This window comes from Eremococcus coleocola ACS-139-V-Col8 (assembly GCF_000183205.1).
Taxonomy (GTDB): domain Bacteria; phylum Bacillota; class Bacilli; order Lactobacillales; family Aerococcaceae; genus Eremococcus; species Eremococcus coleocola.
The window spans coordinates 173,014-403,699 of sequence record NZ_AENN01000015.1; the positions used below are offsets into that span (position 1 = coordinate 173,014).

223 protein-coding genes, 1 tRNA gene, 3 pseudogenes, 1 riboswitch and 1 other annotated feature (2 of these 229 running past the window's edge) are annotated in these 230,686 nt (G+C 38.3%); of the genes and pseudogenes, 43 read left to right on the forward strand and 184 right to left on the reverse strand.

Features of this window, described 5'->3' with window-relative positions:
• Both HMPREF9257_RS04505 and HMPREF9257_RS04510 read right to left on the reverse strand, forming a co-directional pair.
• Nucleotides 1-377 carry the start of an LCP family glycopolymer transferase gene (locus HMPREF9257_RS04505; protein ID WP_006418405.1) on the reverse strand. It extends 562 nt beyond the left edge of the window, so only the first 377 of its 939 coding nucleotides appear in the window; it begins with the start codon at nucleotides 375-377; the stop codon falls past the left edge of the window.
• 15 nt (nucleotides 378-392) lie between these two features.
• Nucleotides 393-1,775, reverse strand: a complete 1,383-nt coding sequence (locus HMPREF9257_RS04510; RefSeq protein WP_006418215.1) for an MATE family efflux transporter — start codon at nucleotides 1,773-1,775, stop codon at nucleotides 393-395.
• Between the two features lie 256 nt (nucleotides 1,776-2,031).
• On the opposite strand from HMPREF9257_RS04510, the gene HMPREF9257_RS04515 reads away from it, so the two are divergent.
• Both HMPREF9257_RS04515 and HMPREF9257_RS04520 read left to right on the forward strand, forming a co-directional pair.
• Nucleotides 2,032-2,211 (forward strand): PspC domain-containing protein, encoded by a 180-nt coding sequence (locus HMPREF9257_RS04515; protein WP_006418140.1) that lies wholly within the window; start codon nucleotides 2,032-2,034, stop codon nucleotides 2,209-2,211.
• An 11-nt stretch (nucleotides 2,212-2,222) separates the two neighbouring features.
• Complete coding sequence (locus HMPREF9257_RS04520) at nucleotides 2,223-2,399, forward strand: PspC domain-containing protein (protein ID WP_006418280.1); 177 nt, start codon at nucleotides 2,223-2,225, stop codon at nucleotides 2,397-2,399.
• 123 nt (nucleotides 2,400-2,522) lie between these two features.
• Here HMPREF9257_RS04520 and rpmA read toward each other — a convergent pair whose 3' ends face one another.
• The 20 genes from rpmA to HMPREF9257_RS04620 all read right to left on the reverse strand — a co-directional run bounded on the left by rpmA (nucleotide 2,523) and on the right by HMPREF9257_RS04620 (nucleotide 20,540).
• Complete coding sequence (rpmA, locus tag HMPREF9257_RS04525) at nucleotides 2,523-2,813, reverse strand: 50S ribosomal protein L27 (RefSeq protein ID WP_006418182.1); 291 nt, start codon at nucleotides 2,811-2,813, stop codon at nucleotides 2,523-2,525.
• Between the two features lie 18 nt (nucleotides 2,814-2,831).
• Nucleotides 2,832-3,173 carry a ribosomal-processing cysteine protease Prp gene (locus HMPREF9257_RS04530; protein WP_006418565.1) on the reverse strand — a complete coding sequence of 114 codons (342 nt, stop codon included), beginning with the start codon at nucleotides 3,171-3,173 and terminating at the stop codon, nucleotides 2,832-2,834.
• Entirely contained in the window at nucleotides 3,173-3,481 is a 309-nt protein-coding gene (rplU, locus tag HMPREF9257_RS04535; RefSeq protein WP_006418178.1) for a 50S ribosomal protein L21, read from the reverse strand. Before rplU ends, HMPREF9257_RS04530 begins: the two co-directional genes overlap by 1 nt.
• 37 nt (nucleotides 3,482-3,518) lie before the next feature.
• Nucleotides 3,519-3,591: a sequence feature (ribosomal protein L21 leader region), on the reverse strand.
• A gap of 97 nt (nucleotides 3,592-3,688) precedes the next feature.
• On the reverse strand, nucleotides 3,689-4,237 hold the full coding sequence (gene mreD, locus HMPREF9257_RS04540) for a rod shape-determining protein MreD (RefSeq protein ID WP_245526825.1): 549 nt from the start codon (nucleotides 4,235-4,237) through the stop codon (nucleotides 3,689-3,691).
• Nucleotides 4,234-5,211: a rod shape-determining protein MreC gene (gene mreC, locus HMPREF9257_RS04545; RefSeq protein WP_006418360.1), complete on the reverse strand. Its 978-nt coding sequence runs from the start codon at nucleotides 5,209-5,211 to the stop codon at nucleotides 4,234-4,236. The genes mreD and mreC overlap by 4 nt, the downstream gene beginning before the upstream one ends.
• Before the next feature lie 17 nt (nucleotides 5,212-5,228).
• Nucleotides 5,229-6,251: a rod shape-determining protein gene (locus HMPREF9257_RS04550; protein WP_006418483.1), complete on the reverse strand. Its 1,023-nt coding sequence runs from the start codon at nucleotides 6,249-6,251 to the stop codon at nucleotides 5,229-5,231.
• 349 nt (nucleotides 6,252-6,600) lie between these two features.
• A complete protein-coding gene (locus HMPREF9257_RS04555) occupies nucleotides 6,601-6,801 on the reverse strand; it encodes a cold-shock protein (protein WP_006418141.1) in 201 nt (66 codons plus the stop codon).
• A gap of 201 nt (nucleotides 6,802-7,002) precedes the next feature.
• A complete protein-coding gene (gene radC / locus HMPREF9257_RS04560; protein WP_006418258.1) occupies nucleotides 7,003-7,692 on the reverse strand; it encodes a RadC family protein in 690 nt (229 codons plus the stop codon).
• Nucleotides 7,693-7,749: 57 nt separating this feature from the next.
• Nucleotides 7,750-8,016, reverse strand: coding sequence for a beta/alpha barrel domain-containing protein (locus tag HMPREF9257_RS08975; RefSeq protein ID WP_081453731.1), 267 nt, complete (start codon nucleotides 8,014-8,016; stop codon nucleotides 7,750-7,752).
• A 277-nt stretch (nucleotides 8,017-8,293) separates the two neighbouring features.
• Nucleotides 8,294-10,927 carry a valine--tRNA ligase gene (locus HMPREF9257_RS04570; RefSeq protein ID WP_006418437.1) on the reverse strand — a complete coding sequence of 878 codons (2,634 nt, stop codon included), beginning with the start codon at nucleotides 10,925-10,927 and terminating at the stop codon, nucleotides 8,294-8,296.
• Between the two features lie 322 nt (nucleotides 10,928-11,249).
• Complete coding sequence (locus tag HMPREF9257_RS04575; protein WP_006418454.1) at nucleotides 11,250-11,978, reverse strand: NAD-dependent protein deacylase; 729 nt, start codon at nucleotides 11,976-11,978, stop codon at nucleotides 11,250-11,252.
• 192 nt (nucleotides 11,979-12,170) lie between these two features.
• The gene (locus tag HMPREF9257_RS04580) at nucleotides 12,171-12,674 is read right to left on the reverse strand and encodes a thiol peroxidase (RefSeq protein WP_006418438.1); all 504 of its coding nucleotides are present in this window, start codon (nucleotides 12,672-12,674) and stop codon (nucleotides 12,171-12,173) included.
• A gap of 67 nt (nucleotides 12,675-12,741) precedes the next feature.
• Complete coding sequence (gene thiI / locus HMPREF9257_RS04585) at nucleotides 12,742-13,959, reverse strand: tRNA uracil 4-sulfurtransferase ThiI (RefSeq protein WP_006418492.1); 1,218 nt, start codon at nucleotides 13,957-13,959, stop codon at nucleotides 12,742-12,744.
• 23 nt (nucleotides 13,960-13,982) lie between these two features.
• Nucleotides 13,983-15,128, reverse strand: coding sequence for a cysteine desulfurase family protein (locus HMPREF9257_RS04590; protein ID WP_006418540.1), 1,146 nt, complete (start codon nucleotides 15,126-15,128; stop codon nucleotides 13,983-13,985).
• A 92-nt stretch (nucleotides 15,129-15,220) separates the two neighbouring features.
• Nucleotides 15,221-16,939 carry a septation ring formation regulator EzrA gene (locus HMPREF9257_RS04595; protein ID WP_006418135.1) on the reverse strand — a complete coding sequence of 573 codons (1,719 nt, stop codon included), beginning with the start codon at nucleotides 16,937-16,939 and terminating at the stop codon, nucleotides 15,221-15,223.
• Between the two features lie 150 nt (nucleotides 16,940-17,089).
• Nucleotides 17,090-17,944, reverse strand: a complete 855-nt coding sequence (locus tag HMPREF9257_RS04600; protein WP_006418304.1) for a VOC family protein — start codon at nucleotides 17,942-17,944, stop codon at nucleotides 17,090-17,092.
• 196 nt (nucleotides 17,945-18,140) lie between these two features.
• Nucleotides 18,141-18,746 (reverse strand): 30S ribosomal protein S4, encoded by a 606-nt coding sequence (gene rpsD, locus HMPREF9257_RS04605; RefSeq protein WP_006418413.1) that lies wholly within the window; start codon nucleotides 18,744-18,746, stop codon nucleotides 18,141-18,143.
• A gap of 234 nt (nucleotides 18,747-18,980) precedes the next feature.
• Complete coding sequence (locus HMPREF9257_RS04610; RefSeq protein ID WP_006418534.1) at nucleotides 18,981-19,670, reverse strand: 5'-methylthioadenosine/adenosylhomocysteine nucleosidase; 690 nt, start codon at nucleotides 19,668-19,670, stop codon at nucleotides 18,981-18,983.
• A 10-nt stretch (nucleotides 19,671-19,680) separates the two neighbouring features.
• On the reverse strand, nucleotides 19,681-19,941 hold the full coding sequence (locus tag HMPREF9257_RS04615) for a hypothetical protein (protein WP_006418328.1): 261 nt from the start codon (nucleotides 19,939-19,941) through the stop codon (nucleotides 19,681-19,683).
• Nucleotides 19,942-19,958: 17 nt separating this feature from the next.
• Entirely contained in the window at nucleotides 19,959-20,540 is a 582-nt protein-coding gene (locus tag HMPREF9257_RS04620) for an NUDIX hydrolase (protein WP_006418292.1), read from the reverse strand.
• A 158-nt stretch (nucleotides 20,541-20,698) separates the two neighbouring features.
• On the opposite strand from HMPREF9257_RS04620, the gene HMPREF9257_RS04625 reads away from it, so the two are divergent.
• Nucleotides 20,699-21,826, forward strand: coding sequence for a 5-bromo-4-chloroindolyl phosphate hydrolysis family protein (locus tag HMPREF9257_RS04625; RefSeq protein ID WP_006418187.1), 1,128 nt, complete (start codon nucleotides 20,699-20,701; stop codon nucleotides 21,824-21,826).
• 1 nt (nucleotide 21,827) lies between these two features.
• Nucleotides 21,828-23,129, forward strand: a complete 1,302-nt coding sequence (locus HMPREF9257_RS04630; RefSeq protein WP_006418416.1) for a toxic anion resistance protein — start codon at nucleotides 21,828-21,830, stop codon at nucleotides 23,127-23,129.
• Between the two features lie 77 nt (nucleotides 23,130-23,206).
• Here HMPREF9257_RS04630 and ileS read toward each other — a convergent pair whose 3' ends face one another.
• The 28 genes from ileS to HMPREF9257_RS04770 all read right to left on the reverse strand — a co-directional run bounded on the left by ileS (nucleotide 23,207) and on the right by HMPREF9257_RS04770 (nucleotide 52,938).
• Nucleotides 23,207-25,996, reverse strand: a complete 2,790-nt coding sequence (gene ileS / locus HMPREF9257_RS04635; protein ID WP_006418571.1) for an isoleucine--tRNA ligase — start codon at nucleotides 25,994-25,996, stop codon at nucleotides 23,207-23,209.
• A 259-nt stretch (nucleotides 25,997-26,255) separates the two neighbouring features.
• On the reverse strand, nucleotides 26,256-27,014 hold the full coding sequence (locus HMPREF9257_RS04640) for a DivIVA domain-containing protein (RefSeq protein WP_050782813.1): 759 nt from the start codon (nucleotides 27,012-27,014) through the stop codon (nucleotides 26,256-26,258).
• Between the two features lie 22 nt (nucleotides 27,015-27,036).
• Nucleotides 27,037-27,825 (reverse strand): YlmH family RNA-binding protein, encoded by a 789-nt coding sequence (locus HMPREF9257_RS04645; protein WP_006418151.1) that lies wholly within the window; start codon nucleotides 27,823-27,825, stop codon nucleotides 27,037-27,039.
• A 9-nt stretch (nucleotides 27,826-27,834) separates the two neighbouring features.
• Complete coding sequence (locus tag HMPREF9257_RS04650; protein WP_006418538.1) at nucleotides 27,835-28,101, reverse strand: YggT family protein; 267 nt, start codon at nucleotides 28,099-28,101, stop codon at nucleotides 27,835-27,837.
• A 178-nt stretch (nucleotides 28,102-28,279) separates the two neighbouring features.
• Complete coding sequence (ftsZ, locus tag HMPREF9257_RS04655; RefSeq protein WP_006418402.1) at nucleotides 28,280-29,572, reverse strand: cell division protein FtsZ; 1,293 nt, start codon at nucleotides 29,570-29,572, stop codon at nucleotides 28,280-28,282.
• A 29-nt stretch (nucleotides 29,573-29,601) separates the two neighbouring features.
• Nucleotides 29,602-31,074 (reverse strand): cell division protein FtsA, encoded by a 1,473-nt coding sequence (gene ftsA, locus HMPREF9257_RS04660; RefSeq protein ID WP_006418259.1) that lies wholly within the window; start codon nucleotides 31,072-31,074, stop codon nucleotides 29,602-29,604.
• 136 nt (nucleotides 31,075-31,210) lie between these two features.
• On the reverse strand, nucleotides 31,211-32,443 hold the full coding sequence (locus tag HMPREF9257_RS04665; protein WP_006418204.1) for a cell division protein FtsQ/DivIB: 1,233 nt from the start codon (nucleotides 32,441-32,443) through the stop codon (nucleotides 31,211-31,213).
• A gap of 36 nt (nucleotides 32,444-32,479) precedes the next feature.
• Nucleotides 32,480-33,601: an undecaprenyldiphospho-muramoylpentapeptide beta-N-acetylglucosaminyltransferase gene (murG, locus tag HMPREF9257_RS04670; RefSeq protein WP_006418327.1), complete on the reverse strand. Its 1,122-nt coding sequence runs from the start codon at nucleotides 33,599-33,601 to the stop codon at nucleotides 32,480-32,482.
• Between the two features lie 16 nt (nucleotides 33,602-33,617).
• Entirely contained in the window at nucleotides 33,618-34,991 is a 1,374-nt protein-coding gene (gene murD, locus HMPREF9257_RS04675; protein ID WP_006418440.1) for a UDP-N-acetylmuramoyl-L-alanine--D-glutamate ligase, read from the reverse strand.
• 15 nt (nucleotides 34,992-35,006) lie between these two features.
• Entirely contained in the window at nucleotides 35,007-35,966 is a 960-nt protein-coding gene (gene mraY, locus HMPREF9257_RS04680) for a phospho-N-acetylmuramoyl-pentapeptide-transferase (RefSeq protein ID WP_006418180.1), read from the reverse strand.
• A 14-nt stretch (nucleotides 35,967-35,980) separates the two neighbouring features.
• Complete coding sequence (locus tag HMPREF9257_RS04685) at nucleotides 35,981-37,468, reverse strand: UDP-N-acetylmuramoyl-L-alanyl-D-glutamate--2,6-diaminopimelate ligase (protein ID WP_034907575.1); 1,488 nt, start codon at nucleotides 37,466-37,468, stop codon at nucleotides 35,981-35,983.
• Nucleotides 37,469-37,488: 20 nt separating this feature from the next.
• A complete protein-coding gene (locus HMPREF9257_RS04690; RefSeq protein WP_006418457.1) occupies nucleotides 37,489-39,138 on the reverse strand; it encodes a peptidoglycan D,D-transpeptidase FtsI family protein in 1,650 nt (549 codons plus the stop codon).
• Nucleotides 39,135-39,572 carry a hypothetical protein gene (locus tag HMPREF9257_RS04695; RefSeq protein ID WP_006418550.1) on the reverse strand — a complete coding sequence of 146 codons (438 nt, stop codon included), beginning with the start codon at nucleotides 39,570-39,572 and terminating at the stop codon, nucleotides 39,135-39,137. The genes HMPREF9257_RS04690 and HMPREF9257_RS04695 overlap by 4 nt, the downstream gene beginning before the upstream one ends.
• An 18-nt stretch (nucleotides 39,573-39,590) precedes the next feature.
• The gene (gene rsmH, locus HMPREF9257_RS04700) at nucleotides 39,591-40,547 is read right to left on the reverse strand and encodes a 16S rRNA (cytosine(1402)-N(4))-methyltransferase RsmH (protein ID WP_006418290.1); all 957 of its coding nucleotides are present in this window, start codon (nucleotides 40,545-40,547) and stop codon (nucleotides 39,591-39,593) included.
• An 11-nt stretch (nucleotides 40,548-40,558) separates the two neighbouring features.
• Nucleotides 40,559-40,990 carry a division/cell wall cluster transcriptional repressor MraZ gene (mraZ, locus tag HMPREF9257_RS04705; protein ID WP_006418400.1) on the reverse strand — a complete coding sequence of 144 codons (432 nt, stop codon included), beginning with the start codon at nucleotides 40,988-40,990 and terminating at the stop codon, nucleotides 40,559-40,561.
• A 174-nt stretch (nucleotides 40,991-41,164) separates the two neighbouring features.
• Nucleotides 41,165-41,542 carry a hypothetical protein gene (locus tag HMPREF9257_RS04710; RefSeq protein WP_006418551.1) on the reverse strand — a complete coding sequence of 126 codons (378 nt, stop codon included), beginning with the start codon at nucleotides 41,540-41,542 and terminating at the stop codon, nucleotides 41,165-41,167.
• Nucleotides 41,543-41,724: 182 nt separating this feature from the next.
• Nucleotides 41,725-41,928 carry a DNA-directed RNA polymerase subunit beta gene (locus tag HMPREF9257_RS04715; protein WP_006418175.1) on the reverse strand — a complete coding sequence of 68 codons (204 nt, stop codon included), beginning with the start codon at nucleotides 41,926-41,928 and terminating at the stop codon, nucleotides 41,725-41,727.
• 12 nt (nucleotides 41,929-41,940) lie between these two features.
• Complete coding sequence (mreB, locus tag HMPREF9257_RS04720) at nucleotides 41,941-43,005, reverse strand: rod shape-determining protein (protein WP_006418275.1); 1,065 nt, start codon at nucleotides 43,003-43,005, stop codon at nucleotides 41,941-41,943.
• Nucleotides 43,006-43,034: 29 nt separating this feature from the next.
• A complete protein-coding gene (murA, locus tag HMPREF9257_RS04725) occupies nucleotides 43,035-44,342 on the reverse strand; it encodes a UDP-N-acetylglucosamine 1-carboxyvinyltransferase (RefSeq protein ID WP_006418577.1) in 1,308 nt (435 codons plus the stop codon).
• 63 nt (nucleotides 44,343-44,405) lie between these two features.
• Nucleotides 44,406-44,639: a DUF1146 family protein gene (locus tag HMPREF9257_RS04730; protein WP_040466688.1), complete on the reverse strand. Its 234-nt coding sequence runs from the start codon at nucleotides 44,637-44,639 to the stop codon at nucleotides 44,406-44,408.
• A gap of 415 nt (nucleotides 44,640-45,054) precedes the next feature.
• Nucleotides 45,055-46,230, reverse strand: coding sequence for a hydroxymethylglutaryl-CoA synthase (locus HMPREF9257_RS04735; protein WP_006418562.1), 1,176 nt, complete (start codon nucleotides 46,228-46,230; stop codon nucleotides 45,055-45,057).
• A 17-nt stretch (nucleotides 46,231-46,247) separates the two neighbouring features.
• Nucleotides 46,248-47,501, reverse strand: coding sequence for a hydroxymethylglutaryl-CoA reductase, degradative (locus HMPREF9257_RS04740; protein ID WP_006418518.1), 1,254 nt, complete (start codon nucleotides 47,499-47,501; stop codon nucleotides 46,248-46,250).
• An 8-nt stretch (nucleotides 47,502-47,509) separates the two neighbouring features.
• Nucleotides 47,510-48,148, reverse strand: coding sequence for a uracil phosphoribosyltransferase (gene upp, locus HMPREF9257_RS04745; RefSeq protein ID WP_006418229.1), 639 nt, complete (start codon nucleotides 48,146-48,148; stop codon nucleotides 47,510-47,512).
• 55 nt (nucleotides 48,149-48,203) lie between these two features.
• Entirely contained in the window at nucleotides 48,204-49,244 is a 1,041-nt protein-coding gene (locus HMPREF9257_RS04750) for an L-threonylcarbamoyladenylate synthase (protein ID WP_006418266.1), read from the reverse strand.
• 12 nt (nucleotides 49,245-49,256) lie between these two features.
• Nucleotides 49,257-50,108 (reverse strand): peptide chain release factor N(5)-glutamine methyltransferase, encoded by an 852-nt coding sequence (prmC, locus tag HMPREF9257_RS04755; RefSeq protein WP_006418443.1) that lies wholly within the window; start codon nucleotides 50,106-50,108, stop codon nucleotides 49,257-49,259.
• On the reverse strand, nucleotides 50,092-51,171 hold the full coding sequence (gene prfA, locus HMPREF9257_RS04760) for a peptide chain release factor 1 (RefSeq protein ID WP_006418488.1): 1,080 nt from the start codon (nucleotides 51,169-51,171) through the stop codon (nucleotides 50,092-50,094). Before prfA ends, prmC begins: the two co-directional genes overlap by 17 nt.
• Before the next feature lie 26 nt (nucleotides 51,172-51,197).
• Entirely contained in the window at nucleotides 51,198-51,779 is a 582-nt protein-coding gene (locus HMPREF9257_RS04765; protein ID WP_006418482.1) for a thymidine kinase, read from the reverse strand.
• A gap of 178 nt (nucleotides 51,780-51,957) precedes the next feature.
• Nucleotides 51,958-52,938, reverse strand: a complete 981-nt coding sequence (locus HMPREF9257_RS04770; RefSeq protein ID WP_006418553.1) for an MBL fold metallo-hydrolase — start codon at nucleotides 52,936-52,938, stop codon at nucleotides 51,958-51,960.
• A 173-nt stretch (nucleotides 52,939-53,111) separates the two neighbouring features.
• On the opposite strand from HMPREF9257_RS04770, the gene HMPREF9257_RS04775 reads away from it, so the two are divergent.
• A complete protein-coding gene (locus tag HMPREF9257_RS04775) occupies nucleotides 53,112-54,452 on the forward strand; it encodes a Mur ligase family protein (RefSeq protein WP_006418489.1) in 1,341 nt (446 codons plus the stop codon).
• Between the two features lie 10 nt (nucleotides 54,453-54,462).
• Nucleotides 54,463-55,110, forward strand: coding sequence for a type 1 glutamine amidotransferase (locus HMPREF9257_RS04780; protein ID WP_006418423.1), 648 nt, complete (start codon nucleotides 54,463-54,465; stop codon nucleotides 55,108-55,110).
• 256 nt (nucleotides 55,111-55,366) lie between these two features.
• On the opposite strand, the gene HMPREF9257_RS04785 is transcribed toward HMPREF9257_RS04780, so the two are convergent.
• Genes HMPREF9257_RS04785 through HMPREF9257_RS04800 form a run of 4 tightly spaced genes read right to left on the reverse strand, consistent with a single transcriptional unit; the run spans nucleotide 55,367 to nucleotide 59,572 of the window.
• Nucleotides 55,367-56,134 (reverse strand): M15 family metallopeptidase, encoded by a 768-nt coding sequence (locus HMPREF9257_RS04785; RefSeq protein WP_006418326.1) that lies wholly within the window; start codon nucleotides 56,132-56,134, stop codon nucleotides 55,367-55,369.
• 8 nt (nucleotides 56,135-56,142) lie between these two features.
• On the reverse strand, nucleotides 56,143-56,820 hold the full coding sequence (locus tag HMPREF9257_RS04790) for a DUF554 domain-containing protein (RefSeq protein WP_006418153.1): 678 nt from the start codon (nucleotides 56,818-56,820) through the stop codon (nucleotides 56,143-56,145).
• A gap of 24 nt (nucleotides 56,821-56,844) precedes the next feature.
• A complete protein-coding gene (locus tag HMPREF9257_RS04795) occupies nucleotides 56,845-58,329 on the reverse strand; it encodes a hypothetical protein (protein WP_006418605.1) in 1,485 nt (494 codons plus the stop codon).
• Nucleotides 58,307-59,572: an AI-2E family transporter gene (locus tag HMPREF9257_RS04800; RefSeq protein ID WP_006418479.1), complete on the reverse strand. Its 1,266-nt coding sequence runs from the start codon at nucleotides 59,570-59,572 to the stop codon at nucleotides 58,307-58,309. The genes HMPREF9257_RS04795 and HMPREF9257_RS04800 overlap by 23 nt, the downstream gene beginning before the upstream one ends.
• A gap of 177 nt (nucleotides 59,573-59,749) precedes the next feature.
• Here HMPREF9257_RS04800 and HMPREF9257_RS04805 point away from each other — a divergent pair, with 177 nt between their 5' ends.
• The 5 genes from HMPREF9257_RS04805 to HMPREF9257_RS04820 all read left to right on the forward strand — a co-directional run bounded on the left by HMPREF9257_RS04805 (nucleotide 59,750) and on the right by HMPREF9257_RS04820 (nucleotide 62,779).
• Nucleotides 59,750-60,589: an undecaprenyl-diphosphate phosphatase gene (locus tag HMPREF9257_RS04805; RefSeq protein ID WP_006418163.1), complete on the forward strand. Its 840-nt coding sequence runs from the start codon at nucleotides 59,750-59,752 to the stop codon at nucleotides 60,587-60,589.
• A 152-nt stretch (nucleotides 60,590-60,741) separates the two neighbouring features.
• On the forward strand, nucleotides 60,742-60,852 hold the full coding sequence (locus HMPREF9257_RS09235; RefSeq protein ID WP_100069379.1) for a putative metal homeostasis protein: 111 nt from the start codon (nucleotides 60,742-60,744) through the stop codon (nucleotides 60,850-60,852).
• 165 nt (nucleotides 60,853-61,017) lie between these two features.
• Nucleotides 61,018-61,488 carry an S-ribosylhomocysteine lyase gene (locus tag HMPREF9257_RS04810; protein WP_006418583.1) on the forward strand — a complete coding sequence of 157 codons (471 nt, stop codon included), beginning with the start codon at nucleotides 61,018-61,020 and terminating at the stop codon, nucleotides 61,486-61,488.
• A 56-nt stretch (nucleotides 61,489-61,544) separates the two neighbouring features.
• A complete protein-coding gene (locus HMPREF9257_RS04815) occupies nucleotides 61,545-61,976 on the forward strand; it encodes a pyridoxamine 5'-phosphate oxidase family protein (protein WP_006418345.1) in 432 nt (143 codons plus the stop codon).
• 227 nt (nucleotides 61,977-62,203) lie between these two features.
• A complete protein-coding gene (locus HMPREF9257_RS04820; protein WP_006418521.1) occupies nucleotides 62,204-62,779 on the forward strand; it encodes a hypothetical protein in 576 nt (191 codons plus the stop codon).
• Nucleotides 62,780-62,871: 92 nt separating this feature from the next.
• On the opposite strand, the gene HMPREF9257_RS04825 is transcribed toward HMPREF9257_RS04820, so the two are convergent.
• From HMPREF9257_RS04825 to HMPREF9257_RS04965, 31 genes are all read right to left on the reverse strand, one after another.
• Entirely contained in the window at nucleotides 62,872-63,402 is a 531-nt protein-coding gene (locus HMPREF9257_RS04825; protein ID WP_006418567.1) for a GNAT family N-acetyltransferase, read from the reverse strand.
• A 15-nt stretch (nucleotides 63,403-63,417) separates the two neighbouring features.
• Entirely contained in the window at nucleotides 63,418-63,723 is a 306-nt protein-coding gene (locus tag HMPREF9257_RS04830) for a hypothetical protein (protein WP_006418392.1), read from the reverse strand.
• Between the two features lie 85 nt (nucleotides 63,724-63,808).
• Nucleotides 63,809-64,480 (reverse strand): B3/B4 domain-containing protein, encoded by a 672-nt coding sequence (locus HMPREF9257_RS04835; RefSeq protein ID WP_006418522.1) that lies wholly within the window; start codon nucleotides 64,478-64,480, stop codon nucleotides 63,809-63,811.
• 332 nt (nucleotides 64,481-64,812) lie between these two features.
• Nucleotides 64,813-65,037: a hypothetical protein gene (locus HMPREF9257_RS04840; protein WP_006418158.1), complete on the reverse strand. Its 225-nt coding sequence runs from the start codon at nucleotides 65,035-65,037 to the stop codon at nucleotides 64,813-64,815.
• Nucleotides 65,034-65,165, reverse strand: a complete 132-nt coding sequence (locus tag HMPREF9257_RS09510; RefSeq protein ID WP_006418179.1) for a hypothetical protein — start codon at nucleotides 65,163-65,165, stop codon at nucleotides 65,034-65,036. Before HMPREF9257_RS09510 ends, HMPREF9257_RS04840 begins: the two co-directional genes overlap by 4 nt.
• A 24-nt stretch (nucleotides 65,166-65,189) precedes the next feature.
• Nucleotides 65,190-65,324, reverse strand: coding sequence for an NUDIX hydrolase (locus tag HMPREF9257_RS09515; protein ID WP_006418455.1), 135 nt, complete (start codon nucleotides 65,322-65,324; stop codon nucleotides 65,190-65,192).
• 196 nt (nucleotides 65,325-65,520) lie between these two features.
• On the reverse strand, nucleotides 65,521-66,150 hold the full coding sequence (locus tag HMPREF9257_RS04845) for a hypothetical protein (RefSeq protein WP_006418420.1): 630 nt from the start codon (nucleotides 66,148-66,150) through the stop codon (nucleotides 65,521-65,523).
• Nucleotides 66,110-67,270 (reverse strand): ABC transporter permease, encoded by a 1,161-nt coding sequence (locus HMPREF9257_RS04850; RefSeq protein ID WP_006418193.1) that lies wholly within the window; start codon nucleotides 67,268-67,270, stop codon nucleotides 66,110-66,112. Before HMPREF9257_RS04850 ends, HMPREF9257_RS04845 begins: the two co-directional genes overlap by 41 nt.
• A gap of 2 nt (nucleotides 67,271-67,272) precedes the next feature.
• A complete protein-coding gene (locus HMPREF9257_RS04855) occupies nucleotides 67,273-68,136 on the reverse strand; it encodes an ABC transporter ATP-binding protein (protein WP_006418205.1) in 864 nt (287 codons plus the stop codon).
• A gap of 61 nt (nucleotides 68,137-68,197) precedes the next feature.
• Nucleotides 68,198-69,268 (reverse strand): sensor histidine kinase, encoded by a 1,071-nt coding sequence (locus HMPREF9257_RS04860; protein ID WP_006418563.1) that lies wholly within the window; start codon nucleotides 69,266-69,268, stop codon nucleotides 68,198-68,200.
• On the reverse strand, nucleotides 69,256-69,918 hold the full coding sequence (locus tag HMPREF9257_RS04865) for a response regulator transcription factor (protein WP_006418475.1): 663 nt from the start codon (nucleotides 69,916-69,918) through the stop codon (nucleotides 69,256-69,258). Before HMPREF9257_RS04865 ends, HMPREF9257_RS04860 begins: the two co-directional genes overlap by 13 nt.
• 234 nt (nucleotides 69,919-70,152) lie before the next feature.
• Entirely contained in the window at nucleotides 70,153-71,454 is a 1,302-nt protein-coding gene (gene eno, locus HMPREF9257_RS04870) for a phosphopyruvate hydratase (RefSeq protein ID WP_006418322.1), read from the reverse strand.
• A gap of 73 nt (nucleotides 71,455-71,527) precedes the next feature.
• Nucleotides 71,528-73,057 (reverse strand): 2,3-bisphosphoglycerate-independent phosphoglycerate mutase, encoded by a 1,530-nt coding sequence (gene gpmI, locus HMPREF9257_RS04875; protein WP_006418421.1) that lies wholly within the window; start codon nucleotides 73,055-73,057, stop codon nucleotides 71,528-71,530.
• A complete protein-coding gene (gene tpiA / locus HMPREF9257_RS04880) occupies nucleotides 73,057-73,815 on the reverse strand; it encodes a triose-phosphate isomerase (protein WP_006418508.1) in 759 nt (252 codons plus the stop codon). Before tpiA ends, gpmI begins: the two co-directional genes overlap by 1 nt.
• Before the next feature lie 32 nt (nucleotides 73,816-73,847).
• Nucleotides 73,848-75,038 carry a phosphoglycerate kinase gene (locus HMPREF9257_RS04885; protein WP_006418351.1) on the reverse strand — a complete coding sequence of 397 codons (1,191 nt, stop codon included), beginning with the start codon at nucleotides 75,036-75,038 and terminating at the stop codon, nucleotides 73,848-73,850.
• Between the two features lie 87 nt (nucleotides 75,039-75,125).
• Nucleotides 75,126-76,127, reverse strand: coding sequence for a type I glyceraldehyde-3-phosphate dehydrogenase (gene gap / locus HMPREF9257_RS04890; protein ID WP_006418493.1), 1,002 nt, complete (start codon nucleotides 76,125-76,127; stop codon nucleotides 75,126-75,128).
• Between the two features lie 38 nt (nucleotides 76,128-76,165).
• Nucleotides 76,166-77,200: a sugar-binding transcriptional regulator gene (locus HMPREF9257_RS04895; protein WP_040466689.1), complete on the reverse strand. Its 1,035-nt coding sequence runs from the start codon at nucleotides 77,198-77,200 to the stop codon at nucleotides 76,166-76,168.
• Nucleotides 77,201-77,554: 354 nt separating this feature from the next.
• A complete protein-coding gene (clpP, locus tag HMPREF9257_RS04900) occupies nucleotides 77,555-78,157 on the reverse strand; it encodes an ATP-dependent Clp endopeptidase proteolytic subunit ClpP (RefSeq protein ID WP_006418291.1) in 603 nt (200 codons plus the stop codon).
• Nucleotides 78,158-78,367: 210 nt separating this feature from the next.
• Nucleotides 78,368-78,538, reverse strand: a complete 171-nt coding sequence (gene rpmF, locus HMPREF9257_RS04905) for a 50S ribosomal protein L32 (protein WP_006418395.1) — start codon at nucleotides 78,536-78,538, stop codon at nucleotides 78,368-78,370.
• 25 nt (nucleotides 78,539-78,563) lie between these two features.
• Nucleotides 78,564-79,109 carry a YceD family protein gene (locus HMPREF9257_RS04910; RefSeq protein WP_006418264.1) on the reverse strand — a complete coding sequence of 182 codons (546 nt, stop codon included), beginning with the start codon at nucleotides 79,107-79,109 and terminating at the stop codon, nucleotides 78,564-78,566.
• 131 nt (nucleotides 79,110-79,240) lie between these two features.
• Nucleotides 79,241-80,401, reverse strand: a complete 1,161-nt coding sequence (locus HMPREF9257_RS04915) for a nucleotidyltransferase family protein (protein ID WP_006418239.1) — start codon at nucleotides 80,399-80,401, stop codon at nucleotides 79,241-79,243.
• A 9-nt stretch (nucleotides 80,402-80,410) separates the two neighbouring features.
• On the reverse strand, nucleotides 80,411-81,148 hold the full coding sequence (locus tag HMPREF9257_RS04920) for a class I SAM-dependent methyltransferase (RefSeq protein WP_006418406.1): 738 nt from the start codon (nucleotides 81,146-81,148) through the stop codon (nucleotides 80,411-80,413).
• A 2-nt stretch (nucleotides 81,149-81,150) separates the two neighbouring features.
• Entirely contained in the window at nucleotides 81,151-81,507 is a 357-nt protein-coding gene (gene rsfS / locus HMPREF9257_RS04925; protein ID WP_006418251.1) for a ribosome silencing factor, read from the reverse strand.
• 8 nt (nucleotides 81,508-81,515) lie between these two features.
• Nucleotides 81,516-82,118, reverse strand: coding sequence for a bis(5'-nucleosyl)-tetraphosphatase (symmetrical) YqeK (yqeK, locus tag HMPREF9257_RS04930; RefSeq protein WP_006418594.1), 603 nt, complete (start codon nucleotides 82,116-82,118; stop codon nucleotides 81,516-81,518).
• A gap of 9 nt (nucleotides 82,119-82,127) precedes the next feature.
• Nucleotides 82,128-82,739, reverse strand: a complete 612-nt coding sequence (locus HMPREF9257_RS04935; protein ID WP_040466725.1) for a nicotinate-nucleotide adenylyltransferase — start codon at nucleotides 82,737-82,739, stop codon at nucleotides 82,128-82,130.
• 86 nt (nucleotides 82,740-82,825) lie between these two features.
• Entirely contained in the window at nucleotides 82,826-83,137 is a 312-nt protein-coding gene (locus HMPREF9257_RS04940) for a YhbY family RNA-binding protein (protein WP_006418325.1), read from the reverse strand.
• Nucleotides 83,138-83,150: 13 nt separating this feature from the next.
• On the reverse strand, nucleotides 83,151-84,278 hold the full coding sequence (yqeH, locus tag HMPREF9257_RS04945; RefSeq protein WP_006418220.1) for a ribosome biogenesis GTPase YqeH: 1,128 nt from the start codon (nucleotides 84,276-84,278) through the stop codon (nucleotides 83,151-83,153).
• Nucleotides 84,271-84,795 carry a YqeG family HAD IIIA-type phosphatase gene (locus tag HMPREF9257_RS04950; protein ID WP_006418186.1) on the reverse strand — a complete coding sequence of 175 codons (525 nt, stop codon included), beginning with the start codon at nucleotides 84,793-84,795 and terminating at the stop codon, nucleotides 84,271-84,273. Before HMPREF9257_RS04950 ends, yqeH begins: the two co-directional genes overlap by 8 nt.
• A 263-nt stretch (nucleotides 84,796-85,058) precedes the next feature.
• The gene (locus tag HMPREF9257_RS04955; RefSeq protein WP_006418599.1) at nucleotides 85,059-85,283 is read right to left on the reverse strand and encodes a DUF1797 family protein; all 225 of its coding nucleotides are present in this window, start codon (nucleotides 85,281-85,283) and stop codon (nucleotides 85,059-85,061) included.
• Nucleotides 85,284-85,305: 22 nt separating this feature from the next.
• On the reverse strand, nucleotides 85,306-86,166 hold the full coding sequence (locus HMPREF9257_RS04960; RefSeq protein ID WP_006418145.1) for an NAD(P)-dependent oxidoreductase: 861 nt from the start codon (nucleotides 86,164-86,166) through the stop codon (nucleotides 85,306-85,308).
• Entirely contained in the window at nucleotides 86,159-87,400 is a 1,242-nt protein-coding gene (locus HMPREF9257_RS04965; RefSeq protein WP_006418279.1) for a glycosyltransferase family 4 protein, read from the reverse strand. The genes HMPREF9257_RS04960 and HMPREF9257_RS04965 overlap by 8 nt, the downstream gene beginning before the upstream one ends.
• Nucleotides 87,401-87,566: 166 nt before the next feature.
• A riboswitch (THF riboswitch) is annotated at nucleotides 87,567-87,659 on the forward strand.
• A 49-nt stretch (nucleotides 87,660-87,708) separates the two neighbouring features.
• Between HMPREF9257_RS04965 and HMPREF9257_RS04970 the strand changes: the two genes are divergently transcribed.
• The gene (locus HMPREF9257_RS04970) at nucleotides 87,709-88,248 is read left to right on the forward strand and encodes a folate family ECF transporter S component (RefSeq protein ID WP_006418352.1); all 540 of its coding nucleotides are present in this window, start codon (nucleotides 87,709-87,711) and stop codon (nucleotides 88,246-88,248) included.
• Nucleotides 88,249-88,414: 166 nt separating this feature from the next.
• On the opposite strand, the gene HMPREF9257_RS04975 is transcribed toward HMPREF9257_RS04970, so the two are convergent.
• The 12 genes from HMPREF9257_RS04975 to HMPREF9257_RS05030 form a co-directional block, all read right to left on the reverse strand.
• Nucleotides 88,415-89,650 carry an ABC transporter permease gene (locus tag HMPREF9257_RS04975; protein WP_006418469.1) on the reverse strand — a complete coding sequence of 412 codons (1,236 nt, stop codon included), beginning with the start codon at nucleotides 89,648-89,650 and terminating at the stop codon, nucleotides 88,415-88,417.
• Nucleotides 89,637-90,407 carry an ABC transporter ATP-binding protein gene (locus HMPREF9257_RS04980; RefSeq protein ID WP_006418575.1) on the reverse strand — a complete coding sequence of 257 codons (771 nt, stop codon included), beginning with the start codon at nucleotides 90,405-90,407 and terminating at the stop codon, nucleotides 89,637-89,639. Before HMPREF9257_RS04980 ends, HMPREF9257_RS04975 begins: the two co-directional genes overlap by 14 nt.
• Nucleotides 90,408-90,421: 14 nt before the next feature.
• Nucleotides 90,422-91,714: an efflux RND transporter periplasmic adaptor subunit gene (locus HMPREF9257_RS04985; protein WP_006418584.1), complete on the reverse strand. Its 1,293-nt coding sequence runs from the start codon at nucleotides 91,712-91,714 to the stop codon at nucleotides 90,422-90,424.
• Between the two features lie 257 nt (nucleotides 91,715-91,971).
• Nucleotides 91,972-92,220, reverse strand: coding sequence for an MFS transporter (locus HMPREF9257_RS04990; protein WP_006418209.1), 249 nt, complete (start codon nucleotides 92,218-92,220; stop codon nucleotides 91,972-91,974).
• Nucleotides 92,221-92,555: 335 nt separating this feature from the next.
• Nucleotides 92,556-94,283, reverse strand: coding sequence for a phosphoenolpyruvate--protein phosphotransferase (gene ptsP / locus HMPREF9257_RS04995; RefSeq protein ID WP_006418341.1), 1,728 nt, complete (start codon nucleotides 94,281-94,283; stop codon nucleotides 92,556-92,558).
• Nucleotides 94,283-94,549 carry a phosphocarrier protein HPr gene (locus HMPREF9257_RS05000; RefSeq protein ID WP_006418248.1) on the reverse strand — a complete coding sequence of 89 codons (267 nt, stop codon included), beginning with the start codon at nucleotides 94,547-94,549 and terminating at the stop codon, nucleotides 94,283-94,285. The genes ptsP and HMPREF9257_RS05000 overlap by 1 nt, the downstream gene beginning before the upstream one ends.
• A gap of 119 nt (nucleotides 94,550-94,668) precedes the next feature.
• Nucleotides 94,669-96,246 carry a peptide chain release factor 3 gene (locus HMPREF9257_RS05005; protein ID WP_006418465.1) on the reverse strand — a complete coding sequence of 526 codons (1,578 nt, stop codon included), beginning with the start codon at nucleotides 96,244-96,246 and terminating at the stop codon, nucleotides 94,669-94,671.
• A gap of 165 nt (nucleotides 96,247-96,411) precedes the next feature.
• Nucleotides 96,412-97,071 carry a hypothetical protein gene (locus HMPREF9257_RS05010; RefSeq protein WP_006418271.1) on the reverse strand — a complete coding sequence of 220 codons (660 nt, stop codon included), beginning with the start codon at nucleotides 97,069-97,071 and terminating at the stop codon, nucleotides 96,412-96,414.
• A gap of 75 nt (nucleotides 97,072-97,146) precedes the next feature.
• Nucleotides 97,147-98,511 carry a magnesium transporter gene (gene mgtE, locus HMPREF9257_RS05015; protein ID WP_006418223.1) on the reverse strand — a complete coding sequence of 455 codons (1,365 nt, stop codon included), beginning with the start codon at nucleotides 98,509-98,511 and terminating at the stop codon, nucleotides 97,147-97,149.
• Between the two features lie 30 nt (nucleotides 98,512-98,541).
• Complete coding sequence (locus HMPREF9257_RS05020; protein ID WP_006418365.1) at nucleotides 98,542-99,432, reverse strand: RluA family pseudouridine synthase; 891 nt, start codon at nucleotides 99,430-99,432, stop codon at nucleotides 98,542-98,544.
• A gap of 27 nt (nucleotides 99,433-99,459) precedes the next feature.
• Entirely contained in the window at nucleotides 99,460-100,272 is an 813-nt protein-coding gene (locus tag HMPREF9257_RS05025; protein WP_006418461.1) for an NAD kinase, read from the reverse strand.
• A gap of 2 nt (nucleotides 100,273-100,274) precedes the next feature.
• Nucleotides 100,275-100,934: a GTP pyrophosphokinase gene (locus tag HMPREF9257_RS05030; protein ID WP_006418569.1), complete on the reverse strand. Its 660-nt coding sequence runs from the start codon at nucleotides 100,932-100,934 to the stop codon at nucleotides 100,275-100,277.
• Between the two features lie 180 nt (nucleotides 100,935-101,114).
• Between HMPREF9257_RS05030 and HMPREF9257_RS05035 the strand changes: the two genes are divergently transcribed.
• Entirely contained in the window at nucleotides 101,115-101,810 is a 696-nt protein-coding gene (locus tag HMPREF9257_RS05035) for a DsbA family protein (RefSeq protein WP_006418428.1), read from the forward strand.
• 115 nt (nucleotides 101,811-101,925) lie between these two features.
• On the opposite strand, the gene HMPREF9257_RS05040 is transcribed toward HMPREF9257_RS05035, so the two are convergent.
• From HMPREF9257_RS05040 to HMPREF9257_RS05065, 6 genes are all read right to left on the reverse strand, one after another.
• The gene (locus tag HMPREF9257_RS05040) at nucleotides 101,926-103,692 is read right to left on the reverse strand and encodes an ABC transporter ATP-binding protein (RefSeq protein ID WP_006418484.1); all 1,767 of its coding nucleotides are present in this window, start codon (nucleotides 103,690-103,692) and stop codon (nucleotides 101,926-101,928) included.
• Entirely contained in the window at nucleotides 103,685-105,439 is a 1,755-nt protein-coding gene (locus HMPREF9257_RS05045) for an ABC transporter ATP-binding protein (RefSeq protein ID WP_006418600.1), read from the reverse strand. Before HMPREF9257_RS05045 ends, HMPREF9257_RS05040 begins: the two co-directional genes overlap by 8 nt.
• 153 nt (nucleotides 105,440-105,592) lie before the next feature.
• Nucleotides 105,593-105,949, reverse strand: a complete 357-nt coding sequence (rplT, locus tag HMPREF9257_RS05050) for a 50S ribosomal protein L20 (RefSeq protein ID WP_006418269.1) — start codon at nucleotides 105,947-105,949, stop codon at nucleotides 105,593-105,595.
• Nucleotides 105,950-105,970: 21 nt separating this feature from the next.
• Nucleotides 105,971-106,168, reverse strand: coding sequence for a 50S ribosomal protein L35 (gene rpmI / locus HMPREF9257_RS05055; RefSeq protein ID WP_006418487.1), 198 nt, complete (start codon nucleotides 106,166-106,168; stop codon nucleotides 105,971-105,973).
• A 23-nt stretch (nucleotides 106,169-106,191) separates the two neighbouring features.
• Nucleotides 106,192-106,719 (reverse strand): translation initiation factor IF-3, encoded by a 528-nt coding sequence (gene infC / locus HMPREF9257_RS05060; protein ID WP_006418226.1) that lies wholly within the window; start codon nucleotides 106,717-106,719, stop codon nucleotides 106,192-106,194.
• A 184-nt stretch (nucleotides 106,720-106,903) separates the two neighbouring features.
• A complete protein-coding gene (locus HMPREF9257_RS05065; RefSeq protein WP_006418318.1) occupies nucleotides 106,904-108,079 on the reverse strand; it encodes an O-antigen ligase family protein in 1,176 nt (391 codons plus the stop codon).
• A 188-nt stretch (nucleotides 108,080-108,267) separates the two neighbouring features.
• Between HMPREF9257_RS05065 and HMPREF9257_RS05070 the strand changes: the two genes are divergently transcribed.
• On the forward strand, nucleotides 108,268-109,458 hold the full coding sequence (locus HMPREF9257_RS05070; protein WP_040466693.1) for a serine hydrolase: 1,191 nt from the start codon (nucleotides 108,268-108,270) through the stop codon (nucleotides 109,456-109,458).
• A 252-nt stretch (nucleotides 109,459-109,710) separates the two neighbouring features.
• Here the strand turns inward: HMPREF9257_RS05070 and HMPREF9257_RS05075 are convergent, their stop codons facing one another.
• From HMPREF9257_RS05075 to recX, 7 genes are all read right to left on the reverse strand, one after another.
• Nucleotides 109,711-111,030: a nucleotide sugar dehydrogenase gene (locus HMPREF9257_RS05075; RefSeq protein ID WP_006418177.1), complete on the reverse strand. Its 1,320-nt coding sequence runs from the start codon at nucleotides 111,028-111,030 to the stop codon at nucleotides 109,711-109,713.
• Between the two features lie 99 nt (nucleotides 111,031-111,129).
• Nucleotides 111,130-111,684, reverse strand: coding sequence for a DUF402 domain-containing protein (locus HMPREF9257_RS05080; protein WP_006418294.1), 555 nt, complete (start codon nucleotides 111,682-111,684; stop codon nucleotides 111,130-111,132).
• Between the two features lie 91 nt (nucleotides 111,685-111,775).
• Entirely contained in the window at nucleotides 111,776-113,548 is a 1,773-nt protein-coding gene (locus HMPREF9257_RS05085) for an ABC transporter ATP-binding protein (RefSeq protein ID WP_006418343.1), read from the reverse strand.
• Nucleotides 113,538-114,479, reverse strand: coding sequence for an ABC transporter ATP-binding protein (locus HMPREF9257_RS08760; protein WP_006418389.1), 942 nt, complete (start codon nucleotides 114,477-114,479; stop codon nucleotides 113,538-113,540). The genes HMPREF9257_RS05085 and HMPREF9257_RS08760 overlap by 11 nt, the downstream gene beginning before the upstream one ends.
• Nucleotides 114,448-115,275, reverse strand: a complete 828-nt coding sequence (locus tag HMPREF9257_RS08765) for an ABC transporter permease (protein WP_006418603.1) — start codon at nucleotides 115,273-115,275, stop codon at nucleotides 114,448-114,450. The genes HMPREF9257_RS08760 and HMPREF9257_RS08765 overlap by 32 nt, the downstream gene beginning before the upstream one ends.
• 3 nt (nucleotides 115,276-115,278) lie before the next feature.
• Entirely contained in the window at nucleotides 115,279-116,418 is a 1,140-nt protein-coding gene (gene mutY, locus HMPREF9257_RS05095; protein WP_006418250.1) for an A/G-specific adenine glycosylase, read from the reverse strand.
• Nucleotides 116,419-116,441: 23 nt separating this feature from the next.
• The gene (gene recX, locus HMPREF9257_RS05100) at nucleotides 116,442-117,260 is read right to left on the reverse strand and encodes a recombination regulator RecX (RefSeq protein WP_006418591.1); all 819 of its coding nucleotides are present in this window, start codon (nucleotides 117,258-117,260) and stop codon (nucleotides 116,442-116,444) included.
• Nucleotides 117,261-117,356: 96 nt separating this feature from the next.
• Between recX and HMPREF9257_RS05105 the strand changes: the two genes are divergently transcribed.
• The 4 genes from HMPREF9257_RS05105 to HMPREF9257_RS05120 are packed head-to-tail and all read left to right on the forward strand — an operon-like array spanning nucleotide 117,357 to nucleotide 120,205.
• Nucleotides 117,357-118,139, forward strand: a complete 783-nt coding sequence (locus HMPREF9257_RS05105) for a threonine/serine exporter family protein (protein ID WP_006418445.1) — start codon at nucleotides 117,357-117,359, stop codon at nucleotides 118,137-118,139.
• The gene (locus HMPREF9257_RS05110; RefSeq protein WP_006418150.1) at nucleotides 118,127-118,588 is read left to right on the forward strand and encodes a threonine/serine exporter family protein; all 462 of its coding nucleotides are present in this window, start codon (nucleotides 118,127-118,129) and stop codon (nucleotides 118,586-118,588) included. Before HMPREF9257_RS05105 ends, HMPREF9257_RS05110 begins: the two co-directional genes overlap by 13 nt.
• Nucleotides 118,585-118,818, forward strand: coding sequence for a DUF1858 domain-containing protein (locus HMPREF9257_RS05115; RefSeq protein ID WP_006418172.1), 234 nt, complete (start codon nucleotides 118,585-118,587; stop codon nucleotides 118,816-118,818). The genes HMPREF9257_RS05110 and HMPREF9257_RS05115 overlap by 4 nt, the downstream gene beginning before the upstream one ends.
• Nucleotides 118,811-120,205, forward strand: coding sequence for a DUF438 domain-containing protein (locus HMPREF9257_RS05120; RefSeq protein ID WP_006418431.1), 1,395 nt, complete (start codon nucleotides 118,811-118,813; stop codon nucleotides 120,203-120,205). Before HMPREF9257_RS05115 ends, HMPREF9257_RS05120 begins: the two co-directional genes overlap by 8 nt.
• 63 nt (nucleotides 120,206-120,268) lie before the next feature.
• On the opposite strand, the gene HMPREF9257_RS05125 is transcribed toward HMPREF9257_RS05120, so the two are convergent.
• The 5 genes from HMPREF9257_RS05125 to galE all read right to left on the reverse strand — a co-directional run bounded on the left by HMPREF9257_RS05125 (nucleotide 120,269) and on the right by galE (nucleotide 126,310).
• Entirely contained in the window at nucleotides 120,269-121,690 is a 1,422-nt protein-coding gene (locus HMPREF9257_RS05125; RefSeq protein ID WP_006418557.1) for a lipopolysaccharide biosynthesis protein, read from the reverse strand.
• 11 nt (nucleotides 121,691-121,701) lie between these two features.
• A complete protein-coding gene (locus HMPREF9257_RS05130; protein WP_006418240.1) occupies nucleotides 121,702-122,874 on the reverse strand; it encodes a glycosyltransferase in 1,173 nt (390 codons plus the stop codon).
• Between the two features lie 126 nt (nucleotides 122,875-123,000).
• A complete protein-coding gene (locus HMPREF9257_RS08770; RefSeq protein WP_006418427.1) occupies nucleotides 123,001-124,368 on the reverse strand; it encodes an LCP family glycopolymer transferase in 1,368 nt (455 codons plus the stop codon).
• Nucleotides 124,369-124,397: 29 nt separating this feature from the next.
• Nucleotides 124,398-125,291 carry a hypothetical protein gene (locus HMPREF9257_RS05140; RefSeq protein ID WP_006418273.1) on the reverse strand — a complete coding sequence of 298 codons (894 nt, stop codon included), beginning with the start codon at nucleotides 125,289-125,291 and terminating at the stop codon, nucleotides 124,398-124,400.
• Nucleotides 125,292-125,293: 2 nt separating this feature from the next.
• On the reverse strand, nucleotides 125,294-126,310 hold the full coding sequence (galE, locus tag HMPREF9257_RS05145) for a UDP-glucose 4-epimerase GalE (protein WP_006418148.1): 1,017 nt from the start codon (nucleotides 126,308-126,310) through the stop codon (nucleotides 125,294-125,296).
• A 211-nt stretch (nucleotides 126,311-126,521) separates the two neighbouring features.
• Between galE and HMPREF9257_RS05150 the strand changes: the two genes are divergently transcribed.
• Genes HMPREF9257_RS05150 through HMPREF9257_RS05165 form a run of 4 tightly spaced genes read left to right on the forward strand, consistent with a single transcriptional unit; the run spans nucleotide 126,522 to nucleotide 129,677 of the window.
• Nucleotides 126,522-126,971, forward strand: a complete 450-nt coding sequence (locus HMPREF9257_RS05150; RefSeq protein ID WP_006418481.1) for a flavodoxin — start codon at nucleotides 126,522-126,524, stop codon at nucleotides 126,969-126,971.
• A gap of 14 nt (nucleotides 126,972-126,985) precedes the next feature.
• Nucleotides 126,986-128,224 (forward strand): aminopeptidase, encoded by a 1,239-nt coding sequence (locus HMPREF9257_RS05155; RefSeq protein WP_006418316.1) that lies wholly within the window; start codon nucleotides 126,986-126,988, stop codon nucleotides 128,222-128,224.
• Between the two features lie 23 nt (nucleotides 128,225-128,247).
• Nucleotides 128,248-128,550: a hypothetical protein gene (locus HMPREF9257_RS05160; protein WP_006418164.1), complete on the forward strand. Its 303-nt coding sequence runs from the start codon at nucleotides 128,248-128,250 to the stop codon at nucleotides 128,548-128,550.
• Between the two features lie 5 nt (nucleotides 128,551-128,555).
• The gene (locus HMPREF9257_RS05165) at nucleotides 128,556-129,677 is read left to right on the forward strand and encodes a glycosyltransferase family 4 protein (RefSeq protein ID WP_006418154.1); all 1,122 of its coding nucleotides are present in this window, start codon (nucleotides 128,556-128,558) and stop codon (nucleotides 129,675-129,677) included.
• A gap of 73 nt (nucleotides 129,678-129,750) precedes the next feature.
• Here the strand turns inward: HMPREF9257_RS05165 and map are convergent, their stop codons facing one another.
• From map to HMPREF9257_RS05190, 5 genes are all read right to left on the reverse strand, one after another.
• Nucleotides 129,751-130,521 (reverse strand): type I methionyl aminopeptidase, encoded by a 771-nt coding sequence (gene map / locus HMPREF9257_RS05170; protein ID WP_006418536.1) that lies wholly within the window; start codon nucleotides 130,519-130,521, stop codon nucleotides 129,751-129,753.
• Between the two features lie 16 nt (nucleotides 130,522-130,537).
• Complete coding sequence (locus HMPREF9257_RS05175) at nucleotides 130,538-131,305, reverse strand: acyl-ACP thioesterase domain-containing protein (protein ID WP_006418464.1); 768 nt, start codon at nucleotides 131,303-131,305, stop codon at nucleotides 130,538-130,540.
• Nucleotides 131,306-131,506: 201 nt separating this feature from the next.
• The gene (locus tag HMPREF9257_RS05180) at nucleotides 131,507-131,752 is read right to left on the reverse strand and encodes a GlsB/YeaQ/YmgE family stress response membrane protein (RefSeq protein WP_006418383.1); all 246 of its coding nucleotides are present in this window, start codon (nucleotides 131,750-131,752) and stop codon (nucleotides 131,507-131,509) included.
• Between the two features lie 117 nt (nucleotides 131,753-131,869).
• The gene (gorA, locus tag HMPREF9257_RS05185) at nucleotides 131,870-133,219 is read right to left on the reverse strand and encodes a glutathione-disulfide reductase (RefSeq protein ID WP_006418436.1); all 1,350 of its coding nucleotides are present in this window, start codon (nucleotides 133,217-133,219) and stop codon (nucleotides 131,870-131,872) included.
• Nucleotides 133,220-133,406: 187 nt separating this feature from the next.
• The gene (locus tag HMPREF9257_RS05190) at nucleotides 133,407-135,083 is read right to left on the reverse strand and encodes a formate--tetrahydrofolate ligase (RefSeq protein ID WP_006418181.1); all 1,677 of its coding nucleotides are present in this window, start codon (nucleotides 135,081-135,083) and stop codon (nucleotides 133,407-133,409) included.
• Between the two features lie 319 nt (nucleotides 135,084-135,402).
• Here HMPREF9257_RS05190 and HMPREF9257_RS05195 point away from each other — a divergent pair, with 319 nt between their 5' ends.
• Nucleotides 135,403-136,083, forward strand: a complete 681-nt coding sequence (locus tag HMPREF9257_RS05195; RefSeq protein WP_006418234.1) for a hypothetical protein — start codon at nucleotides 135,403-135,405, stop codon at nucleotides 136,081-136,083.
• Between the two features lie 84 nt (nucleotides 136,084-136,167).
• Here HMPREF9257_RS05195 and HMPREF9257_RS05200 read toward each other — a convergent pair whose 3' ends face one another.
• From HMPREF9257_RS05200 to HMPREF9257_RS05225, 7 genes are all read right to left on the reverse strand, one after another.
• Nucleotides 136,168-137,064 (reverse strand): YitT family protein, encoded by an 897-nt coding sequence (locus HMPREF9257_RS05200; RefSeq protein WP_006418270.1) that lies wholly within the window; start codon nucleotides 137,062-137,064, stop codon nucleotides 136,168-136,170.
• Between the two features lie 96 nt (nucleotides 137,065-137,160).
• Nucleotides 137,161-137,382: an EamA family transporter gene (locus HMPREF9257_RS09640; RefSeq protein WP_081453735.1), complete on the reverse strand. Its 222-nt coding sequence runs from the start codon at nucleotides 137,380-137,382 to the stop codon at nucleotides 137,161-137,163.
• Nucleotides 137,333-137,548, reverse strand: coding sequence for a hypothetical protein (locus tag HMPREF9257_RS05205; RefSeq protein ID WP_006418588.1), 216 nt, complete (start codon nucleotides 137,546-137,548; stop codon nucleotides 137,333-137,335). Before HMPREF9257_RS05205 ends, HMPREF9257_RS09640 begins: the two co-directional genes overlap by 50 nt.
• 161 nt (nucleotides 137,549-137,709) lie before the next feature.
• The gene (locus HMPREF9257_RS05210) at nucleotides 137,710-139,029 is read right to left on the reverse strand and encodes a M18 family aminopeptidase (protein WP_006418170.1); all 1,320 of its coding nucleotides are present in this window, start codon (nucleotides 139,027-139,029) and stop codon (nucleotides 137,710-137,712) included.
• Nucleotides 139,030-139,041: 12 nt separating this feature from the next.
• Complete coding sequence (locus HMPREF9257_RS05215) at nucleotides 139,042-139,752, reverse strand: YjjG family noncanonical pyrimidine nucleotidase (protein ID WP_040466695.1); 711 nt, start codon at nucleotides 139,750-139,752, stop codon at nucleotides 139,042-139,044.
• A 93-nt stretch (nucleotides 139,753-139,845) separates the two neighbouring features.
• Nucleotides 139,846-140,169 (reverse strand): ArsR/SmtB family transcription factor, encoded by a 324-nt coding sequence (locus HMPREF9257_RS05220; protein WP_050782814.1) that lies wholly within the window; start codon nucleotides 140,167-140,169, stop codon nucleotides 139,846-139,848.
• 885 nt (nucleotides 140,170-141,054) lie between these two features.
• Nucleotides 141,055-141,636 carry a sugar O-acetyltransferase gene (locus tag HMPREF9257_RS05225; protein WP_006418355.1) on the reverse strand — a complete coding sequence of 194 codons (582 nt, stop codon included), beginning with the start codon at nucleotides 141,634-141,636 and terminating at the stop codon, nucleotides 141,055-141,057.
• A gap of 80 nt (nucleotides 141,637-141,716) precedes the next feature.
• Between HMPREF9257_RS05225 and HMPREF9257_RS09645 the strand changes: the two genes are divergently transcribed.
• Nucleotides 141,717-142,028, forward strand: coding sequence for a LysR substrate-binding domain-containing protein (locus HMPREF9257_RS09645; RefSeq protein ID WP_425358105.1), 312 nt, complete (start codon nucleotides 141,717-141,719; stop codon nucleotides 142,026-142,028).
• Nucleotides 142,010-142,213 (forward strand): LysR substrate-binding domain-containing protein, encoded by a 204-nt coding sequence (locus HMPREF9257_RS09650; protein WP_081453738.1) that lies wholly within the window; start codon nucleotides 142,010-142,012, stop codon nucleotides 142,211-142,213. The genes HMPREF9257_RS09645 and HMPREF9257_RS09650 overlap by 19 nt, the downstream gene beginning before the upstream one ends.
• A 111-nt stretch (nucleotides 142,214-142,324) precedes the next feature.
• Here HMPREF9257_RS09650 and HMPREF9257_RS05235 read toward each other — a convergent pair whose 3' ends face one another.
• From HMPREF9257_RS05235 to ytpR, 13 genes are all read right to left on the reverse strand, one after another.
• Nucleotides 142,325-144,091, reverse strand: coding sequence for a DUF1002 domain-containing protein (locus tag HMPREF9257_RS05235; protein WP_006418498.1), 1,767 nt, complete (start codon nucleotides 144,089-144,091; stop codon nucleotides 142,325-142,327).
• Between the two features lie 22 nt (nucleotides 144,092-144,113).
• Nucleotides 144,114-145,055 (reverse strand): DUF1002 domain-containing protein, encoded by a 942-nt coding sequence (locus HMPREF9257_RS05240; RefSeq protein WP_006418386.1) that lies wholly within the window; start codon nucleotides 145,053-145,055, stop codon nucleotides 144,114-144,116.
• Between the two features lie 195 nt (nucleotides 145,056-145,250).
• The gene (gene thrS, locus HMPREF9257_RS05245) at nucleotides 145,251-147,206 is read right to left on the reverse strand and encodes a threonine--tRNA ligase (RefSeq protein ID WP_006418344.1); all 1,956 of its coding nucleotides are present in this window, start codon (nucleotides 147,204-147,206) and stop codon (nucleotides 145,251-145,253) included.
• A gap of 712 nt (nucleotides 147,207-147,918) precedes the next feature.
• Nucleotides 147,919-148,848 carry a primosomal protein DnaI gene (dnaI, locus tag HMPREF9257_RS05250; protein WP_006418146.1) on the reverse strand — a complete coding sequence of 310 codons (930 nt, stop codon included), beginning with the start codon at nucleotides 148,846-148,848 and terminating at the stop codon, nucleotides 147,919-147,921.
• A complete protein-coding gene (locus HMPREF9257_RS05255) occupies nucleotides 148,845-150,251 on the reverse strand; it encodes a DnaD domain protein (RefSeq protein ID WP_006418190.1) in 1,407 nt (468 codons plus the stop codon). The genes dnaI and HMPREF9257_RS05255 overlap by 4 nt, the downstream gene beginning before the upstream one ends.
• On the reverse strand, nucleotides 150,248-150,760 hold the full coding sequence (gene nrdR, locus HMPREF9257_RS05260; protein WP_006418169.1) for a transcriptional regulator NrdR: 513 nt from the start codon (nucleotides 150,758-150,760) through the stop codon (nucleotides 150,248-150,250). The genes HMPREF9257_RS05255 and nrdR overlap by 4 nt, the downstream gene beginning before the upstream one ends.
• A 35-nt stretch (nucleotides 150,761-150,795) precedes the next feature.
• A complete protein-coding gene (gene coaE, locus HMPREF9257_RS05265; RefSeq protein WP_006418368.1) occupies nucleotides 150,796-151,398 on the reverse strand; it encodes a dephospho-CoA kinase in 603 nt (200 codons plus the stop codon).
• 1 nt (nucleotide 151,399) lies between these two features.
• Nucleotides 151,400-152,248 (reverse strand): DNA-formamidopyrimidine glycosylase, encoded by an 849-nt coding sequence (mutM, locus tag HMPREF9257_RS05270; protein WP_006418256.1) that lies wholly within the window; start codon nucleotides 152,246-152,248, stop codon nucleotides 151,400-151,402.
• 92 nt (nucleotides 152,249-152,340) lie between these two features.
• Nucleotides 152,341-152,604 carry a helix-turn-helix domain-containing protein gene (locus HMPREF9257_RS05275; protein ID WP_050782820.1) on the reverse strand — a complete coding sequence of 88 codons (264 nt, stop codon included), beginning with the start codon at nucleotides 152,602-152,604 and terminating at the stop codon, nucleotides 152,341-152,343.
• A gap of 639 nt (nucleotides 152,605-153,243) precedes the next feature.
• Nucleotides 153,244-155,907, reverse strand: a complete 2,664-nt coding sequence (gene polA, locus HMPREF9257_RS05280; RefSeq protein WP_006418471.1) for a DNA polymerase I — start codon at nucleotides 155,905-155,907, stop codon at nucleotides 153,244-153,246.
• 454 nt (nucleotides 155,908-156,361) lie between these two features.
• On the reverse strand, nucleotides 156,362-157,702 hold the full coding sequence (murC, locus tag HMPREF9257_RS05285) for a UDP-N-acetylmuramate--L-alanine ligase (protein WP_040466734.1): 1,341 nt from the start codon (nucleotides 157,700-157,702) through the stop codon (nucleotides 156,362-156,364).
• 9 nt (nucleotides 157,703-157,711) lie between these two features.
• On the reverse strand, nucleotides 157,712-158,257 hold the full coding sequence (locus HMPREF9257_RS05290) for a hypothetical protein (protein WP_006418558.1): 546 nt from the start codon (nucleotides 158,255-158,257) through the stop codon (nucleotides 157,712-157,714).
• 34 nt (nucleotides 158,258-158,291) lie between these two features.
• A complete protein-coding gene (gene ytpR, locus HMPREF9257_RS05295) occupies nucleotides 158,292-158,921 on the reverse strand; it encodes a YtpR family tRNA-binding protein (protein WP_006418339.1) in 630 nt (209 codons plus the stop codon).
• A gap of 241 nt (nucleotides 158,922-159,162) precedes the next feature.
• Between ytpR and HMPREF9257_RS05300 the strand changes: the two genes are divergently transcribed.
• The 3 genes from HMPREF9257_RS05300 (at nucleotide 159,163) to trmB (ending at nucleotide 161,141) form a co-directional block, all read left to right on the forward strand.
• Nucleotides 159,163-159,525, forward strand: a complete 363-nt coding sequence (locus tag HMPREF9257_RS05300; RefSeq protein WP_006418321.1) for a hypothetical protein — start codon at nucleotides 159,163-159,165, stop codon at nucleotides 159,523-159,525.
• A gap of 52 nt (nucleotides 159,526-159,577) precedes the next feature.
• Nucleotides 159,578-160,369, forward strand: a complete 792-nt coding sequence (locus tag HMPREF9257_RS05305; protein WP_006418245.1) for a phosphotransferase family protein — start codon at nucleotides 159,578-159,580, stop codon at nucleotides 160,367-160,369.
• Nucleotides 160,370-160,493: 124 nt separating this feature from the next.
• The gene (trmB, locus tag HMPREF9257_RS05310) at nucleotides 160,494-161,141 is read left to right on the forward strand and encodes a tRNA (guanosine(46)-N7)-methyltransferase TrmB (protein WP_006418403.1); all 648 of its coding nucleotides are present in this window, start codon (nucleotides 160,494-160,496) and stop codon (nucleotides 161,139-161,141) included.
• 633 nt (nucleotides 161,142-161,774) lie between these two features.
• Here the strand turns inward: trmB and HMPREF9257_RS05320 are convergent.
• The 4 genes from HMPREF9257_RS05320 to HMPREF9257_RS05330 form a co-directional block, all read right to left on the reverse strand.
• Nucleotides 161,775-162,500 carry a nuclease-related domain-containing protein gene (locus HMPREF9257_RS05320; RefSeq protein WP_176686275.1) on the reverse strand — a complete coding sequence of 242 codons (726 nt, stop codon included), beginning with the start codon at nucleotides 162,498-162,500 and terminating at the stop codon, nucleotides 161,775-161,777.
• Nucleotides 162,501-162,507: 7 nt separating this feature from the next.
• The gene (locus HMPREF9257_RS09520) at nucleotides 162,508-162,633 is read right to left on the reverse strand and encodes a hypothetical protein (protein WP_006418149.1); all 126 of its coding nucleotides are present in this window, start codon (nucleotides 162,631-162,633) and stop codon (nucleotides 162,508-162,510) included.
• A 449-nt stretch (nucleotides 162,634-163,082) separates the two neighbouring features.
• Complete coding sequence (pepF, locus tag HMPREF9257_RS05325) at nucleotides 163,083-164,897, reverse strand: oligoendopeptidase F (RefSeq protein ID WP_006418277.1); 1,815 nt, start codon at nucleotides 164,895-164,897, stop codon at nucleotides 163,083-163,085.
• 59 nt (nucleotides 164,898-164,956) lie between these two features.
• Nucleotides 164,957-165,988: a competence protein CoiA family protein gene (locus HMPREF9257_RS05330; RefSeq protein WP_006418361.1), complete on the reverse strand. Its 1,032-nt coding sequence runs from the start codon at nucleotides 165,986-165,988 to the stop codon at nucleotides 164,957-164,959.
• A gap of 351 nt (nucleotides 165,989-166,339) precedes the next feature.
• Between HMPREF9257_RS05330 and HMPREF9257_RS09145 the strand changes: the two genes are divergently transcribed.
• The gene (locus tag HMPREF9257_RS09145; RefSeq protein WP_006418468.1) at nucleotides 166,340-166,489 is read left to right on the forward strand and encodes a hypothetical protein; all 150 of its coding nucleotides are present in this window, start codon (nucleotides 166,340-166,342) and stop codon (nucleotides 166,487-166,489) included.
• Between the two features lie 26 nt (nucleotides 166,490-166,515).
• On the opposite strand, the gene HMPREF9257_RS09655 is transcribed toward HMPREF9257_RS09145, so the two are convergent.
• The 3 genes from HMPREF9257_RS09655 to spxA all read right to left on the reverse strand — a co-directional run bounded on the left by HMPREF9257_RS09655 (nucleotide 166,516) and on the right by spxA (nucleotide 168,239).
• Nucleotides 166,516-166,692, reverse strand: coding sequence for a helix-turn-helix domain-containing protein (locus HMPREF9257_RS09655; RefSeq protein WP_142977863.1), 177 nt, complete (start codon nucleotides 166,690-166,692; stop codon nucleotides 166,516-166,518).
• Nucleotides 166,693-166,895: 203 nt separating this feature from the next.
• On the reverse strand, nucleotides 166,896-167,639 hold the full coding sequence (locus HMPREF9257_RS05345) for an adaptor protein MecA (RefSeq protein ID WP_006418207.1): 744 nt from the start codon (nucleotides 167,637-167,639) through the stop codon (nucleotides 166,896-166,898).
• Between the two features lie 201 nt (nucleotides 167,640-167,840).
• Nucleotides 167,841-168,239 carry a transcriptional regulator SpxA gene (gene spxA / locus HMPREF9257_RS05350; RefSeq protein WP_006418159.1) on the reverse strand — a complete coding sequence of 133 codons (399 nt, stop codon included), beginning with the start codon at nucleotides 168,237-168,239 and terminating at the stop codon, nucleotides 167,841-167,843.
• 411 nt (nucleotides 168,240-168,650) lie between these two features.
• Between spxA and trpS the strand changes: the two genes are divergently transcribed.
• Nucleotides 168,651-169,634 carry a tryptophan--tRNA ligase gene (gene trpS / locus HMPREF9257_RS05355; protein WP_006418283.1) on the forward strand — a complete coding sequence of 328 codons (984 nt, stop codon included), beginning with the start codon at nucleotides 168,651-168,653 and terminating at the stop codon, nucleotides 169,632-169,634.
• Nucleotides 169,635-169,742: 108 nt separating this feature from the next.
• Here the strand turns inward: trpS and HMPREF9257_RS05360 are convergent, their stop codons facing one another.
• The 8 genes and pseudogenes from HMPREF9257_RS05360 to HMPREF9257_RS09010 form a co-directional block, all read right to left on the reverse strand.
• Nucleotides 169,743-170,138, reverse strand: a complete 396-nt coding sequence (locus HMPREF9257_RS05360; RefSeq protein ID WP_040466698.1) for a hypothetical protein — start codon at nucleotides 170,136-170,138, stop codon at nucleotides 169,743-169,745.
• Nucleotides 170,139-170,413: 275 nt separating this feature from the next.
• The gene (locus HMPREF9257_RS05365; RefSeq protein ID WP_006418224.1) at nucleotides 170,414-172,738 is read right to left on the reverse strand and encodes an AAA family ATPase; all 2,325 of its coding nucleotides are present in this window, start codon (nucleotides 172,736-172,738) and stop codon (nucleotides 170,414-170,416) included.
• 25 nt (nucleotides 172,739-172,763) lie between these two features.
• Nucleotides 172,764-174,746: an AlwI family type II restriction endonuclease gene (locus HMPREF9257_RS05370; RefSeq protein WP_006418429.1), complete on the reverse strand. Its 1,983-nt coding sequence runs from the start codon at nucleotides 174,744-174,746 to the stop codon at nucleotides 172,764-172,766.
• Complete coding sequence (locus HMPREF9257_RS05375) at nucleotides 174,747-176,915, reverse strand: Dam family site-specific DNA-(adenine-N6)-methyltransferase (protein ID WP_006418606.1); 2,169 nt, start codon at nucleotides 176,913-176,915, stop codon at nucleotides 174,747-174,749.
• Nucleotides 176,916-177,061: 146 nt separating this feature from the next.
• Complete coding sequence (locus tag HMPREF9257_RS05380) at nucleotides 177,062-178,459, reverse strand: relaxase/mobilization nuclease domain-containing protein (protein WP_218015546.1); 1,398 nt, start codon at nucleotides 178,457-178,459, stop codon at nucleotides 177,062-177,064.
• A 141-nt stretch (nucleotides 178,460-178,600) separates the two neighbouring features.
• A pseudogene (locus HMPREF9257_RS05385) lies at nucleotides 178,601-178,948 on the reverse strand (GMP synthase (glutamine-hydrolyzing)); the annotation flags it as partial.
• A 778-nt stretch (nucleotides 178,949-179,726) separates the two neighbouring features.
• Nucleotides 179,727-180,384 (reverse strand): annotated as a pseudogene (locus HMPREF9257_RS09565) (DNA-binding protein).
• 43 nt (nucleotides 180,385-180,427) lie between these two features.
• Nucleotides 180,428-180,916, reverse strand: a pseudogene (locus tag HMPREF9257_RS09010) (helicase); the annotation flags it as partial.
• A gap of 824 nt (nucleotides 180,917-181,740) precedes the next feature.
• Here HMPREF9257_RS09010 and HMPREF9257_RS05395 point away from each other — a divergent pair.
• Nucleotides 181,741-182,037 carry a hypothetical protein gene (locus HMPREF9257_RS05395; RefSeq protein ID WP_006418418.1) on the forward strand — a complete coding sequence of 99 codons (297 nt, stop codon included), beginning with the start codon at nucleotides 181,741-181,743 and terminating at the stop codon, nucleotides 182,035-182,037.
• Between the two features lie 396 nt (nucleotides 182,038-182,433).
• Here the strand turns inward: HMPREF9257_RS05395 and HMPREF9257_RS05400 are convergent, their stop codons facing one another.
• From HMPREF9257_RS05400 to HMPREF9257_RS05425, 6 genes are all read right to left on the reverse strand, one after another.
• Nucleotides 182,434-182,904, reverse strand: a complete 471-nt coding sequence (locus HMPREF9257_RS05400; RefSeq protein ID WP_006418285.1) for a Fur family transcriptional regulator — start codon at nucleotides 182,902-182,904, stop codon at nucleotides 182,434-182,436.
• 167 nt (nucleotides 182,905-183,071) lie between these two features.
• On the reverse strand, nucleotides 183,072-183,992 hold the full coding sequence (locus tag HMPREF9257_RS05405; protein WP_006418302.1) for an ABC transporter ATP-binding protein: 921 nt from the start codon (nucleotides 183,990-183,992) through the stop codon (nucleotides 183,072-183,074).
• Nucleotides 183,982-185,055, reverse strand: a complete 1,074-nt coding sequence (locus tag HMPREF9257_RS05410; protein ID WP_006418136.1) for an ABC transporter ATP-binding protein — start codon at nucleotides 185,053-185,055, stop codon at nucleotides 183,982-183,984. The genes HMPREF9257_RS05405 and HMPREF9257_RS05410 overlap by 11 nt, the downstream gene beginning before the upstream one ends.
• A gap of 6 nt (nucleotides 185,056-185,061) precedes the next feature.
• A complete protein-coding gene (locus tag HMPREF9257_RS05415; RefSeq protein ID WP_006418524.1) occupies nucleotides 185,062-185,982 on the reverse strand; it encodes an ABC transporter permease in 921 nt (306 codons plus the stop codon).
• Nucleotide 185,983: 1 nt separating this feature from the next.
• Complete coding sequence (locus HMPREF9257_RS05420) at nucleotides 185,984-186,913, reverse strand: ABC transporter permease (RefSeq protein ID WP_006418419.1); 930 nt, start codon at nucleotides 186,911-186,913, stop codon at nucleotides 185,984-185,986.
• Nucleotides 186,914-187,305: 392 nt separating this feature from the next.
• Nucleotides 187,306-188,922, reverse strand: coding sequence for a peptide ABC transporter substrate-binding protein (locus HMPREF9257_RS05425; RefSeq protein WP_006418195.1), 1,617 nt, complete (start codon nucleotides 188,920-188,922; stop codon nucleotides 187,306-187,308).
• Nucleotides 188,923-189,115: 193 nt separating this feature from the next.
• On the opposite strand from HMPREF9257_RS05425, the gene HMPREF9257_RS05430 reads away from it, so the two are divergent.
• Complete coding sequence (locus HMPREF9257_RS05430; protein ID WP_006418332.1) at nucleotides 189,116-190,219, forward strand: FUSC family protein; 1,104 nt, start codon at nucleotides 189,116-189,118, stop codon at nucleotides 190,217-190,219.
• Nucleotides 190,220-190,292: 73 nt separating this feature from the next.
• Here the strand turns inward: HMPREF9257_RS05430 and HMPREF9257_RS05435 are convergent, their stop codons facing one another.
• A complete protein-coding gene (locus HMPREF9257_RS05435; protein ID WP_006418447.1) occupies nucleotides 190,293-191,708 on the reverse strand; it encodes a L,D-transpeptidase family protein in 1,416 nt (471 codons plus the stop codon).
• Between the two features lie 147 nt (nucleotides 191,709-191,855).
• Here HMPREF9257_RS05435 and HMPREF9257_RS05440 point away from each other — a divergent pair, with 147 nt between their 5' ends.
• Together HMPREF9257_RS05440 and HMPREF9257_RS05445 are read left to right on the forward strand one after the other, a co-directional pair.
• A complete protein-coding gene (locus tag HMPREF9257_RS05440; RefSeq protein WP_006418166.1) occupies nucleotides 191,856-192,695 on the forward strand; it encodes a bifunctional hydroxymethylpyrimidine kinase/phosphomethylpyrimidine kinase in 840 nt (279 codons plus the stop codon).
• Complete coding sequence (locus HMPREF9257_RS05445; protein ID WP_006418236.1) at nucleotides 192,685-193,296, forward strand: endonuclease III domain-containing protein; 612 nt, start codon at nucleotides 192,685-192,687, stop codon at nucleotides 193,294-193,296. Before HMPREF9257_RS05440 ends, HMPREF9257_RS05445 begins: the two co-directional genes overlap by 11 nt.
• 379 nt (nucleotides 193,297-193,675) lie before the next feature.
• On the opposite strand, the gene HMPREF9257_RS05450 is transcribed toward HMPREF9257_RS05445, so the two are convergent.
• Complete coding sequence (locus HMPREF9257_RS05450; RefSeq protein WP_006418453.1) at nucleotides 193,676-194,701, reverse strand: Gfo/Idh/MocA family protein; 1,026 nt, start codon at nucleotides 194,699-194,701, stop codon at nucleotides 193,676-193,678.
• A gap of 150 nt (nucleotides 194,702-194,851) precedes the next feature.
• Here HMPREF9257_RS05450 and HMPREF9257_RS05455 point away from each other — a divergent pair, with 150 nt between their 5' ends.
• Nucleotides 194,852-195,223, forward strand: a complete 372-nt coding sequence (locus HMPREF9257_RS05455) for a hypothetical protein (protein WP_006418299.1) — start codon at nucleotides 194,852-194,854, stop codon at nucleotides 195,221-195,223.
• On the forward strand, nucleotides 195,177-197,009 hold the full coding sequence (gene uvrC / locus HMPREF9257_RS05460) for an excinuclease ABC subunit UvrC (protein ID WP_006418156.1): 1,833 nt from the start codon (nucleotides 195,177-195,179) through the stop codon (nucleotides 197,007-197,009). Before HMPREF9257_RS05455 ends, uvrC begins: the two co-directional genes overlap by 47 nt.
• 67 nt (nucleotides 197,010-197,076) lie before the next feature.
• Here the strand turns inward: uvrC and HMPREF9257_RS05465 are convergent, their stop codons facing one another.
• From HMPREF9257_RS05465 to HMPREF9257_RS05540, 16 genes are all read right to left on the reverse strand, one after another.
• On the reverse strand, nucleotides 197,077-198,456 hold the full coding sequence (locus tag HMPREF9257_RS05465; RefSeq protein ID WP_006418503.1) for a L,D-transpeptidase family protein: 1,380 nt from the start codon (nucleotides 198,454-198,456) through the stop codon (nucleotides 197,077-197,079).
• A 173-nt stretch (nucleotides 198,457-198,629) separates the two neighbouring features.
• Nucleotides 198,630-200,060 (reverse strand): Asp-tRNA(Asn)/Glu-tRNA(Gln) amidotransferase subunit GatB, encoded by a 1,431-nt coding sequence (gene gatB / locus HMPREF9257_RS05470; RefSeq protein ID WP_006418596.1) that lies wholly within the window; start codon nucleotides 200,058-200,060, stop codon nucleotides 198,630-198,632.
• Nucleotides 200,060-201,535 (reverse strand): Asp-tRNA(Asn)/Glu-tRNA(Gln) amidotransferase subunit GatA, encoded by a 1,476-nt coding sequence (gene gatA / locus HMPREF9257_RS05475; protein WP_006418519.1) that lies wholly within the window; start codon nucleotides 201,533-201,535, stop codon nucleotides 200,060-200,062. Before gatA ends, gatB begins: the two co-directional genes overlap by 1 nt.
• Before the next feature lies 1 nt (nucleotide 201,536).
• Nucleotides 201,537-201,833 carry an Asp-tRNA(Asn)/Glu-tRNA(Gln) amidotransferase subunit GatC gene (gene gatC, locus HMPREF9257_RS05480; protein ID WP_006418434.1) on the reverse strand — a complete coding sequence of 99 codons (297 nt, stop codon included), beginning with the start codon at nucleotides 201,831-201,833 and terminating at the stop codon, nucleotides 201,537-201,539.
• Nucleotides 201,834-201,851: 18 nt separating this feature from the next.
• Nucleotides 201,852-203,087 carry a CamS family sex pheromone protein gene (locus HMPREF9257_RS05485; protein WP_006418340.1) on the reverse strand — a complete coding sequence of 412 codons (1,236 nt, stop codon included), beginning with the start codon at nucleotides 203,085-203,087 and terminating at the stop codon, nucleotides 201,852-201,854.
• Nucleotides 203,088-203,091: 4 nt separating this feature from the next.
• Nucleotides 203,092-205,113 carry an NAD-dependent DNA ligase LigA gene (ligA, locus tag HMPREF9257_RS05490; protein WP_006418197.1) on the reverse strand — a complete coding sequence of 674 codons (2,022 nt, stop codon included), beginning with the start codon at nucleotides 205,111-205,113 and terminating at the stop codon, nucleotides 203,092-203,094.
• A 63-nt stretch (nucleotides 205,114-205,176) separates the two neighbouring features.
• Nucleotides 205,177-207,540 (reverse strand): DNA helicase PcrA, encoded by a 2,364-nt coding sequence (pcrA, locus tag HMPREF9257_RS05495; RefSeq protein WP_006418254.1) that lies wholly within the window; start codon nucleotides 207,538-207,540, stop codon nucleotides 205,177-205,179.
• 447 nt (nucleotides 207,541-207,987) lie between these two features.
• Nucleotides 207,988-209,118 (reverse strand): ATP-grasp domain-containing protein, encoded by a 1,131-nt coding sequence (locus HMPREF9257_RS05500; protein ID WP_006418314.1) that lies wholly within the window; start codon nucleotides 209,116-209,118, stop codon nucleotides 207,988-207,990.
• 90 nt (nucleotides 209,119-209,208) lie between these two features.
• Nucleotides 209,209-209,898 carry a glycoside hydrolase family 73 protein gene (locus tag HMPREF9257_RS05505; RefSeq protein ID WP_006418444.1) on the reverse strand — a complete coding sequence of 230 codons (690 nt, stop codon included), beginning with the start codon at nucleotides 209,896-209,898 and terminating at the stop codon, nucleotides 209,209-209,211.
• A gap of 14 nt (nucleotides 209,899-209,912) precedes the next feature.
• Nucleotides 209,913-210,446, reverse strand: a complete 534-nt coding sequence (locus tag HMPREF9257_RS05510) for a hypothetical protein (protein ID WP_006418549.1) — start codon at nucleotides 210,444-210,446, stop codon at nucleotides 209,913-209,915.
• Between the two features lie 212 nt (nucleotides 210,447-210,658).
• The gene (locus HMPREF9257_RS05515; RefSeq protein ID WP_006418137.1) at nucleotides 210,659-212,785 is read right to left on the reverse strand and encodes a serine hydrolase; all 2,127 of its coding nucleotides are present in this window, start codon (nucleotides 212,783-212,785) and stop codon (nucleotides 210,659-210,661) included.
• 104 nt (nucleotides 212,786-212,889) lie between these two features.
• Nucleotides 212,890-213,105 carry a hypothetical protein gene (locus tag HMPREF9257_RS05520; protein WP_006418476.1) on the reverse strand — a complete coding sequence of 72 codons (216 nt, stop codon included), beginning with the start codon at nucleotides 213,103-213,105 and terminating at the stop codon, nucleotides 212,890-212,892.
• A 209-nt stretch (nucleotides 213,106-213,314) separates the two neighbouring features.
• Entirely contained in the window at nucleotides 213,315-213,836 is a 522-nt protein-coding gene (locus tag HMPREF9257_RS05525) for a Gfo/Idh/MocA family protein (RefSeq protein WP_006418235.1), read from the reverse strand.
• Nucleotides 213,837-213,857: 21 nt separating this feature from the next.
• Nucleotides 213,858-215,036 carry a class I SAM-dependent rRNA methyltransferase gene (locus HMPREF9257_RS05530; RefSeq protein ID WP_006418139.1) on the reverse strand — a complete coding sequence of 393 codons (1,179 nt, stop codon included), beginning with the start codon at nucleotides 215,034-215,036 and terminating at the stop codon, nucleotides 213,858-213,860.
• Between the two features lie 3 nt (nucleotides 215,037-215,039).
• Nucleotides 215,040-216,278, reverse strand: a complete 1,239-nt coding sequence (locus HMPREF9257_RS05535; protein ID WP_006418307.1) for a hypothetical protein — start codon at nucleotides 216,276-216,278, stop codon at nucleotides 215,040-215,042.
• On the reverse strand, nucleotides 216,262-217,329 hold the full coding sequence (locus HMPREF9257_RS05540; protein WP_050782822.1) for a M42 family metallopeptidase: 1,068 nt from the start codon (nucleotides 217,327-217,329) through the stop codon (nucleotides 216,262-216,264). The genes HMPREF9257_RS05535 and HMPREF9257_RS05540 overlap by 17 nt, the downstream gene beginning before the upstream one ends.
• Before the next feature lie 182 nt (nucleotides 217,330-217,511).
• Between HMPREF9257_RS05540 and HMPREF9257_RS05545 the strand changes: the two genes are divergently transcribed.
• The 4 genes from HMPREF9257_RS05545 (at nucleotide 217,512) to HMPREF9257_RS05560 (ending at nucleotide 222,583) form a co-directional block, all read left to right on the forward strand.
• On the forward strand, nucleotides 217,512-218,495 hold the full coding sequence (locus HMPREF9257_RS05545; RefSeq protein ID WP_006418387.1) for a YhdH/YhfP family quinone oxidoreductase: 984 nt from the start codon (nucleotides 217,512-217,514) through the stop codon (nucleotides 218,493-218,495).
• A gap of 365 nt (nucleotides 218,496-218,860) precedes the next feature.
• Complete coding sequence (locus HMPREF9257_RS05550) at nucleotides 218,861-220,621, forward strand: ABC transporter ATP-binding protein (RefSeq protein WP_006418268.1); 1,761 nt, start codon at nucleotides 218,861-218,863, stop codon at nucleotides 220,619-220,621.
• Nucleotides 220,614-222,401, forward strand: coding sequence for an ABC transporter ATP-binding protein (locus tag HMPREF9257_RS05555; RefSeq protein ID WP_006418160.1), 1,788 nt, complete (start codon nucleotides 220,614-220,616; stop codon nucleotides 222,399-222,401). The genes HMPREF9257_RS05550 and HMPREF9257_RS05555 overlap by 8 nt, the downstream gene beginning before the upstream one ends.
• Before the next feature lie 99 nt (nucleotides 222,402-222,500).
• Nucleotides 222,501-222,583 (forward strand) — tRNA-Leu (locus tag HMPREF9257_RS05560).
• 218 nt (nucleotides 222,584-222,801) lie between these two features.
• On the opposite strand, the gene HMPREF9257_RS09155 is transcribed toward HMPREF9257_RS05560, so the two are convergent.
• The 4 genes from HMPREF9257_RS09155 to HMPREF9257_RS08775 all read right to left on the reverse strand — a co-directional run bounded on the left by HMPREF9257_RS09155 (nucleotide 222,802) and on the right by HMPREF9257_RS08775 (nucleotide 225,959).
• Nucleotides 222,802-222,969 (reverse strand): hypothetical protein, encoded by a 168-nt coding sequence (locus tag HMPREF9257_RS09155; protein WP_006418510.1) that lies wholly within the window; start codon nucleotides 222,967-222,969, stop codon nucleotides 222,802-222,804.
• 347 nt (nucleotides 222,970-223,316) lie between these two features.
• A complete protein-coding gene (locus HMPREF9257_RS05565; RefSeq protein WP_006418452.1) occupies nucleotides 223,317-223,592 on the reverse strand; it encodes a hypothetical protein in 276 nt (91 codons plus the stop codon).
• 250 nt (nucleotides 223,593-223,842) lie between these two features.
• Nucleotides 223,843-225,225: a DUF4352 domain-containing protein gene (locus HMPREF9257_RS05570; RefSeq protein WP_006418333.1), complete on the reverse strand. Its 1,383-nt coding sequence runs from the start codon at nucleotides 225,223-225,225 to the stop codon at nucleotides 223,843-223,845.
• 191 nt (nucleotides 225,226-225,416) lie between these two features.
• On the reverse strand, nucleotides 225,417-225,959 hold the full coding sequence (locus tag HMPREF9257_RS08775) for a hypothetical protein (RefSeq protein WP_006418586.1): 543 nt from the start codon (nucleotides 225,957-225,959) through the stop codon (nucleotides 225,417-225,419).
• 140 nt (nucleotides 225,960-226,099) lie between these two features.
• Here HMPREF9257_RS08775 and HMPREF9257_RS05580 point away from each other — a divergent pair, with 140 nt between their 5' ends.
• Genes HMPREF9257_RS05580 through pcp form a run of 3 tightly spaced genes read left to right on the forward strand, consistent with a single transcriptional unit; the run spans nucleotide 226,100 to nucleotide 228,507 of the window.
• A complete protein-coding gene (locus HMPREF9257_RS05580; RefSeq protein ID WP_006418288.1) occupies nucleotides 226,100-226,828 on the forward strand; it encodes a DUF969 domain-containing protein in 729 nt (242 codons plus the stop codon).
• Entirely contained in the window at nucleotides 226,828-227,799 is a 972-nt protein-coding gene (locus HMPREF9257_RS05585; RefSeq protein ID WP_006418147.1) for a DUF979 domain-containing protein, read from the forward strand. The genes HMPREF9257_RS05580 and HMPREF9257_RS05585 overlap by 1 nt, the downstream gene beginning before the upstream one ends.
• Before the next feature lie 60 nt (nucleotides 227,800-227,859).
• Nucleotides 227,860-228,507, forward strand: a complete 648-nt coding sequence (gene pcp, locus HMPREF9257_RS05590; RefSeq protein ID WP_006418282.1) for a pyroglutamyl-peptidase I — start codon at nucleotides 227,860-227,862, stop codon at nucleotides 228,505-228,507.
• A 371-nt stretch (nucleotides 228,508-228,878) separates the two neighbouring features.
• On the opposite strand, the gene HMPREF9257_RS05595 is transcribed toward pcp, so the two are convergent.
• Nucleotides 228,879-230,686, reverse strand: the 3' portion of a protein-coding gene (locus tag HMPREF9257_RS05595; RefSeq protein WP_006418253.1) for a Tex family protein. 370 nt of this gene lie beyond the right edge of the window; only the last 1,808 of its 2,178 coding nucleotides appear in the window; the start codon falls outside the window, past its right edge — the gene reads right to left on this strand; its stop codon occupies nucleotides 228,879-228,881.

Below are 230,686 nucleotides of genomic sequence, written 5' to 3' on the forward strand. Positions count from 1 at the left end.
AGCTTGTCCATCCCCTCTTGTCCTGGAATTTGCACATAGGTATCTCTAGGAAGAGATGTCAGATTTGTTATTTTTGTCTCTGGATTAATGGTTGCTAAAAGCATGGTATCAGAGCGTCCCTGCTCGGTACGACCTAGATCTCCTGTATCTACTCCTAAAAGCAGGATAGAAAAAGGTACTAAGCCTTTATCCTTATCAGATAGCGTAACTCTTGGCGGTTCGTTTTTGACTGCCGCCATAGTCTGAGTTGGAACTGGATTTGCTAATAATTGACTATTTACTAAACTATATACACCTAGTACAGCGATTAGAATTAAGAATGCAATCGTCCATGGCCATTTATGACGTTTATGATGTCGTTCACTTCTAGATTTCATAATATTCCTCCAATTTTAAACTGTCGTTTGTGTCCAATCACGGGTCTTATAAATATAATAACCAAAAAGACAAACACCTGCATTTGATACGAGCATGGCGATCCAAATCCCTGTAGACCCCAAACTAGTCATTTCACCCAATACCCAAATAACGGGTAGGCGTAATAACCAAAGCCGACCAATTTCCATGAACATACCGTATTTGGTTTTACCACATCCTTGGAAATAACCATTAAAAATCGAGAATAAACCCATAAAGAAAATAATAAAGGCTGTATAAGCTAAGTATTCTTTAGCCTGCATCCAAAGCTCAACCGATGCATCTTGTTTGATAAATATACTCAGGAGGGGTTCTTGGAATAATAGAACTAAAAGCGATGCAACAAAAGAAATTGATAAAACTATAGCAACAGCCCGTTTAAAGAAAGCTCTAACCCGATCGTAAGCTTGGGCCCCCATATTTTGACCAATAATTGAGGTTAAAGCCCCTCCAATTCCCATTTGAGGTTGAGTAATAATGTCAGTTATCCGGTTAACCATAGAATAAGCCGCTAAAGTATCTGTCCCGTAACCTGCTATCAAGCCATTTAAGACAGTAAAACCAAGGGCTGATCCACCATAGCCGACTGCAGTTGGCGTTGCTACTTTGGTAATATGCTGGACAACCTGCAAATCAAACCGATTTTGTCGCATGGATACAGGAAATTCTGATTCTTTCTGACTAATCCTAAAGGCTAGGACGTATAATAAAAATTTCGAAATAACGGTCGCCCATGCCGCCCCTTGGATTCCCATGTTTAAACCTGGAAGTCCCAAAAGAGGGAGTCTCTCAAAGATAAAGAAAGGATCTAAAAGTACATTGGTTAAAGAAGATATAAAGGAGATAGTTGTTATTGTTTTGGTTTTGCCTTGAGCATTTAAAATAGCTTGATAGCCAAAGTATAAAAAGTCAAAAAAGAGTCCGATATAATTAATTCTTAGATAGGCTAAAGACTTATCAAATAAAGTGCCCGTGGCTTGCATCCAACGTAACATAGTGGGAGCCGAGATAATCCCAATTAAACAGGCGGCCAAACCTACTAGAAAAGTTAACACTAAGGTATTATTCGCATAATGTTGGGCATAATTTTTTCGTTTGGCGCCTAAAAACTGAGCAATAATTGCGGTTGCTCCAACCCCAATCCCCATTCCAATTGCGATAAAGAGAAAGTTGAGGGGCCAGACGAAGGCCGTTGCCGCAAAATCTTCAGCGGAAATTTGAGCCACGAAGAGACCATCTGTCAGATTATAAAGTGTTCGCACCAAATTATTAATCATTAATGGAACCGAAATGGTCATAATGATTTGGTTAATTGGACCGATTGTTATATAAGATTGTTTATTATTAGTTAATTCCATTTAATCACCTTTTACCATTATATGGCTTTATTTTCTAAAAGGCGATTAAAAAGCTAAAATGTTACTGATTTTCATGGTTATATTTTTATCTCATCGGCTATATAGACATTTATACCAAATTATATTGATTATTTCTTGATAAAAATACAACTTTATTTTAAATACAGAAAAGGTTTACTTAAATCTAATTTTCACAATCTATTTTAACTAGAATGTGATAAAATATTTATAAAGAAAAATGAAAGAAGGATTTCTCATGACCCCTAAAAAATTATTTCGGTCCAAAACAAATCGTATATTATTTGGTGTCTGTGGTGGTCTAGCAGAATATTTTGATATTGATCCAACCATAATTCGTGTAATTTGTGTGCTCTTTATTCCGGATTTAGTGATCTATTTCTTGTTAGCATTGATTATTCCTGAAGACCCACGATAAGGAGGTAAACCATGAAAAGACCTAATCTCTACCGGTCACGCAATGACCGCATGCTCCTAGGCGTTTGTGGTGGCCTAGCCGAATACTTAAATATGGATTCTACCTTAATCCGTGTTTTATGTGTTCTCTTCATTCCAAATCTCGCTCTATATTTTATAGCAGCTTTATTTATACCTAATCAAAAATAATTCATTCATCAAATTACACTTCAAGTCAAAGACGGGATTAGGCAAAAAGCCTCGTCCCGTCTTTAAATGCACAAAAAAATAACCGACTCAAGATTAATCTCGGGTCGGTTATAATGAAATTTATTATGCTTCTTGAGCGACTGGATAAACGCTCACTTGTTTTTTGTCGCGGCCTTTACGTTCGAACTTAACCACACCATCGATGGTTGCGAATAAAGTATCATCGCCACCACGTCCTACGTTAGTACCTGGATGGATTTTAGTACCGCGTTGACGGTAAATAATTGAACCACCAGAGATAAATTGACCGTCGCCTACTTTAGCGCCTAGACGTTTGGATTCTGAATCACGACCGTTGGCTGTAGATCCGCCACCTTTTTTGTGAGCAAATAATTGTAAGTTTAATTTCAACATATTCTTGCACCTCCTGTGTTATTTCTGGAATTGTTTAATTTTTATATATTCGGGGTAATTTTCTGCTAGCACATCCAATGCAAAAACTAAGTGTCGTAAAAGCAGCTGACCATCCTGGTCACGTCTTTTCTCACCTGTCTCAGCGATGTCTAACTTCAAATAGCCACCCTCTATTTCATCAACTTGACTTGTAACCGGAATTTCTAACAAGGCTTGTAGGGAATTCTCGATTGAAATCAACTGACTCGAAACCGCAGCACACACAATATCTTCTCCTGCCTCAGCAAAACCAGCATGTCCGCTAACTTCTAAAGACTGGATTTGACCCTTGTGGTTACTGGCAATTTGAATATTAATCATTAGGCATTAATCGCGTTAATGGTTAACTTAGTATATGGTTGACGATGACCTTGTTTAGAATGAGAATCTTTACGACGTCTGTATTTAAAGATAGTAATCTTTTTACCGCGACCTTGTTTTTCAACAGTCGCTTCAACAGTTGCGCCTTCAACTAAAGGTGTACCTACCTTAGTATCTTCGCCACCTACAAGAACAACTTGATCAAAAGTCACTTTGTCTCCTGCTTTAGCTTCTAATTTTTCAACAAAAATTGTTTGGCCAACTTCAACTTTAACTTGTTTTCCGCCTGTTTTGATAATTGCGTACATTCAAGCACCTCCTATTATTTTTTTACAGAATTTACATTCTGACACCGAGACTCGCCATTAAAAGTGGTTTAGAACTCTTAGAAACTTTCTCTGAGCGGTTGCAGATGGGTGCACAAATACAACATTAGAATTATAACAAATGCACCTTTAGCCGTCAAGCCAAAGATGCATTTGTTTTGAATATTCTGAATTATTATATAAATTTTATTAAAATACAATGTACTCTTCGTAACCCAACCAGCGTAAGATCCCTTTAATTGGGAAAAATAATAGAATCATAACTACAAGGTTAAAGACTAAAGTCGGGGCGAGCCGCATAATAATAAAATCAATAATACTATGACTCGTAATGCCTAATTCTAAATAGAAAAGATATACCAGAAAATCTTGTAGGGTTAGAAAGACAATGAATAACATGGCGTGAATTAGACCATTTTTAGGAAGGTAACGTTTTACCTTGATAATAATATAAGCAATGACCAAATATAAAGTCGCGTTGAGACCCAGTAAATTGGTATTGTAAGAGTCATAAAATAAACCAAAGACGAATGCATATGGTAAAATATATGAGTCTCTAAAATAAAAGGCAAATAAAATAATAAAATAAAGCGTTAAATGCGAAATTATAATTTGATTAGGTGTAATAAAAGCAGTCGGAAAAATAGCTGGCAAGGCATTATCAATGAGACTCGTTATAATTAAAATGATCGGAATCATCCAATTTAACCGCCGCCACCGATTTACTGTCATCTTCATTCCTGACCACTCTGCCCTTCGTCGGTCGATTCGGAATCTTCCACTAAACTAGCTTCAGATTCATCTCCATCCGTTTGAGATTCACTCTCAGCCTCACTCGAAGATGCCGATTCTGTTTCAGGTAATTTCATACCTTCGGTGCCTGTTTGCTGTTTGATTACTGTGACAAAACGAATATCTGTCATTTCACCCGCTGGTTCTACGGTTACTTCTTGGAATAAACCATAAGCGTCCATTTGAGCTTCTACCACTTTACCAATCAGTAAAGTCGACGGGATAACCCCACCCAAACCAGATGTGATCACCATATCCCCAGCTGCAATTTTGGCATTCGGATTAATTTGAGTCATATGGTAATAACCGGTTTTAGCATCATAAGATGAGATAATACCATTTGCAGAAGAAGACTCATCTTTGGTCTGGATTCGAGCTGCCACCATACCATCATTATTCTGTTGAGATGTTAGTAATAAGACCTTCGATGAATTTGGATTAACTTCGAGGATGCGACCGATTAATCCATTCCCTGCCATAACCGCCATATCTTTCTCGACTCCATCACGAGACCCTACATTAATCATCATTGTTTCAACCCATTGATCCGGATTACGTGAAATAACGGTCGCATTAATCACTTCATAATTGGATAAGACTTCTTTTAAATCTAATTCTTGTCGCATTTTTTCATTTTCAGTTTCTAAGTCTGCCACACGGACTTGAAGTTCATTAATTTGATCGATATTCTCTTTTAAAGCTTGGTTTTCATCAAAAGTATTAATTAAATTATCCAATGAATCTGCGAATTGCACTACCATATTGACTGGCTCAGAAAAAAGCCGACCAATCCAGGCACCCGTGTCATTCACAGCAGTTGAAACAAGATTGTGACTTCCCTTTGAAATGGAATAAGCGATTAATGAGATGATTGCTAAAGCAGACAAAAGTAAAGCAATCAATTTTTTTTTATCAAACATATCTATCCTCTTTCTGATTAACGATGGCTAACTTCTGCAGCCTTCGATTCTTTATCCATGCTCCTTAATAGCTTTCCTGTTCCTAGAATCACTGCATCGACGGGATTGGGGGCTAAATTTGTAGGAATTGCTAGAGCTTGGAATAACCTCTCTGGTAATCGTTTCAACTGGGCACCTCCACCGGTTAAGACAATTCCCGTTTGTAAAATATCCCCAGCTAATTCAGGAGGTGCAAACCGTAAGACATTTCGAATACTTAAGACTAACTGTTCAACCCATTGATCTACACATTTTGCAACCAATTCAATACTAATCTTCAGCTCTGTCGGCAAACCAGTACTGAGCTCATTACCAGAAACAAGTAGATTGACTTCTTTATCTGAATCAGTCAGGGCCGCATTACCTAAGTCATGTTTTAGTTTTTCAGCTGTGTCTTGTGAAATTAATAAATGGTGTTCATCCCTAACACGACTCACAATTAATTCATTTAAAGCTTGGCTACCGAAATTGGAATTATAAGAAGCGATGATTTCACCATATGAAATTAAAGCCACATCGATCAGACCAGCACCTATATCCACAAGGAGAAATCCTTTAGGATCATAAACAGGTAAATTTGCACCTAAAGCCGCAGCAAAAGGGGCATCAATAATCATTGCTCGACTAATACCAATATCTCTTAAAAGATTTTCATAGGCTTTCTGATCAACCTGCGATAGGCTACTAGGCAAGGCAATCGCAACTTCAGGCCGAGAGCCAATTTGTCTAATAGCCGCCTTTATGAAGTAGGCTACCATTTGCTTAGCATAATTATAATTATGAATACGTCCTTGAATAATAGGTTGAACAAGCTTATATTCTAAAGACGTTTTGCCTTGTAATTCAAATGCTTTTGTTCCAAAGACAAGGTCATTTGGCTTATTTTGATTCACTGCAAGAAGTGAAAGTTCTTTTAAAGCAATACCTTTACGATTAATATAGACGATTGTTTTACTAGAGCCAAGATCTAAGGCGATTTTATTTTTACCAAAGAATCCCATATGATTTCCTCCCCTTTACAGTACTCGATAAATTATACCCAAAATTACATAACTTAACAAGGCTTTACATATCAACATTTACGATAACGTAACCATACATAACATTACTGATTTTTGAAAATTTTTGCCCCTTTTTGCCCCTTTTTGCCCCTTTTTTGCCCCATAAAAAAATAGCCTACCCCATATAAGGATAGGCTATTTTCTTTTATTTTTTCTACTTGATAAATTATAACAAAAAATTATCTAAAAAAACTACTCACCCTCACATAAAGAAGTAAAATTATCCGCAATCATTTGGAAATAAAAAAAGCCAGGGATTTACCCTGACTTTCTTTAAGCTGTATAAAAATTAGATTTTTTCTACGTTTGCAGCTTGAGGTCCACGTGCGCCATCTTCGATATCGAAAGATACAGCTTGACCTTCTTCTAAAGTTTTGAAACCTTCTGATTGGATTGCTGAGAAATGTACGAATACATCATCTTCGCCATCGCGTTCGATGAATCCAAAACCTTTGTCTGCGTTAAACCATTTTACTTTTCCTTCTGCCATTATAATATCCTCCTCGCGCCTAACATTTATTGCTATCGCTAAATTATTTTTATATTCTTGCTTAGGTACGAAAAAGATGTATTACTTTTAAAAAAATTTCAAACATAATATCTTACCACTTACAAAAACATGAATTTATTATAGCATAGTTGCAAAAAATTTGAAAGTAACTTTTTTAAAATACTCTTAACTATCTATATCTTAATCAAAAATATCGGTACTTTCATGCAAACTTAAATAGTTCTCATGTCCAATAATTAGGTGATCTAAAATCTCGATTCCCATCAATTGGCCACACTCAATCATCCGCTTGGTAAACTGAATATCAGCCGTTGATGGGGCTACATCGCCAGAAGGATGATTATGGCCTAATATGATACGTGCCGTTGGGTACTTAACCGCTTCTTTAAAAATTTCGCGTGGGTGGGCTACTGAAGAATTCACTGTCCCAATAAAAATAGTTTTTTTCTTTATAATTTCATTTTTGGTATTGAGAAATAAGGCCATTAAGTACTCTTGTTGGAGGTCTGCCATTTCTATCATTAACCATTGTCCAGCTGACCGGGTAGAGGTTATTTGACCATATTTAGGTAATTGACTACTAGCACAGCGACGCCCTAATTCCAAAGCTGCTATTATTTCAATGGCTTTGACCGGACCTATACCTGGTGTTTGGGTTAACTCTTCGATACTTGCCTGACCTAACTCATGAAGTGACTCAAACCGTTTCAATAAATGCCCAGCTAAAACAATGACATTATCTTTGCGCCAACCAGTTCTTAATAAGATTGCCATGAGCTCTTGGTTTGAAAGAGCTTTAACACCAAAAGATAACAAACGTTCTCGGGGTAAAGAATCGACAGGAACTTCTTGAATAAGGGGTGATTTCATTTTGCTAGCCTCCTTAGCTTACTAGTAATAAATACCCCATCAAGCTAGAATTCCTTTTTATAAATGGCGTAATTGCCCCTTAAACTCTTCAATCGTTTGGTATCTCTTTAACTTCATAATTTCAGACAATTCTTGATTTAACTTAGTAAAAATACCAGAACCTTTCGCAGCCAAAGCAGAAGCCACTTGAACCATCGAAGCGCCGCAAAGAACCATTTCAAACACATCACGTCCATTAGAATCACCTCCTGTGCCAATAATCGTAATCTCAGGGCGAAGTCTTTGATATAAGGCATGTACATTGCCTAAAGCAATGGCCTTAATCGCTGCGGTCCCCCTAGCCCTCCAAAACCACCTTTTGCTTTGAACAAACTTGTTTCATCATTGATCCAAAGTCCATGTTATGCTCCTTTATAGGTTAAGATAAAAGATAAAAAGCCCAGCTCTCACGAGTTGGGCTTTAGGTAACCTGATTTATTCATTACTCACTTATCTTACCAGGGTTGTTTATCTGTCTCTCGGACAGCATTAAAATTTACCTATGATTTGGCTCCAATTATAAAGTGAGCAAAATCAATAGTTAGTCCTGAATCCAATAAAGTTAGATTAATTTTTTCAATTGTTCGATTCTAGCATTTACTTCCTTCAATTGATTTTGATAATTTTCTCCTTTTTGTCGTTCTTCTTCTACTACTTTGGCAGGAGCTTTAGCGACAAAACCTTGATTAGCCAATTTCTTTTCGACCCGTGCTACTTCTTTACTTAATTTTGTCACTTCATTATTTAAACGTTCAATTTCATCTTCAATTTTAATTAACCCTTGTAAAGGCATGATGACTTGAGCAAAGGCTAAAGTTTGGGTCATAACTTCTTGCGGGGTTTCTAGATTTATTTCAATTTCAAGCTTATCTGGATTACAGAAACGTTCAATATATGATTTATTTTCCTCTAACAGATTTTTAGCCGCTTGGTCTCCTACTTTGATATAAATATCTACCGGTTTAGATAAAGGTGAGTTGACTTCATTACGAATCGTACGGACAGCCCGAATAATTTCAATCAATTGATTCATAGCTTCTTCAGCCTCTGGCTTCCGATATGGTTCAACTACAGTTGGATAAGCTGCAACCACAATTGATTCATCTTCTGGATTAAATTGTTGCCAAATTTCTTCCGTAACGAAAGGCATAATTGGATGAAGTAACCGTAAGAATTTGTCTAAAACATAAATTAGGATTGATTTAGTGGTTTTATTATCTTGGTCGTTTTGTAAACTTTCCTTGGTCATCTCAATATACCAATCACAATAATCATCCCAGATAAAGTGGTAAAGGGCTCGTCCGGCTTCACCAAATTCAAACTTATCAAAGAGACGGGTTACCGTTTCAATTGTTTCTTGGAGACGTGATAGAATCCATTGGTCAGCTAAAGAGGTATCGCTGCCAATTTCTACATCAGCTAGGGTCATATCACCCACCTTCATAAGAACATAACGAGAAGCGTTCCAAATTTTATTAATAAAATTCCAAGCAGCCGCTAATTTTTCAGGTGAGTAACGGACATCTTGACCTGGAGCAGACCCATTGGCTAAGAACCAGCGCAAGGCATCCACACCATATTCTTCAATCACATCCATTGGATCAATCCCATTACCCAAGGATTTAGACATTTTCCGGCCTTCTTCATCTCGAATTAAGCCATGTAAAAGTACATTCTTGAAAGGTCTTTGACCAGTAAATTCTAAGGATTGGAAAATCATCCGACTAACCCAGAAGAAAATAATATCATAACCCGTTACTAAAGTTGATGTTGGGAAGTAACGTTGGTAATCATTTTGACTTTTATCGGGCCAGCCCATGGTAGAAAATGGCCATAAGGCTGATGAGAACCAGGTATCTAGGACATCACTATCGCGATCCCAGTTTTCTTCATCCGCTGGGGCCTCTTCCCCAACATAAACTTCCCCAGTTTCCTTATGATACCAAGCAGGGATTTGGTGTCCCCACCATAATTGCCGTGAAATGACCCAATCATGGACATTTTCCATCCAGGAGATAAAGGTATCATTGAAACGATCTGGGAAGAAATCAACCCTACGGTCGCTTGCTTGGTTATTAATGGCTGCTTGCGCCAGGGGCTGCATTTTTACAAACCATTGCGTAGATAGATAAGGTTCAACAACCGCACCTGACCGTTCAGAATGACCTACGGAATGAACATGGTCAACAATCTTAACTAAAAGTCCCAAATTTTTTAGATCGGCGACAATGGCCTTGCGCGCCTCAAACCGGTCCATACCTTCATATTTACCAGCTTTTTCATTCATTGATCCATCTTGGTTCATAACCTTGACCCGTGGTAGATCATGGCGGTTTCCGACTTCAAAGTCATTGGGATCATGAGCTGGGGTGATTTTAACCACACCCGTTCCAAATTCCATATCAACATATTCATCAGCGACAACTGGTATTTCCCGGTTCACTAAAGGCAAGAGCACTTTCTTACCAAGAAGATGAGCATACCGCTCATCGGCCGGATTGACCGCGATAGCTGTATCACCTAATAGGGTTTCTGGCCGGGTTGTGGCAATTTCAACCAATTCATCACTACCCACCACCGGATAATTAATATGGTAGAAGGCGCCTTTAACGTCTTTATGGATGACTTCGATATCAGATAAGGCAGTCTGAGCAGCAGGATCCCAGTTAATAATATATTCACCGCGATAAATTAGGCCCTTATTATATAAGTCTACAAAAACTTTGTTAACTGACTTGTTCAAGCCTTCATCTAGAGTAAAACGTTCGCGATTATAATCAACCGATACCCCCATCTTAGCCCATTGTTGGCGGATTGTTTGGGCGTATTCTTCTTTCCATTCCCAGGTTTTTTCTAAGAATTTTTCCCGGCCAAGGTCATAACGGGATAAACCCTCTTCTTTTAACTTCGCTTCCACCTTAGCTTGGGTAGCAATCCCAGCATGGTCCATTCCTGGTAACCATAAAGTATCAAAGCCTAACATCCGTTTTTGTCGGATTAACATATCCTGTAAGGTCACATCCCAGGCATGACCCAAGTGTAATTTACCCGTTACATTAGGTGGCGGAATCACAATTGAATACGGCTCTGCCTCTGTGTCTTCTGAAGGTGCAAAAACACCTTTGTCTAACCATTCTTCATACCGACCCGCTTCCACTTCTTGAGGATTATATTTGGGTGATAGTTCTTTTTTCATCCATGACTTCCTTTCTTCTCTCCTAAAATGACAATTTAATCAAAATCAAAAATAAAAGCGTCCTATGCTGACACATAGGACGCTGCGGCGTGGTACCACCTAATTTTAGATTTCTCTCTTATTCTGATTGTTAACGAAGCTACACTCCGTAGGAAACTACTAGTCCAAAAACGTTGGCATCCCAGACTCCAAGCTACTTTCGTCAATTGGAAACTTTCAGCATTTGTTTCCTCTCTTTAGGTATCGACTACTTACTCTCTTCATTGTCATTCTATCGTATTATGGTCTAAATTATATCATAGCTCAGATAAAAGTAAACTAACTAGTGTAATTGTTGAAAGATATCTTTCATATCTCCCATATAATCTAGGACTTTTTCGGTTCTAATCTTGAGTGGCGTTTTATTAATCACTGCCAAATCCTGACCCTGAAAATACTGGATAAAAGCAGCAGCAGGATAAACAACCAAGGAGGTTCCTGCTACAATCATCATATCTGCTTGACTTATAGCTTGCATAGCCGCTAACATAGCAGTTTGATCTAATTGTTCTTGATAAAGAACCACATCAGGCCGAACTAAGCCACCATCAAAGGGACAGCGAGGGATACCCTCTTGGTCTAAAACTAAATTCTCATAATTATATGTTCGACCACACGCCAAACAATAGTTCCGATGGACACTTCCATGCAATTCAACGACCTTTTGGCTACCAGCTGCTTGATGTAATCCATCAATATTTTGTGTAACAATCGTCAAGTCCTTTCCTCTTGCTTCCAGTTGAGCCAGATATTTGTGAACAACATTCGGCTTGGCTTCGGGATAAACTAAATGTTTAAAATAAAAATCATAAAACTCTGCTGGATATTGCTTAAAGAAATCATGGGAGATTATTTCTTCAGGGCTCATATGATTACCAGTTGCTTGACTATACACGCCATTGGCCGAACGAAAATCTGGTATTCCCGAAGCAGTTGAAACCCCTGCTCCCCCGAAAAAGACTAGATTCTGACTGCGGTCAATCGCCGTTTGTAGTGCTTCAATAGTAGCCATGGTGATCCTCCTTGGTAAAGATATTCCTATTTACAAGCCAAAATTACCTTAATTAAATTATACACCAAAAAGAACCGGATAGGGCTATCTTAACAAAAATCTCAGATTTTCTCCTTTTACAAGAAAAAATAGCGTAAAAAAGCAGAGACCCTCTAGGGTCTCTGCCTTTTTTAACTTTACTTTTAGTTTAGATTATAAAGCGTCAGCAGCGGCTAAAGCTGGCTCATAATCAGGTTCTTCTGAAACTTCAGGAACAATTTGGCTATACTTAATTTCACCATCTTTATCCACTACAAAAACAGAACGAGCTAATAAAGGTGCATCCATTAAATCAATATCTAAGCCGTAAGCTTTACCGAATTCTTTATCCAAATCGGAATAAGTATTCACATCGAGTTCATTTTCTTCATTCCATTGGTTAAATTCATCGACAGAATTACGCGAAACAGTGATGTATTGATACCCTTTGTCTTTTGTTTTATCGGCAAATTGTTTAGTTTGTAATTCACAAGTCCGAGTTAAGACATTTGGAATCACTGAAATAATTGTCACTTTGTCTTTAAGGACATCGCTTAATTGAACTTTTTCACCTTTAGAATTAGTTAACTTGGCATCAGGAGCAGCTTGCCCTACTTGGGGTTGGTCTCCCTTAACTTCGATTGGTTCACCTTTAAACTTAACTTCTTGCACTGACATAAACAACACCCTTTCTACTTGATAAGTGTAGTATAACAAGGATTGTTTTAAGATAACAAATATATGCTTAGAGTAATGTTTGAAACTCAGCAGCTTGCGCTTGTATATAATCTTCGTCAATGACAAATGTTTCGACTTGTGCCAGTGCTTCTGAAACTAAGCTATCAATATCTAAGCGGTCTTCTAGTTCTTCAATGGTTGCTTCTTTGGGTTTAGTATGAGGGGAGCTTGGTGCAAAGACAGTACAACAATCTTCATAGGGTTCATTAGAAATAGTATAGGTATCTATTGTTTGAGCCAAATTAATTATGTCATTCTTATCTGTAGCAATTAATGGTCGCAAGATAGGACTATTGGTTACTGCATTAATCACCCTCATACTATCAATTGTTTGCGAAGCCACCTGCCCAAGTGACTCACCATTCACAATGGCATTTGCTTTTTGTCGAATTAATAACTGGTCCATAATTCTTAGCATAATTCGCCGCATAACCGTCATTGATTCATTATCGTGAATATGTTCTTTGATTGCTTCTTGGGTCTTGGTAAAAGGAACCACATGCAATTTTAAAGGCAAACCATAATGGGCTAATTTAGCGGTCAGTTTCTTGGCTTTTTCTAAGGCCTGAGGACTGGTGTAAGGCGGACTGGCGAAATGAACCGCTTCAAGTTCCATCCCCCGTTTCATCATCAAATAGCCTGCAATAGGTGAGTCAAAGCCACCTGAAAGCATTAATAAGCCTTTGCCGGAAGACCCATAAGGCATGCCCTGTAGCCCTTGATATGATTGTAGACTGAGAAAAGCTTGGTCTTTAACTCCAATTTGAACGGTTAAAGTATAATCGGGATGTTTTAAATTTACATTCATTACCGGAAAGGCTTGACCAACGACTGCTCCAACTTGCCTTTGAATATCATAAGTTTTCAATGGAAAACTTTTATCTTGGCGCTTAGCAACGATTCTAAAAGATTCGCCGTCTTTAGGTCCTATTTCTTCAAAAAGTCTAAGGGCCTCTGCTTCAATTTCCCCCATCTCCTTAGACACTTCGTAAACTGGTTCAAAACGAGAAATTCCAGGAATATCCTTTAAAATGGCAACCATATCCTCATAAGTCATCAATTGCCACTTAACATACATAAAATCATGTTGCGGTACGACTTTTACTTTTTCAATTTTACTTGTTTTATGACGAATTTGGTCAGCTAGCCGGGTCTGAAACATTTTCCGGTTGCGTCCTTTAGTTGATAATTCACCATAATGAATGACTATTTGTTTTTCTTGCATAGATTTTCCTTTCTCACTTCAAATTATTTACCAATTTTTAAGTTTCGGCTGATTTTATGAATGGTTTCTAGGAGATAGTCCACTTCGGTTGCTTCAGTCTGACTAGACATAGAGATACGGATGGCAGACTCACTTTCTTGGTCTGCAAGGCCCATAGCTCTGAGGGTCGCATGGTCACTTCTAACGCGACTAGAACAGGCAGAGGTTGTAGAAATATATACTTCTTCAGCCTCAAAGGCATGTACCAAAACCTCACCCGGGATAGGGGCAAAACTAGCACAAATAATATGACTGCTCGCACCTGATTCTGGGCTATGAACCTGCCAACCATTTTCTTTTAAAGTCTGACGAATCCTGTGATTAAATTGACCTAATTTTTGTTTAATTTGACCTTGTTGCTCAGACATCTTTCTTAGAGCTTGAGCTGTTGCCACAATTGCTGCCAGATTCTCAGTTGAAGACCTTTGCCCCATTTCCTGCCCACCGCCATAGATGAAGGGTTGATTCTCTATCCGACTGCGCTTGGCCAAAATTCCTACCCCACGCGGCGCATGAAATTTATGGCTTGATAAACTTAAGAGATCAATTCGTTCATGGCGACATTCATCTAGACACGTGGTGACTGCTTGAACAGCATCCACATGCCAAATTACTTGAGGAAATTGCTTTAATAAGGCGGTCAATCGATCTAAATCTTGAATCATTCCCACTTCATTATTGACTAACATAGTAGAAACTAATAAGACTTGGTTATCTAGGTGGCTATGTAACCATTCATAATTCAAAAATCCCTGACTATCTACTGGAATGAGCTCTACTTGATAGCCCCGCTCTTTTAATAAATCAAATTGCTTGGTCATAGAAGCGTGCTCAATACTTGAAATCAATAGTTTAGATTTATTCGGATGCAAATCATGATAATGGTCTACTATTGCTTGAAGCGCCCAGTTATTAGATTCTGTTCCACTAGAAGTGAAATATATTTCATTGCTTGCAAAACCTAGAATCTCGCTCACTTGTTTTCGGGCTGCATCTAAGAGTTGATGGGACCTAACTCCAAGTTTATGAACACTGGAAGGATTAGCAAAGTAGTCTTGACTAACTTTTAAATAGGTCTCCATTACTTGTGAGTCAGGTTGGGTTGTGGCAGAATTGTCAAAATAATACATAGATTCCTCCTTAGCTATTGCAAAGAAAAAACAGACTGGGTTCCAGTAACAAGAACTTGTTAACAAGAAAGTAGTCTGTTTTATGTAATTAATTAATAAATACGATTTTGTTTTTCATGATGATACATCCGGCGAACTTGGGTCGGCCCTTCTTGGTCTACCCGATAGAGAGCTTTTTCAATCACTGATAAAGCATCGCGATACCGATATTGATCATAAAAAAGATATTCAGTTTCACGAATTGCTTGATCCATTTCAGGATAATCATAACGGAAACGGTTAGAGTGTTGAATCATATACTCTGTTAAAGTTGCGTTGTCTAGAATTTCTTCGGTTAGTTCATCTAATTTTGCTATTTGAGCCTCTAATTGATCTTCAAGTAAATCAATTTCATCCATGTCAATACGGACATGATTCAATTGTTTTGATAACATTTCTATTTGATCCGTTACCTTATAAAAAAGATCATAATAAGATTGGTCTAAGCCAGGTAAATGTTGTTTTTCCAATCGACGTTTCATGTTACGCATATCAAGTTCAAATAAATCTAAAGATGATTTAGCATTCTTCTCACGGACACTCAATTGAGTCAACTCTTTAACCAAATCTTTCTGGTTCTGATCAATTTCAGTCAAACGTTTAAGCATTTTATCCATTTTAGATTCAACTTGACTATAAACTAACTTGTCTTCTTCTAAGTCATGCTTAATTTGACTGAACTCTTCCTGGGCACTGGCAATTTGGTTAGCAAATTCACTCACACGTTCCAGTTCATTATCATGTAAAATATAAGATTGAGCAATGCGATCAACTTCAATACCAGCATACCGATTGTTTTCATGTACTTGTTCGAACAAGGCGTTTAACTGAGTAATTTGTTGCCCTACACTATGCTTCGCTTCTGCCTCTGCTTCCATATAATCATACATGGAGTCGATTTCACGGTCCGCCTTATCCATTAGGGTTTGTGCTTCTGCTAAATCAGCATTCTTAATTGAGGCTTTGGCTTCATTCAATTTTTCTTGAATTTGATTAATTTGATCAAGTATATCCTCTTGGTCAAACTTGAAATTTGCAGCGGTCATACGATCATAACCATCACGTAAATCTTCGATCATATCTTCGTATTCATTTTTGATTTTATCGTACATAGAAGGTAATTTCTTTAAAATATCTTCTAATGATTCTAAATCAGAAGAAAGGGTTTCTAACATAGACTCTGCTTCTAAATGATCGCCGTTATTCGTATATTCATTATAACGACTAAAGTTTAATTCTAAATATTGCAGATTTTTTTCAAGTGTTTCAATTGCAGGACCATAATCAAAACTATGATTCATGATGGCTTGACGGGCAGTATTATATCGTTCTAACAAAGCTTCCGACCGCTCATGATTTTGATTACTTACTTCCAACAAATCAGTTAAAGATTGGTTCAAATCAGCAACTTGGACTTCAGTCTCTTCAATAATTTCCCGGGCTTCTTCAATGGTTGCCTTAGATTTTACAATATTAATCTGTTCAGTATACTGCTCAGCCCCGACTAAGGCTGATTCAATTTCAGTAAATTTGAAATTGGTGATGGTTTGCCAATTAGCCACCAAGGTTTCATATTGTCTTTTAGTCTGACCGGAAAGTTCCATATTTTTTAAGGTATATAGTTGGTCCGCAATGGACACATTCATCATTTCATCTTTCCGTAATTCCAACTCAGCAATCTCTTTTTTGCGCTGTGTTTTTAAATAGTAAAAAATCCCTACTGCTACAATTATGATGATGACGATGATAAATAAGATATCTACAAAACTCATCTTTTCGCTCCTCTACTGCCCCGAGCCTATGGGGGCAAATTATCACACTAAATTATAGCATTAATAGACTATGATTCAAAGAAAAATATTTGAAGGAAGCACTTTCTTCACTTATAAATAATCAACCGAGTGATTTAGAATATAAAGGCATTATTTTATTTCCAGGCGAATTTTAATGCCAAAACCATCTACAAATTCATTTACTTGATCCTCTTGGGTCACAGACTTAAAGTCTGAAATTGCCGCAAACCGGTCTAAGGCAGCCTGGTACAAGGCATGGTCTTGATAGATGAAACTTATTGATTCCAAGCCTACTTGGCCTGGTTTTCGTTTTAACAAATGACTTCCTGACCAACGGTTAGCTGCCACATGATGATGATAAGAACCAGAAGCTAAGAAAGTGGCGGTAGGCATTGGGGTCTTATCTTTCATATTCAAGGCTTGACCATATATTTCTTGGGCCTTCTGAGTATCCGTCACTGACAAGTGAAAATGGCCCATGACAGAGTCTTTTTCTAATTTCAAAACTTGGTCTGGTTTATCGGCAGCAGCAAATACCCCATTAGCATCCATTTCAATAGTGATGGCTTTGATTGTTCCATCTTCATAAATAGTCCATTCGCTTTGATCTTTGTCACGATAGATTTCAATACCATTGCCTTCAGGATCTTCTAAATATAGTGCTTCACTGTAGCCATGGTCAGAAGCACCAATTAAAGGTGTTTGCATCCGGATAAAATGGCGCAAAACATTCCCTAAAGCAGCTCGACTCGGCAGCAAAATGGCAAAATGATAAATGCCATTGCTGGCTTGGGTTTCAACTTGATCTTCTGCTTGGTTTAAAATAACTAGCGGACGACCCGGAACACCTAAGGTTCGACTCTTTTCATCACTCGCTAATAAATCCATGCCCAAATGTTCTTGGTAAAAGCGACTCATCCGGTCTAGACCAGCCACATTTAAACGGACAGGACCTAATTCAAATTCTGATTGATAAGGATACATTATAAATTACCTTCTTTTCTATAAAATTTATTTCGAATTAGAAATAATATACCACACTTCATTCAAATGTCAATTAGAATTTAATATTGTTAGAAAATCTTTTATAAACAATTCAACATATACATGCCTTTTTTACAATAAAAAACCATAAATACTGATTTGTCAGTATTTATGGTTGGTAAGTTTAAAATAAAGATTAGCCTAATTTGTTGTAGTATTCAACGACTAGGGCTTCATCGATTTCAGCAGATAATTCACCACGTTCTGGTAAACGAGTCATTTTACCTTCTTTATTATTTTCGTCAAAAGAAACGAAGTCTAAACGTGAAACCACTGCTTCTAAGTTTTCTTTAATAATTGCTAAATCTTGTGAACGTTCACGAAGACCAATTACTTGCTCAGGTTTTACTAAGTATGATGGGATATCAACGCGTTGACCATCTACAGTAATATGACCATGGGCAACTAATTGACGGGCTTGGCGACGAGTTGACGCATAGCCTAAACGGTAAACTAAGTTATCCAAACGAGTCTCAAGGATAACCATGAAGTTTTCACCATGCTTACCTTCCATCTTAGCAGCTTTAGTAAATAAAGTTCTAAATTGACGTTCATTTAAACCATACATAAAGCGTAATTTTTGTTTTTCGTTTAATTGAGCACCGTATTCAGTTACTTTATGACGAGCATTCCCATGTTGACCTGGTGCGTAAGGACGACGTGATAATTCCTTACCTGTTTCTGTTAATGAAATGCCTAAGCGACGTGATTTTTTCCAAGCTGGTCCAGTATATCTAGCCATGTTAAATCTCCTCCATATAATTTAAATTTTTGGAGTAAAATATGACTTCTAAAAACCGAATGCGTGCATTTGCCCTACACTTTCGCCTTTTGCAGCCGCGGTTACTCATGGTCTCCTATTGGAGTGGGCAACTGTTGACGCGCTTTCTTTTTTAGATGCTGCTATATTTTACACAAAGAGTATTATAGCAAAACAATGTAGGACTATGCAAGCTTTAATTGGCTTTTTATAAATTTAATCGACGACTGCTAGTAGAGAGGCTACCATCTGAGCCGACTTTGCCCCGGCTTCAAGGACGAAATCATCAAAGGAAACCGAAGCATAATGATCGGCATTATCAGAAATCGCTCGAATAATAACAAAAGGCACCTCTAACACCTGGGCTACTTGCGCAATCGCTGTCGATTCCATCTCACAGGCTCGCGCACGCGGAAAACTCGCTCGAATCTCTTGCGTCTTTTCTATACTATTAATGAACTGATCTCCTGAGACAATTTGACCCACGATGGGTTCAATTCCCATGCCTCGGACAACCGCTTGACTTAAACGAATCAACTGACTATCTGGATAATATAAGCTCGGCATCCCTGCCATCTGCCCTCTTTCGTAACCAAAGCCCGTTACATCAACATCATGGTAGGTTAAGGAATGGGCAATCACTACGTCACCTAACTTAACAGCTGGATCCAAAGAACCAGCGGTCCCAGTATTTATTAAAAGATTAATCGGAAAATGATTCAATAGGAGGGTCGTCACTAAAGCTGCATTCACTTTACCAATCCCTGACTCAACTAAAACAATGGTTTTACCCGCTAGTTTGCCTTTATAAAACGTTTTATTTGCAAGCTCAATTATTTCAATCTCTGCCATTGCCTCCTTTAAGCGAATAATCTCCTCGGCCATGGCTCCAATAATTCCTATCATACATTCCCTCCTAAACTAAAAATGCAATTAAAAGTACGGCTAATAATAATACTCCAACAATGATAATCCCATTATTCAAAAAACGATCTAATGCAAGATTATACTTACTTCTCCTACGCTGAATAATTTCTTCTTCATAGTCTGCTTCAATATCCTTATCATAGTAGCCATCTTCAATTCCTGGTTCATCAAAATATAAATCATCTTTTTCTTCATCATAAGGAGTATCGTTTGGATAAGCTCCATCTTCTCGACGTATTTTATGGGTCATAATGGTCCTCCAGCTAGTTAATTTTCCTGTTTGTTAAGCCAATATTGTAGGCCAATAATGGTTTTGGCATCGATAATTTGCCCATCATCTAGAAGTGAAGCAATAGCTTCACGATCAAAGAAAGCTAATTCAATAAATTCATCTTCGTCTTTAGGTAAGGGATCTAAAACTTTGCGGACCCCTTGGGCTTCAAAAAGATAAATCATTTCATCTAAATAGCCTGGCGACACATAGAACGACATCACTTGTCTTAAGGATTCTGTGTGAAAGGCAGTCTCTTCTTCAAGTTCTCTTTTTGCCGCTGCATAAGGTGCTTCTAACTGCCCATCAACATAATCAATCACACCTGCTGGTAATTCAAAAAGATAGGCATCCACAGCCGCACGATATTGTTTGACTAGAATTACCTGATGGTCAGAATTCTCAGCTAAAATTGCCACTGCTGGTTGATGGTGGATAATATCCCGTTGCACCGTTTGATGGTGGTCCCAGGTCATTTGGGCTTGATGTACAGAGATAATTGCACCGTTATAAATCTCTTTACTTTCAATGAGTCGCTCACTATTTTTAAAGGGCATATCTTTAATATTATTTTCCACGAGGTCACCTCTTAAATTTTCTATTTCTTTTTCATTTTAAATTGTACCATAAAAATTAAGGGCTAAGATAAGTCTTAGGTACCATAGCCCCACTTTCTTTCTATGCTACACTAAGAATGTAGAAAAACAGACCTAGAAAATTAAATGGAGGTGTTCTTATGGTCGTAGTTATTCCTGTTGTCTTGGCTTTATACACAGGACTTACTGTATTAGATATTATCCGTCAAAATAATGGTCCTGCCCTTAGAAAAAAATTCTTTAAACAAGGCTTTGACCATTTTGTCTTATCCGCTTGTCTCGTCTTCGCTACTGTCTTTATTAGTGGCTTCCTAGCTGTAATGGATTTCTCACAAATTACCATGCTGCTTGTGGCTTTTATTACCAATCTAATCCTGCCCTACTTTTCTTTTGGGGCTCTAAGCCGTCACCTACCAAAACAACTCATCTTAATTATTTTTTATTTTAACCTTTTCTTTAATACCATTATCCTCGTACAACAAAATTATAATGGTTCCTTTGTTTTTGCTTATCAAGATTGGCTGGGAATAGCATTATTTATCTTTAGCCTCAATATTTTCTGTCATGGTTTAATCCATGGTTTAACCTATCTTTTCACAGGTATTGGCCACCGCACGAATCCTAGAACAACAAATTCCTTTACTCGAAAAAATAAAAAAGGTCCTGACATGACCCAATTTTATCTTGAACAAGGATTGAACGAGCAGGAAGTGGACCGGTTCCGCCAAGAAATGGGTCAAGCGAGAGACCATATCTTTAACCTAGAAAAAAATATCCAAGCAACCGTTAAATTAAGGGATATCGACAAACAAACAAAATTAATTGAACTAAGTCAAACCTACTTCAAAAATATTGTTCACCATCCACAATGGATTGTTAAAGCGGATTATTTCCTTTACAAATTACTCCCCGCCTTGGATGACTTAAGTGAAAAGTATAATGAAATTAATGGCCATCTTGCCAAGAATAAACAAACTTACATTATCTTAGAAAAAACCGCTGAAACCATTCAAAAACTAGCTCAAGAATTAGAGGAAGACTATATGGCCTTCCATAAAGAAACCTTTGATTCTTTAGAAGACGAGTTGAATTTCGCTGACCGAATTATTAATAAAGAAGAATCTTGGTCTAGTAATACTACAATGGAAGCAAACGATATAAGTGAAGAGGACGCAGCAGAGAGCCAAACTTATAAAAATCAAGATTCCATTGAGCAATTACTGGAAGAATTAGAAGCTGATCAAGAACATTCAAAGATGGAGGACTAAAATGACAGATTCAGATATGCAAAAAGATATGGATGAGAAATCCATGAATATTGAAGATTTTTTCGATCAAACTCATACTTATTCTCATGTAGATGACTTGCTCGCTGATCCTTTTGATGAAGCGAGTTCAAGTCCTACTAATCAATTTCAATCCGAACTAGAAGAAGCAGCCCTCAAAGCACAAAAGCAAGTCACCAATGAAAAGTTAATTGACCGGCTCCCCCAACACCGCCAAGGCCAAGCCCGAGACTTAGCCAAAAAGATCAACGAAAATGATATGGCTGCCATTCTGGTATACGGGGCTAATGCTCAAAAAAAATTAGGTGACTTCTCCCATCAGATTTTGCAACAAGTCCAAGTCAAAGATACTGGGGAAATTGGCGACTCCTTAGTCGAACTTATGCAATACTTGCAAGAATCTAATCCCAAAGATTTAAGTGCCCAGCCCAACATGTTTACTAAACTCTTTAAAAAAGTAAAAAATAGCCTCACTGATACTCAAATCCGCTACCAAAAAATTGGTTCGCAAATAGACCGAGTGGCTATTCGCCTTGAACGTGAACGTAATGAATTAATGAATGATAACCGCATTTTAGAACAATTCTACGAAAAAAATAAAGATTACTTTGAAGCCCTAAATATTTATATTGCTGCTGGAGAAGTAAAAATGGATCAATTACTTAATGAAACCATTCCAAGTGCGATTGAGCAAGCTAAAACCAGTCAAAGTCAGATGGATATCCAAAAAGTAAATGACCTCAGTCAATTTTTAGACCGCTTAGATAAGCGGACTCATGACCTACGCTTAACTCGGCAAATGACTTTGCAACAGGCACCTCAGATTCGTATGATTCAAAATACCAACCAAGCCTTGGCCGAAAAAATTCAAGTATCAATCCATACAGCCATTCCGCTTTGGGAAAATCAAATCACCATTGCGCTTGCCCTCTTAAGACAACAAGGGGCTGCAAATTCACAACGGATGGTTTCTGAAACCACTAATAATTTGCTCCTTAAAAATTCTGAAATGCTTCATCAAAGCTCAACCGACATCGCTCGTGAAGTCGAACGTGGGGTCATCGATTTAGAAACCTTACAAAAATCACAACAGAATTTGATCAAGACCATCGAAGACACGCTACAAATTCAACAAAGTGGTTTTGCCCAAAGACGGGCAGCTGAAGAAGAATTATCAGCTATGGAAGCTGAATTACGGAATAAATTATTAGATATCTCCCGTATTCAGACAAATCAAAAAAGCCAACAATTTTCTGAAAATAAAGCAGACCAATACGATTTTTAACCCATAATAAAGGCCTCCCCAAGCCCGAGTGATAAAACACTTGGTTGGGAGAGGCTCTTTTTATACCTATTCAGTTATTATTCTTTTTCACTAAAGTATTGTGGGAAATGTTCAGACACAATCGCATGACAACGATGACATAATTCAGGCGCGCCTTCAATCGTTCCTACTTCAGGACGAACCGCACGACACCGGTCACAAACATGGCCTTGGGCATGGTCAACCACAACCGCCATATCATCCATGTTTAAAGCTCCCTCAGGTGCTGATTCTATATCTGCTAAATCAAGATGAGATACAATCATTAATTGATCAAGGTGGTCAGATAGACCTTCAAGCTCTGCTTTTACTTGGGCTGGAAGGTATAAAGTAACCGCTGCTTCAAAAGATTTCTTAATTGGGTCTGCTTCGTTATTCTTAGCTTCTTCCAAGCCTTTTAGAACTAAATTTCTGACCTTGAAGAAAGATTGCCATTTTTCGATAATGGCTGTTTCTAAAGCTAAATCATAGGCTTGAGGTAAATCAGTCAATTGAACATAACCTGATTTACCTGGTAAAACGGTCCAAGCTTCTTCCATAGTGTGTACTAAGATTGGCGTTAAAAGTTGAATTAAACCATCAAGCACTTCGTAGATAACTGTCTGCATAGCCCGACGATTCAAATCATCCGCCGCTTCGATATATAGAACATCCTTAGCAAAGTCTAAATAAAAAGCAGATAAATCAACCGTCACAAAGTTGATCACATTTTTATAAATAGAAGAGAAATGATATCTTTCATAATCTTCTAAAATATCATTAACTAGCACACGGTATTTAGCTAATAAATATTGGTCTTCAGGACGTAGTTCTTGGTAGTCAACCTGATTCTTTTCAGGATCAAAATCATTGACATTGGATAACATAAAACGAATCGTATTCCGGATTTTACGGTAAGCTTCTGAAATTTGTTTTAGAATTTCCTTAGAAATACGGACATCTGATTCATAATCCACTGAAGCTACCCAGAGACGGATAATATCTGCACCCAATTCTTTGGTAATATCTGCAGGCAAGATAGTATTACCCAGAGATTTAGACATTTTCATTCCATTACCATCCATGACAAAGCCTTGGGAAAGGACGGCTTTATATGGCGGCTTATGGTTTACTGCAACAGAGGTGGTAAAACTTGAGTTAAACCAACCACGATATTGGTCAGACCCTTCTAGGTAAAGGTCTGCTGGGAAATCTAAATAGTCACGGGTTTGTAAGACACCTGCATAAGAGGTACCTGAATCGAACCAAACATCCATAATGTCATTTTCCTTAGTGAATTCTCCATTCGGTGAGCCTGGATGACTAAAACCTTCTGGCAACAATTCTTTAGCAGTTTTTTCAAACCAAATGTTTGAGCCATGTTTTTCAAACAATTGGGCCACATGTTCAATGGTTTCGGGCGTCATAATTGGTGTTTGGTCTTCCGCATAGAAGATTGGTAATGGAACACCCCAAACCCGTTGCCGCGAAATGACCCAGTCCCCCCGGTCTTTAATCATATTATAGATACGACGTTGGCCGGATGGATGATGCCAAGTGACATCCTGCTCAACTGAATCTAATAATTCTTGTCGGAATTTATCAATGGAAGCAAACCATTGTGGGGTTGCTCGGAAGATAATTGGCTTCTTAGTCCGCCAATCATGCGGATAAGAGTGGGTGATTTCAGTGACTTTTAATAGACGGTGAGCCTTTTCTAAGTCTTCTAAAATAACTTTGTTTCCTTTTAAATAAAACATGCCTTCATATCCAGGGGCTTCATCGGTGAAATGCCCCCGATTATCCACGGGTGAAAGAATATCTAAGCCATATTTTAGTCCCACTTGGTAGTCATCTTCCCCGTGACCAGGGGCAGTATGAACGAGACCCGTCCCAGAATCCAAAGTGACATGGTCACCTACAATTAATAGAGAAGACCGATCATACAAGGGATGTTTGGCGGTCATGCCTTCAAAGTCTTGGCCGAGATAGGTATCTAAAACTTGGTAGTCCGCCCATTCTAATTCTTCAGCAAGACTCTCTAATAAATCTTGTGCAACGATAAATTTACGGTCTGCTACTTGAACGAGGGCATAAGTAGCGTCAGCTTTTGCCGTAATAGCTAAATTGGCTGGAATAGTCCAAGGAGTTGTTGTCCAAATGACAAATTCAGCATCTTCTGGCACACGTCCTTTCCCATCTAAAACTTCAAAAGCCACGTACATGGATGGTGACGTCACATCATGGTATTCCACTTCTGCTTCAGCTAATGAGGTTTCAGAAGATGGTGACCAATAAACCGGCTTCATACCTTTATAGATATAACCAGCTGCAGCCATCTTACCAAAAATTCGAACTTGTTGGGCTTCATATTCTGGTTTAAGGGTTAGATATGGATTATCCCATTCTCCCGCAACACCTAACCGCATAAAGTCTTCTTTTTGCCCTTCAACTTGTTTTAGTGCATATTCTTCACACAACCGGCGGAAATCAGCCGTAGACATTTCTTTACGGTTAACTTTTTCAGATTTAATTAAAGCTGATTCAATTGGTAAACCATGGGTATCCCAACCTGGCACATAAGGTGAACGAAAACCAGACATAGACTTGTAACGGATAATAAAGTCTTTAGTAATTTTGTTTAAAGCATGACCCATATGGATCTGACCATTAGCGTATGGAGGGCCATCATGTAATATCCATGTTGGTTTGCCTTCGTTTTTTGCTTGAACCTGATTGTAAAGGTCCGCTTCTGCCCATTCTGCTTGGAGGCTAACTTCTTTTTTCGGTAAGTTAGCCCGCATGGCAAAGTCTGTCTTGCCAAGATTTAAGGTGTCTTTTAATTTCATCCAAATTCTCCTTTTTTTATTTTTCCCACTAGAAATAAATCCTACCTACAAAAAAACGTCCCTTCAAACTGAAGGGACGCAATTGCGTGGTACCACCCAAATTAATAATTAAATAATTATTCACTCTTACATGATAACGCTGTTTAAGCGGTATGGCTTATCCATACTTAGATAAAAAAGTGATATCTACTCAAGAAGGGATTATCAAGCTCTCACCATCCTTGATTCGCTGTATATATACTTAAGTAAATGTGTCTTTTTATTGTTTTGGTAATTCTATCCGTATCGTTTGACCGAGGACACTTTCTTTATCCTCTTTGCTTTCTTTAACCGCATCATAATAAGTTCGTTCATTAAAATCTTCCAAGTTTTCATCACTTGATGAACTTTCCTCTAGCGGTGTAAATGTCATTTCTTCAGACTCAACATAGTCATTCTTTAATTGGTGGGCTTGATCGAAAGATTGGCTATCTACTTCAGTTAATCGGTCCACACGTTCAGCCGTCTTATCTGAAATATTAACTGCCTTATATTCTTCAAATTGAGAGTTTACCTCGGTATCTAATAACTTCTTATATTCCGGGTTGGTCACTAATTCTAAATGATCACGAATCATACTTTCAAGTTGATTTCGGAAACCTTGACTATTGCGTCGGATAGCTTCTGTTTCAGTAATAATTGTTTGAGCAAAATCATTCGCCTCACGAACCCGATTATCTGCCTCAGATTCCGCTTCATAAATAATTAATTCAGCTTCCTTACGCGCATTTTGTTTCAAACGATCTGCCGCCTCCTGAGCAACAACAATTGAGGCATTCAAAGATTCTTGTAATTGAGCAAAATATTCATTTTTTTCTTTAGCAATATCTAATTCTGATTTTAGATTGCGATTAATTCCGATTAATTTTTCAAATTCAGCAACGATTACATCTAAGTAATCATTTACTTGATCAGAATCGTAACCACGGAATTTAGTATCAAATTCTTTATTCAGAATATCTTCTGGTGTTAGTGTCACAATTGCACATCCTCTCAGCTTCTTAATGCTCTAAGACATTTACTTGAAGTTTATAGTTATCTTTCTTAGTCATACCTTGGACTTGTTTAATCCAAAAGCGTCCATAATGGCGCAGAGAAACAATATCTTCTACCCCAATTACCACATCTGGACGGGTCATCTCAATAAAGTTCACTTTAACTTGACCGCCTGCGATGGCATCTTTAGCACGCTGTCTAGAAAAATTATAGACTTTGCTTAATAAAGTGTCAAGGCGGAGGGATGAAGCAACTAGGAAAACACTCTCCCAGCTTTCATCCGACTGAAGAATCTCATCGCTAGCAATTGGCTCGAGATGGACGCCAACATTGGCAATTTTTGTAATATTTGACATATAAAATTCGGTCATGGAAGCATCTACAATCACATGCCAGGAAGTCCCATCCGTAATAATATCACCGGTTCGATCACGGTCTACTCCAGTTGAAGTAAAGGTCCCTAGAATTCTCCCATGGGTTAGTTGACCAAACTTAAGAGGAAAATTGATATTAAAGGCTTGTATTTCAAAAGAGGCCTCGTTTACTTCATAGTACTGAGGATAAATAAGCGCCCGCTTCCGCTCTGCTCCTTCACAACCTCCCCAAAAAGCCACTTTAACATCTTCATTAGTTCCAACTAACTGAGAAACAATCATGGCTTGTCGTGGAGTTAAAAATGGACTTAAATAAGCTAAAAAACGATTTTCAACCCACTGCAACCAACCCAATACAGTATCAATAAACCCTTCTTCTTCAGGTCGATAATGTTGATAAATATCAATATAATTAGCCATCTTATGCTCCTATAAAAATACCACCAACAAGGAAAGAATTCCTCTTTGAGCAAACTGCAAAACAAACAATGCAATAATCACATTAAAAGAAATCCCGCCCAAGCTAGGGATAAACTGATCAAATACTGAAATATACGGTTCAGCTAAACGACGAATTAATTGGCCAAGTTTTGATGACCGTGCCTGTGGAAACCAAGACATTAAGGCGTATGCTATTAGGACAAAGCTATACAGGTTAAAAATTGTATCCACAAGTCGGAATAGAATAAGTCCCATTCACGTTTCACTCCTACTTATATAATTTATTCGATAATATTAATTACTCTCTATCATACCTTATTTTATAAATAATTTCCTCATATTTAGACAAAAATCCTGAGTAAGTCCCGCTTTACTTTCTGATAAAAGATGATGGGGACTTATCCAGGATTTCTATTATATGATCGATTTTAGATTAATTACGGTGACGTTTACGGAAGAAAGGCGGTGTATCCAACTCATCACTATCATTTTTTTCAACTTGACGAGCTAAATCAGCATTTTTTTCAAACACCCGCTTGGTATTTTCTTCATCCATTTCTACTTCACGCGTAGACTTTTCTCGGTTAATATCCCAATTAGAGAATAGATCTTTTTGTGGTCGTGCTGCTCGACTATTTGCTTCAGTCTTAGCTGCAAAATCAGCGGCACGTTCAGCATTGTTAGCTTGAACTTGAGCATTATTTTCACTATTTGCATTAAATTGACGCCGTGGTGTGTTCATCATAGGTTTAGGGCGGTCATTCTTATCTGATTGAATACCAGTGGCAATCACAGTAACTTTAACTTCATCGCCTAGACTTTCATCAATAGAAGTACCAAATAGAATATTTACATCGCCACTAGAAGCAGCTGCTACAATTTCAGACGCATCTTGAGCTTCATACAAGCTTAAGTCGGCTCCACCTGTAATATTTAAGAGGATTTGTTCAGCTCCATCAATTGATACTTCTAGAAGTGGAGAAGAAATTGCTTTCTTGGTCGCTTCAGCAGTCCGATTTTCACCAGAAGCAGTACCGATACCCATCAAAGCTGTCCCTTGATCTTTCATTACAGTACGAACATCTGCAAAGTCCAAGTTAACATAACCAGGAGCAGTAATTAAATCTGAAATACCTTGAACCCCTTGACGCAGCACATTATCAGCTTCAGAAAAAGCTTCTAACATTGGTGTCTTACGGTCAACGATTTCTAATAAACGATTGTTAGAAATGATTACCAAAGTATCTACATTTTCTTTTAAATTCTTTAAGCCTTCGGCCGCAGCCCGTCCACGTTTTGGTCCTTCAAAAGTAAATGGACGAGTCACAACACCGACAGTTAAGGCACCTAAGTCTTTAGCAATTTTGGCTACAATTGGTGCTGCACCAGTACCAGTACCGCCTCCCATACCTGCCGTTACAAAGACTAAATCAGCACCTTCTAAGACAGAGCGAATTTGCTCTTCACTTTCTTCAGCAGCCTTAACCCCAACTTCAGGTTGTGAACCGGCCCCTAGACCTTTAGTATATTTAGGTCCTAATTGAATCTTAGTTTCTGCTTTATTCCCTTGAAGTGCTTGGGTGTCTGTATTTGCAACAATAAATTCAACCCCAGATACTTGTTCTGTGATCATTCGATTAACAGCATTTCCGCCAGCACCGCCGACACCAATGACTTTAATCACAGCTCCGTTCATGTTTTGACTTGAATCAAATGATAATTCCATTATTTATCCCCCTAAAATCTTAATTGCGATTATTCATAAAATGAATTGAAGAAATTTCTAACTTTAGACATTAAGCCTGAACCCTCAGGTTCCTCATAAGGTGCATTTTCAGAAGCTTCATAATAACTGTCTGAATCGTCCTCAAAAGCACTATAATCATCAACATAGCTTTGACGTTTACGAACTACCTCTGGATAATCCTCTTGGAAATTACTTTTCGGACGGCTTGGCTTTTGACTAGCTAGCTTTGGCCGTTGCGGTGTATTCTCTTGCCCCCGATTAGGATTTACTTGACTTGGTCGTTCCGGCATAGTTTGGGACCGCACTGGTTCTTGGAAGGCTTCATAGAATGTTCCTTGAGCAATTTGATGAATTTCATCTAAACCGGCCACATAATCGACCATTCCTAAGGAAGTTGTATAAATCGGATTACGCATCCCCATTTCTTTAGGAATATAAGCCCGGACCCGGCCACCAAAATAACGTTTTGCTAGATCAATAACTCCTGGTAAGGAAACCGCTCCACCTGTTAGGACAAAACCACCTGGTAAATCTAAAGCATCTACTTGGCTCAAGTCATCATAAATTGTTTGGAAAATCTGGGCTAACCTAGCTTCGATAATTTCTGCTAAATAATGTTCATCCACTCGAACTGGCTCTTTTTTCCCTACAGTTTCAACTGGGAAAAATTCCTCTTCAGAAGTTTGACTAGCTATAGCAAAACCAAATTCACGTTTAATCCGTTCCGCTGAATCAAGTGAAGTATTTAAAATAATTGAAATATCTTTGGTAACAAAATCGCCACCTTCTTGATCAACAAAAGAATACTTTAATTGATTATCATAAATAATTGAAGCTGAGGTTTGACCACCGCCCATATCAATTAAGACCGTGCCAAATTCGCGTTCATCATGGTTTAAAGCGACTGCTGCAATAGCTTGTGGTTGAAGGACTAGTTCATTAATTCGTAAACCAGCTTTTTCAACACAACGTTTAATATTATGAACAATAGTCTTAGGTCCAGTCAGAATCCGTGCATATAATTCCAAACGAACACCAATCATCCCCCGTGGATCTCTTATCCCATTAAATCCATCTACAATAAATTCCTCAGGAATAATTGAGACAATCTCACGTTCTGGTGGCACAGATCTTACCTTGGCGGCAGAAATTACATTATCAACATCTCTCGCCGTAATTTCACGATTATCACTGGCAACAGCCACCATACCATGACATTCTTCAATGGCTAACTGATTGCTTGGGATACCAACAACAACTTCATTAATCCGAACACCCGACTTCCGTTCTGCTTGGTCAATGGCTTGTTGAATGGAATAAACGGTTTCATCAATATCAACAATAACACCACGGCTTAAACCACGTGATTTTTCATTACCCACACCGATAATATTTACCCGTCCATTAATGGCTTCAGCCACAACTACTTTAATCGAAGTGGTTCCAATGTCTAAACTTACAAATATTTCTTGATTTCTCATTCAAATATATCCCCCTTTACACTCAGTTTATCTACTTTTTAAGAGATTGAATGAGTTCTAATAATACACCTTTCATAATAGCATACCTTAAAATCTAATTGAAGAAAAAGATAAGTGCGCATTCGCTTCTTTAAAATTAATTGTCAATATTAGTATCTAATTTAACACTATTATCAGGGGAATCGTTTGGGGTAAAATATGCTCCTACTTCAAAGTTCACGATTCCCTTTTTATCACCAATTTTGTTCAAAATTTGAGGATAATATTGCATTTTTTGTGACACGTTATATATTAAGGCTTTTACAATATTTCCATCCACCATCTTAATTTCGATTGTATTTGGTTTAGCCGAATTGGTAGACAAATAAATCGCCTGCATTTGTCCTAAAAGGTCCTGGTCTATCTCTTTAAGCGCTTGGCCCACTTGTTTCAATTTATCCCGGTTATCAAAATCATATAATACAGGTAAATTGACTGCATTGCGTTCATCAGTCATAGGAATAATTACGACATCCCCATTACTTAGAACATAATTTTTTTGATTTTGCACTGTATCAGGCATTTCAGCGACAAATTCATTTGAAGTGACGGCTAACTCTATAAAGGACCAATGGTCGGTTTTTATCTGAACTTGGTCGACAATCGGATTTTCTTTTTTTATTTGCTCAATAATCTCATTCCGTTGTCTTAAAACTAACTTACGACTATCAAAGGGTTCTATCCGGGAAGAGGCTTTTACTTGTTGGGCAATTTCCTGACCTACGCCGCTTACCCGGACTTGATTTACTCTTTTAAAAGGTAATAATTGCAAGACACAAATAAACATAATCATAAGTAAAATAGAATAAACCGCAAAGAGTTTGGGTCGACCTTGTGGTAATTTTCCCCATTTAAAAGTAGGTCTAATTTTTCTCCGTCTATCACGCTGAAATTTTTTGGTAGTCACCATTTTATTCGATTCAGAGCGGTGGGTAGAATAGTTATGATTATTATAACCTTGGCTACTGACGCGATAGTTTCCTTGACTCCGACTTTTAATCACTCTGAGATTATCTTGGTAAACTTTTTGATTATATTTTTCCTTTACAGGCTGGGCTTTGAATAAATTATCTCTGTCAACCCGGTTTTTATTTTGATTTAGACTTGATCTAACAGAATAAAAATCGTCTCTAGAGTCCTCATGAATACGATAATTTCCTTGCCTTTTTGTATCTACCTGCTTGACTTCACCACTTTCAGCATGGATCCGGTAATTTCCTGATCGAGGTGGTTGGGAGTTTGGTTGCTCTAATTGCCAGCGCTCTAATTCAGGTTTCTTATTCAGCTTAGTCTTATTGCTTGTCTTGGCAAATGGGAACATTTTAGGCATACCCAACCCCCCCTTTCTATCTTAAGGATTATAAATTTAATCGGCGATAGCTTCTAGTTCTCTGACAATTCGGTCCGTTGCATCGATGATTCCTAATTCCTTAGCATGGTTAGACATTAAGGATAGGTTTTTCTTACCTTTCATTAATCCGTCAATATAAACTTTAAGCACATCTTTGTTCAAATTTTTTTCTAGAATCATTAAGGCTGCTTGCTTAGAAACTAAGGCCTTGGCATTCATTTCTTGATGATTATTTGTCACATAAGGACTAGGAATTAAGATGCTAGGTAATCCTAGCGCCATCAATTCCGTTAAAGTGGTAGCACCTGACCGGCAAACCACCAGATCAATTGCTTTAAAAACCTCAGGCATGTTTTCAATATAAGGAACCACCCGTACATTAGAAGGAGCCTCAATCATTTTATGATTAATCTCGGCCACCAACTGGTCGTAGTGTTCTGACCCAGTCGCAATAATTACTTGATAGTTTTCATGATTAAAAGCAGAAATTTCATTTATCGCAGCCTGGTTAATGGCTGGAGCGCCCCGACTCCCCCCAAATACTAAGACCGTCGGTAAATTATTGTCCAAATTAAATTGATTTTGTAAAATATTTGGCAGATTAGGAGTATTAACGACTTCTTGTCCCCGAGGGTTACCGGTTAGAACAATTTTATCTTCATAATTTTTAAAATCTGAGCGTACATCGTCAAAACAAATCCCAATTTTGGAAACAAAACGGGCTAATAATTTGTTGGTGATGCCTGCTACTGAATTTTGTTCATGAATCATTGTAGGATAGGATAGAAAGGCAGCGGCTAACAAGACCGGCGCACAAACATAACCTCCCGTACCTAAAACAACATCTGGTTTAAAAGCTTCAATCATTTTTTGGGCTCGGCGCATACTCATTAGCAGTTCATAGCCGGTTTTGACATTATCTAGCGATAAGGACCGCTTTAAGCCTTGAATTTTAATGGCTTTAAACTCGATGCCTTCCTTAGGAATAAGGGTTGCTTCTAAGCCTTTCTCCGTACCAATATAGAGAGCCTGTAAATCTGGATTTTCAGCTTTTAACCGTTTATAAACTGATAAAGCTGGGTAGATATGTCCACCAGTGCCGCCCCCGGAAAGTACAATTCGGTTAATTTTCCCCACAATAATCCTCTCTTTTCTATAAAATATAGGGTTCATCTTGGATATATTGAGCAATCAAGTCTTTAAATTGATCACCACGGATTTCAAACGATTTAAACTGATCCCAACTGGCACAAGCTGGTGAAAATAATAAGACTTGACCTGCTTGGGTGGCTTGATAAGCTAAGTGACTTGCTTCCCTTAAATTATCTGCTAGAACAAATGGAATATCTACTTTTTCGAAAGCTTTTGCCATTTTTTCTTTTGTTTCACCATAGAGGAAGGCTTGTTTAATATGACCCAAATGAGGAATTAAATCATCAAATTCATTTCCCCGGTCGAGGCCGCCTCCTATATAAATCAGATCTTGATTAAAGCTTGCTAACGCGGTAATAGTAGCGGTCATATTCGTTGCTTTGGAATCATTATAAAATTCGCGTCCTTTAAAAGAAGCCACATGTTCAATCCGATGAGGCATTCCTTTATATGCTTCAATAGTTGCTTTGACTTGTGGTAAATCAACTTTTTCAATCACAGCCACTGCTAGTGCAGCAAGAACATTTTCAATATTATGGTCACCTGGAATTTTGATCGAATCCAAGGATAAGATAGGTTGATTATGATAGATGACTTGGCCATCTTGGAGATAAAGCCCCTCGGCAACCAATTCTGGGGTTACCTGAGTTCGTGAAAAAGGAAGCTTAATTGCTTTAATTGATTTAGCAGCCTCTTGCAAAATTTCTTGGTCATAATTATATACAAGGAAATCTTGCTCGTCTAAATTCGCTGCTATCTTTAATTTAGCTGCAATATAGGCTTCCATTGAACCATGATAATCAAGATGGGTTGGATAAATATTAGTAATGACCCCAATTTTTGGTTTAAAGAAAGAGGTCCCTTGAAGTTGGAAGGAGGAAATTTCCATGACCAAACGTTTGTCAGCTTGTGTTTCACCCACAACCGATAAAATCGGGATGCCAATATTACCAGCTAAAATTGCTTTCTCACCCAATATTTCATTAATTAAAGCTGTTGTCGTGGTTTTTCCATTTGACCCAGTAATTGCAATCATCGGTGCTTGACTAAACCAAGAAGCAATTTCAATATCAGTATAAATAGGAATACTTTGTGCTTTTGCTGCTTGTAAAATTGGAATTGAATACGGGATACCTGGATTTTTGACAATAAAATCGAAACCAGCTTCAAGTAAGCTGACAGGTTGTTGACCATCAACCAGAACTAAGCCACGCTCCAATAAAGATTCTAAAGTTTGATCACGGTCTAAGACTTGATTATCTGACAAAGTTACTTGGGCACCTTTTGCTAAGAAAAAATTGGCTGCTGCCTGACCACTCTTAGCATAACCAAGAATTAATATGTTTTTATTTTCCAAATCAGTTTCTGGATTCATCTTAAGTCCTTTCAATCATAAATACAAGACAATTAAATATAGTAAACTTGCTAATAAGCCGCATAACCAAAAGACTAAGACAACCTTAGTTTCTGACCAACCACTCATTTCGAAATGATGATGGATGGGTGACATCTTAAAAACACGTTTTCCGCGAAGCTTGAAAGAAGCTACTTGAATAATGACAGAGGCAGTTTCAAGTACAAACACCAAGCCAATCAGCAAGAGTGAAAAAGGTCGATTAAGGGCCAAGGAAATCACAGCTAAACCTGCTCCCAAGGCTAAGGACCCCACATCTCCCATAAAAATCTTGGCTGGCTTATGATTAAAAATTAAAAAGGCAAGGAGTGCCCCCACTACTGTAAGACATACCAATAAAATGGTTTCATTCTTATCAGACCAAGCAATATAAGCATAGGTGCTATAAGCGATAATAGATAACCCTGTTGCTAAGCCATCCAAGCCATCCGTTAAATTAACTGCATTAGAAAAACCCGTTATCCAAAAGAAGGCAAATAAACTTAATAGAATCAAGACATTAATCTGCCAAGAAAATAAGGAGAAGCTTAAATTGGCACCCAAGTGTCGACCTACAAATACGACTAAAATTGAAAATAATATTTGAAGCAGAAATTTCTGTTTAGCTTTTAAACCTTCATTTTGATGTTTGAAAATTGAAATAAAATCATCAACGAAACCAATACCACCGAATAATAAAAAGGTCAAAAGTGTCATAAACAGGTAGCCATTACTATGCTGGCTGAATAAAGCTAAAGCTAACAGAGTAATGAGAATGGCAGCGACAAAAACCGTCCCGCCCATCGTAGGTGTCCCTGTTTTTACCTCATGCCATAGAGGACCTTCTTCCCGAGTTGTTTGTCCAATTTTTTTACGAATGAATACTCTAATAAAAAATGGCATGATAATGACCGTCAATGCAAACGCGATAATAAATGATAGGATATTTAAGTTCATTAATGTCTCCCCTATTAATTTTCTTGATAATATGCCATAATTTCTTCGGCATCATCGTAAGGAATCTTTTGGTCACCAATAATTTGGTAGCCTTCGCCCCCCTTACCCGCAAAAAGAAGCACATCCCCACTTTGAGCCATTTCTAGCATAGTAATGACGGCCGCTTTACGATCTTCGACAATAGTATATGGCTTCTCATCATGTTGCCCAATCATTTCATGGCAGATTTTGGTTACGTCTTCGAAACGAGGATTATCGGCTGTAAATACAATATAGTCTGCATAATTAAATAGTACATCACCAATGCCAGGTCTTGCACCTGAATCCCGATTGCCCCCAGAGTGGCCCATCAGTGCCAATAAACGTCCTTGTTTATGACTCACTAATTCTTGCATAACCCTTTCTAGGGCGTCAGAGGTGTGGGCAAAATCAACGACAACATCAAAGTCTTTATTCAAAGCTAAGACTTCCATGCGGCCAGAGACCCCTTTAAAATCTTTGGTTGCTCTTAGAATATTTGCGACATCAATCTCATAATAACAAGCTAAACAGAGGAAAGCAGCCAAATAATTAGAGACATTATAATGACCCCGCATTGGCAGTTCAAGCTCAAATACTTGATCATTAAAATGAAGCTTAAAGGCTAAGCCTGTCTCCTTATTTTGAATCTGCGAAGCATAGGCTGTCGCCTCTTCATCCACCAAACTATAGGTAACTAAATCAGCTGCTGTCGCTTGAGCCATCACTTCCCAATAAGGATCATCTTTATTAATGATGGCTAGCCGCGGCCGACCTTGATGGAAGGCTTGCCCTAATTGACTAAACAGTAAACTTTTAGCATAGGCATAATTATCCATTGTCTTATGAAAATCTAAATGTTCCCGCGTAAGATTCGTAAAAATAGCACAATCAACATCAGTATACCAAAGGCGGCCTAAGGAAAGGGCATGGGAAGAAGCCTCGATAACTGCATCCTGACATCCACGCTCAAGCATTTCAGCAAAGAGTGCTTGTAAATGTAAGGCATTGGGGGTGGTGTTGACTGCCGGATAATAAGTATCCGCGACCTTATAGTGCAAGGTGCCTATTTTTCCTGTCTTATGGTCCAAACTAGTCAGTAAGTCACTGATCATAGAAGAAGTGGTCGTTTTACCATTTGTGCCAGTAACTGCTACGACCTTAAGCTTACGACTCGGTTCTTGATAGAATTTATTGGCCAAAATGGCTTGGGCTCTAAAACTTGAATCAACTAAGACAAAGTTAGCTGGAATAGTTTGATAGTTAGCAGGCAACTGTTCTACGATTATTAATTTAGCTCCCTGAGCAACCACTTCTGCTATCGCTTGATGGCCGTCAAAGTTTTCACCTTTAATGGCAATAAAACATGCTCCAGCTTCAACTTGGCGACTATCATTCACTAATTTGGTCACTGTTTGGTCTAAATCAATTTGATCAAATAATTTTTTGTTATATAAGGCTTCAATTAATTCTTTTTGTTTCATTCTCATCACTTTCTATATCTTTAATAGACTAATATTGATTGCACAAAAGGCTTAAACAGTTCAGCTAATATTTGTGCTCCAGTCTTGCCATTTGGGTTTTGTGGTTGCTTCATATTCAGGTAAAGCATGTATTTTGGTTGGTCTGCTGGAAAAAAACTAATAACGGAAAAATAGTAGTCTGTTGGCCCGGTTAAATAACCGTTACCCTCAGGATTGGCTATCTGAGCTGTCCCCGTCTTAGCTGCGATTTTTAACCCATCAATTTTATAGGCCTGCGCAGTACCATAGTCTTTTTCAACCGTATCTACCATTAAGCTTAGCACTTTTTCGGCTGCTTTGCTGGTAAAAAGTTGACCTAAATCTTTTGCAGCAAATTGTGGCTGATAGTCACCCGAGCTATGATCTAAATATTGAATCTTAACTGCATGACCACCATTAGCAATTGCCGAATAGGCTTGCATTAATTGAATTGGACTGGTAAGAATCCCTTGACCAAAAGCAGACATCGTTTCAGATACAGGATTATCAAATTTTATTGAGCCTTCCGTTTCATTAGCCAGACCAAACTGAGTAGGACGACCAAAGCCAAAATCAGTTAAAGCTTTAGCCCAACGGTCTAATCCAATTCTTTGTACTAATTCTACCATACCTACATTGGAAGACCGTGCTAAACCTTCATCAAAAGTTATATCGCCCCAACCCACTACATTATAGTCATGTATTGTTACATCATAGACATCGATTGACCCCGATTTGTAAGTCTCTTGTGGTTGGTATACACCCAACTCATTTGCTAGGGCAGATACCAAAATTTTTATAGTTGAGCCTGGCTCGTAGGCATTTTCCACCATCAGATTACGCCACTCATTCTCAATTCCCTGACGATTATTCAAGTTAAAACTAGGTCGTTGACTGGCACTTAATAGTTTCCCACTAGGAATTTCAACTAAATAGGCTCCTAATTCTTTTGGCTCATACGTCTGATAAATTTGAGACATGAGTACTTCTAATTGGTTTTGTAGTCGGGAATCCAAGGTTAGATAAAGATCCTGAGCCTGTTTATCGTGTCCGCTTAGAACTTGATCCAAAGCAGCTTCTATACCTAATTTACCAACCATGGTCTGACCGTCATCACTTTTATCCGAAAAACCAATCAGATGAGAAGCAAACTCATCATTGGCATACTGACGATCGGCTTGAGCTTTGAAATATATCCCCTGTAACTTAGCCGCTTGCAAACTTTGAATTTTATTTTGATCTAAATTTCGACCTAGGGCCCCAAATTCTACTTGTTGGGGACCACTTTGTAAGAGCTGGGCCAATATTTTATCACGGTCACCGCCTAAGATTTCTGCTAATTTTTTAGCTGTATAATCGGGATCAGAAACAATTTCAGCTTGATCCCCTTTTATTTGAGCATAAATTGAATAAGAAGTAGTATCAATCGCAATGGGTTGACCGGACTGATCATAGATATTGCCCCGTCTCGCTTGCGTAATACTACTTCCATTATCGATGAGTGGACTCATTTGACTCAGGTCCACTGAATTTGAAGTTTTTAAAACCGTTAATTGAAAGGCTCTGCCAATAAAAATAAGTAGCACTAAAAAAATAAGTGCCAAAAAAACTAAAACGTTGTATGCGCGATGTTCTTTTAAACCTGATTTCATTTACTAACTTCCTCAACTCTTGCAGGATCCAAACTAAGTCCTGCTGCTTGAGCTTCTGCTTGGATCGTCTGATAATTATATTGGTCCATTAATTGATTGAGCAATTGATCTGAATCTTGCTTTAAGTCAGACATTGAATCTTGGTACTGATTAACCATCACTTGGGTCTTATTATTATTATACTGAATCATTAGCCCCATGCCTATACAAAATAGACAAATTGCTACAGAAAATATGATAATTATACTCTCAACCATACTTAAATTTAAGCTTTGTTTTTTGCTAACTTGCTTAGTGACAGTTTTTCTTTGCTCTCTAGTAAATTCGGGGATAAGCTGAGTTGAGTTAGCACCCATATTTGAATTGCTTACTTTTCTTACTTGGCGTTCTGCCCGCGAATAATGAAAATAACTTTGTTCTTCTGCTAAATTCAAACCAGTCTTCCCCTTTCTCTACTCAGTGATATGATTTCTTTGGATAACTCGTAATTTTGCTGACCGTGACCGATTATTTTCATCTAACTCTTCCTGACTTGCCAAAATTGGTTTGCGATTGACTAAAGCAAAATCTGCTTCTGTTCTTTCAGGTAAGATGGGTAAATTGGGTGGCAAATCCGGTCTACTAGATTTATCTCTAAATAATTGTTTTACAATCCGATCTTCTAATGAATGAAATGAAATAACTGAAATACGTCCCCCCACTTTTAATAAAGTAAAAGCCTGATTCAAAGAGGTCTCAATTACATTTAATTCATCATTAACAGCAATACGGATGGCTTGAAAGGTCCGCTTAGCAGGATGGCCACCACTGCGACGGGTAGCCGCTGGAATGGCCTCTTTCACTATTTCAGCTAATTCTAAAGTGGTTTCAATCGGCTTATTTTTACGAGCTTGCTCAATGGCTCGGGTAATCCGTTTGGCAAAACGTTCCTCACCATAATGATCAATGATTTTCACAATTTTTTCATAAGGCCATTCATTAACAATTTCATAGGCTGTCAATTTATCTTCTTGATTCATTCTCATATCGAGAGGAGCCTCTTTTTTATAAGAAAATCCTCTCTCCGCTTGGTCTAATTGAGGAGATGACACTCCCAAATCATAGTAAATTCCATCAACATAGGAAACGCCTCTCTCTGCTAATTGCTCCTTTAGTTGAGCAAAGTTTGCATGGATAAAGGTCACTTGGTCTTTTTCAATATAGTCATGCAAACGGTCTTGGGCATTTTTAATTGCATTCATATCCTGGTCAAAGGCATATAAATGCCCTTTGGGTGATAAGAGACTTAATAAATAAGCCGCATGACCAGCCCCACCTAGGGTACAATCAACATAGATTCCATTTGGATTTATATCTAATTGATCAATGGTTTCGTGTAATAAAACACTCGTATGTTTAAAATTTTCCATTCCTTACCCACCTATAAACCAAAATCAATCATATCTTCAGCAATCATTTCAAAATTTTCTTCAGCAATATTAGCAAACTCATCCCATTTTGCACTGCTCCAAATCTCAATACGGTTTGATACGCCGATCACGCGACATTCCTTTTCGATCTTTGCAAAAGTGATTAAGTTTTCTGGTAAATTAATGCGTCCTTGCTTATCCAATTCTACTTCAGTGGCAGCTGAATAAAAGAACCGGGTAAAAGCACGGGCGTCTTTTTTTGCAAGTGGTAATTGACTTAATTTGGCTTGTAAGTCTTCCCATTGTTTACTGGGAAAACCAAATAAACATCCATCTAATCCTCGAGTTACAATAAATCTTTCCCCTAAATCGGGACGAAACTTAGCCGGCATGATCAGACGCCCTTTATTGTCAATATTATGTTTATATTCACCAATTAGCATCTGTCACCCCTCCTATTCTAAGTTATTCTAATTCTACCACATCCCCCCACTCTTCTCCACTATTTACCCAAAAAAACAAAAAAAATAACACCCGAGGGGTGTTATTGGTTGTAAATATGATTATATCAAGCTTTACTCCGGATAAATATCTGACTAAAAAGTGGGGGCTTTTCCCTAAATAAAGTAAGTATAAATTCGTACTAGATAGAGTCCTAGTAAAAAACCACTTAAAGCTGTAAAGGCAACTTTTGAAGCTGCTAAATAATACGGTACTAATCTAAACTCAGCGAGACCCTGAATATACTTATATAAGTGAACCGCCAAGCAAAATACAGTTAAATAGATTGACACCGGCAAAAGTGAAAAAGAAAAGACCAATTTACTTAAGCTATCAATCAAGCCTAACCAAGCTGGTAATAAGACAATGGCAATGGTTAGCGGTAGACCCTTAAATCGTTTAAGAAAAAACTTGCCGTAGCGTAAGCCAAAATATATTAAGACAAAGGGTAAAATATATAATAGCAATTCTGTTATCAGAAATTTATTTGGCATACTTTACTCCTCCACTCCTGTTTGCCCCTCCAAATATAAAAGCCCATAAATCATTCTTACTTACAATGAGCTGATAGCTAAAACTATCACTCTCCTAATTGTTAAGTAAATACCTATTCTTAAGGATAAATGACTTATAGACTTTAATATTCACAGATAGATTTTGCTAAAAAGTACTTATCTTATTTAATAAAATTAAAAATATGGAACCAGGTATCTTGATTAAATACTTCCCAAATCGAACCGCCGCCAAGAAGAATATAACCCACAAAAATACCAATGATAAAAACTAGACAAACTAAAAGCAAAAAAATGAGTAACTTAAAAATTGTCTTTAAGGCTGGAAAAAGAATTGAATCGCGCAATGCTATCTTATCATTAGCCAAATCAAATTCCTCCTAACCAATTAAACGTCGCATAATTCGCTGGAATAATTGACGTAATCTTTGTTTTCTACTTACTTGAACAGTACTTAATTTGCCTGATTCAATTAAATCTAACATTAACCCTGTCCCAATGGCCACACAATTCATGGGTTGCTCAGCCTGAATAACTGACACATTCAGATAATTGGAAAGGAATGTATCTAGATTTGAAATCAGAGCCCCACCACCTGTTAGAATAATACCGCCCTCCATAATATCAGCCGCTATTTCTGGCGACTGATCCTCTAAAAGTCTTTGAGCACGTTGACCTAAAATTTCTAGATGGCTATGAAGTGCTTGATATAAATCATTCGAATCCGCATTCAAAGAGGTAGGTAAACCATTAAGCAAACTCCGTCCGCTTATCTCAAAGCTCTCAACAAGTTTATCCTCTACTTCAATGGCTGTGGCTAGATTAATTTTAACCATTTCAGCGGTTCTTGCACCGATTAAGACTTGGTAATGATCACTAAAGTAATTAATAATCGCTTGGTCAAAGAATTGACCTGCTTCCTCAAATGATTGGTTAACCAAGACATCTCTACCTGAGAGTACCGCCATATCGCTTGTACCCCCACCGATATCAATTACCATCGCGCCATGGCTTTGATTCATATCAAAACCAGCTCCGGTTGCAGCCATTAAGATTTGCTCTTCGATATAAATTTTACCACCGGTCACCTTTTGAACAACATCAATTAAAGATTGTTTTTGAAAATCTGAGACCTTAGATGGGGCAGAGATTAAAACCTTTGGTCTTGCTAACCAAGACCTACTAGGTAACTCTTTTAAAAGTAAAACCAAAAGTGCTTCGGCGAAATCATAGTCCGCAATGACTCCTCCCTGTAAAGGGTGGATAACTTGAATATGGTCAGATGTCCGCCCTTGCATTTCATAGGCTTTTCGTCCAGCCGCAATGACCTCACGACTTTGTCGATTAACAGCTATCACAGCAGGCTCATTCAAAACAATGCCCCTACCCTTTAGATGAATCAAAACATTGGCAGTACCTAAATCTATGCCTATTTCTCTGCTCATAGCTCAGTCCCCATTCATCCAATGATAAACTATTGTTTAATTAATACTTTATTGCTTGTTACTTCAGAAATAGGTGAAATATTTACACGTTCAATATCTGCACCTAATTGGCGTAATTTAAGATGGAATTGATAATAACCGCGATCTAAGTATTGAAGATTTGATACCCGAGTCAAGCCCTTAGCTTTTAGGCCTGCGATAATTAGGGCAGCTGCTGCTCTTAAGTCAGTTGCTTTCACATTTGCCCCAGTAAATTCAGTCGGTCCATACATAATTGCGGTTTGACGATCCGCTGTAAATTTAGCTGACATCCGCCGTAATTCTTCTAGATGCATAAAACGGTTTTCAAACACAGTCTCATTCATAACTGATGTTCCATCTGCAAGTAATTGAGCAATCGTCATTTGAGCTTGCATATCTGTTGGAAATCCAGGATAAGGTAAGGTTTTAACATCGGTTGCTTTTAATTTTGCTGGTCCTATGACCCGGATACCTTCATCGTGTTCCTCGAAAACAACCCCCATCTCAGTTAATTTAGAGATTAAAGGCCGGTTATGTTCACGCATAGCACCTTCGACAAAAACATCACCTTGAGTGACCGCGGCTGCTACCATAAACGTACCTGCTTCAATTCGATCTGGGATAACTGAATGCTCAGTACCATGAAGGGCTTTTACCCCACGGATACGAATCGTTTCGGTTCCTGCACCCACAATTTTAGCCCCCATGCGATTTAAGAAATTGGCTAAATCCACAATTTCTGGTTCACGGGCTACGTTTTCAAGAATAGTTTCGCCCTCAGCCAGAGTTGCCGCCATCATAATGTTTTCAGTCGCACCGACACTAGGAAAATCTAAATAAATCCGCGCACCTTTTAGTTGATCTGCTTGTGCTTCTACATATCCCGCTTGACTATTTATTTTGGCACCTAAAGCTTCAAACCCTTTTAAATGTAGGTCAATTGGACGCATACCAATAGCACACCCTCCCGGCATAGCAACTTTAGCGTGGCCAAAACGTGCTAAAAGCGGCCCCATTACAACAACGGAAGCACGCATTTTACTTACAAAATCATATTCAGCAACAGATTCAACATGGCCTGAAGCATCAAGAATCATTTGGTTATTTACTTCATCAAACTGATTTACCACACCAATTCGATTCAATAATTCGTTTAAAGTATGTACATCTGACAATACTGGTACATTGGATAAGTGAACTTGTCCCGTTTCTGCTAAAATTGCGCCTGCTAAGATTGGTAATACAGCATTTTTTGCGCCTTCAACTTTAACAGCTCCTTGCAAACGGTTGCCACCTTGCACAATGATTTCTTCCATGAAAAAATTCTCCTTTTGAAAGCTATCGTTTTGGAGCCAACGATAGAATTATGTTTATTTAATTTAGAGAAGTTGACTCATAATGATATTTTGAACAACTTCAATGATCTCGATAAAAAATGAACCAACTAGGTAGCCTAAGGCTATACTTAGCATGTACAACATAAACCGGGCATAATTAGCATCTTCTTTGACAAAAAAGAAAGACCAATTAAATCGGCTTAAGATAAGGTAACTAAGTATCACAAACATGAGCCTAATAATCAGCACTGCCATACCATTTAAAATTAGCATCATGTATCACCTACCAGTCCAATTTCAATCATAGCACAATTTATTCACTTTTGAAATAAAAGCAGTAAATTTTCAATGCCACTCCAAAAAATTAAAACGTAATCATAGTCTAACCTTTTATGGTTAACGTGGAGTATCACTATTTTTTCAAACAGGTTACAAAGCTTTAACAAGGGAGCAGGACTGAAGCATGAAAATCTCATGAAAATCTCTGCTTTTCGCTTTCTGGGGCACTTGGATGAAAACGACTTAGAACTACAACATACTACCGTAACTATATATAGATGGTCTAGAAAGATTCAAAAAAGTGGGACTGTTTGCCCCCCGTTTCTCTTCAAACAGTTCAAAATAAAAAGCCCCTAAGCTTGAAAATATTTTTCAAAGCTTAGAAAGGCTAATTAAACTATGAGATGATTTTTTATTGATAGCCATAAGTCCGTTGATGGTTATGGATATCCTTAATATAAAAACCATGGTAATTTGCTTCAGGTTTCCCTAAAAAGTCAGAACCATCTTGCGGTAGTCTAGTTTGATAAATTCTTTCATAGTCTGCAATTGATAAGGCTTTTCTATTTTCTAACATTTTGATAATTAAGTTAGAATCAACTTGCATATCAAAATTTGCTTGAATTTCAAGGATAAATAATTCTGCTACAGCCCCTGAACCATAAGAGAACATAGCAATCTTATCACCAGCATCTAACTTTTCATCATTGATTAAGAGCGAGAGTAAGCTCATATATAAGGATCCTGTATATATATTACCCACTTGCCGATTAATTAAGGTGGCAGTTTCAAGATGACTAGTCCACTCTTGGACTCGGTCTAGAGAAACCATACCTTGAGCTAGTTTTAAGGCCTTTTGGGCTATTTTTGTAAAAGGCATATGGAAAAGAAAGGCCTTACTTTGTTCAACAACACCAGGATAGCGCTGTTGAAATTCGGCTAAAAGGGCCTGATAAAACTCGAGGAAAATCCCAGTTGAATATTGACCTTTAACCAAGGCCTTATCCATATATATTGGCCGCCAAAAGTCATAATGACTCTTGGTCATTGCTAGATTTGTATCATCAATAGCTAAAATTGTCGGTTGGGCTTTTACTAAAAAAGCCAAGGCTCCTGCCCCTTGGGTCACTTCACCCGAACTATCAAGCCCGTACCTTGAGATATCACTTGAAATCACTAAGACTTTGGCTTCCGGATGCAATAAGACATAGTCTTTAGCCATTTGTAAGGCCGCTGTAGCTGAATAACAAGCTTGTTTCATTTCAAATGATCTGGCGAAAGGTTGAATCTCCAAAAGATCATGAATATACGAGGCGGCTGATTTAGATAAATCAAAAGATGACTCAGTTGCAAAGATAATTTGATCAATATCTTGTTTATCCTGGTCACTTAATATTTGCTCAGCTGCATTGGCTCCCATGGTTACAATATCTTCATAGATTTCAGGCACTGCCATTTTATCCTGTCCAATACCGACAGTAAATTTTTCTAAAGCAACATGACGAGCATCTGATAGGTCTTCCATTGCTAGATACTGTTGTGGCACATAGAAACCAATTTTGTCGATCCCAACTATAGTTTTTTTCACAGGTTTGAATCACTCCCTTATAGTTTACGAATCAGTTCTAATCCCTCGTGAGCCTTTTGCCGATTCATAAAGCTTTGTTTAATTAAATAATCTACTAATTCTGGCAATTCTTCTACGCTAGCTCCAACTTGTAGCGCTAATGACCGAGCTTGCATCCGCATATGCCCTTTTTGAATCCCCTCAGTTACAAGGGCCTTAAGAGCTGCTAAATTCTGGATTAATCCCACCGCTACCATTATTTCTGCTAATTGACTAGCCGATGGTTGGCCTAAAAGACTCAGTGCCCACTGAGCTTGTGGTTGAATCGATAAGGTCCCCCCTACCGTTGCTACAGGTAATGGTAAACTTAAGCGGCCTTTTAAATCACTTCCATCAAGCTGCCATTCAGACATGGCCCGATAGCTACCTTTACGGCTGGCATAAGCATGACTTGCTGCCTCAATGGCCCGCCAATCGTTCCCAGTTGCTAGGGCCAGACCGTCAATTCCATTCATGATGCCTTTATTATGGGTAGTGGCTCGATAGATATCTAAATTAGCATAGCTAGTTGCTACGACAATCTTTTCAGCCACTATCTGTCCCTTAAGAGAATCAGTCGCTAAACGTTCAACAGGAATGACGACTTCAGCGGTTGCTAAGGCTTGCTCAGAATAATTAGACAGAATTGACATTAAAGGGGCTTGTCCTAAAAGTTCTGTTAGTCTTGGCGCAAGATTCTCAAGCACCGTGTTAATTGCGTTTGCCCCCATGGCATCACAAGGATTGAAAGATAAATAGACCGTAAAGAAATTGTCACCCGCCTGATTAACTTGCTTGGACCAAATTTCAGTCGGTCCACCGCCGCGGCTTACCATCGATGGGCTCGCCTCTTTGGCTAAAGCTAACAATTCCTCCTGATGATCTTGAATGATTTTTCGGCCCTCCACTTGAATATCAAGATTAGCAAAAATTATTTGCCCCGTAATCAGTCTTTGGCCGTATGAAGTCGTAATTGAATCAACCAATTTTGCTGCATTGGATAAGGCTGCAATCACTGAGGGCTCCTCTATTGCTAAGGGAATCAAATAATCTTTATGATTAATGGTAAAGTTGGGGGCAATACCAAATGGCAATTCATAATTAAAAAGGTAATTTTCAATCATTTGATTACCGATACTCGCCTCCAGGTGATGAAGGGCATGTGCGTCTTGATTGGTTGTCTCTTTAAGCAAACGAAAACGGTCTGCTAAATCTAACCGATAAAAACCAGTATATAATGGGTTTTTAGCCATAAGTATGCTTATTTAGTCCCAAAGATACGGTCGCCAGCATCGCCTAAACCTGGCACAATGTAACCATGGTCATTCAAATGATCATCCAAAGCCGCAACATAAATATCTACATCTGGGAAGGCATCGCGCAAGGCGTTCACACCTTCTGGTGCAGCAACTAAGCCAACAAAAGTCATATTTTCTTGTTTTACATTGTATTTATTTTCTAACTGACTTAAGGCCGCAATCGCAGAAGCACCTGTAGCTAGCATTGGATCGACCACATAGACATGGCGTTCATCAATATCCACAGGAAATTTAGCAAAATATTCAACTGCTTCTAAAGTTTCCGGATCACGGTACATCCCAATGTGACCCACCCGGGCTGCGGGAATTAAAGACATGAAACCATCAACCATGCCCAAACCCGCTCTTAAAATTGGAACAATGGCTTGTTTTTTACCAGCAATCCGTTTTTGGACTGATTTAGTAATAGGGGTTTCAATTTCAACATCTTCTAAAGGTAAACTACGGGTTACTTCATAGGCTAATAATGTTGCGATTTCATTGAGCACTTCTTTAAACACTTTTGAAGAAGCATTTTTATCCCGAATAATTGTAAGTTTATGTTGAATTAAAGGATGATCGACTACTTGAAATTTTGCCATGGTATTTCCTCCTAAATTTATCTATAAAACCTGAGTAACATTAATTCCTGACTTATTATAACACATGTGTTGCGGCTTTCGATAATCGATTCATGTAGGCCTGATGGTCTGCTACTTTGGGATCTAAGCCCTGAACCATTAAAATTTTCGCTGAACTCTCTTCTAATGCCCTAAGTCCAGCAAATAAATGCCGGGTTGCTGACTCCCAGTCACCCTTTTTACCTAGACTGTAAGAAGCAACCACTTTCTGATGGTTTTGCAAGGAAGTGATATGGTCCTGGTAGGCCAAAATAGCAACTGCTTCTGGAAATTTATCAATTTCTTCTTGCCAATCTTCGAGAGTATGATCAAAAGCCATGAGATAAACTGGTTGTTTGGGTGAATAGTGTCGATACTTAACCCCCGGACTCATAATAGCCTGATTAGCCAACTGTTCTGCTGCTGTCCGTACATGGGCTGGAACACCAATTGCCTCTTCAATCATATCCACGGTGACATGACCAGGCCGTAAAATCTCGATATGGTCTGCTAGCGGAAGCACTACGGTTGACTCGACCCCAATTGCTGTTAGTTCAGCTTGATTAGCTACAACTCCTGCAATTTTCCCATTAAAATCATGGAGGACATGAGCTAAGCTAGTTGGCGATGGTTTTCCTGATAAATTTGCTGAAGGGCCAACAAGAGGAAAGCCAACCTTGTCAATTAAAGCCAAAGTTTGGTCTTGATCTGGCATCCGAAAGCCCGCAGTATTTTGTCCTGCAGTTGCTGCTGGGGCAAAGGTGCCTGTTTTAATTGGCAAGATGATAGTCAAAGGCCCTGGCCAGAATTTTTCCATCAAAGCTTGAGCAAGCGGCGAAACGCTTGCGGCGTAATGATGGACAGATTCAATTGAAGCTACATGGATAATTAAGGGATTATCATTGGGGCGTCCCTTGGTTTTAAAGACTGACTGAACGGCTGCTTCATTATTAGCAATTGCCCCTAGACCAAATACCGTTTCAGTGGGAAATGCTACAAGACCGCCTTCTTTTAAACATTGAGCCGCTTGATCAAGTTGATCAGGCATAAAAATGTGAGTTTTCATTTTATTTTCCAATTTATCACCTACTCATATCTTAATTTGTACAAAACGATCTTTATCATAGAAGTCTTTATGAATCGTAATCTCGGCCTGCGGAAAAGCTTCTTTGAAAATCGCAGCTACCTTCTGGCCTTGACGAAAACCGATTTCTAATAGAATAAGTCCTTGTTTATCAATAAAGGCAGGTAACTCTTGGGCCAGCTTTTGATAAATTGCTAGGCCCTCTTGGTCAGCAAATAAAGCCAAATGAGGTTCATAATTGATGACCGACGGATCCATTAAATCAAGCTCATCCAATGCAATATAAGGCGGATTGGATACAATTAATTGATATTTTTTCTTAGGTACCGTCTTACATACATCACTTAAGAAAAAGTCTACATGGATGGCCATTGTTTCTGCATTTACCCGCGCAATTTTTAAAGCTTCTTCAGAAATATCTGAAGCGACTACTTGAGCTTGAGGAAAAACTTTAGCTAATTCAATGGCTAAAATCCCGGTTCCAGTCCCGATATCTAGAATCTGTGTAGGGGCTGAATCTCCGAAGAATTTTATCGCTAAATCAATAAGCCCACCTGTTTCTTCCCGGGGTATCAGGGTCGCTAGACTCACTTGGTACCATGTTCCGCGAAAATTAGCCCGCCCCAGTAAATATTGAAGGGGCTGTCCTTGGCTTAACCCTTCCAAAACCCTACAAAAATCAGGCCAAGCAAAGGTCTGACAAGGCTCTTGTAAATGGTTGACTAAATCATTTAAAGTCCAATCTTTAAAATCTAACCAGGCACTTTGGACTAAGCCAGGATTTTGACCTTCTTGCTGCAAAAAAGCCGAAGCATTGGCTAAGGCTTCGGCTAAAGAGCCACTAAAGAGCGGGCCCATTTAATTCCTCCAACTTCTGACTTTGATCATAGAGCACTAAAGCATCAATGATTTCATCAAGGTTTCCTGATAAAACAGAATCTAATTGTTGTAGGGTTAAACCAATTCGATGGTCGGTCACCCGTGATTGTGGGAAATTATAGGTGCGAATCCGTTCAGACCGGTCTCCAGTCCCCACTTTTAATTTACGTTCAGAATCATATTCTGATTGAGCTTGGGAACGAACTTGGTCATAAACCCGGGCACGTAAAATCTTCATGGCTTTTTCCCGGTTCTTTATTTGAGACCGTTCATCTTGCATGGCTACCACCGTATTGGTTGGAATATGGGTTAAACGGACTGCAGAGGCAGTCTTATTAACGTGCTGTCCACCAGCACCGGAGGCATGATAAATATCTACCCGGATATCATTTTCATCTAATTCAAAGTCGATTTCTTCAGCTTCGGGCATAACTACTACGGTTGCAGTTGAGGTATGGACGCGCCCTTGTGATTCTGTTTGCGGAACCCGTTGGACCCGGTGGGCGCCATTTTCAAATTTTAATTTACTATATACTTTATTTCCTGTAATCATTAAGGTCACTTCTTTATATCCACCTATACCGGTTATATTAGCGTCTAAAACTTCCGTCTTCCAACCTTGCTTATCGGCATACTTGGTATACATATTTAATAAATCACCCGCGAATAATTGGGCTTCGTCGCCTCCAGCAGCACCACGAATTTCCATAATAATATTTTTGCCATCATTAGGATCTTCAGGCAACATCAATAATTTAATATCTTCTTGTAATTGTTCATTCTCAGCTTTGAGGCTGGCCAATTCTTCTTTAGCCATCGCTAAAATGTCGTCATCGGATTCTTCGGAAAGCATGGCTTCGGTATCTTCAATTTCAGCTTCAACTTCTTTATAACGTCGAATTTTTTCAACTTTCGGTCTCAAATCAGCTTCTTCAATCGTCAATTCTCTAAGTCGGTTACTATCGGCGATGACGATTGGGTCTGATAAGAGTTCATTCACTTCATCATACCGGATTAAGAGACTGTCTAACTGTTCGAACATTCATTCTCCTCCTATAAAATGGGGTCTCAATCTAAATTTTCTAATTGCGGATGGAAATAACATTTACGGCAAACTGGCAAATAGGATTCATTGCCTCCAATTTGAATTTGTTCACCAGCATAAACCGGCTTACCATTGGCGATTCTTAGATTCATTGAGGCTTTACGATGACAAAACCAGCAGATTGTTTTTAGTTCCTCAATTTTATCCGCGTAAAGGAGTAGATATTTAGAACCTTCGAAGAGTTCGTTGGTAAAATCATTTTTTAAGCCGAAGGCCATGACGGGAATATCTAATTCATCCACAATCCGCGCCAATTGTAAAATATGGGCCTTTTTTAGAAATTGTGCCTCATCCACAAGTATACAAAATAGCTTTTCAGGAGCAGCTTTAACAATCTCAAAAATATCAGTATCTTCAGAAATTGGACTTGCTTCCCGTTCAAATCCAGTACGACTGGCTACCAGACCGACACCAGAACGATTATCGAGAGCAGAGGTGAAAATTTTAACAGGTTTATGTTGTTCCTCGTAATTATGGGCCACCTTAATAATTTCGATTGACTTACCGGAATTCATTGCACCATATTTGAAGTATAGTTTCGCCATATCACCACTCCTTTTTGTCTACTTTCAACCATTAATAATAAGTTAATCCTTAGGTTTAGTCAAATGGAATAGTATTGGTGGTAATAATCTAATCAATCATTTTCCCCTGTCTTTTTACCCAATTACTTAGGGAACTTTTTTATTTTGTCTTAGTGAGAAAATGGCAAAACGCCCTTCTCTAGTTTATTTTTCTAAAATAAAAAACTTGTTGATTTTCTTTCATTTCTAGAATTGATAGACTTGCTAAATGTTCAAGATGGGCCATAGTTTCACCCGCTGCAAACCATTTTTGGGCAGGAGGAAATTCTTGCCAACCTTTGGCTTGTATCCGCCAAGAAATTTGAGTGGCCACATCTTTAACTGAGTAATCCCTACCGGGCTCCATAGCGGCTAGTACTTCATCTAAGCGTTCTTGGTGATGTAATTGTAATTGATCCAGTCTTTGCTTGGGCGCTTTAATGACTTGACGATGAGCCGCAAAAGCCAAGTCTAATTCAAGATCTTTTAACCTAGTTAGGGTATTAAGGTAAGAGCCCAAAATATCTGGGGTTTGGTCTGTCCAATAACATATATTGGGCGAAATAGGGTCAAGAATCGTATCCCCTGAAAAAATTAATTTCTTTTCTTTATCATAAAGCCCAATATGACCAAGGGTATGGCCAATCAAATCAATGACTTTAAAAGAAAAATCATCGACTTGATAAGTATCCCCGGGATTTAATGGGCGTAAGGGGAGCGCTTGTTTACAACGGTATAAAACATTAGGACTTTGGGCCCAGTCCATTTCATGTTCATCTAGTCCATAATGGCGACAGGTATCAATAAAATTCTGATAATCTGGTTCTAAGATATTTTTATTTATGATAATTCCATCAACATCACTTGCATAAATTGGACAGCCAAGGTTGGCAAAATAGTCAGCTAAACCAGTATGGTCAACATGAAGGTGGGTCAAAATGACCTCTAAATGGTTCATATCCACCTCAAGCTCATTTAATCCTGCTAACAATTGTTGCTGGCAGAGGTCATGGTGAAAAGCAGTATCAACTAGAACCGTCTTGTCATTCCCCTTAATCACATACGCATTAATCTGTTTTAAGGGACTTTCAGGTAAATCAACCGAAAATGTGTAAACTTTAGGATATACTTCTTTAATCATAGGATTCCTCCTTCAAAATTTGAAAACGCTTTATAATGCATATATTATATTATTTTTTCTTATGCTTCAATAAGTTTAACTAAAAGAGAATAATATTGATTTAATCCGAGAGGCTTTATTTTTTAGGAATAAATTGCTATGATATACATTGAATTTTAATAGGAGGAGAAGCTATGTCAATTAGAACAAGCATCGCTCAATCAGTTGGAAAATTTACTAAATGGGGCTTAACCACCTTCACTAATGGTGGGTCAAGTCTCCCGGGCAAACTAGCCCAAACCCTTGACCCCAATATTCTCAATCATTTAGCAGAAAATTATGATGTCGCTGTAATCACAGGTACCAATGGTAAAACCTTAACTACAGCTTTAACTGTTCAAGCGCTCGCTGAAAAGTATCCTAATATTTTAACCAACCCAACCGGTTCAAATATGCAACAAGGGATTATTTCAGCTTTCTTGGATGCTAAACCCTTGAAAAATGGGGAAAGAGGGATTGCTATCTTAGAAATAGATGAAGGCTCACTGAAACATGTGGTCAAGGCACTTCAGCCCAAAGTCTTCCTCCATACCAATGTTTTTCGCGATCAAATGGACCGATATGGCGAAATTTATACCATTTATAGCTTAATGACGGATGCAGCTAAAATGGTCCCGCAAGCCACTGTAATTGCTAACGGCGACTCACCTATTTTCAACTCTACTTCTTTAGAAAATCCACGTGAGTTCTACGGGTTTGATTATCAGGAAGACCATGAAGTCCAAGTTGCTCCAAATACCGATGCAATTCTTTGTCCTCATTGTGACCATGTGCTTCAGTATCATAGTCTTTCCTATGCCAATCTAGGAAAGTATTATTGCCCTAATTGTGATTTCAAGCGTCCCGCTTTAACCCACTCTGTTAATGCACTACATGAACTTACATTGAAGGACTCAAGTTTCCAAATCGATGGCCATGATTTTACAATTCCTGTGGCTGGTTTATATAATATTTATAATGCCCTATCTGCCTATTCTCTTGCTTCCTTCTTTGGCCTATCACCCGAACAAATTAAGGCAGGCTTTAGTAAGGCTAAACGAGTTTTTGGCCGCCAAGAAATTTTTGAAATCGAAGGTCACCAAATTCTCCTCAACTTAGTTAAAAATCCAGTCGGCTTAAACCAAGTTTTAGACTTAGTGAACCTTGATCAAAATCCTTATAGCTTGGTGGCAATTCTTAATAACGATTATGCGGATGGAACTGACGTATCTTGGATTTGGGATGGTCATTTTGAAAAACTACAAGATGCTCCGATTCAAGAAGTGATTACTTCAGGTATGAAAGCTAAAGAAATGACGCGACGCTTAGAAGTCGCCGGTCTTGATAAAAATGGCATCCAGGAAGTTTCAGATTACCAAGCTTTAGTCGAACAAATCAAACAATCACCCAGTAAAAATGTCCATATTCTCGCAACCTATACTGCAATACTCGGTTTACGAAAATATTTAATTGATCATCATTATCTCAAACAATAGGAGGAATGAAATGAAAGTTTTACGCATCTGCCACCTCTATGGCAATCTCATGAATACCTATGGAGATAATGGTAACTTATTAATGTTACAATATTACGGACAGCAAGCTGGCTTAACGGTTCAAACCACCCTAGTGAGTATTGGCGATGAATTCAATGCTGAGGATTTTGACCTAGTCTTTTTTGGCGGCGGTCAGGACTATGAACAAAAAATTGTCTCCCAAGACATCCAACGTTTACAGCCTGAAATTAAAAAATTTATTGAAAATGATGGCGTATTTCTCGCCATCTGCGGTGGTTTTCAACTACTCGGTCAGTACTATATTAATGCTGCTGGCGACCGACTTCAAGGTTTAGGCATCCTCCCCCACTACACCGAACGTCAAATTAATTCTCGCTTTATTGGGGATATCGAAATCTTTGATGAAGAAAACCAACAGACCTATCTTGGCTTTGAAAACCATAATGGGGTGACCTTCTTAGGTGATTGTCTTAAGCCTCTAGGAAAAGTCATTTCAGGCCACGGCAATAATAATCAAGATAAAACCGAAGGCGTCCACTATAAAAATACCTTTGGCTCTTATTTCCATGGTCCATTGCTTGTTCGGAATGAATGGTTGGCCCATCACTTAATTAGTCTTGCAACCCAACAAATATAATTTTATAGCTTGAAAAAAGGGTGTATCAAACGGAACTGTTTGATACACCCTCTTTTTATTATTTATATAAATTAGAACATTACTATTTAAGGGGAAGGTTTGATTAATAGTATCGCTCAAATTTTCTATTTCTTGCTCGCTAACATTTCAAGCTAAATTCATAGTTTTTTCTTTTTGAAAAGATAAGTACTAGTCATAGCGATCTATAGCCATCTCTAAAAAATAATCATCTTCTATTGTCAAAATTAACTCTTAACTAATCTTTATGCTTCAAAACAATTAAGGATAAATATTCCTCCAAGGTTAAGTTGTGCCGACTAATAAAAGAAGCATGTTTATTACCCACATAACGAAAATGCCATGGCTCATAGTTATAACCAGTAATTTCTTCTTTTCCCTCTGGATATCTTAAGATAAAGCCAAATTCAGGGGCGGTCTGAGCTAACCACTGCGCTGATGGCATTTGACCATAGGAAGCCATTAACTCACCGCCCTGACTTGTCCAATCAGATCCCAATAAATCAAGAGCTAAACCACTTAAATGCTCTGAAGCATCTGCTGGGGCATAAAACATATCTACATACATTTGTGCTGTATCAGGATCAAGACCTTCAGATAGATAAGAATGATATCTAGCTAAACGATTATTAGCCTGACTTTCCATCGAGCGATAAGCTGACACAATGGAAAAATAAAAACCATCATTAACCGCTGCCTGCATCCACTCGTTAAAGGATGGAGAAGCTAAGGCATTATACAACAAGCCTTGATCAGAATACACCCCTTCAAAATCAATTTCTGTGCTAACTGGATTTTCCTTATTAATTAAAATTAGTTCAGGTTCATCAAGATTAAGATCCTGAGGCAATAAATCTAATAACTTTGAGACTTCCTTTTTGCCTAAGCTATTCTCTAAGTCAAGCCTTGACATGAGCTGAAGGTCCGAATTTTGAGCCTCTACCCTTAAACTGATTGTCATTATAATAAATAAAAACAAAAAGATAGTAACTATAATTTTTTTCATTTATTCTCCTAGATAAAATGCATAATGATGATGGGAAGAATCATTGCCGGGGTAAAATTCATTATTTTTAAATCCGTCACTTCTAACATGTTTAAACCCAGACCAATCAAAAGCATCGATCCCACTGCTACAACCTCATTGATAACTAATGTGGGCAAGAAGGGCTCGAGAAAGGCTGCAAATAAAGTTATTCCGCCCTCCACTATTAAGACTGGAATACTTGCAAAAAGTACGCCAATGCCTAGAGATGAAGAGAGCAACAGCGCAGTGATCGCATCTATAATGGACTTAGCATATAATGTGGTATTATTCCCTGTTAAGCCACTTTCTAGCGACCCTACGATTACCATCGAACCAATACAGAAAAACATAATCGATGTGACAAACCCTTGTCCCATATCTGCAAATCGTGGCCACCGGCTCAAAAAATTTTGTAATGTATTGGTTAATTCCCTAATTCGACTATCAATATCTACCCATTCTCCGATTAAAGTGCCTATCATGACTGAGACAATCATGATTAAAGTCTCATGTCCTTTCAAGGCTCCTGAAATTCCAATTGAAATAATACACAGTCCGATAGCTTGGATTAAGCGCTGATTGATATTACTGGGAATTCCTTCTTTTAACATCAAGCCCATAACACTGGATAAAACAATTGCTACGGCATTAACAAATGCACCCAAAAAGACACCTTCTTTTATAATTTCTTAATTATGTTCACTTTCATCTTGATCCGGTGAATCTAAATTAACTTGACCACTACTTTGACTTGTCTCATCTAATAATTGATCTACGAGATCTAGATTATCATCCACAAATAATTTTAATTGCGGTTGGTAGCTAATCACATAAACAAAATTCTGTGCTTCTTGTTCTTCTAAACTAGATTCACTAGAAGTTTCCTCTTCACCAGAGTCTTCCGATTGTGCTACTGTCAGCCCAGTATCAGATTGGTCTGCGCGTGATTGATTAGGAATGATAATTTCAAATTGGTAGTCTTGTCCTTGCCATACCTCTTGATAACGTTTCTTATCAAGAGCAAAGGTTTGAATAATTCGTTTGCTTTGGCCAGGCTCCACACCCTGACCATACTCTTCATTGATAAGTACATAGTCAGCCTCAATTGGATCTTCACCTATAATTAAGCGACTTTGACCATCCACCGGATAAATTGTTTGTTCAGTTTGATTACTAATCTCATATTCGATCGAAACAATGACTTGCCCGAATTCAAAGTTCTTAAAGATTTCTTCATAGTGTTCAAAGGGAGCAAAGTCGGTTACTTCAACCCGTTTAGTTGTCAGAGTAACTCCTTCTTCTTCTTGTGAAGTTTCAAGATTTTGAGCAGCTAGTTCAGTTTTTTGCCCCCAAAACTCAGTCGTTAATCGGTCAGCAATAAACTGTGATTGAGACACGATCATGGTCTCGCTCTCTTCGCTAATAGGTAGAAATAAAGCTAGTTTATTTCCCAAATCAAGCTGAACACCCTTATCATCAATTGGCGTTGGTTCATTCATAGATAATTTTAAATGACCCTCACGACTAATTTGCTCTTCTAAATCCTTGGTTAAGGAAAATACTAAATAACCATCCACTGAGGCTTTTCCTTGTAACTTGCTTTGCGAATCATTAACAATTGTTTGAAGATTTCCCGATTGTGATGGATATAAACTTTGGTCAGCGTACACCATCTCAGTATCATCTATTGGTCCCATCGTTATATCTTCAATCGATAGATGCAGGTCTTGATCTGTTAAATTCTCAATTGTAGTATAAACTAAGACTAAACTATTAATGTCAGATCCTTCATCTGTCAACTTAGCCTCTTCTTTCATGGTTTGGCTCATTTTATCTACTGGTAAAATCGCCATTTGGTTGACCGTCATTTGAAAGTTTTCTTGATTAAGTTTAAAAGCTTGTTTACTTTGAAAACTAGAACTTTCAAGTTCAAGCCCCTCAAAGTTAGAAAAATCAGTCAAAACTTGACTAAATTCTGGGACTAATCGAGGATCAATTTCAGTTGCTTTAGATTCATTGGCATTTGCTTGAGATTCTTGGCTAATTTTATTATTAGCTTGTTCTTCAACTAAGTTGTCATATTTGTTTGAAACAGACTGACATGCTGTCAACCCTCCCAAACAAAATAATAAAACAAGTAGTTTAAAATTTTTATGTAGGATTATTTTCTTCATTTAATTCCTCTTTCTCATCAATAGGTAAGAAATTGTCTTCACTAACCTCTTCCTTCACATCATATCCTGCTAAGGAAACATAGTCTAACTGACCTATTGTCTCTTGACCATACATCTCAGAATGGTTCCGGTAAACTTGGTACAATTCGCTGACAAATACTTTCACCACCGCATAACCCGGCACCCCTAATATTACACCCGCAATTCCAAATAAACGACCTGCGCCCAAGAGGACAACTAGAATGGTAACTGGATGAATCTGTAAATTTGAGCCTAAAATTTGAGGCGATACAAAACGTCCCTCGATAAATTGCTCAATACTCATTACAATCAATACTTTTAATAACATCAAAGGACTAGTTAAAACAGCAATAATAATAACTGGAATAACTGCAATAAAAGAACCTAAATATGGAATCACATTACAAAAGCCTGCAAAGATTGCAAAGGAAATACCGTAGTCTAGACCAATAATACTATAACCAACTGCAAAAATGATTGCTACTATAATGGCAACAATAATTTGACCTCTAATATAACGTGAAATTTGAGAATGAGACTCATAAATAATCCGCGCAGCGGTCTCACGATAACGATTTGGAAGATAATATAAAACATGTTTGGGTAATTTATTACCTTCAAGCAACATATAATAAAGGACAATTGGCATGGTTAACAAGCCTAGCACAACTTGGGTAATATTACCAATCACAGTACCAAGTGAACCAAAGGTGGTGGAGATGATTGTCTCCATGCGACTAGACAGCGCAGAGAAGTCAAAGTCTTCAACAAAAGAACCAATACCAGATAAAAGCGGATCATTCGACCAATCAATTGGAATGGTATCTAATAACTTATCTAACTGCTTAGCATAATATGGCAAGTTTTCAGCTAAACCTTGAAATTGGGTCCGTAAAATTGGCACCAATGATAGAATTCCCCAAACAATAAGTAGAACTAAACTAATAAACAAAATCCAAATGGAAACATTGCGCTCAATTCCCTGACCAGTCATCCACCTAACTACAGGTGCTAGTAAATAGTACAAAATCGCAGCTGCAATCAAGGGTAAGCCAAAAATATCAAATAACCCCCCCAATGGCTTAAATACATAAGCTACTTGATTAAGCATAAATATGATTAATAAAATCAGTAAAGTTATTACTAAAGTAACCACAGTTTGATTATTTGTAATTTTTTTTCGCATGGTAGAAGCTGTTTTCTCTAATTTTTCTTTAGTCATTTCATAGCTCCTTTACAAAAATTTCATAGTTCTATTATATAATTTTTATAAAAAAAAACCTAGTAGATCATCATTTAAAATCCTAGTAAAATTGTTAAAATTGACTTAAAAGTCCTGAAATTTAGCTTTTTTACTAACATTAGTGTATAATGAGGCGAATTTATAAGGAGTGAGACTATGCTACAAGCAATTGACTTAATTGAATTACTTAAACTATTTATTATTTCGGTTGTCCAAGGGATCACCGAATGGTTACCAATTTCTTCTACCGGACATATGATTTTAATTGAAGACTTTATGCCCTTGAATCTCTCGGCTGAGTTTCGTGAGACTTTTCTTATCTTAGTTCAACTGGGTTCAATCATGGCAGTGGTGGTCCTTTATTTCCATAAACTAAATCCCTTATCTCCTAGTAAAAACTATCAAGAACGTAAGGAAACTTGGACCTTATGGTTTAAAGTAATCGTTGCCTCAATTCCTGTCTTAATTTTTGGCCTTTTCTTAAACGATTATATGGATACTTACTTTTATAATCCAACCGTAGTCGCGATTGCCTTAATTGTCTATGGCTTTGCATTTATTTGGATTGAAAAAAGTAATCATGCTAAACATAGTGCTAAAACAGAACACCTAGAAGATTTGTCTTATAATAAAGCCTTTAAAATTGGTCTTTTCCAATCCTTAGCAATTATTCCAGGAACTTCGCGCTCAGGTTCTACCATTATGGGGGGCTTGTTAACCAATAATTCTCGCTTTGTCGCTACCGAATTCTCTTTCTTTTTAGGTATCCCTGTCATGTTTGGTGCATCTTTTTTAAAATTACTTAAATTAGGATTCAGTCTCAGTCAAGTGGAAATATTCTATCTTATCTTCAGTATGGTCGTAGCTTTTATTGTATCAATTGTAGTGATTCGTTTCTTGCTTACTTATCTAAAACGAAATGATTTTACTGGGTTTGGTTACTACCGAATTGCATTAGGCGCCATTGTTATCTTATATAACCTATTGATTAAATAAACAATATTCTATTTAATTTTATCCAACAAGCCAAATTTTCTTTTTTTCAAAGACTAAGAGAAATTGGCTTTTTTATTTACCTAAAAAGTACTTGCATTTTTGTCAGATTTTATTATAATAAAACGTAATTGTTACTATTAAGGGGTGATCTGATGTCTAAAAAAGCAAACCTAGGTGCAGCTTACCGGCAACTGCAAAGTAAAAATATCAAGACTAAACGCCGGGCTAAAGCCATTATCCAAGCGGCAAAGCGAAATAAATAATCTTAACTAATTATTCTGGGTTAGGAATATGAAGCGAAAATCAGAGATTTTCATACTTCTGTTCTATTCCCAGTATTTTTTTGTAAAATAGCGACGAAACTTGACAGGTTTTCTTCCTATCCCTATCATTTAGATACAATGTTATAGAAAAAAGGAGCCTGTTTTATGGAAAAAATCCCTAGTTTTACTGTTGACCACCTTAATCTATTCCCTGGTCTCTATTTGTCGCGTCAAGATCAACTGGGTCCTGTCACCCTTAATTCATATGACTTGCGCTTTACCCGACCTAACTATGAGCCTGTGATGAATACTGCTGAAATTCACACCATTGAACATCTCTTAGCAACTTATCTACGCAATGACCCAACTTATAAAGACCAAGTTATTTATTTTGGGCCTATGGGCTGTCGAACTGGGTTCTATCTAATTTTGACCGATAAGGTCAGCCCAGAAGCTACCCTTAAATTATTGAAAGATGCCTTTGCTTGGGCATCCACCTATGAAGGTGATATCCCTGGGGCAGCCGCAAGGGATTGTGGTAATTATTTAGATCAAAATTTACCTATGGCTCGTTATTATAGTCAACGCTATCTACAAGTTTTAAATGAAATTACCGATTTATCTTTTGCCTATTAAGTCGTAATTAGTCAAGCTGTGTTATAATGAACATAGTAAATTAAGGAGGTAGGATAATGGAATTAAATGATATAATGCGAGTTTTAAAAGAAGACATGAAGGTTGCGGTCTTCTCAACTATAGATAAAGACGGCAAACCACATGCTCGTCATGCTAATATTGGTGTTGCCAATGAACAAGGGATCTTCTTTATGACCAGTCCTAAGACCAACTTTTATAAGCAACTCCAAGCCAATCAAAATATTGCCCTCACTGCCATGTCTGAAAAAGATTACCTCATCCAAGTAATTCGGATTGAAGGCAAGGTGCGAGAACTAGGTAAAGAAAAATTGAAAGAAGTCCTTAAAGATAATCCTTACGTTAAGCATGTATATCCCACTGCAGAAGAACAAGCCTCTGTCCATGTCTTCCAACTTTATGAAGGTGACGGGTTCTATCATTCCTTAACTCAAGGTCATAAATATCTATTTAAATTACGGAATAAATAAATTTTAAATTGTCTAACTAATAAGATTAGACTGAAAGCCGGCAAGTGGTTGAAAATCAAAGATTTTCAACCACTTGCCGGCTCTCTTTTATATTTCTAAATCATAGTTTAATTTTAACATTGAATAATTAACTAACTTCTAATTTTTATCAGTAATTTCTTTTATTTTTGTCATTTTTCCTTTATAATTTAGAAGTTGGAAAAATATATTTTATTAGGAGGATTTTTATGAAAAAAATTTTTGCATTACTTGCTATGGTTTTAGTCATGGTTTCTGGTTTATCTGTTTTTGCTGAAGAAAAGAAAGCGATGACCATTGATGACTATGTCGGATCATATGAAGTAAAAGATTCTGTTGTTAAGTATTTAGATGTTCGTGCAGATCAAGTAGTCCTATATGTTGACGACCTTGAAGGCGAAATTAAAGATGAAGATCCATACAAACACTTTGCTGAAATGGTTGTTACCCACTTCGCTGAGGCGGACCCTGAAGCAGAACCTGTTGAAGGTGAACCTGTCATCGCTTATACTGATAACACTAATAAAGATGTTGAGGCTGCTAAAGTAGTTATCTTTACTAAGTTTGATAACCTCATTACTTATGATAATAAATTGAAATTAAAATTAGACAGCGCTGCCATGCTAAATCTAGAAAAATCAGATGATGGTTTGCACGATAAATTATATAGTGTTGACTACAAAAAAATTGACGATTTAGCCGAATACAAGATGGATGATCAAGCTGCTGCCAGCGACGAATCTGCCACTGAAAGCGAAGCAAGCTCGGAAGAATCCGAAGAATAAGATTCGATAAATTTAAAAGAGGTTGGGAATTCCAGCCTCTTTTTTGTTTACTATTTTAAGAATTATCAGGCCTAGCCTCACTGTCTAGATACTTAATTCACTTGAATCCAGTACCGGTATACTTCTTCTCCAGAATTAGGGTCAAAACTTGATTCATCCCGAACCCCTCCACAGGCTTCAATAACCTTTTGACTGGCTTTATTTGAAGCGTGGCAGGTTACTAAGACTTTGGCCATACCTTGGTGATAACAAATTTTTAAGGCTTCTTTTAACATGGTTTGGGCAATCCCTTGATTGCGGTAATCGGGATGGACTGAATAGCCAATATGCCCACCAATTTCCTTCAAATAATTATTCAGTTCATGACGGAATTGGAGCATGCCAAGCACTTCCTGATGTCCTCTTTGCAAGCAGATGTATTGACTGGCAGGTACCCAACCTGCTTTGACAGTTTCCCGTTGGCTACTGGCTTGAACTTGATCATACCAAGCCTGAAAATCAGTAAAATCCTGTAAATCACTGGATCCATCCATAGACTCACCCGACGCTAAGAAAGCCTGGCGGTAAGCCATGACATTTTTTTGGTGACGAGGACGAACGTGTACTAAAACAAGATTTTCCATAATAATTCAGACTCCTTACATGGTTATAAAATAATTAATCGCTGCGGCTAAGGTCGCAATCAAAAAAATAACAATATAAGCGACATATTTTCTATCATGAAATTGGATAGTGTAATAAATTGATAAGCCGAAAATTAAGGTCCACATAATTATAAATAGGAAAATTGCAATTCCTGAAATAATTGATAGGACGGAAAACATAGGGTTAGGTGCTGTGATCTTCAGGACAAAAATTAATAATAAAGCGACCGCACCAACTACAAAGACTAAGAGTGACAATTTAATAATGCGGTCGAGTAAATTTGATAATTTTGCTTGCATGCCATACTCCTTCATGAAATTTTAATAACGATATTATCATACCACACCGAATTATTCGATGCATGTGGGACTAAAAAATCTCGCCTTATTTTATGACTAAAATTTCAAATTCCAAACTTGGCATGGTGGCCCGTAAATCTGCCTCAATGACTTTTAAAGCCTCTATACGGGCTTCCACATCGATTGCGGCATTACCTTGGACTATAAAAATCGCATTCTTGGTTTGGTCATCAAACTTATAGGCTTCCCCATCACGAACCCCCATCCAAGCCATAATCCCTTTGGTATCCTTGTAAACATAATCCGTCGCGGCAACATGTTTTTCTTTGGCCGAAATGGGAACAAAACTCCCTTCTTCCTGGTTTACAGTGATAGTCAAAGGCCAAGTAATCTTATCTAGGTCATGACCGCCAATGGCAATCATAGACCGCAAACTTTCCACATTATAAATATCAACGATACTATTAATTTTAGGAATCGAGCCCCGCCGTTGAATATTTTCAATAAAGGCAGGGATAGTCGGTGGATTCTTCTTCACACTCCGACCTACAGCTTGCATCATATCATAATAGCCTTTAATAAATGGATGGGCTTTGACCTGTTCGATGTCCGCATCGAGAGCCCAGGTTTCAGTTTGGGCTTGTTTCGTTAGAAAGTCGGCTTCTAAATTTGCATTAGGATTGACATTCCGGGCAATACCAACGACCACCGCTTCAACCCCTAAGGCCTTCATTGAATCATCTAATCTAATTTCCATAAAGTCTTCTTCCTTTCTTAAATCTCTTTAGCCCTATCTTAACATGAAAATAACTTTTTAAGAAAGGAGCAAGTTAGACCGACTTAAGCATCCTCCAAAACACTCAGGCCTTGATAAAAATTGGGTATTAAGTGGAGTAAATTCGCAATATCCTCATCGGAAAAATCTTAAAAAAATTTGTATCATCCTCCTATCATAAAATTGATCTGATTCTGAAAATCTTGGTCGACCTTATCTGTGGTCTTAAGTATTAATTGAGGCTTATCTAAATCATTCTTTTGGATGGTTAGAAATCCTCTCTGCTTCAAAGCTAAGGCTAATTGTTTAATATTCTAACGGGATATGCCTAAAATACTGGCAGATTCACTTAAATTAGCCTGTCCTAAGATTTTCACGAGGATTAATAACATAAACTGCTTTAAAGAGAGTTCATCTTTGTCACGGTTAAAGGCAGATTCAATCCGGTTGGTAATGATAAATAACTGGTATAAAATCAGAGAAACTTGTCCTTGACGCGATTCTGCCCTTTGCTGAATAAAATCTTCAAGCTGGTTCATTTGTCTAACTCCTTAACCGAAGCAACTAGGTCTTGTAAATAATTATAACTTTCGATTGAATCATGGTAATGGTTAATAATTGTTTGGTCAGACTCAGTTAATTCAGACCTATTTTTCGATACTAACATTTTATGCATCTCCATATCATAGCCTTATGGACGAGCGTCAGTAATGATGACTTCGAAAACCCAATGATAAACATCCTCTGGAATGACCTCACCTCTTATTAATTCCAAGTCACTCATTTTATTTAAGTTTTTATCGTAAGCATGCCAAATTTCCGCCATATTCTTTCCTCTCAGTATTCTTAATTTTCAAATATTTATTCATTATACGATTTGTTTCTTTCCACTTTAAAGACAGCACAAAACAGACACCTCACTAAATTTATAGTGAAATGTCTGTTTGTATTTTATTTCTACATACAACTGAGTAGCCATTATGCTAGATAAATTAATTACTAATCAGCAATCTACTTATAAGTCAGTCAATATTTTTCCTCTTCCAAATAATTATAGATAGCACCAAAAGGACTAAGGAAAAAGCAAAGATTAGGAATATTCTATTAATCGATATGTTTGGCATAGTAAATAATTTAAGCAAACTTGGCTTATTTTTGGGAAGAAACCATTGGGCTAACATCAGCCCTACTGAACATAAAAAGGCGATTGAAATATTATTGGTACAACTGAATAGGAATAGGCCTATTATCCCGATAAAAATCCCAATCGAAAGACTATGCAGTAAAAAGACGATTAATTCAGATAAGGATTGACCCTCTGTAAGTAATGAATTATAAATATAGCTTATGATGGACCAAATAATCAATCTTAAGGTAAATCTAAGCAAATAAATTAATTCCAGTTTACTCTGCCGAATTCTAAGAATATCTTTTATCGGACTTTGGTGTTCGGTATAAAACAAAGTAACGATTGAAAAAATACCCGGAAAGGGTAAGAAACGTTCAATAACCAATGCTTGACTATTACCGTCTAACTTACCTAATCCAAAAATAAAATAGGCGATTCCGATCATAATGAAACTAGCAAGAATGGATGGGAGCAGATTATGCTTAAACTCTATTTTTAATTGGCAAGATACTTTTGAAAGCATGGTAGCCCCTCCTTCTTCTTTCGTATAAAAAGACGGTAAGCACAATGATTAGAATGGCTAAGACTAACCAAACGGTTCGACCAATTAAGAAAGTATTGATTTGACTTATAAAATACTTTTCATTTCCCACTGAGTTATAACGCAATAATAAAACGTAACCAATATTATAATAAATATTTGCTGAGGAAGACATCAGATAAACCATGGAAAAGATTGGCCCAAGAAAGCCAAACAGAATACTCTTACTTGCAATCGTAATTAAGCTGCTGAGGCTAACGATGAATAAAATAATGGGAAGGATCCAGGCAATTACTAGGCCATAAGCTTTTAGTGGGCTTAATAAATCCAATCCGTAGTCGAACAAAAGCTGACCCTCATAATAGGTAAAGATCGCCAATATAATTAATAAAATCGCTAAGCTCATCGCCAATACCCGCGTCATAATTAACTTTAGAGAAGAAATCGACTTAACATAGAGGGTATTAGCAACCCCCTCTTTTCTGTCCTTATTCCACAAATACAAACCCATAAACCAGGTCAAGAGCATGGTAAAGATACCCGCATAATCACTGAAATATCTAGCAAAGGCCAAATCAAAGCCTTGCCCCCGCATCAAATGATAATCTGACAAGGCCTCCTCGTATGACATGCCTTTTTTTCCAAAATGAACCTTATATTCATCGCTAGCATAGAAGGAACCCCCACCAATTAAGGCATCAATTTTTTCTAACTGTAGCTCTAACTTCGCTTGACTAGGATTTTTTAAATGATCATTATCACTTATCTCTTCATAAGGTTTTCCTGCCATTTCAGCCATTATCGCCTTAATCGCATTAAGTTCACTATCGTTTAGATTTTTCTCACGATAAAAACCAAAGGGATACGTGGCAAAATAATTGGCATCCACTGCAGTCTTTAAATCCACCATTAAATTAGGATAAATATAGTCAAGGTCATCGGTTAGATAAATACCGTAAGTTTCTTGATTCGGTTTCGGTTCTTGGAATTCAGGTGGTTTGCTGCCCAATTGACTCACTAAAGCAAGGACAAAAGCGACTATTAAACCTAAAAAGATCAGCGATTTAAGTATTCGTTTAAACTCTTGGATTAGACTTCTCATTCTTATCTCCTCCGATCATAAATCTTCATAAGATATGCCGATTCTAAGTTAGGAGAAATTCGTTTAAATTGCGCTAGCGGTCTACCATAATGGATAAAGCGGACTAGGATTCCCTCTGCTAGCTCCTTTTGTTCAAAGACAATATACTGAGATTTAAAACTTGTATAATCTTTTCTATTAACGATGGTCTCATAGGTTCCACCAGAGTATTCTTTTAATAAATCTTCAACCGAGCCATCGTAGATAAAATGACCATTATCTAAGATTCCCAATCGATTTGCAGTACTTTCGAGATCACTAGCAATATGGGTTGAGAATAAAACGATTTTTTCCGCAGACAAATCACTTAATAAATTTCTAAACCGAATACGTTCTTCAGGATCTAAACCAGCGGTCGGTTCATCGACGATTAAGACATGAGGATTATTTAGAAGACTTTGTGCGATGCCTAGTCGCCGTTTCATCCCACCGGATAGGTCTTTAATTTTTTTATTTTGATCTTGACTCAGGTTAACCAGACCCAAGAGTTCATCAACTCTTTGATTTAATTGAGAGCCTTTCATATTATCCAAAATTCCTAGATAATTTAATGCCTCCCTGACTTTCATGTCCGGATAAAAATCAAAATCTTGTGGTAAGTATCCAACAACACTTCGAATCTTTTTGGGGTCCGTTTCACCACACACTTTAATTTGACCCTTGGACTTTGGCAAGAGACCCACAATTAATTTCATTAAAGTGGTTTTTCCGGCCCCATTCTTGCCTAGTAATCCATAAAGGCCATTACCAATACTCAGATTGATATTATTCAAGACAATTTTCTTGCCGTAGGAAAACGATAAATGCTTGATTTCAATTGAATTCATTCTACATACCTCCTTTTCTTTAGTTGAAGTATATAAAACAATTTCCAATACTTTTCCAAGATTAGGATTTTTTTATGATTAATTGGGTGCTTGCCCCTAATTTATTATTTAAAACCATCTTAACGCCGAGTTTTTTCATAATCTCATCTGTAATATACAGTCCCAAACCCATATTGCCCACAAGCGGATTCTCACTAAAATAGGCTTTATTGTAATTTTGTAGGGCTTCTTGCGAAAAACCTGGACCATCATCTTCGATTTCCAAAATTACTTCCTGGTCATTTTCAAAAAGCTTAATAGTTATTTTACTCTTAGCATAGGCATCCGAATTTCTGAGGATATTAGTCATTCCCTCAATGAATAAAGCAAGATCTAAGTGGACTATTTGGGATAAATCGCTTATGTCTTTCCTAAAGTGAATATCCCTTTGCAAATTATTTAACTCAGCTTCAATACTAACTATTAAAGCATTTAATTTAATCGGTCGCACATTCACTTCGATATCCTTTATATGTTGACTCATACTAAGATACTGGATATAATCCTGAATTCTACGAGTACTTCGAGTCATTCTGGCTATAATCTGAATTAAACGTTCATCTTCAAATTTAAACTTCTTATCTATAATCTCTAAATCACCACTGAGAATAGTTAGAGGATTTTTTATTTCATGGAGTAAGCTATCCATCTGCTTACTAACTTCATTCATTCTAATAATATTGGCAAAATTTTCTTCTTTTATATTTAGATTTTCTTGGCTTAAAGCAAATACCCTATCACTCAACTCATTATTATCTGTTAATTCTAATTGGTCTGGATGAGATAAATAATTCAGCACCGGTTGAATTTTATGCAGATAAAATAGTTGAAAAAATAGATAAAAAAAGCATAAGACCACTAATATGGGTGAAATATCAATCATACTTCCTAAGGCCTTTGAAAAAATTAGTTTACCAAAAACGTTATTCACTTCTGATAGCGCATGATTTACTAAATATTTGCTTCTAGCCTCGCTTAATAAATATTTTATAAAGATACCCAAAGGCATAGAAAAACATAAACTCACCAACATATAGATAATAAAACTTGTTTTTAACTTCCAGTTCCTACTAGCTTCCTTTAACCAATCCATGAGTAGCCTAACCCCCAATGCGTTTTAATAAACTCTTGGTCTGATACTTCCGCCATTTTATTACGAATATTTCTAATATGTTCCGAAACTACTTGAGGATTACCAAAACTATCAATGCCCCACAGGCTATCATAAATGCGCTCTTTACTAAATATTTGCTTAGGATTATTTACCAATAATTCTAGTATTTCAAATTCAGATTTAGTTAAATCTAGGGCCACACCATTTAAGCTAAAAACGCATCCTTCAATCAAACGCACCTGATTATTCTTTGATAAATATTTGACCCGGTCACTGCGAGTTAAATTGGTATAAATTCTGGCGTAAAGTTCATCTAAAGAGAAAGGTTTGGTGATATAATCATCGCCACCTAACATGAGTCCCTCGATTTTATCGGCTTCATTAACCCTGGCTGACAAAAACAAGATGGGCATCAGCCATCTTTCTCTGAGCTGTTTACATATTTCAAAGCCATTGTTTCCAGGCAAGTTGATATCTAAAAGGATCAAGTCAATTGCGGATAAGTCCTCAGGGATATCAACTGAGCTATAAGCTTTTACAATCGTTATATTTTTATCTTCTAGGTACATCTCTAACATATCGACTAAATCGACATCATCTTCAATAATTAATATCTTTCGTTGATCCATGGCAAGCTAACCCCTCTCCAGCAATTCTTTTATTTCTGCTAGCCTATGTATGTCAAGATTAAAAATCTATGTATCATCTACCATTATACCGCTTGACTTATAATAATATACCATACACTTTTTCAATTCATCTTTAGGCAATATTTTTCCAAAGCACAAAAAGGCCCCTTTCTATGATTACCATAAAAAGAGGGCTTGCTCATTTAACTATAGCATAATGCTAATGGTTAATAATTATTTATTTTTTAAGTTATAGAATGAAGTTAAACCATCATATTTAGCCACTTCACCTAATTCATCTTCAATACGCAACAATTGATTGTATTTAGCAATACGGTCCGTACGAGATAATGAACCAGTCTTGATTTGGCCAGCGTTGGTTGCAACAGCGATATCAGCGATGGTTGAATCTTCAGTTTCACCAGAACGGTGAGAAACAACGGCAGTATAACCAGCACGTTTAGCCATTTCAATTGCATCGAAGGTTTCAGTTAATGAACCGATTTGGTTTACTTTGATTAAGATTGAGTTACCAATACCTTCATTGATACCACGTTCTAAGATTTCAGTGTTAGTTACGAATAAATCATCCCCAACTAACTGAACCTTGTCACCTAGGCGTTCGGTTAATAATTTCCAACCTTCCCAGTCATTTTCATCCATACCATCTTCGATAGTGATGATTGGATATTTTTCAACTAATCCTTCTAAGTAAGCTACTTGTTCTTCAGCGTTACGTTTTTGACCTTTTTCACCTTCAAAGATGGTATAGTCATAAACGCCATTTTCATAGAATTCAGATGAAGCACAGTCGAAACCTAAGAAGACATCTTTACCAGGTTCGAATCCAGCTTTCTTGATAGCTTCTAAGATAGTTTCTACGCCATCTTCAGTTCCTTCAAAAGCTGGTGCGAAACCACCTTCATCACCAACAGCAGTCACTAAACCACGGTCATGTAAGATTGATTTCAAAGCGTGGAAGATTTCAGCACCCCAACGTAAAGCTTCTTTGAATGATGGTGCACCAGCTGGTACAATCATGAATTCTTGAAAAGCAATTGGAGCATCAGAGTGAGAACCACCATTGACGATGTTCATCATTGGAGTTGGCAATACTTTAGTATTAAAGCCGCCTAAGTATTGGTATAAAGGAATTCCTAGGTAATCAGCAGCAGCACGAGCTACAGCAATAGATACACCTAAAATTGCGTTGGCGCCTAATTTGCCTTTATTTGGAGTACCATCTAATTCGATCATCATTTTGTCGATAGCTTGTTGATCAAGAACATTGTAGCCTAATAATTCAGCTGCAATAATTTCGTTGACGTTTTCAACGGCCTTTTCAACACCTTTACCTAAATAACGACCCTTGTCACCATCACGTAATTCAACCGCTTCATGTTCACCAGTAGAAGCACCAGAAGGAACCATACCGCGACCAAACGCACCACTTTCAGTATAAACTTCAACTTCAATCGTTGGGTTACCGCGTGAATCTAATACTTCGCGTGCATAAACATCTGTAATAAATGGCATAATTTAATACTCTCCTTTTTGTTTTAATTACATATTATTTGTAGATATTCTTTTGCTCAAAAGCAATCAATATCTATTTTTTTATCAAAGACTGACCTGTCATTTCAGCAGGTTGTTCAAGCCCTAATAAATCTAACATAGTTGGCGCCACATCCGCCAAACGGCCATCTGTCCGTAACTCGATACCTTTCTTAGTAACAATGACAGGCACTGGTACTGTCGTATGGGCAGTATGAGGACGTCCATCCGGCGTAATCATGGTTTCTGAGTTACCATGGTCTGCAAAAATTATAGCAGCGCCACCCTTTTCGAGAATGGCATCAACAACTTTACCTAAGTTTTCATCAACCGCTTCAATGGCCTTAATGGTTGGTTCTAACATACCAGAGTGACCAACCATATCAGGATTAGCGAAGTTTAAGATAATCGCATCATTTTCATCATTGATAATGCTCTTATACAAGGCATCGCCGACTTCATAAGCTGACATTTCGGGTTTAAGATCGTAGGTTGCTACTTTGGGTGATGGAATCAGAATCCGGTTTTCACCTGGGAATTCTTCGTTCCGACCCCCATTCATAAAGAAGGTAACATGGGGATATTTTTCCGTTTCAGCAATCCGTAATTGTTTTAAACCAGCATTAGATAAGACTTCCCCAATCACATTTTTCATTGGAATAGGTGGGAAAGCTACTTCAGCATCGATGGAAGGATTGTAAAGGGTCATTGTTACAAATTTAAGATTTTGTAATTTAGGTCCCCGATCGAAGTTATCCCACTCTTGATCAGTAAAGGCATTAGATAATTGGATAGCCCGGTCAGGACGGAAATTGAAGAAGATAACCGCATCATTATCTTGGACTTTAGCCACTGGTTTACCAGCTTCTTCAACAACTCCAGGCACGATAAATTCATCATAGACTTCCTTAGAATAATTATCATCTAAAACTGCTTGAGCTGATTCAAAACGAGAACCTTTCCCGTGAACTAGAGCTTCATAAGCAAGTTGAACTCGGTCCCAGCGTTTATCACGGTCCATGGCATAGTAACGACCAGAGACAGTAGCGATTTGTCCAAGACCTACTTTAGCAATATGATCTTCCAAAGTTTTGATGTAACCAGGACCAGCTTTAGGGTCGACATCGCGGCCGTCCATAAAGGCATGAATATAGACCTTCTTTAAGCCTTTGGTTTTAGCTGTATCAATTAAAGCTAATAAGTGGTTGATATGGCTATGAACCCCACCATCAGACAAAAGACCCATTAAATGTAAAGCAGAGTCATTATCTAAGGCATGTTGAAAAGCGTGATTTAGGGCCTCATTGGTCATAAACTCGCCGTCTGCAATGGCTTTATCAATCCGAGTTAAGGATTGATAAACAATCCGGCCTGCTCCGATATTGGTATGCCCCACTTCAGAATTTCCCATTTGGCCATCAGGTAGACCAACGTCTAAGCCAGAAGCCTTCATGGTTGCATGAGGAAATTCCTTATAATAGCGGTCAAAATTAGGTTTCTTTGCTTGGGCAACCGCATTACCCACAACTTCTTTACGACAACCAAAACCATCTAAGATAATGATTGCAACAGGTGCTTTACTCATTATTTTACGGCCTCCAATAAGGCTAAGAATGAATCAACCTTCAAGCTTGCGCCACCCACTAAGGCACCATCCACATCAGGACAAGCCATATAATCAGCGATGTTTTCAGGTTTCACTGAACCACCGTATTGGATGCGAACTTTATCAGCCACATCTTGGCTAAATTCACCAGCCACAACAGAACGGATATGAGCACACATCTTTTGTGCATCATCTTTAGTCGCAGATTTACCAGTCCCAATCGCCCAGATTGGTTCATAAGCTAATACTAATGAAGCAACTTGGTCAGCAGACAAGTCTTTTAATGCAGCTTTAATTTGGCCACCCACGAATTCTTCTGCTTTACCCGCTTCATAAGTTTCTAAGCTTTCACCACAGCAAATAATTGGCAACATATCATTACGGAAAATAGCATGGGCTTTTTTATTTACTTCTTCATCAGTTTCATGGAAATAATCACGACGTTCAGAGTGGCCAATAATTACATAGTCCACACCTAATGCGCCCAAGGCTTTAGGTGAAGTTTCACCGGTATAAGCTCCTTCATCTTCAAAGTAGCAATTTTGAGCGGCTACTTTTAATTCAGAATCTTTCGTGCCTTTAGTCATGCCTTCAACAAATAAGTTAGGAGCACCGACAACTGAATCTACTAATTCATTGGCTGGAACTTGATTTTTGACAGCTTCAATGAATTCACGGGCTTCCGCCGCAGTTTTGTTCATCTTCCAGTTTCCGGCAATAATTGGTTTACGTGACATAAATGTCAACTTCCTTTCTTTAATTCCGCAAATTATTTATCAGCAATAGCTTCTATACCAGGTAATGGTGAACCTTCTAAATAAGCTAAAGAAGCACCACCACCGGTTGAAATATGAGTGAATTTATCTTCATAGCCCAATTGAGCAACGGCAGCCGCAGAGTCGCCCCCACCGACAATCGTCGTCGCATCATCTAGACCGGCAAGAATTTCACAGACCCCATTGGTTCCTTTAGCAAAGGTAGGCATTTCAAAAACACCCATTGGTCCGTTCCAGACTACTGTTTTTGCATCTTTTAAGATTGCAGCAAATTTTTCCAAACTGGCTGGACCACAATCTAAGCCTTCCCAATCTACTGGAATTTCATCCACAGAAACGACTTGAGTATTAGCATCATTAGAAAAGTCATCCGCTACTCGAATATCAACTGGTAAGACAAGCTTGTCTCCTGCTTTTTCAAGTAATTCTTTAGCTAGTTGGATACGGTCTTCTTCTAATAAAGATTTACCCACTTCTTTACCTTGGGCTTTTAAGAAGGTATAAGCCATACCACCACCAATAATTACATGGTCAGCTTTAGGTAATAGATTTTCGATTACTTTAATTTTATCAGAAACCTTAGCTCCACCTAGGATAGCTACAAATGGACGTTGCGGTTGATCAACTGCACCTCCAATATATTTAAGTTCCTTTTCAACCAAGAAACCTACCGCTGAATCTAGGTTAGAGGCGATTCCAACATTAGAGGCATGAGCCCGGTGGGCAGTACCGAAAGCATCATTCACGAATACATCACCTAAGGAAGCCCAATATTTACCTAATTCAGGATCGTTTTTAGACTCTTTTTTACCATCAAGATCTTCATAGCGAGTGTTTTGCACCATTAAAATTTCTTGTGGTTTTAAGTTCTTAACTGCCATCTCTAATTCTTTACCACGAGTTTCAGTTGAGAATAGGATCTCTTTATTTAAGATTTCGCCTAAACATTTAGCTACAGGTGCTAAATCGTTTTTAGCCTTATCAGCTTCTTCTTTAATCTTACCTAAGTGAGCGAAAAGAACGATTTTAGCATCCTGACTCATTAAATAGTTTAAAGTTTCCAAAGATTGAATAATCCGATTTTCATCGGTAATTTTACCATCCTGCATTGGCACATTATAATCAACCCGGACTAGGACTGTTTTACCTTTTACATCAATATCTTTTAAAGTCTTCTTAACCATGCATTTCCTCCTTTTTATAAAAAAAGCGGGGAAGCGTCAAGCCTCCCCGCCTATCTGGATCGACGCGCTTATAAAACGGTTATCGAATTATAGATTTGCGAAGTATACTAAAGTACGAACTAATTGAGAAGTGTATGACATTTCGTTGTCATACCAAGAAACAGTCTTAACTAATTGTTTGTCGCCAACAGTCATAACTTTAGTTTGAGTAGCATCAAATAAGGAACCGTAGTGCATACCTACGATATCAGAAGAAACGATTGGATCTTCATTATATCCGTAAGATTCGTTAGCAGCTTCTTTCATGGCTGCGTTAACTTCTTCAACAGTTACTTGTTTTTCTAAAACAGATACTAATTCTGTTAATGAACCAGTAGGAACTGGAACACGTTGAGCAGCACCATCTAATTTACCGTTTAATTCTGGAATTACTAAGCCGATAGCTTTAGCAGCACCAGTGGTATTAGGTACGATATTTTCTGCAGCAGCACGGGCACGACGTAAGTCACCTTTTTTGTGTGGTGCATCTAAAGTATTTTGGTCACCAGTATAACCATGGATCGTTGTCATTAAACCTTCAACGATACCAAATTTCTTGTTAAGGGTATCAGCCATTGGAGCTAAACAGTTAGTCGTACATGAAGCACCGGAAATAACTGTTTCGTCACCTGTTAAGGTTTCATGGTTTGTATTGAAGACAATAGTAGGAATATCATTTCCGCCAGGAGCAGAGATTACAACACGTTTAGCACCAGCTTCTAAATGTAGTTCAGCTTTTTCTTTTGAGGTGAAGAAACCAGTACATTCTAATACGATATCAACTCCTAGATCACCCCATGGTAATTCATTTGGATTAGGGTTAGAGAAGACTTTGATTTCGTCACCATTGACAACTAAACCATCTTCTTTTAACTCAACTTCGCCTTGGAAACGACCTTGAGTAGTATCATATTTGAACAAATGAACTAATTGAGCAGCATCTGTTAAGTCGTTGATAGCAACAACATCAATACCTTCAACATCTTGGATACGACGTAAGGCCAAACGACCGATACGACCAAAACCATTAATCGCTACTTTTACTGACATAAATAAATTCCTCCTTAAGGATTTTTGTTTAATGGCGTTTAACCATTTAAAACCTGTTTAGCAAGTGCTTCATCACAGAATAAAATACCTGGATGTGGCACAGTTTTATAAAAGGCTGCTATAGCTTGGGCTTTCGCCCGCCCCCCAACAATCGTAATTATATTGGGAATATTAGCAAGATCCTCTATTTGAAGTCCAATTCGCGGATAGCGAATGACTTCGCGCCCCTCTTTGTCAAAGAAAACACCAAAGGCTTCACCTACGGCCGCTTCTTGACTAATTTTACGTCGCTGATCTGGAGTAATGTTACGACGCTGTCCCATCACATCTGCTGTTCCAACACTTAATAGAAGACAATCCGCTTTTTTACTTATTTCGATAGCTTCCTTAACTGAGGGTTCTTCCATTAATAAACGACTTGTTTCTGCAGTTAAGGATTCAGGAATAAAAAATGGAATATAGTCGGCTTGTGATTGTCGCGCCATTAGGCCACCCACTGTAGAGGATTGAATGGAGAAATCCCCCCCAAAACCACCTCTAGTTGGCACAAAGGTTATCTTTCGCCCTTTCCGATAGTGCGGTAGAAAATACCGTCCTACATGGGCTAAGGTATATCCACCAGTCACCGCAATCACATTATCTCCCTCATGTAATAGCTGGGCTAATAAGTCTTGCACAGCATGACTCATTGCTTCATAGACACTTTCTTGACGAAGACTGTCACCCGGAAGCACAATACAATCTTTTAAATTAAAATGTTGTTTTAATGCTGTTTCGTAATAAGACAAGGATAAACTGGTATCAGTCTCTAAGACTTTTTCAATTTGAGCTAGGGTTTTCTGCCCAAAATCAGTTAATTGAACTCCATTTCGTTCAACATCAACAATATTTTGACCTCGTAGTACATTAATGAGCGACCGCATGGTCCGCTCAGATAAATTTAAGGCTTGGGCCAAACTTTGCCGCCCAACTCGGTTATCCATGACCGATAAATATCGCATCAATTCTAAACGAGCCGGTAACAACTGATCAAGTTCAGGAACAAGTGATTGAATGATTGAATAGACATCCATCAAAATTCCCCCTTGGTCAATTTCTGTCCAAATAATTATCAAGTGAAATTTGACAAGTGATTGGGAGGACTAGGCCCTATATCACATTTTTTATACTACCATTTATACTAGCAAAAAGCAATTAAAAAGCTTTACCCTTCATAACTTTATTTTAATTGGACATATGTTGTCCATTAATTTAAATTTAATTTATTCATAGCAAATTACATCTGGTTTTGAACTTAAAATTTATTAAAGTTAATACTATATATTACTTGTCTATAATGGCCAATTATTCTCAGGCTTCTCCCCCCAATAAGTGAAAAAATTTGTACAAAAAAGACTAGGTAAATTTACCTAGTCCGCAAATAATTCTTATTTCTTTTCTTTTAACTTCTTAGCATTTTCCATAATTCCGTCAATCAAACCATAATCTAAGGCTTGTTGAGCAGTCATAAAGTTATCACGATCAGTATCCTTCTGAATGACTTCAAGATCTTGTCCTGTCGCATCCGATAAAATTTTATTTAAACGGTCACGGGTTAAGAGAATATGCTTGGCGGCAATTTCAATTTCAGTCGCTTGACCTTGTGCACCACCTAATGGTTGATGGATCATAACCTCAGCATTTGGTAAGGCCCAACGTTTACCCTTAGTCCCTGCCGCTAATAAGACTGAGCCCATTGATGCTGCCATCCCGATAACGATTGTTTGGACATCAGCATTGATAAATTGCATGGTATCATACATGGCCATACCCGCTGTAACAGAACCGCCGGGTGAGTTAATATAAAGATAAATATCTTTATCTGGATCTTGAGCATCTAAGAATAATAATTGAGCAATCACCGAATTAGCCATGGCATCATTTACTTCACCACTTAACATAATAATCCGGTCTTTCAATAAACGAGAATAAATATCATAAGCACGTTCGCCACGAGACGTATTTTCAATCACTGTTGGTACTAAATTCATAATAGTAACCTCCTATACTTTATTACAAAACTGAGTATAACTTATAGGTCAAAAAAGGTCAAGATATCTGCTTCCAGCTTTTTCTAACCTAGACCCGATATAAACATAGATAATTAATTGCTTAATAACGGCGTCTACTGCCCATATAGACATCATTTAAAGTAATAAAAAACCTAGACTACCATAATAGTCCAGGTTTTAATATTTCAATTATTTTTCAATGACTTGACGGCCATTGTAGTTACCGTTAGCATCAACACGATGGCTCATACGGTATTCACCAGTTGTTGGATCAAATGATACATTTGGTACTGATAAACCTTTTCCACCACGTCTTGAGCGTTTTTTAGCTTTTGATGTTTTACGTTTTGGTACTGCCATGGGGGTCCACCTCCTAATTCTGATATCAATTATCTTGGTCGTTTAACAAGTCTTTAAGCTTGGCCAGTCTTGGATCGACTTGGTCTTGGGCTTGCGCTTGCTTTTGCATAGTGTATTGCTCTTCAGTTAAAACATCCCAATCATTACCTTGGGGTAATGTATCGTCCGTTTCATCTTGGCCAATGACACGTAAGGGTATATTCAATAGGATTAAATCAATAACAGCCGCATCAAGATCAATTTCATCGTTCTCAATGACAATCGTTGTCGCATCATAATCATCTACTTTACCCTCATGTCCAGGATAGACATAACGTTCATTAATGGGGACCTGTAACTGAACAGAGACAGGTCTTAAAGTTCTCGAGGATGGTAGTGACAGATTTGCTACAATATTACCGTTTAAGATAATCTCATGATTCAAATCTGTTAAGTAACCTACCGCATTCACTGAATCAACATCTAGAATATCAGAATGTCGTTTCAATAATGAGGTCTTAATATCCAAATGACAATCAAATGGCATGATATCTTCTGGATACTCTCTGATTTCTTTAATGGTCCATTTCATCGTTTCACCTCTAAGACAACAAATAATATTATATGAGATTTTATTCAACAAGTCAATAATATTTTACTTGAAGAAAACTATTACATATTACTAATACTACCATGTTATACACCTAAAGCAAAGTACTTCCCTCATTTTTTTATTCCTAGTGGAAAGCGTCCTTTGATCTGGTCTGAAACCTTATCATTCATTGAAAAAACTTTATCCACTCTGAGATTCAAGCCATAATTTATATAGTCTTGTTTTAAATTAGCAAAAACCTTTATTTTACTCTGATCTAATTGCCGTAAGTAAGTCTGCCCTAGTCCAGACACGGCTAAACACCGTAGGCAAGGTGCTTGCCAGAACTTGGCCCGGTAAGCTTCAAATTCCTGCCAAGATATATTTAATAAGATTGCTAAACATATCCGCTGCAGTGAAGCTCTGGTCCAGCGTTTTGAGGTGAGCAGGCTGATAAAGTCGTCAAAGCTTTGACTAGCTTCAATCTTAGCCAATAGGCTATATTCTAAACCTTCTCTTACCCCAAAGATTTGACTAAGACTTTCTGGACTGTGGGTCAAAAGGCGATATTTTAACAGGTGGAAATAGTCTTCCCAGGTAACCAAGGCTTGATCCTGAACCAATTCTTGACTTTTCTTAGGCAAGGGTATGCACTGAGGATTGCCCCCGCCTGCTAAAAAGGAACGAATTTGACTCCCTGACATCAGGCGTTGCTTATCTTGTTTTACCAAGCGCTTTAAAACCTGGATTACCATAGGCCGACTTAAGCTTTGATTGGCTTGAATATATTGAAGCGCCAAGAGATGGTTAGGTAGGCTTGGATCAAAAGCGCTTTGGGATCCCAAAGTATGAATTGCCTCTTGATAGGCAGCTGCATAAGATAACCCTTGCTTCAATTGCTTTTGGACTGCCTGATCCAGATCAAGCTGATTCTGGTGACGCCAAGTAAGATGATTTTCAAGATCGCTTAGGGATGCCTTTTCTGTACCAAAGCCAAAGCTAGCACAGGCTAATAAATCTAATAAATTAACTCCCACCTGAGCAAACTGGTCGGCTGCTTGGAGGTTCATTAAGACGGGGGCTTCAATAACCAGGTCTGCCCCTGCAGCTAAAGCCATTTGGGCACGCGACCATTTATCATAGGCCGCAAACTCTCCTCTTTGGACACTGTTGCCACTCATTAAAACCAGCAAAATCGCTTGATTATCAAGGGATTCTTTAAATTGCTTCATCTGATAATCGTGTCCTAAATGAAAGGGATTATATTCAGCAATAATTCCAAAAGCATCCATAGCTACCTCCTATTTATGCACGACAAAGACCCAGCGACTAGTATCAGACTGCGGTTGACTATCTTGAAAGTCTGGCCAAACAGAGATTTTATCTATATTAAAACCAACGGCTAAAAGGGCTGCCAAATAATCATCCAGTGGATAGGTCCGCTCCTGTAAGCTAGTTTGACTTCTCTGATAGGAATTGCCTTGGCCTTCATAGACGGTTAAATCATGAGTCACCTGAACTTGGTCAAAGTCGACTTGACTTTGCCAAATAAGATGACCTTCATCAAAGCTTTCAACATTAATGAAATCATCAAAGAAATCGAGTAAAAAATCTTGGGTCCAGACATCAAAGAGGAAGGTACCACCTGGCTCTAGCACCCGATATACTTCGGCAAAACAAGCTTGAACTTGATCAAGGTTAGGCAGAAAACATAAAGAGTCCAAATAACAGGTAATACAATCAAAAGTCTGATCAGCAAAAGTTAGGTCCGTCATATCCTCGACCTTAAATTCAAGAGGTGACTCACCTTGCCCTAGTTTTTTCTCAGCCATCTTAACCATAGCAGGATCAAGATCGATTCCAATTAATGCTTGACAGGATTTGGCCCATAAAAATGAAAAATAGCCTGTACCACAGGCTAAATCGAGGGCCCGCTTAGGGGGAGTGGGAACTTGTTGCTTAGTAAAATCTATCCACTCCTGGTAAGCTGCTAAATTATTTACTTGGTCGTAAATATGCGCAATCTGGGCAAATGACATGGCTATGCCAACCATTCATGGATATCTAAAACTGGAGCATCTTTCCAGATATTTTCTAAATTATAATGGCCACGTTCTTCATAATAGAAGACATGAACAATCACATCGAATAAGTCAATCAGAATCCAACGTCCTGAGCGCTTCCCTTCGACATCCTTAATTTCGATTTTATGGTCTTCTGCTGCTTCTGTAATAGCCTGCACAATTGCATCTAACTGTCTTTCATTTTTGGCTGACATAATCACAAAATAATCAGCAATCGGCGTTAACTCCTTAACATCCAGAACTTCAATATCTGTAGCCAACCGATCATCAGCAGCTTTTACAATAACTTGAACTTTATCTAATACTTCTTTCATAATACCTCCTAAGAATTTAATTTCTGGCACCATGCGTTATAGGCATCCAGACTTTCATAATAAATTGCTTTACGTTCTTGAGCTAAATGGGCAATTGTCTCTGCCATTTGATACAAACAGGCTTGATCCAAATCTTTCTTGGCTAATTTACGGGCAGTTGCAACCCCCTTAAAATCGCGGCCTGCTTCAATATAATCTGCTGTATATAATACTTTAGCTAGCGAATCCATTTCTGGACTCGCGATAGTATGAACTGCCACCGCTTTTAAAATCGATGGATTGGTAATACCAAAGCGATCACGACCAATTTGAGCAGCCGCTGGACCATGCCAAATAGCGGGGGAACCTTCTTTCAAGCGTTCATTCCCAGTATAAATCAAGGCTAAGCCCATCATCGTTTCGGGGTCCATATCTTTAGCAAAATCATGGAGTAAAGCTGCGAGTGATGCTTCAGCTAGATCAACTTGGTTTGCCTCAGCTAATTCCAAAGCCGCCTCTTCTACTCCTAAAACATGCTTATATCTTTTTTCTGAGACTTGATCTTTCAATTGAGTCAGAAGCTGGTCTCGACTAATATTAGTTAATCTTTCTGAATACTCGGGAAATTTCATTTTAAGCTCCTATTCCATCGTATACAACTTATGTTCATAAATATATTCAGCAACCAGGTCTGGTACTTGATACTTAATTGACTGTTCCAAATAAACCCGGAGCCGAATTTCTGTGGATGATAAATCAACCATAGGTGAATCCACCCACAAAATAGGATATTGATTATTATAAGGCGCTTGACCCGGACGTCTTACCCCTACAAATTGAACCAAGGAAACTAAGCGGTCAATCTGGCGCCAAGTTGATAAATCATTGGCTGAATCTGCGCCAATTATAAAATAAAAATCACATTCCGGATACTCTTCAACAAAATAAGCCATAGTATCAACTGTAAAATTTTTGCCTCCCCGGTTTATTTCATACGGTTGAATTTTAAAGCGAGGATTATCCTTTATCGCTAATTGCAGCATTTTTAACCGGTGTTGGGAAGCAATAGTGGTCTTCCCTGGTGCATGAGGCGGTTTAGCTGTAGGCATAAACCATACTTCATCCAAGTCTAATTGGTTTCCTACTTGTTCCGCCATAAGTAGGTGGCCTATATGAGGCGGATTGAAGGTTCCCCCTAATATTCCAATCCGTTGCCGTTTTTCTTTACCTGTACCAGCTTGCAACTGGGTCATCGTAATGGCACCTAAAAAATCATCCAGTGATTCAGCCAACTTATCCTGCGTCACTGCTTGTGTTTTCATGGGTTTCCCACCACTTTCTATAATGCCTTTACCTTTTGTGAGAGAATTTGATATTTCACTTGTGACGACTGCCGGAATAAGATAGCTGTTGAACCAATTGTTTGGACGACAACAGCATCTAACTCACTTGCAATTGCATGGGCAGCCTCTTCTAAACTTTCATCACTATTTTGTAATAGATTAAATTTAACTAATTCTCGCCGTTCGAGGGCAGAATCGATTTGTCCCATAAAGGTTGGCGTTAAACCATTTTTCCCCATTTGAAATAGAGATTTCTGGGTATGGGACATTTTGCGTAAATATTTGATCTGATTCTTATTAAGTGTCATGGTTCTTCCTTTCTTAAATCATGGCTGGACGCACTGCATAGGTCACACCCTGTGGTAATTGCAAGGATAGTGAAACTGCTTGGTTGACGGTAACCCAACCTAGGCCCGCTATTGCTAAATCTTGATTAGCTTGTAGTTGAATATGATATGTTTTAAATGCAGGTAACTGGTCCTTAGCCTGAGGCGGACTCAATAATTGTCCTTGATGGTCTGCCAATAGTTGGTCCGCCTTCTCTGTTTTAGTTCGATGTAAGAGCAAATTATTGGAGACATAGAAAGTGAAGCTTGTTTTGTCTCCTCGCTCAAAATCCAGTCGTCCTAATCCTGCGAAAAAGATGGTTTGACCGCTGTCTAATTGGAAAGACCGAGGTTTTATCATTTTATCTGGCAAGACAACTTTTATTCCCTCACGGTCTAAATAATGGGTGATTTGTTGACTACGAATAATCCCTGGTGTATCAATTAAAGCGTGATCTTCGGTTAAAGGTAATTCGATGAATTCAAGGGTCGTCCCCGGCATGGCTGAAGTGGTAATCAAATTATCTGCCTCACCCAGATCTTTTAACACATGATTGATCACGGATGATTTACCCACATTGGTTACTCCTACAGTATAAATATTATGGTTTTGAATCTTGTCTTGAATGACTTCGATTAATTGATCTAAGCTAGCCCCTTTTTTAGCTGATAAAAGAATTACATCTTGAGGGTAGAGGTCAAGGGCATGGAAGCGTTGGGTTAACCATGATTGAATCCGACCTAGTTTAACTGATTTAGGCAATAGATCAATTTTATTTGCCACTAAAATAAAGGGCTTATTGCCAGTGAAGCGATTCAGCCCGGTCAATAAGGATCCTTCCAAATCAAAAATATCGACCAAATGAAAGACAAAAGCTTCCTCATCTTGACCAATCTTATCAAGTTGTTCCAAGAAGAAATATTCAGACACATCAAAATTCTGAATTTCATTATAATGACGTAAACGGAAGCAACGTTGGCAATAGAATTCACCCTTGGTTAATCCCTTTTCATACGCGGATTGGGGTGTATAACCAGGTAATTCAGGATGATCTGTTTGAATATAGGCACCACAACCAATACACTGATATGCTTCTTCTTTATTTTGAATGTCTTTAGTCAAGTGTTTTCCCCCAGTCTTGATTACGATCGATTCCCACCATTTTCATGGCGATGCGTTCCAATTGGCGATTCAAAAGCGTATAAATATTATCATGGTTAACCAAAGGCTTTACAAGAATGCTTTTCAATTGGTTACGATTGGCCCCCACGATGTCTGTCATAATCTGATCCCCTACCATCACAAGATTTTCTCGGTCAATCCTTAAATCTTCGATGGCACGAGTAAATTTACGTCGAAATGGTTTCAAAGCCGAAGCAGCAAACCGTAATTGTAAAGGATCTGCCACCCGCGCAACCCGGTTAAAGGAATTATTAGAGATGATATAAATTTCAATGCCTGCTTCTTTCATTTTCTGAGCCCAGTTAATCAAGGCCTCATTGGCTTCTAAAATATTCCAAGGGAGAATCGTATTATCTAAATCAATCAACATTCCTTTTATTTGATGGGCTTGTAATTGTTGGGCAGAAATATCATATATTGTATTAACATACCAGGTTGGTTTAAATAATGCTTTCATAGAGGCTCCCTTCCTTATATTAGCTGAATTATACCATAAAATAAGCCAACTTGTATTCTGATACAATCGTCTTCATGGTGACTTGACTCTGCAGCCGTTGAAATTAACCTAACATACAAAAAATCCATCCCCAGACCTTCCATCATTTTATGAAGGTAAAGCCAGACTTTAATAGAAATCTAATCTCTTAAAGAAACCCTTCAAGCGCTGGCTGTGGGAATGGAAAAAAACAATCAAATGATCGCCTAGAATGCTGAGCATCCTTAGCCTAACAATTCATAAATTTCAATTGCAACTAGGTCCAAATTATCAAAATAGTAATAAGCATCTCTATCTAGATCATGTAAAATAAATAAACCAGTCTGCGCCTGCCACCTTACCGTGCACTTTTCTTGATCATCTACTTCAAAGCGACGTAGTTCATCACTTTCACTAAGTTGCATGATTTCTAAACGTTTAATAATGTGACTTAAGGCTGAACGAGACATGAAAACTTCCTTCCTGACGACTTTACTTCCACCATAATTTGATTATAGCCTGAGTTCCTGCATCCTGATAGCCTGCTTGACTCAACTTTTGGTAGAGAAGACTAGCTAAATGGGTCATTGGTAATTCTAATTCTAATTTTTCCGCTTCTTCTAGGACAATTTTGAGGTCTTTAACAAAGTGCTTTACAAAAAAACCTGGTGAATAATCTTCAGCAAGAATTCGGGGGCCATAATTAGCGAGTGAGAAATTAGCAGCGGCCCCACCGCTCAATGCGTCAATTACTTGTTCAAGTTCCAAATGGGCTTGGTCTGCATAAACTAAGGCCTCACTCAAACCTAACATCGTGGCTGCTACCATTATTTGATTGGCCATTTTAGTATGTTGACCACTGCCTGCGGATCCAAAATATTGAACTTGTTTAGCAAAAGCAGCTAAAATGGGTTGGACCTTTTCGTATTGGTCTTCAGGACCCCCGACCATGACCGATAACTCTCCCTTACGGGCACCAATATCACCGCCAGAAACTGGCGCATCAAAGACTGTCACCCCTATTTCTTGACCTTTCTGCCATAGTTTCTGAGCTAAACTAGGCGAAGACGTGGTTAAGTCAATAAAAATTTGACCAGACCGACTGCCATTAAACAAACCATTAGTTCCTAGGTAAACATCTTCCACATCTTGGGGGTAACCCACAATGGTTAAGATAATCTCAGCCTTTTCAGCAACTGCTTGAGGAGACGAACACCAGTTAGCTCCTAACTTAATCAATTCATCTGCTTTGGACTTAGTCCGGTTATACACATAGAGTTCATGGTCAGCTAATAAGAATTTGGCCATGGATGATCCCATAACTCCTAAGCCAATAAAACCAACTTTAGTCATTTTGTTCACTCCCTAATACTAATTCTCGGATAAATCGTTTCATAGAATTCTGAACTTGATGGGATAAGGAATTTTTATATTTTTTAGGGTCTGCTAAAATATCCTGATAGAAGGCTTCAACGGTTGCCCCAAATTTTTCAGCTGAAATGGCATATAGTTGAGAATCAGAAATGGGTGCTAAGCTTTCTGTCCTCAATGAATTAACTAACTTTAAGGCAGTCGCTTTAAACTCACTAACATCCTGATACAAGAAACCAAAATTCACTTGTCCTGCAAAGACCTCTTTTAAATAGTCATTTTCCTTAGCTACGACAGGCACATGGTTTACTAAAGCTTCAATATAAGTCAATCCTTGCGTCTCGGAATCACTGGCGTTTAAATAAACATCACCTAAGCGATAATAGGTTCCTACTTGATCATGGCTAACTTCACCTAAAAAAAAGATGGCTTTATTTAATAATGACCGTGACAAAAGTTCAAGATTTTCTTTTTCAGGGCCATCTCCCACTATTACTAGGGCTGAATTAGGGTCTTCTTGGTATATTTCTTTAAAAGCCTGGATCACAGCATCAATACTTTTTTCCTTACTTAAGCGAGACAATGAAACATAAACTGTTTGACCTTGGTCTAGACCCAGGTCTTGTTTAATCTTGAGGGTCTCATTATAACCGTTGTCAGAACAGGTATTAAATTTATTTAGGGGGATCCCTGTGGGAATGACCCGCATGGGGGTTTTCACTCCATAGGATTTCAGGGTATTGTAGGTCAATTGTGATGGCACAATCACGCCTGAGGCTAATGAACAGAATTGCTTGGTTAATACCTTTACTTGGCCTGGTCCAATCAGCAGACCATCCGCAATATAATGGGTATAGCGCTCATACATGGTGTGGTAGGTATGGACTAAAGGTAAATCTAAACGGCTTGCGACAAATTGGCCAGCCAGTCCTAAAGAAAACTCAGTATGAGTATGGATAATATCTAATTGCTTTTCTTGAGCAATTTTCAAGCACTTATCAAAGCCGCGGTAGGCGACACGTCGGTCAGAGAAGGCAATAAAAGGGACGCTGGGTAAGCGCACAATCGTGGGATCTTCTTCAGCATTCGGATCGGTGGTTGTAAAAATCGTTACCTGATGCCCTCGGCTTTCCAATTCCGCTTTCAGAATACTAATTGACGTCGAAACGCCGGAAATTTGCGGAAAATAGGTATCGGTAAAAAAGCCTATATTCATAACTTTTTAAACCTTCTCTCTTTGAATATATAGTCATAAACATTATAGTAAATTTAAAGTAAAATTTAAAGACCTTATCTGATTTCAATCTTATAGCTAGGCAAGTGGCATAACAAGTGTTATAGTGTTTTTGAACTTAATTTCATTTAAGTCATTGATCAAAAACGTCAGAGTAGGGATAAAGCGTTAAGTGTTACAGGATGGAATGTTGCCTGTAAACGAAGATTGGAAGATCGCGATTTTATCCTGCATTCGCTACATAATCAAATATCTTATGTAGCTCTCTGTAATAGAAAAGGAGAGTATTAATGAATAATAAGATTGATCAAATGTCAAGTCACCGCAGTGCCTTCCGAGTTTCTTTACTAGGGATTATCCTCGGCCTCAGGTTAGTTTTGGGCTTTTTACCTTCCCTAAATTTTGGCAATCAAATCCAGATTGGCTTTGGTTTTATCGGGGCTGCCTTATCCGGTATTCTTTTTGGGCCTTGGTATGCTCTAATCGTCTCGGTTGCTGCTGATATTATTTCAAGCTTACTTCGCGGCGACAATTTTTTCCTAGGCTTCACCCTTTCAGCTGCCCTCGGTGGCCTCTTTTATGGTTACTTTTTGTGGCGGAAACCTCGTAGCCTTGGCCAAATTATGCTAGCAGTTGGCTTAGTCAGCCTACTTATCAATGTAGGTTTAAATTCAATTTGGCTTCATATTATGTATGACAAAGCAATTTTCGCCCTCTTACCGATTAGAATTTTTAAAAATATGATTTCATTTTTTGTAAATTCTTTCGTCCTTTACTATCTTTTTAACCTTCCTAGTATTAAACACCTCATCGATAAATATCAATTTTAAGCATCATTCTAGGAACTTGAATGACCGGTTAATATTTTCAGACTAAAACAAAAATTTAATTCAAACCTTACTCTTTAAATGATTGAGAGTGGCTAAACCTGTGAAGACAAGAAATCTTCGCAGATCTAGCCACTCCTTTTTGTATTCAACCAAATATGCTAGTAGACTATCTTAATATTTCAACCACATTTTTACGTGCAGCTTGGCGGGCTGGAAAATATGAAAAGACCAACCCGATTAGGACCGCAATTGCCACCGAAATTAAAGCAGACTTAAGGTCATACACTGCTTTGAAAGGTAGGAAGTTTCCGACCAGTGCTGCCAGCCCCAGACCTAAAAGATAACCTAATAGACCCCCAAAGGTGGTAATCGCAATTCCCTCTAATAAAAACTGGGTTTGTATACTGGTTTGGGTCGCACCGATAGACCGCCGGATGCCAATTTCCCGGGTTCGTTCTGAAACGGAAATATACATCATATTCATCACCCCTATGCCAGCAATAAACAGAGAGATTGAAGCAACCGCTGAAATAAAGAGGGTGACCATATCCAACTGTTTGCCAATTTCTGCCATCATCTCTGAGGTATCATAGTAACCGTATTCTCCATTATCTTTATCGGGGCCATGGTCTTTTAGATAATCCGCTATAGCTTTAGATACAGACTTAATATTCGTCCCTTCTTCAAAATATGCCGTGATTCCAAAATTTTTGCTTTCTTGGGGATGGTCTCGTTTATAGCTTGCTTGCGGTATGTAGGCTTGGGGATTAGAACTGGTCCCAAAACCAAAACTATCCTGATTCGCCAAGTCTTCTTCACTCATCTGAGACTGAAAAATACCCACAATCGTATAAGGTTGTTCATCCAGGTCGACACTCTGATTGATGGCTGCTTGAAAATCCTCGAAATAATTAGCAGCTAAATGTTCGTCAATGATCAAATAATGACGCTTAGCCTGATTATCTGCTTTCATTAAGTTACGTCCAGCCAATAGTGGTAAATCAGTCTCTTCCTCATAGCCATAAACAATATCAACTTTGTCCTTCCGTCCCTGCTTAAAACTAGCATATACTTGCGGGTCACTTTCTTCTGAGTCAAGTTTAATTTCATCCACACCTGGAAGTTCTTCGAGTTCAGTTACAATTTGATCATTAAAAGGATTTAATTTCTGGTAATCCTCCTCTTCCAAGCTGGTCACGTTAAAATAAAAAGACTGACTCTGACGGCCCTGGTCGTCTTTGACTAATTCGTCCAAGGTTTTTTGGCGGAAACCATTTCCTAGACTTAAAATGGTAATAACAGCAGCAATCCCAATAATAATGCCAAACATGGTCAAGAAGGTCCGGCGACCATTCATTCTTAAGGACGTAAAAGAAGATTTAATAATCTCAATAAGTTTCACGATTAAAAACCTCCTGAAAAATTAAAGGTTGATCTGCGAGTTGGTGTTCAATCTCAGTTGCGTAATTGGCTTCGATTTCGCCATCAACAATTTTAATCTGTCGATTGGCATAGGCTTGTAAATTAGGATCATGGGTAACCATAACAATCGTCACCCCTTCTTCTTGATGAAGACGGGCAAGGATGTCCATAATAACCGCGGAAGTTTTGCTATCTAAAGCTCCCGTAGGTTCATCGGCGATAATAAATTTAGGCTGATTAATGAGCGCCCGCGCAATCGCCACTCTTTGCTTTTGGCCCCCCGATAATTCTTTAGGATAGGCTTGGGCTTTTTCCTTAATCCCCACGCGATCGAGGGCGGCTAGGACTTGTTTTTTCACTTTATAACTGGGCTTACCTTGATATAACAAGGGTAAGCGCACATTTTCAGCCACCGTCATTGATTCGATTAAGTTAAAATCTTGAAAGACAAAGCCAACCATGCTATTTCGCAATTGCGAAACTTGTCGGTCCGTTCGTTGCTCAACTGCTTGACCTTGAAAGCGATAGTCCCCTTCAAAATCTTTATCTAGAAAACCTAAAATATTAATAAGGGTCGATTTTCCTGACCCCGATGGACCCATAATGGTCACAAATTCTCCGCCATAAATATTTAATGAAATATTTTTTAAGATTTTGAAAGACTGTTTGCCTAACTGATAGGATTTATTGACTTGGTTCAACTGGATTAGGGGTACTTCTGTTTTAAATTCTGCCATGCTCATCCCCCACTTTATTGGGATCCCTCAGCTGAAAGAGGGTCTTCAATATTTTGGTTATCTATTATTTCAACAGTTTGACCATCACTTAAGTCAATAGGATTTAAAATAACTTGTTCGCCTACTTTAAGTCCTCGTTTAATTATATCCTGACCGGCCTCTTGCTCTAGCTTTATTTCTTTTTTAAAGGCTCGTCCATCTTGGTAAATAAAGACATATGTTTTGCCCGCTTGATCAAGAATAGCCTCAGCTGGAATAACATAACCGGGTAACTTTATATTTACTTTTGCCGAAAAACCCGCTTGCAGTTTTGTTTCAGGTTTTACAACAAAGGCAAATTTAGCACTTTCTGCATTACTTGGGCTAGGACTAGGACTCGTATTAAGCCCTTCTTGTTGACTGTTACTAGTATTAGTGCCACTGTAAGCAGGGATATCTTCATACGAAATAATACTACCTTTCACCGTCCGGTCTTCGGCCGGTAGATAAATTGTCACCGGTCGGTCTTCGGCTAGGACATAGAAATCAAACTCATCGACTTGACCCCGAACCACAATATCTTCGGAAACAATTCTGACCAATGGCAGACTAGAATCCGTTTGCCCGTTTAAGTTTAAATAGACCTTTCCATCCGCTTGAGCCTTAACACTGGAACTCTGTTTTTCTTTCAAACGTTCAATCTTAATGGTTGCATCATCAATTTGCTGGTTAAGTTGACGAATTTGTTCCTTAACAGATTCCCCCCCATCTTGGTCATCTAAACCTTCCGATTCTGCTTCAGCTGAAGAATTGGGTGCAGACACACTCTGTCCGATTTCTGCGACAACATAGTATCCGTCCTTAGCGTTAGGATCTAATTCAATTTGATCTCCTTTAAAATTATAATAGACCCCGGTCAATTCAGTGAGTTGATTCAATAAAGATTGTCTTTGGTCAATCAGCCTTTGATTCTCCCTTTGGGCATCCTCTAATTCATATTTAAGATCTTGGCCATTATTATTATAAGTAAAGAGAATATCCCCCCGCTGAACTTTCTGTCCATCCTTAACCTTAATGTCGGCAATCTCTCCCTGATTCGAATCATAAAAATAAGCGCTATCACCCGCTAATTGGACCGTCCCATTGACAGTAACTGGAGCTTGGTCTGCTACAGCATATACCATATAAGCAGCTCTAACATCCGCTTCACTTTGACTTTGCTCAGCATCCTCTCCGGGAAGCAAAACTTGTTTGACCGCAAGCCCCAATCCTGAAAGAAACAATAGGGACAGGAGTCCAATAAATACACCTTTTCGAAGCTTGAACATGATACACCTCTCTTTTCCACGTTTTGTGGAAGATTTCACTACCAGTGTATCCTATCATTTTAACAAAATCAATATGATTATTACCCTTTTTAATATTTTTTAGGTGCGCCAATATATTTTTTTGATAGGATTTTTCTCATAAAATAAAAAAGACGACCCTATTCTCTAGAATTAGAAGAGGTTCGTCTTCAAAGCTATGAATTATATCACTTAGGCTATCTCTTTACTTTTAATCGTTAAATGGAAGAAATAGTAACCTAATAGAACATAAATGATAAAGAGAAAACCGCAATTTGTTGGTTTCCGGTTATTTGAGTAATCACAGAAACCAAGAGGGTTCCCACAAAGGAAGCTCCCTTTCCACAAATATCAAAGATACCAAAATACTCACCCGATTTATAACCTGGGATTATCTTGGCATAATAAGACCGGGACATGGCTTGAATCGCTCCTTGGAACATCCTCACAGCCCCCGCTAAATTCCAAAATTCATACAGTTGATCCAATTGAACCCCATAAATTACAATAAATGTTCCATCAAATAAATTGCTTTAGCCGCCTTTTTATCTCCATTTTTGGCCTCGCTAGTCGGACGAATCTGATTCAAAGAGGTAAACGTAGTTTCGGAAGAAGAAAAAAACAAAATAAAATAGCACATACGATGAAAATTATAATACTGGATATCTGGTCTGAATCCAAGAAGTAGTCCCCTTCAAGGTAAACTAATATTAGCTGGGTTAAAAACTGTATATGTAAAAAAACTCGGTCACCTTACTTAGCATAAAAGTCTTAAACAAGCTTTTACAACTAAGAAGGGACCGAGAATTTTAATATTTAAAAATTATTTATTAACTAAATCATTAACTAATTGAACAACTTCTTCAGCTGTCGTACATTCAGTCAAAGCCTTATGAGCCAACGCTTGAACATCTGGCATTGATAAGCGACTCATCAAGCTCCGAGTTTTCAAGATACTTGAAGCAGACATAGAGAATTCATCCAAACCTAAACCTAATAATAATGGCACAGCTGTTTGGTCACCAGCCATTTCGCCACACATCCCCGTCCATTTACCTTCTTTATGAGAGGCATCAATTACGTTTTTAATTAAACGTAAAATAGATGGGTTATATGGTTGGTATAGGTAAGATACTTGTTGATTCATCCGGTCAGCGGCCATGGTGTATTGAATTAAGTCGTTAGTACCAATTGAGAAGAAATCAACTTCTTTAGCAAATTGATCTGCTAAAACAGCAGCAGCTGGGATTTCAATCATGATACCTACTTGAATTTCGTCTGAAACTGGAATGTTTTCAGCTACTAAGTTAGCCTTTACTTCTTCTAAAATAGCTTTAGCTGCCCGGAATTCTTGTAAGGTAGCAATCATTGGGAACATGATTCTTAATTTACCATGGACAGAAGCTCTTAGTAAGGCTCTTAATTGAGTTTTGAACATATCAGGACGATCTAAACAGATCCGAATAGCCCGGTAACCCAAGAAAGGATTCATTTCTTCTGGTAAAGATAAATAAGGTAATTCCTTGTCGCCACCAATATCCATGGTCCGTACAACAACGGGCTTATCACCCATGGCTTCTAAGACAGCTTTATAAGCTTCATATTGTTCATCTTCAGTTGGGAATTCAGCTGAATCCATATATAAGAATTCAGTCCGGTATAAACCAATAGCTTCCGCACCATTAGCAATCGCACCCTCTGCATCCTTAGGCGTACCAATATTGGCCGCTAATTCAACATGGTTACCATCCGCCGTTAGGGTAGGAGCATCGACTAATTTAGCCCATTCTGCTTTTTGATCTTCAAAAGCTTGTGCTTTTGCTTGATACTCAGTAATTTCCGCTTGGCTAGGATTTAAAATTACTTTACCTTCTAAAGCATCCACAATAATCACTTGGCCATCTTGAACATGGTCCGTAATTTCTTTAGAACCTACAATGGCAGGAATTTCTAAAGAACGAGCCATAATAGCAGAGTGAGACGTCCGACCACCAATATTAGTTACAAAAGCTTTTACATACTTTTTATTTAACTGTGCGGTATCGGAAGGAGTCAAGTCATTGGCTACAATGATTACTTCTTCTTGAATGGTTGCAGGACTGGCTAATTTAACCCCTAATAAGGCAGCTAAAATACGTTCTGACACATCCTTAACATCGGCAGCACGTTCTTGCATATAAGGATTATCTTCCATAGAAGAGAAAATCGTAATAAACATCTCAGAAACTTCTTTTAGAGCAGCTTCTGCGTTTATAGCTTCATCTTTAATCTTAGCAGTAACTTGACCCGTAAATTCAGGGTCTGATAAAAATAATAAGTGAGCATCAAAAACTTGAGCTTCTTCAGCCCCTAGTGATTCAGCCGCAATATCACGAATAGTAGAAATTTCGTGGGTTGCTTGTGCCACAGCCGTATCAAAACGAGTAGCTTCGGCTTCAACATCTGAAACTTTAGTCGTTTCAAAGCTTAAATCGGGGTCTGCTAAGAGATAAACAGGAGCAATTGAAATCCCATCAGAGGCAGCAATACCTTTTAACTCAGCTTTTGTCATTATTCAGACAAACCTTCTTTTTTCATGGTTTCTTCGATGGCAGCAATCGCTGCAGCTTCATCTTCACCTTCAGCAGTAATCACTACATCAGCACCTTGACCAACACCTAGTGACATAACACCCATAATAGATTTTAAGTTTACTGATTTACCCTTATATTCTAAGTTTAAGTCAGAAGCGAACTTGCTAGCAGCTTGTACTAACAAAGTAGCGGGACGAGCGTGAATACCTGTTTCTGCTACAACGTGAAATTCTTTCTTTTCCATAATCAAAGTCTCCTTTAAAATTTAATATTCGCTGAGAAAAATTCAGCTTTTACTTATAGATAGTATCATTTTTGCTAATAAAGTACAAGAAATTTAGGAAAAGGCTTTAATTAAACCTCTTACAATAGCTTCTCAAGCTCAATGTCAGGATATTTAGATGTAAACCAATTTTCTGCAAACTGATTTTCAAATAAGAAGACCGGCCGATCAAAGCGGTCTTTAGCTAAAATATTCCGACTAGAGGACATCTTGGGATCCAAGTCTTCCGGCTTAATCCAGCGGGCAATCTTATGCCCCATTGGTATCATTTCAACTTCAGCATTATATTCATTTTGTAAACGATATTGAAAAACTTCAAATTGGAGTTGGCCTACCGCACCAATAATATAATCTTCGGTGTGGTAGGTTTTATATAATTGGACCGCTCCTTCTTGGACCAGTTGTTCAATCCCCTTATGGAAGGACTTTTGTTTCATAACATTCTTAGGCGTTACCCGCATAAATAATTCGGGAGTAAATTGTGGTAAGGCAGGAAACTTAACCACCTGTTTGCCCTCATAAATTGAGTCTCCAATTTGTAGATTTCCGGTATCATAAAGACCGATAATATCTCCCGCAACTGCACTTTGAACTTCTTCCCGGCTATCGGCCATAAATTGAGTAGTATGTGACATTGATAAGGACTTACCGGTCCGTTCTAACGTAGTTGACAGACCTTTTTCAAACTCACCCGAACAAATCCGAATAAAGGCAATACGATCGCGGTGAGCTGGATTCATATTTGCTTGAATTTTGAAAACAAAACCGGTAAAACGTGAATCAGCAGGATCAATTACTTGTTCATCTACAGTTAATGTTGCAGAAGGGGCAGGAGCTAGATCCACAAAGGCATCAAAGAAAGTTTGAACCCCGAAACCAGTTAAGGCTGATCCAAAGAAAACAGGGGTTAATTTACCAGAATTAATCCGATTTTGATCGAAAGGATTTCCTGCTTCGGATAGTAATTGAGCATCTTCCAGTCCTTGAGTATAGAGACTAGAGGATTTAAAGTCATAGTCCCCTTCAACTTGCCCTTCATCATTTAAAGGTAGGTAATGACTATCATCATCGCCCCGCCGTAATTCTACTCGGTGGTTATATAAATCATATAAGCCTAAAAGGCTAGAGCCCATCCCCATTGGCCAGTTCATTAAATAGGCATCAATGCCTAAGACTTCTTCTAATTCCTCGACCAATTCAAGAGGTTCGCGGCCATCTCGGTCCAACTTATTCATAAAGGTAAATATTGGAATGCCACGGTGACTCACAACCTCAAACAAACGCTTCGTTTGTGGTTCAATCCCCTTGGCAGTATCAATGACCATAACGGCAGCATCCACTGCCATTAAGGTTCGATAAGTATCTTCCGAGAAATCCTCATGGCCCGGGGTATCTACGATATTTACCTGATAGCCATCATAGTCTACTTGCATTACCGATGAAGTTACTGAAATCCCTCTTTGTTTTTCAATTTCCATCCAGTCTGACTTAGCAAATTTATTTGACTTCTTCCCTTTGGCCTTAACCGTCCCAGCTTGACGAATGGCACCTGAAAAAAGCAAGAGTTGTTCGGTTATCGTGGTTTTACCCGCATCTGGGTGAGAAATAATTGCGAATGTACGTCTTTTTTTAACCTCTTGGGCTAATTCCTTACTCATAGGTCACTTCCATTTCATAGTTTGCTTTTAATAAATAGGAAAAGGAGCGGGCAAGAAGCATGAAAATCTCTGATTTTCGCTACGTCTGCCCACCCCCGCACAGCTGATTAGGTTAAATTAAGCCGCCTAGCGACACACAACCTAAAGTTAAATTCACCGTTCTATTTATGAATTATTTGAAAATAATAAGCGGATTTTTTCTTGATCACTCTCAACTGACTTATCTTCTTTATTCTCTTCTTTATTCTCGTTATCAATAACATCAGAGATTAGCTTTTGTAATTCCGCTTTTTCAGCTTCACTCAAATTCGCTTCTGGACTGAGGTCTTGGTGACTCTTCCAGGCATCCATTGATTCAGTTTCAAAGTTCTCAACTTGGAGTGAAAATTGTTCAATTTTCTTCTTAGGATATATTTTATCAAAGTTAGTGGTATCGAGCATATCTTGGTATTCCTCTAAAATCGCTTGCATCCGATTTTTCATTTCTTTAAGCTGATCTTTAAGTCCAACCCCAGATTCAATGAGCCCCTGACTTTGAAAAACAAAATCTTCCTTATATTGAGTAATTTGCTCTTCCGTTTGATTTATCATTTGAACCGCTTTGTCATTTGATTCTTGGATAATTTGATTTCCTTTTTGCCGCGAATCTAAAATGGAGTCTTTAATGCTGGCTTCTAACTCTTTATATTTTTCAATTTCACTTTGAGCTTGAGCTAACTGTGCTTGTAGATCAGCTATTTTTTGCTTTTGTTCTCCGAGCAAATGATCAACTTGACTCTTCTTATAACCGAATAAGCTTGAGCTTAACTCTTTTCCTATTTCCATCTGACTCCCCCCTTTTTCTTTTATTCAATCCGTTACTTATCTATTCTAGCAAAAAATCACAAAAGTTTCATTAAATTATTGAATTAAATTCAAGAAGAAAGAAGCAATTGAAAAATAAATAAATACTGAGGTTAAGTCACTTAAAGTAGAAATAAAAGGTCCCGAAGCAACAGCCGGATCAAAACCTATCCGATCCATTAGTTTAGGAATCAGCGACCCTGCTAGATTAGCCACAATAATGGCCATCATCATAGCAAAACCAATAATAGCTCCTAAAAACAAATTATGTTGCCATACTAAAACAATAACCATGACCGCTAAACCAACCACTAAGCCCGTGATAGCTCCGGTTAATAACTCAAAAGATAAGGATGAAGTAAAATCATCTTCTTCACTTTTATTGGTCAGCTTGCGGACTGCAACCGCTAGGGATTGAGTTCCAGCGTTCCCGGCCGTACCAGTAATTAGGGTGACAAAAGCAGATAAGATTGAGGCTGAAGCAATGACATCTTGGTACTGGGAGATAACCGTAGAAGTTCCCATTCCCAAAAATAACAAGGTAATTAGCCAAGGTAAACGACTCTTTGCAGCTGAAAAAGGTGATAAATGTTGCTCTGATACATCGACGGCAGCTAAACCAGAGTAATCACTATCAGCCTCTTCCCGAATAACATCCATTATATCATCAACTGTAATCAGCCCTAGTAAAACTTGATCAAAACCAACTACAGGTAAGGCTAGCAAGTCATAATCTTGGACCATTTGAGCAACTTCTTCTTGGTTGTCATTCACTTGCACGGTAATAACTCGATTATTCATGAAGTCTTTTACCTGCTTATCTTCTTCATTTACAATTAAGTCCCGCAAGGATAAAACACCGGTTAACCGACCTTCTTCATCCACCACATAGACATAATAAATGGTTTCTGCTTCTGCCGCTTGTTTGCGAACTTTCCGATAGGCGTCACCCAAGGTGATATTTTCAGGAATCGATATAAATTCAGAGGTCATAATCGCCCCCGCAGTTTCTTCCATATAGGACATCAACTTAGAAATTTCGCGGGCACTTTCTACCGGCATCAGGTGCAAATAGATATTCACTTGATTACGGTTTTTTAATGAATTTAACACATCTACCGCATTATCGGAGTACATGGCTCCCAATAAGGAAGCTGCATAAGAATTCGACATCTCGTCAAAATAACCAATTACTGAGTCATCTTCGTTTTCTAACATATCAAAGATATCGGCTAACTCAGTAGGCGAAAGGTATTGATAAATTTTATTACGATCATCTACTTCCAAAGCCGCAAAAATTTGGGCCCGGTCATAATTATGCAAGGCCAAAAATTCAGTCCTGAACCGGGTCATCCGATTATGGGCTAATAATTGATGAATAATTTCAATATTTTCTTCTAAGGATCTTTCAAAGATTTCCATAACTAATTCCTCCTTAACTCCTTAGCTTTCTCAAGCTTGGGCCTCAAGCCATGCTTGCATATCAGCCGGTAAGGCTTGTTTAAGTATAATCTGCTCATGACTAAAGGGCTGTTTGAATTCCAGTTGGCCACAATGCAATGCTTGGCGCTGGATTTGGTCTTGATAAGACCCGCCATATAAAGTATCCCCTACGAGTGGACCTCCCAAATGAGCTAAATGCACACGAATCTGATGAGTCCGCCCCGTCAGCAGTTGTAATTTTAATAAAGTTGCCTCTGGATACTTATCTTGAACCCAAAACCGGGTCAAAGCAGGCCGCCCACTTACGTCTACTCTTCTTTGGATAATTGAATCAGGGTGACGGCCAATCGGCGCATCAATCAAGCCCTCCCTTGGCCAATCAATACCTTCTGAAATAGCATAATAGTACTTTTTAATGGTCTTATTCCTGATCTGTTGATCAAAGTAGGCATGAGCCAAGCGATGCTTAGCAATTAACATTAATCCCGAGGTATCTCGGTCTAAACGAGTCACTATATGAATCACTTGATCAGAGTAGCCCTGTTGCTGGTAATAACCTTTAATCCGGTTAGCCATGGACGAATCTGGATGTTTCTGTGATGGAATTGAAACTGTGTTAATAGGTTTATTTACCACCAAACAGTCTGGATCTTCATAAACGATTTCTATTGGGAGTTGAGAAGCAGGAACTGTTTCATGACCGAGTTCTGGTGCTGCTTGTACTTTCAATCGATCGCCTGGTCTCAAGCTTGCTCTGACTGTCACTGCTTGTCCATTTAATAATATACTACCGCCTCGATATTTAACTGCCGACAGAAACTTCCGCGGAATTCCCTGTTCTTGTAAAAAATTACGAACCAGTTGAGGCTGGTCGGCTTGATAAATCCATTCTAATTCCATACTATTTCCTTACTAGTCTATTATAATTTAATACTTGCGACCAATAAATGAGCCTTCAACACGGTTCCAAAAATGCAGGTGTTTAAAACTAGCAAAAGCAATTCGTTCTTGAGCAATCTGTACGCGAATGGCTTGAACCGCTTTATCTTCATAATGAAGATGGTCCACACTCAGAGAGAAGGCAGTTTTATCTGCGATCGGAATTAATTTAATCCATTCATCTTTAGCAATAATAATTGGTCCGCTTAAGGTACGATAGACCCGGTTATTAATTGAAGCCATTTCAGTCATTTGGAGAGCATCGAGTCTTGGATGGATAACTGCCCCACCCAATGACTTAGAGAGACCGGTTGACCCTGTAGGTGTTGCTACACATAAACCATCTCCACGAAATGTTTCAAAGAAGTAATCTTTAATAAAAACTTCAGAGACAATCGTTCCTTTATTAGACCTTAAAGTAAATTCATTCAAGGCCAAAAGCGATTCTTTCTTACCGTCCTTATATCTTAGGGTGACCTGTAAAAGAGGATAGGTAATGGATTGCCCTTTGGGTTGGCTTAGAAACTGAATTAATTCATCCATTTGTTGAGGTTGCCAATCTGTATAAAAGCCTAGATGCCCCGTATGAATACCGACAAATTGAGCCTGGCTCAAGTATGCTTGAAATTGATGAAAAGCTTGCAGAAGCGTCCCATCCCCCCCAATAGTTACAATATAGTCTGGACTATCCTGATCATCGACGATATGTAAACCTTTGGCTTGGGCTTTTCGTAAGAACTCCTCTTTCACCAACCGTGACCGTGAACTATTGTTAGTATAAATCAATAGCTTATTTTTCAAAGTTAGTCCTCCCATTCCTTGTTTCTTTCCTCATGACGTTTTTCGAAAAATCGAGTCGCCTCCTGGATTTCATTTCGAATCTCAGACATTTCTTCATCCAATAGGAAGGCAGCTTCTGAGGCTCTTTCTAAGCGTTTTAAAATATGATCAGGGTATTTTCCTTGATACTTATAATTTAAAGAATGCTCAATCGTGGCCCAAAAATTCATAGCCAACGTTCTGATTTGAATTTCACAAATGACTGGAATAACCTCTTGGGCTCTTTGAACCGGATATTCAATTACCATGTGGTAAGAACGATAACCAGATGGTTTATGATTAGCAATATAGTCTCTAATTAGAAGGACTTTAAAATCTTGACGTTTACTTAGTAAATCAGCAGTATAATAAATATCTTCGACAAATTGGCACATAATTCTAATCCCTGCAATATCTTGTACACCAATTAAAATGTCTTCTGGCGCAATTTGGCGAACTTCCATCTTTTCCAAGATAGACTCTTTTGATTTTACCCGCCCGGTTACAAATTCAATCGGCGCATGCAAGTGTTGGGCCTGATATTCTTGTCGTATTTGTTTTAATTTTAATTTAAGTTCTGAAACAGCTTGTTGATAAGGTGCTAAGAAAACCTGCCAATCTTCAATAAAATTATCTGCTATCATTTTTCTTGCGCCCCTTTCCTTAAGCTCACAAATAACATTTTAACATAAAATTCAACTGAAACTATATAAAATAAACAGAGATAAAATTATTATTAATTAATTTTTAAGCTTTCTATTGGTAATAAATTTTTTTCTTTGTTAACATATAAATGAACGCAAAAGCAAGAAAGGAGGTCACTCGTGAGACAACAGAATTATCAAGTAGAATATAAATATAATGGCGTCCAAAATATTTTTGAATTTTATTTATTTATCAATCCTTTAGGCACTCTTTGTTATCAGTCTGAACAAGAAATTACCAAAGCAATTGATGTTATCTCCACGAATACTGACATCTATATCTTGCCCTTCCATAACCAGGATATCGTTAATTTATTTATGGAAAGGAAAGGGATTAAACGCTGCCATCTTGGTCTCCGAAACGAATTCTATCGTAAAATGTACCATGCTTCCCTGGCTTTTATTGCTGCCAGTATGCAGGGGCAGAAGAAAGGCCGACATTTTCTAATGAAAATGCAAGCCCAAGTTTCAGGTGAAATTGACCGTTTTGATAAAGCCTTAGTCTTAAAAATTGCCAAGCAATGTCATTTAGATTTGGAAACCTTCCGTCAAGATATGAATTCTGACTTTGTCCGAAATCTCTACCTAAAGAATCAAAACATTGCAAAAGAAATGTTAGTCCATCGCACACCTACCTTAGTGATTCAAGAATTACAATCAGGCGATGTACGTACCCTAACAGATAATGACATTGAATTTAATTCTATTCTGGATGAAACGGATGATATTGTGGCTCAGTACTTTTATCAAGTAGCCCAAGGGCCGGTACAAAAAACTAAAAAACACACCCAACTCCGTATCCTACGCAAAAAATAGAATAAAAGGAAGCGGCTGGAACCTAAGATTGTTCCAGCCGCTTCCTTTTTCTATAATTTATAAAATTGACTAAGACAATTGACATCACTCATCTTCTTATATCTATCTGTTGTTCCTAATCCTTAGCTGACGTGAATTGGCTATTATACAAATCATAATAAAAACCTTGGGCCGCTAATAGGGAGGCATGGTTACCAGACTCAATAATATGCCCCTGATCCATCACTAAAATTAAATCAGCATCTTGAATGGTAGATAAGCGGTGGGCAATCACAAAAGAAGTCCGCCCTTCCATTAATTTATCCATTGCTTTCTGGATTAGGAGCTCTAAGCGGGTATCTACAGAAGAAGTCGCCTCATCTAAAATTAAGATTTTTGGGTCAGATAAAAGAGCCCGAGCGATGGTTAATAATTGCTTTTGACCCAGAGATATATTAGAGGATTCTTGATTCATATGCATATGATAACCGCCTGGTAAAGTACGAATAAAATGATCGACATTAGTAGCTTTTGCAGCCGCTACGATATCTTGGTCTGAAGCATCTAAATTTCCAAACCGTAAATTATCCTGAATGCTTCCTTCGTACAACCAAGCGTCCTGTAATACCATTCCAAACTGTTTACGATACTCTTGGCGGGATAGTGACCGGATATCAATGCCATCTACTTCAATAGACCCTTCATTTACATCATAAAACCGCATTAATAGATTGATTAGGGTGGTCTTACCGGCTCCAGTTGGTCCAACAATCGCCACAGTCTGACCAGGTTCTACTTCAACTGAGAAATCTTCAATTAAGGGTTTATCCGGACTATAAGAAAAAGCCACATCTTTAAAGGAAACCTGACCACTAAGAGCTTGCTGCAATTCTTGGTCATAAGCTTGAGTCTCTTCCTCAGCCTCTAGTACTTCCATCACCCGGTCAATGGCTGCGGTGGCAGATTGAACCATGGCTGATAATTGTGTAATCATTTGGATAGGTTGGTTTACTTGCCATACATATTGGGTAAAGGCCTGCAAATTACCAATTGTCAAACGTCCAGCAATGGTCAAAAGTCCACCGACAAGAGCTACCGCTAAATAAGCTAAATGAGAGACCACGGACACAAGTGGCATCATCAAACTTGAAAGAAAGGAGGCTTTAAAACCTGTATCAAATAATTCTTGGGTAATTTGACGGAATTCAGTCTCAGATGAATCCTCATGGCCAAATAACTTGATGACATTAAAGCCAGTCAGGGATTCTTGCACAAAGCCATTTAATTTACCGAGAATATTGGCTTGCTTTTTAAAATGAGGCTGGGAGACTTTTACAATCGCTCTAGCGACTGCATAAGATAGGGGCATTGAAATTAAAACAATTAAAGCTAATTGCCATTGGAGAATAAACATCATAATTGCCACAAAGAGAATTGACAAGATAGCATTGACAACCTGGATAATCGCTTGCTGTGCAGCATTAGCAATCGCTTCAACGTCATTAGTAAAGCGGCCTAACATATCTCCAAATTGTCGTCGGTCAAAATAAGATACGGGCAAACGATTAATTTTGCTCATGATTGCATCTCTCAAATCCCGGGTCATGGCTTGAACTGCTTCAGTTACATAGTAGTTAGACCCATATGTCCCCAATTGATTAATTAAACCCCGTAGGAAATAAAGTAGCAAAATCATTAAGATATAGCGGTAATTTAAGCCCGCTCCTGCTTGACCTTGAGCCATGGCGAGGACATTGGCGGTAATTTCAGTAATGGCAAGACCTAAAACGAAGGGCTCTAGGACATTAGTGATGACCGTCATAACCACACAGACAATCGATAAAATTAATTTAAACCGATAAGGTTTGAAGAAAGGCCAGATTTTTTGAAATGAATTAAGCATGATCTTCATCCCCTTCCTTAAATAATTGATCACCCTTCATTTGTGAGGCGGCAATTTCTTGGTAAATTTTATTTTCAGCCATTAGTTGTTCATGAGTGCCACGACCAACAATCTCCCCTTCATTTAAGACAATGATTTGATCAGCTTGGCGGATTGATGAAATACGTTGGGCCACCACAAGGACGGTCGAGTGTTTGGTAATTTCACTTAACCGACGCCGAAGTTCGGCATCGGTTTTGTAGTCTAAGGCAGAGAAGGAATCATCAAAAACATAGATTCCTGGCTCTTTCACAATGGCACGCGCAATGGATAGCCGTTGTTTTTGGCCTCCTGATAAATTAGCGCCACCTTCCGCTAAAAAGGTTTGATACTTTTCTTGCGTCCGTTCAATAAAATCAGATGCCTGGGCCACATCACTGGCCCGGATTAATTCCTTTTCTGAAGCATCATATTTACCATAGCGTAAATTTTCACTAATGGTGCCGGTAAAAAGTAAGGCTTTTTGCGGAATATAGCCAATTTTCTGCCGCAGGGCTGAAAGTTTATAATCTCGCACATCGACCCCATCGACTAATATCCGCCCTAGCGTCACATCAAAAAAACGCGGCACTAATTGAACCAAGGTTGATTTCCCCGACCCGGTCGAGCCAATAAAAGCCACCATCTGTCCTGGCTGAGCTTTGAAGGAAATATTATGTAAAACCGGACTTTCAGTTTCACCAGGATAGGCAAAAGTTACATTATCAAATTCAAGGTAACCATTGGTCTCAGTTTCGGTCACCCCATCTTCATTCGGTGAGATAGAAATTGGCATTTCTAAGACTTCAGAGATTCGATTGGCTGAAACATTGGTCCGCGGATACATCATAAATAATTGGGAAAACATCATAATTGAAAACAAGGCATGAAAGGCATATTCAATAAAAGCCACTAATACCCCAATATTTAAGCGACCTGCTTCAATCGGTCCTAAAGAAAACCACATAATTAAAATAATCATCCATATTAAAATATGGAAAAAGAGCGGATTGGCTAAGCCCATTAATTTAAATAAACGCCCTGCCACTTGGCTATAATGGTTGGTTTCCTGATGGAATTTATCTGCTTGGAAGTCTTCGCGACTAAAAGCCCGAATGACCCGTAAACCCGTTAGATTTTCACGAGCATATTGGTTAATTTGGTCCAAAGACTCTTGTTGTTCTTTAGAAATTGGGCGAGATTTCTTAGCAATCCAAACAATCGAAGCAATTAAAAATGGCATGGCAGCGAGTAGAATCCAAGCTAAAGAAGGACTGGTAATAAATATCATAATGATAGATCCTAAAAACATCAGCGGCGTATTGAAACCTAAACGTAGGGTCATTTCCGTAAATTGCATGAGGACAAAGGCATCCGTAGTAATCCGGGTAACTAAAGAGGAGACCCCAATTTTTTCATATTCTTCATGCGAATATAATTGCAATTTTTCAAACATATCATTTCTTAAATCCCGAATCATTAAAGTGGTTAATTTGCTCGAAGCGTAGGATAGTAATACTCGCCCAGCTGCCCCTGCAATAATCACCAAGATCATAATAATAGACCAAAAATATAAAAGATTAACCTTTTGAGGAATAATCGCCTCGTTAATCATCTCTGCTAAAATCGTAGGTAAACCGAGGTTAATGAGAACGAAGAAAATTGCACCAATAAAATTTAAAAAAAGTAATTTTGGTTCACGTTTAATATAACGCCATATATGTGCCATAAGAGCCTCCTTTTCAATAGATATTTTATAGATATAAAAAAGATGAGTACCTACATCTAAAAAAATATTTTAGATACCAGCCCCATTTTATCATAGATATAATAAGAGGTAGAGCAAGCGGTGAAGGCCGGATACTCTACCCTAATAATTTAATTATTTAACAGCAGCTTTAGCTTGATCAACTAATGCTTCAAAAGCTTTAGCATCATTTACAGCTAAATCAGCTAACATTTTACGGTTCATTTCAATTCCAGCTTTTTTAAGACCATTCATTAATACTGAATAGCTTACGCCATGTTGACGAGCAGCTGCATTAATCCGAGTAATCCATAAACGACGGAAGTTCCGTTTAGTTTGTTTACGGTCACGGAAAGCATACATCCGAGATTTCATGACTTGTTGTTTAGCCATCTTGAATGAAATTGATTTTGCTCCGTAATAACCTTTTGCTAACTTAATTGTACGTTTACGACGTTGACGCGTAACGTATCCACCTTTAACACGTGCCATGCTTCGTTTCCTCCTCTAGTCTTATAATGATGAAATCATATGTTTAATACGTTTGTAATCACTTGCAGATACGAGTGATGCTTTACGTAATTGACGACGTTGTTTTTTAGTTTTACCGTGGAAACGGTGAGAAGTAAAAGCACGTCCCCGTTTTAATTTACCTGAACCAGTTCTCTTAACGCGTTTAGCAGTTGCGCGGTGTGTTTTTTGCTTTGGCATAATAATCCTCCTAGTTAATTTACTTAATTAGCACTTGGGGCTAAAATCATAAACATTGAGCGTCCTTCCATTTTGGGTTTAGATTCTACAGTAGCTACCTCAGCAGTATCTTCAATAAAATCTTCCAAAACATCACGGCCTAAATCTTTATGCGTAATGGCCCGTCCTCTAAAGCGAATGCTTACTTTGACCTTGTCACCTTTTTCCAAGAACTTAATGGCTTGTCTTAGTTTAGTTTGATAGTCATGTTCTTCGATTGAAGGACTTAAACGAATCTCTTTAACATTGACAACTTTTTGGTTTTTCCGTTGTTCTTTTTCCTTCTTTTGAAGTTCAAAACGGTACTTACCATAATCCATAATTCTTGCAACAGGTGGTTGCGCATTAGGCGATACTAAAACTAAATCAAGTTCAAATGATTCAGCAATCGTCAATGCATCGTTCAGTGATTTAACACCTAATTGATCCCCATTATCTCCAATAACACGTAGTTCTCGTGCACGGATTTGTTCGTTAATAGGTAATTCTTTAGCGATAATTTCCACCTCCATATTTGTTTGAGAGTGACAAGTTAAAAAAAGCCAGTTCTAACGAACTCGCTCCACATAAAATAGCATAGGTTATCCTTACACTAACTTTATTTGCCAATCGCTCTTGCTTATGGCGAGAAACGCGAGTTTCTACTTGTTTTCTCAACTTTTAAATAATAACACACGTTTCTTCCCTTTGCAAGGATTATTTTAATTTTTCTAATTCCTCTTTTGAAACTAGAATAACAATCAAGAAGATGTAGGCAATTTGCACCCAAAAAATAGCCACATCCATCGTCCCATGCACCAATACAATCAAAATGTAAGCAGAAATCAAAGCAAATTCTGGTCTTAAAGATTTGTCCTTAAATAATGTGATTAAATGGTGCCATAAAGGCTTCAACAAAACCAGTATTAAAGTAGCCCCAAGAACTCCATAGTTAGCTAGGGTATTGATATATAAATTATGGGCGTGCATTTGAGCATAATCACTATATAGGTAATAAAAATTTACAAAGGCCATGGCGCCCCTACCAAAGAGTGGTCGGCTCAAGAAAATAGCTAGGCCAACCGCCCACAAATTAAACCGGTCTTGAAAGGCATATGTTAAAGTTTCCATCCGTGGGATGAGCCCCGGTTTCAAGGTTAAAACCATCCCACCAACTAGGGCCAAACCAATAATATACTTGACCCAACGTGGTTGTAACCAAGCTAACATCCAGATTAGAACAATAACTAAAGTAGGTAAAAGCATTCGTGATGCAGTTAATATGATTGAAATTAATACTGCTCCAATGGCTCCCGAGCCGAGTAATAACCACTTATGATTGGACTCTTTTTTCATTATATAAAGGTTGGTCACCAAAGCCATTAAACAATACATACCGTAATAATTAGCATTAAAAAAGGTTGCTTCAGCTCGGGTTTGAATATTGGCATATTTAAAAATATACCAAGGACCATAGCCATGACCTAGTGCATAATTCAGATAAGTATAAAGACACATGACAGTTAAAGGAATAATTGCCAGGGCAATCACCTTTAAGGATAGATAATAGGTTTTCGCTTTAATTTGCTGAAGATAAAAATAAAAGAAAAAGAAGCCAAAAGCATAGACTAAGGGGACGGTCATCCCCGAAAGTGTCTGATTATAGATACCTACTGCCAAACTATACAATACAAAAATATAAAAGAGAAAATTTTTCTTTATAATCGTCCCTAAATGTTTGCGATTTTGAATACATAGAAAAAGTGTATATAGGATAAATGCTGCCGATCCTAAATAAAAAGAGAGAAACATCAGAATCAAGATAAGTAGAAACATCAGTTGGTCCAATTCCCACTTATTCTTTTCAAAAAAATTACTTACTTTTTTCTTCATAGCTTCCCCCTTTCTATTGATCCTGGTTTTTATTATAATTTCTCCACGATTACTTGTCATCTATTTAAAACGATATTTTATGGATTTTCTATGAATTTTCAGGTATTTATTGAAGACTACGGTTTCACACCTAGTCAACCTAGCTTGTTTTCGTTATAATATCCTAGAACGATTTTATCCTAGGAGGAATGATTTTGAAATTTTCAAAAAATATATCACTACTGGTTCTTGCTGTGATGACCATTACTTTAAGTGCTTCAAACCCTGCCACTATTTTTGCCCAAGAACTTAGTAAAACACCAAATTTTGGCAAGGAATCAACACTAAATACTGTTGACCCATATACTATGCCAAGTGATTATCCCCAAGAAATTCTTGACTGGTATAGGGATAATATGGATGCCCGTTCTTATATCGCAATTGATCAGGAGACAAATCGGGTTTTGGCTCAACAAGAGGGAAATAAACCATATCCAATTGCATCCATGTCAAAAATTATCTCTACTTATTTAGTTTATCAAGCAATCGACGAAGGTAAATTATCAATGGATCAAATGATTTCCATTGATCCAGCAATTATTGATAACTATACTTCAAATCCTAACTTATCAAATGTAGGTTTGGTAGCTGACCAAGAATATAGTGTGGAAGATTTACTCAATGGTGTGCTCCTGTCTTCAGGTAACGATGCTACCTCAGCCCTTATGTGGCAAATCTATGGTAGTGAAGAAGCAGGTGTCAATGCCATGAGCGACTTGCTACACTCTTGGGGCATTAATAATTTTAAACTTGTCTCAGTTTCGGGAACTCCTAATATTGAGCTAGCAGAAAATATCAGAATACCAGGAACAGGTGAAAACGATGAAAATACCATGTCTGCAGCAGACATCGCCTTAGTTGCTCAACATCTAATCACAGACTTCCCTCAAGTCTTAGATATTACTAATTCTGATTCTTATCAATTCAAGGCAGGTACTGACTACGAACAAACTTTGGTTAATAATAACCTTCTTAGAGCGGGCCAAGAGTATGGTCGGGACGGTATCACTGGTTTGAAATCTGGATTCACAGATGGAGCAGGCCGTTGTTTTGTCGCAACTTCAACTGAAAATGGGCGTAAGGTAATTGCTGTCACTATGGGGACCTTCACTGACCAATCAAATTCTTATTGGGAAACTGAAATTCTTCTAGATGAGTTGCTAAAATTCCCAGATCTTTATAAGAACGAAGCTCTACCTACCAATCTACCACAAGCAGATCCAAAAGAAGATGAAGCATCAGAATCTGACAGTTCTGAAAGCAACTCAGATAAGAAAGAAAAAACTTACGAAAACAAACGAAATAATCCACTGACTAATTTCCTAGGAAACCTGTTCTAAAACAAGAATATTGATTTAACAACTTAAGGGTTAGACTTTTATCCACTTAAAAGATTTTATAAGAGAAGAAAAGAAGCTGGGCAAAAAGCCCAGCTTCTTTAGTTAATTGAAAACAAATAATTTATCGCAGTAGTTGATTAGATGGAGACCACGTCGCAAAGCGACTTGTTCCATCCTAATCAACCTTGCGGGGGCGATCAGACGAAGCGAAAATCTGAGATTTTCTACCTCTTGTTCGCTCCTTTTTATTTATTACAAACGCCAATACAAGTATGACGGATCATCCATTAACTTATCACCTTGAATTCCTGAAACATCAATTAAGACCTTTTTAACTCGATCATCTTGGCTAAAGAATCCATCAATTTTATTTTTATCTAAATCTTTAAAGACTTGATGGGAAACGGCTAATATGATTGCTTGGCATTCTTTAACTTCAGCCATAGGTGACAGCTCAATATCATAGGCTAACTTAGCATCATCTGCATCAGCAATAGGATCTACCACTAGTGGGTCAATCCCATATTTCTGCATCTCTTTATAAATATCTAAAACTTTGGTATTACGAACATCGGGCACATCCGCTTTAAAGGTAAAACCTAGGATAGCAACCTTGGCAGATTTAATTTTTAAATCTGCTTGAATCATCAGTTTAATCAGGTTATCAACGACAAAGTGTCCCATTTGATCATTGATCCGGCGTCCTGAAAGAATTATTTCAGAATGATACCCTAATTGTTCAGCCCGATAGGTTAAGTAATATGGATCTACTCCAATACAGTGGCCTCCAACTAAACCTGGTGTAAAGGGAAGAAAATTCCATTTGGTCCCCGCTGCCTCCAAGACAGCACGGGTATCAATATTCATTCGATTAAAAATCATAGCTAATTCATTCATAAAAGCAATATTAACATCCCGTTGAGAATTCTCAATCACTTTAGCAGCTTCCGCTACTTGAATAGTTGGTGCACGATGAACGCCAACTTCTACCACTAATTCATAAACCTTAGCAATTAGCTCTAAAGCTTCAACATCTGATCCAGAAACGATTTTGGTAATATTCTCTAAGCGGTGAACCTTATCCCCAGGATTAATCCGTTCAGGTGAATACCCTACTTTAAAGTCTTGACCAAATTTTAAACCTGATTCTTCTTCTAAAATTGGAATACAAATATCTTCCGTAACCCCAGGAAAAACTGTAGATTCATAAACTACATAGGATCCCTTTGTTAAATACTGGCCCAGTGTCCGTGATGCGCCAATGACAGGCCGTAAGTCGGGTGTATGATCAGCATTCACGGGTGTTGGTACCGCAATGATATGGAATTTTGCTTGTTCTAATTGTCTTGGATCACTGGTAAAGCGTACCCCTGAATCCTTAACCGCTTGATCACCCACTTCATTCGTTGGGTCGATTCCTGCCTGATATTTGGCAATTTTGTGTTCATTGACATCAAAGCCAATAACATTTAATTTTTTGGCGAAAGCCACCGCCAGTGGCATACCGACATAGCCCAAGCCGACAACTGCTAAAGGGACATTCTTTTGTTTTAAATCTTCGTACAAATTCATTTTTTCTAGCTCCTAATCTCTTACTCTGGATAAAAAAGAGCCCGACCTCTTGTCGAACCCTTAATTGGCCTATCATAAATTCTATAGGTTGATCCACCACTATTTACGATTGTTATGTTTATAACGATGGGTTAATTGACAATATCGTTCATACCATATATCAATAAATGCTGTATTAAAAGGGCCTTTTTCCTCTTCAATCCAACGTACTAACTCCTGGATTTGATACTTAATAATGGTATCAATTTCCTTAGAATAATGGTATTGACGTCCATGTAATTCGTACTCATCTAAGTCAAGCAAACGCTTTTCACCATCTGGGAAAACCTTAATATCTAAATCATAATCGATATATTTTAAAGCCTCCTTGTCCTGCACATAAGGCGAGGCCAAGTTACAATAATATGTAACACCCTTCTTACGCAGCATGGCAATAATATTAAACCAAAAATGACGGTGATAATAAACAAGTGCGACTTCACGGGTCCGCCAACGGCGTCCATCAGATTCTGTGACAAGAGTGTGGTCATTACAAGCAATGATTGACTGTTCGCTCGTTTTTAAAACCATATTATCATGCCAAGTCCGATGTAATAAACCATCGTGTTTATAACTCTTAATAGTGATGAATTCACCTTCTCTAGGTTGTCTCATCACTGATCCCTCTTTCTTTCAAGCATATGGGGAAGCCCCATATATTCTTAACCATTATATACCACATTGAGGGAAAGTTACAAGGATAAGACTAATCGAATTGGCCAACACTTTGGTGAGCCATTTGTAATTGATAATAGAAGCCTTTAGCCTGCATTAAAGTTTTATGGTTCCCATGCTCAATGATATGTCCCTTATCCAAAACCAAAATATGGTCAGCATTTTGAATTGTGGATAAACGGTGGGCAATAATGAAGGAAGTCCGATTAACCATTAATTGATCAAACGCTTTTTGAATCAATACTTCGGTCAAGGTATCTATAGAGGAAGTCGCTTCATCTAAAATTAACATTTTAGGTTTAGCCGCAAACACTCGTGCAATTGAAAGCAATTGTTGTTGTCCTGTTGACAACTCTGCTCCCGCTTTATCTAAATACGTATCATAACCTTGGGGGAGCATATCAATAAACCGATCTGCCTTGGCGGCTTTGGCGGCCCGAATAATATCAACCCGACTAAGGTTCGGATTAGCATAGGCGATATTATCCGCAACTGTCCCAACTTTAAGCCAAGTCTCTTGAAGGACCATACCAAATTGTTGGCGGATGCTTGCCCGGGTATAGACTTCAATATTCGTCCCATCTAACTCAATTTTCCCTTGGTCTACATCATAAAACCGCATCAATAAATTAATTAAAGTTGATTTCCCTGCACCTGTAGGACCAACAATCGCGACTGTTTGCCCAGCTTCAGCATTAAAAGATAGATTTTCAATTAAAGATTCAGTTTTAACATAGGCAAAATCGACTTGATCAAAGCCAATATCCCCCTTCAACTGCTCGCTATCAAAGACAGCTTGACCAGTTTCAACTTCATCTTTTTGGTCAAGTAACATAAACATTCGTTCCGCACAGGCTAGAGATGCTTGGATTTCAGAAAGCACACTAGAAATATCATTAAACGGCTTCATGTATTGATTAGCATAATTTAGGAAGGTCGTTAATTCTCCGACAGAAAAAGTACCTGAAATAATTCGCACAGCACCAGCAAAAGTCACTGAGGCATAGATTAAAGCATTGATGAAACGCGTAGTCGGATTGCCTAAAGCTGAATAGAAAATTGCCCACTTAGAATAATCTGCATAAGTGTGGTTCTGATTAATAAAGTCATTATTCATGGTTTGATGGTGATTATATAAGCGAATGACCTCTTCTTGCTGGACACTTTCTTCAATAAATGAAGCTAACTCTCCCCGACTTCTTGTTTGTTTTTGGTACATTTTATAAGAACGACTTGAGATAAACCGCGCCACAATAATAGACAAGGGACTTAACCCTACAACTAATAACACCATTAGTAAGTCTAACCATAACATTGAAATCAAAGTAAATACAATTGTTAGAATTCCTACAAAGAACTGATTAAATACCATGACTAAACCATCGGCTAACTGGTCAGAGTCAGTGGTAAGCCGACTCACCAAATCTCCAGTTGACTGTTGGTCAACAAAAGATAATGGCAAACGATGGACTTTCTCTAAGGCTTCTTGTCTAAGACTTGAAACCATCTTATAGATCATTCGGTTATAGAGGTAAGGATTGAGGTATTGCAGTAAGGTAGTTACGCCAATAACCACTAGCATCTTTAAGATTAATAGGCTTAAAGCTTGAAAATTAACCTGGCTCGGTCCGACAATATAATTAACTGCCTGTCCAATAAGCACAGGTAAGTAAACCGTTAAGAGCACTTGAAAAATTGTCGCAATCACAATTATAGTAAAAGAGAATTTATCCTCCAACAAACGATCAAATAACCGTCGAGTCGTTGTCGACCCTTGGCGGTTTGATTGAACTTTATTGTTCATGGTCTGTCACCTCCATAACCGTTTGAGACGCATAGATTTCTTGGTAAGTTTCATTGTTTTCTAATAAATCATAATGATGACCCAGTCCCACAACCTTCCCTTCGTCCAAAACAACAATCTGGTCGGCCGCTTGTAAGGAATGGACGCGTTGTGAAATCATAAGAATCGTCATATCTTGGTAGTTTCTTTTCAATTCAGCTTGAAAATTAGCTTCAGTGACATAATCCAAAGCTGAGGTTGAATCATCAAAAATTAGGATGGGGGCCTGTTTTAATAAGGCACGCGCAATGGCTAACCGTTGCCGCTGACCGCCAGAGAAATTCCGTCCAAAGGCTTCCACTGGAGCATCCAAAGCTTGGTCTAATTTGGAGACAAAGTCCTTTGCTTGTGCACCTGCTAAAGCTTGCCACATTTCCTCGTCACTGGCTTGAGGATTGGCCACTAGGAGGTTAGACCGAATAGTCCCTTTAAAGAGGGCTATTTTCGCCGGTACCAAAGCCATCTGCTGACGAAGCTTTTTTCTTGAACCATTTGGAAAATAAGCTTGATTAAAGATAATTTCACCTTGGTCTGGTTGATAAGATTGGGTTAATAATTTAAGTAAGTTTGATTTACCTGACCCGGTTGCTCCAATGATTCCGATAAATTGTCCTGCTTTGATATCTAAATCAATTGAATCTAAGGCTAATTCATTGGCTTGAGGATAGGTAAAGGACAAATCCTTCATCTTAAAAATTGAGTCACCCAAATCACCTGTTTTAGCTGTATCGGTTGCTTGGAGATTCTCCACTGGACGTGTGATAATCTGACTAATCCGGTTAGCCGATACCATCGATTTATTAATAGTTGTTACGACCATGGCCATCTTTACTAATTCCACCAGAATTAACAGTAAATAATTAATAATCGCGACGGTCTCCCCTTGGGTCATAATGCCTTGATTGACTCGTCCCCCCCTGCCAAATGATAATCACCAAGAAGACATTAACTATCACATACGTTAAGGGATTGATTAAGGTGCCAATTTGCGCTACCTTGACTTGCTGACGGGTCACACTTTGATTATGGTCTGAAAACTCTTGTATTTCACTAGCTTGTTTGTCAAAAGCTTTAATCACACGGATTCCTTGAATCTGTTGCCGCGTTAATTGGACTAATTTATCAAAAACTTGCCGAATTGCTTGGTATAGCGGACTAGTCCAACGTAAAATCAAGAAGACCACCGCAAAGAGCAGCACAATCATCATCAAAAAAAACATGGATAAGGAAAAATTTAACCGCATAGCCATAAAAAAGGCCCCAAACACAATAAAGGGGGACCGTAAAAATAAACGCAAACTAGTATTTAACCCGGCCTGGACCTGAGCTGCATCAGCGGTTAACCTGGCAATCAACGACTCTGGACTAATTTGATTAACTGCCCACTCACCCAGTTGAATTACTTGACTGTATAAATCATTCGTCAAATTTTCCGTAAATCCAACGGCTGCTTTAGCTGACATAAATTGTGAAGAGTCAGCCATAATTAAGGAAATAAAAGCGACCGCAAACATGGTTAGAAGATAAGGGTATAATTCACTGACTATTCCTGTTGGAATCGCCTGATCAATAATCTTAGCCACAATCAATGGTACGGTTAACTCTAAAAGGGCTTCAGCTAATTTCAACAAGGGGGCCAACACAGTAACCAAGCAATATCCTTGGAAATATTTTAATAAAACTTTCATCGCTTACTCCTCACCTAAATCAAAATTATATTGATACATTTTTTCTTGGAGGCTGGAATGTGGATGGTCACTTAGATGGTCCAAATCGACCCATTCTAAATTATCTCCTAATGGAAGATCTTTAGGCCAGGTGCCCTCTAAAATATCCACCTGCCAAATACGGTGACTAAAAACATGCTTAACATGACCCCTGACTGCCAAATTCAAGCGGTCAGCTTGGCCTTCCAAGACATGATATTTCTCAATGAAGGGCTGGCTTAATTCATCTTGAGAAGCAGCTTCTATCACTAAATCTGCCTCTACCATGGGATAATGCCATAGACCTTGCAGGAGTTCTCCTTCTTGATGTTGGCGCATCAACCACTGCCCTTTTTCATTCGATATATAATAAGCTAAAAAATGCTGACTTTTAGATTTTTTCTTTTTAGGCTTATTGGGATAGTTTTTAGCAGTTCCATGTTGGTAAGAAAGGTCAAATTCTTTTAAGGGTGAAGCGTTAATATTCAAATTGTCTGGCGTCATCACCGTAGCACCTAAATCCATCATGGCTTGGTTAAAATCTCCCGGTCTATCCGGATCAATTAATTGATAGAGAATGCCCAATAATTCTTGCTTGGTCTTGGCCTTGGTCACATCATGGTCAATTTCAAAGAGCCGGGTTACGATTCGAATTAAATTGCCATCGAGAGCGGGTTCCACTTGACCAAAAGCCATAGAGGCAATGGCAGCAGCAGTATAGTCACCAATACCTTTTAAAGTAAGTAATTCGGCTTTGGTTTGTGGAAATTGCCCGTCAAAGTTTGTTACAATTTCTTGGGCAGCCGTCTGCATATTTCGAACTCTTGAATAGTAACCCAAGCCCTGCCATAGGCTGAGGATTTGCTCTTCACTGGCCTTTGCTAAGGCCGCAACATTAGGTAAGGTTGTCATAAAGCGTTGGTAGTAAGGAATCACGGTTTTAACTTGAGTTTGCTGCAACATAATTTCTGAAACCCAAATTGAATAAGGATCTTGATTCTCACGCCAAGGTAAGCTCCGCCCCATTTGGTCATACCAATTTAATAAGGCTTTACGAAAAGCCTTAATTTTTGTTTGAGACCAGCTAATAGGATAGGTTTCAATTAATTCTTGTCGTGTTTTCATGGGGGCTCCTTATCTAATATCCTTTATTCATTCTCAAAAATTGGGGTTTGGGCAAGCCAGTCATTAATCCTGTCATTATCAAAGCCTTTCCGTCTTAAGGCAAGATAAAGCTTCTGTTTTAAGTCATAACCTTGGGCTTTTCTTTGGTATTTAGCTAATAATTTATTGGCTTGGTGGGCCAAAACTTTGTCTTGGTCTTCCAAATATGCTTGGAAATCAAATTCAGTCAAAAGTCTTTTAATAGTGTCCCTAGTAAACCCTTTTTGATATAAATGTTGATAGGCCTTATCCTTAGCGGCCTGTAGGCTCAACTTTGATTTGGTCCGTAGATATTTATCTAAAAGGGTGTGGGCATTAGCAAGCGCTTGGTCTTCAGAATAATTTTCTAAGACATGATTAATTATTTCAGCTTGTACGCCCTTTTGCCGTAAGTCTTGTTCAATCAACTTGGGACCTTTAGCATTCAAGTGTTGGGCATCATCCAAATACATTTGGGCAAAAACCTGGTCATTCAAAAGGCCTTCACTTTCTAACTGGGTCACCAAGTGGTCACAGGCTTGATGGGGTAAATCTAATACTTTGGCCTGTTTTTTTAAATAAGTGGTCATTTCTTGTTTGGACCGCATGCGGAAAGATAAATAATTTAAGGCTTTCTGGTAAAGTTTGCTTTCAACTTCATAAGCGGTAATTTGATCCATTAAAGCTTGATCCAAGCTTTGCCCCTTAAATAAGGCAAACTTCAATAAGACCCGTTCATTAATTCCTAGCCAAAAATCCTCATCAACATAAAGAGAATACCGGCCTGGGTGTTTTTTTTGGACTTCAATTTTAGTAATTTTCATTGGCTTCACCTCCAAAAAAATCTAGGGAAATATGCTCTTATATGGTAACATTAAATGGTATTTAACCCAATTAAAAAACTTGGAAGAAGGGATTAAATGGTCACTAAATATAAGAAAATTGCTGAAGTGGCTGCGTTAGCCGGTAAAATCCTGCTGGAATCCCATGCAGAATCTTATCGAGTTGAAGAAACAGTCTACCATATTTTAAAAACATCTGGTTTCTCAATGACCGAAGTAGTTTCAACCTCAACGGGTCTCACAATGACCCTAGATGATGATGACGAAGCCATTGACCCTATTACCCTAGTTAGACGGGTCAATGAACGAACTACCCATTTGAGTAAAATATACCGGGTCAACAATATCTCACGGGCTCTGGTAAAAGAAGAAATGGATATTGAAACCGCCTATAAAAAGCTACTCAAAATCGATGCGTCCGAATATAATGTCTTTTCAAAAGACCTAGCGACCATCTTACTGGTATTAGGCTTTGCTATCCTCTTTGGGGCCAATGGAATAGAATTAATTCTTGCCTTTTTGACAGGGTGTCTCGTTGCTTTTTCACGTATTTTAAAAGAATGGTTAGCCTTGAATGGGTTTATCTACGGGATTATTTCAACCTTGATTAGTTCCTTTTGCCTTTCCCTAATAGTCACCCTAATCCCGGGGAAAATTAACCAAGATATTATTATCGTATCAGCCTTAATGCCCCTCTTTCCGGGAACAGCTTTTACTAATGGGATTCGTGATGTCCTTAAAGGAGACTATGTCTCTGGGGTTGCCCGAATTGCTGATGCTTTCGTGATAGCTGTCAGCCTTGCCTTGGGCGTTGCCTTGGGCCTCTTCTTAAGTCAGGGGGTGCAGTCATGGTTCAATTAATCGACCCCTTCTTTAAAATTATGGGAGCTGGCCTAGTAGCAGTCACAGCGGCCATTATCCTAGAAGCACCCCGAAATAGTCTTAACAAAATCACCCTTTTAGGGGCACTTTCCTATACAATCTATTTATTAACTCTATCCTTCACTTCAATTGTGAATGCTGTCTTTATTGCCTGTCTTTCAGCCTCCTTAGTGGCCCAGGCCTTCGCCCGGTGGTTTAAAATGCCCGTGACCATCTTCTATGTCCCGACTTTCTTTCTCTATGTCCCAGGGGCTTCAATCTATAAAACCGCCTATTATTTTATTAATAACCAACTTGACTCAACCCTCTTTTATTTAACCGAAACCTTACTGATAGCGGGTGCTATTGCTCTTGGCGTCTTCATTTCAGACTCTCTCTTAGAAATCCTTAAATCACTGAAAAGCAAAACGAAAGGAAAAGCCTCATGATCGACCTTGACCAACCTGTATTTCAAACCATAGAAACCCATCCTGAACTATTAGATATTTTAGTCGACCTGGGTTTTAAGCCTCTGGCTAATCCTAAGATGCTAAACTCTGTGGGAAAAATCACTAGCCTACGATCTGGTTGTAAATTAATTCGTTTAGATATAAAAAAACTTATTCAAACACTCCATAACAATGGTTATCAAGTTAAAGGAGTTGAAGACCATGACTAATCATCAAAATCGTATCCAGGCCTTGAAAGAAATCTTATTAAAACTGCATGATGGAGCTGCCCCTGAAAGTGTCCAAGAAGATTTTAATCACCACTTTACTGGGGTTTCTGCGATTGAGATTTCCCTCATGGAGCATGAACTCATGTCAACGGATACTGGCATAAATTTCCAAGATGTGATGCGCCTATGTAATGTTCACGCTAACTTATTCAAAGATGCTATCGACCCTGTTATAGCAAATGATATGGACCATCCCGGTCATCCGGTTTTTCTCTTTAAAGCCGAAAACCAAGCCCTCCAAGCTTGCTTAATTCGTATCAGTCGCATTTTAACCCGCATCCAAGAACAAAAAGACCTTTTGCAAGACCCAGACGTCATCCGTGGTCTCCAAAGACAATTAGCTCTCCTAGACCAATTTAAAATCCATTATAAACGTAAAGAAGAAGTCCTTTTTGCCCATATGGAACGGTACGGGCACGATGCGCCACCTAAGGTTATGTGGGGCGTCGACGATGACATTCGCGACCTCTTTGATCGAGCCGTGGCGATCAGTCAATCTCTTTCAGCCACTAACCTTCCTGACTTTATCAAAGCTTTTAAGGAATTTCAGGTCGAATTTGAAGAAATGATTTTCAAGGAAGAACAGATTTTGTTAAATATCTTTCTCGAAATTTTCAGTCAAGAAGATTGGTATCAAATTGCTCAAGAATCCCAAACTTATGGTTACGCCATTATTCGTCCTAACCAAGAATGGCACCCCCAAAACGTAAGTAACCTGAATAAGCCCCGTCAAGCCTTATCACAAACAGAAGCTCCTAAAATTAATGAACAAAAAAATAAGCTGGACCTTGACCCAAACCAACATTCTATTCAAGTGCCGGGAGGCCAAATAAAATTTGAGTGGATTCCTGATCAGACCCATCCAAATCTCACTTCCAGTCCTGACCAGATGTTGCCCCTAAATCATGGTAACCTTAATTTAAAGCAAATTGATCAAATCTTTAGGCATTTACCGATGGAAATTTCTTTCGTTAATAAGGATAATATTTTTCAATATTTTAACGACCTAGGAAAAGAAGGTCAAATGATTCTTAAACGAGTTCCGAGCCAAATTGGACGAACCATAGAAGAATGCCACCCTCCTCGTCTAGTAGCTATGGTGACGGACCTAATCAGTGATTTTGCTCATGGTAGACGAGACCGAGAATCGCTCTGGTACCAAAAAGGCAAGCAAATGATTCTCATTACTTATATTGCGCTTAGAGATGACCAAGGAGACTTTCTAGGAGTTTTGGAATTAGTCCAAGATATTCAACCCTATCTTGATTTAGCCGGAACTTCAAAAACTGTGATATCACCTTTAGATACTGACCAAAAACCAGAATAAGATTAAATAACAAAAAGCCATTTTCACTGATGAACAAGTGAAAACGGCTTTTTGTTTTTTAGTTTAGTTAAAATCCCAGAGGTCTGGCTGTCTTCTAATATCTAGACTGGTGGCAATGGTTGGCCATTGAACCAAGACAGTTAGGATACCTAAACCAATCGTCAACCATTCAATATAGGCAATATCAAAAGCATTCAAGATGGCAGCTAGGGTCATGATAATAATTGAAATAAGCTGCAATTTCTGACCAAAATAGAAACCCGTTCGACTGGAAAAATAAGTCCTAGCCAAATAAAACATAATATAGGCTACAGTTGAAGCTAGAGCAGCACCACGATAACCCCACACAGGTGTCAATAAAGCATTCATCAATAGACTAGGAATAATCGTTAAAACCGAAACCCAGATATTGTATTGAGTTTTACGGGAGAAAACAATCCCTAAAGTAGTTGTTTCCGATAAAGTGTACATGATATGGGGGAAACATAGTAAGGCAAAAATGTATTGAACATTTAAATAGCCCGGGTCTTGGGTTGAGACCAACCAACCCACTGGTTTTTTAAATAAAAGTAAACAATAAAAGAGAAAAGTTAAAACTAAGAGAATAGCGTCAGAGATAAATTTATAATGCTTCATCGATTTCTTTTCTTCATACCAACGATAGGCTGTCGGTACCCAGAAACTCGAAAAAGCTGTCTTAATAATCCCAATAACTCCGGCAATCCGGATTCCCACTGAATAAACCCCTTGATCAGCTACGGTACTATACTGTTTTAGAAACATAATATCCACTGAATTAAGAGCTGATTGTAAAGCTGTGGCTACCATCAAGGGTAGTCCAAACCAAAACATACGCCGGATTAATGATTTATCGACACTAAAACCTTTAAAATTCAAGAGTGACCGATATTTATAGAACAAGTATAAATCCACCACAATTTGACCAAAAATTAAGCCATAGACGATAACGCGGAAGTCCCGCATCCCAATTGCAATTAAAATCATAGATAAAGCAAAGACACCAATTTTGAGCATTAAATTATACATGGAATATTCATATGCCCGTTCTTCCATCCGAATACTTAAGAGGATAAAACGCTCAAGAATAGCAGATAAGATCCAAATCGCTGAATACCAGACAATATAAGTGTAATCAGGACTATTGAACAAATAATTCGAAATTGTCCCATCAAAAAGAATAAAAACTGCAAAGATAATTAAGCCCACCAGCATGGGGATAAATAAGGCAGCCTGAATTAGATGTCTTTTATCATCGCTGGTATGATATTCACGGGTATAGGCTTGGTCAATCCCAATATAGATAAAATTTGGTAGTTGAAGCAAGAGGGTTTGAAAAGCCCCAGCATAACCGTATTCATCGACCGATAAAAAATAAGTTAAAACGGGAACCTGAATAAACGATATAACTGCACCGAGAATTGGACCTAAAGAAAAGCCAAACAAACGGTAAAAGAATTTTTTCATAGTGTCATTCCTTAAATAATATAGTGAGAAATGTCTTGTTTAAGAAACTTTACATAAAGTTGGGCTGAACTTTCATTTGAGAAATTCTCTTGTTCAATCCGATATTTCCGACTTTGCAAGTCAGGGATTTTTCTCTGACTTGCTTGCGAGATAGCTTGATACCAATCAGCCATCGGATCTTTAAGATTCAGTTGCTGAACTAAGTTCAAGTTTAAATCAACTTCTTTAGTAATCGTATCTGACATTACAACGGGTAAACCAATGGCTTGGGCTTCCACTACCACGGTTGGGAGCCCTTCATAGATAGATGGTAATAGTAGGACATCAAACAAAGGGTAATAGTCTTGCATCGGACTTAACCGTCCCATGAAGGTCACATAATCTTCTAAATGCCTTTGAGATACCTCCGCTTTAATTTCTTCTAAAAGATTTCCAGTTCCAGCTAAAAAAATCCGTCCTGGTAGTTTATTTTTTTTCATGTAATAAGCTAATTTTAGGGTAAAATGATGATTTTTTACTTTTTCAAAACGGGTGACCTGGCCAATCACAAAGTCCTCATTCTTTACGCCAAACTGTGCTCGTAAAGCTTGTTTTCGTTCATTTAATTGTTCTTGGGATTGGATGAATTGATTGACATCAATACTATTAGGAATCATCATCATCTGATTTTGTTTGACTTGATGCCCATAGACGCCTGATATGGCCAGCTTACCACAACCTAAATAAGCTTGCGTTAAGGACCGATTTAACCATTGATTTATATCCAATTTTACATGGTTTAAAATACTATTACTCATAGTATAGGACTGATGGGCATGGATATAAAAACGTTTAATCCCCCACTTATAAGCAAGATAACGATAAGGAAGTACCCGGTATCCATCAATATGACAATGAATTAGGTCATAATGATAGGCTTTTAAAACCTTGGTAAAGGAATGTTTAAAAGCGGACCAACCCTTTTTCTTGGGGTTAATTAATTGATAGACATCGCCACCTGTGGCTTGAATTGCTGCTACAAATTCTGGCGAACATTGGTCATAGGTGACAACATCAAAGGTAATTTGATATTTTGGCATGGCAAGAGCTTTATTATAGATAAAAGAAGAAATACCCCCACCAAATCCAGACATGATATGTAAAACACGAATGCCTTTCTGGGTATTCTGTAATTGAGCTTGCATAGAAACCCCTTTCTACGGGTAAACACATTTAAAAAGCGGTCTTCTTTTTCAAAGAAGCAGCCGCTAATTATTTAGGTGTGATTATTTTTATTAGCAATACTAATCTAATCCATCACTTGGGGCCGATTATCTTGGTTGTGATTCCGGAGTTTCAACGGGTGGCACTTCTTCACTGCCAGGAATCTCTTCTGGAGGATCACTTTCCTCGGGGATCGGCGTTGAGGGATCAGGATAATTAGGGATAGATTCGCTTTCTGACGGCCCATTTTCTTCTGGCCTTGGCTCCGGCACAGTGGACTCTTGATTATCGGTAGTGCCTCGATTGGGATCATTATAATAGCCATTATTAGCAGGTCTACTTGGACGATAGACTTCAGTTTGTCTTATAGTTTGAACCGCCGCTTGATCTGATTCAATCTCTGCTAATTTATCATCAGAAACCCCTGTAGGATACTGGTTAATTACAACAATAAGATTTTTGGCCTGAGAAATGGCTTGATCAGATGGCTCACGTAAATCCTTACTACTAATGCTAGCTAAATTTAATTGACTCCGCAATTCATTAGAGACCCGAACGCGATCCGCTAAAGGAATATGGAAATAAAAAACACTATCAATATAAATTTGCTCTAATTGAGTAAATTTAACTGCAGAAATTGTTTCCAAAGCTGACCGGTACTTTGCTAATAAAGACACGGCTTCATTAAGGTTAACATTGGTCTGGATATTCTTGCTGACTACCTTCAATAATTTTTGATAATTAAAGACTGTGCCCACATCAAGGGCTTTATTCACAACCGCTTGAATAACCAATTTTTGACGGTCTTGACGTCCCAATTCTCCCCGGGGATCATCATAACGCATCCGGGCAAAATTCATGGCTTTAACCCCATTTACTTGGCGAGTCTCACCTTTCTTAAACGAGGTACCCCGATATTCGAAGGTTAAGGGACTTGTGACCTCAATCCCTCCCATAGCATCAATGAGTTCTTCTAAGCCACTCATGTTCACAACAGCATAATAGTCAATTGGAATATTCAAGAAATTTTCGACTGTTGAAATAGTTAAATCAATTCCACCATAGGCAAAAGCATGGTTAATTTTATCGGCTGGATGATCACTATTAATTTCAGCTAAAGTGTCCCGAGGAATTGAGACAATTTTAGTCTGCTTTAATTCAGGGTTTAGGGTAACTAACATAAGGGTATCAGAACGTCCCACAAATCCCTTGTCTTCCGTTCTTTCCAAATCATCAGCATCAGTCCCTACTAAAAGCACATTAATAGCTTGTCCTTCAATTGGGGCTGTGTCCTCTTGATTATTAGATTCACTGACGCTAATTTCTTTATTTATATCGCCAATCGTTTGGGATATATCAGCATAAAGCTTTCCTGCAAAGGCAGCTCCGCTTAGTAAAAGAATAATAAAGATATTACGAATAAATTTCCACCATGAGAACTTATCCTTATTATTTGTAAAATATTTTTTTAGCATTTTTTCAACTCATTTTCTGTTGTTAAATTTCAGCGTTTTATCTTTGCTAACTCGTCTAATGAAGTAATTAAGTGATAAGAAATTCTTAATTGCTTAAGATTATAATCAAAATATAGGTCTCTTAGCAAAGGAAAAGGTAGCTCACTATGAACAAAATCTTTTGCAGCCTTTAAATTTCCAGATAAGTGAGGCAGGTTTCTCCAATCAGTCATTTGTTCAAGAACTTTACTCAATAAGACATTTTTTCTTTCTTGGTCACTATGATGATCCTGATTTAGGTTTGTAAAAAGCATCTGGTAGTCACGGGTGCTTAGTTTATAAGCTTGATTTGCTTGGTAACTTGTTTTAGGACTAGTCACTGGATCAGAGAAATCAGCAATGATTGGTTCTAATTGATCCAATAATGGTTTACTTTCCGCATTGTTAATTAAAATAAAAGGCAATTTTTCTACTTCCAAATAGGCTGCCAGATCCTGTCTCATAGCTAGATAATTTGCTTGACGGTCATAATCTTTAATTTCCTGATTTTTGTCCATTAATTTCAGGTCAAGTTGAATATTAGCAATATTAAGTTGACCTGCTTCATTATTTAGGGAAAGTAAATAAAGTAATTGTAAACCATGATTACCCAAACGACCAAATTCATCATAGTCTGTTACCATCACTAAAAATTGTTTAGACTCATTTTCAGTAAAAGTCATGGCCTGTTCATTTTGGTCATAATTAGGCTTTAAAGCCAAATAATTTTTTTGAATTGAATTATATTGGTTCATACCAGCAATGGATAAAATACCAAGGGATAGTAGGACCACCATTAAAATAATAAATTTAGATAGAGACCAGGTTTTAAACTTTGGCTTTTCCTCTAACGTTTTGACCCGTTTTGAAGACGAGTTAAATTGATTATTTTCTAGCTTAGGCATAATTACGCTTCATAACCCTCAGGGTTTTGTGACTGCCAATGCCAAGAATCACGACACATATCCACAATATTTTTTTCAGCCTGCCAGCCTAACTGATCATTAGCACGACTAGGATCGGCAAAACAGGTTGCAATATCCCCCGGACGACGGGCTACAATTTTATATGGGATTTCAATCTGGTTGGCTTCTTCAAAGGCCTTGACTAAGTCTAAGACACTGACACCCTGTCCAGTTCCTAAGTTAAAGACCCCACTTTTTTGATTACGTGCAAGCCATTCTAGGGCTTTAACATGACCCTTAGCCAAATCTACCACATGAATATAATCACGAACCCCAGTACCATCTGCAGTATCATAATCATCCCCAAAGACTGATAAATAGTCCCGTTTGCCAATAGCTACTTGGGTAATATATGGCATCAAGTTATTTGGAATTCCTTGCGGATCCTCACCAATTAGGCCAGATTCATGAGCTCCAATCGGATTAAAATACCGTAGCCGAATGGAATGAAATTCTGGTTGGGAAATTTCTAGATCTTGAACCAGTTGTTCATTTACAATTTTAGAGTAGCCATAGGGATTAGTGGCCTGATAGGTAGGCATATCTTCTTTTAATGGAGAGGGGTTATTTAAACCATAAACAGTTGCTGATGAAGAATAAATAAAGTGGTTTACTTTAAATTCCTGCATAACTTCTAAGAGCGAAACCGAACCTTCTATATTATTATGGTAGTATTTTAAGGGTTGTGCCACTGACTCACCTACGGCCTTAAAGGCAGCAAAATGAATGACTGCTTCAATCTGGTGTGTCTTAAAAACACTACGTAAGAATTCTTTATCTAAAATACTCCCTTGATAAAATTCAAAGTCTTTGCCAGAAATTTGGCGAATTCGATCTAAGACTAAAGGTTTTGAATTTGAAAAATCATCTACAATGACCACATCATAATTAGTTGCTAACAGTTCGATTACTGTGTGACTTCCAATATAGCCAGCCCCACCCGTTACTAAAATAGACATTAAACCACTCCTTAAACTAATTTTATCGGTCTGCTCAATTCGTAATTTAGATTATACCATACAAAACCCCTAATTATTACTGAGGAAATGCTAAGTTTTTGTGACTTTTTGTAAGCTATTCTCTCATAAAATAAGACAAGATTAGGCTATCCCTCCCATTTTCTGATATAATTGTTACTGATTACAAACAAAAGACAAAGGAGATTGTATAATGCATAAAGCACTTATCATTTATTCTTCCCTCACTGGTAATACAGCCCAAATAGCCGATATCTTGGCTGATGAATTAGAAGACCGTCAAATTGATGTCATCATCTTGGATGCCATGGAAGCAGATCCTGTGGATTTACTTGAATATGATATCATTTGTATTGGTTCTTACACTTTTGGAAATGATGCCGAAATCCCTGATGAAATGCTAGATTATTATGAAGAAATAGCAACCATGGATTTAAGTGGCAAACCATTTGGTGTCTTTGGTTCTGGCGATGATTATTATCCTAAATTTGCCACAGTAGTTGATGATTTTGAAGCACAATTAATTAAATCAGGTGCCATCAAGGTTGCACCTGGGGTAAAAACCAATATCGCACCTGACACTGAAGAAGAACTTGAAGCTATTCAAACTCTAGCACAAGCTTTAGCTGATTATTTTAAATAGAAAGTGTGTGTCTAATGACTTTACAAAACTTTGATCAATTACTCAAAAAATATGCTGATTTATTAATTTACAAAGGAATTAATGTGACTGAAGGTGACTATGTTAATATCCAGACCGATGTTAACTCAATTGAGCTTACCCGCTTACTTGTAGCGGCTGCTTATGAAGCGGGCGCTACGGATGTCCATATTCAATGGTCCGATGATCAAATTGCTCGTTTAAATTTTCAAAACCAAACCATTGACCAGCTTAAAGAAGTCCCTGATTATGTCGTTGCAGAGTCTGATTACTATATTGAAAAACGAGCTAAACGCTTAGCTATTCGGTCAACCGACCCTAATAATTTCAAAGGCATCGATGCTGATAAAATCGCGGCAGCCAACAAAGCTAAGTCCATAGCCATGCACAATATGCGCCTAGCGACCCAAGCTAATGTCGTATCTTGGACCGTAGCAGCGGCAGCCGGACAAGCCTGGGCCCAACTAGTTTTTCCGGATAAATCACCAGAAGATGCTTTAGATGCCTTATGGGATCAAATATTTAAGTCAACTCGGGTTTATGAAGAAGATCCAATCAAGGCTTGGGATGACCATGAAGCCAAGCTCCAAGAAAAAGCAAAATACTTAAATGACCAACAATTTGACCAACTCCATTATACTGGTCCAGGTACAGACTTCACGGTCGGTATGCCCAAAAATCATGTTTGGGAATCTGCCGGCAGTCATAATGAAGCCGGCCAAATCTTTATTGCTAACATGCCAACCGAAGAAGTCTTTACGGCACCAGATTCATTCCGAGCCCAAGGTTATGTTTCTGCCTCTAAACCACTTTCCTATGGGGGGGTTGTCATTGATGGCATGAAATTTTATTTTGAAGATGGTAAAGTTACTAAGGTTGAAGCCAGTCAAGGCCAAGCAACTTTAGAAAAATTAGTAGAAGAAAATGATGGGGCCCGTTCCCTCGGTGAAGTTGCCCTAGTTCCCCATAAATCTCCTATTTCTCAATCAAATATCATTTTCTTTAATACCTTATTTGATGAAAATGCTTCTAACCATATTGCCCTTGGACAAGCTTATGCTACGTCTATCCAAGATGGCACTAAAATGTCCCAAGACCAATTAAAGGCAGCCGGTCTAAACCGGTCGACCGTCCATGTAGACTTCATGATTGGAAATGGTCAAATGGATATTGACGGCATTAAGGCCGATGGCTCAGTTCACCCAATATTTAGAAATGGTGAGTGGGCGTTTTAATCTAACTAAAGGAGGAATTTGCAGTGGTTCAACCAAACAATGATAATAAAACGACTGCTCTACCCCAACAAATCGAACAAGAAATTCGCCGACAAATGGAAGAAATGGATAAACGACTCGATCGGTCTGGCTGGTTGTATCTTGTCCTAGCCCTCGTTGCCCTATTTATATTCTTATACTTTTTTATGGAACTCAATCCTAGCTCCGATGAAGCCTATGATAGTTCTTATCAGGCCCTAGTGGAACAAGTCGATCAACTCGACAATCAAGTGGAAAGTCTTCAAAATCAAGTGGACCAACTCTTAGAAAAACAAGCTGAGGAGTAATTTTAATGCGGATTTTACATATAAACTCTTATTTTTCTACTTCTGGCTTATTCAAGCAACTCTATCAACGCCAAGAAGCCGTCGGATTAGACCTAAATGTGTATGTGCCAATCGCTCATGAATATGACATTGAAAAATTAGCAGCCAGTGGTTCCTACACTGATGTCGTCAAAAATTTCCACCAATGGGAACGGGTCATATTTCCGATGAAACACCACCATATCTTGAAAGATTTAGTGGGGCGGTATAACTTTGAAAACTTTGACTTAGTCCATGCCCACTCCCTCTTTTCTAATGGTTGGCTGGCCTACCAATTAAAACAACGATTTGGCCTCCCTTATATGGTGGCAGTCCGATCTGCTGATATAGCCACCTTCTTTGGAAAAATGCCCTGGATGCGGGCTACGGGGATTAGGATTTTACAAAATGCCGAAAAAATTATTTTCATCTCGCAAAATAATTACAATGAAGTTTTTGAAAAATATATTCCTAAACATAAACTCGATGATATTCAAGCTAAAAGCCAAGTCTTAGCCAATGGAATTGATGACTTCTGGCACCAGAATGCCCCTAGTCAAGCAAAAGAAGCACCCCACCACCCGCTTCGAATGGTCTCAACCGGTAAAATAATGAAACGAAAACGCTATGAAAATTTGGTAGCTCGCCTGGATAGTTTCCAAAAAAACCACCAGGAAAAACTGGAACTACATTTAGTTGGACCAGAATGGGAAAAAGGCCTCTTAGATAAACTAACAGCCTATCCTTTTGTCCATTATCACCCAGCTATGTCAAAAGAAGAATTAGCTAACTTTTATGCCGATATGGATGTCTTTATCTTGCTATCTTATCCAGAAACCTTTGGCTTAGTCTATGCTGAAGCCATGAGTCAAGGATTACCTATCATCTACACTAAGGGACAAGGCTTTGATTCCTTCTTTTCCAATCATTTAGTTGGCGAATCAGTTGACCCTCATGATCAAGACCAATTAGATCAGGCTATTGGCTACATTCAAGACCATTATACGACCATGTCTGCTGCCGCCTTAGCTAATATCCATTATTTTGATTGGAATAAAATCAACCAAGAATATTTATCAATTTATCGAATGATGCTCGATAAGCAATAGTTAAAAGTTAAATAAAAAACATTATCCCCCAAGCTTATATAAGCTGTTGGGAGATAATGTTTTTTAATTTATTCTAGAGGTTAACGGGGTCTAATTTATCTTGTGAGGTTAGGAGAACAGGTCCTTCCTTAGTGATAGCTAAAGAATGTTCATATTGGGCACAATAACCCCCATCGCGAGTATAAGCGGTCCAGCCATTCGGATCCATTTTCATTTTCCAAGTCCCCATCGTAATCATAGGTTCAATCGTAATAACCATACCCTCTTTAAGCCGTAAACCTTTTCCAGGTACCCCAAAATGTGGAACAGCGGGAGCTTCATGTATGGTTGGCCCAATGCCATGACCGATAAAGTCACGCACGACCCCATAACCATATGACTCAGCATAAGTTTGGATGGCATGGCCAATGTCACCAATTCGATTACCGACTTGGGCTTTTTCAATCCCCTTATACATAGCTTCTTTAGTTACATCCATTAAAGCTTGATGTTGAGGTGAGATTTGACCCACAGCATAAGTCCAACAAGAATCTGAAATAGCACCGTCTAGGTCAACACAAAAGTCAACTTTGACAATATCCCCTTCTTTTAAGACCCGATTACTTGGAAAACCATGACAAATCTCTTCATTAACAGAAGTACACGTCGCAAATTCATAGCCTTCGAAGCCAATTTGAGCGGCTACAGCACCATGTTTTTCAATCCGTTTCTGGACAAATTGGTCAATTTCATGGGTCGTCACACCTGGCTTTACAAAATCTCTCAGAGCCACATGGATACCTGCCAATAATTTGCCTGATTCATGCATTTGTTGAATTTCACGTGTTGATTTTAAGGTTAACATATTACCATCCTTTATTTTATTGCCAGCAGAAGCGAATCTGACAGGCTTCTTCATTTTTTGTCATATTTTTTATCTTAAATAGATATTGAGGAGAGTCATCAATACTTGTTTTTTTTAAGTCAATCATCACTCGGTGACCGGGTAAAATTTCTTTGCTATATTTCACATCAATGCGGCTTAATTGTCTATTTTCCTCGATGGGTAAATATTTAAGACACCAACGGAGATAAACCAAATTATTGACATGGGCATTTTCATCAATATCATCCGTTTGGATATTTACTTCATAATCCCCTAAGTATTGGTCAAATTCATCTGCTTTAAACCGATAAAATTGACTGCTGATAGTTTGATCAACTAAGTCATTATCAGTTAAAAAATCTCTTCTTAGTGGCACCATCTTCCGTTCCTGAAAGTCCAGCGCAACAAATTGCGAATCAATCGTCATAATTTGACGCCCCGCCTGACTTAATTCAAAATATCGATCAACCATAAAGCGATTAACCTTTGTTAAACGAGTAGATATTGAAAGTGGCTGCTCTTTTTGTAAAAGAGCTTGACCAAAGGAAATCCGATATTGGGTGACCACCCAAACTTGTCCAGGTTGAATAATATAGGCTTGATCTGGGAAGGCTTGACGTAAGGCATGGTCATGGTAACCCGAAACTTGTAAGGTCGACTCCATTAAATGAGAAAAATCAACGACACGGCGATTTTTAATTTCTTTAAAAAATGAATCATTTACAACAATATTCTCAGTATATACTTTTAAGGATTTTGTCATTGAAATCCCCCCTTTACGACAAAGCCAATTATAGCACTAATATTAAAATAATAAAAGCACCTGAACTGGGTGGACTCTTAGACAATATATGGTGGCACACAAAAAATAAATTTTTCTTAAGCTGTTATGTCTTGTTGATTAGGAAGGGACAAAAAAGAGGGACTGAGCTAAATGCTCAGTCCCCCCATTTCTTATATTCAATTATGCTCTACGTTTCAACACAAATGAAACAATAAGGATTAAAATAATTGCTCCGATTAATGATGGAATGATAAAGAATCCACCCATTTCAGGTCCAAAACCAGATAATAAATTATTACCAATCCATGAACCTAGGAAACCGGCAACGATATTACCGATAACACCACCAGGGATATCTCTACCTAAAATTACGCCAGCTAACCAGCCGATGACACCACCGACGATTAATGACCATAACCAACCCATATATATCAACTCCTTTTTCTTAGGGTAATTAAATTATATAACTATTTTACAAAAATTACCAAATATATGCTCACAGCAATATTTTTTTAACTAAACCTCTTACAATTTTTTGAAATTTTACCGCATAGTGACGAATTCTTCTGCACCCGTTGGATGAATGGCAACTACTGAATCAAAATCAGCCTTAGTCGCTTTCATTTTCATAGCCACACCGAAGCCTTGGATCATTTCGTCAACCCCTTCGCCAATGGCATGAAGTCCCACGACTGTTTCATCAGGACCTTGACAAACTAATTTAAAATGACAAGCTTCACGGTCCAAACCGCCTGAAGCGTACATGGAAAAGAAGCGGTTGGTATAAACCTTTATATTTTCTGTTCCAAATTCTTTCTTAGCTTGGTCTTCGGTTAAACCAATCATTCCAATCGTTGGATGAGAGAAAACTACCGTTGGGATATTAGTATAGTCCATCGCTCCACTAGGTCCATCATTGAAGAGATATTCAGCTAGGCTCCGGCCTGCTTTAATCGCAACCGGGGTTAATTGAGGCCGGTGGATGACATCACCCAAGGCAAAGACATTCTCTTCTCCTGTTTGATGATTTTCGTCTACTTCAATGAAACCTTTATCATCCAGTTTAATGCTAGTTTGTTCAAGTCCTAAATTTTCTGTATTAGGTCTACGACCAATGGCTTGAATCACCCTATCCACTGTCAGGATTAATTTACCATCTTGATAACACTCAATTTGGCCAGATTCAGTTTGTTTGTAGGCATCAAAATTAGTATAAGGATGGAGCTCAGGCCCGTTTTTGGCCATCATTTCTACCAACTCATCCGTAACCATCTTATCAAAGGTTCTCAATGGACGGTCATGCCGAACTACTAAATGTGTTTCAACACCTAGACCATGCAAGGCTTGAGAGAGTTCCACCGCAATGTAGCCGGCCCCAACCACAGCAACAGATTGAGGTAGGTCAGTCCATTTGAAGAAATCATCAGAATTATCCAATAATTCATGACCCGGCACTTCCAATTCACTTGGGCGACTACCCGTGGCTAAAACAATATACTTAGCCTGATAAGTCTTTTCACCGACTTGAACTTGGCCTTGACCTAAGAGTTGGGCGTAACCCTCAATATAGTAGACCCCATTTTTTTCAAAATTACGGCCATAGGAAGCTCTTGACCGACCAACATAACCATCCCTTGATTCTAGAAATTTATGATAATCAAAGCTTACCTTATCGGTATCAAAACCATAGCCCGGTCCAAAGCGGTGAATAGCTTCCGCAACCCGAGAAGCATACCAGGTTAATTTCTTCGGCACACACCCGCGGTTCACACAAGTCCCAGCTAAAACCCCCGCTTCAATGACCGCTACTTTCGCCCCGCGTTCAGCTGCTCGATTTGCAGTTGCAGAGCCTCCAGACCCAGAACCAATAATAATTAAATCAAATTCTTCCATTCAAGCCACACTCCTTTTTCTAAATACAATTATAAAGGATAGGCGTAATTTTAGCTAAAAGATTGCCTAAAGCCTAAACTAACAAACAATAAAAAGATTCCTGTATGACGCATTGACCATAAAAAAAGCCAGGCTTTCAGTCCTTCACTAAAAGCTCAGCTATCTTCATCTATCTTATTTAGAAAAATTAGAATAGGCCGACAATATTACCTTCCGCATCAACATCAATCCGTTCAGCTGCAGGTTCCTTAGGTAAACCTGGCATGGTCATGATTGAACCGGTTAAGGCCACAATGAAGCCAGCACCGGCGGACACTTTAAGTTCTCGGACGGTGATATCAAAATCTTCGGGTGCTCCTAATTTATTCGGATCATCTGAGAATGAATATTGAGTCTTGGCCATACAAATTGGTAATTGACCAAAGCCTAGGTCAGCTAATTTCTTCATTTGACGACGGGCTGGACCCGTTAATTTAACCCCACGACCGCCATAAACATTTTGCACAATTTTGTTTAATTTTTCTTCAATTGAATCATCGGCTTGATAAGCAAAGTGGAAATTATTTGGTGCCTCAGTTAATTCAACCACCTTTTCTGCTAAGGTTTTGCCCCCTTGACCACCGTGGGCCCATACATCAGACAAGACCACTTCAACCTTCCCTTGCCGGCAAGCTTGATCAATCGCATCCAATTCCGCTTGGCTATCGGTTGGGAATTTATTGATAGCAACCACGACCGGTAAGCCATAGGTGTCTTGCATATTATGGATATGACGTTCTAAGTTAGGAATACCAGCCTTAACTGCTTCAACATTTTCACCCTCTAATTCTTTCTTAGAAACTCCCCCATGCATTTTTAGAGCCCGCACGGTAGCAACTAAGACTACAGCTGCTGGTTTTAAATTTGCTTGACGACATTTAATGTCTAAGAATTTTTCGGCACCAAGATCACCACCGAAACCAGCTTCAGTTACAACATAATCAGCATATTTCATGGCTAGCTTAGTCGCGATCACAGAGTTACAACCATGAGCAATATTAGCAAACGGGCCACCATGAACTAAAGCTGGTGTATGTTCTAAGGTTTGAACCAAGTTAGGATGGATTGCATCCTTGAGTAAGACGGTCATGGCACCATGGGCCTTCAAGTCTTTAGCCGTCACCGGTTGTCCTTGGTAATTGTAACCAATAATGATCCGACCCAAGCGTTCTTTCAAGTCAACAATATCAGTTGCTAAACAAAGGACCGCCATAATTTCAGAAGCCACGGTAATATCAAAGCCATCTTCTCGTGGCACACCATTGGCTTTCCCTTGTAAACCATCCACAACATAACGTAACTGACGGTCGTTCATATCAACCACCCGTTTCCAAGTAATATTACGCGGATCAATGCCTAAAGCATTACCATGATGCATATGGTTGTCCAACATAGCTGCTAATAAGTTATTAGCAGCAGAGATGGCATGGAAGTCGCCCGTAAAATGCAAGTTTATGTCTTCCATCGGTACCACTTGGGCATAACCACCCCCGGCAGCGCCCCCCTTAACCCCAAAAACAGGCCCTAAAGAAGGTTCCCGTAAAGCAATGACCGTCTTCTTGCCAATTAATGACAATCCATCCGCCAAGCCCACAGAAGTTGTGGTCTTTCCTTCACCAGCTGGGGTAGGATTAATCGCTGTTACTAAGATTAATTTTCCATCTGGCGTATTAGCCAAACGTTCCATTGAAGTCATGTCAATTTTTGCTTTGTATTTTCCATAAGGAATTAAATCTTCATCGCGTACATCTAATTCTTGGGCAATTTCAGTAATGGGTTTCATTTGATTGGCTTGAGCAATCTCAATATCAGTTAAAAAAGTCATAATCATAACCCCTTTTCATAATCTAAATTAATTAACCATAAAATCACAAATAAAATAAAGGCCCCTCTTTCTATGAAGGTAACCGTTGTCATCATCTTATCATAATTTCACAACCAAAAGAATAAAAACGATTTTTTATCATAAAGATGATGATAATAATTCCTTTTCTGTCCCTCACAGGGATGGCTGAGACTATATTTATTATTCAAATCTAAACCAAGACCAAAGTGTTACAGTTAAATATCTCCTTCTCCATCCTGAATTACGACCTGAACCACAAGCTGATGGTTGGGGTTACTATCCAGAAGAATTCCGCGATATGGAAAGTGAATACCAAGCCCTAGCTAAGAAACATAATATTCCACTCAAAGAATTGGAAGACCACTTGGCTCAAATCGTCTTAGACTATGACCTTTGGGAATCACAGATGTACTTTAATGAGGATGGTAGTTTTGACGTCCGAGACGATGAAGGAAAAATTTACCACTTCTCATATCTCACAGGTGAACGATTAGACCAAGAAGAAACCAATTCAGAAGAAGGAGAAGAAAAAGAAGAAAATAACCTGGATCTAGAAAAATGGGTCCAAGCCTATGGTATGGATCCAGAAGACCTCAATAATCGTTTGATTAAGATTGCTATTAAGTTTAATGTTCCTTTAGCCAAAATAGAACTTGAAGCTCAAAAAGTAGTCAGACTAAACAGTGATAGCAAGACTCTCCTGGTTTCCATCGAAAGTCTAGAAATCATTGAAACAGAAAAATCAGAAAAAGAGTCTGAAATGACAGGTAATCCGACAATTCATTCTGACTCTGACCTAGCTGATGCTGGTGATCAAGGTGATGAAACATTAGCTAAAGAAGATGAGGAGGAGGAGGAAGACCAAGAATTAAGTCAAGAATCAGATAATCAAAGTGAGCGTGAAACTGACGACTCTAATCAAGATTCTAACTTAGGTTCCTCTCTAGCTTCTGATAGTGATGTTCCTATCAGTGAATAGGCTTCCTCCAGCCTCTTTTAACAAAAAATTCCCACTTAAGCGGATTAAGATATAGCTTAAGTGGGAATTTTTTTATTTAAGACTCTATAAGTAAAAACGTTTATTTTTATTAGTTGGATTAAAGAAAGTAAAACCTTGACCGATAACTTGTTGAACATCCGAAATGGTGACAAAAGCATGAGGGTCAACGCGGGAAATTAAGCGTTGAATCCGTACAAGTTGGTTACGATTCACAATCACATATAGTACATCCTTGTCTTTATGCGAATAATATCCATACGCTTTTAGCACCGTAATCCCACGATCGATCTTTTCAATAATTTCTTTGGCAATGGCATCTTTCTGGTCTGAAATAATTAACATGGACTTACGGCGGCTTAAGCCTTCAGCCATAAAATCCAGAACATTGGTAGTGATATATTTCATGATTAAGGTAATAACCGTATTCTCTGCCCCAATAACAAAAGAAGACCCAAGAATGATTAAGGAATTACACAAGAAAACACCAGCTGAAAACTGAAGGCCAAAAGAATTCTTCAACATAATCGCAATAATATCGGTTCCAGCTGTCGTTCCGTGACCTCGAACAATAATCCCCATACCCGCTCCCATTAAGACCCCAGCAGCAATCGCTGAAATCAAGGCATTATCCGAAATAAAGACTGGCAAATGAACCCAGTTCATCATGGCTGACATGGCAAAGAGACAATATATAGTAAAAATTAAGGTTCGTTTTTCTAGGTACTTCCACCCAATCGCAATTAAAATGGCATTTACAATAAAGTTGGTGGTCCCAGTCGCTATGTTAGTTATATAATAAACCACAATGGCGATCCCGGCTACGCCCCCATTCCCAAAATGATTGGGAATGACAAAAGAGTTCACTGCGATAGCATACAATAAGGACCCCAAAGTAACCATAAAAATGGAATAAGCAAGGTGTTGGGGGGACATCTTAATGTAGCTGAAAATTTTATTCATCGTTTACATAAGTCCTTTCACAAAATAACTTACTTTCCCCTATCATACTTAAAAGCCAGACACTTGTAAACGGTATTTTTCTTGTCTAAGTTAATTCTAATCTGGATTTTTTAAATCGACTAATAGTATTCCTGAAAAGACCAAAATAATGCCAAACACCATTCGGAGGGTCAATAGCTCCTTAAAAAAAATTGTCGCTAGGATGAGAGCCACAATGGGATCCAGATAAGAGAACAAGGCCACCCAATGACTAGGGAGCTTGCCAATACTAGAAAAATATAAAACATAGGCAAAACCAGTGTGGATTAGACCTAGGATGAGGTCGCTGCCAAGCTAATAAGAGACCTAGGGCTAAAGCCCCTAAGATACCACGACCAAAAGCAATCACAGCTGACGAATATGGGATATACCGGGTTAAAATCCCGATGGTTCCAAAAATAACCATAGCCGTGATTAATTGACGTAGCCCTGTGCGTCTGGACATTTCTCTCATCCTTTTCTCATTTTTTCGTATTATTGTAAAAAATTTGCTAGCAAAGAACCACTTATTTCACCCCAAAAAGTATAAAAAACCTAGTTAAGGGATTGTCATTGATTTAGGACAATTTCCTTAACTAGGTTGTTATTATTTTTCAGTTGGTTACTTTAATCCATTTGGGCGTAATCAGCGGCTTCAATTTCAATATTAGAATTGAAATAAGTGGTCAAGGCTTCGATCATATATAAAGTATCCTTAGAACCCGCTGTCTCATAAGTTGAATGCATGGCTAATTGAGGCAAACCAATATCCAAGGCATGAACAGATACTTGAGTATTGGACAAGTTACCTAAAGTTGAACCACCTGGTGTATCAGACCGGTTGGCAAAATTTTGCACAGGCACTTGAGCTTTCTTACAAATTCGTTTGAAGACGGCTTGGGAGAAGGCATCGGTGGTATATTTTTGATTGGCTGCTTCTTTGATAACAATCCCTTGATTCATAAAGGTCCGGTTTTGGTCATCTGTTTTTTCAATGTGGTTAGGATGGGCTGCATGGGCATTATCAGCTGAAATCAAGAAGGACTTTGCTACCGCTTGGTGGTATTGGTCTAAGTCAAAGCCTAAAGCAGCATTAATCCGTTTCAAGGTGTCGGCTAGGAAGGTCGACATGGCTCCTTGCTTGGTATTAGAACCCACTTCTTCATTATCAAAGTTACAGTATACATTAACTGCTTTAGGATTATCTCCAGCTAAGAAGCCCATCAAGGTTGAATAAGAACATTGGAGGTTATCTAACTTAGGTGAAGACACAAATTCATCTTTATACCCCCAGATAGACGGTGCTTGGCGGTTAACCAAGAAGAGATCACGAGCCAAGATTTGGTCAGGATCGACACCTAATTCTTCAGCAATCATCTTATCAAAGTCACCCTTTTTCAACTCACCCGCTGAAAATAAAGGTAAAAGATCAACTTGACGATTGTAATCATAACCAGAATTAATTTTGCGGTTAAAGTGGATGGCCACATTTGGAATAATCAAAAGGTCCTTGTCGATATACAATAATTTAGACACAGCCTTGTTGCCTTCTTCAACAAGAACCCGACCCGCAATGGATAAAGGCCGGTCAAACCAAGTTGAATCAATCATGCCGCCATAAGCTTCTACATTTAAACGTAAATACTCGGCAGGGCCTTCTAATTCAGGCACGGATTTAATTTTAAAGGTTGGAGAATCACCGTGAGCGGCAGACATTTGAAAGTGGTAGTCAGATAAGTCGGATCCGATTTGGAAAGCAATAATAGAAGAATCATTTCGCTTGGTATAGTAATGGCCGTCCTTTTCTAGCTGCCAAGTACTTGATTCTGATAAATAAGTATAACCAGCTTCTTCTAAACGCTTAGCAATCGATTGGTTGGAATGGAACATAGAGGGAGACTCTTGGATAAATTGGACGAGGTCCTTTGAAACTTCTATATGATTCATAGTAAAACTCCTTTATTGATTTAATTGCTGTAAAAGTGACGGTAATTGATTTAAATGCTGGATTTGATGATCGACTTGACGAGGATTTTGGTCTACTATTCCTTGAGGATGATACCAGACCGTTGTAATACCGGCATTGCGTCCTCCTTGCATATCCGACGATAAACTATCGCCAATGATTAAGGTTTGATCTAGACTAAATTCCTTATCTTGAGCCTGAATCTGGTCAAAAACGTAATCAAAATAAGCTCGGTCTGGCTTAAAAGATCCTACTTCTTGGGACAAAAAAATGTCTTGGAAATACTGTGTCAAACCTGCTGCGGTTAATCGCTTAGTCTGAATATAAGTAATTCCATTAGAAGTAATATAGAGGGGGTAATCCTTTTGAAGTTGGTTTAAGAGTTCTAGGGTCCCATCCATATAGTAGACCTCTTGGGCCAAGTGGTCAGCATACACCCAGCGGGCCTTTCTCGGGTCTAAGTCAGGTCTATCAATGGCTTTAAAGAAGTCCGAAAACCGACGGTCTTGCAGACTTTCTAAGTCAATCTTGCCCTGTTCAAAGAGTGCCCACATGGCTTGATTAGCAGTTAGATAGGCCTGCTCATTGGTCGGACTGGCTTCAATCTGATAATCATTAAAAGTTGCCATCAAGGCCTGGTGCTCTGAAGTATGGAAGTCCAAGAGGGTATTATCTAAATCAAAAAGTAAATACTTATAATTCAAAGCTAGCATCCTTTCCAAAATCAGCCTAACCATGGGTTACAAAGTTTACTATACCATAAAATAATAAACAGAATTAGCTAATTAATTCTTTTTTTACTCTGGATGTGGCGTTTCCTGCAATGCTTGCAGCTGAGCTAAGCTTTCATACCTCTCTTTCATCACTGGCATAATGCAGTCGAAATTCATCCTATAAAAACGGTGTACTCCTTGTTTTCTAAACCGGAGCACCTCAGCCTGCGTCATCAATTTAAAATGATGAAAAATTGGAGGCCGAGACAGTTCAGATTTCTCAGTAATACTGTTAACGTTCAGCTCCTTATTTTCCAAAATCATCAAAAGAATGGCCTGACGCTGCTCATCACGTAAAACATCAAGCAAGGGAGTAGCTTCTTGCAAAAGTTTCGCTAAATTATTCATCTTGGCTCCTGTACTTATTTGAAAATGCTGTCATCGTAATATTAGTCCCTTAGCAATTGAAACAAGGTCATACATAGCGAGGCATTCATTTTCTAGTCGCTAGCAAGAGAGGTCCCTGTTCAATCTCTCCATTATACTATTTTTTATGAATTATCTCTAATCAATCCTCTATCCTTCTTTACTTAAGTTACAGTGTAACATCAAGAATTTTAGCGACTATGGCCAATCTTATCATAAGTTCGTGGTATTATTTAGCACGTCGTGGCCGTCGTGCTGCTGGTCCGTGCATAGACAAGGCATAAGAAATCGCTGACCAAGCATTGATATGAATTTTAACCGGTTTATTTTGTCCCAATCTGACCATCTGTTGCTCATAGTAGCTCAATCCAATGAAACTTCCCAATTCCTTGTCTAATTTCTTAAGGCCTGTCGTTAATCGAGGTAAGGTCATTGTCTTTAACTAAGTTCGGGTTAAGGACAAAGGGTCTAGCCATGCCAATCATGGCTGTACTGCCTTCCTCAATTGCTTGTTCCATGCTAGCTTGACTTCGAAAACCACCTGTCACCACAATAGGTCAGTCAATCTGGGCTTGAACTCGACTAGCAAAATCAATAAAGAAGGGTTTCACATTCTCATCCGCTAAAAAGACGGACTTCTCATAGTTCCCACCAAATTGCCCTAGCTTAGCATAAATGGGATACCTTACCCCTGACCACCAAACGATTTTTAACCTATATAATTGAAAACGTAGAAAAATAAAAAATCAAGCCACAATATCTACAGGTATATGCTCTTAACAGTTAAATTAATGGATCTAGCCGTAATGAGATAGACAGTTTTGATAAGGTGTCCTGATTTTTAATTATTTTTACATCAAAATTTACTTAATTCATCAATAAATCGGTTTGCTCAATTGTTTTTACAATTTTTGCAGGAACACCTGCTGCAAGACTGTTTTTAGGAATATCTTGAGTTACCACAGACCCTGCCGCAATCACAGAGCCAGACCCAATGGTCACGCCGGGCATGACCGAAACATTAGCACCAAACCAGACATTGTCACCGACTGTAATCGGACGGGCTTGTTCCAAACCTTGGTTACGCCGAGCAGCATTTAAGGGATGACTCGCTGTATAGAAACCCGTAAAGGGACCCACAAAGACAAGGTTACCAAGTCGAATCGGCGCCCCATCCATAAAATAACAAGAACTATTAACGAAACAATCATGGCCAAAGGAAATATTATAACCATAATCACAAATAAAGGGGCTGACAATGTCTAAACTGGGATAGTCTTGGCCTAATAATTCTGTCAGTACCGCTTTACGAGCTTCTACTTGACTGGGTTTCAATTGATTTAAGTCAAAACACAGATCTTGGGCTTTGCGCCGTGCCGCAATTAATTCTTGGTCGTAATTGGCGTCATACCAATCGCCAGCCAGCATTTTCTCTTTTTCACTCGGCATTCAATCACTCCTTTTTACCAGTATAGCATAGCTAATGGTCTACCTTAATCCACTTGTAACATTCTTATATCAAATTCAATATTTTCCCTGGCAACCAGGGCGAAATTCACCAACGCCTAGAAAATGGTAAAAGCGATATCGCTTTTACCTCTAAGTACGGCTCAGACGATTTTGAATATAATCCTATTCTTAAAGACGAGTTGGTTGCGGTTCTCCCCTTGGACCATCCTCTGGCCAAAGATATTTCTGTACCGATTGCAAAGATTCAGGACTACACCTATATCTGCTCTGGAGAAAAAATCGATTTTGAAATCGGTGATATTCTCAAAGGTCACCATATTAAACCGATACAGACCTTGAAATATTTGATGAGATGTTCGCCCTTCACCTGATTGAAGCTGGTTTTGGAATAACCATCTGTTCCAAATTTTTCCTTGACTCCATCCCCAACCCTGCTCGGATCGCAATTCGACCATTTAGTGAACATTTTTACCGGTCGATCATGATCGCCCAAAATAAAGACCGCTACAATTCAGCAGTCTCAGAGCTATTCCGGCAATTCTGCTTCGAATGGTAGCATAAAAATGTTGAGAATTTAAATTAAAATTGACAAAAAAACCTCCAGCCAATCGCAGACCTGCGATTAAAACTGGAGGGATTATTAAATTCCACCTAAAAAACTATTTACTTATTCTTGGCCTTCGGGAGCTAGGGCTTCTTGAACCACTTCGATGGTTCCATCATTGTGGACATGATAAACACCGGCAGACCTTTGATCATCATCGAAAATAATTGAAATAATCCAAGAACCATCAGTTTCATCTTGACTAGCCACATCTAAAGATACACCTGTTAGACCTGTTTGATTAAGGACCGCAGTTAAGGCTTGATCTTGGCTAAACGCCTGACTTTGGCCACTTTCTTGACTTTCGTCTTCGCTAGACTCACTGCTTTGACTATCATCACTGGCCGCTGAATCTGACTCAGGCAATTCGGGTACAGGTAACAATTCAAAGTGATTTTCTAAAGCAACCCCATTAATCATTTTGCCAGAGCTAATGCTTTCAAGTGCGCCTGCACTTAAGCCATTTAAATTCTGTAAAATAGTGACTTCCTTACTTTCCTTATTCACGCTGAAACGGTTGAAGACATTATCTTCATTTAATTTTTCCACTAAATAAGGATAAGCCATGTAAGTATTGACTTGATCATCAGAATTCAAATCATCAAAATCATAGTCCAAACTTTGCGGCATATAGCCAGAAGTCAAACCAATGAGCATAATATCATTGTAAGATGCTGGATCTTCAATCTTCAAACGATTGACCTCAGCTAACCCAGCCAAGAGTTTATCCTTGAGACTTGCCCCCACTTCTTCACCAGCAGCCATACGAGCTTCCACATAAGTGGTCCGAATTTGATTGAGGGCCGCTTTTTCATCAGCGTTTAAGTCAGGCTTCATGGCTTCAATAATAAAGGTATCATTATATACATTAGAATCTGCAATGCTACCGTCATTGATAGCTGCCATTAGGGCATCGGCTGTCGCTTGGATAACTGGATGATACTTATTGGTATCTGAAAAATCAGGATTACCCTTGGCTAGAATTTCTTCAAGACTTTGGCTAGCTTCCGCTGGCATTTCTTCCAGAATTGATTGCCAGTCCCCAGCCAGGTTCACATCTAATTGTTGAACGGTATCTTTATTCTTGGCTGTTTCAGTTTGAGCATATTCCTTTAAGAGACCAATGATATTTTCTTTATCAGCATCGTCCATTTGTATTTGTTTATCGGCTAATAATTTATCAACTAAGGCATTCACATCAAGATCTTTACCGTCTACCAAGTTAACCGTAATTTCTTGTTTCAGTTGGGTAATGACTTGGTTAATTTCTACATTAGATATTTGGGTATTAGCTTGAACATTTTGAATGACTTGGATTTCTTTTTCAGCGACTTTAACCGAAGCTTGGTCTAACTTGGCTCCAGTGGCTTCCATTAAAGCATAAACTCCAGCTAAAGCCCCTTCCCCGGTAACGGGCTGAACGGTCGCAATCCGGACTAAGACATCCTTGGCCCCCGCCGTAATAGCAGCATTCTGATAGGTATCACGACTAACCTTTTGGATATTTTCAGGGGTTACGATTTCAACTCTGACACCAGATCCAGGAGCTTGGGGCATAATATAAGCTGATGAAAAAACCTGGGTAGCTTCATTAGAACCGTCTTGCAAATATTTATTGATGGTCGGTCCGTCCACATAAAGGATATTATCAGCGGGTGCAGCACTTGCCCCTAGAATTCCTTTGGTTTGTTCTTGAGCGGTTGGATCGAGCGAAGCTCCTAAAGAAACAATGGGTTGTCCCGCTTGTTGATTAGAGATGGCATCCACGGGAACAAATTGTCCAAATAACAAAGACGCAGCAATAACAAGACTAAATTTTTTTGCTTGCATAGGAATTCCCCTTTTCTATCAATTAATTTCCAAACAATGATGACACAAATTCTACAATAGCATTCCAAATATTTTGTAACATTTGCATAAAACCAGACTTAGTTTCTTCGTCTAGACCATTCCAAGCAGTCTTCGCCTTATCTAATAATTGACCGCCTTGTTCTTGCAAGGTTTGACCAAATTGGGCCAGTTGATCTTTTTGAGCTTGGCTTAATTCTAGGTTGGAGAAATTAGTCATATAATTCTGGATGTCTTGAATATTATTATTGGATAAGATATCACCTAAATTATAATTGTTTATCACGTTATTCACAATATTTTGCACTGCTTCCTGGGTAATCGTTCCTCCATTGGCATCTTTTTCGGTTTGGACATTTTGCTTAATTTCAGCAATGGCTGCATTCAAGAGTTCATCTGAATAGCCTGACTGATTTTGGTGTTCTTGGTTAATAGAGGACGTAACATTCAATTCATCTTGGGCAACTGCAACAGCCTGGCTATCCAGAGTTTGACCAGAAGCTTGGAAGGCTTTATAAACTCCGGCTAAAGCGCCAGAACCATCCACCTTGACTGCAGAAGCCACTTTAATATTGACATCCACTGCTCCTGCGGTAATGGCCGCATTTTGATATTGGTTAGGGGTAATATCAGTGATGGTATTCGGAGTAACAATCTCAACCGTCACTTGACCATTGTTGGAAGCGGGGGTGATATAAGTCGATGAATACACTTGTTTATAAGGATAGGTGTCATTCAAGAGACCATTTAATTCGGATACCTGGACTGGAATTTCTTCCGTACCCGCTTGGACCCCTAAGGCCTTCCGCGTTTCCACTAATTGTTCTTGGTTAAGTGACCCACCATAGGTGAACATGGGGTCAATGGCAACTTTATCCGCAAAAACAAGAGGCGACATGCTCGCCATGACTAGGAGACTAGATACTACTTTAATTAATTTTTTCATAATTCAATCCTTTCAAAAATCCATTTGGACTATCTTCACTATACCGATTAATTGTGAATAAGCCATGACTATTTAAGGACCAAATTTGAAAAAAATGAAAAGGCAACCAATGGCTGACAGCTTTAGTCAAGCAAAAACTGGGACCACACCGGGTCCCAGTTTTTAATGTAATTTATTAATCTTGCGCACTAGATTTTATTCTGCGTCTGCTGCTGGACGGCTCTTACGGGCTACATCTTCATTTAGTAAGGCAATAAAGTCTTCCAGTGAGACAGAGTTAGAGTCTTGAGCGCCATAGCGACGGATATTGACGGTCCCATCTTCCACTTCTTGGTCCCCAATGACAATTTGGTAAGGGATTTTTGAAGTTTGCGCTTCACGAATCTTGTAGCCTAGTTTTTCATTCCTTAGGTCCATTTCTACCCGAAAACCAGCTTCTTGTAAAGCATGGTAGATTTCTTCCACCCGGTCACCATGATGTTCTGGTGATACTGGTAAAAGAATAGCTTGAACTGGTGCCAACCAAGTTGGGAAGGCCCCCTTGTATTCTTCGATTAAATAAGCCACGAAACGTTCCATGGTTGAAACCACGCCACGGTGGATAACCACTGGACGGTGAGTATTTTGTCCATCTTCACCCACATAGGTTAAGTCGAACCGTTCTGGTAATAAGAAGTCTAATTGGATAGTAGACATAGTTTCTTCTAGACCAATCGCAGTCTTGAATTGAACGTCTAATTTAGGGCCGTAGAAGGCAGCTTCACCTATAGCTTCGAAGTATTCTAAGCCCAATTCATCCATGGCTTCTTTTAACATGGATTCTGCTTTTTCCCACATTGCGTAGTCATCAAAGTATTTTTCTTTGTCTTCAGGGTCACGGTAAGATAAACGGAAACGATAGTCAGTAATATTGAAATCTTCATAAACGTCAGCAATTAAGTTCAAGACGCGTTTGAATTCGTCTTTAATTTGATCAGGACGGACAAAAATATGAGAGTCATTCAAGGTCATTTCACGCACCCGTTGTAAACCAGATAAGGCACCTGATTTTTCATAACGGTGCATCATACCCAATTCCGCAATCCGGATTGGTAATTCACGGTAAGAGTGAATTTCATTTTTGTAAATTAACATATGATGCGGACAGTTCATTGGACGTAGTACTAACATTTCGCCGTCCCCCATATCCATTGGTGGGAACATATCATCTTTATAGTGGGCCCAGTGGCCAGAGGTTTTATACAGGTCAGTCTTAGCCATCACAGGAGTGTAGACGTGTTCATAGCCTAAGGCAATTTCTTTATCCATAATATAACGTTCAATCACTCGGCGGATAGTCGCACCTTTTGGTAACCAGAATGGTAACCCAGAACCAGCTTCTTGGCTAATCATGAATAAGCCTAATTCTTTACCTAATTTACGGTGGTCCCGTTCTTTGGCTTCTTCGCGACGTTTTAATTCAGCATCTAGGTCAGCTTGTTTGAAGAAGGCTGTACCATATACCCGTTGCATCATCTTGTTATCAGAGTTACCACGCCAGTATGCACCCGCTAGTGATAATAATTTGAAGGCTTTAATTTTACCAGTGGATGGCACATGACCGCCTCGGCAAAGGTCGGTGAATTCGCCTTGAGTATAAACAGAAATTTCTTCATTTTCTGGTAAGTCATTGATTAATTCAACTTTATAAGGATCATCCTGGAAGATATCAAGAGCTTCTTCACGGCTGACCACCCGGCCTTCAATTGGGTAATTTTGAGAAACGATTTTTTTCATTTCTTTTTCGATTTTTGGTAGGTCAGCGTCTGTTAAAGCTTCAGGCTTATCAGTATCATAGTAAAAACCATTTTCAATAGCAGGTCCTACCCCAAAATGAATTTCAGGATACAAACGTTTCATGGCTTGGGCCATTAAGTGAGCAGTTGAATGACGTAATAAGTCTAAAGCTTCAGGTGACTTGTCGGTAATAATTTCAATCGCACCATCTTGTTCAATCGGTTGGTGAAAGTCAATAATTTGACCATCAAGTTTACCTGCTAATGCTGCTTTTTTCAAAGAATTGGAAATAGATCCCGCTACGTCTTCTATAGTTACGCCCGCATCAAATTCTTTTTGATTTCCATCAGGAAAAGTAAGTTTAATTTTTGCCATGTTGCATCCTCCTAAATTTAATTACCAATAAAAAAATCCCTTCACCGTCAGCCGACGGCAAGGGACGTTACATACATTCTAACGTGGTTCCACCCAAGTTCACTGTGTGATGGGTCACGCCCACACCAGCCTCAAAGAACTTAACGCGTTCACACGGCCGCCAATACTTGTTTCCGTTCCTGGCAACAATCATGAAGGGGTCTAAATCTAAGCTACCTTGAAGTGTCGCACCGTCCCACTTCTCTCTAGAAAAAATAACCTAAACCGTTGGCTTCAATCTTATTTGCACTAATTATAACACTTAGGTTAGTAAAAACAAGGGGAATGTGAGATTTTGGAGAGAATGGTAGTATATTTTAAAGGCCTCGCTCATAGTAAATCATTCCGCTTTTTTTATAAGTAGCTGATACTTTATTGCAGCATATAGTCCATCTAAGTCAATAGATTATTAGATAACTGAGTAACAATCGAGAAAATCAGAGATTTTCTTTCCTTTCGACTTGATTAACTTTCCGGTTTAACCAGGCAGCCGTTTATGATCAACTCTAAGTAGACAAAGACGATGCCAATCTATTTTATTCACACCGCCAGACAAAATTCAGTGCAAATCCATACTCATTCACACCGTCAATTCACTATTAACCATCATCTAGCCAATCCGCCCCACAAAAAAAGCCCACCTTCCGGTGAGCTCTATATATTAGACAGACTATCAAGACCGTCCCATCTGCCGGCGATTAGCCCCAGACAGGGTGGTTTCTTTGGCTAAATATTTAATTCGTTCCATAATCCGTGCAGCCTTGGTGGCTTCAACGCCACCCTTCACATTGGCCAAATGTTGTTCCAACTCGCGCAAGTTAAAATTAGAGGTAAAGAAAGTTGGTAAGGACTCTTTCATCCGGTATTCCAAGAGAATATTTAGGATTTCATCCCGAACCCAAGGCGTATTCGCTTCGGCACCGATATCATCAATAAAGAGCACATCCACTTGCTTCACCCTGTCCAGTAAGGACTGGACATTCTTGGTATTAATAGCCTCCTTCATATCCTGAACAAAAGTCGGATAGTGAATCATGGTAACAGAATGGTGACTTTCAACCAAACGGTTAGCCAAGGCACCAAAAATATAAGTCTTACCAACTCCAAATGGTCCTGATACATATAGACCCTGAAGGCCAGTTTGACCCGCTTCATAGGCTTCCACAAAATTCAACACTTCTTGCATCAAGGCCTTACGTTCAGGGGTATTCCACTCAATGTCTTTCAAGCTTGCCTGACGGACATCCTTGGACATCATCCGATTATTCAATAACCGGCCCATTTCCGCTTGCTTACGAGCTTGTAGAAAAGCTTCCGTCGGATGGTAGGCCACATCAATATAATGACGCCCTAAAACCAAACTTGGTACAAAGGCCGGTTTATCTTCCGCCGGTGCTGCTTCATAGGTTTTCATTGACGTCATAAATTCATTGAGCTTGGAGATAGATGCTTGTAAATAATCTTGATTGATCCGGTCCTGGTTGGCCTGCAAAAATTTGCGGATTGCTGGGTAAGCCATCAAATCACGCAAATGTTCCTGGTAGCGCGCCCGATTGCTTGCCTGGACGGGTAAATCTTTCATTATATCTTGAATTGATTTCATTCTTGATGGTCCTCCTTATACAACCTATCTAAGCGGGCTTGAATGGTTTCTTCATCCACTTCTTGACCCGTGTGATCCTTCAGGGGCTGACCTTCATTATTGCCGGCATCCTGACCTTGATCCATCCATGAAGGCCGTACTTCCCGGTAACTACCTGTTTTATTGCCCTGATAAACTTGGTAAGGTAGCTTACTTTGGTCTTTCTTAGTTTGGCCAATATAAGCCAAAATATCACTAATATCTTTGAGACCCTTTTGTTGCCATTCATTAGCCACCCGCTGCAAGTCAGACTTATACAAGTTAGGCCGTTTGGAAATAATTAATAAATAATAAATTAAAAAATTCAAACTATCCGTTGGTAAATTAGTTTTTTCTTGTAAGTCCTTGACAAAAAAATGTTCCTGGTCGGTCGCAAAGCCTTTTTTAGCTTCTTTGGATTTGATCAGGAAGTCTTGGACAGACATCACCTGGCATAAGGCCATAATATTAATGTCCTTGTCATTGAGTTTAGGATACTCTTGGTGTAACTTCTGTTTAATTTTCTGTAAACTTTTTTGACTTTGGACCGTAGATCCCTGGGCACCTTTATTCCTAAACTCAGGCCGGCGTTCGACTATCTCCTTCATTCGGTCCAGTTGCACCCGGCCATTCAAATGATTGGTGGCTAAGTTGGTAACCCGCACCAGGTCAATTTCATTCAAGGCATAAAGTTGATGCAAGCCTAAGACTTGTGCTTTAAGGTCACCGGTTAATTCACTGTGGTCAATGCCTTCTGCCATCATATACTTCAAATACTTGGCATAGTCAAAATTAGCTGAAGAAAGAATCGTGTTAGTTTCAGCTTCCTTAGCCGCTAGCTGACTAGAATTTTCTTGGTGGTGCCAAGTTTGAGACAGATTCAGATGATAAACTTGGTCAAATGCTGTCGTAATTTCAGTGAATAATTCATCATTCACCCGGTATTCGACCTGGGCTTGAACTAAATTATCATAGGCTATCTGACCAATTTGTTTGTATAACAAGGCAGAGTACAAAGGATGATTAAAAAAATCATACCAAGATAAAGGCTCATGTAATACATATAAAATCGTTTGTTTTTGGTAAGACCCCTGCGAACTCTTATCCCGATAGGTTTGAATTAAACCAATCCCTTCTAAACGTATCCGGGCTTGGTCAAATTGGTCTAGTCCCATATTTAACTGGGCCAAGAGTTGGGCATGAATAAAGGAATCGGATAAATGGTTTAAGCCCGTTTGAAACTGAAATAAGGTGACATAGAGGGCTTGAGCCTGGGCACCAATAATGGGTAAATAGGCTTGGGTCAAAACTTCCAAGTCTTGAACGGTCAAATTATGATGGCGGTTCACCACAAAGGGTTGGTTGGCTTGCATGATATGACTCATTGAACATCTAACTCCATTTGTTTTGGCCCATTCGGGTCATCTTTTTCATTGGCTGCCAATTTGGCTTCCATTTCTTCTAATTCTTTCAAAAACATTTCCTTAGATTGGAATTCCCGGTAAACAGAAGCGAAACGAATATAGGCCACTTCATCGAGTTCCATTAATAAAGGCATGACTAATTCACCGATGTCTCGACTTTCAATTTCATGGTCAGACCAATCGCGAATTTGTTCTTCCACCTTAGCTGCTAACTCGGCCATTTGCTCATGGGCCACCGGCCGCTTTTCAGCCGCTCGAACAATCCCCCGCAATAATTTTTCCCGGGAAAATTCTTGGCGGGTTCCATCGCGTTTCACTACTAATAAAGGAGCATGCTCAATCCGCTCATAGGTATTAAAACGATAATGACATTCAAGACACTCCCGCCGCCGCCGAATGGACCGCCCATTATCAGCCGGTCTAGAGTCAATTACTTTTGAATTCTGGACATGACACTTAGGACACTGCATGACTTCACTCCTTTACTTAGCTTGCTTATCTTCTATTATATTAATTCTGTCAAGGCTTGGTCAACTTGTTTCAAGGTATTTTCAATGATTCCGCGATTATCTATGACCACATCAGCTTGTTGGGCCTTCTCTTCAATAGGATATTGACTGGCAATCCGATCCTTGGCATGGTCCAGGTCATAATGGTTGCGATCTAACAAACGTTTTAACTGGGTGTCTTCATCCACATAGACTAACCAGACTTGATCCGGTTTGACTTGGTCCAAATAGTTAACCCCTACTTCAAAGTACAAAGGCATATCGACAAAAACCAGCTCAGCTCCGGCTTGCCGGTAGTCATCCAAGCCTGCTTTCGTCGCTTTAAAGACTAGGGGATGGACGATTTGATTCAAACGGTCCCGCCATTTAGAATCTTGAAAAACTAACCGTGCGACTGCATCTCGGTCTAGGTTGCCTTCTGGAGTCAAAACTTGAGGCCCAAAATCAGCCACAATCTGACTCAAACCTTGAGAACCAGGTTCTACCGCCTGACGAGACAGGATATCCGTATCAATGACAGGATAACCCTTTTCTAGTAAATAGTTAGAGACAGTCGACTTTCCTGTCGCAATACCTCCGGTTAAAATAACTTGCTTCATATTACACCTCATATAAGGGCTGACAAATAGGACAATAATGGGTACCGCGTTGCCCCACCACCATCTTCTCAATGGGATGACCACAACGGGGACAAGGCTGATCGGTCTGACCATAGACAGCCAATTGAACTTGAAAAGACCCTGCTTCCCCTAAGGAATTCAAGTAGGTTCGGATGGTTGTTCCTCCAGCCTCAACTGCCCGCGCTAGCACATCAATAATGGCTGCATGCAAACGGCTGGCTTGGTCATAAGACAAATCCTTTGCTGGAGTCAAGGGATGAATCTGGGCCTGAAATAAAGCCTCATCCACATAAATATTGCCCAAACCAGCCACTAATTTCTGGTCTAACAAGGCTGGCTTTATAGCTCGGGAAATCTTGCCTAAGCTGGCATAAAAGCCATCCAATTTAAAACTTTCCGGTGTCGGTTCCGGCCCAATCTTCTTCGCCTTAAAATAATCTGCTAATTCTGTTTGGGGCATGAGTTCAAAGCGGCCAAACTTACGCACATCTTGGTATTGGAGTTGACTGCCGTCGGTAAAGGTCATGATCAAATGCACATGTTTCCCTTTTACTTCAGGAATCTGATCAACCGGATAGTAGAAATACTTGCCTTCCATCCGTAAATGGGAAACCAAAGCTAGACCTTGACTCAAGACAAAGATCAAATACTTGGCCCGCCGGTCCATCCGCTCAATGGTCCGCCCTTGTAGTTCTTGACTCCACTTAAGCAAATCCATCTCTGTCTTCACAATCCGCGGCCAATAAATATCAACTTGGTCGATAGTCAAGCCAGTCACACACTGGGCCAAGCCTCGTCGGTTGGTTTCAACTTCTGGTAATTCGGGCATAAACACCCCTCCTAAATCTTACTCTCTATTATATTGGATTTATGACTATAAAGCGAATATACTAGCCAAAAATCATTCCTAAATTATCAAATCTATTTGACCTGATAACGGGTTCCCTGACCTCGCCCTATCTTTTCAACATAGCCCTGGTCAATCAGCTCTTCTAATAAATTCAAAACCTTATTCTTACCAAAATCATTTTCCTCAATCAGGTCAGAACTGGCATTGGCATCATATTCTAGAGCCCGATAGACCTTCTGTTGATTTTGGCTTAGACCATATATCGACGCAATCACTGGTAAAATAATTTGAATCGAATTCTCAAACCACTTAAATTGGGGCTTCACCTGACTCATTGCTTAGGCAGCTTTAATCCGCTGAATACCTATGTCGAAACTTTCGATTAAGTTTAAAGAACGCAAAAAAACAAACGTAAAGTTTTAACGTTTGTTTTTTGTCGTTTATGTAATTATTTTCCATTACAAGCCAAGAATAATCTCAGGTATTTTCTTTACTTTCTTGGCTACTCAAGCACAAAATCCAAATCTTTCCTCACTTATATATCCACTAAAGAACAAACCTAGATTCTTTCTTTACTTCAGCACCAACTAAAGAAATACTCTCTTCTACCGAGCTCCAACCACTGCCTCAAGCACCAAACCTTACCAGCACCCTCTCCCTTCTCTTCTTTTCTTTCTGATTGAATGTAAAAAGGCTTCAACAATCCATGCCAGTCGCACGGAGAATGGACTGGCGCACATCAAAGACTTGGCAGCTTGCCTGCTTAGTCTTTGAGTAGCCAGCCAAGTCCTTCAATGGGCCCGCCCATTGAAGGACGATTCCGCGACCTGCTTGGGATTGTTCGAAACCTTATATTTACTCAATTTTCTTTAATTTTGTCACTACTACCTTTTGCCAGCAATCACTATATTACTTTAATCAGTACTCACATTTGCCGGCACAAACCCTCTGACGACCTGCCACAGATTTTTGTCTTATTTCAACTCATACCAGTCGTTGGCTTGATTGTATTCCACCTTGAGTGGCACATCCAATTCCACACAGGATTCCATAATATCCGGCACCAAATCTGACAAGACTTCCATCTCCTCAGCCGGCCCTTCCAAAATCACCTCATCATGGACAGACAGCAACAAACGTGACTGCAACCCTTTTTCATCCAAAGCATCCTGAATCCGCACCATGGCAATCTTAATAATATCCGCTGCCGTTCCTTGAATCGGCGAATTCATGGCCGTCCGTTCGGCAAAGGACCGAATATTGAAATTGGAAGCATCGATATCAGGCAAATAACGACGACGCTTGAACAAGGTTTCCACATAACCCTTTTCCTTGGCCTCCGCCACAATATCCTCCATAAACTGGTGGATATCGGGATATTTTTCAAAATAATTCTCAATAAAAGCCTTGGCATGTTTCCGGGGAATATTCAAGTTGTTGGACAAGCCGTAATCAGAAATCCCGTACACAATCCCAAAGTTAACCGCCTTGGCTTGGCGACGTAGGTTGGCATCAATCACTGTGTCAGGATCCAAACCAAAGACCCGGCGAGCCGTAGCCTCATGAATATCTTCACCCGATTTGAAGGCTGCAATCATATGCTGGTCTTGAGCAATATGGGCCAGGACGCGCAATTCAATTTGGGAATAATCGGCCCCAAAGAGTTGCCAGCCTTCATGGGCTGGCACAAAAGCCTGGCGGATGCGCCGACCTTCTTCGATCCGGGCCGGAATATTTTGCAAGTTAGGGTCTGCCGACGATAGTCGACCCGTTTGAGTTAAGGTTTGGACAAAACGGCTGTGGATTTTGCCGTCTTCCTTGATATAAGTCGGTAGACCGGCTAGATAAGTCCCTTGAAGTTTGGAAATTTGCCGGTATTCCAGAATAGCGGGAATAATTGGGTGTTTATCGGCCAATTTCTCCAAGACATCCGCAGCAGTAGAATAACCGGTCTTGGTCTTTTTTATAATTGGTAATTCTAATTTTTCAAAAAGAATCACACCTAATTGTTTGACCGAGTTAATATTGAACTCTTCTCCCGCTAAGTCATAGATTTCTGCTTCCATTTGGGCTAAGCGTTCAAGTAAGGCTTGGTTCTTGTCAGCTAAAATTTGGGCATCGACTTTAACCCCTTGGATTTCCATCCGAGCTAGGACTCGGGCTAGGGGCATTTCAATGGTTTGATAAAGGTCCCACATATGAAGATCTTTTAATTGTTGGGTCAAGGGTTCCACTAAAAGACCCATAGCCTTGACCTTATTGGCTAAATGGTCATTTAATTCAGCCGAGTCAGGGACGGCTTGTTTTGCCCCCTTACCATAAACAGCTTCATCATATTTAACTAGGCTTGGCATGTCATTATTGGTTAACATATCGGCCAATTCTTTGGCTAGGTGGGTATCGATTAGATAATTGGCAATCATAATATCAAAATCAATTCCAGCTAGGTCTAAACCAGCGTTGGCTAAAATAACTTGGTCCCGTTTAGAATCAAAAAGAATTTTTTGATTAGAGGCATCTGCCAACCATGCTTTGAAGGCAGGGCTTTGAATGGCTTGGTCCCAATCAGCTAAGTAAATCTCATGACTGTCAAGGTCTTGCCAAACCAGGCCAATGACTTGGCCCATATGATAATTTTCTTCCAACATTTCGATATAGAGGGCTGCCCGGTCAGGAAGGTGATCAGCCTGAACTTGATCGACTTCAATCACTTGATAAAGCGGTAAATCTGCTGGTACTTCCTCGGCTTCAGCTTCCAAGCCAGTTTGGGCTTGCAATTGCGTTAAGAAGGAATTGAATTGCATTTGCCGGTAGAAATCCATTAACAGATCCGTTTGTTTTCCTTTATAGGCAATATCTTCGAGATTTTTTTCGAGGGGGACATTGGTAATAATCTCAGCCAGGTCCCGGCTCATCAAGGCATTAGCTTTGTCGTTAATTATATTTTCTTTCATCTTGGAAGGCTTCAATTCATCCAAACGGTCATACATTTCAGCCACCGTATTAAATTGATGGAGTAACTTGAGGGCCGTCTTCTCCCCAATCCGGGTAATACCGGGATAATTATCGGAAGAATCTCCCATAAGCCCCTTCATTTCAATGATTTGTAGGGGTTCCAGGTCGAACTTCTCCCGGATAACTTCAGGAGTATAGGCTTCTAATTCAGAGACTCCCTTGCGGGTAATATAGACCGTAACATTATCAGTCGCCAACTGAGTCAAGTCTTTATCGCCAGAAATAACAATCACTTCATCATCGGAATCGGCTTGACGGGATAGAGTTCCAATAATATCATCGGCTTCATAGTCGGCCATATCGTAGTATTGAATACCGTAGCCATCTAAGAGGACCCGGAAATAAGGCAACTGTTCCTTGAATTCGGATGGAGTCTTTTGCCGGTTACCTTTATATTCCTCAAACTGTTTGGTCCGGAAGGTAGGTCCAGGTTGGTCAAAAGCCACTAAAATATGGGTTGGTTGAAACTGGTCTAGAATATTTTCCAGCATGCGGTTGAATGAGAATAAGGCATTGGTGTGGAGGCCGTCCTTATTTTTAAAGCGTTCTAGGTCCAGAATGGAAAAGAAGGCCCGGAAGGCTAAGGATGAGCCATCCAAAAGCACAATTTTCTTATGAGACATGAGTCTCCTCCTTTTTTATTTACAAATTAAATCATTAAAAGTCTTCCCTCTTATTGTAACGTGAAATGGCTGCTTTGTCCTTAATAGTGTTCAAAATAAATAAATTGATAGGGTTGCCATTCTTTCGTCGGACAAATAATTTTTGTAGTCCTGTGCATTAAACCAATACAAGCCACAAAAGATAAAGCAATTATGCATTCAGCTAGGCTAAAATACAAAATAAAAAACTGTGCATTAAACTATGCCAATGCACAAAATCTAAAACAAGTATGTATTCAGTCAAATTAATGCACATAAATCAAAACAATTATGCGTTCAGATAAATCAATGCACAAAAGCCAAAGCTATTGAACTTTTAGCCAAGACAAGCCACAAAAACTCAAGCCTTTGCTTCAAAAAATCCCTACCAGCAGGCAGGGCCACTTGGAGGGATTTCATGATAATTTTTGTCAGTTTATAGACTGGTCTTATTCAATTGGCTGTAGGCTTTCTCAAATTGTTTAGAAAGTTCATCAATGTCACCGGCGCCCATGAATAAAAGCACTTCATCGGTATAGTCCATCAATGGTGACAAATGTTGGTTGGATATAATTTCCACGTTTTTAGGGACTTTGGCCGCCAAATCTTGGATGGTCACCGCCCCGTCATGTTCCCGGGCAGAATGGAAAATATCCACCAAGTAGACATCATCGGCCAGACTTAGAGCCTTACCAAATTCGTCTAACAAGGCGATGGTCCGGCTAAAGGTATGGGGTTGGAAGACCGCTACGATCCGTTTATGCGGGAATTTTTGTTGGGCCGCATCAATGGTGGCCCGAATTTCAGATGGATGGTGAGCGTAGTCATCAATCAAGGTTAAATTATTCACCTTGCGGGCAGAGAACCGCCGTTTAACTCCAGGGAAGGAGGCAATATGTTGGGCTACTAAGTCCTTATCAAAGCCTTCAAGGTTTAAGACAGTGATTACAGCCAAGGCATTGAGGATATTATGTTGACCAAAGGCTGGTAAGACGAAATGATGGTAGAATTCACCATTAATATAGACATCAAATTGTGAACCTTCAGGGGTCCGTTCAATCTTATCCGCATAAACTTCATTGTCATGACTGAAACCATAAAAATGAACGGGTACCTTTGCCTCTAACTTACGCAGGTATTCATCTTCACCACAGGCAATTACCCCCTTATGGGTTTGGTTGGCAAAAGTTTGCATGGCATCAAAGACCGCATCAATTGATGGATAGAAGTCAGGATGGTCAAAATCGACATTGGTAATAATGGCATAGTCAGGTGAATAGGCCAAGAAGTGATGACGGTATTCACAGGCTTCAAGGGCGAAGTAGTTAGCCGCTTCATCCCCAAAACCAGTTCCATCACCAATTAGGTAAGAAGTTGGTTGAATATGGCTGACTACATGGGACAAAAGTCCAGTAGTAGAGGTTTTGCCATGAGATCCAGATACGGCGATTGACGTATAATTTTTGATTAAGTCGCCTAGGAATTTATGGTAACGGTAGATTGGCAGACCTAATTCTCGAGCCTTAACTAATTCAGGATGGTCATCACCAAAGGCATTACCAGCAATGATAGTCAAACCTTCTTTAATATTATCGGGGCTGAATTCAAACATTGGAATGCCTTTATTTTCTAATTCTTGTTGGGTGAAGAAATACTTGCCAAGGTCAGACCCTTGTACCTTATATCCTTCTCCGTGCAAAATTAAGGCCAAGGCAGACATACCTGACCCTTTAATCCCTACAAAATGATAGGTTGTATTTTTATCCATTGATGTCATCTCCATAATTTAATCAAAACGCAAAAAATCATCTGCGTCTTTACTTAATCTTTGTGCTAAGTGGCGTAAGTTCTGGTCAACCGGGTCGACCGGTGCCTGATAAGGCTTAGGTAACTTGGTAGGTTGAAAGGCTGTTTTTGGCAGTTCAACAGCTTGATAAGAGGTTTGGTAACTTGACTTGGGCGAAGCTTGACCCTGAAAGCTCGGTTGGTACTGGCTCTTTTGACTCGCCTTTCCCACGCCTTGACTTTGGTCTTGGACCCGTTCTAATTGATCTAAGGCCCGATCAACTTTCTCTTGGGGCGTGTGGTTATTTAAGAAAGGAACTTTATAGTCCTTATCCTTGGCCCCTTCTTCTGCCTTCAAGTTATTTTCGCGTTTAAGCTTAAGTTTTGGACTGGTTGGATGCGGTTTTTTCTGATTACTTCCTTGAAAAGCCGGTTTAAAACTAGACTTGGTAGCTGTTTCTTGGTCAGTCCGCGGACGGGATTGATAAATAGGACTTTTGCGTTTTTTTGCGGTATCTTTATGAAAGACTGGTCCTTGGTAATCCATAAGTCCCCTCCTTTAAGTGTAAATGAATGGGTGATTATTTTTGGTAAGCGGCCACGACTTGATCTAACGGTGTGCCTGGCTCGAAGGAATCATCTAATTCCCAAATCCCCGGTAAATCCTCGATTTGAGTCAAACCGAGTTCACGAGTTGAACAAATCATACCCATAGAGTCAACATTTCGTAATTGACCTGGCCAAATGATTTTGCCAGAAGGCATCACGGCACCAGGTTTAGCCACAATAACTTTAAGTCCTTGGTCAATATTGGCCGCACCACAGACAATTTGTAAACTTTCATCTCCTACATTGGTTTGGGTAACAGACAAATGGTCTGAATCTTCATGTGGACGACATTCCTCCACATAACCAACCACAAATTTAGGACTATTATCACTTTCAATTTGAGTGTCAAAGCCAGCCGCTTGAATTAAATCGTTAATTTTAGCTACTTGGTCGTCAGACAAGTTTACTTGACCTTGACCCTCTAGGTTTAAGTCTTCAGCTACATTAAAAAGGTTAATGGCCTTAACTGTTTGACTTTTCTCGTCTCTAATAAGGGTTACTTGCCCCTTACTTTCAACTTGGGCTTTATCACGGTCTAGTGGACCGACTGTTAATAAAAGTACATCCCCTAATGCTTGAGGATTGTAAAATGCTAACCACATGGATATAACTCCTTTTTTGTTCTTTTCTTTGCTTTCATAAACTAGAATCTTACCTAATTTTATGCACCTATCATTTTTACACAAAGACCTAGTAAAAGCAATCATGTCACTTCTTTATTTTAACTTATTTATGACGATTTTTTACCGTTTAAAAATAGAAGCCTTGATCTCCCCGCTTAACTCCCTACCGCCTTTATGGTAAAATTATTAATACCAAAAAAATATTAAAAGGAGTCGAACCATGTCAAATCAAACCCGTGATAATATATTGGGTGGCGTGCTTTTAGCCACTGGTTTAATTGTTGGTGCCGCTGCTGCCTTATTCGTTAAACAAAATCAACCCTTAAATGCTGGCTTAGTTTTAAAAGAAATTAAAGCCGATTTTGCTAAAGAAGGAGCCATTGAAGGTTCTTGGATTGACTACGATGCCATTGAATATCCTGTTTATACTAGCAAGCCCCTAGTTTATATGGGAGGAATTACCCGGAATGAAGCAGACCGCAAAGCCTATTATCAATTTGCGGCAGATATTTATACTGGTGAAGTCCTAGATGTTTACGAAGTAAATCGCGAAAATTTCGCAAATAGTGTTGACCAAAACTAAAAGCATGATAGAATAATTTTTATGTCTTATTATTTGTAGAAAGGAGCTGGCCATGTTTAACCAAGAACAGGATTGGGAATTTCATCCCCTATCCGGTGGTTCCGGTGAAGCCTTTATGGGCGTTCGTAAGGATGAAAAAGTCTTTTTTAAACGCAACGCTTCTCCGATCATTACGGCCCTTTCTGCAGAAGGAATTGCCCCTAAATTAATGTGGACCCAACGGACTTACTCAGGCGACACCCTCACTGCTCAACAGTGGGAAGACGGTCAAGTCCTAGAACGAGATGATCTATTTAACCAACGAGTGATTGATTTAATCCGGCAAATCCATGATTCCGATCACTTGCTGATGACCTTAAAACGGGTCGGCGAAGTTGAGAAAAAACCCTTGGATTTTATTGTGGATTATTATGATGACCTACCCGCCAAACTCCAATCTAACCAATTAATTAATTTAATTGTAGATACTTTACGCGACCAAGTGGATGATGATTTTTACCAAGTGTCTTATCGGGTTTGTCATGGTGACCTCAACCACCATAATTTCTTGTTAACCCATGATGACCACCTATACATGGTTGACTGGGAGAATGTCTGTATTGCCGATCCCGTCTCTGACCTAGCCAAACTAATGGTGATTTCTTTTCCACCTTCCCAGTGGAGTGACTGGCTAGCAGCCTACGGCCAAGATATGTCTGGTTCTTTCTATAAACGGATGTGCTGGTATAGTCAGGTTGCTTGTTTAAGTTTTATTAAGCAATACTATAATGAAGACCGGCCTTACCAAGTTAATCAAATGATTCTTAACCTCAAAACCATTCACCAAGAAGCCAAAGATTTATAAAATCCTTGGCTTTTACTTTGGAAAGATTCTGTTGACTGTTGAAATTTTTTAGATAGTCTCTGGGATTTCCCCTATAGTTCTTAATTTCTCGTAATCAATTTTCATCACAAAGGAGTACTGACCCATGCGCTTACGCAACAAACCCTGGGCCAATGATCGCATCAAAGCCCATCCCCAATATGTCCCTGGTCAACCTGAACAACTTAAAGGCCAATGGCAAAGCCGTTTTGCCAAAAACCAACCCCTTCATATTGAAGTCGGTTCAGGCAAAGGCCAATTCATTGTTGAAATGGCCAAAGCCCATCCTGACATCAATTATATTTCGATTGAAATTCAAGCCTCAGCCTTAGTCTCCATCCTAGATAAGCAGATTGAAGAAGACTTACCCAACCTGCAGATTCTTTTAGGTGATGGTCGTAACTTAACCGAATATTTCGCCCCTGGTGAAATTTCCTTAGTTTACTTGAATTTTTCTGATCCTTGGCCTAAGAAAAAACATGCCAAACGGCGCTTAACTTCGCCCTACTTTTTGGCCCAGTATGAGGGCATCCTCCCTACCGGCGGTCAAATCCATTTCAAAACAGACAACCGGGGCCTCTTCGAATATTCTTTGGCCGCGATGTCGCAATATGGTATGATTTTGAATCAAGTCTGGTTGGACTTACATGCCTCAGACTTTGAAGGCAATATCATGACGGAATACGAAGAAAAATTCTCCGCCCGTGGCCAAGTGATTTATCGTTTGGAAGCGGCTTTTAAAGTAGGAAAATAAAATAATCGAATGCCTTATGGCCTCCAAGTTTGGTTTCTTTGTCCTGCTTGGAAGCTTTTTTGTTTGGGATGGATTATTCTTTGCTTAGCACCCAAGTATAGAAAATTTTTTAGTAAGTTCTTTACTTGACTATCAAGTGTGGAAAACTTGGCTGTTTTTTCTTTACTTGACTATCAAGTGTGGAAAACTTGGCTGTTTTTTCTTTACTTGGTCATCAAGTGTAGAAAGCTTGGCTGTTTTTTCTTTACTTGGTCATCAAGTGTGGAAAACTTGGCTATTTTTTCTTTACTTGGTCATCAAGTGTGGAATACTTGGCTTGTTTTTTCCTTACTTGGTCTTCAAGTGTGGAAAACTTGGCTGTTTTTTCTTTACTTGGTCATCAAGTATGGAAAACTTGACTTTTTTTCTTTACTTGATCATCAAGTGTAGAAAACTTGGCTGTTTTTTCTTTACTTGGTCATCAAGTGTGGAAAACTTGGCTATTTTTTCTTTACTTGATCATCAAGTGTAGAAAACTTGGCTGTTTTTTTCCTAAGTTAATAAGTATGTATATATAATATTCCAAACTCATCACCTAACTTGAAAATAGATTATTTTCTTCACTTTTCTCAATTGATGTCAGTAATATACACCCTAAATATTTGCTTTTACACGAGCATAAAGATAACTTTGACTGACACTCTCTTTCAAAAACCTTTGTAAATCATTCATATTAATTTTACCAGGAAATAATAACTGATAATCACGGATATTCATATCGACCACTTCCCGCTTAGTCAACTGTTGACCACAGGGACAAAGTACTGTCTGACGTCCAACACTCACAATTTTTTTATGACAATTTGGGCAAACTAAGCCAGGTACCATTCGGTTAAAATCTGATTTATGTTTAATTTCAAGAAATACCGGCTGTTTAATAGCATTCTTTGTAATCCAACTCTCAATAATTTCTATTCTTCGTTCATTTTCATCCGCCATCTCCTTCATTTTTCTTACGATAAAACTTAGTTGATTACGTAAAAAATAATCGATTCCTAGATTATTTTGTCCTCTCACATAACAATCATCATTTATAAACACTAAATACGAAAGCAACTGACAGTCAATTTTGCTATTAATTAAGCTAGTTTCAATTTGATTGGTATCACGTTTTAACTTAAAGAAAATATCTGGAATATGATAACCATCACTCCGAACTAAATGATCACCTGCAATCGTGAAATCATCCGCATAATTTTTGACATCTAATATAAATAAATGACTGCCACAATTCAATAAGATATCTACTTCTAAATAATTAGAAAAACGGAACCAGATATTGGGATGAACCCTCCAATTAGTTGGTATTAATCTTGACAAAATTGTCTCAAACTTCAACTCCCCCCTCATACCCACTTTGAAGACGCAACAAGTGCTGACGTTCTTTTTTATCTAGATGGGAATGACGCTGTAGAGCTTCAAAATATTGTAACTCATAACTTTTTGTTTTCATTTTATACCTCCTATTTATAAATACAAAATTTAAGACGAATTCCGTGTCCTAATTTTAAATTTAATAGAAGTTTGAGCTAATTTTCCTTTATTTATTGGGTTAGTCAAGAATATTTTCTTTGAAATAATAACAAGTGTAGAAAATTTTTTAGTAAGTTCTTTACTTTAGGTTTTACTATGTAATTATTTCCTTACTTTGACTAAAACAAAGAATCTACAGCTATTTTTCCTCACTTAATACTAAAGTAAAGAATCTACAGCTATTTTTCATCAGTTACATATAAACTAAAGAATTCCTTCCACACTTAGCATACAAGTATGGAATCCTCCTAATAGTTATTTCAAAAATCATTCGAGATTTTCAAAACTCGAATGGTTTTCACCTATATTCAACTCCAAATAAAGAAGCTCCCCACCAAACGGGGAGCTTTCTATATATAATCCTACAAACTATTTATTCTTCCGAATCAATTCTTCGAATTCGTTCAAGCGGCATTCGAAAACATCCAAGGTATCATTGATGAATGTAGCTTGGGTCATATCTACGCCAGCCGTCTTCATGGTTTCTACTGGATAGTCTGAGTTACCAGACTTCAAGAAGCCTTTATAACTTTCCAAGACAGCAGTGTCGCCGCTCAAGATCTTATCAGAGAAGGCAGTTGCGGCAGATAAACCAGTGGCATATTGGAAGACGTAATAGTTGTAGTAGAAGTGTGGAATCCGAGACCATTCAAGGCCGATTAATTCGCCAGAATTTACAGCATCACCGTAATATTTTTCATTTAATTCACGATAATTTTTGCTTAAGAAGTCGGCGGTTAAAGGTTGACCCTTAGCATCGGCTTGGTACATGAAGTGTTCGAATTCAGCAAATTGGGTTTGACGGAAGACGGTGCCCTTGACGCCATCCAAGAAGTGGTTCAAGACATATAATTTCACTTCTTCATTGTCAGCATATTTTTCTAATAAGTAAGCTGTCAATAAGTTTTCATTGGAGGTTGAAGCAATTTCCGCTAGGAAAATTGGGTATGAACCATATTCGTATGGTTGGTTATGATGGGTTAAGTATGAGTGGGCAGAGTGACCTAACTCATGAATCAAGGTATACATTGAAGAAATGTTATCTTGCCAGTTCAACAAGATATAAGGGTTAGAGTCATAAGTACCAGAAGAATAACCACCTGAGCGTTTACCCTTGTTTTCATACACATCGATCCATCGTTCGTCAAAAGCCTTTTGGATAATTTCCAAGTAGTCCTCACCCATTGGTTTCAAGGCTTCGAAGACGATTTCTTTAGCTTCTTCGAAGGTAAAGGTTACCGGTGGTTCACCTAATAATGGCGTATACAAGTCATACATTTCCATGTCATCTAGACCAAGAATTTCTTTCCGTAAAGCAGTATAACGGTGTAATAAATCTAAACGTTCATTGACCGTATCAACTAAAGTATCATAAACAGACTCTGGCACGGAGTTTGAGAATAAGGCAGCCGCGCGGGCAGATTCGAATTTGTGTACTTTAGCATTGAAATTATTATGTTTAATTTCACCACTTAAAGTAGAGGCTAAAGTATTCTTGAATTGGTCATAGATTGAATAGAATTTTTCAAAGGTATCTTTCCGTACGCGACGGTTGGATGATTCTAATAATTTACCATATAGACCATGAGTTAATTGAACCTTATTGCCTTCAGCGTCTTCCACTTCTGGGAAAACAAAGTCGGCATTGTTCAAGAATGAAAAGGTGTTAGCTGAAGCATTTAAAGCTTCAGAAGCTTGAGCTAAGATCAATTCCTCATTTGGCGATAAGACATGGTCGCGACCTAAGGTTTCAACTTCCAAATAGTGCTTATAATCTTGTAAACGGGCATTTTCAGCGATGAATCCGTCTAGTTTTTCCTGTGGAATCGCTAATAATTCGGGTGTTGAATAAGAAATTGTTTGGCCAAATTCAGCATATAGTTGGGCAGCCTTGGCTTCCATTTCTTGATAATTGGCGTCGGTAGAGTCTTGGTCATGCTTCAAGTGCGCATAAACGTAGACATTGGACATTTTGCGCGCGATGGCAAAGATATCATCCAAGACCTTAGCTAATTGTTCAGCAGAATCTGCTAAAGTACCTTGGTAAGAAGCTAAACGCTCAAAAGAATCTTTAACTGCGGCAAAGTCCTTTTCTTGGTCAGCATCAGAAGCATACATGGTAGTTAAATCCCATTTATATTGTTCTTCAATTTGTTCACGTGTTACTACTTTATTTTCGGACATGAATCCAACTCCTTTATTAAGTCTAATACATTAATTTTAGCACAGATTTTAATCAAATGCTAAGAAAGGATATTCTTTAATAAATCCACAGCAGCCAGTACATAATCTACTATTAATTGATCTTGGTCAATCACGAGACCACCCCCTTCAAGCCGTAAATAGTCCTTTTTCAATAATAAATAAAAAAATTCTAATGCACTTTGGTAGTCCCCTATCTTATAGTAATAGGCATACAACCAGGCTAAAGTCAGCCAAGCCGGTTCTGCCGTTACCAATCCAATCCAGGCCTGGTCAAAGATCTGTGCCGGCAAGTCATCTAAGTTTAAGCCTAAATGATAGAGAAAATTTATTAATCGACTTAAAGCCCGATTACGGATACCAAAACGTTTCTGATAAATGATTGACTGACCGGCAGGTTTAACTTTTAGAAAATAGGGCTGACCTTTCCCTATGTCAGCCAAAAATTTTCCTTTCTTCAGACGACTAATAAAGTTGCGGCAAGAAATTTCCCAGAGATAAGACGCCTGGTCTCTGGGGAAAATCAAGCCCGGTACGGTTAAGACTTTTACTTGACGGTGGCTTAAATCCAAAGCCAACCAATAATAAGTTTTCCCTTGCTTGGCTAGACACCGCTTTAACCATGCCTTCAATTTTTTATCTTGAAAAACCATCTCACTCAAAAACCAATAAGCTTGATAACCCGCTTGGTGATAATTACTTTGACGATATAATAAATCCTTGCGGCCAATTTTAGCATACTGAAACTCGAAAATTAAGCGATTATTAACCCGTAAATCAGCAATGAATTGTCCGCCTAAAACAGGCACTTCCATCTGGGACAACAAGCCCATTTCTTTACAAAGAGACCACATAAATAATTTCGAAGCTTGGTGACCAACACTCTCCCCCAAATGCTTTTGACTTAAGTCTTGACCACAAGGATAGGTATGCGCAAAAAAGGCCCGCCCTTTACGATTCCTTTTCCAGACTAAATTCTGCCCACAATGAGGACAAGAAATTGGCGTTCCGTCGGCCTTTCTGTAGTTCTGGGCGTAAACCAAGTCCCCATCCCCATTCAAACCAGCATACATATAGATCCCCCCTAATAATAAATACAAACATTAGTCGGAAATCCTTTTTAATTTTTCGTATTTAGGCTTTTTCGCTTGGCTAAACAAGGTAGACTATAGCTGAAATTAAAGTAAGGAAGACTTGTCATACAAGAAACCCCATTTCTATTAGATAAACTAAATGCTGCCAGCTACCGTAAGTTAAAGCTCTTGGACCATGACCTCTGGCGGTATTGTTTAAGATCGATTAACGTCGGTGGCAAGCTTGCTTAAAGCGCTGGTCAAGTCTTTATTGAAGGAATCCTTGCCAATGTTATGGTTAACATTACTATTCTGGGATCCATCCAGTTAAAGAAGTAAGCTGCAAAAATTATGTTTATCCTCGCTATCATTGGTTCTTTTGTCTTCTTCGGTTTTGAACACGTGATTGCTAACTTTACCTATTTTCCTATGACTTTCTTTACGGGTGGTCCGAGTCATTTATCTGATTTAACGATTCCTACAGCCCTTTTCCATCTGTAACTCAAGTTCGTATTCAAGTTCTATAATCAGTTGATTCGCTTGTTAGGTTTAGATGATGACATGATGGGTGGTCTTCCTTTCGGGCGAGACAATCCTTCAATCCCTTGCGAAAGATATATACTGCGCCAAGTCGCAATCATTGAGGGATTATTTATCCCAAGTTCATTAGCCAGACTTTGATAGGCATTGACCCACCGCCTTATCTATTGAGTATTCTTCATCTTGTATTTTTTAGCTAACGGTTTGTATCCAATCGTATCCGAAAGATATTCTGCGACGACTTTCATTTTGAAATTTAAGCTATATTTAGCCATACAAAGATCCCCTAAAGTTGGATTTTTTGGTCCAACTTTAGGGGGGCAGTACATATTATAAATTTGGTCTTTCAAATATTAAATTAATTTAGTTAAAATTTATCAGCAAAGAAAGTTATAGCATCCGTCTTGCGGATTAAACGGCCATGTTCTTGTAAATAAGCTTCAGATACAGTCACATCTTGACCATAATCAAACATTTTCAAAATAATCAAATGAAGTTGAGTATCATTTACCGCTTCAGACACCTCGTCTAAGGCTAAATAATAGGATTCAGACATATAATATAGATTAGATGTCATATCATAATCAACCATATATTTTGCTAAGCTAATAAAGTCGTTAATTGTTTCAAAGCGAACAACAACATCCTCATTGGGTCTAAAATTCTCGTTTTCTTCCAGGTCTGTCTCATTTAATTCCTCAGAAAACTCTTTTTTTAGATAGTCAACTAAATCAAAATTTTCTAATTGCTCTTTATTTGACAATGACTCTTGATCTGTTTTTTTAACGGATGGAGAGTCCTCTTTATCTTCATCTTTCTGTTTAAAAAGATGATTCATCATCTCTTCTGAGAAGAATTCCTCTGGATTTTCAAAGTTATTCCGAGATATATACAATTCTAAGCCTTTTTTATTCGGAATGACTTGAAACGTTACCGCTTCTGACTCGCGGAAATGTCGGTCAACATCAACTTCTTCCAAAATTGAATAAAAGAAACGCTCTATATTTTCTTGACCACTCACTAAGTCTAAGAAATTGACGCCCCTTTCATCTAAGTCAACCGCATCAATTGAGACTTTAATTAGATTGTCATTAATTCTTTCCATTTCCATCCATGTCACCTCCAAAGTTACCATCTTTATTATACCCTTTTTGAGTACCAGTAACTATTTAAATGTACTTTGAATTGTAACAGACTATAAAATGAATGCAAGTCATACTTACTGTATCATAATCAAGTCAAGAGAATAATAATCTAACAAAAATAAAAAGCCCGGAGATCCAGGCTTTTTAACGATTTAAATAAATAATTCTTAGTCGTTTACCAAAGCTCTTGCACGTTGTAATTCACGAGCACGAACTGATCTCGGTAAGAAACGACGGATTTCATCTTCATTATAGCCAATTTGAAGACGTTTTTCGTCGAGAATAATTGGACGACGAAGTAAACCTGGTTCATTTTGAACCATTGTAAAGAAATCATTCATTGGTAAGTCGCTTAACTCAACATCTAATTCTGAATAAGCTTTAGAACGTGTCGAAACGATATCTTCAGTACCATTTTCTGACATTTGTAAAATTTCTTTAATCTCATTCACAGTCAATGGCTCAGTAAAAATGTTACGTTCTTCATATTCAATATTGTTTTCTTCGAGCCAAGAACGAGCTTTTCTGCAAGATGTACACGAAGGCGTTATATATAAGGTTACCATAAAGGACCATCCCTTTCTTCTAAAGCAGCCAAAGACAAGTTACTCTTCCTCTTTCAAGGTCAAATAATATTCTAATCATCTTACTTATGGTTACCATTATACACTTATCTAGACCGCTTATCAAGGTATTTTTCCAAAAAATAAATTATGGTAACTTCAAAATTAATTTTTTTAATCAATTTAAGTTTAAAACTATTTTTAAAACACTATATTTATCGCATTTAAAAATAGATATTAGGACTATTAATAATCATTTAAGATTAACTTATAAATAAAATTGTAATAAATTTGCATTTAAACTTCACTAAGATTTCACAAATAATTCTTTTTATTCATATTATTTTCTTGTTTTATTTTCAATGAAAAATAAGCTATACTAAGACATAAGAATCACGGAAATGAGGCCTTTAAATGAAAGAAAACATCTTCTCCGGAGTGCAACCCTCTGGTATTCCTACAATTGGTAACTATATTGGCGCAATGAAAAGCTTTGTGGATTTACAAGACCAATATAATGCAACTTATTGTGTCGTGAACCAACATGCCATCACTGTTCCACAAGACCCAGAAAAATTAAGAAAAATGACCCGACAATTGGCAGCCCTTTATATTGCGCTCGGAGTAGATCCTAAGAAATCTACAATCTTTGTGCAATCTGATGTTCCTGCCCATGCACAATTAGCCTGGATTATCCAATGTTTGACTGGTCTGGGTGAATTAGAACGAATGACCCAATTCAAGGATAAGTCAGCCAAAAATGAAACAGTCAATGCGGGACTATTAACTTACCCTACTCTAATGGTTGGTGATATCGTCCTTTATAAGGCTAAATATGTCCCTGTCGGCGAAGATCAAAAACAACATATGGAATTGACCCGTAACTTTGTCGACCGTTTTAATAGCCGGTTTGGTGGTATTCTAGTTAAACCAGATATTATCACTCCTAAAGAAGGCGGCAGGATTATGAGTTTACAAGATCCAACCTCTAAGATGTCCAAATCTGACTCTAACCCTAAGGGCTTTATTTCATTGATGGATGAACCTAAGACTGTAGTTAAGAAAATCAAGTCAGCTATGACCGATTCTCTGGGTCAAGTTAACTATGACAAAGAAAATCAAGCTGCAATTTCGAATTTATTGGTTATTTACTCTAATCTTTCGGGTCAATCTATTGACCAACTCGTCGCCCAATATGACGGCAAAGGCTATGGTCAATTTAAAACCGATTTAGCCGATTTAGTGGCCAGCTTCCTTGAACCAATTCAAAGCAAGGTTAATCAATTAATGTCTTCTTCTGATTTAACAGATATCCTAAGCGAGGGGGCCAAGAAAGCTAGCCAAACTGCTAATGAAACACTAGCAGAAATCGAAGCAGCTGTTGGTTTACGCTATTAAAGAAACACACGCTTATTAACTAATTTTATCACAGAAAAAAACCAGCTCCGGACCTTCTACCTATGGAGAATCCGGGACTGGTTATTATTATGTCTAATATTATCTTCCTCAATTAGGAATCTCTAGTCCAACCCCTATTGCTTTTACTAGCATAAATAAAATGCCGAGTAAACCAAGACTTGTTAACCCACTGCTTAAATACCATAGATATTGGGTATAGGCTGAGTCAGTCCCTGCAATCGCAAAGACTCCTACTAAGACAGATACTAAGGCTAAGCTAGCTATTCCAGAGAAAAAAAGATTATAGGGTAGACGGTAAAAATCTAGGGTGACTAAAGTAGTTAATTTATTTCTTAATTGATAAAGTATTAAGTAAAAGATATCTGCTAGACCAGGATAGCTAAAAGCCCAAGTCATATAAACTGAAGCAACATTATGGGAAAAGTAACTATAAACTTCATTAAATATTATTAAAACCACCGTCGCAGCAAAATTACAAATCAAAGTACGCTTAAAATGGAGCGTTCAGTTAGGGATTTATGGAAATCAAGTTTAACTGATAGCCTTTAAGCGATACAAAAGAAGAAACGACCATACAAGAGTAGAAATACTCCTGTTTTGTCATTTATTCCCACTCAATATGTCCATTAATATCCTTTTGTATAAATGGCATAAAATCAAGCTTTTTATTATCAGATTTAGCATAATTATCCATTTTATTTCTGTTTATCGGATTTTTTACAAGCATATTGCAAGCATGAAATATTAAACTAAATAAATTAATTCGTTAATTCTTTTCCAACTTTTTCAACCATTGCATTATAATGTCTTTCATCTAGCTCTTTTATCATTTTTAAAATATCATTTATTACCGTTTGGCTACTAGCATCTAAAACTTCAGTATCTAATTCCTCAAGGACATTAATCTTTTTTTCATGAGAATATATGTTTATAAATTTATATACCCTCTCTCTAACTATATCATTATCTTGTCCTGGCAAAGCAGCATTCAGTAGTGCCATTAAATCTGCTCGTTGGTTTGGAAATTTAAAACTCAAAAATGATTCAACAAGTTTTCTTGCAACATTCCCGCAAAAAATCATTTCTTGTTTCGATAAAGTTTTATCTTTCAAAGAATATACCATATTAAAAATATAGTCATATTCGGTGGCTTGTTTTAGACCTTCACCACCATCATTCAAAAAAGCAAATCTCACTCCATTTTCAAATTTATTATCAATTCTATATATACTGTAATTAGGACATTTTTTATCATCAACTTTAATATGTTTTTTATTAAACCATCCAAATACTAATGAAAAGAAATTATAATTGTGTGTCAATACAAATAATTGTTTTGCTTTATCGCATTCAGACTTCATATAAGCATATGCAGAAAATAGTTTATTTGAATCAAAACTAGATATTGGATCATCAATTACAAGAATAGTATCTTCTATTTTTTGCCCATTTTCCTTAATTTTTGTTATGAAATAGATAAATGCTATCGCAGTTTTTTCTCCTTCACTTAAGTTCTTTGCTTCTTCTCTACCATTTCTATATATTTTATATCCTTTTTCATCTTTATCAAATTCTATAGTTATCTCACCGTAGCCTAAAAATTTTTCAAGCTTTTTATTAAATTCCTCAGCTCCCAAAGTTTCATTAGATAGCTTATTTTCTAGTGCTGCATATTCTATTTTCTTTTTATCACATATTTCCTTTATTTTTTTCAAATCATCTTTATATTGTTGCAGTGTCTCTTCTTTGCCATTATATTGCAACTGTTCAATTTGCTCTTGAATATAATGTCGTTCAATACGCTTTTTAGCATCTCTTATAACGGCATCGAAATTAGTAACTTTTTCATTATGCCTGACAATATATGCCTTTATTTTATTTATTACCAACTTCAATTCATTAAAATAATTAATTAATTTATCTACTTCCAATGTATTCCCAAGTTTTTCAAATGGCTTTTTCTGCTTTTCTTTTAAGACTTCAATATAAACATCTATCTCTCTGTTGACTAATTGTGAAATTTTTCTAAACTCAGAATTTTGTTCTTTCACTTGCTCTAATAGTTCATCATAAAAATCACTTTCGTCTATTAAAATTATATCTGCATTAATTTTCAGAGACTCCCAGCTATTTATTGATAAGACAATCTCTGAGTTTAGCTCGCTTAATGCATTGCTAAAATGAGCTTCTAGCTTTTCTATTCTTTCATCACTAATAATAGAACCACAAAACGCACATATTTTTCTATGTTCGGTTTTATGTAAATTCAAACCATTTTCAACCCAAACTGATAATTGAAAATTATTTTTTAATTCTTCTATTACTCTTGAAGTTACAGTTCTATCAATTAATTCACTAGTTTTTTGAATTTCTTTTTGAACATTATCTATACTTAAAATGTCTATCTTTTTTTTAATAGACTCTTTTTTTATTGGTCTTGCTTTTTTGATTACACTATCTAACTCATCATTTCTAATTAAATCACTCTTAGATATAGGGTTATTTTGATCTTTAATCAATGATAAAACTTTTCTTTTATCATAATTCATATAATAGCTATCAGACGTATCTAATAATTGAAAATTGTTTTTTACATTTTTTCCAATATTAGTTAAGATTTTCTGTAATTCTTTTTCTTTATCTTGTAATTCTTTTTCTTTGATTTCAATTTCCTTTAATATCCCTACAACACTTCCATCTCCGTATAATTCATTTTTTAATAAATTATATAACTTCATTTCTTCAATATTTTTTTCGTCTAACAATAATATACTTTTTAAAATTCCATTCCAATCAATATTTTCTTTTATAAAGTCTTCGTTAAATACTTTAATAGATTCAGTTGATATAGGAAACTGATTTTCTGTATATACTACCCTATCTATACAAATCGAAGTTTTAAAGCCATTATATATTTCAGCAATATTCTTTCCATTTACTGAACTAAACAATCTCGATAATGTACTTTTACCTGAACCATTCCATCCGTATATTAAATTATATTGTTTAAATTCATTAATTTTAGAAGAATTGAAATTTTTATATATTCCCAAATTTTCTATTTTTTCAATCTTTGTAATCATAGTATATTTATCTCCATTATATCCACTATGCCTTATACTCTCCAGTAGCCTCTCTTATCATTCCATCATGCCAATCTACCGTTTCTAATGGCATTTCATGATATTTATCAAATACTTCATACAGATACTTATACTTGACCTTATTTTCAATTATCTTCTTGAGAGAATCTGTATCCATTGAAATAATCTTCATACCTGTAATACTTTCTTCATCTCTGGTATATGGGATTATCTTTCTATATCTAAAATCTGAAATCACATTTTTATCTAAGTATGTGCTGACAAAGAGGCTGTAATCGAATGGATTATTAAACTTAATTCTGTAATCACCTAAATGTCTTGAAACAGGTTCCATTTCCATTCTTCTTTGATTAGAGCCATCTGCAAGTGTCGCTTCAAGTAACAAGGAATGCTTTGGATAAGAAGTACATGCTTCATATTCATATATAATGTCTGCATATCCTCCGGTTGCATGTGTCTTAGGTAACAAATTCGCTTCTAATGATAATTTCATGAAATCCAAAATATTCCCCTGTCTTTCGCTTACCTTGTACCATATAATTCCTAAAATATATTCAAAAATAGTAGGTATTGCAGCCTCATCTGTAACAAGTTCTTCAATTCTCTTATCATCACGTTTTTCAAAACAATTTAACAACTCTACAAGTACAGAATCATTAAATTTCTTATCAATCAAAGCATTAAATCTTCTGTATCTTTCATCATTTACATAAGTTGCTGCTTGTTCAGGACTCTTTATGGTGATTCCTAAATCTTTACTTAATGCAGCGTACACTTTACTCATGTCTAACTTGAAAGCTCTTGATATAGTTTCTAAAGGAACATCTACACTAAGATTACCATCTTTACTAAAAGTTTCTTTATACAGAACATCAATAATCTCTTTAAAATAGTATTTTGGAATCATATCCAACTTAACCATGCGATCTCCGAAGATTAATGTATCCGTAATATTAAAATATCTTCTATTTAGATCAAAATAATCAGATAAGGTTGCCATTGCCTTAAAAACATGTAAGTATTTGAAAAATACCTCTTTTAAATCATTTTCATTTGCACAGTTTAAAAATGGACATTGATTATTAATTGAAGTTTTTCCATTCTTCCTTATAACTCCAATATTTGTAGTTTTAAATATTAAATTTCTCCACAATATTCCGGGCTTTTGATTTATATTCTTTGCAGAATTCAGTAGCAATTCATAATCACTTTTACCATCAATGAATATATTCTTTAGAGACTGATATAATTTATAATATGGTTTATCATAATTTCTACTTTTGCGATTCATTCCAATTAAACATATCAAGTTTTCATCAACATCCGAAGTAATAAATTCTTCTCGTGCAAGTTTATAATTGTCCATTTGCATAAGTCTTTTGTAAATTATTTCTTCAAGATTGATTTGCTCTTCTCGATATAATTTTATATCCGAAATAATTTGCTTTGCGCTTTCGTCATCTCTAATTAGCGGAACAAAATAAGTAAATTCCTCGTAGCTTAAAAATTCAAGTTCAGTAAGACATTTTACAACCGCAATGAATGGTCTAACTGTCTTCCCACTTACATCTATACTTGTTTTTAGTAGTTGTTTCAGATATACAAAACTATCTCTATTAATATTAAATGCATTATCAGTTTCAAAAATTCCGCTACTTGTTATTTTAAGCAACTCTCTTCCTGCTTCTGTTATTGATCTATCCTCTGTGATTAGACCAATATCAACTAAACCAGATGTTTTTTCTCTCGCATCTTTATCTTTTCTTTTCGCATCACCTGTTAAGAAGGCTTTGCTTTTCATAAAGTCATAATATTTTTCTTGCAATTCATTATTCCAATTCCAACTTGATTTTTTTATAACTTCATTATAAAACTCATCAAGAAGCAGCAATTGTGCCTCAATTTTTAAATTTAATTTTGCCGTTCTAAAGCTTGTAGTCCCTATAACCCAACAAAAACTTTGATATGGAATGTTTATATTAGCCATCTACTCATTCCTCCAATCCACAGAATAATTAGTAATTAAAACTTCTTCAGATATACTGTTTTTATCTTTTCTATGATAATTACTGTTTGAATAACTTTTATTTAAATAATTGCAATAATATCCTTTACTTTTAATCCAATTATACAAAATATCATTTCTTTTATTTTTACTCTCTAAAACATTCGACAACGCAAAACTAAAGCCTTTTTCATTAGCTTGATCTAAAAATTCAAGCAAAGCTTTTTCATCTAAGTCAGTCCACATCCCATTTTCGTTATATGTTGCATTTGTAATTAAATAAGGAGGATCGCAATAAATAAAAGTCTCCTGAGAAAAATCATCTAATGAAATATCCCTAAAATCCTTTTTCAATAACTGAATGTCCTTGCTTTTCAATTCCTCGGAAAATAATACAAGCTTACTTCTCATCTTAGAATTGAAATCTCTCTTTCCAACAGGAAGATTAAACAATCCTTTTCGATTAAAGCGAATTTGATTATTAAAAGAGAAAACCATCAATACATATAACATTGAATAATCTGTTTCTCCTGCTATGACCTTAGCATTAAAATCATCTCTTAGCTTGAGAAATCTTTCCTTATTGTATCCGGCTAATCCTTTACTACTATTGCAATCATAATAGGAGTAACCATATAACGCGGTATTGGATAAGTGATATTTATCAATAATATTATCTATTTGCTTTAATAAAACATCAGTATCGGTGTCTTTTATAAATTTAATTAAGTCTATCAATTTCTCATTTGAATCATTAAAAATAACCTTTGAAGAAGAGGAATTTATACCAACATTCCCTCCACCAGCAAATAAATCTAAAAATACTTCCTTTTCATTAAATAAAGGTTGCAACTGTTCCAATAGTTTAAATTTCCCACCAATATAATTAAAAGGGCAAGATATATTCATTTTCTTTTTTTCTTCGCTAAATACTTCGCATAAAAACAATCTTTCTTTATTATCTTGTATATCTGATTTCCCAGTTGAAAAACTCTTATAATCCGATTCAAATACAGTTACTTTTCCCTTTTTGCTAAGAATTTTCATAATATCTTCATCCGATATTTTCGCATTGGATCTATCATTTCCCTTGTCTGACATATTGTTATATGAAAGCAAAATATATTTTGCATCAGCATTTTCAATAAGCTCCTCAAATGCTTTTGTAGCTGCAAGCTTACAATAATCACTTTTAAGTGAAGTTCTATCCATCTTTCTTGCAACGCCATAAACTTTAGGTTTTTCCCATCGTGCCACATTTTCAAGTAAATGATATGCATCACAATATTGTCTTGAATTATATGGAGGATCTAAATATAATAAATCTCCCTTAATATTTTTAATTAGTTCATTTGCATCTAGGTTATAACAAACATTATTGGAATTAATAGTTTTTTCAGGCAACAAAACATTCAATACTAAAGGTTTTTCAAAGTCGACATTCTTTCTATATGCATCGTAATGTCCAACCGTATTTGCAATCTTATCCATCGCATATAACAAGGATGTAATCAAAATCGCATATTCCTTGAAATTTATTTCCTTGTTTTTATACCTTATCTCAATATCTTCTCTTATATATCCTATTTTGCTACAATCATCAGCAGAAAAAAAAGTATCTCCAAAATTCTCTCGCATATAGTTCTTTTCTTTTGTTTTTATTTGATTGTATTCATATATTAGTTCAATTATTTTTTTATCTGAGTAATTCTCATACCCAAGCCACGCATAGTTGGAAATATAATTGCTATACAACAAGTCATTTGTAATAAGCATTTTATCCTTAAAAGTATTAGAGACTGCTCCAGTTCCACTAAATATGTCAATGACAATATTTACACCCTTGCAATTTTCATCAACTGTCTTTCTTATAAAATCAGAAAGTGAATATTTATTCCCTAAATATCTTCTGTTATTTATAAAGGATTGTTTTAATCCTAATTTAGCTATTAAATTATCTGTATCATCCTTATCTTGTAAACCATCTTTATGCAAAAATCTTTTTATAGTCTTAACCGTATTTTCATCCCAAAAATATCTTCCTGTTTCACTTCTTGGAATTAAAATATTTTCTTTATCTATTAATTTATATAAATATGACTTAGAAATGTCTAATTCTTTTATTACATCAGTAACATTAAGACTTGCCATAATCATACCCCCTTGCCACATTTTAATCTATTTAGTAGACATTATGGCATATTTTGCCTATTTTTTCTATATTTTTAGTAAAAAACAAGATGCTAATTGCATCAAAAAATAGAGAGCATCAATTTTATAATACTCTCCATTTACTTTTATAACTCTATTTCATTCTTCCTACTATGACTTAGTTCAACTGTTTTATCTATTTTTCTTTTATATTTCTTAATAACAGCAATAACCGACTCTTTTTTCTCAGCTTTATTTATTCCAAGATATTCATTCACATTAACTTTCAAATGCTCCAATTCATCATACTGTGTTGCTAATGAACTGTGTTTCTTGATTATCTCCTCTTGTTTAGCTTGCAATTCTTTTAAGTGCTCGTTTAATTTCCTAAAAAGATTTTTACCTGATTTTTTCTTTAATCCTTCTAATGCAGTATCTTTCAAATGCGGAAATTGCTTAAGAAAAATATCTATTTCCTCATAGGATTTCTGATAGGCTTCTATATCTTTTCGGTTCATCATCATATAAATTTTGTCATTTGGATTTTTACGATAACCCTCGTAATGCTCTCGCTTGTTGATAATAATTTTAATATGTTTAACAATTTCCTTTATTCTTTTTTGCTCCCATGAAAGTTTATCAAATTCTCGTTTTAAATCATTTTTTTCAATAGAAATTCCACTAATTCTACGTTCCAATTCTTCCATTGAGTTAAAGCCTTTATCCCTAATTTCAACAAGTGTAGAAGTAGCCGTTTTAAGATTATGTTTCATTGCCCAATGTTTATACCCTTTGCTCGACTTTGCTTTTACATTGTTTTTAAAGTTTATGATATTGCCAATTTCTTTTTCTTTATTTATGATTCTATCTTTGATTCTTTCTTCGGTATAATCCACTCCAATGGTCTTTGCTCTGGTAAATCTTTGCTGATTTTTACTTCTGAAAGCTATGTGTTTACCAAACTTAATTTCATAACCGCAGCTTTCCATCTTAGATAAAAAGTCCTGCCAGTTGATTGACTGCTTTATCATTCTGTCAATATCAAATTGAAGCTTAGATTTAAAACTGCTTCCTTTTTTATCCTCATTCCAATCGTACCAATTCACAAATTTTCTTCGCTTAATTTCATTGATTTCCTTTTGTGTTTCTTGGTCGATGACAGATAAATTATGCTCTCTACAAAGTTTATCGCTTTGATTTCTGATATCCATATAGGAATGATAAACTTTGCCCTCATCAACATCTATGGAATTAAAAATGATGTGATTGTGGATATGGTCTTTGTCGATATGCGTTGCTAAGACATATTCATATTTGCCATCTAAAATCTTTTCGCAAAGTTCGTTTCCCACTTGATGTGCTTCTTCAAAGCTCACTTCTTCCGGAACAAAAGATTGGATTAAATGATGAGCTAAAGTCTTTGTCCTCGACTTAAACTGTTTCTTGGTAAGTTCAAATTCCTTATGAGCATTTTCTCTGCTGCAAAGGTGGGTTGTAACATAGATTTCATTATCGGTTTTATCTCCGTTACAGATATAGTCAATCGCCTTTTTAAGAGTTGTTTTATCGGATGTATCTTTGTAACTGCCATCAGCTTATTACCTTATAGAATTTCATGGTGCTTGAACAAGGTATATCCAGTCTTCTAACTCTTTCTTGAATAAGCCTTCCCGATAGTTCGTTACAATAGTTGCTGGTGGTTTACTTGTGATATTATATACTATTCTATTTATATGATCTACTTCGTTTACTATCCTATTTGATACTTTATCTAAGATATCCCAAGGTATGCGTGAGAAATCTGCTGTCATAAAGTCAGTTGTTGATACTGCTCTAAGTGAAAGTGTATAGTCATATGTTCTAAAGTCGCCCATTACTCCTACTGTTCTATTGTTTGTAAGAACTGCAAAGTATTGGTTTACTTCTTTTGCTATTTCTGATTTTTCTAATTCTTCTCTAAATATTTTGTCTGCATCTCTTAATATGTCTAGTTTTTCTTTTGTGATTTCTCCCATAACTCTAATTGCAAGTCCTGCGATACATACAAAAGATGGACATCTGCGACCAATATCCAAGTCTAAATCTCTACTAGCGCTTACGTGCAAAATATCGAATCCCTTATCACTACATACAGTTCTACGACATCAAAAGAACTAAACAGTCCCTAGGATACAATACGCCCAACTAAAATTTGGGATCCTAGGGAAAAATGAAAGTACTCACTCAGCTCTAGCATTTTCATATTGAATTTAGCATCTATTTTATATCTAAATAGTATTATTTTTATTTACCAAAGTCAATTACGGTTCTACTTGAATTTCTATAAAATATATTATATTGTATTAAAATATGTTGAGATTTATTTTTTATTATATTTTTATAAAAAATAACCTCATCGTTCAAAAATTAAAATACTTAATTAAGTATATAAAATAAATATAGTTGTCTTTATAATAATATTGTCCAGTTTCGATTTAAAGTATAAGTTTAAAAATATTTTTTCTTTACTCCTACAACGCTCTTTATTATAGCTATTTTAATAGCCTTTGTTACTGATTTAACTGAAATTCAGCCTAATAAAAAATCAGTTAATAATTTTTTCAGCATAAGAAATTCCTAACTATTTTTTTATTTTTTACAATTATAATAAGTTAGCAAGATGTTTAATTTCTATATTTATAATTGTTAGGATTTCTATAATTCATATTTACATCTCCTATTGGTTATATTTTAATACACTCTTAATCTAATTACATGAGTAAATACTGCAAATTTACAAAAAAATAAAGGCAGTCCGAAGACTACCGATATTTACCTCTCTGTACCTTTGCTATGGTCTTTCTTATTTGATTTAATTTTATCGTCTGTCTTAAAGCTTTTTATTTGTCCTTAATATGGACTTTTTATCTTTGTCTTGACTCTTTACTTGTTCTTTTGCTTTTAAGAGCTTAGAAGACAAAATACGGACATTTTTATGTTCCTTTCCCTTGCTATCAATGCTTGTTTTTACTTGTCCAAATATTTTAACAAAATCTCCTTGTTTTAGATGCTCTAAATCTTTTGTTTTATCTCCATAAGCTGAGCAATTGGTGTAAATTTTATTTTCATCGTCATCTTTTAAAACAATCGAAAAGTTACTTACTTTAAACTCTTCTCCATTAGCATTCTCTCTTTCAATATTTTCTACTTGACCTGCTATATTACCCACGATATTTATGAGGTCGTTTTTTTCTTCAAGTTCATTGGTATTTTAAATGAGCTTTCCTTGTTCTTTCATATCATCAATCATATAATCAAAGTCATCGCTTAGTAGAGCTGTTGTGTCATTGTTCATATATATAACATAGACTTCTTCAAGTGCCTTTTCATTAGAAACGCCTTTTTCTATGCTTACAAGTGCTTTTATAAAATCCTTGTAATTATTATTCATCATTTCTTCTAAGTTTTCTCTAATATCTTTGTATTCCATAATTTCCTCCTTGTACTAAATAAGGAGAGCCTTTCGCCCTCCTCTATCTTTCTTGTCCTTTTTCGTTTTTTTCTTGATTTTTATCTTTTTTTTCTTCTGATTTGAATTTTGATATTTGTCCCAATATTGATGGTTTCTCTTCCCTTGCATGAAGATTATCCTCTACATCATAAGTTGATTCAAAGTGATCACTATCTTTAAAATCATTGTCATACCTATCAGATATTCCATCATTATCAAGATCTTTTGCTAGTGGATCATAGAAGTTTCAGTCATCATATATTTCTAGTCCTAGAGCTTGTCTTAAGTCTTCTTTATCTACTGATACCAGATCATCAAAACTTGACATCTTTATGGCTTCAGTCATATCTTTAATAGCTTGTGAATTAGATATATCTTATTCTACAAAAGATTCTGTTCTAATAGCAACATTATCTACATACTGAGTTCATGTTTTTTCTTCCAAATTTACCTCATATTGAATAGAGTGCTTACCATCTGGTGTTTCTGTATAGGCAAGTCCTTTATGGCTTTGTGTGGATTAGCCAAATTGTGCCTCTCATACCTCTACAAATCTACTTTGACCGTCGCAAGGTCAAACTCACTTGATGGCAAGCTGGACTCGCTCTGGCTGGAACAAGTGTCCTAACTCTCTTGTATTATCAAATACGTGGCTTTAATTAGCACAATATAATAAAATATAAAAAGCTCAAATCAAGCTAAGGGATCTTTACCTTCAAACTTACTTGATTTGGGCTTTTTTAATGAAAATAATAACTATTCTTAATTAATGTAAAAGCACGATATAAGCATTAACATCTCTTATAGTCAACTAATAGTTTACAATAAATAAAATTACAATAATATAACTTCAAAACATTCAGAAATTTTGATAAACTAACTACATCATCGAATCTAATTAAGATATTTACTTTTATTGCCACTATATTTTCTAGACAAAAAAGGAGATAATCTCATGGAAAATGAAAATAAAAAAAACATAGTTTAATTTATTTTTGGATCATAGTTGGTTTGGTGATAGCTGGACTCATTGCTACTCTTTGCTTCATAATTGTTTTATTGGATACCACAGGCTTTGGTCCCTTCTATTTTATTTTCCTCTTTTATTATGTTGTAGTTTGGTTTACTCAACTTATACTCGTCCTCCCTCTCCACCTTTACCTGAATAATCAAGATAAAAAATTAACTCTCTTTCCAGCCTGCCTCACCTTAGTAACAACTTTCACTATCACTGCCCTTGTCCATCTTTCTATGTCTAATTTTTAAGTGAAAATAGATCTTTCTAGAACAAATCGTCCCTCTGACTGCTTAATTTTATCCATAAGGAGCTAGCCTATGAAAAGACACAGTTTACTATTTTATTGGAGCCGGATAGGTCTTATTTTACTCTTGTTAGTCCTAGTTTTCTGTATCTTTCAAATTGTGATAGAAGCTTCAGGAGCTGGAGTATATTCAATCTTTTATCTTATCTATTTTCTGATGATTTGGCTCAGCCTCCTCATCTTTATTTTGCCCTTGCATTTCATCTTAAAAGTAAATCAAAAAGACTTGACTTGGCTGCAGACTCTCCCTATTTTTATTGGCTTAGCTTACTTAGCTTTTACCATTCTCAATCAAGCTGGTTTCTTTTAATATAATCCCCTAAAACTAGAAAGAAGAGATGCATAAATGATAAAAATCAAACTAGCTGAACTCTGGCAATCCTTTTAGGCTAAACTCTGTTCCAAAAACACATTATTATATTATTGGTCTTTCTTAAAAAACAATACCATTATTGAATTGGCAAACCATGAGACAAAACAGATTAACCTTGTCATCTACTTTTTTTCTTGAATGACAGAAAAATTTATCTTTTCTGGTGGCAAGCCACCATCATCCTCTTTCTGGGTGTCACCATCTATAAACTTGTAGGTTCCCTCAGCCCAATCTATTTTCTTAAAAAACTTCACAAAAAAATTATGCCCTAGCCAAACTCCAATTTGACTAGGGCATAATTTTTATTGCTTAAAGAAAATCCACGCTTAATATCTAGGCATCTCTTTCTTGTTCAGCTAGGTCTTGCTGACATTGGGGACACAAACCATATAATTCTATTTTTGTTTGTTGAATTTGATATCCCGTTTGATCCATGGCTGCTTGGTTGATAACATGAATGTCGTGATAATAAAAATCATCCACCCGACCACACCGTTTACAAATCATATGATAATGACGGTCGCCCACAAAATCATAGCGGGTCCCAGACCCGGCTTGGGTAAGTTCATATAAATAGCCCGCCTCCACCAAAAAATGCAAACTATTATAAATGGTAGCTAGAGAAATTGACTTAAAATCTTGTTTTAAGTATTGGTAGATTTCTTCCGCGGTTGGATGACGATCCGTATCGATCATATAGGTCAAAATAGCTTTGCGTGGCTCGGTTATACGAAATTTGGGATACTTACTTTTTAAATCTTTGACAATTTCTTGAACTTTTTCTTGGGTCTTCGCTTGGGTCACAGTATCCCTCCTCTCCTTAATAGTTAATATTACTCTTACATCTCGTTTTTTGCAATCCTGACCCTTCCTTTACAAGATAAAAAAGAAAGCAGGTCCACCAGCTAAGCTTGTTAATTTTGCTTAGACTGTCCCGCTCTCCATAAAAGGAATCAATTTTTCTGTTCTATTTATAGACCTGCTTCGGCTTTCCAAGCCGCCACTTGGCTAGCAGACCCAAAGACAAAATGTTGGTCACCTACTTCAATCTTTTCAAGGTCTCCGTCAATTTGCGGATGTTCATAAACAATCCGACGACGTTTAGACTCAGAAATCGGGTCAGGTTGTGGTACCGCAGACAGAAGCGACTTAGTATAAGGATGAACGGGATGGCGGTAAATATCATGGGCTAGACCGATTTCAACTAATTTACCAGCATACATCACAATAATCCGGTCGGAAATGTACTTCACCATGGATAAGTCATGAGCAATAAACAAATAGGTCAAATGCCGTTCTTTTTGGAGTTTTTTCAAGAGGTTGACCACTTGAGCTTGAATTGACACATCCAAGGCTGAAATAGGTTCATCCGCAATGATAAATTTTGGATTTAAAGCCAGGGCACGCGCAATCCCAATCCGTTGCCGTTGCCCACCCGAAAATTCATGGGCATAACGGCCGGCATGCTCACGGCTCAAGCCGACCGCTTCAAGTAATTGACCGACCCGTTCTTGGCGGTCTTTCTTTTTTGGATGTAAACCATGGATGTCAAAGCCTTCAGAAATAATTTCTTGGGCGGTCATCCTGGGATTTAAAGAAGCATATGGATCCTGGAAAATCATTTGCATGTCCTTGGCATAGGCTTTCTTATCAGACTTAGATAAATTATTAGAGACCGTCTTACCGTCAAAAACTATTTCTCCATCCGTGATTTCATAAAGTCCAATTATTGACCGACCCGTGGTTGACTTGCCACAGCCTGATTCACCAACCAAACCTAAGACTTCCCCTTCATAAACATCAAATGAAATATCATCTACCGCTTTAACCGGAGCAGAAGATTTGCCGAAATATTGTTTTAAATGTTTAACTTCTAGCAACTTATTTGCCATGAGCAATCACTCCTTCCTGACCTTCAGCTAAGTAGCGATCAATCCGCGCTTGAATGACTGCAGGCACTTGAATTTTAGGGGCATCCGGATGTAATAACCAGGTCTTAGCAAAATGGTCTTCATTCACCTCAAACATAGGTGGTTCCTTTTCATAATCAACTGCTAAAGCAAAACGATTTCGAGCAGCAAAGGCATCCCCCTTGGGTGGATTGATTAAGTTAGGCGGGGCACCAGGAATCGTGTACAATTCAACCGATCCGTCATTATCCAAGTCCGGCATAGACCCCAATAAGCCCCAAGTATAAGGGTGTTTAGGATTATAGAAAATTTCATGGGCAGTCCCGTATTCAACGATTTGGCCCGCATACATGACCGCTACCTTATCCGCCACATTGGCTACAACCCCTAAGTCGTGAGTAATAAAGATGATAGAGTTACCCTTTTGGGCTTGGATTTCCTTCATTAATTCTAAAATCTGAGCTTGGATGGTCACATCCAGGGCTGTAGTCGGTTCGTCAGCAATCAACAGGTCAGGTTCAGCAGCCAAGGCAATGGCAATCACTACCCGTTGCCGCATCCCTCCAGAAAATTCATGAGGGTATTGGTTGAAACGTTTTTCAGGGTTGGAAATTCCAACTAATTTCAAAAGGTCTAAGACTTTTTCCTTAGCTTTTGCCTTGCCCACAGACTTATCGTGGATTAGGATGACTTCCATGATTTGTTTACCAATCTTAATCGTTGGATTTAAGGCCGTCATAGGGTCTTGGAAAATCATTGCAATTTCATTGCCCCGTACATGGGCCATTTCATTTTCAGATAATTCTAAAAGGTCACGTCCTTTAAAGAGGATTTGTCCCTCATCATATTGACCGGGTGGTTGCGGAATCAGCCGCATAATCGCATTTGAGGTCACAGACTTACCTGACCCAGATTCCCCTACAATCGCCAAAGTTTCACCCGGATTTAGCGAGAAGTCAACCCCACGCACCTCCTGGACTTGACCGGCAAATGTCTTAAAGGATATTTTTAAATTTTTTACTTGTAAAATAGGTTCTGTCATCATTCTTCCCTACTTTCTCAATTTTGGATCAAGGGCATCACGAAGTCCATCCCCGACCGCATTAAAGGCAAAAATCGTTAATGAAATAAGAAGGGCTGGGAAGAATAACCGCCAAGGCGCTGTCATAATTGCTTCGTTCCCTTCTGAAGCCATAGTTCCCCATGAAGCCATGGGTGGCGTCACACCAAGACCTAAATAAGACAAGAAAGACTCAGTAAAGATGGCAGACGGAATGGATAGGGTCATGGTTACAATGATTGAACCCATAGCATTGGGTAATAAGTGACGTAAGATTAGATGCTTGGTATCTGCCCCTAAAGTGCGGGCAGCGAGGACGTATTCCTGATTTTTAATCGATAAGACTTCCCCGCGGACAATCCGGGCCATCCGAACCCAACCAGTAATTGATAAGGCCACGATCATTGGTAAGAGCCCATTATCCATTACTACCAAGAGCATTACAACGACAAGCAAGTAAGGAATGGCCGTTAAAATATCCGCAATCCGCATCATTATCGAGTCAACTCTACCACCAAGGACTCCCGATATAGCTCCCCAACTTGCCCCAATCACTAGGTCAATCAAGGCCGCAGCCAAACCAATAAATAAGGAAATCCGCGCGCCAACCCAAATCCTTACAAATATATCACGACTCAGGTTATCCGTACCAAACCAGTTACTAGCAGTTGGTGGTGTATTAAAATTTCCTGTTTGTTCCGCGAAGCTATAAGGAGACAATAATGGAACAAAGATGGCCATTAAGGCAATGACTATTAGAGTTAATAAGCCAAAGACAGCCAATTTATTTTTAAAAAAAGTACGAGCAACTTGGCCCCAGAATGAGATAGTTTTTGGACTGAGGACATCAATCTGGTCTTCTTTAATCCCAACAACTTCAAAGTCTTGGGCATTTAATACTTCTTGACTCATCTTAATCGTCAACTCCTTCCAATTTTATCCGAGGATCAACTAGGGCATAGATAATATCAACAATCAGTACCGCAAATAATAAGAGGATCGAATAGAAAACTGTCGTGCCCATAATCACCGTGTAGTCCCGGTTAGCGATAGAAGTTACAAAGTGCTTGCCTAAACCAGGAATTGCAAAGATTTTTTCTACGATAAAGGAACCAGTAATCACCCCGGCTGATAAGGGGCCTAAGTAGGTAATGACTGGTAATAAGGCATTCCTTAATGAATGTTTGGCGACAATTTTCCACTTGGTTAAGCCTTTGGCTTTGGCTAATTTTACGTATTCTGAAGTGTTTTGTTCTAACATGGAAGACCGAACTAATTTAGCTACATTCCCCATATAGGTTAAGCCAATAGCCAAGGCTGGCATAATTGAGTAAGAGAAGTCTTTCCAGCCAGAGATAGGAAACCAGTGCAACTTCAAGCCAAATGCATATTGCATTAACCCAGCTAAGATAAAGGAAGGCACCGATATCCCCAGGACGGCGATAATGGTCGCCATATAGTCACCAAATTGATTATGGTATGAAGCTGAGATGACACCCAATAAAACCCCTAATCCCACTGCTAGAAGTAAGGATTCAGCTCCTAAGGCTAAGGAAACTGGGAAACTTTCAGCAATCATATCATTGGTGGACCGATTTTTATATTTCATGGATTTACCAAAATCAAAGGTTGCAACCTTTTTGAGATAATTAACATATTGAACTGAAACAGGTTCATTCAGACCGTAAGCTTCATTCAGTTGTTTTTCAATCGCAGGTGGCATGGCTTTTTCACTAGCGAATGGATTCCCAGGTGCAATCCGCATCAAGGCAAAGGTCAAGGACACGATACAAAATAATGCAACGATAATCTGTAAAATCCGTTTTAAGATATATTTGAACACCTTTTTCCCCTTCTTTCTGAAACTCTAAAAATATTAAAAGTCTCAATTAATTTTAATTATATTCTCATTTTACTCATTAAAAATTTAAAGTCAATGTGATTTTATAAAAACTTGTTTTAAAATAAAGATAATTCGTTAAAAACACCCAGTAGTGGGACTGCCTTTGACGTCCCATTTCCTTTATAAGGAACCACGTTTGCTTGGCAAATCTGACACTCTGTTCCTAATTGCTAAAGCATAAAGGGACAGAGCGAAGCGCTGACAGGCTTATTAGGGATCCACGTTCATTCCATTCGCCTGGTCTATTGGGGCTGGGCAAAAAAGCCCAGTCCCGCTCCCAATAGAAAAGAGCCTGGGGGAATTCCCAAGCTCTTAATACAGAAGGGGTATGGTTATTCGATGACAATGTCTTTAAGATTTACGTTACCTAAGGCATCTGGTTCCATATTCTTAACATTGTCTTTCTTCACGAACAAGTTAGTGTAGTAGTAAAGTGGAATCACTGGCATTTCATCAACAAGAATTGCTTCAGCTTGTCTCATTAAATCGGTTCGTTTAGCAGGATCTTGTTCATTGGCAGCTTGATCCATTAAATCTTTATATTCTGGATTTTCCCAGCCGGTATCATTGTTACCATCGGCTGCCGTTTTATACATATCTAAGAAGGAAGAAGCATCATTGTAGTCAGCAATCCAACCTAGACGGGCTACTTGGTAGTCCATATTAGATACTTGATCTAAGTATACTTGCCATTCGGCATTATTAATTTCAGTTTGAATACCTAAGTTCTTAGCCCAACCTTCTTGAATATATTGAGCAATGGCAGAGTGAGCTTCGGACGTATTAATAGAAATGGCAATACTTAATTCAGAAGGATCAGACATACCTAATTCTTCCAAACCTTTTGCCAAGAATTCTTTCGCTGCTTCGACATCATTATCTTTGAAGTAACCACGATCTTCTTCAAAACCTTCAATGGTTGGTGGTACAATACCTAGAGCTGGTGTTTGTTCACCTTTAATAACATTATCAATTAAACCTTGACGGTCAATTGCTAAAGCGAGTGCTTTACGAATATTTACATTAGACATGACTTCATCTGTTGTATTAACCTTGTACCAATAGATGGCAGCATAAGGATTTATATTCAAACTCTTATCATTCTTATAGGTTTCAATCGAATCTAAAGATACTGTATTATATGGCACACCTAGATAATCTAAGTCACCGGCTTGGTATTGGGCATTGGCTGTTGCTTCAGATTCAATCATTTGAACATTCACTGTTTCGAGACTGACATTATCCTTGTCCCAATAGTTTTCATTTTTAGCTAAAACATAATCAGAGTTATGATTCCATTCAGATAAGACGAAAGGACCATTGACTACATAACCATCCCCCGCTTCAGCAGCCCAATCATCACCCGCTTCAACTGCTTTTTGGTTGACTGGCATGAAAGTGTAGTGAGCGACTAATTCTGGGAAGTATGCTACTGGTGAATTTAACTTAACTTCTAAAGTTTGGTCGTCCACAGCTTTAATTCCAACGGCATCAACTTCACCTTCGCCATTATTATAAGCTTCGGCTCCTTCAATCACATAAAGTAAGGATGCATATTCAGAAGCAGTTTCAGGATTCAAGACCCTTTTCCAAGCATATTCAAAATCTTTAGCAGTCACTGGATCACCATTAGACCAAACTGCATTGTCACGTAACTTAAATGTGACCATCTTACCATCTTCAGAGACATCCCAAGACTCAGCTACAGCTGGTTGTGGTTCGCCATCTTTCATGGAGGTTAACCCTTCAAAAACATTCTTAATAATTGCACCAGAAGTTGAGTCCGTAGCAAGCGCAGGATCAATGGTTGGTGGTTCAGAAGTAGTAGAAATATTTAAGACTTGCTCAGCCTGAGCATAAGTCAATTGACTGGCCAAGGGAGAGAGACTTGATACTAACATAGAAGCTAAGGCAGTGACAGCAAGTCCTGCTTTAAGAAACTTTTTCATAAGATTACCTCCTGTAAAATTAAAATTAGATTAAATACATTAAAACCCTAATAGATTAAAAAGTCAACACTTTTTTAATTTTAATTTAATAAAAGTAGGATCTTTTCTTCTTTTGCAAAAAAAATCCTTCTACTTGAAATTTTCTGCCTATCCTCTAATATGAAGGTATAAGAAAAATAGGAGACAACTTATTATGAAAATTGGAGCCCGCGTCTTAAAAACTGGACTAGCCATTAGCCTCTCAATTATGCTGTCCATCTTGCTACTCCCCAATTCTAAAGGAGTCTTTGCAGGGATTGCAGCCATTACTACAACCATGCCTTCTGTTCGTAAATCTTACGAAATGCTAATCAAACGCTTTAATGCTAACTTTATCGGCGGTGTCGTTGCGGTCATTGCCCTCTATACCATTGGGCCTGGTCCCGTCACCACTGGGATTGCAGCCATTATTACGATTGCCATTTTAAATTACCTCAAATTAGCTGACGTATTAACCCTATCGGTCATTACAGTGGTTGCGGTCATGGTAAATGATTCAAATATTTATTATATTACCGCCCTTACCCGGGTCTTTGATACCTTGATTGGAGTTGTGGTTTCATTTGCAGTGAACTGGCTAATTTATCCACCTCACTATGATGAGAAATTCTACGAGAATTTAACGACTACTACAGCAGAAATTCTGACCTTGATTCGCGCAGAATTACGGAATAATATTTCCTTCACCATTCTTAACCAAGATTTAATCAAAGCCCGAAAGTCACTAAAAGAGAGTCGGACCTTATTCGACCTTATCCGGGGCGAAATGATTCCCCGAAAAGCCAACCGTCAAGTAATTGCTCGTAAATATGTTGTTTACAAGCATATGGTCTTGGCCACAGAACAAGCTGTCAAATTAACGGATGCTTTTCACCAATATGACCATGTTTTTAAAAATTTTGATCAAGACCTTCGCCTATTAATTCGTGAGCGGGTTGAGACCCTTTTAACCGCCCATGAACAGATTCTAATGAAATTTGAAGGCCGGATCTATGTAGATCAAGTTAATTTCATGACGACTAGCCGCGATTACCGCAAAAATTATATTAGTCACTTCTTCCAACAAGCTCTGGTTGAGTTAGATATCGAAGATACCAGTCAAATAGATGTCAATGGGATTATTCACATCATGTCTGCTATCTATACCTATGAAGAAGAAATTCATACCCTGAATCGTTTAATTAAGTCTTACTTACATCGTTATAATATTTCGAATGGGGTCATTGAAAAACCTCATGATAGTATTACAAACGTTTAATAAAAACACCTAACTGTGTTCATGGATTAGTCATTAAACTAATCGCTAAAAACAAAGTTAGGTGTTTATTTTTTTAAAAAATCATCACAGGCATGCCCACATAGACAATTTGAAAGACTTCCTGCATGGCGGATAAAGGCGTATTAATACAACCTAAAGATCCTGAGGATTGATAAACATTCCCTCCAAATTGCGATTGCCATTGGGCATCATGAATACCTTGGCCATTATTATCAAAGGCAATCCAATAGTCCACCGGTTGTACATATTCTTTTTCGGTCCTTGGATTATAACCACGTAAATCGGTCTTTTCTAATTTTTGCCAGACCTGATAGGCGCCTGGCACAGTCAAGGTGCCTATATTTCCTGAAACGATAGGGGTTTCTAGCACTAAGGCCCCTTCTAGATAAACTAACATCATCTGATGGCTTAAGTCCACCTCAACATAGGAATTACCGATTTCATTCTCAGCCATGTAGCCTTGACCCGCAATGGCTGGCTCGCGTTTGTAAGAACCACCCTTTAGAATATTCTCGGCAATAACAGGTGCCTCTGCGTCTGGATCGATATACCAACCAAAGGTGCCTGATTCAACTGTGACTAGCCCTTGATAGGTAGATTGAAATTCATGTTTCCCAAACAAGGAAGAATAAGTTTCATTTAATTGATAAATATAATCTTTGATGGCTTCTTGGTCCACCTGGGCCTGGCCTTGATCATCCAGATGCAACCAAGCTTTAATCTGGTCTTGTGGAATAGTAACCGATTCATGATTAAACTCTAGGGTAATCTGTGTCGCCTCTTTAGCTTGATAATCAGCTTGTAAGTCCTGGATACCCTTGCCATCCTTGGTATACTTAGGTTGTTTATAAGCTGTTTTTAAATCAATTTTGTCTAATCCCTGACTGAGACCTTGGGCAATGGCTTGTCGCATTGACTCTGAGTCGATATTATTTCCATATTTTTCTTCAATAACTTGCAAACTACCATCCTCAGCTTCAGTTAATCTGGCGTTCTGGGTAGCCTCTCTTTGGCTATTATCAATCCCTAAACCTTGAATGAGCTGATCAACTTGGCTGTCGTTAGCAAGTAGACTTGGTTGCGCTTCAAGTTGACGATTTCCCCTTAGGATTTGAATTGGCCAGACCCACGCCCATTGTTTCGCTAAACCTTCCTGCCAATCAAAACTATTTGGATAGTCTAGCTCAAATTGATTTAATTGGACAAAGCCTAAGTCTTTGCCTCCTTCTTGAAAATCAACCACTTCTTGACCTAGTTTAGACTTGACTTCGGCTAAGGCCTCTTGTTGATCACGATTGCCAATTGGAACCCCCGCTGCAAAGGTATTCGGTAAATAGTGGTTTTGGTAGAATATTATTCCAATAATATATAAGATAATTAGCAAGGCCAGAATGACCTGCAGGGCAAATGTTTGTTTATTTTTTGCTCTTAACTTTTTTAATAGTGGGATTATTTGCTTTGTTTGCATTTTTTCTGACCTCCTTTATTAGTTTACTATATTATACTATAAGATAGGATTGAATGTCTGACCTATGAATTGAAAAAATGATTTTCTTGAATATTTTCGATAGTAAGTTAAGATAGAAACAGATTCTCAATAGAAAGTGAGATAATTATGTCACGTTTACTCTTAATTAATGATATTCCAGGAGCAAGCAAGGTTGCAGCTAACACTAATTTACCTGTCTTGACGACTATGGGATTAGAAACGGCCTTATTACCCACTATGATTTTGTCCAGTCATATGGGTTATCAACCTGTGATTCAAGCCTTAACTGATAGCTTTGCACTAAGTCTGAACCATATTAAAAAGCTAAATTTCCATTATGAAGCCATGTTTACTGGGTATTTTGCCCAAGAAAATCAAATTGATACGGTCTTAAGCAAACACCAAGACTTAGCTGACCGCCTTTATTTAGACCCCATCATGGGTGATGGCGGCCATTTATATACTAGCTTTGACTACAATTTTGTCCAAAAAATGCGAAAGCTCGTAGGGCAAGCCCAAATGATTTTTCCAAACCTAACCGAGGCTAGCCTCCTAACCCAGCAGGCTTTTAAGGCACGCCCCTCAGAATCCGACCTACTTAGTCTGAGTGACGCTTTGCTAGACCTGGGCTGTCAACAAGTCGTAATTACCGGTGTACTGAATCAAAACCACAGTCAAATTGGTTTTTATTACCGCGACCAAACTAGGGCTAGAGGAAAATATTACTTCCATAACTATTATCCCCAACCCCTCTATGGTACCGGTGACTTAGCCGCCAGCCTTATTACTGGTTTTAGCGAAAATCAATATGGTCCTGACCAAGCCCTTAGACTAACGAGTCAGCTGATGGATACCATCATCAACTATTCGCTTAGTCATCCAGGACAACAAGCCAATACCCTAGCCTTTGAGCCATTTTTAGTTCAAATGGGTCAACTAGCCAAGGAAGGTCATTATGGTTCTTAGTGATAAAGCAGCTTATGACTTTCTTCAAAAGATTATGAAACTTTATCCCCAAGCTCAACCTCAATTAATTTATGAGAATGCTTTTCAGTTAGTCGTGGCCCTCATCCTGAGTGCCCGCACCTCCGACCAAGCCCTAGCAAAAATCACCCCTACCTTGTTCACGCGTTACCCCACTCCGGCTGACCTAGCCCAATCAAAACCTACCGAGATTGAAGCTTACATCAATCAAATTGGTCTTTACCATCAAAAAGCTAAATATCTTTACCAGACAGGTCAAATTTTAGTCGATCAATTTGAGGGTCAAGTTCCAGCCACCCGGGATGATTTAATGAAACTGGCCGGAATTGGCCGAAAATCTGCCAACCTGGTCTTATTAAAAGCCTTCAACATTCCTGCCTTTGCGGTCGATAGTCATATTCAGCGGATTGCTTACCATCATAGTTTAGTAAGTCCAGGTGCCTCATTATTGAAAATCGAAAACCGGGTTTGTCAACTGCTGGAAGCAGACCAGTGGGGCCATGCTCACCAAGCCATGATTGAATTTGGCCGCCACCACTGCCGGCCCGGCGGACGCGGAGATTGTTTGACTTGTTTTAAATAGGATTTCTTTTTAGTAACTGAAAATTTTTACCTGTTAAAATTCAATACATGGCAGACATGTATGTGTAAGTTTGGTGGTCAAGAAAGCTTTGGGAGTAGTCAAAGTACAACCGACAAGTGTTTTGTGCATCGAAATTGATTAAAGCACCCTTCTCAAACTTTCTGTGCATTGAGATGAACCAATGCACATCCCTCGAATTTTTTGTGCATTAAAATCAATCAAAGCACAACCATCAAGAGTTTTGTCGGTTAGAACAGGACCAGTCACAAAAACCCTAGTCCCCAGTTCAGTTTAATTTACATAAATTGGGAGCTAGACAAAGTCCGGCTCCCTTTTTTTACTTTTTTTGTTCCTAATCCAACTAAGAAAAAGTTATCTTTTAAAATTCATCTATTTCTGGTAATTTTGCTGATTTTCTTAAGAGTTCCATGGTTTGAGTCACTGCTAAAGAAGTTTGCTTCCAGTCTTCATAAACATAGGATAAATGTGTATCATCAGGATGGTTAATCACTTCAGCAAAATTAACCAATTCGTCATACATTGGATTTTCTGGTGTATAAGCAATTAACGTTGCTTCCTGACCAGAAGCATCAATCAAGTCAACGCGATCAATCCGGGTAATTCCATGAATCACAATCGTTTCATCATCCACATAAATTTCAGAGGTCAATTGGGAATGGACTCCTTTAGAAAGAAAGATATTTACCATAAAATCAGCATATTTGAGGTGAATTGTCCCAAATAAATCGACCCCATTTTTACCTTTTTGGGCATTATAACGAACACTTTGAGGTAGACCAAATAAATCAATAGCTACATAAAGCGGGTATACCCCTAGGTCCATCAAGGTCCCCCCGGCCATAGCAGGATTAAAAACATTGGGCCCTTTTTCGCCTTTTTCCATAGCCGCTAAGTATTGAACATAGCGTGAGGAATATTGACCAATATTAAAATTAGCCCCTAAAAAAGGTTGGCTGATTTCATCGAGCTTTCCTTTAACGAGTTCTTTTAGGCGGCGGTAGTTTCGATTTTGATAGTGGACCGCTGCTTCAAAGAAAAAGACGCCATTACGATTAGCAGCCTCTTCGAGTTCATGCCATTGAGCAATTGAAGTCACGATTGGTTTTTCAACAATCACATGCTTGCCCGCTTTGACGGCACGTAAGGCCTGGCTAAAATGCATAGCATTGGGACTCGCAATATAGACTAGATCAACCTCTGGATCAAATAAAATATTATTTAAAGCGTCCGTATAATAATCCGCTTGGTAAACTTGAGCAAAATCCTTTGCCGTATCGACCGACCGTGAATACACTGCCTTTAAGTGGTACAAATCAGTTAACTTACATGCTTTAATAAATTGTTCAGTAATCCAGGAAGTTCCAATTGTTGCTACATTTATCATAGATTACCCTCCTGTTTAATCATTTTCTTAAATTATATCACACTTATACTACTTGCGAGTAGAGGCTATCAAACACTTTTTAATCTTGAGCACACTAAAGCTTTGGCTTGACTAAATTTGCTATAATAGAAATATAAAAGGAGGGTTAAGATGACAGCGTTAGATAAACTTCAAATCAAGGGCCAACTAGTCAAAAGTAAATTTATTCAAGCCAAAGACGCCCAATTACTTTATATCCAAGTACTTTCTAAGCAAAATGAAAAAATTAATGCCCTCTTAGCCAAACATGGACTGGAATTCCTAATGGACCATCAGGAGGGAGACCCGGTCACTCTTTATGGTCACTATAATCAAAAACACCAATTTGTGGTTGAAAAATATCTATCGGCCCAAAAAGGGACAAGCTTATACGATCCGAAGCAACCCAAACATTTAAAATATCCCCACCAAAAAAAATCTAACCTAAGGAGGACCTATGACTCATCCTCAAGACAAGCAAAATACCGATGTAAAAACGAATGACATTCGCCAACATATCGAACAAAAATTAGCTATTTTACCAAATGAACCTGGTTGTTACATTATGAAAGACAAAAATGGTCATATTATCTATGTGGGTAAGGCTAAAATCCTAAAAAATCGGGTCCGCTCATACTTCCGCGGCGCTCATGATACCAAGACAACCAAGTTAGTTTCTGAAATTTGTGACTTTGAGTTTATTGTAACCAATTCTAATAAAGAAGCCTTAATTTTGGAAATCAATTTAATCCAGAAATATAAACCCCAATATAATATTCGTCTTAAAGAGGGAACCATGTATCCCTACCTAAAGATCACCAAAGAAAAAGACCCCCAACTCATCATTACTAATACAGTAAAAAATGATGGCGGTACCTACTTTGGCCCCTTCCCGAATGTTTATGCAGCAACTCAGACCCAACAAGTTTTATATAAGGCTTATCCATTACGCCACTGTGGCCTCAATGAAAAACGCGCTTGCTTCTATTACCACCTCGGCCAATGTATTGGACCCTGCGACCACGAAGTCCCGCAAGAAGTCTATGACCGCCAAATTGATAAGATTAAGCGATTTTTCAAAGGGGATGTCGCCGAAATTAAGACAGCTTTAAAGGAAAAAATGGAAACTGCCGCCGAAAAAATGGAATTTGAACAAGCCGCTGACTATCGCGACCAAATCCGCTATATTGAAACCACAGTCGAACAACAAAACGTCATGAATAAAGACTATGACAATATGGATGTCTTCGCCTATGTCATGGACAAGTCCTGGTTATCTATTCAGGTCTTCATGTTACGTCAAGGATCTATACTAAAACGCAAGGCAATTATCGAGCCTTCTTATGGTAATCCTGAGGAAGAAGTTACTTCCCTGATTGCCCGTTTCTATAAGGAACAAGCCCAAATCCAACCCAAGGCCATTCTCGTTCCTTCGGATGTTGACCATGAACTCCTCCATGATTTCCTTGATCTGCCCGTTTCAACCCCACTTCGAGGTAAGAAACATTCTATCTTAGAGCTTTGCGAGAAAAATGCTAAGATCGCCCTCGATGAAAAATTCCGATTGGATGCTATGAGTCACAAGAAAACCGTCCAAGCCGTTCAAGAATTAGCAGATGCCCTTAATATTCCCCAAGCCGAACATATTGAATCCTTTGACCATTCGAATATTCAAGGAACCAATGCGGTCTCAGGTATGGTGGTCTACACCCATGGTAAGGAAGATCGGAAAAATTACCGCAAATATAAAATTAAAACTGTGGAGGGTGCCAATGAATTTGCTTCGACCCAAGAAGTTATCCGCCGCCGCTATAGCCGCTTACTTAAAGAAGAAAAGCCCCTACCTGATTTAATCCTTATGGACGGGGGCATTGTCCAAGTCCGCGCTGCTCGCGATGTGATTGAAAATGAATTAGGTCTAGCTATCCCGGTAGCTGGCATGGTCAAAAATGACCACCATAAAACCGCCGCCCTCTTAGATGGCTATAGTGAAGAAATCATATATTTAGATCCCCGAAGTCAGGCTTTCCGCCTCCTTCAAAGAGTCCAAGAAGAAGTCCACCGATATGCAATTTCTTACCACCGCAATGTCCGTTCTAAGAATACCTTCGCTTCAATCTTAGAAGAAATCGATGGGGTTGGACCTAAGACCCGCAGCAAATTATTGAAGCACTTTAAATCCTTACAGAACATTAAAATCGCTAGTTCCGAAGAAATTCAAGCCCTTGGAATTAATCAAAAAACAGCTATAGCTGTTTTAGAAGCTTTAAATAAAACAAGCAGAGATTAGGATATTTAATATCCTAATCTCTGCTTTATTTTTTATTTTAAATAATCACTTGATCTATTTTTTTAACTTAGAAAACAATCACAGGGGTCCCGTAATCCACATAAGAATAGATTAAAGATACTTGGTCATATGGGGTGTTAATACAACCCAGTGAACCTGCATAGGTATGGACGTCGCCACCAAAGGCTGATTGCCAAGGAGCGTCATGAATACCTTGGGCCTTATCATCAAAACGAATCCAGTATGATACTGGGGTTGAATACTCCACATTGTAGAATTGATTGTACCCCACTAAATTCGTGTCGGTTAGCATTTCATTGACAGCATTGGCTCCTGGCACTGTTTCAGCCCCATCTTTACCTGAAACAATAGGGGTTTCTGTAATTAGGGTACCTTCATAGTATAGGTACATAGTTTGATTAGCTAAATCAACCTCAACATAAGTATCACCAATATCATCAGCTGCCCCTGCAATTCCTCCAGTAGAGTAAAAGACTGGCTCAGCTGGAACTGACTCGCCCGCTTCTAAAGCTGAAGCAATGGCTTCTGTTTCGGCTTCAACATCAATTTCCCAACCTAAAATTCCTGGTTGGACTTCTACTTTACCAAAATTAGTCGAATTAAATTCACGATATTTATTAAAGGTTGAATATTTTTCATTGAGCTCGGTTAAATAAGCAGCAATGGCTTCGCGGTCTAATTGAATTTCATCATCATCCGATAAAGTCATCCATGATTCAATCTTCTTTTTGTCAGTTTCAACGGTGTCACCACCTAATTCAAAAGAAAATTCATTATTTGCAATTTTATCGATTTTAGTTAACTTATCTTGAAGTTTCTTATTATCTTCCACTGCGATTGGTTGATCATAAGCTTCTTCTAATTTAATGTCTGTTTCTTTAGTGGTTAAAGCTTGATCTAGAACTTCTTCCAGCTTTTCTGCTTGGATTTCAGTGCCAGCCTGTCCTTCTGTTGCGTAGTATCCTTTAGCTTCATCATAAGCCAATTCTGCTTGGATGGCAGGTTTGCGTTTGTTCCCCTTAAGCTCACTTTGATTTAAATCAGAGGCTAAATCAGCCACATCTAAATCAACTTCTTGACCTAAACTATCAGCATACACCTTATCCGTCAGCATTTCACTCATCCAATTAGCATGGTCTTGTTGCTTAAAGGCTTGCTTGATTGATTTATTTAAGTTGAAAGTTGGCTTTAAATCAGCCAATTGAATTTTTTTAACTGTTTGGCCATCCTCGATTAATTTATATTCTTTAGCTAAGAGTTGTTTTTCAACTTTGTCGCTCGCTGCTTTGACTGTAAGGTTAGAAATATCAATCCCTGCATATTGAGAATTGAAATTAAAATGGTCTTGAAAGTAAAAGAAACCTCCACAATAGATTAACCCAAAAAGAACAAAAACACCCATCACGAGCTTTAAGAACTTTTTCATCGCAGTAACCCTTCCTTTATAATTCGATAATAATCTTTAAAAAATCTTAAGTATTTAAAAGATACCATGAAAACTTAAAGGAATCAATGTTATCTAGCATATTTTTTATGAGAAAATAGTTAAAAAGTCAGATAAAGAAATACATTCTTTGTCCGACTTTTCTTCTTTTAAACTTATAATTTCGCTAAGGTTTCTTCTAATAATTGATTAATTACTTGTGGATTGGCTTGTCCCTTAGAGGCTTTCATAATTTGACCGACAAAGAATCCAAGTGCCCGTCCTTTACCATTCTTATAATCTTCAACTGATTGAGGATTATTAGCAATGGCTTCATCAATCATTGGTTGCAATTTGGCTGGATCAGAAATTTGGGCCATCCCTTGGGCTTCGACGACTTCCTCAGCATCACCACCTTCAGTCACTAAGATTTTAAAGAGTTTCTTAGCGATTTTAGATGAAATGGTTCCCTTATCAATTAATTGAATCATTTGACTCAAATTATGGGGCGTTAATTCAGTTTCATTCAAGGATACTTGCGCCTTATTTAAGTGGGCAGACACTTCGCCCATCAACCAGTTAGAAGCTTGTTTAGGGTCAGCTCCTTCAGCTACCGTTTGATCAAAGAAATCTGACATTAACTTAGTTTGAGTTAAAACCATGGCATCATATTCAGGTAATTCATATTTTTCAACATACCGCTGACGACGTTGGTCTGGCATCTCAGGTAATTCAGCTTTAACTTTTTCCACCCAATCACGGCTAATATGTACCGGTGGAATATCTGGTTCGGGGAAGTAACGATAATCGGCCGCCCCTTCTTTGACCCGCATCAAGATTGTGTCGCCAGTTGCTTCATCATAACGTCGAGTTTCTTGTTGGATGATACCCCCAGCCCGTATAATATCCGCTTGACGGGCCTCTTCAAAGGCTAAACCTTTACGTACATAGTTAAAGGAGTTTAAGTTCTTCAGCTCTGTTTTAGTCCCAAATTTTTCTTGACCATAAGGGCGAATAGAGATATTGGCGTCACAACGAAGGGATCCTTCTTCCATCCGGACATCAGAAACATCAGTGTATAAGATTTTTTCCCGTAAGGCTTCAAGGTAAGCATATGCTTCTTCCGGTGACCGCATATCCGCTTCCGATACGATTTCAATCAAGGGGGTTCCTTGACGGTTCAAGTCTACATAGGAGAAGCCATCGGTACCGTGGGTATTTTTACCTGCATCTTCTTCCAAGTGAACCCGTTCAATTCGGATTTTTTTCTTATGACCATTGACTTCGATTTCAATCCACCCATTCGTCCCGATTGGAAAATCATTTTGGGAAATTTGATAAGCGGCTGGGTTATCAGGATAGAAGTAATTTTTCCGGTCAAAGCGCATCGTTTCTGCAATATGACAGTTTAAAGCTAAGGCTGCCCGCATCCCAAATTCAATGGCTGCCTTATTAAGAACAGGTAGCGCCCCTGGGTAGGCCCAGTCTTTTTCATTGGTATTTGAGTTAGGCTCAGCTCCAAAGTGAGCGGGAGAGCTAGAGAAAATCTTGGTTTCAGTTTTTAGTTCTACATGGACTTCAAGTCCAATGACAGTTTCAAAGTTCATTACTTGTCTCCCTTCACAAAATTAGGTTCTTGGCTTAAATAATCATGACCTTGTTCGAAAGCGTGAGCTACTTGGTATAAAGTAGCTTCATCTTGAGCTTTAGCCATTAATTGTAAGCCAATCGGTAGACCCGCTTGGTCTAAGCCCGCTGGAATTGAAATGGCAGGTAGACCGGTTAAGTTGGAATTGACCGTTAATAAGTCAGCTGTATACATTTCTACTGGGTCTTTAGTTTCTTTACCTCCAATTAAGAAGGCAGTAGAGGTAGTTGTTGGTCCCATAATTAAATCATATTGGTCGAAGACTGCTTGGAATTCTTGCTTGATGAGAGTCCGTACTTGGGCTGCCTTCTTGAAGTACAAGTCAAAGGCTCCAGCAGATAAAGAAAAGGTTCCTAAGATAATCCGACGTTTCACTTCATCACCGAATCCTTCTGACCGTGATTGCACGTAAACTTCTTCTAAAGTTTGAGCTGCTTCAGACCGATAACCATAACGGATACCATCATAACGTTGTAAGTTTGAAGATGCTTCAGAAGAAGCAATAATATAATACACATTAATCCCATAAACAGAATGCGGTAGGGAAACTTCTTCCACGGTTGCACCTTGGCTTTCAAAGAAGTCAGCGGCTTCTTGCATCCGTTGCCGGATTTCAGTATTAATTGAATCTACTTTATATTCTTTAGGGAAAGCAATCTTCATTCCTTTAAGGTCTTGACCAATTTTGCTTGAAAAATCATATTGCTCAGTTGGTAGTGAAGTCGAATCGCCTTCATCATGACCTGCAATCACTTCTAGTAGTAAGGCATTATCAGCCACGGTATGAGTTAATGGACCTACTTGGTCTAAGGAAGAACCGAAAGAGATAACCCCTAACCGAGAAACCGTGCCGTAGGTTGGTTTCATCCCAACTAAACCATTAAAGGCAGCTGGGTTACGGACAGACCCCCCCGTATCAGTACCTAAAGCTCCTGGTACTTGTTGGCTAGCTACCACTGCAGCTGATCCACCAGAAGATCCCCCAGGTACTCGTTCTAAGTCCCAAGGATTATGGACGGGTCCGAAATAAGAAGTTTGGTTGGACCCACCCATGGCAAATTCATCCATATTGACCTTACCAATAATAATGGCACCGGCCGCTTTTAGTTTAGCAATCACCGTCGCATCATAAGTTGGCACAAAGTTTTCTAACATTTTTGAGGCCGCGGTGGTTCTTAAACCTTCCGTTAAAATATTGTCTTTAATTGCTAGAGGAATACCATTTAAGACAGGAGCATCTGAACCATAGCCAATTTGATCGGCTTGTTCTGCTGCCGCTAAGGCTTGTTCTTTATTTAAAGTAATAAATGCATTAATGGCTTCATCCTTTTGCTCAATATCGGCGTAAATAGCGGTCACCAAATCTTTAGAGCTATATTTACCTGCTGCTAAATCAGCTTTAATCCCGTGTAAGGTTTTTGAAAATTCTACCATTCTATTCTTCCCCACTTTCTAAAATAGCTGGCACCTTGATAAAGCCATCTTGACTCTCCGGTGTATTGGCTAAGAAAGCTTCCCGTTTACCAGATAACTTGGCTTGGTCGGGACGGTAAATATTTTCTAAGGCATTACCAAAGTAAGTTGGTTGAACGCCTTCGGTATCGACTTCTTGTAATTGTTGAACCATGCTAACAATCTCTTGAATGTCAGCTTCAAAGGCTGCTGCACGATCAGCCGCAATATTAAGTTTAGCTAGTTTAGCTAGCCGCTCAAAATTATCTATTCCTAACATGTATTCGCTCCTCTTCTTTTAATTCAAAATTGTTACTTGGAACTGGTCTGAGTTAGCATTTCTCACCAGTAAGGCCTCTAAACCAGATACGGAAGATATCTTAATTTCAATGGGTACCCCTTCTGGCAAGCGACGACTCGCGACGTCATTCACGTATTGGCTGATAGCCGTAATTTCTGTTTCTTGGAAAAATTGAGTAATAATTTCAATATTCAATTCAGCCAAGCCATTATCAATATACCAAGCATCTCCCGAAATTCCATTAAGATTAGGGAAGAAATTCTCAACATCGTTGGCAAAATCAGTGAAATAATTATATTGGTCATTTTGACTTTGATCATCTCTCACCGGTAATAAAACGCGATATTCATTATGTTCTGCCCAATCACTCACATTGTTCCCTTCCCGGGAAATTCCATCCAGCAGATAAGTGCCCCCAATATTTTCAGAATCAGGCGTTGAGGCATAGATTCCGACTACAATCGGAACGGACCGCAATTGTTCCGTATTTCTTAATCGGCCTACGATAATATTGGCGTACTGTTTACCGCGTTCCCGCATTTCACCCACAGAAATTTCTGTTTGATATTCGGTACCATCACTATCGGTATATTGGTAGAGTGAATTCATGGAAAGACCAATTACCACGCCACCTAAAGAAAAACCATCATCTGACTCAACCATAATATCTTTTTCCATAATCTGGTTAAGATAAATCGGTGGAATTTGTTCATCTACAACCGTTGCTTCGGTTGCTTGGGACTCTTGCGATTCATCTGACTCTTGACCTTCAGGTTGGTCCCCTGGTGCCGTTGATTCAGAAGAGGATTCAACATCTTTGATATCTTCTGCCGGTAGTTCAGGGTTTAGACCTTCACCATTAGTTTCAGATTCCCGACTCAGCCATGCAGTCATTGTGTCCGCATCAATTAATTGTCCTTCTTGTAAATAATATTGATTAGTCGGAAAGACTGATTTAGAAATCCGCATTAAACCTGCTTCAAAAGCAGCCATATTACGTGCCCCTAAAAGGTTGGTATTGTCAGTATCAGAAATACCTAAATTATACTTACCATCCGTAATAACCGCCCGATAGTATTCATCTGAAATTTGATTATCCGTTGTTTGAACACTCACTTCGTTTGGCGCTAAAGAAGCTTCTCGATCTTCTTGATTACCTAAGTCGTTCAAACACCCACTTAATACGACACTTAATAAACTAATTAAGGATAAGACCTTGAGTGATTTGCGCATTAGATTACTCACTTTCTTCATTGATTTGAGCTAAGAATTCTGACTCATCTAAGATTGTCACACCTAATTGCTCAGCTTTACTTAATTTTGAACCAGCATCCTGGCCAGCCACGAGATAGTCTGTATTTTTGGAGACAGACCCTATCACCTTAGCCCCTAAGCCTTGTAAAATTTCTTTGGCCTGACTACGACTATAGCTTGCCATCGTCCCAGTTAAGACAACCGTCTTATCAAGCCAAAAATCATTGTCCAAACTTGTTTGATTGACTTTTGGCCCTGTATAGGTCATATTGACGCCCATATTAGTCAAGTCTTGAATCAAAGCATGACTGGCTTCATCCTGAAGGAAATCTACCAGTGATTTGGCAATAATGGTACCAATACCATCAATATTCGTAATTTCTTCTTCAGATGCCTGGCTTAATGCTTCTATTGTATCAAATTTTTGGGCAACTAAGCGAGCTGCTTTTGCTCCGACATGACGAATACCAAAACCGAATAATAATCGTTCTAAAGAATTGGTTTTAGAAGCCTCAATTGCTTGTAGTAGTTTTTGCGCCGATTTTTCTTTAGTATTAGGTAATTTCAGTAAATCGGCCAAAGTTAAATGGTATAGGTCCGCCACATTTTGAATCATATCGTGGTCAAGCAAGGCGGCCACCACTTTTTCACCCAAGCCTGAGATATTCATGGCTCCCCGTGAGCCAAAATGTGAAATTTGGGCTAACCGTTGTGCCGGACAAAGAGGGTTAAGACAACGCAGGGCAACCTCTCCCGCTTCCCGTTCCAAGGGATGGTAACAAACGGGACAGGTTTCAGGAATAACTAGGGGGGTGCTATCAGCCGGTCTTTGATCTAAATTGACCTCAATAATTTCCGGAATAATATCCCCTGCCTTATGAATTACCACCTGGTCTCCAATCCGAACATCCAGGGCTTTAATTAAATCGATGTTATGGAGCGAGGCGCGTTGCACCGTCGTTCCTGCCAGAAAAACAGGATCCATGACAGCGGTTGGGGTCACTACCCCAGTACGACCAACCGTCCATTCGACTTCTTTTAACCGGGTTGCTTCAACTTGAGCTTTAAACTTATAAGCAATTGCCCAGCGCGGTGCTTTGACAGTATAGCCTAAGGATGATTGTTGCGCAACCTGATTCACCTTAATCACTACCCCATCAATTTCATAGGGGAGGTCAGCCCGTTTCTGGCCGACTTCTTGAATATAAGCCATAATTTCTTCCTTATTATGGCAGAGCCGCCGCAAGGGATTCGTTCTAAGACCTAGTTCTTGTAGGAAATCAAAAAGCTGGGCTTGCGAATCTATCTGATAGTCCTCATTGTAAACTGCCCCATACATAAAAATATTTAATTGCCGTTTTGCCGCTTCTTTAGGATTAATTTGCCGCAGGCCACCTGCCGCTGCATTTCTTGGATTAGCAAACGGAGCAAGGCCAGCTAAATCACGACTTTCATTCAATTTTTGGAAAACTGCTTTTGGCATATAGGCCTCACCACGGAATTCGCCTGACACCGGTTTTTGTAATCTTAAGGGAAGTGCTTTGATAGTCCGAAGGTTACTGGTAATATTCTCCCCAACCCTACCATCCCCCCGAGTTGCCCCTTGGACAAAAAGACCGTCTTCATAGCGAAGGGAGATTGATAAACCATCAATTTTACACTCACACATGAAGGTCAAAGGTCCAGACACTTGATTTTGAACCCGATCAATAAAGGCTACAACCTCTTCTTCCGAAAAAGCATTAGCCAAGGAGTACAAAGGCTCAAGATGGGTGACTTTTTCAAAACCTGCTAGGACCTGGTCGCCAATCCTCTGAGTAGGCGAATCTGGACTTAACCAATCAGGATGAATTTTTTCAAGATTTTCTAATTGACGGTACATCTGGTCATAGACTGCATCTTCAGCTTGAGGCTTATCTAAGACATAATAAGCGTAGGCAAGCTGATTCAACTGCTCCTTTAAATCTTGGTAATCGTCTAAGGTCATTTCCTTGATTTCTTTCATGCCTAAGACCCTCCTTTTTAGTCTTTCAATTATACCATTGTTTCAAACATCTGCCATCTTAGATTAGTCAACTTTTGTAATCGGTGCAAAGGAGGCTAATAAATGTTTAATTCCTTGCGATTCAAAGGCAATAGACAAGGTCTTATCCTTACCAGAATCTTTGACAGCAATAACTGTACCTGTGCCCCACAACTTATGGCTGGCTTTGTCTCCCACTTGCCATTCCACTTGGTTTTCTTGTTGCCCTTGTTTAGTCATAGTTAGTCCAGCCTTAGATCGACTGGTTTTAGGCCGGTGTTTAGACAGACGCACTGAATTGGCACTCTGGCGTCCAGCAGCGCTTGATATACTTGTGCCAAAATTAGAAAAACTAGGGGAAGTCTTCCATGAACTGGAAGCCAAGTGGTTGATGCCCTCGTTTTTAACTTCCAATAACTCTGAATCAATCTCATCAATAAAACGACTCGGTAGATTATGTTGGTACTGGCCGTATAAGAGTCGATTAGCTGAAGCTGACAGGAAGAGTTGGTCTTGAGCTCGGGTCATACCAACATAGGCTAAGCGGCGTTCTTCTTCTAATTCCTCTTCATTTTCACTCGCCCGTCTTAAAGGAAAGAGTCCTTCTTCCATTCCTACCATAAATACATAAGGAAATTCTAACCCTTTGGCTGCATGAAGAGTCATGAGGGTCACTTGGTCAGGATCTTGGTTTTCATTATTCTCTCGGTCGGTGACCAAGGAAATATCGGTTAAGAAGAGGGTTAGTAATTGGCGCTGACTAAGGTCAGTCTCGGATTGATCATCTTGATCAGGGTCAACCATATCAGGATCTGCTTCTAGCCGCATGGACTGGTCCTCTTCATCAAAGCTTTTAGTTACTGAAGCAAACTCTTCTAAGTTTTCAATCCGAGTCATAGACTCAATGTCCTTATTTTTTTGTAAGTCTGCTAGATACCCTGACTGCTGCCAAACTTGGTCGACCAAATCAGATATTGGTAGGAATTCAGCTTGTTGACGCAGTTGGTCAATCATGGTTTTAAAGGCGAAAAATTTAGCCTGTGTCCGACTTGGAATATTAGATAAGACCATCTGTTCCATGGCTTCATACAAGGACACGCCCATTTGATTGGCTAAATCTTGTAATTTATCGACTGAGGTCTGGCCAATCCCACGTTTGGGTACATTTACAATTCGTCTAAAACTTAAATTATCCGAAGGATTATCAATCAGCCGTAGATAAGCCAAGGTATCTTGGATTTCCTTCCGGGAATAGAATTTTAAGCCCCCCACAATGCGATAAGCCAGGTTGGCTTTAAGAAACTGGTCTTCTAAACTCCGGGATTGAGCTTGGGTCCGGTATAGGACCGCAATGTCCTGGTTTTTGGCTTGCTGACTTTGTTTTAACCGCTCAATGGTTGCCGTCACATACATGGCTTCGGACCGGTCATTATCTGCAATATAAAAGGATACTTTTTCCCCTTTGGCTTTATCTGACCATAATTTTTTGGCTTGCCGTGATTTATTGTTTTCAATCACTGAATTGGCTGCATTCAAAATAGTCTGGGTAGACCGATAATTTTGCTCTAAGAGAATCGTAGTTGCATCGGGGAAATCCTCTTCAAAATTAAGGATATTTTCCATATTCGCTCCCCGCCAACCATAAATACTCTGGTCAGCATCACCGACCACACAAACATTCCGTAGGATACCCGTCAATAATTGGACGAGAAGATACTGGCTCTGGTTGGTATCTTGGTATTCATCCACATGGATATACTGAAACTTATGTTGATAAAACAAACGGGTTTCTTCATTTTCTTCCAATAATTTTACTGTTAACAAAATCAAATCATTGAAATCCATGGAATTGTTCGCTTTTAAGTAGGCTTGATATTTGGCATAGACATTGGCTTGAATATCTTCTATAAATCCTGCATGACTGGCAGCAAAGTCTTCTGGCAACTGGCCTTTATTCTTGGCATCATCAATTACATATAAAAAGTCTTTATAATTGAACTGTTTGCCATCAAGATTAAGTTCTTTCAAGATGTTTTTCATTAAGGTTGCTTGTTCACCTTGGTCGATAATCGTGAAATTGCTGCTATAACCAACCTTGGCCGCCTCCCGCCGTAAAATCCGAGCACACATGGCATGAAAGGTAGAAACCCAAATTGATTCGGCCGCAGGACCCACTAAAGCTTGAACCCGTTCTTTCATTTCATTGGCAGCTTTATTGGTAAAGGTAATTGCCAAAATATTCCAGGGATTTACCTGCTTAGCTTGGACCAAATAAGCAATCCGGTGAGTCAAAACCCGGGTTTTACCCGAACCAGCTCCGGCAGCAATTAAGACTGGACCTTCGGTGGTCAGAACCGCCTGCCGTTGGCGGTCATTTAATAAATCAATACTTTTTTGTAAATCTGTCATTTAAGGATTTCCTCCGTCACTGATTTCTTTCAAGGACTTTACGTATACACGGCTTCTATTATATCGAATCTAACTAGACTTTTTAAGTGACATCCATTAAAAAAGCAAAAATCCTCACTTTCCTTTAAAGTAAAGAATTTAAGCCTTCCTTTTCTTAACTTTTGGTTCAGTTAGGTATTTTTGTGTGATTATTCTATACTTTATGCCAAGTCAGGAATTTTCCTCTAACTGGGTTCTAGCATTTTACCGTCACACGGATCATTACAAAAAAGCTGAGAGTACAAAATAATAAAACTCCTAATTTTGTAAATAGAATGAGGGACTAAGCAAAAAGCTCAGTCCCTCCCAATTATTTAATATGAATAATTCTTATCATTTCAACAGTTAGTATAATCGATCAAGCAAAAAGCAAAGTCTTTCACCGCTTGCCAATATTGCCGCTTTTTCTTAAGCCATTAATTCAGTTATTTCGATTTGCCGTTCACAGGAAGCCAAGGAGTCCCCCGTAACTACGACATAACCACTTAATTTATCAGGATCAGATCCCATCGGATTAAACAAGGCAAAGTGCCAATCATTCCGCAGACGGTATTGCGTTAGAACTTGTTCCTGATTTAACTGATTTAAGGGAATCGAAATAGCTGCCTTAGCCATAATTCTTAATTCAGGTAAAGGAAGACCTAAGCTCGCTCGGACCGTAGCCTGGAATTGATCCATGGACGTAGTACCTAAAGTGAAGATGGCCTCTTGTCCTAAGCCGATGGTAGCACCATTCACATAAATCACATCAGCAGAAGTAATAAAGACCTTGAGCGTAGTTGCACCCACCAAAGATAATTTTTGAGCTAGCTCAAAGCCAATGCGCTCGATTTCCTCTTGAATAAAGGCTGGTAAGGAGACAGGAAAACGCACTTGACTGCCTGACACATCCCCTTGACTAACCTCCTCAAAGATTGGATATAAGAGGGTTTCGCCTTGTTGGTTTCGTACGATGGTCAGCGAAGCCTTATGCTCAACAGGAATCCATGCTTCTAAAATACAAGTTCCAATTTCTAATTTAGCCTGAGCAGCAGAATAATCTTCGGTTGAATAAAGGATGAGATTATCATCAGCTTGGGCTACGTTTCTTTGACTTGCTTTTAAAACACAAGGAAAACCTAAATACTCAACCGCTTCTTTAATATCTTCGATGTTGGTCACTAAAGAGTAAGGCGCCACTAGACACTGATGATTATCTAAGTATGCTTTTTCTATTAATCTGTCGGTAGTAATGGCGATTAAATCATCAGACAAGGTTACCTCGGTCAGCTTATTTAATAGTTGAAAAGAACGATTTGAGAGCAGGCCCAATTCAACCATTACTAAATCAACCCGCTCAGCAAAATATGTCAAAGCCTGGTCATTATATGATTCTGCTACAGTTTGCCAGGAAGCAAATTGCCGTACGGGATTCACATCTTCCAACACTAGACTAGCCACCCGATAGCCTAAGCGCCCTGCAGCTTGAGCCAATAAAGCCGAGGGAATGCTTGCCCCAATAATCCCAATTGTCTGACCTGGATAAAAGTCTCTCGTCATTGTCTCACCTCTACTTCAAATAGTTTCTGCTTATTATGATACCATATTTACCTGGGCATTCACGGTCTTTTACATAAAAAACAAAATATATTATTCTGGTTGATCATATTGGGACAAATCCCAGCTCTCAATCATTTCAATCAATTTATTCGCATAATCAGGATCGGTTGCGTAACCTGCTAGCTGAAGCCCTTTGGCCTGTGCTTGATAAGTTTCTCCTTCTAAAACTGCTTGGTAAAAAGCTGGGTCCCAGCTAGTCCCATAATAAATTAAATGTGCATGTTCTGTCATTGATTGCTCCCAAGAATCATATACTTTAAACCGGTCCGTAATGGTAAGCCAAGATCCATCTTGGAATTCCTGGGTTTCTAAATCAATACCCGCTTCATCATCCGCCTCCGTTTTAACTCCATATAAATTATAGTAGTCACTCGCCAACTGACTCATCCCATAATTCGACTCTAAGCTAGCTTGAGCCAAGGAAACAGAAGCTAAAATCCCATATTGTCTTTGTAATTTTTGGGCAGTTGGAACCAACTGACTTATAAAGGCTTCTTGTTGAGCTTGTAATTGGGCTCCATCATTTTGCCCTGAAAAGTTTAGCATCTTATAGAGTAATCCCATGATGAGAAGTAAAAATACGACCACAAATATGGTCATGGAACCAATCTTTTGGAGTAACTTCGATTTAAAACGACGCCATTTCTTAATGAAAGGTGTCGTTTGTTTGTTCTTCTTTGACTTTTTAGGCTTGGTTTTTGTTTTTTTCTTAGTTCCCATGACCTACTCCTTTATTAAATCTGATCAGCCTCCTCGTACTTAGCTGATTCATCATTGACCCATTGCAATAGCTTCCGTTGGTCATGTCCAATTTGATTTTGGATAACCCCAGGTAAACGCATTTCAATTATATCAGAGTAACCCCAGATTTGATAATCGGCCACAAGTCTGAGAATAACCATATTTGACTTACGAACAGAACCTAACTCATTTTCTTGACTATGTTTCCATTCTATCCGAGCCAAATCATGTTGTAACCAAGTCTTGGCTATTTGTTGCTTTAAATAGATATATTCTGCTACTGGATTATGAATAAAATCAGGACTAAGTTGGGCTTGACGAACTATCTTTTGGACGAGCATCCATTCATAATCGGTAAACAAAGTAGATATAATTTGCATATTTTCGTATTTGAGACCTTGTTCCCCTTTCTTCCACCGATCCCAAGATTGGGGCGAAATACCTAATTGGTCATTATAAAAGGCCTTTTCAGTCAAATATTTTTCTTTAATGGCATGAACAACAATTTCTACTAAATAAGGGCTCATATTACACATCACCTTTCACGTGTATTTTTCTTAATTATACACCTAATAGGTGATGAACACCAGCCTATTTAAAGGAAATACATCGTTTGAATTTAGATGAAAATCAAGTAAATGATAAAAGTTTCTCTCAAAAATTTATAAACAAAAAACCAACCTAGGAATTGAAATTCACTAGATTGGTTGTATATAAGTTTTACTAAAGAACTAACTGCTTAGTTATATTTATAACTGCCGTCTTCTGCTTTGAACCATTTAGGCTCAACCACAACTCCATTTTCATTCACATAAGACCGGTTAGGCAAGACAACATATTCTCCGGTATTTTCAACTAATTGAGAATAATAGTCTTCTCGACCATTAGCATTTCCTGTACTTGTATTAGCCTCTGTGCCTTCTGCGTTATTAGTTTCTTGGCCTGTATTTGGTGATGGTAATATTGATATTTGGCTACTTTCATCAACAGCTGGTTCAGCTTGAGCTTGGCTATCACTACTAGAACTTTCGTCACTAGTATCTGTGCCTGTTACTAATAAGCTAGCTAAACTATTAAACAATTTGGTGAAATCTGCTTGTTTAGCTTTATCAGACAACATCACCACGATATAGTTTTTGGCTTCAGTTTTTAAAATACCCGCATAATAATTTTGTTTAGTATTGGCATCGGCACTAGCAATTTCATAGCGACCTGTTACGTCTGGAATACCAGCTTCAGGATACTTGTTATTGATAGGCGTATTAAGTAATTGTTCTTTAATGGCTGCATCACTTTCAGCAGAAACTAGTTCATCATTGGCCAATTTATTTAACAATAAGCCTAAATCTTGGATACTTGTAGTTGCCCCTGTAACACCACCTTCATTATCAACCGCAAGAAGAGTATTCACCTTAGTTGCAAAGTAATCATGTTCATTCAACCAAGTATTAAATTGATTAGGTCCACCCAGTGCTTGAATTAAATGATTCATAGCAGTAACATCATTTTCTTGAACCATTGCATAGACTAAATCACTGATAGTCAATGGAGTTTCTGGACTGCTAGCTGCAATATTGCCTTGATCCCCCTGAGCAATTAAACTTTCATTTAATTCAACGGGTTCTTCTAGGGTTAATTCGTTGGCATCTATTTTTTCATAAAGATTTTGTAGAATAAACCAAGCTATTTCATTGGCAGCTTCTACTTCTTTGGCTTGATGTTGATAAGCTTGACTAGGTTCACTGGCGTCAGCTAAGTATACTGAAACATCATTGTTGGTTCCACTCTCAATCGCTTTATTAAATTCAGCTTGTTTTTCAGCATTGGCTTGATCCGCTTGTGGACGATCAAATGAAATTTTTTCTTCAAACTTACCATCCTGACTCGTAATGAATAAGTTTGCTTGCCCAGCTTGGTCAGAATTTTCGGAAGTCATTTGTACTTGGCCGTCACCGACTTGCCCTGGATCATTAAATTTAAGACTTAAATTTTTACCATTTTTAGTTAAGGCAAAAGCTTGACCTAATTCTTGTTTTTGACCATCTTGTTCAATGGCAAAGTTAAATGTTGACCGATCAACACTTTCTAATTCTTGGTCAAAAGCTAAATCAACTTCAATGATAGGGTAGTTATCCGTCTTAACTTCCTTGTTGCTCACTGTGAAAGTTCCTTGTTCTTCAGCGGCTTGATTACTTTCTTGATTAGAGCCAGTGCTTGGGTCAGCCCCTGTTTCTATTTCACTTTCACTTGTTTCAATTGGCTGACTACTCTCGCTCTTATCTTGATTAAAATAATCAGTTACTTTGCCAATAAGTTGTGGTCCGAATAAGAATAATAGAAAGACAATGGCAACAGCAATTAATAATTTAAGGATTCCCCACAAAACTGAAAGGAAGCCACCGCGCCGTCTTGGTTCATCTTCATAATAATCTTCTTCGAAGTCTTGATCATCATAGTTGGAAGCTTCATCCAGATCATTTTCCGCTTGAATCCGTCGCATTTCTTCTTCATCAATTTGGAAAGGATCGTCCGCATCTACTTGGTTACTTTCAGGAGCATCTGGAACAACAGGAGTCGGCACTGGTTCTCTCTGAGTTTGAAGTTCCTCGTCCCTTGCTACTGTCCTATTTTCTTTCTTAGAATCAATGACTGGTTCTCTCTCATATTCTTGATTATTAACTGTATCCTTGGCATATTCATCATAACCCGTGTTTTCGTCATAATCATAACTTTCTTTTGAGACTGGATTTTTAGGAACGACCGTTCCTTTTTTCATGGCTTTTATTTCATCAGAACTAAAAACATGGCCACAGTGGGCACATTGATGTTTACTTCTTACAGTTTTTCCGCAGTTAGGGCAGATCATGCTATTTCCTCCTTGTTTTCCAATAAGCTGGACTTCCTATTTATTGTAGCAAATTCTAAGACGGGTGTCACCAATACTTATTCGTATGCTTATTCAAATAATACTTATATTTTTGCTTTAATTTGGTCAAGAATCTGGGCACAGGCCAAAGAGTCAGTCAAGGGCATAATTGAGCTTTGACTTTTTCCGGTTAAATATAATTCCGTAAATTGTTTAATTTGGCTAAAAAAATCGTCATGTTCAAAAGGAATATGGATTGTCTGATTTTGACCATTGATATCAATTAAGTGAGCAAATTGTGGCCGATGGAGATCATCCACAATCAGACTTGCCTGGTCACCAATAAATTCTGCTTGCTTAGCTTGTTTACGATCAAAACCCGTTTCTAAATAAATATCAATCGGGCCTTGTTTAAAATGACTTAGGCTATATACATCAACATTCCGATAGATTTTACTCTCTTGATCAACCAGGCGAAGTTGGTCGGAAAAATAATCCTGGATCCAAGCGGCACAATAAATACCACAGTCTAAAAGCGCCCCCCTTGTCCAGCTTGCATATGATAAGAATTTTGACCCTCTAAATCCATTTGGTTACACAAGGAAAAATATGCCTTTTGGATAGTTCCTAAGAGACCCTGACCAATAATTTCTTCTTTTAAATATTGATACAAGGGAATAAAGCGGGTCTTCATGGCTTCTATCACCAATACGCCCGTCTGCTTTTGTATCTCAATAATTTGAGCTACTTGACTTGCATTTATAGCTAAGGGTTTCTCACAAAGCACCGCTTTACCGGCTTGACAAGCTTTAATGACCCACTCCTGGTGTAGACCATGGGGTAAGGCAATATAAACTGCTTCAATGTCCATTTCTTGTAATAATTGCTGAGGATCTTGGTAGGTCTTTTCAATCCCAAATTGCTGACAAAAAATCTGTCCTTTTAGGGGGTTACGCGCTGAGACAGCAAGAATTCGGTTTTCTGGGTCAGCTAAACAAGCTGTGGCAAACCGATGGGCAATCTTACCGGCACCAATAATACCCCATTTCATACTTTCACTTCCTTATTATGTTTAACTAGCCCGATAATATACTAATACTTTCAAATATTGACTCTCGAAGTCCACTGTCGTGGGAAAATCTTCACCAAGACTAAAAGCCTGGATCAGTTGGAAGGAACCAACCTGGTTTAGGGCCTTTCTGACATCATTTTCAAACGCTTCACGTTGATAGACCGAGTGGTTGGTTGATAGAATCAAAAGTCCACCTGGATTAACCAAGTCTGCCAAACGAGTCGCTAATTGGCCATAATCATTTAATGCCGAAAAGGTCCGTTTTTTGGACCGGGAAAAACTTGGAGGATCACAAACGACTAAATCATAACGTAACTGGTGGCGTCGACTATAATCAATATAATCAAAGACATCCATAATTTTCACTTGATTTTGGCTGTCAAATTCTAAATTATTTAAGGCATAATTTTGCTGAGTCATTTCTTGAGCCCGTTGGGCTAAATCGACATTCAACGTCATAGACGCCCCACCACTAGCAGCTGCGACACCGAAAGCACCTGTGTAAGAAAACAAGTTCAAAACAGCTAGCCCTTGAGCTTGGCTTTGGATAAATTGACGTACATCGCGTTGATCTAAAAAGATACCTGTCATCCAATCCTGACCGAGGGAAATTTGGTATTGAAGGCCGTTTTCAGAGATGACAAAATCTGATTCTCCTTCAGGGCCAAAGCTTTGTTGATGAGGCGCTTGACTGGGCTCCAAAGGGAAACGTATGGTTTCAAAAATGGCTCGAATTTCTTTAACTTTTTCCTGAAAGGCTTGTAGAATTTCATCGCGATATTGATAAAGACCCCGATTATACCAAGTAAAAAGTAGACGCCCCGCGTAATAATCTACGGTCAATCCCCCGAGTCCATCCCCAGGACCATTAAATAAACGAAAAGCATTAGTTTGAGCACTATCAAATAAAAAATGACGACGTTTAAGAGCAGTTTCGACCAGAGAAATTATATATTCTTGGTTGAAAACAAAATCACGGTCATAACTGACAACCCAGGCGATCCCTTTATTTTGTTGTGCTACCATGGCCCAAGCTAAAAATTCATGGTCTGAATCGGTTAAAGTAACAATCTGACCCTGTCCATACTGATTCAAGTCTTGGCTATCCACTAAATCTGCTGCTTGAATTAAGCGTCCACCATTTTTTATTCGGTGACTCGCACGTTTTCTTAATTGCATAACTTACTCCTCTTGATTTTTATCAATAATATTTTGCAGGCTATACTTGAGTTCTTCCGCAGTCATCCGATCTAAATCCTGGAAGTCTGGTACCGGATTTGCGAGTGGCTGAACGTCAATTTCTAAGTAACATTTGATTCCTTTTAAATCAGCCGTTTTATCTTCAAAGATATTTAGTTCAAAGTCTTCAGCAATCCCTTCTAAGCCTAAATGATAGGTATTATTTCTAGGATCTAAAGTTAAATCTATCTTTCTTAATTTGTGAGTGACATCGGAAGAATGCAAATGTTTATCCGCCGCAAAATCTTGCAATTGATAACTTTGACTCACTTCATCAAAGCTCGATCGGGGGCCTTTAAGGCTTTGATCGATTGCTAGACTATCTTCATTGCGCTCAAGGTTTAATTCATGGTTAAATGAAAAATCCCATTGACCTTTCTGGCTACTAGCCTGGGGATCAAAACTTGCCAGTTGCCCCTGGTGATTCATTGGAGCAATCGCTCTGGCTTGAATATCGTAGGTGAAATTAGACCGCAATTGAAAATTGCCTGAACGTTTAAATAAACCTTCAGGGATATCCGTTAATTCCGCCTGCAAGTGATAGCCTGCTTGACTATGAGTCAAATGACTCGGATTAATTTGGTTGACTAAGTTACTGTCGGGTAAGAGTACCAAGGCTGAGAAATAATCTTCTATGCTTAAATCTTCATTTCTACGTCCATTTTCAGAAATCAAATAAATTTGATCTAGGTCGTCCAAAGCTTGTCTTTGGCTGGCTTGGATATCAAAATAAGTCTGTAAAATTTGATAGGAATTAAACCAGGCCATTTGTTGACTATAGACTAAGTTAAAATTATCATAGGCCATAATTTTAAGCGGGTGGCTGGCAAGTAACTTGGTTTTATCATGAACATCATAATCATTAAAAGTAAAGTTCATAGCGGCTCGACCTTGTGAACCTTGAAAATCAATTTGACCTTCATAAAGAGGAACTTGATTTTCCACATCTACCATCCGATAAGTCACTGTAAAATCTTCCATTTTTTGAATTTTCGTTAATGCTAGGTTAAACGCTTGCCGGTAATCCTCCACTGAACTAGTTAAATTATCCCGACTTAATTGGTCTTGGGTAAATAAATCAAAGTCAGGAAAAAGATTATTCATCTGTGCTTGAACTGGAAGAGGATTCAAACACGATACGATAAGAAGACTAGTGATACTCAACTTAGTAAAAGTCTTCATTAAGCTCCCCTCCTGATACTAACATTGAGGAGTAAATATAAGCGGTCACCAAATCATAGGTGGCTTTGACTGAATCTAGATGAGTTCTTTCATAAGAATGACTGGATTCAATCCCAGCCCCAAAAAGTCCATGGCGAACTTCTGCTCCGGCTGACATCGCCGCAGATGCATCAGACCCATAATAAGGATAGATATCAAGTTGATAAGGAATCTCTTGGTCTTGAGCTAATTGCACCAAATGCTTACGCAAACCGTAGTGATAAGGACCAGAAGCATCCTTTACGCAGATAGAGACTGAATATTCATCCGTGGCTTGGTCATCTCCCATGGCCCCCATGTCAACTGCAATAAGTTCAACCACATTATTCGGGATGGAGGAATTAGCGCCGTGACCCACTTCTTCAAAAGGGGACCAGTAAAAATAAGTGGTATGGGGGAGTTTTTTGTCAGAATGACTCAATTGGTCTAAAAATTCTAATAAAATCGCGGCAGAAACTTTATCATCTAAATGACGTGATTTGATAAAACCGGACTCAGTGACTTGGGTCCGTGGATCAAAAGAAATAAAATCCCCCACTTGAATTCCTAAAGCCTTGGTTTCTTCTGCGTTAGTTACCTTGGCATCAAGACGCACTTCCATATTATCCTGATTTCTTTCGGCCGTCTTAGCATCCTTATAAACATGGACTGAGGTTTGGTGCATCAAAATAGTTCCGGAAATAGTCTTATCTTGGCCGGCTAAGTGGACCAAACAATTTTCACCTTCAATCGAAGGATAACCAAAACCACCCACCAAGTCGATTTTTAACCGACCATCCGGTTTAATTGCCCGCACCATGGCCCCTAGTGTATCTAAATGAGCGGTCAGTAAACGAGCGGCTTGGTGATTCGCTCCTTTCACTTCGACTAAAACGCCACCCTTAGGTGTCCGTTGATAGTCATAATTTAATTGGTCTAAACGGTGACATAAATAATCCATCACTTTTTCCGTGTAACCGGTTGGCGAAGGAATATTAGTAAAATCTGTAATATATTTTGTTAAAGTCTGCATCATTCTACCCTCAATTTCTAATCATAATCAATCTAATTATAACATAGGTTAAACCGGGTCTACTTTGATTATGATTTTTTCTTTTAAATTTCATAATTCTTTGACAAAAATAAGCAAATCGCTTGTCTAATGTAATCGCTTCCGATAAAATTAACGGGTATAAATTTTTAGGAGGAAGATAAATGACAGATTTTAGAGCTCTACGTGTGAAAGAAAACAATGATCAAGTCGAACTGAGTATTGATACACTCACAAAAAATGACCTACCTGAGGGTGATGTTTTAATCAAAGTAGCTTATTCTTCTTTAAACTACAAAGATATGTTAGCCAGCCAAACCAAGGGTGGTGTGATCCGTCACTATCCAATGACGCCTGGGATTGATTTATCTGGTACAGTTGAAGAGTCAAACTCTGACCAATTTAAAAAGGGCGACCAAGTCTTAGTAACAGGATTTGGGATTGGGGTTTCCCATCCTGGTGGTTTGGCGGAATATGCTAAAGTACCGGCTGAGTGGGTGGTTCACTTACCGGAAGGACTGAATCTCGAAAGTGCCATGGTTTTTGGTACAGCTGGCTTTACTGCTGCTTTATCTGTTGCTGCTCTTGAAGAAGCGGGCATGAAAGTGACTGATAATCCTGCAATTCTTGTAACCGGTGCGACCGGAGGCGTAGGTTCTGTTGCTTTACAAATTCTAGCTAAAGCAGGCTACCAAAACATTACAGCCCTTGTCCGTAAAGACTACCAAGTAGAGGTAGCTAAAAACTTAGGTGCTCATAATATTTTGGACAGCAAAGATTTAGGAGATAAAAAACCTTTAGGCCGCAGTCAATTTGATTATATTTTAGATACGGTTGGTGGTGATGTGGCCGCAACTCTCCTAGGCCAATTAAGTTACGATGGGGCGATGTCTATGTGCGGTAATGCTGCCGGTATTAAATTTGAAGCCACTGTCTTCCCAATGATCTTACGAGGCAACAAAATTCTTGGAATTGACTCTGTCCAAGTGCCAATTGAAAAAAGACCAGCCCTTTGGAATAAAATGGCAGGAGACTGGAATGTGACTGACACTACGCTTTATAATGTGATTAGCTTAGACCAAGTGCCAGCGACGATTCAAAAACTAAAAGAAGGCTCTCACTTAGGTCGAACTATTGTAAAAATGTAAGTTTTGACGGAGCTTTATATCTAGTTAATTTAATTATTATTTTATGTGAGACTGGGCTTTGGCCCAGTCTTTTTTATACCTTAAAAAGTGATTTAAGTATTGGCCTTGGATTCATTTTTCATATTGGCACACTTCAAATTAGGCAGAGCCAGTCATTCCCTTACCTTCATTTTGGTCATTCAACCCCTAATAAATGATGTTTACTTCTATTTCTATTATAATAATGAAAGATCTTATCATGAGTATTTTCTAACCTAAGCGGTGAATTCTAATAAAACTAAGCCACTTACCTTGACATTATTACAATTCAAACTTATATTTAAATGTGCACTTTTATTAGAATTTGATAAAAAAAGGAGAATGACATGTTTACAATTTTTAAGAAATTGGCATGGTTTTTCAAATTAAAATGGAAATCCACGCTCGGTGCGGTGGCAGGTCTCATTGCCTGTGCCCTCTTATCAGCCTATATCCCCCTTGTCATTGGGGAAGTAGTTGATGAGTTCGCCAATAAGACTTTAAGCCAAGCCAGTCTGACACGCTACATCATTATTCTACTTGCGGTCGGCTTAGCTATGTATATTCTGAGGAATATCTGGCGAACCCTTCTGTTTGGCAATTCTACTAAGTTAGAATACATTCTACGGAAACGACTTTTCAATCATTTAACCAAGATGGACCAAGAGTTCTACAACCAACACCGAACCGGTGACCTGATGGCCCATGCCACCAACGACTTGGCTGCCATTCGCTTCGTGGCCGGGGGTGGGATTTTAACCCTAACCGACTCCCTTTCGATTACACTTGCTACCCTCTTCTCCATGTTTATTGTGATTGACTGGAAATTATCCTTATTAACGATTATACCTTTTCCCTTCTTATTCCTAGCTTCACGTTACTTAGGGAAAAAAATCAGAACGACCTTCCGCGGATCACTTGAATCCTTCTCAAAATTAAATGACCATGTCCAAGAATCAGTGGCTGGTATCAACGTCATTAAAGCCTTTGGTGAAGAAAAAGATGACTATCTAGACTTTGTTGCAGCGACAGACAATGTCGTCGACAAAAATGAAAAAGTTTATCGTTATGACTCGGCTTATGGTCCCGTCATTGATACCATCACCGGCCTAACTTATGTCTTAACTATCTTCTTCGGTACTTTCTTTGTTCAATCCGGTCGGATTTCGATTGGTCAACTGATTGCCTTCTTCTCTTATCTTGGAAATATGACCTGGCCCTTGATTGCCATGGGGCGGATGGTCAACACCTTAGAACGAGGCAATGTCTCTTATGATCGAATCGATGCCTTACTCAATGAAACCGCATCGGTAGTTAATCCTAGCAATGCGACGAAAGGACTTACTTATCAGGATTTGCAGGTTGATATTGACCGTTTTACTTATCCCCATGCAGAACATGATGCCCTTGAAAATATTCACTTCCATTTAAAAGACGGCCAAACTCTAGGTCTTGTTGGTAAAACCGGGTCTGGTAAATCCACCCTCTTTAGCCTTCTTGTTAGAAATTTTGATGTAAATCAAGGTTCAATTAAGGTGGATGGAGTTGAGCTAAGACGAATTGATTTGGATGAAATTAATGAAAATATTGGTTATATCTCGCAAAATAACCTGCTTTTTTCAACCACGGTCCGCGATAATATTCGTTTTGGCCGCCCAGACATGAGCCAAGAAGAAGTAGAATACTTTGCTAAATTAGCCAATGTCCATGAAGATATCCTTGGTTTTGCGGACGGCTATGATACCCTGGTAGGCGAACGTGGTGTTTCCCTATCTGGAGGACAAAAACAACGGGTTTCGATTGCTAGAACCCTCGCTATTAATCCTAAAATCCTAATTATGGATGATGCCCTCTCCGCAGTGGACGCCAAAACTGAGAAGATTATTCTTAATAATCTAAAGGATCACCGGAAAGGTGGTATCACCATTATCGGTACCCACCGAATTTCTTCCGTGATGCATGCAAATGAAACCTTAGTCTTAGAAAATGGTCGTGTGATTGAACGCGGTAACCATACTGAATTACTAGCAATCGATGGCTGGTACAATAACATGTTCCAACAACAACAACTGGAACAAAAATTGGAAGGAGGAGACCTCAATGAATAGCATTTCTCAAAAGAAGAAAAATTCCTTTTCTATAAAAGAACAAGCTTCTATTCTTAAGTACCTCTTCCACTTTGCCTTAAATGAACGCAAACACTTCCTAATTTCTATCATCATGATGATGATTACCTCTGGTTTAACTGCCTATATGCCTTTAATTATTCAAGGTTATATTGACCAATACCTCGCCAAGGATAATGCCACCATGGCGATAACCATTCGGATTGCCTTGACTTACTTGATTTTGCTACTCATTAAAATGGTAGTGACTTATTTTAAAGACTATACCTTTAAACTAGCTTCTGAAAAAACCGTAGCTGGCATGCGGAATCAAATCTATTCTAAAGTCATTCACTTCTCCATGGATTATTTTAATAAAACACCCAACGGCGAAGTTGTTTCCCGGGTGACCAATGATACCCAAACCATTAAAGAATTCTGGAATGTTTTCTTAACCTTCTTTGATGGGTTAATCAATGCAATTATGGTCGGGGTCGCCATGTTTTCTTTGAATATTTCCATGTCTTGGGTCTTCATTGCCTTTATCCCACTGGTTTTTATTTTAATCATAGCCTATCAAAAAACTTCGACGATTGTCTATGGTCGGATGCGGGAGGCTTTAAGTCGGGTGAATGCCCAACTTTCAGAATCAACCATGGGAATGTGGCTTATCCAACAATTTAATCAAAGCGAGCGCATGAAAGCTGACTTTGACAAAATTAATTCTGAATATGTTGAGGCGCGGATTAATATGTTCCGCCTCGATGCCGCCCTTTTAATGCCAGCTGTTAACTTAATTGAACAAATCGTTCTTGTCTTAGTCATTTGGATTTTTGGTAAAGAACTCTTAGGCGGGTCTACTTTAGATGTAGGGATGATTTATGCTTTTACTAACTATTCCAAATCCTTCTTCCATCCCATTGGTCAAATGATTGGTTCTCTTTCAATTTACCAGGATGGGCTAGTGGCCGCTTCAAGGGGTATCTACCTAATTGATAATGCCCAGTATGCTCCCCAAGCTAATACCGATGCTAGCGATCAAGCTATTTCAGGTACCGTGTCCCTTAAAAACATGACCTTCTCCTATAATGGCAAACAAGATGTCCTTAAGAATGTGTCAATCGAGGTCAAGGCCGGTCAAATGATTGCCTTAGTCGGTCATACCGGCTCAGGTAAGTCTACGATTATCAACCTATTAATGCGGTTTTATGATTACTCTGATGGCGATATTCTGATCGATGGTCAATCCATCCGAAATTTATCCCAAGAAAGTCTCCGCCGGCAAATTGGCTTAGTTCACCAAGATGCCTTTATGTTCTATGGTAACTTCTACGATAATATCCGTCTCCATGGGGACTATACTAAGTCTGAAATCGAAAAGGCAGCCCGCTTTACAGGTGCCGATAGCTTTATCCGTGAACAAGAAAATGGCTACGAAACCATGGTGTCTGAAGGCGGTAAATCCCTATCTGCGGGACAACGCCAATTGATTAATATTACCCGGACTATCTTACGGAAGCCACGGATTCTAATCCTAGATGAAGCGACCGCAAACATTGATACAGAAACCGAAGGTTACATCCAAGCCAGTCTGGAAAAAATCCGCCAGGAATGTACTCTAATTGTTATTGCCCACCGACTCTCTACGATTAAAAAAGCCGACCGAATTTATGTTATGAATAAAGGTCGCGTGATTGAGCAGGGTCAACATGACGATTTAATTGACCAGGAAGGCACCTACTACAATATGTACCAATTACAGTCTTTACAAGGTTTAAGCTAGTTCAATAAAAGAGGCCCTAGGGCCTCTTTTTTATTGGAAATCTAGTCAACCTAGACTTGAAAAGACAAGCAATCCATGTTACAATACTCTTTGTCTTTTGCGGTCATGGCGGAACGGCAGACGCGCTGTCTTGAGGGGGCAGTGGGGGTATCCCTGTGTGGGTTCAAATCCCACTGGCCGCATAAAAAAGCAGACAAATCATATGATTTGTCTGCTTTTTTCATACACTCGATTATTTAGCCAAAGGACAAGTAGTAGGAGCCCAGGCAGTTTGGCCGCTATAATTTTTAGCTTCTTCCGCCCCAGTTAAGACTCTTAGTGCCTCATTGGCCATGGCTTGCATTTCAAACTCACCCGGATAGGCAAAAATCGGAGCAATCCAGCCGCAATCATCTTTAATTTACGCGACTAAATCTGAATTAAAGACCATGCCGCCACTTAGTAAAATCGCTTGAACTTCACCATGGAGAGCGACGACCATTTGACCAATATATTTATTAATTTGATAAACCATGGCCTGCCAAGCTAATTGGGCTGCTGAATCTCCCTGGGCTGCTTGCTCAGACACTTCTTTACTTGGCTAGTAAGTATAGAATTAGCCATCACATTTTCTTTGGTTGGGCCTGCACTGAAGAATTTTTTTATCACTTAGATAGCAACTAAAGAATCTACCGACGCACTTTCTTTAATTAGGCCTGTACTGAAGAATTTTTCCCTCACTTAGCTGGCAAGTAAAGAATCTAGCGACGAACCTTCTTTTATTAGGCTTGCGCTGAAGAATTTTTTCCTCACTCAGCTAACAAGTAAAGAATCCACCCTCTCATTTTCTTTAATTAAGCCCAAACTAAAGAATGATACTTCCAAACAAAAAGGGCCAAACAAGAAACTCTTGTTTGGTCCCATAAAAAATCTCAATTACCCTTTAATTTGATCAACCACGGCTTGGCCCGCCATCCGGCCTGAGTTGACCGCAAACCCCATAGCATTACCTGGTAAAGTATAGTTATAGGAATCGCCGCAAATGGTGTTAGCATCAGAACCAGCCGCATTATCAGGATAAGCTGAATTACCGTGATCACCTAGAACATTAACGGCCGCAATCCGATTATTTTCGATGGTTACTTCAACTTCATAATCGCCATGTTGGCCTACTCCCTTGCCAACATATTTACCATTTATTAAATTTAACATAGTCCTCTCTCCTCATATAACTCGTTGATAACGTTTTTTGAATATCTTATCACAAGTTCCAGAGTAATTATTTAGAAAATCTTACAATTTTTTTATATATTATCCTCTTACTTTTGTGTTTTATTTCAATATTCACTTGATCAATTTTATTTCTTTCTAAATATCATGTACTTTATTTTTGAGATAAACAGAAAAGCACCTAGAATTCATATAATTCTAGGTGCTTCGTAAAATATAGTAAGTGATATACTTATTCAGCCGCTTTCAGCGTAAAGATCAATGTTTGATAATCATTCATAGTTCTGAAATCTTTATCGTAAACATTCACATCGACCATGATTGAACGACCTTTATAAATTTCATAATCATCTTTAGAAATAGTGAAAACTAGATAACCGGTTGCGCTATCACCTTCTGCCAGAACAGTATCATCAGGTACTACTTCAGGAACGAAGGTAGATTGTTGATCATATTGAATACTTTCGTTCAGGATTAAGTTACCATTGGTGTTCATAAACTTAACTTGATCTTCTTCCTGACTACTATTATTTTCGATAGTATATTCAACCGTATAAACGACTACACCATCCTTAAAGTTTGCGTACTTAGGCGCTTCTTCTTTGTTAGGCGTGAATTCAGTGATTTGATAGCCATTGACTGTCACGTCAACATCTTCAACGGTTAGGGTCTCATTGACTTCACCTTCTTCTAACATTTCTTTAGTCCCCAAATTATCCGTGATAAATTTATCAGGGTAAAACTCACCTTTAGCTGCTTGTTTTTCCATATTATCTTCTGACAATGGTAAGACAACTTGTTCCGGCATTGAAACCCATTTACTATTATCTTCATCGGTTTCATCTAAACTAATATAACCTGGTTTATATGTAATTTCACCATTTTCTAATACATGATCTAACACATCTGCAGGCAGCGCAACCGTTTCATATCCCGTGATACTTTCACCAGCTGGTAAGACATTTTCAAGGGCAATAATTTTATTCGTCAATGCTTCTTCATCAGGGATAAATTGAGAAGAATGAGAATAAGAACGGTCAGCACCAATCACACTGTATTTAGAAGATTGTCCGATAAAAATTGGTTTATCTGTATCGTTAGTATATGTGATTTGGACCACTAACATACCACCACGTTCCCGTTGTTTATCAAAGACAGTATCCCAGTCACGAGAAATATTTTTTAATTCATATAATTTATAACCATCGATCTTATAAGAAATTCCATCTTGGTTATAGGCCTCAAGTCCTTCAAGTGAAGTAAATAATTCACTGATTTCTGCTTGAGTAGATTCTTTAAGGGCAGCTTCAATATCATATTCAAAATCAAATTTTTCAGATGCGCTTTCTTCTTCTGAACCTTCTGCTTCGGTTTCTTCTTCAGATTCCTCAGCAGCTTCTTCTTCAGAACTATCTGAACCTTCAGATGCATCAGCATCTTCAGCGTCACTTGATTCTTCTCCTGATTCTTCAGCGGCGTCACTTTCTTCAGCGGACTCTTCCTGAGCTGATTCAGCTTCACTGGATGATTCCTGGGCAAAAATTGGATTTACAGCACCGACCAACAACAAACTAGTAGAAACAAAAGCACTAAACATTCTTAACGTTTTTTTCATTGGTACACCTCCATATTTTGATACTCCCATTTTAATGAATTTTTTCGAATTAGTCCATAAAAAAACACAAATATAAGCTTTTATTGTGGTTACTATTAATCAATAATTTCGATAAATATTTATAAGTGTAATATTTAATTATTTAAAAATATAAATAGGATATCATATTATTGAATACAAAGACAATCACCTTATTTCATCTTATATTTCCGGATAAGATTGTGAAATGTCTTTTTTAAATCTTCTTTTGATTTTGAGGAATCAAGTTGGACAAATCCTAAATCAGCCGGTGCTAACCATTTATCCCAACCTACTGATTCAAGAGCAATGTGATTATCATAAGTCTGCCAAGCACTCAGATTATAATCCATATCATCAATTAAAATATTTAACGCTTGATTCCAGTCAGGAAAGACTCGATGCATATACTCCACTTTTGAAATACTTTCCGGAGGAAAATACCAAGCTTGCTCAGGCAATTCCGGCAACCATGTGTTTAACCAGATCTTTTTCTCATCTGTTATAGAGGGTTTTTTGTCAAATATTGCTGATAAAATATAAATCTCCACTTCAGTTTCATGATGGATTAAATCTTTAATAAAATTTAATAAATTAATTTCGGGAGGAACATTTTCAAAATAATGTGGCGCAAAAATATCAATACCCACTTCCCGACCCTGGTATTGTACCAGGGTGCCATCCATATCGACAAAGAGACGAATTTTCTTTAACATAAGTACTCCTTATATCTACCAATTTTTTCTATTTTAAAATACCATATTTGATATGAAATGCATAATTTAACTATTTTATGATAAAATGTAAGCGAAATTATATGCCTATCTTGGCAAAAAAATATAAAGGAGGTTACACAATGGAGTATATTAAACTCATTGGTGTACTTATTATTGTCGTTGGTTTTATCCTGAAACTCGACACAATTGCGACCGTTTTGATTGCTGGTCTGGTAACAGCCCTCGTGTCAGGAATTTCGATTACAGAATTTCTAGAGATGTTAGGATCAACCTTCGTGTCTCAACGCTATGTTTCGATTTTCTTCCTAACCCTACCGATGATTGGGTTAGCAGAAGCATACGGACTTAAGGTTCAGGCGGTACGTTTAATCGAACGAATGAAGGGCTTATCCATGGGGGTCTTCTATTCAGCCTACTTTGTTATCCGTTTAATCTGTGGCTTGATGAATATCCGCTTAGGTGGTCATCCATCCTTCGTACGACCAATTGTTGAACCTATGGGTGAAGCAGCGCTGAATGCTGCCATTAATCCCGATAAAGTTCAAGATACCAATCAAACTCAAACCACGCCAGTTAATAATTTGAGTGAAAAAGATTTAGACACCGTTAAAGGTTTAGCCGCCGCTAATGAAAACTTTGGTAATTTCTATGGTCAAAATATGTTTGCGGGATCTGCCGGAGTACTTTTAATTGCGGCTACCATGTCTGAATTAGGTTATGATGTCAGCCCGGCCGCTGTAGCCCTAGCCGCCATTCCAATCGGGATTATCTCAGGATTTGTAGGTTCTGCCTATAACTTTTCTATTGATAAAGCCCTGCAAGCTAAGTATAAAGGAGGCAAAAAATAATGAAATCATTAGTCTTATTAAGCTTTCTTAGTGACTGGGATGCCGTTCTAGGTGGTCAAGTCGAAAATATCCTCGAAGTTATCAACATTGTTATCGGTATTTTCTTATTATATGTTGCTTACCGAACTTTCAACGACCAAAGCAATCCTGTTCGTATCGGTACTTCTGCTTTCTGGGGTATCCTAGGTGTCCTTTTCCTTGGTGGAACTTATTTACCCCCATTAGTTTCTGGAATTCTCGTTTTTTCCCTAGGAATCCTCACCCTCTTGAAACAAGTTAAAATCGGTACAGTTAAGATTACCAGTGATGAAACAGCTGAAAAACGAGCCAATAAATTAGGCTCTTCTGTCTTCTGGCCGGTACTAGCCTTAGGGATTACTTCCCTTATCTTCTCAACCCTCTTCCCTTCTATTGGGAAAATCGTGCTTGGTTTCGGGGCCATTGCTTCCTTAATCTTAACCATGATTATTTTACAACCACGTGGCGGCGAATACTTAGATGAAACCGACCGGATGGTCCAACAAGTCGGCACCACCGGTATTCTACCTCAAATCTTAGCCGCCCTGGGTGCCACCTTTACGGCCGCCGGTGTGGGTGATGTCATTGCTTCTATGATTGGAGGCGTGATTCCTGAAGGTCATAAGTTATTCGGGGTTATTGCTTATGTTTTAGGTATGGTCATTTTCACCATGATTATGGGGAATGCTTTTGCGGCCTTCGCTGTAATTACCGCAGGGATTGGGATTCCCTTCGTCTTAAATTTAGGTGCCGACCCAGTTGTCGTTGGGACTCTAGCTCTAACTGCCGGATATTGTGGTACCCTCTTAACTCCAATGGCTGGTAATTTTAATGCCCTACCAGCTGCCTTACTGGAAATGAAAGACGAATACGGAGTTATCAAACAACAAGCCCTAGTCGCTTTGGTTATGATCGTAGCTCATATTGTATTGATGTATTTCTGGGCCTTCTAAGTGAGCCTATCACTTTAAAAAATTATCAGATTGTTACAATAAAAATAAGGAGTGGATATAATGAAAATTTTAGTTACAGGTTTTGATCCTTTTGACAAAGAACCCATTAACCCAGCCATTGAAGCAGTCAAGTTATTACCAGATACCATCGCCGGTGCGGAAATCATTAAATTAGAAATTCCTACTGTTTTCCATAAATCTGCTGATGTAGTTGCTGAAAAAATGCGGGAAGTTCAACCCGATGTGGTCTTAAACATTGGCCAAGCTGGCGGTCGTACTGGCCTTACCCCTGAACGGGTTGCCATAAACCAAGATGATGCTCGGATTGAAGACAATGAAGGAAACCAACCCGTGGATGTTCCGATTCAAGAAGATGGCCAACCTGCCTACTTCTCTAAATTGCCAATCAAAGCCATGGTTGAAGCCATTCATGAAGCTGGTTTACCCGCAGCGGTTTCAAATACTGCCGGTACCTTTGTCTGCAACCATATTATGTATCAGACTTTATACTTAGTTGATAAAGAATTTCCTGATGTCAAAGCTGGTTTCATGCATATTCCATTCATGAGCCAACAAGTAGTGGACAAACCTAACCAAGCCTCAATGTCACTTCAAGACATGGCTAAAGGGATTGAAGCTGCCATCACCGCCATTGTTGAATACAATGACAAGGATGATTTAAAGGTCACCGGTGGAGCTACCCACTAAGCCCTTTTGAAAAATCATTAATCAAACCATCAAAAAATACCCCTCCTAGTTGGACCGTCTTCTGCTTACTGGCGTAAGCTCCAGACTTTTCTGGCAATACTTAGACTAAGCGCTCAAGCGTCAAGTCTAAGTTATGAGCCAGAAATCCTTTAAACTAGGAGGGCATTTTTGATGTTTTTATTTTTTCTTCACATTGTTGAGTTAGAAAATGGTGCGAATATCTTTCTCTTCACACCGCTGAGTTAGAAAGGAACTGAGTTCACAAGTTCACTCAGCTACTGGGGCCCTAAGTCGCTTTGCTCCTAGTGCCCCAGCACGATCCCACTATAACGTATTCGCTTTTTAGTGATACTACTAATAATTACTAATTTTTATTTAACCCGTTTCAAGCCAATCCGTTGTTTTTGCAAGTCGAGTTCCACGACTTCAACCTCAAGAATATCTCCAACTGAGACTACATCCGACGGATGCTTGATAAACTTCTTAGACAGGCGTGAAATATGGACTAATCCATCTTGCTTAACTCCAATATCAACGAAAGTACCAAAGTCAACCACATTCCGGACTACTCCTTGTAACTGCATACCAATTTCCAAGTCTTCCATGGTCATAACATCATCCCGTAAAATTGGTGCGGGTTGGCCATCCCGAATATCAGCCTTAGGATTTTTCAAGCCTTCAAGGATGTCTTTAATGGTTTCTAAGCCAATATCATACTGGTCAGCGAGTGTTTGAGCGTCTAGCTTATCTAAACCGGCTACAGATTCTTCACTGCCTAAATCAGCCAAGGCAAGACCATGGTCCGCTAGAATTTGTTCAGCAATCGCGTAAGATTCCGGGTGAATGGAAGTTTGGTCCAGTGGATTTACCCCACCTAAGATTCGGAGGAAACCAACGGCTTGCTCAAATGTCTTAGGTCCTAAGCGTTTTACGTCCTTAATTTGGTCACGATTAGTAAAAGCCCCTAACTCATCCCGCAAGGCAATCAAATTATTGGCGGTTGCGGCGGTTAAACCAGATACATGTTCTAATAACTGTTTAGACGCGGTATTAACATCCACTCCAACCTGGTTAACGGTAATGTTGACCACGAAGTCTAAGGCTTCGGTTAATTCTTTTTGGGCCACATCATGTTGGTATTGACCCACGCCCATGGACTTAGGATCAATTTTGATTAACTCAGCCAATGGATCTTGCAAACGACGGGCAATGGAAACCGCAGACCGTTCTTCCACTTGGAAGTCTGGGAATTCTTCCCGGGCAATCTTAGAAGCTGAATAGACAGAAGCCCCTGCTTCATTAACCACAATAAATTGGGTGGCTAGATTATTATTTTTGATCGTCTGGCTGACAAATTGTTCAGATTCCCGCGAGGCTGTTCCGTTACCAATAGCAATCACATCTACCTGATATTGCTGAATGAGGTCTAGTAATTGACCTTCAGCTTGAGCGCGTTTGGCTTCTGAAGCGGGCTTATGCGGATAAATAACTGACTTAGTCAAAACCCGTCCGGTTTCATTAATAATAGCTAACTTACAACCAGTCCGGTAAGCTGGGTCAAAGCCCATCACAATCTTACCTTTAAGTGGTTGTTGTAAGAGTAAATGCCGCAGATTATCACCGAAAACCTCAATGGCTTGACTATCCGCAACTTGGGTCAATTCATTCCGAATTTCCCGCTCGATACTTGGCCCGATAAAACGCCGGTAAGCATCTTGGATTGCATCAGCCACAAAAGCGGTTTTCTCTTCATTTAAGTCTTTCGGAACATAGTGACGCAACATATAGTTTAAGACAGGTTCTTCTTCAGCTTGAATTTTGACTGTCAAAACACCTTCTTTTTCAGCCCGATTAAGGGCTAAGACTCGGTGAGGCAAAACTGCACTGACTTTTTCACTGTAATCATAATAAGTTTGATAAACCCCTTGAGGGTCGTCTTCCTGGCTTTTGACGCTTGAAACTAAGAGGCCATTATACCGAGTATATTTCCGGATGAATTCCCGGTAGTTGGCCCGGTCGGACACATCTTGAGCTAGGATTTCATGGGCACCTGCTAGAGCTGCTTCAGGCGATTCAACGTCTTCTGTCACAAATTGACCAGCATAACTTACAATATCGCCCTGGTCAGTTTGGGGATTAAGGATATAGTCCGCTAAAGGCTGTAAACCTTGTTCTATCG

Bases quoted from the DNA above. Each gene is read 5' to 3' on its own strand.
- HMPREF9257_RS04510 (WP_006418215.1), bottom strand. From the start codon at position 1,775: ATGGAATTAACTAATAATAAACAATCTTATATAACAATCGGTCCAATT.
- HMPREF9257_RS04515 (WP_006418140.1), top strand. From the start codon at position 2,032: ATGACCCCTAAAAAATTATTTCGGTCCAAAACAAATCGTATATTATTT.
- HMPREF9257_RS04520 (WP_006418280.1), top strand. From the start codon at position 2,223: ATGAAAAGACCTAATCTCTACCGGTCACGCAATGACCGCATGCTCCTA.
- rpmA (WP_006418182.1), bottom strand. From the start codon at position 2,813: ATGTTGAAATTAAACTTACAATTATTTGCTCACAAAAAAGGTGGCGGA.
- HMPREF9257_RS04530 (WP_006418565.1), bottom strand. From the start codon at position 3,173: ATGATTAATATTCAAATTGCCAGTAACCACAAGGGTCAAATCCAGTCT.
- rplU (WP_006418178.1), bottom strand. From the start codon at position 3,481: ATGTACGCAATTATCAAAACAGGCGGAAAACAAGTTAAAGTTGAAGTT.
- mreD (WP_245526825.1), bottom strand. From the start codon at position 4,237: ATGAAGATGACAGTAAATCGGTGGCGGCGGTTAAATTGGATGATTCCG.
- mreC (WP_006418360.1), bottom strand. From the start codon at position 5,211: ATGTTTGATAAAAAAAAATTGATTGCTTTACTTTTGTCTGCTTTAGCA.
- HMPREF9257_RS04550 (WP_006418483.1), bottom strand. From the start codon at position 6,251: ATGGGATTCTTTGGTAAAAATAAAATCGCCTTAGATCTTGGCTCTAGT.
- HMPREF9257_RS04555 (WP_006418141.1), bottom strand. From the start codon at position 6,801: ATGGCAGAAGGAAAAGTAAAATGGTTTAACGCAGACAAAGGTTTTGGA.
- radC (WP_006418258.1), bottom strand. From the start codon at position 7,692: ATGAAATCACCCCTTATTCAAGAAGTTCCTGTCGATTCTTTACCCCGA.
- HMPREF9257_RS04570 (WP_006418437.1), bottom strand. From the start codon at position 10,927: ATGAAAAAAGAACTATCACCCAAATATAATCCTCAAGAAGTGGAAGCG.
- HMPREF9257_RS04575 (WP_006418454.1), bottom strand. From the start codon at position 11,978: ATGGCTACTATTGAAGCACTACAAACGGCGATTGACCGCAGTCAGAAT.
- HMPREF9257_RS04580 (WP_006418438.1), bottom strand. From the start codon at position 12,674: ATGTCAGTGCAAGAAGTTAAGTTTAAAGGTGAACCAATCGAAGTTAAG.
- thiI (WP_006418492.1), bottom strand. From the start codon at position 13,959: ATGCAAGAAAAACAAATAGTCATTCATTATGGTGAATTATCAACTAAA.
- HMPREF9257_RS04590 (WP_006418540.1), bottom strand. From the start codon at position 15,128: ATGTATTATTTTGACAATTCTGCCACAACCCAACCTGACTCACAAGTA.
- HMPREF9257_RS04595 (WP_006418135.1), bottom strand. From the start codon at position 16,939: ATGAGTTTTGTAGATATCTTATTTATCATCGTCATCATCATAATTGTA.
- HMPREF9257_RS04600 (WP_006418304.1), bottom strand. From the start codon at position 17,944: ATGTATCCTTATCAATCAGAATTTGAATTAGGTCCTGTCCGTTTAAAT.
- rpsD (WP_006418413.1), bottom strand. From the start codon at position 18,746: ATGGCTAGATATACTGGACCAGCTTGGAAAAAATCACGTCGCTTAGGC.
- HMPREF9257_RS04610 (WP_006418534.1), bottom strand. From the start codon at position 19,670: ATGATAGGAATTATTGGAGCCATGGCCGAGGAGATTATTCGCTTAAAG.
- HMPREF9257_RS04615 (WP_006418328.1), bottom strand. From the start codon at position 19,941: ATGACCCATAAAATACGTCGAGAAGATGGAGCTTATCCAAACGATACT.
- HMPREF9257_RS04625 (WP_006418187.1), top strand. From the start codon at position 20,699: ATGGTCGTAGTTATTCCTGTTGTCTTGGCTTTATACACAGGACTTACT.
- HMPREF9257_RS04630 (WP_006418416.1), top strand. From the start codon at position 21,828: ATGACAGATTCAGATATGCAAAAAGATATGGATGAGAAATCCATGAAT.
- ileS (WP_006418571.1), bottom strand. From the start codon at position 25,996: ATGAAATTAAAAGACACCTTAAATCTTGGCAAGACAGACTTTGCCATG.
- HMPREF9257_RS04645 (WP_006418151.1), bottom strand. From the start codon at position 27,825: ATGGCTAATTATATTGATATTTATCAACATTATCGACCTGAAGAAGAA.
- HMPREF9257_RS04650 (WP_006418538.1), bottom strand. From the start codon at position 28,101: ATGGGACTTATTCTATTCCGACTTGTGGATACAATTTTTAACCTGTAT.
- ftsZ (WP_006418402.1), bottom strand. From the start codon at position 29,572: ATGGAATTATCATTTGATTCAAGTCAAAACATGAACGGAGCTGTGATT.
- ftsA (WP_006418259.1), bottom strand. From the start codon at position 31,074: ATGAGAAATCAAGAAATATTTGTAAGTTTAGACATTGGAACCACTTCG.
- HMPREF9257_RS04665 (WP_006418204.1), bottom strand. From the start codon at position 32,443: ATGCCTAAAATGTTCCCATTTGCCAAGACAAGCAATAAGACTAAGCTG.
- murD (WP_006418440.1), bottom strand. From the start codon at position 34,991: ATGAATCCAGAAACTGATTTGGAAAATAAAAACATATTAATTCTTGGT.
- mraY (WP_006418180.1), bottom strand. From the start codon at position 35,966: ATGAACTTAAATATCCTATCATTTATTATCGCGTTTGCATTGACGGTC.
- HMPREF9257_RS04685 (WP_034907575.1), bottom strand. From the start codon at position 37,468: ATGAAACAAAAAGAATTAATTGAAGCCTTATATAACAAAAAATTATTT.
- HMPREF9257_RS04690 (WP_006418457.1), bottom strand. From the start codon at position 39,138: ATGAAATCAGGTTTAAAAGAACATCGCGCATACAACGTTTTAGTTTTT.
- rsmH (WP_006418290.1), bottom strand. From the start codon at position 40,547: ATGGAAAATTTTAAACATACGAGTGTTTTATTACACGAAACCATTGAT.
- mraZ (WP_006418400.1), bottom strand. From the start codon at position 40,990: ATGCTAATTGGTGAATATAAACATAATATTGACAATAAAGGGCGTCTG.
- HMPREF9257_RS04710 (WP_006418551.1), bottom strand. From the start codon at position 41,542: ATGCCAAATAAATTTCTGATAACAGAATTGCTATTATATATTTTACCC.
- mreB (WP_006418275.1), bottom strand. From the start codon at position 43,005: ATGAGCAGAGAAATAGGCATAGATTTAGGTACTGCCAATGTTTTGATT.
- murA (WP_006418577.1), bottom strand. From the start codon at position 44,342: ATGGAAGAAATCATTGTGCAAGGTGGCAACCGTTTGCAAGGAGCTGTT.
- HMPREF9257_RS04730 (WP_040466688.1), bottom strand. From the start codon at position 44,639: ATGATGCTAATTTTAAATGGTATGGCAGTGCTGATTATTAGGCTCATG.
- HMPREF9257_RS04740 (WP_006418518.1), bottom strand. From the start codon at position 47,501: ATGGCTAAAAACCCATTATATACTGGTTTTTATCGGTTAGATTTAGCA.
- upp (WP_006418229.1), bottom strand. From the start codon at position 48,148: ATGGCAAAATTTCAAGTAGTCGATCATCCTTTAATTCAACATAAACTT.
- prmC (WP_006418443.1), bottom strand. From the start codon at position 50,108: ATGGGCCCGCTCTTTAGTGGCTCTTTAGCCGAAGCCTTAGCCAATGCT.
- prfA (WP_006418488.1), bottom strand. From the start codon at position 51,171: ATGTTCGAACAGTTAGACAGTCTCTTAATCCGGTATGATGAAGTGAAT.
- HMPREF9257_RS04765 (WP_006418482.1), bottom strand. From the start codon at position 51,779: ATGGCGAAACTATACTTCAAATATGGTGCAATGAATTCCGGTAAGTCA.
- HMPREF9257_RS04770 (WP_006418553.1), bottom strand. From the start codon at position 52,938: ATGATTAAAGAAGTATATCCTAAAGTTTACACATTTTCGGTTGATTTA.
- HMPREF9257_RS04775 (WP_006418489.1), top strand. From the start codon at position 53,112: ATGTCAATTAGAACAAGCATCGCTCAATCAGTTGGAAAATTTACTAAA.
- HMPREF9257_RS04780 (WP_006418423.1), top strand. From the start codon at position 54,463: ATGAAAGTTTTACGCATCTGCCACCTCTATGGCAATCTCATGAATACC.
- HMPREF9257_RS04785 (WP_006418326.1), bottom strand. From the start codon at position 56,134: ATGAAAAAAATTATAGTTACTATCTTTTTGTTTTTATTTATTATAATG.
- HMPREF9257_RS04795 (WP_006418605.1), bottom strand. From the start codon at position 58,329: ATGAAGAAAATAATCCTACATAAAAATTTTAAACTACTTGTTTTATTA.
- HMPREF9257_RS04800 (WP_006418479.1), bottom strand. From the start codon at position 59,572: ATGACTAAAGAAAAATTAGAGAAAACAGCTTCTACCATGCGAAAAAAA.
- HMPREF9257_RS04805 (WP_006418163.1), top strand. From the start codon at position 59,750: ATGCTACAAGCAATTGACTTAATTGAATTACTTAAACTATTTATTATT.
- HMPREF9257_RS09235 (WP_100069379.1), top strand. From the start codon at position 60,742: ATGTCTAAAAAAGCAAACCTAGGTGCAGCTTACCGGCAACTGCAAAGT.
- HMPREF9257_RS04810 (WP_006418583.1), top strand. From the start codon at position 61,018: ATGGAAAAAATCCCTAGTTTTACTGTTGACCACCTTAATCTATTCCCT.
- HMPREF9257_RS04815 (WP_006418345.1), top strand. From the start codon at position 61,545: ATGGAATTAAATGATATAATGCGAGTTTTAAAAGAAGACATGAAGGTT.
- HMPREF9257_RS04820 (WP_006418521.1), top strand. From the start codon at position 62,204: ATGAAAAAAATTTTTGCATTACTTGCTATGGTTTTAGTCATGGTTTCT.
- HMPREF9257_RS04825 (WP_006418567.1), bottom strand. From the start codon at position 63,402: ATGGAAAATCTTGTTTTAGTACACGTTCGTCCTCGTCACCAAAAAAAT.
- HMPREF9257_RS04830 (WP_006418392.1), bottom strand. From the start codon at position 63,723: ATGCAAGCAAAATTATCAAATTTACTCGACCGCATTATTAAATTGTCA.
- HMPREF9257_RS04835 (WP_006418522.1), bottom strand. From the start codon at position 64,480: ATGGAAATTAGATTAGATGATTCAATGAAGGCCTTAGGGGTTGAAGCG.
- HMPREF9257_RS04840 (WP_006418158.1), bottom strand. From the start codon at position 65,037: ATGAACCAGCTTGAAGATTTTATTCAGCAAAGGGCAGAATCGCGTCAA.
- HMPREF9257_RS09510 (WP_006418179.1), bottom strand. From the start codon at position 65,165: ATGTTAGTATCGAAAAATAGGTCTGAATTAACTGAGTCTGACCAAACA.
- HMPREF9257_RS09515 (WP_006418455.1), bottom strand. From the start codon at position 65,324: ATGGCGGAAATTTGGCATGCTTACGATAAAAACTTAAATAAAATGAGT.
- HMPREF9257_RS04845 (WP_006418420.1), bottom strand. From the start codon at position 66,150: ATGCTTTCAAAAGTATCTTGCCAATTAAAAATAGAGTTTAAGCATAAT.
- HMPREF9257_RS04850 (WP_006418193.1), bottom strand. From the start codon at position 67,270: ATGAGAAGTCTAATCCAAGAGTTTAAACGAATACTTAAATCGCTGATC.
- HMPREF9257_RS04855 (WP_006418205.1), bottom strand. From the start codon at position 68,136: ATGAATTCAATTGAAATCAAGCATTTATCGTTTTCCTACGGCAAGAAA.
- HMPREF9257_RS04860 (WP_006418563.1), bottom strand. From the start codon at position 69,268: ATGGATTGGTTAAAGGAAGCTAGTAGGAACTGGAAGTTAAAAACAAGT.
- HMPREF9257_RS04865 (WP_006418475.1), bottom strand. From the start codon at position 69,918: ATGGATCAACGAAAGATATTAATTATTGAAGATGATGTCGATTTAGTC.
- eno (WP_006418322.1), bottom strand. From the start codon at position 71,454: ATGCCATTTATTACAGATGTTTATGCACGCGAAGTATTAGATTCACGC.
- gpmI (WP_006418421.1), bottom strand. From the start codon at position 73,057: ATGAGTAAAGCACCTGTTGCAATCATTATCTTAGATGGTTTTGGTTGT.
- tpiA (WP_006418508.1), bottom strand. From the start codon at position 73,815: ATGTCACGTAAACCAATTATTGCCGGAAACTGGAAGATGAACAAAACT.
- HMPREF9257_RS04885 (WP_006418351.1), bottom strand. From the start codon at position 75,038: ATGGTTAAGAAGACTTTAAAAGATATTGATGTAAAAGGTAAAACAGTC.
- gap (WP_006418493.1), bottom strand. From the start codon at position 76,127: ATGTCAGTAAAAGTAGCGATTAATGGTTTTGGTCGTATCGGTCGTTTG.
- HMPREF9257_RS04895 (WP_040466689.1), bottom strand. From the start codon at position 77,200: ATGGATGTCTATTCAATCATTCAATCACTTGTTCCTGAACTTGATCAG.
- clpP (WP_006418291.1), bottom strand. From the start codon at position 78,157: ATGAATTTAGTACCAACAGTGATTGAAAATACGTCTCGTGGCGAACGT.
- rpmF (WP_006418395.1), bottom strand. From the start codon at position 78,538: ATGGCAGTACCAAAACGTAAAACATCAAAAGCTAAAAAACGCTCAAGA.
- HMPREF9257_RS04910 (WP_006418264.1), bottom strand. From the start codon at position 79,109: ATGAAATGGACCATTAAAGAAATCAGAGAGTATCCAGAAGATATCATG.
- HMPREF9257_RS04915 (WP_006418239.1), bottom strand. From the start codon at position 80,401: ATGGATGCTTTTGGAATTATTGCTGAATATAATCCCTTTCATTTAGGA.
- HMPREF9257_RS04920 (WP_006418406.1), bottom strand. From the start codon at position 81,148: ATGTCATTTGCCCAGATTGCGCATATTTACGACCAAGTAAATAATTTA.
- rsfS (WP_006418251.1), bottom strand. From the start codon at position 81,507: ATGAAAGAAGTATTAGATAAAGTTCAAGTTATTGTAAAAGCTGCTGAT.
- yqeK (WP_006418594.1), bottom strand. From the start codon at position 82,118: ATGAAATTTCCCGAGTATTCAGAAAGATTAACTAATATTAGTCGAGAC.
- HMPREF9257_RS04935 (WP_040466725.1), bottom strand. From the start codon at position 82,739: ATGACCCAGTTGCAAGCTGGTACAGGTAAAGAAAAACGGCAACGGATT.
- HMPREF9257_RS04940 (WP_006418325.1), bottom strand. From the start codon at position 83,137: ATGACACTTAATAAGAATCAGATCAAATATTTACGCAAAATGTCCCAT.
- HMPREF9257_RS04950 (WP_006418186.1), bottom strand. From the start codon at position 84,795: ATGAAAGCATTATTTAAACCAACCTGGTATGTTAATACAATATATGAT.
- HMPREF9257_RS04955 (WP_006418599.1), bottom strand. From the start codon at position 85,283: ATGTCTCGTTCAGCCTTAAGTCACATTATTAAACGTTTAGAAATCATG.
- HMPREF9257_RS04960 (WP_006418145.1), bottom strand. From the start codon at position 86,166: ATGACTAAAGTTGGTTTTATTGGCTTAGGAGTTATGGGATCATCCATG.
- HMPREF9257_RS04965 (WP_006418279.1), bottom strand. From the start codon at position 87,400: ATGAATATAGGCTTTTTTACCGATACCTATTTTCCGCAAATTTCCGGC.
- HMPREF9257_RS04970 (WP_006418352.1), top strand. From the start codon at position 87,709: ATGAATAATAAGATTGATCAAATGTCAAGTCACCGCAGTGCCTTCCGA.
- HMPREF9257_RS04980 (WP_006418575.1), bottom strand. From the start codon at position 90,407: ATGGCAGAATTTAAAACAGAAGTACCCCTAATCCAGTTGAACCAAGTC.
- HMPREF9257_RS04985 (WP_006418584.1), bottom strand. From the start codon at position 91,714: ATGTTCAAGCTTCGAAAAGGTGTATTTATTGGACTCCTGTCCCTATTG.
- ptsP (WP_006418341.1), bottom strand. From the start codon at position 94,283: ATGACAAAAGCTGAGTTAAAAGGTATTGCTGCCTCTGATGGGATTTCA.
- HMPREF9257_RS05000 (WP_006418248.1), bottom strand. From the start codon at position 94,549: ATGGAAAAGAAAGAATTTCACGTTGTAGCAGAAACAGGTATTCACGCT.
- HMPREF9257_RS05005 (WP_006418465.1), bottom strand. From the start codon at position 96,246: ATGAGTAAGGAATTAGCCCAAGAGGTTAAAAAAAGACGTACATTCGCA.
- HMPREF9257_RS05010 (WP_006418271.1), bottom strand. From the start codon at position 97,071: ATGGAAATAGGAAAAGAGTTAAGCTCAAGCTTATTCGGTTATAAGAAG.
- mgtE (WP_006418223.1), bottom strand. From the start codon at position 98,511: ATGGAAATCTTTGAAAGATCCTTAGAAGAAAATATTGAAATTATTCAT.
- HMPREF9257_RS05020 (WP_006418365.1), bottom strand. From the start codon at position 99,432: ATGGAATTAGAATGGATTTATCAAGCCGACCAGCCTCAACTGGTTCGT.
- HMPREF9257_RS05030 (WP_006418569.1), bottom strand. From the start codon at position 100,934: ATGATAGCAGATAATTTTATTGAAGATTGGCAGGTTTTCTTAGCACCT.
- HMPREF9257_RS05040 (WP_006418484.1), bottom strand. From the start codon at position 103,692: ATGCTTAATTCATTTCAAAAAATCTGGCCTTTCTTCAAACCTTATCGG.
- HMPREF9257_RS05045 (WP_006418600.1), bottom strand. From the start codon at position 105,439: ATGGCACATATATGGCGTTATATTAAACGTGAACCAAAATTACTTTTT.
- rplT (WP_006418269.1), bottom strand. From the start codon at position 105,949: ATGGCACGTGTTAAAGGTGGATACGTTACGCGTCAACGTCGTAAACGT.
- rpmI (WP_006418487.1), bottom strand. From the start codon at position 106,168: ATGCCAAAGCAAAAAACACACCGCGCAACTGCTAAACGCGTTAAGAGA.
- infC (WP_006418226.1), bottom strand. From the start codon at position 106,719: ATGGAGGTGGAAATTATCGCTAAAGAATTACCTATTAACGAACAAATC.
- HMPREF9257_RS05065 (WP_006418318.1), bottom strand. From the start codon at position 108,079: ATGAAGAAAAAAGTAAGTAATTTTTTTGAAAAGAATAAGTGGGAATTG.
- HMPREF9257_RS05070 (WP_040466693.1), top strand. From the start codon at position 108,268: ATGATTTTGAAATTTTCAAAAAATATATCACTACTGGTTCTTGCTGTG.
- HMPREF9257_RS05075 (WP_006418177.1), bottom strand. From the start codon at position 111,030: ATGAATTTGTACGAAGATTTAAAACAAAAGAATGTCCCTTTAGCAGTT.
- HMPREF9257_RS05080 (WP_006418294.1), bottom strand. From the start codon at position 111,684: ATGAGACAACCTAGAGAAGGTGAATTCATCACTATTAAGAGTTATAAA.
- HMPREF9257_RS05085 (WP_006418343.1), bottom strand. From the start codon at position 113,548: ATGAACAATAAAGTTCAATCAAACCGCCAAGGGTCGACAACGACTCGA.
- HMPREF9257_RS08760 (WP_006418389.1), bottom strand. From the start codon at position 114,479: ATGACCCAAGGGGAGACCGTCGCGATTATTAATTATTTACTGTTAATT.
- HMPREF9257_RS08765 (WP_006418603.1), bottom strand. From the start codon at position 115,275: ATGAAAGTTTTATTAAAATATTTCCAAGGATATTGCTTGGTTACTGTG.
- mutY (WP_006418250.1), bottom strand. From the start codon at position 116,418: ATGAAAACACGACAAGAATTAATTGAAACCTATCCTATTAGCTGGTCT.
- recX (WP_006418591.1), bottom strand. From the start codon at position 117,260: ATGAAAATTACTAAAATTGAAGTCCAAAAAAAACACCCAGGCCGGTAT.
- HMPREF9257_RS05105 (WP_006418445.1), top strand. From the start codon at position 117,357: ATGGTCACTAAATATAAGAAAATTGCTGAAGTGGCTGCGTTAGCCGGT.
- HMPREF9257_RS05110 (WP_006418150.1), top strand. From the start codon at position 118,127: ATGGTTCAATTAATCGACCCCTTCTTTAAAATTATGGGAGCTGGCCTA.
- HMPREF9257_RS05115 (WP_006418172.1), top strand. From the start codon at position 118,585: ATGATCGACCTTGACCAACCTGTATTTCAAACCATAGAAACCCATCCT.
- HMPREF9257_RS05120 (WP_006418431.1), top strand. From the start codon at position 118,811: ATGACTAATCATCAAAATCGTATCCAGGCCTTGAAAGAAATCTTATTA.
- HMPREF9257_RS05125 (WP_006418557.1), bottom strand. From the start codon at position 121,690: ATGAAAAAATTCTTTTACCGTTTGTTTGGCTTTTCTTTAGGTCCAATT.
- HMPREF9257_RS05130 (WP_006418240.1), bottom strand. From the start codon at position 122,874: ATGCAAGCTCAATTACAGAATACCCAGAAAGGCATTCGTGTTTTACAT.
- HMPREF9257_RS08770 (WP_006418427.1), bottom strand. From the start codon at position 124,368: ATGCTAAAAAAATATTTTACAAATAATAAGGATAAGTTCTCATGGTGG.
- HMPREF9257_RS05140 (WP_006418273.1), bottom strand. From the start codon at position 125,291: ATGCCTAAGCTAGAAAATAATCAATTTAACTCGTCTTCAAAACGGGTC.
- galE (WP_006418148.1), bottom strand. From the start codon at position 126,310: ATGTCTATTTTAGTAACGGGTGGGGCTGGCTATATTGGAAGTCACACA.
- HMPREF9257_RS05150 (WP_006418481.1), top strand. From the start codon at position 126,522: ATGCATAAAGCACTTATCATTTATTCTTCCCTCACTGGTAATACAGCC.
- HMPREF9257_RS05155 (WP_006418316.1), top strand. From the start codon at position 126,986: ATGACTTTACAAAACTTTGATCAATTACTCAAAAAATATGCTGATTTA.
- HMPREF9257_RS05165 (WP_006418154.1), top strand. From the start codon at position 128,556: ATGCGGATTTTACATATAAACTCTTATTTTTCTACTTCTGGCTTATTC.
- map (WP_006418536.1), bottom strand. From the start codon at position 130,521: ATGTTAACCTTAAAATCAACACGTGAAATTCAACAAATGCATGAATCA.
- HMPREF9257_RS05175 (WP_006418464.1), bottom strand. From the start codon at position 131,305: ATGACAAAATCCTTAAAAGTATATACTGAGAATATTGTTGTAAATGAT.
- HMPREF9257_RS05180 (WP_006418383.1), bottom strand. From the start codon at position 131,752: ATGGGTTGGTTATGGTCATTAATCGTCGGTGGTGTCATCGGCTGGTTA.
- gorA (WP_006418436.1), bottom strand. From the start codon at position 133,219: ATGGAAGAATTTGATTTAATTATTATTGGTTCTGGGTCTGGAGGCTCT.
- HMPREF9257_RS05190 (WP_006418181.1), bottom strand. From the start codon at position 135,083: ATGACTTTTTTAACTGATATTGAGATTGCTCAAGCCAATCAAATGAAA.
- HMPREF9257_RS05195 (WP_006418234.1), top strand. From the start codon at position 135,403: ATGGAAAGTGAATACCAAGCCCTAGCTAAGAAACATAATATTCCACTC.
- HMPREF9257_RS05200 (WP_006418270.1), bottom strand. From the start codon at position 137,064: ATGAATAAAATTTTCAGCTACATTAAGATGTCCCCCCAACACCTTGCT.
- HMPREF9257_RS05205 (WP_006418588.1), bottom strand. From the start codon at position 137,548: ATGTCCAGACGCACAGGGCTACGTCAATTAATCACGGCTATGGTTATT.
- HMPREF9257_RS05210 (WP_006418170.1), bottom strand. From the start codon at position 139,029: ATGAATCATATAGAAGTTTCAAAGGACCTCGTCCAATTTATCCAAGAG.
- HMPREF9257_RS05220 (WP_050782814.1), bottom strand. From the start codon at position 140,169: ATGAATAATTTAGCGAAACTTTTGCAAGAAGCTACTCCCTTGCTTGAT.
- HMPREF9257_RS05225 (WP_006418355.1), bottom strand. From the start codon at position 141,636: ATGCCGAGTGAAAAAGAGAAAATGCTGGCTGGCGATTGGTATGACGCC.
- HMPREF9257_RS09650 (WP_081453738.1), top strand. From the start codon at position 142,010: ATGTTCGCCCTTCACCTGATTGAAGCTGGTTTTGGAATAACCATCTGT.
- HMPREF9257_RS05235 (WP_006418498.1), bottom strand. From the start codon at position 144,091: ATGCAAGCAAAAAAATTTAGTCTTGTTATTGCTGCGTCTTTGTTATTT.
- HMPREF9257_RS05240 (WP_006418386.1), bottom strand. From the start codon at position 145,055: ATGAAAAAATTAATTAAAGTAGTATCTAGTCTCCTAGTCATGGCGAGC.
- thrS (WP_006418344.1), bottom strand. From the start codon at position 147,206: ATGGCAAAAATTAAACTTACTTTTCCTGATGGAAATCAAAAAGAATTT.
- dnaI (WP_006418146.1), bottom strand. From the start codon at position 148,848: ATGAAATCAATTCAAGATATAATGAAAGATTTACCCGTCCAGGCAAGC.
- HMPREF9257_RS05255 (WP_006418190.1), bottom strand. From the start codon at position 150,251: ATGAGTCATATCATGCAAGCCAACCAACCCTTTGTGGTGAACCGCCAT.
- nrdR (WP_006418169.1), bottom strand. From the start codon at position 150,760: ATGCAGTGTCCTAAGTGTCATGTCCAGAATTCAAAAGTAATTGACTCT.
- coaE (WP_006418368.1), bottom strand. From the start codon at position 151,398: ATGAAGCAAGTTATTTTAACCGGAGGTATTGCGACAGGAAAGTCGACT.
- mutM (WP_006418256.1), bottom strand. From the start codon at position 152,248: ATGCCCGAATTACCAGAAGTTGAAACCAACCGACGAGGCTTGGCCCAG.
- HMPREF9257_RS05275 (WP_050782820.1), bottom strand. From the start codon at position 152,604: ATGAGTCAGGTGAAGCCCCAATTTAAGTGGTTTGAGAATTCGATTCAA.
- polA (WP_006418471.1), bottom strand. From the start codon at position 155,907: ATGTCTCATAAGAAAATTGTGCTTTTGGATGGCTCATCCTTAGCCTTC.
- murC (WP_040466734.1), bottom strand. From the start codon at position 157,702: ATGACATCAATGGATAAAAATACAACCTATCATTTTGTAGGGATTAAA.
- HMPREF9257_RS05290 (WP_006418558.1), bottom strand. From the start codon at position 158,257: ATGGATTACCAAGGACCAGTCTTTCATAAAGATACCGCAAAAAAACGC.
- ytpR (WP_006418339.1), bottom strand. From the start codon at position 158,921: ATGTGGTTAGCATTTTACAATCCTCAAGCATTAGGGGATGTACTTTTA.
- HMPREF9257_RS05300 (WP_006418321.1), top strand. From the start codon at position 159,163: ATGTCAAATCAAACCCGTGATAATATATTGGGTGGCGTGCTTTTAGCC.
- HMPREF9257_RS05305 (WP_006418245.1), top strand. From the start codon at position 159,578: ATGTTTAACCAAGAACAGGATTGGGAATTTCATCCCCTATCCGGTGGT.
- trmB (WP_006418403.1), top strand. From the start codon at position 160,494: ATGCGCTTACGCAACAAACCCTGGGCCAATGATCGCATCAAAGCCCAT.
- HMPREF9257_RS09520 (WP_006418149.1), bottom strand. From the start codon at position 162,633: ATGAAAACAAAAAGTTATGAGTTACAATATTTTGAAGCTCTACAGCGT.
- pepF (WP_006418277.1), bottom strand. From the start codon at position 164,897: ATGTCCGAAAATAAAGTAGTAACACGTGAACAAATTGAAGAACAATAT.
- HMPREF9257_RS05330 (WP_006418361.1), bottom strand. From the start codon at position 165,988: ATGTATGCTGGTTTGAATGGGGATGGGGACTTGGTTTACGCCCAGAAC.
- HMPREF9257_RS09145 (WP_006418468.1), top strand. From the start codon at position 166,340: ATGTTTATCCTCGCTATCATTGGTTCTTTTGTCTTCTTCGGTTTTGAA.
- HMPREF9257_RS05345 (WP_006418207.1), bottom strand. From the start codon at position 167,639: ATGGAAATGGAAAGAATTAATGACAATCTAATTAAAGTCTCAATTGAT.
- spxA (WP_006418159.1), bottom strand. From the start codon at position 168,239: ATGGTAACCTTATATATAACGCCTTCGTGTACATCTTGCAGAAAAGCT.
- trpS (WP_006418283.1), top strand. From the start codon at position 168,651: ATGAAAGAAAACATCTTCTCCGGAGTGCAACCCTCTGGTATTCCTACA.
- HMPREF9257_RS05365 (WP_006418224.1), bottom strand. From the start codon at position 172,738: ATGATTACAAAGATTGAAAAAATAGAAAATTTGGGAATATATAAAAAT.
- HMPREF9257_RS05370 (WP_006418429.1), bottom strand. From the start codon at position 174,746: ATGGCTAATATAAACATTCCATATCAAAGTTTTTGTTGGGTTATAGGG.
- HMPREF9257_RS05375 (WP_006418606.1), bottom strand. From the start codon at position 176,915: ATGGCAAGTCTTAATGTTACTGATGTAATAAAAGAATTAGACATTTCT.
- HMPREF9257_RS05395 (WP_006418418.1), top strand. From the start codon at position 181,741: ATGAAAAGACACAGTTTACTATTTTATTGGAGCCGGATAGGTCTTATT.
- HMPREF9257_RS05405 (WP_006418302.1), bottom strand. From the start codon at position 183,992: ATGGCAAATAAGTTGCTAGAAGTTAAACATTTAAAACAATATTTCGGC.
- HMPREF9257_RS05410 (WP_006418136.1), bottom strand. From the start codon at position 185,055: ATGATGACAGAACCTATTTTACAAGTAAAAAATTTAAAAATATCCTTT.
- HMPREF9257_RS05415 (WP_006418524.1), bottom strand. From the start codon at position 185,982: ATGAGTCAAGAAGTATTAAATGCCCAAGACTTTGAAGTTGTTGGGATT.
- HMPREF9257_RS05425 (WP_006418195.1), bottom strand. From the start codon at position 188,922: ATGAAAAAGTTTCTTAAAGCAGGACTTGCTGTCACTGCCTTAGCTTCT.
- HMPREF9257_RS05430 (WP_006418332.1), top strand. From the start codon at position 189,116: ATGAAAATTGGAGCCCGCGTCTTAAAAACTGGACTAGCCATTAGCCTC.
- HMPREF9257_RS05435 (WP_006418447.1), bottom strand. From the start codon at position 191,708: ATGCAAACAAAGCAAATAATCCCACTATTAAAAAAGTTAAGAGCAAAA.
- HMPREF9257_RS05440 (WP_006418166.1), top strand. From the start codon at position 191,856: ATGTCACGTTTACTCTTAATTAATGATATTCCAGGAGCAAGCAAGGTT.
- HMPREF9257_RS05445 (WP_006418236.1), top strand. From the start codon at position 192,685: ATGGTTCTTAGTGATAAAGCAGCTTATGACTTTCTTCAAAAGATTATG.
- HMPREF9257_RS05450 (WP_006418453.1), bottom strand. From the start codon at position 194,701: ATGATAAATGTAGCAACAATTGGAACTTCCTGGATTACTGAACAATTT.
- HMPREF9257_RS05455 (WP_006418299.1), top strand. From the start codon at position 194,852: ATGACAGCGTTAGATAAACTTCAAATCAAGGGCCAACTAGTCAAAAGT.
- uvrC (WP_006418156.1), top strand. From the start codon at position 195,177: ATGACTCATCCTCAAGACAAGCAAAATACCGATGTAAAAACGAATGAC.
- HMPREF9257_RS05465 (WP_006418503.1), bottom strand. From the start codon at position 198,456: ATGAAAAAGTTCTTAAAGCTCGTGATGGGTGTTTTTGTTCTTTTTGGG.
- gatB (WP_006418596.1), bottom strand. From the start codon at position 200,060: ATGAACTTTGAAACTGTCATTGGACTTGAAGTCCATGTAGAACTAAAA.
- gatA (WP_006418519.1), bottom strand. From the start codon at position 201,535: ATGGTAGAATTTTCAAAAACCTTACACGGGATTAAAGCTGATTTAGCA.
- gatC (WP_006418434.1), bottom strand. From the start codon at position 201,833: ATGTTAGGAATAGATAATTTTGAGCGGCTAGCTAAACTAGCTAAACTT.
- HMPREF9257_RS05485 (WP_006418340.1), bottom strand. From the start codon at position 203,087: ATGCGCAAATCACTCAAGGTCTTATCCTTAATTAGTTTATTAAGTGTC.
- ligA (WP_006418197.1), bottom strand. From the start codon at position 205,113: ATGAAAGAAATCAAGGAAATGACCTTAGACGATTACCAAGATTTAAAG.
- pcrA (WP_006418254.1), bottom strand. From the start codon at position 207,540: ATGACAGATTTACAAAAAAGTATTGATTTATTAAATGACCGCCAACGG.
- HMPREF9257_RS05500 (WP_006418314.1), bottom strand. From the start codon at position 209,118: ATGACGAGAGACTTTTATCCAGGTCAGACAATTGGGATTATTGGGGCA.
- HMPREF9257_RS05505 (WP_006418444.1), bottom strand. From the start codon at position 209,898: ATGGGAACTAAGAAAAAAACAAAAACCAAGCCTAAAAAGTCAAAGAAG.
- HMPREF9257_RS05510 (WP_006418549.1), bottom strand. From the start codon at position 210,446: ATGAGCCCTTATTTAGTAGAAATTGTTGTTCATGCCATTAAAGAAAAA.
- HMPREF9257_RS05515 (WP_006418137.1), bottom strand. From the start codon at position 212,785: ATGATCTGCCCTAACTGCGGAAAAACTGTAAGAAGTAAACATCAATGT.
- HMPREF9257_RS05525 (WP_006418235.1), bottom strand. From the start codon at position 213,836: ATGAAATGGGGTATTATTGGTGCCGGTAAGATTGCCCATCGGTTTGCC.
- HMPREF9257_RS05530 (WP_006418139.1), bottom strand. From the start codon at position 215,036: ATGCAATTAAGAAAACGTGCGAGTCACCGAATAAAAAATGGTGGACGC.
- HMPREF9257_RS05535 (WP_006418307.1), bottom strand. From the start codon at position 216,278: ATGAAGACTTTTACTAAGTTGAGTATCACTAGTCTTCTTATCGTATCG.
- HMPREF9257_RS05540 (WP_050782822.1), bottom strand. From the start codon at position 217,329: ATGCAGACTTTAACAAAATATATTACAGATTTTACTAATATTCCTTCG.
- HMPREF9257_RS05545 (WP_006418387.1), top strand. From the start codon at position 217,512: ATGACAGATTTTAGAGCTCTACGTGTGAAAGAAAACAATGATCAAGTC.
- HMPREF9257_RS05550 (WP_006418268.1), top strand. From the start codon at position 218,861: ATGTTTACAATTTTTAAGAAATTGGCATGGTTTTTCAAATTAAAATGG.
- HMPREF9257_RS05555 (WP_006418160.1), top strand. From the start codon at position 220,614: ATGAATAGCATTTCTCAAAAGAAGAAAAATTCCTTTTCTATAAAAGAA.
- HMPREF9257_RS05565 (WP_006418452.1), bottom strand. From the start codon at position 223,592: ATGTTAAATTTAATAAATGGTAAATATGTTGGCAAGGGAGTAGGCCAA.
- HMPREF9257_RS05570 (WP_006418333.1), bottom strand. From the start codon at position 225,225: ATGAAAAAAACGTTAAGAATGTTTAGTGCTTTTGTTTCTACTAGTTTG.
- HMPREF9257_RS08775 (WP_006418586.1), bottom strand. From the start codon at position 225,959: ATGTTAAAGAAAATTCGTCTCTTTGTCGATATGGATGGCACCCTGGTA.
- HMPREF9257_RS05580 (WP_006418288.1), top strand. From the start codon at position 226,100: ATGGAGTATATTAAACTCATTGGTGTACTTATTATTGTCGTTGGTTTT.
- HMPREF9257_RS05585 (WP_006418147.1), top strand. From the start codon at position 226,828: ATGAAATCATTAGTCTTATTAAGCTTTCTTAGTGACTGGGATGCCGTT.
- pcp (WP_006418282.1), top strand. From the start codon at position 227,860: ATGAAAATTTTAGTTACAGGTTTTGATCCTTTTGACAAAGAACCCATT.